General features: G+C 62.8%; 199 protein-coding genes, 5 pseudogenes and 2 riboswitches (1 of these 206 cut by a window edge). Of the genes and pseudogenes, 77 read left to right on the top strand and 127 right to left on the bottom strand.

Features of this window, described 5'->3' with window-relative positions; translation table 11 throughout:
* Together ACQ4W0_RS17785 and ACQ4W0_RS17780 are read right to left on the bottom strand one after the other, a co-directional pair.
* Positions 1-1,978, bottom strand: the 5' portion of a protein-coding gene (locus ACQ4W0_RS17785; RefSeq protein ID WP_436577936.1) for a TonB-dependent receptor plug domain-containing protein. Its footprint begins 968 nt before the window's first position; 1,978 of the gene's 2,946 nt are visible here — the first part of the coding sequence; the start codon lies at positions 1,976-1,978; its stop codon lies off the left edge, out of view.
* Between the two features lie 98 nt (positions 1,979-2,076).
* Positions 2,077-5,427, bottom strand: coding sequence for a TIM-barrel domain-containing protein (locus ACQ4W0_RS17780; RefSeq protein WP_436577935.1), 3,351 nt, complete (start codon positions 5,425-5,427; stop codon positions 2,077-2,079).
* Between the two features lie 346 nt (positions 5,428-5,773).
* Between ACQ4W0_RS17780 and ACQ4W0_RS17775 the strand changes: the two genes are divergently transcribed.
* From ACQ4W0_RS17775 to ACQ4W0_RS17740, 8 genes are all read left to right on the top strand, one after another.
* On the top strand, positions 5,774-6,910 hold the full coding sequence (locus ACQ4W0_RS17775; RefSeq protein ID WP_436577934.1) for an AgaS family sugar isomerase: 1,137 nt from the start codon (positions 5,774-5,776) through the stop codon (positions 6,908-6,910).
* Positions 6,897-7,862 carry an ROK family protein gene (locus ACQ4W0_RS17770; protein WP_436577933.1) on the top strand — a complete coding sequence of 322 codons (966 nt, stop codon included), beginning with the start codon at positions 6,897-6,899 and terminating at the stop codon, positions 7,860-7,862. The genes ACQ4W0_RS17775 and ACQ4W0_RS17770 overlap by 14 nt, the downstream gene beginning before the upstream one ends.
* Positions 7,862-9,205: a D-tagatose-bisphosphate aldolase, class II, non-catalytic subunit gene (locus tag ACQ4W0_RS17765; RefSeq protein WP_436578052.1), complete on the top strand. Its 1,344-nt coding sequence runs from the start codon at positions 7,862-7,864 to the stop codon at positions 9,203-9,205. Before ACQ4W0_RS17770 ends, ACQ4W0_RS17765 begins: the two co-directional genes overlap by 1 nt.
* A 35-nt stretch (positions 9,206-9,240) precedes the next feature.
* Positions 9,241-10,008, top strand: coding sequence for a DeoR family transcriptional regulator (locus tag ACQ4W0_RS17760; RefSeq protein WP_102120467.1), 768 nt, complete (start codon positions 9,241-9,243; stop codon positions 10,006-10,008).
* A 3-nt stretch (positions 10,009-10,011) separates the two neighbouring features.
* Positions 10,012-11,106, top strand: a complete 1,095-nt coding sequence (locus ACQ4W0_RS17755) for an N-acetylglucosamine-6-phosphate deacetylase (RefSeq protein WP_436577932.1) — start codon at positions 10,012-10,014, stop codon at positions 11,104-11,106.
* Positions 11,107-11,143: 37 nt separating this feature from the next.
* Complete coding sequence (locus tag ACQ4W0_RS17750) at positions 11,144-12,937, top strand: MFS transporter (protein WP_436577931.1); 1,794 nt, start codon at positions 11,144-11,146, stop codon at positions 12,935-12,937.
* Positions 12,938-13,138: 201 nt separating this feature from the next.
* Positions 13,139-14,536, top strand: coding sequence for a branched-chain amino acid transporter BcaP (gene bcaP / locus ACQ4W0_RS17745; RefSeq protein WP_436577930.1), 1,398 nt, complete (start codon positions 13,139-13,141; stop codon positions 14,534-14,536).
* A gap of 77 nt (positions 14,537-14,613) precedes the next feature.
* Entirely contained in the window at positions 14,614-15,900 is a 1,287-nt protein-coding gene (locus ACQ4W0_RS17740) for a DUF445 domain-containing protein (RefSeq protein ID WP_436577929.1), read from the top strand.
* Positions 15,901-15,907: 7 nt separating this feature from the next.
* On the opposite strand, the gene ACQ4W0_RS17735 is transcribed toward ACQ4W0_RS17740, so the two are convergent.
* From ACQ4W0_RS17735 to ACQ4W0_RS17725, 3 genes and pseudogenes are all read right to left on the bottom strand, one after another.
* Positions 15,908-16,930, bottom strand: a complete 1,023-nt coding sequence (locus ACQ4W0_RS17735) for an LLM class oxidoreductase (protein ID WP_436577928.1) — start codon at positions 16,928-16,930, stop codon at positions 15,908-15,910.
* 18 nt (positions 16,931-16,948) lie between these two features.
* Positions 16,949-17,572 (bottom strand): annotated as a pseudogene (locus ACQ4W0_RS17730) (glutathione S-transferase family protein).
* On the bottom strand, positions 17,569-18,972 hold the full coding sequence (locus ACQ4W0_RS17725; protein WP_436577927.1) for an MFS transporter: 1,404 nt from the start codon (positions 18,970-18,972) through the stop codon (positions 17,569-17,571). Before ACQ4W0_RS17725 ends, ACQ4W0_RS17730 begins: the two are co-directional and overlap by 4 nt.
* Before the next feature lie 122 nt (positions 18,973-19,094).
* Here ACQ4W0_RS17725 and ACQ4W0_RS17720 point away from each other — a divergent pair, with 122 nt between their 5' ends.
* The gene (locus ACQ4W0_RS17720) at positions 19,095-20,006 is read left to right on the top strand and encodes a LysR substrate-binding domain-containing protein (protein ID WP_436577926.1); all 912 of its coding nucleotides are present in this window, start codon (positions 19,095-19,097) and stop codon (positions 20,004-20,006) included.
* Here the strand turns inward: ACQ4W0_RS17720 and ACQ4W0_RS17715 are convergent.
* Positions 20,003-20,266 carry a hypothetical protein gene (locus ACQ4W0_RS17715; protein WP_436577925.1) on the bottom strand — a complete coding sequence of 88 codons (264 nt, stop codon included), beginning with the start codon at positions 20,264-20,266 and terminating at the stop codon, positions 20,003-20,005. The genes ACQ4W0_RS17720 and ACQ4W0_RS17715 overlap by 4 nt on opposite strands.
* Before the next feature lie 392 nt (positions 20,267-20,658).
* Here ACQ4W0_RS17715 and ACQ4W0_RS17710 point away from each other — a divergent pair, with 392 nt between their 5' ends.
* From ACQ4W0_RS17710 to ACQ4W0_RS17695, 4 genes are all read left to right on the top strand, one after another.
* A complete protein-coding gene (locus ACQ4W0_RS17710; RefSeq protein ID WP_436577924.1) occupies positions 20,659-21,561 on the top strand; it encodes a GGDEF domain-containing protein in 903 nt (300 codons plus the stop codon).
* Positions 21,562-21,619: 58 nt separating this feature from the next.
* On the top strand, positions 21,620-21,796 hold the full coding sequence (locus tag ACQ4W0_RS17705; RefSeq protein ID WP_436577923.1) for a hypothetical protein: 177 nt from the start codon (positions 21,620-21,622) through the stop codon (positions 21,794-21,796).
* Positions 21,797-21,858: 62 nt separating this feature from the next.
* On the top strand, positions 21,859-23,676 hold the full coding sequence (locus ACQ4W0_RS17700; RefSeq protein WP_436577922.1) for a PHA/PHB synthase family protein: 1,818 nt from the start codon (positions 21,859-21,861) through the stop codon (positions 23,674-23,676).
* 31 nt (positions 23,677-23,707) lie between these two features.
* Positions 23,708-24,553 (top strand): universal stress protein, encoded by an 846-nt coding sequence (locus ACQ4W0_RS17695; RefSeq protein ID WP_436577921.1) that lies wholly within the window; start codon positions 23,708-23,710, stop codon positions 24,551-24,553.
* A gap of 5 nt (positions 24,554-24,558) precedes the next feature.
* Here ACQ4W0_RS17695 and ACQ4W0_RS17690 read toward each other — a convergent pair whose 3' ends face one another.
* From ACQ4W0_RS17690 to ACQ4W0_RS17680, 3 genes are read right to left on the bottom strand one after another with little or no spacing between them, the layout of a single operon-like run.
* On the bottom strand, positions 24,559-25,257 hold the full coding sequence (locus ACQ4W0_RS17690) for a VIT1/CCC1 transporter family protein (RefSeq protein WP_436577920.1): 699 nt from the start codon (positions 25,255-25,257) through the stop codon (positions 24,559-24,561).
* A gap of 12 nt (positions 25,258-25,269) precedes the next feature.
* Positions 25,270-26,667, bottom strand: coding sequence for an ATP-binding protein (locus ACQ4W0_RS17685; protein WP_436577919.1), 1,398 nt, complete (start codon positions 26,665-26,667; stop codon positions 25,270-25,272).
* The gene (locus tag ACQ4W0_RS17680) at positions 26,664-27,350 is read right to left on the bottom strand and encodes a response regulator (protein ID WP_436577918.1); all 687 of its coding nucleotides are present in this window, start codon (positions 27,348-27,350) and stop codon (positions 26,664-26,666) included. Before ACQ4W0_RS17680 ends, ACQ4W0_RS17685 begins: the two co-directional genes overlap by 4 nt.
* 272 nt (positions 27,351-27,622) lie before the next feature.
* Between ACQ4W0_RS17680 and ACQ4W0_RS17675 the strand changes: the two genes are divergently transcribed.
* The 3 genes from ACQ4W0_RS17675 to ACQ4W0_RS17665 all read left to right on the top strand — a co-directional run bounded on the left by ACQ4W0_RS17675 (position 27,623) and on the right by ACQ4W0_RS17665 (position 30,123).
* Positions 27,623-28,165 (top strand): cytochrome b, encoded by a 543-nt coding sequence (locus tag ACQ4W0_RS17675; RefSeq protein WP_436577917.1) that lies wholly within the window; start codon positions 27,623-27,625, stop codon positions 28,163-28,165.
* Between the two features lie 107 nt (positions 28,166-28,272).
* Complete coding sequence (locus ACQ4W0_RS17670) at positions 28,273-29,337, top strand: alpha/beta fold hydrolase (RefSeq protein ID WP_436577916.1); 1,065 nt, start codon at positions 28,273-28,275, stop codon at positions 29,335-29,337.
* Positions 29,338-29,424: 87 nt separating this feature from the next.
* Positions 29,425-30,123, top strand: a complete 699-nt coding sequence (locus tag ACQ4W0_RS17665; protein WP_436577915.1) for an alpha/beta hydrolase — start codon at positions 29,425-29,427, stop codon at positions 30,121-30,123.
* A 9-nt stretch (positions 30,124-30,132) separates the two neighbouring features.
* On the opposite strand, the gene corA is transcribed toward ACQ4W0_RS17665, so the two are convergent.
* The 9 genes from corA to ACQ4W0_RS17620 all read right to left on the bottom strand — a co-directional run bounded on the left by corA (position 30,133) and on the right by ACQ4W0_RS17620 (position 51,141).
* Complete coding sequence (gene corA, locus ACQ4W0_RS17660) at positions 30,133-31,119, bottom strand: magnesium/cobalt transporter CorA (protein WP_436577914.1); 987 nt, start codon at positions 31,117-31,119, stop codon at positions 30,133-30,135.
* A gap of 312 nt (positions 31,120-31,431) precedes the next feature.
* Positions 31,432-33,642, bottom strand: coding sequence for an aldehyde oxidoreductase molybdenum-binding subunit PaoC (gene paoC, locus ACQ4W0_RS17655; RefSeq protein WP_436577913.1), 2,211 nt, complete (start codon positions 33,640-33,642; stop codon positions 31,432-31,434).
* 4 nt (positions 33,643-33,646) lie between these two features.
* On the bottom strand, positions 33,647-34,606 hold the full coding sequence (locus tag ACQ4W0_RS17650; protein WP_436577912.1) for an FAD binding domain-containing protein: 960 nt from the start codon (positions 34,604-34,606) through the stop codon (positions 33,647-33,649).
* Positions 34,603-35,262: an aldehyde dehydrogenase iron-sulfur subunit PaoA gene (gene paoA, locus ACQ4W0_RS17645; protein WP_436577911.1), complete on the bottom strand. Its 660-nt coding sequence runs from the start codon at positions 35,260-35,262 to the stop codon at positions 34,603-34,605. The genes ACQ4W0_RS17650 and paoA overlap by 4 nt, the downstream gene beginning before the upstream one ends.
* 76 nt (positions 35,263-35,338) lie before the next feature.
* The gene (locus tag ACQ4W0_RS17640) at positions 35,339-36,040 is read right to left on the bottom strand and encodes a sigma-70 family RNA polymerase sigma factor (RefSeq protein ID WP_436577910.1); all 702 of its coding nucleotides are present in this window, start codon (positions 36,038-36,040) and stop codon (positions 35,339-35,341) included.
* Entirely contained in the window at positions 36,037-48,696 is a 12,660-nt protein-coding gene (locus ACQ4W0_RS17635) for a filamentous hemagglutinin family protein (RefSeq protein WP_436577909.1), read from the bottom strand. The genes ACQ4W0_RS17640 and ACQ4W0_RS17635 overlap by 4 nt, the downstream gene beginning before the upstream one ends.
* Positions 48,697-48,839: 143 nt before the next feature.
* A complete protein-coding gene (locus tag ACQ4W0_RS17630; protein ID WP_436577908.1) occupies positions 48,840-49,820 on the bottom strand; it encodes a FecR family protein in 981 nt (326 codons plus the stop codon).
* A gap of 8 nt (positions 49,821-49,828) precedes the next feature.
* Positions 49,829-50,404, bottom strand: a complete 576-nt coding sequence (locus tag ACQ4W0_RS17625) for an RNA polymerase sigma factor (protein WP_436577907.1) — start codon at positions 50,402-50,404, stop codon at positions 49,829-49,831.
* Positions 50,401-51,141 (bottom strand): hypothetical protein, encoded by a 741-nt coding sequence (locus ACQ4W0_RS17620; RefSeq protein WP_436577906.1) that lies wholly within the window; start codon positions 51,139-51,141, stop codon positions 50,401-50,403. The genes ACQ4W0_RS17625 and ACQ4W0_RS17620 overlap by 4 nt, the downstream gene beginning before the upstream one ends.
* A gap of 209 nt (positions 51,142-51,350) precedes the next feature.
* On the opposite strand from ACQ4W0_RS17620, the gene ACQ4W0_RS17615 reads away from it, so the two are divergent.
* From ACQ4W0_RS17615 to ACQ4W0_RS17605, 3 genes are read left to right on the top strand one after another with little or no spacing between them, the layout of a single operon-like run.
* Positions 51,351-52,367 (top strand): M14 family zinc carboxypeptidase, encoded by a 1,017-nt coding sequence (locus ACQ4W0_RS17615; protein ID WP_436577905.1) that lies wholly within the window; start codon positions 51,351-51,353, stop codon positions 52,365-52,367.
* On the top strand, positions 52,364-53,167 hold the full coding sequence (locus tag ACQ4W0_RS17610; protein ID WP_436577904.1) for an alpha/beta fold hydrolase: 804 nt from the start codon (positions 52,364-52,366) through the stop codon (positions 53,165-53,167). Before ACQ4W0_RS17615 ends, ACQ4W0_RS17610 begins: the two co-directional genes overlap by 4 nt.
* On the top strand, positions 53,158-54,207 hold the full coding sequence (locus ACQ4W0_RS17605) for a serine hydrolase domain-containing protein (RefSeq protein ID WP_436577903.1): 1,050 nt from the start codon (positions 53,158-53,160) through the stop codon (positions 54,205-54,207). The genes ACQ4W0_RS17610 and ACQ4W0_RS17605 overlap by 10 nt, the downstream gene beginning before the upstream one ends.
* A 3-nt stretch (positions 54,208-54,210) precedes the next feature.
* Here ACQ4W0_RS17605 and ACQ4W0_RS17600 read toward each other — a convergent pair whose 3' ends face one another.
* Together ACQ4W0_RS17600 and ACQ4W0_RS17595 are read right to left on the bottom strand one after the other, a co-directional pair.
* Complete coding sequence (locus tag ACQ4W0_RS17600; protein ID WP_436577902.1) at positions 54,211-55,341, bottom strand: YbfB/YjiJ family MFS transporter; 1,131 nt, start codon at positions 55,339-55,341, stop codon at positions 54,211-54,213.
* Positions 55,338-56,213, bottom strand: coding sequence for a LysR family transcriptional regulator (locus tag ACQ4W0_RS17595; RefSeq protein WP_436577901.1), 876 nt, complete (start codon positions 56,211-56,213; stop codon positions 55,338-55,340). The genes ACQ4W0_RS17600 and ACQ4W0_RS17595 overlap by 4 nt, the downstream gene beginning before the upstream one ends.
* Before the next feature lie 87 nt (positions 56,214-56,300).
* Between ACQ4W0_RS17595 and ACQ4W0_RS17590 the strand changes: the two genes are divergently transcribed.
* Positions 56,301-57,362, top strand: coding sequence for an NAD(P)H-dependent flavin oxidoreductase (locus ACQ4W0_RS17590; protein WP_436577900.1), 1,062 nt, complete (start codon positions 56,301-56,303; stop codon positions 57,360-57,362).
* A gap of 22 nt (positions 57,363-57,384) precedes the next feature.
* On the opposite strand, the pseudogene ACQ4W0_RS17585 reads toward ACQ4W0_RS17590, so the two are convergent.
* Positions 57,385-58,467, bottom strand: a pseudogene (locus tag ACQ4W0_RS17585) (agmatine deiminase family protein).
* Positions 58,468-58,478: 11 nt separating this feature from the next.
* Complete coding sequence (locus ACQ4W0_RS17580) at positions 58,479-59,645, bottom strand: agmatine deiminase family protein (RefSeq protein ID WP_436577899.1); 1,167 nt, start codon at positions 59,643-59,645, stop codon at positions 58,479-58,481.
* A gap of 127 nt (positions 59,646-59,772) precedes the next feature.
* On the opposite strand from ACQ4W0_RS17580, the gene ACQ4W0_RS17575 reads away from it, so the two are divergent.
* Positions 59,773-60,699 carry a LysR family transcriptional regulator gene (locus ACQ4W0_RS17575; protein ID WP_436577898.1) on the top strand — a complete coding sequence of 309 codons (927 nt, stop codon included), beginning with the start codon at positions 59,773-59,775 and terminating at the stop codon, positions 60,697-60,699.
* Here ACQ4W0_RS17575 and ACQ4W0_RS17570 read toward each other — a convergent pair.
* The 3 genes from ACQ4W0_RS17570 to ACQ4W0_RS17560 all read right to left on the bottom strand — a co-directional run bounded on the left by ACQ4W0_RS17570 (position 60,657) and on the right by ACQ4W0_RS17560 (position 63,636).
* Complete coding sequence (locus tag ACQ4W0_RS17570) at positions 60,657-61,280, bottom strand: phospholipase D family nuclease (RefSeq protein WP_436577897.1); 624 nt, start codon at positions 61,278-61,280, stop codon at positions 60,657-60,659. The two genes, ACQ4W0_RS17575 and ACQ4W0_RS17570, sit on opposite strands and share 43 nt — an antisense overlap.
* Positions 61,237-62,049 carry a hypothetical protein gene (locus ACQ4W0_RS17565; RefSeq protein WP_436577896.1) on the bottom strand — a complete coding sequence of 271 codons (813 nt, stop codon included), beginning with the start codon at positions 62,047-62,049 and terminating at the stop codon, positions 61,237-61,239. Before ACQ4W0_RS17565 ends, ACQ4W0_RS17570 begins: the two co-directional genes overlap by 44 nt.
* Positions 62,050-62,121: 72 nt before the next feature.
* Positions 62,122-63,636, bottom strand: a complete 1,515-nt coding sequence (locus ACQ4W0_RS17560) for an MFS transporter (RefSeq protein WP_436577895.1) — start codon at positions 63,634-63,636, stop codon at positions 62,122-62,124.
* 154 nt (positions 63,637-63,790) lie between these two features.
* On the opposite strand from ACQ4W0_RS17560, the gene ACQ4W0_RS17555 reads away from it, so the two are divergent.
* Complete coding sequence (locus ACQ4W0_RS17555; RefSeq protein WP_436577894.1) at positions 63,791-64,651, top strand: LysR substrate-binding domain-containing protein; 861 nt, start codon at positions 63,791-63,793, stop codon at positions 64,649-64,651.
* Here ACQ4W0_RS17555 and ACQ4W0_RS17550 read toward each other — a convergent pair.
* The 4 genes from ACQ4W0_RS17550 to ACQ4W0_RS17535 form a co-directional block, all read right to left on the bottom strand.
* Positions 64,631-66,025, bottom strand: a complete 1,395-nt coding sequence (locus ACQ4W0_RS17550; RefSeq protein WP_436577893.1) for an MFS transporter — start codon at positions 66,023-66,025, stop codon at positions 64,631-64,633. The genes ACQ4W0_RS17555 and ACQ4W0_RS17550 overlap by 21 nt on opposite strands.
* A gap of 103 nt (positions 66,026-66,128) precedes the next feature.
* Positions 66,129-66,386 carry a hypothetical protein gene (locus tag ACQ4W0_RS17545; protein WP_436577892.1) on the bottom strand — a complete coding sequence of 86 codons (258 nt, stop codon included), beginning with the start codon at positions 66,384-66,386 and terminating at the stop codon, positions 66,129-66,131.
* The gene (locus tag ACQ4W0_RS17540; protein ID WP_436577891.1) at positions 66,383-66,955 is read right to left on the bottom strand and encodes a type VI secretion system amidase effector protein Tae4; all 573 of its coding nucleotides are present in this window, start codon (positions 66,953-66,955) and stop codon (positions 66,383-66,385) included. Before ACQ4W0_RS17540 ends, ACQ4W0_RS17545 begins: the two co-directional genes overlap by 4 nt.
* Positions 66,952-67,512, bottom strand: a complete 561-nt coding sequence (locus ACQ4W0_RS17535; RefSeq protein WP_436577890.1) for a PAAR domain-containing protein — start codon at positions 67,510-67,512, stop codon at positions 66,952-66,954. Before ACQ4W0_RS17535 ends, ACQ4W0_RS17540 begins: the two co-directional genes overlap by 4 nt.
* Positions 67,513-67,654: 142 nt before the next feature.
* Between ACQ4W0_RS17535 and ACQ4W0_RS17530 the strand changes: the two genes are divergently transcribed.
* Complete coding sequence (locus ACQ4W0_RS17530) at positions 67,655-68,551, top strand: LysR family transcriptional regulator (RefSeq protein WP_436577889.1); 897 nt, start codon at positions 67,655-67,657, stop codon at positions 68,549-68,551.
* Between the two features lie 108 nt (positions 68,552-68,659).
* Positions 68,660-69,274, top strand: coding sequence for a glutathione transferase GstA (gstA, locus tag ACQ4W0_RS17525; RefSeq protein ID WP_436577888.1), 615 nt, complete (start codon positions 68,660-68,662; stop codon positions 69,272-69,274).
* A 22-nt stretch (positions 69,275-69,296) separates the two neighbouring features.
* Here gstA and ACQ4W0_RS17520 read toward each other — a convergent pair whose 3' ends face one another.
* Entirely contained in the window at positions 69,297-69,560 is a 264-nt protein-coding gene (locus tag ACQ4W0_RS17520; protein ID WP_436577887.1) for a PaaI family thioesterase, read from the bottom strand.
* 102 nt (positions 69,561-69,662) lie between these two features.
* Here ACQ4W0_RS17520 and ACQ4W0_RS17515 point away from each other — a divergent pair, with 102 nt between their 5' ends.
* Positions 69,663-70,235, top strand: a complete 573-nt coding sequence (locus ACQ4W0_RS17515; protein ID WP_436577886.1) for a DUF4337 domain-containing protein — start codon at positions 69,663-69,665, stop codon at positions 70,233-70,235.
* Positions 70,236-70,248: 13 nt separating this feature from the next.
* On the opposite strand, the gene ACQ4W0_RS17510 is transcribed toward ACQ4W0_RS17515, so the two are convergent.
* Positions 70,249-70,869 carry a ParB-like protein gene (locus ACQ4W0_RS17510; RefSeq protein ID WP_436577885.1) on the bottom strand — a complete coding sequence of 207 codons (621 nt, stop codon included), beginning with the start codon at positions 70,867-70,869 and terminating at the stop codon, positions 70,249-70,251.
* Positions 70,870-70,918: 49 nt separating this feature from the next.
* Positions 70,919-72,580, bottom strand: a complete 1,662-nt coding sequence (locus tag ACQ4W0_RS17505; protein ID WP_436577884.1) for a SulP family inorganic anion transporter — start codon at positions 72,578-72,580, stop codon at positions 70,919-70,921.
* Between the two features lie 194 nt (positions 72,581-72,774).
* Between ACQ4W0_RS17505 and ACQ4W0_RS17500 the strand changes: the two genes are divergently transcribed.
* Both ACQ4W0_RS17500 and ACQ4W0_RS17495 read left to right on the top strand, forming a co-directional pair.
* Positions 72,775-73,071: a hypothetical protein gene (locus tag ACQ4W0_RS17500; RefSeq protein WP_436578051.1), complete on the top strand. Its 297-nt coding sequence runs from the start codon at positions 72,775-72,777 to the stop codon at positions 73,069-73,071.
* Between the two features lie 167 nt (positions 73,072-73,238).
* On the top strand, positions 73,239-74,348 hold the full coding sequence (locus ACQ4W0_RS17495) for an acyl-CoA dehydrogenase family protein (protein ID WP_436577883.1): 1,110 nt from the start codon (positions 73,239-73,241) through the stop codon (positions 74,346-74,348).
* On the opposite strand, the gene ACQ4W0_RS17490 is transcribed toward ACQ4W0_RS17495, so the two are convergent.
* From ACQ4W0_RS17490 to ACQ4W0_RS17480, 3 genes are read right to left on the bottom strand one after another with little or no spacing between them, the layout of a single operon-like run.
* Positions 74,334-75,701: an MFS transporter gene (locus ACQ4W0_RS17490; protein WP_436577882.1), complete on the bottom strand. Its 1,368-nt coding sequence runs from the start codon at positions 75,699-75,701 to the stop codon at positions 74,334-74,336. The genes ACQ4W0_RS17495 and ACQ4W0_RS17490 overlap by 15 nt on opposite strands.
* A 37-nt stretch (positions 75,702-75,738) precedes the next feature.
* Positions 75,739-76,386 (bottom strand): 4-carboxy-4-hydroxy-2-oxoadipate aldolase/oxaloacetate decarboxylase, encoded by a 648-nt coding sequence (locus tag ACQ4W0_RS17485; protein ID WP_436577881.1) that lies wholly within the window; start codon positions 76,384-76,386, stop codon positions 75,739-75,741.
* Positions 76,387-76,421: 35 nt separating this feature from the next.
* The gene (locus ACQ4W0_RS17480) at positions 76,422-77,087 is read right to left on the bottom strand and encodes an RraA family protein (protein WP_436577880.1); all 666 of its coding nucleotides are present in this window, start codon (positions 77,085-77,087) and stop codon (positions 76,422-76,424) included.
* A gap of 93 nt (positions 77,088-77,180) precedes the next feature.
* Between ACQ4W0_RS17480 and ACQ4W0_RS17475 the strand changes: the two genes are divergently transcribed.
* Positions 77,181-78,074, top strand: a complete 894-nt coding sequence (locus tag ACQ4W0_RS17475; protein ID WP_436577879.1) for a LysR family transcriptional regulator — start codon at positions 77,181-77,183, stop codon at positions 78,072-78,074.
* Between the two features lie 7 nt (positions 78,075-78,081).
* Here ACQ4W0_RS17475 and ACQ4W0_RS17470 read toward each other — a convergent pair whose 3' ends face one another.
* Positions 78,082-78,579: a (R)-mandelonitrile lyase gene (locus tag ACQ4W0_RS17470; RefSeq protein ID WP_436577878.1), complete on the bottom strand. Its 498-nt coding sequence runs from the start codon at positions 78,577-78,579 to the stop codon at positions 78,082-78,084.
* A 265-nt stretch (positions 78,580-78,844) separates the two neighbouring features.
* On the opposite strand from ACQ4W0_RS17470, the gene ACQ4W0_RS17465 reads away from it, so the two are divergent.
* The 3 genes from ACQ4W0_RS17465 to ACQ4W0_RS17455 all read left to right on the top strand — a co-directional run bounded on the left by ACQ4W0_RS17465 (position 78,845) and on the right by ACQ4W0_RS17455 (position 81,119).
* Entirely contained in the window at positions 78,845-79,678 is an 834-nt protein-coding gene (locus ACQ4W0_RS17465; RefSeq protein ID WP_436577877.1) for an HDOD domain-containing protein, read from the top strand.
* 92 nt (positions 79,679-79,770) lie between these two features.
* Positions 79,771-80,202, top strand: a complete 432-nt coding sequence (locus tag ACQ4W0_RS17460) for a hypothetical protein (protein ID WP_034788152.1) — start codon at positions 79,771-79,773, stop codon at positions 80,200-80,202.
* Positions 80,199-81,119: a DUF2145 domain-containing protein gene (locus tag ACQ4W0_RS17455; RefSeq protein WP_436577876.1), complete on the top strand. Its 921-nt coding sequence runs from the start codon at positions 80,199-80,201 to the stop codon at positions 81,117-81,119. Before ACQ4W0_RS17460 ends, ACQ4W0_RS17455 begins: the two co-directional genes overlap by 4 nt.
* Here ACQ4W0_RS17455 and ACQ4W0_RS17450 read toward each other — a convergent pair whose 3' ends face one another.
* The 8 genes and pseudogenes from ACQ4W0_RS17450 to ACQ4W0_RS17415 all read right to left on the bottom strand — a co-directional run bounded on the left by ACQ4W0_RS17450 (position 81,120) and on the right by ACQ4W0_RS17415 (position 89,301).
* Positions 81,120-81,725, bottom strand: a complete 606-nt coding sequence (locus ACQ4W0_RS17450; RefSeq protein ID WP_436578050.1) for a flavin reductase family protein — start codon at positions 81,723-81,725, stop codon at positions 81,120-81,122.
* A pseudogene (locus ACQ4W0_RS17445) lies at positions 81,726-82,151 on the bottom strand (GNAT family N-acetyltransferase); the annotation flags it as partial.
* Positions 82,152-82,198: 47 nt separating this feature from the next.
* Positions 82,199-82,828 (bottom strand): Rossmann-fold NAD(P)-binding domain-containing protein, encoded by a 630-nt coding sequence (locus ACQ4W0_RS17440; protein ID WP_436577875.1) that lies wholly within the window; start codon positions 82,826-82,828, stop codon positions 82,199-82,201.
* Between the two features lie 67 nt (positions 82,829-82,895).
* On the bottom strand, positions 82,896-83,279 hold the full coding sequence (locus tag ACQ4W0_RS17435; RefSeq protein WP_436577874.1) for a nuclear transport factor 2 family protein: 384 nt from the start codon (positions 83,277-83,279) through the stop codon (positions 82,896-82,898).
* A 30-nt stretch (positions 83,280-83,309) separates the two neighbouring features.
* Positions 83,310-84,410 (bottom strand): alkene reductase, encoded by a 1,101-nt coding sequence (locus tag ACQ4W0_RS17430; RefSeq protein WP_436577873.1) that lies wholly within the window; start codon positions 84,408-84,410, stop codon positions 83,310-83,312.
* Positions 84,411-84,482: 72 nt separating this feature from the next.
* On the bottom strand, positions 84,483-85,067 hold the full coding sequence (locus ACQ4W0_RS17425) for a TetR/AcrR family transcriptional regulator (protein ID WP_436577872.1): 585 nt from the start codon (positions 85,065-85,067) through the stop codon (positions 84,483-84,485).
* A gap of 60 nt (positions 85,068-85,127) precedes the next feature.
* Positions 85,128-86,408 carry an arsenic transporter gene (locus ACQ4W0_RS17420; protein WP_436577871.1) on the bottom strand — a complete coding sequence of 427 codons (1,281 nt, stop codon included), beginning with the start codon at positions 86,406-86,408 and terminating at the stop codon, positions 85,128-85,130.
* Positions 86,409-86,541: 133 nt separating this feature from the next.
* Positions 86,542-89,301 (bottom strand): heparinase II/III domain-containing protein, encoded by a 2,760-nt coding sequence (locus ACQ4W0_RS17415; RefSeq protein ID WP_436577870.1) that lies wholly within the window; start codon positions 89,299-89,301, stop codon positions 86,542-86,544.
* Between the two features lie 256 nt (positions 89,302-89,557).
* Here ACQ4W0_RS17415 and ACQ4W0_RS17410 point away from each other — a divergent pair, with 256 nt between their 5' ends.
* From ACQ4W0_RS17410 to ACQ4W0_RS17395, 4 genes are read left to right on the top strand one after another with little or no spacing between them, the layout of a single operon-like run.
* Positions 89,558-89,830: a 7(1) septoil knot domain-containing protein gene (locus ACQ4W0_RS17410; protein WP_436577869.1), complete on the top strand. Its 273-nt coding sequence runs from the start codon at positions 89,558-89,560 to the stop codon at positions 89,828-89,830.
* A 39-nt stretch (positions 89,831-89,869) separates the two neighbouring features.
* Positions 89,870-90,445: an Hcp family type VI secretion system effector gene (locus ACQ4W0_RS17405; RefSeq protein WP_436577868.1), complete on the top strand. Its 576-nt coding sequence runs from the start codon at positions 89,870-89,872 to the stop codon at positions 90,443-90,445.
* Between the two features lie 3 nt (positions 90,446-90,448).
* On the top strand, positions 90,449-90,979 hold the full coding sequence (locus ACQ4W0_RS17400; protein ID WP_436577867.1) for a contractile injection system tape measure protein: 531 nt from the start codon (positions 90,449-90,451) through the stop codon (positions 90,977-90,979).
* Positions 90,980-91,019: 40 nt separating this feature from the next.
* Positions 91,020-91,841, top strand: a complete 822-nt coding sequence (locus tag ACQ4W0_RS17395; RefSeq protein ID WP_436577866.1) for a hypothetical protein — start codon at positions 91,020-91,022, stop codon at positions 91,839-91,841.
* Between the two features lie 3 nt (positions 91,842-91,844).
* Here the strand turns inward: ACQ4W0_RS17395 and ACQ4W0_RS17390 are convergent, their stop codons facing one another.
* The 3 genes from ACQ4W0_RS17390 to ACQ4W0_RS17380 are packed head-to-tail and all read right to left on the bottom strand — an operon-like array spanning position 91,845 to position 97,555.
* Positions 91,845-93,218 (bottom strand): efflux transporter outer membrane subunit, encoded by a 1,374-nt coding sequence (locus tag ACQ4W0_RS17390; protein ID WP_436577865.1) that lies wholly within the window; start codon positions 93,216-93,218, stop codon positions 91,845-91,847.
* Positions 93,218-96,364 (bottom strand): multidrug efflux RND transporter permease subunit, encoded by a 3,147-nt coding sequence (locus ACQ4W0_RS17385; protein WP_436577864.1) that lies wholly within the window; start codon positions 96,362-96,364, stop codon positions 93,218-93,220. The genes ACQ4W0_RS17390 and ACQ4W0_RS17385 overlap by 1 nt, the downstream gene beginning before the upstream one ends.
* Before the next feature lie 33 nt (positions 96,365-96,397).
* The gene (locus ACQ4W0_RS17380; protein WP_436577863.1) at positions 96,398-97,555 is read right to left on the bottom strand and encodes an efflux RND transporter periplasmic adaptor subunit; all 1,158 of its coding nucleotides are present in this window, start codon (positions 97,553-97,555) and stop codon (positions 96,398-96,400) included.
* A 131-nt stretch (positions 97,556-97,686) separates the two neighbouring features.
* Here ACQ4W0_RS17380 and ACQ4W0_RS17375 point away from each other — a divergent pair, with 131 nt between their 5' ends.
* Together ACQ4W0_RS17375 and ACQ4W0_RS17370 are read left to right on the top strand one after the other, a co-directional pair.
* Positions 97,687-98,439 carry a response regulator gene (locus ACQ4W0_RS17375; protein ID WP_436577862.1) on the top strand — a complete coding sequence of 251 codons (753 nt, stop codon included), beginning with the start codon at positions 97,687-97,689 and terminating at the stop codon, positions 98,437-98,439.
* A complete protein-coding gene (locus ACQ4W0_RS17370) occupies positions 98,439-99,524 on the top strand; it encodes an ATP-binding protein (protein WP_436577861.1) in 1,086 nt (361 codons plus the stop codon). The genes ACQ4W0_RS17375 and ACQ4W0_RS17370 overlap by 1 nt, the downstream gene beginning before the upstream one ends.
* On the opposite strand, the gene ACQ4W0_RS17365 is transcribed toward ACQ4W0_RS17370, so the two are convergent.
* Positions 99,525-100,424: a LysR family transcriptional regulator gene (locus ACQ4W0_RS17365; RefSeq protein WP_436577860.1), complete on the bottom strand. Its 900-nt coding sequence runs from the start codon at positions 100,422-100,424 to the stop codon at positions 99,525-99,527. It lies immediately after the preceding gene.
* Between the two features lie 102 nt (positions 100,425-100,526).
* Here ACQ4W0_RS17365 and ACQ4W0_RS17360 point away from each other — a divergent pair, with 102 nt between their 5' ends.
* A complete protein-coding gene (locus tag ACQ4W0_RS17360) occupies positions 100,527-101,531 on the top strand; it encodes an aldo/keto reductase (RefSeq protein WP_436577859.1) in 1,005 nt (334 codons plus the stop codon).
* Between the two features lie 122 nt (positions 101,532-101,653).
* A complete protein-coding gene (locus ACQ4W0_RS17355; protein ID WP_070306009.1) occupies positions 101,654-102,292 on the top strand; it encodes an NAD(P)H-dependent oxidoreductase in 639 nt (212 codons plus the stop codon).
* 61 nt (positions 102,293-102,353) lie between these two features.
* Here ACQ4W0_RS17355 and ACQ4W0_RS17350 read toward each other — a convergent pair whose 3' ends face one another.
* The 5 genes from ACQ4W0_RS17350 to ACQ4W0_RS17330 form a co-directional block, all read right to left on the bottom strand.
* A complete protein-coding gene (locus ACQ4W0_RS17350; RefSeq protein ID WP_436578049.1) occupies positions 102,354-103,661 on the bottom strand; it encodes an ATP-binding protein in 1,308 nt (435 codons plus the stop codon).
* Complete coding sequence (locus tag ACQ4W0_RS17345; protein ID WP_436577858.1) at positions 103,661-104,323, bottom strand: response regulator; 663 nt, start codon at positions 104,321-104,323, stop codon at positions 103,661-103,663. Before ACQ4W0_RS17345 ends, ACQ4W0_RS17350 begins: the two co-directional genes overlap by 1 nt.
* A 254-nt stretch (positions 104,324-104,577) precedes the next feature.
* Complete coding sequence (locus ACQ4W0_RS17340) at positions 104,578-105,240, bottom strand: DUF799 domain-containing protein (RefSeq protein ID WP_436577857.1); 663 nt, start codon at positions 105,238-105,240, stop codon at positions 104,578-104,580.
* On the bottom strand, positions 105,237-105,605 hold the full coding sequence (locus tag ACQ4W0_RS17335) for a DUF4810 domain-containing protein (RefSeq protein ID WP_426074342.1): 369 nt from the start codon (positions 105,603-105,605) through the stop codon (positions 105,237-105,239). The genes ACQ4W0_RS17340 and ACQ4W0_RS17335 overlap by 4 nt, the downstream gene beginning before the upstream one ends.
* 8 nt (positions 105,606-105,613) lie before the next feature.
* Positions 105,614-106,288 (bottom strand): CsgG/HfaB family protein, encoded by a 675-nt coding sequence (locus tag ACQ4W0_RS17330; RefSeq protein ID WP_289948277.1) that lies wholly within the window; start codon positions 106,286-106,288, stop codon positions 105,614-105,616.
* Positions 106,289-106,602: 314 nt separating this feature from the next.
* On the opposite strand from ACQ4W0_RS17330, the gene ACQ4W0_RS17325 reads away from it, so the two are divergent.
* Positions 106,603-107,802 (top strand): YbfB/YjiJ family MFS transporter, encoded by a 1,200-nt coding sequence (locus ACQ4W0_RS17325; RefSeq protein WP_436577856.1) that lies wholly within the window; start codon positions 106,603-106,605, stop codon positions 107,800-107,802.
* A gap of 39 nt (positions 107,803-107,841) precedes the next feature.
* Positions 107,842-108,375: an ankyrin repeat domain-containing protein gene (locus ACQ4W0_RS17320; RefSeq protein ID WP_436577855.1), complete on the top strand. Its 534-nt coding sequence runs from the start codon at positions 107,842-107,844 to the stop codon at positions 108,373-108,375.
* A gap of 113 nt (positions 108,376-108,488) precedes the next feature.
* Here ACQ4W0_RS17320 and guaA read toward each other — a convergent pair whose 3' ends face one another.
* From guaA to ACQ4W0_RS17235, 17 genes and pseudogenes are all read right to left on the bottom strand, one after another.
* Positions 108,489-110,099: a glutamine-hydrolyzing GMP synthase gene (guaA, locus tag ACQ4W0_RS17315; protein WP_426075120.1), complete on the bottom strand. Its 1,611-nt coding sequence runs from the start codon at positions 110,097-110,099 to the stop codon at positions 108,489-108,491.
* 69 nt (positions 110,100-110,168) lie between these two features.
* Positions 110,169-111,629: an IMP dehydrogenase gene (gene guaB, locus ACQ4W0_RS17310; protein WP_099377100.1), complete on the bottom strand. Its 1,461-nt coding sequence runs from the start codon at positions 111,627-111,629 to the stop codon at positions 110,169-110,171.
* A 750-nt stretch (positions 111,630-112,379) separates the two neighbouring features.
* Complete coding sequence (locus tag ACQ4W0_RS17305) at positions 112,380-114,113, bottom strand: eCIS core domain-containing protein (RefSeq protein ID WP_436577854.1); 1,734 nt, start codon at positions 114,111-114,113, stop codon at positions 112,380-112,382.
* An 836-nt stretch (positions 114,114-114,949) separates the two neighbouring features.
* Positions 114,950-115,378, bottom strand: coding sequence for a hypothetical protein (locus ACQ4W0_RS17300; RefSeq protein WP_436577853.1), 429 nt, complete (start codon positions 115,376-115,378; stop codon positions 114,950-114,952).
* Between the two features lie 231 nt (positions 115,379-115,609).
* Positions 115,610-115,876, bottom strand: coding sequence for a hypothetical protein (locus tag ACQ4W0_RS17295; protein ID WP_436577852.1), 267 nt, complete (start codon positions 115,874-115,876; stop codon positions 115,610-115,612).
* Positions 115,873-116,268: a hypothetical protein gene (locus tag ACQ4W0_RS17290; RefSeq protein ID WP_436577851.1), complete on the bottom strand. Its 396-nt coding sequence runs from the start codon at positions 116,266-116,268 to the stop codon at positions 115,873-115,875. Before ACQ4W0_RS17290 ends, ACQ4W0_RS17295 begins: the two co-directional genes overlap by 4 nt.
* The gene (locus tag ACQ4W0_RS17285) at positions 116,265-116,786 is read right to left on the bottom strand and encodes a glycoside hydrolase family 19 protein (protein ID WP_436577850.1); all 522 of its coding nucleotides are present in this window, start codon (positions 116,784-116,786) and stop codon (positions 116,265-116,267) included. Before ACQ4W0_RS17285 ends, ACQ4W0_RS17290 begins: the two co-directional genes overlap by 4 nt.
* The gene (locus ACQ4W0_RS17280; RefSeq protein ID WP_436577849.1) at positions 116,777-117,037 is read right to left on the bottom strand and encodes a hypothetical protein; all 261 of its coding nucleotides are present in this window, start codon (positions 117,035-117,037) and stop codon (positions 116,777-116,779) included. The genes ACQ4W0_RS17285 and ACQ4W0_RS17280 overlap by 10 nt, the downstream gene beginning before the upstream one ends.
* Positions 117,034-118,125 (bottom strand): hypothetical protein, encoded by a 1,092-nt coding sequence (locus tag ACQ4W0_RS17275; protein WP_436577848.1) that lies wholly within the window; start codon positions 118,123-118,125, stop codon positions 117,034-117,036. Before ACQ4W0_RS17275 ends, ACQ4W0_RS17280 begins: the two co-directional genes overlap by 4 nt.
* Positions 118,126-118,700: 575 nt before the next feature.
* Positions 118,701-119,075 (bottom strand): hypothetical protein, encoded by a 375-nt coding sequence (locus ACQ4W0_RS17270; protein ID WP_436577847.1) that lies wholly within the window; start codon positions 119,073-119,075, stop codon positions 118,701-118,703.
* Positions 119,075-119,428 (bottom strand): hypothetical protein, encoded by a 354-nt coding sequence (locus tag ACQ4W0_RS17265; RefSeq protein WP_436577846.1) that lies wholly within the window; start codon positions 119,426-119,428, stop codon positions 119,075-119,077. The genes ACQ4W0_RS17270 and ACQ4W0_RS17265 overlap by 1 nt, the downstream gene beginning before the upstream one ends.
* A gap of 135 nt (positions 119,429-119,563) precedes the next feature.
* Positions 119,564-121,141, bottom strand: a complete 1,578-nt coding sequence (locus ACQ4W0_RS17260; protein WP_436577845.1) for a hypothetical protein — start codon at positions 121,139-121,141, stop codon at positions 119,564-119,566.
* Positions 121,138-122,607, bottom strand: coding sequence for a hypothetical protein (locus tag ACQ4W0_RS17255; protein WP_436577844.1), 1,470 nt, complete (start codon positions 122,605-122,607; stop codon positions 121,138-121,140). The genes ACQ4W0_RS17260 and ACQ4W0_RS17255 overlap by 4 nt, the downstream gene beginning before the upstream one ends.
* Positions 122,604-123,410, bottom strand: a complete 807-nt coding sequence (locus tag ACQ4W0_RS17250) for a hypothetical protein (RefSeq protein WP_436577843.1) — start codon at positions 123,408-123,410, stop codon at positions 122,604-122,606. Before ACQ4W0_RS17250 ends, ACQ4W0_RS17255 begins: the two co-directional genes overlap by 4 nt.
* Complete coding sequence (locus ACQ4W0_RS17245; RefSeq protein WP_436577842.1) at positions 123,379-123,855, bottom strand: DUF2280 domain-containing protein; 477 nt, start codon at positions 123,853-123,855, stop codon at positions 123,379-123,381. The genes ACQ4W0_RS17250 and ACQ4W0_RS17245 overlap by 32 nt, the downstream gene beginning before the upstream one ends.
* Positions 123,856-123,885: 30 nt before the next feature.
* Positions 123,886-124,294 (bottom strand): annotated as a pseudogene (locus ACQ4W0_RS17240) (putative metallopeptidase); the annotation flags it as partial.
* Positions 124,295-124,541: 247 nt separating this feature from the next.
* Complete coding sequence (locus tag ACQ4W0_RS17235; RefSeq protein WP_436577841.1) at positions 124,542-124,688, bottom strand: hypothetical protein; 147 nt, start codon at positions 124,686-124,688, stop codon at positions 124,542-124,544.
* Positions 124,689-125,075: 387 nt separating this feature from the next.
* On the opposite strand from ACQ4W0_RS17235, the gene ACQ4W0_RS17230 reads away from it, so the two are divergent.
* Positions 125,076-125,657, top strand: coding sequence for a PEP-CTERM sorting domain-containing protein (locus tag ACQ4W0_RS17230; RefSeq protein ID WP_436577840.1), 582 nt, complete (start codon positions 125,076-125,078; stop codon positions 125,655-125,657).
* A 181-nt stretch (positions 125,658-125,838) separates the two neighbouring features.
* Here the strand turns inward: ACQ4W0_RS17230 and ACQ4W0_RS17225 are convergent, their stop codons facing one another.
* The 6 genes and pseudogenes from ACQ4W0_RS17225 to ACQ4W0_RS17200 form a co-directional block, all read right to left on the bottom strand.
* Entirely contained in the window at positions 125,839-126,555 is a 717-nt protein-coding gene (locus ACQ4W0_RS17225; protein WP_436577839.1) for a hypothetical protein, read from the bottom strand.
* A 328-nt stretch (positions 126,556-126,883) separates the two neighbouring features.
* Positions 126,884-126,931, bottom strand: coding sequence for a hypothetical protein (locus tag ACQ4W0_RS17220; RefSeq protein ID WP_436578047.1), 48 nt, complete (start codon positions 126,929-126,931; stop codon positions 126,884-126,886).
* Positions 126,932-127,212: 281 nt separating this feature from the next.
* Positions 127,213-127,533 carry a DUF7716 domain-containing protein gene (locus tag ACQ4W0_RS17215; protein WP_436577838.1) on the bottom strand — a complete coding sequence of 107 codons (321 nt, stop codon included), beginning with the start codon at positions 127,531-127,533 and terminating at the stop codon, positions 127,213-127,215.
* A 26-nt stretch (positions 127,534-127,559) separates the two neighbouring features.
* A pseudogene (locus ACQ4W0_RS17210) lies at positions 127,560-128,141 on the bottom strand (RHS repeat-associated core domain-containing protein); the annotation flags it as partial.
* Positions 128,142-128,184: 43 nt separating this feature from the next.
* Entirely contained in the window at positions 128,185-128,712 is a 528-nt protein-coding gene (locus ACQ4W0_RS17205; RefSeq protein ID WP_436577837.1) for a hypothetical protein, read from the bottom strand.
* A gap of 77 nt (positions 128,713-128,789) precedes the next feature.
* Positions 128,790-129,215: a hypothetical protein gene (locus ACQ4W0_RS17200; RefSeq protein ID WP_436577836.1), complete on the bottom strand. Its 426-nt coding sequence runs from the start codon at positions 129,213-129,215 to the stop codon at positions 128,790-128,792.
* 112 nt (positions 129,216-129,327) lie between these two features.
* On the opposite strand from ACQ4W0_RS17200, the gene ACQ4W0_RS17195 reads away from it, so the two are divergent.
* Genes ACQ4W0_RS17195 through ACQ4W0_RS17185 form a run of 3 tightly spaced genes read left to right on the top strand, consistent with a single transcriptional unit; the run spans position 129,328 to position 131,014 of the window.
* The gene (locus tag ACQ4W0_RS17195) at positions 129,328-129,600 is read left to right on the top strand and encodes a hypothetical protein (protein ID WP_436577835.1); all 273 of its coding nucleotides are present in this window, start codon (positions 129,328-129,330) and stop codon (positions 129,598-129,600) included.
* The gene (gene xisR, locus ACQ4W0_RS17190) at positions 129,597-129,830 is read left to right on the top strand and encodes an excisionase family protein (RefSeq protein ID WP_436577834.1); all 234 of its coding nucleotides are present in this window, start codon (positions 129,597-129,599) and stop codon (positions 129,828-129,830) included. The genes ACQ4W0_RS17195 and xisR overlap by 4 nt, the downstream gene beginning before the upstream one ends.
* Complete coding sequence (locus ACQ4W0_RS17185; RefSeq protein WP_436577833.1) at positions 129,827-131,014, top strand: site-specific integrase; 1,188 nt, start codon at positions 129,827-129,829, stop codon at positions 131,012-131,014. Before xisR ends, ACQ4W0_RS17185 begins: the two co-directional genes overlap by 4 nt.
* A gap of 177 nt (positions 131,015-131,191) precedes the next feature.
* Here ACQ4W0_RS17185 and ACQ4W0_RS17180 read toward each other — a convergent pair whose 3' ends face one another.
* Together ACQ4W0_RS17180 and ACQ4W0_RS17175 are read right to left on the bottom strand one after the other, a co-directional pair.
* Positions 131,192-131,488 carry an RnfH family protein gene (locus tag ACQ4W0_RS17180; protein WP_436577832.1) on the bottom strand — a complete coding sequence of 99 codons (297 nt, stop codon included), beginning with the start codon at positions 131,486-131,488 and terminating at the stop codon, positions 131,192-131,194.
* On the bottom strand, positions 131,481-131,912 hold the full coding sequence (locus ACQ4W0_RS17175) for a type II toxin-antitoxin system RatA family toxin (RefSeq protein WP_436577831.1): 432 nt from the start codon (positions 131,910-131,912) through the stop codon (positions 131,481-131,483). Before ACQ4W0_RS17175 ends, ACQ4W0_RS17180 begins: the two co-directional genes overlap by 8 nt.
* Positions 131,913-132,004: 92 nt before the next feature.
* Here ACQ4W0_RS17175 and smpB point away from each other — a divergent pair, with 92 nt between their 5' ends.
* Entirely contained in the window at positions 132,005-132,454 is a 450-nt protein-coding gene (smpB, locus tag ACQ4W0_RS17170; protein ID WP_034752217.1) for an SsrA-binding protein SmpB, read from the top strand.
* Positions 132,455-132,757: 303 nt separating this feature from the next.
* Here smpB and ACQ4W0_RS17165 read toward each other — a convergent pair whose 3' ends face one another.
* The 5 genes from ACQ4W0_RS17165 to ppsA form a co-directional block, all read right to left on the bottom strand.
* Positions 132,758-133,066: an H-NS histone family protein gene (locus ACQ4W0_RS17165; RefSeq protein WP_010397665.1), complete on the bottom strand. Its 309-nt coding sequence runs from the start codon at positions 133,064-133,066 to the stop codon at positions 132,758-132,760.
* 600 nt (positions 133,067-133,666) lie between these two features.
* Positions 133,667-134,611 (bottom strand): SPFH domain-containing protein, encoded by a 945-nt coding sequence (locus tag ACQ4W0_RS17160; RefSeq protein WP_436577830.1) that lies wholly within the window; start codon positions 134,609-134,611, stop codon positions 133,667-133,669.
* Between the two features lie 15 nt (positions 134,612-134,626).
* Positions 134,627-135,043, bottom strand: a complete 417-nt coding sequence (locus ACQ4W0_RS17155) for an NfeD family protein (RefSeq protein WP_436577829.1) — start codon at positions 135,041-135,043, stop codon at positions 134,627-134,629.
* Positions 135,044-135,220: 177 nt separating this feature from the next.
* The gene (locus ACQ4W0_RS17150) at positions 135,221-135,718 is read right to left on the bottom strand and encodes a Dps family protein (RefSeq protein ID WP_426072865.1); all 498 of its coding nucleotides are present in this window, start codon (positions 135,716-135,718) and stop codon (positions 135,221-135,223) included.
* A gap of 145 nt (positions 135,719-135,863) precedes the next feature.
* The gene (gene ppsA, locus ACQ4W0_RS17145; RefSeq protein ID WP_436577828.1) at positions 135,864-138,296 is read right to left on the bottom strand and encodes a phosphoenolpyruvate synthase; all 2,433 of its coding nucleotides are present in this window, start codon (positions 138,294-138,296) and stop codon (positions 135,864-135,866) included.
* Positions 138,297-138,448: 152 nt separating this feature from the next.
* Between ppsA and ppsR the strand changes: the two genes are divergently transcribed.
* The 3 genes from ppsR (at position 138,449) to ACQ4W0_RS17130 (ending at position 140,879) form a co-directional block, all read left to right on the top strand.
* Positions 138,449-139,297 carry a posphoenolpyruvate synthetase regulatory kinase/phosphorylase PpsR gene (gene ppsR, locus ACQ4W0_RS17140; RefSeq protein ID WP_436577827.1) on the top strand — a complete coding sequence of 283 codons (849 nt, stop codon included), beginning with the start codon at positions 138,449-138,451 and terminating at the stop codon, positions 139,295-139,297.
* Positions 139,298-139,889: 592 nt separating this feature from the next.
* On the top strand, positions 139,890-140,264 hold the full coding sequence (locus ACQ4W0_RS17135) for a hypothetical protein (protein ID WP_436577826.1): 375 nt from the start codon (positions 139,890-139,892) through the stop codon (positions 140,262-140,264).
* 63 nt (positions 140,265-140,327) lie between these two features.
* Positions 140,328-140,879, top strand: a complete 552-nt coding sequence (locus tag ACQ4W0_RS17130) for a hypothetical protein (RefSeq protein ID WP_436577825.1) — start codon at positions 140,328-140,330, stop codon at positions 140,877-140,879.
* A 36-nt stretch (positions 140,880-140,915) separates the two neighbouring features.
* Here the strand turns inward: ACQ4W0_RS17130 and ACQ4W0_RS17125 are convergent, their stop codons facing one another.
* The 17 genes from ACQ4W0_RS17125 to rpsB form a co-directional block, all read right to left on the bottom strand.
* Complete coding sequence (locus ACQ4W0_RS17125; protein ID WP_436577824.1) at positions 140,916-142,124, bottom strand: aminotransferase class V-fold PLP-dependent enzyme; 1,209 nt, start codon at positions 142,122-142,124, stop codon at positions 140,916-140,918.
* A 21-nt stretch (positions 142,125-142,145) separates the two neighbouring features.
* Entirely contained in the window at positions 142,146-142,931 is a 786-nt protein-coding gene (locus tag ACQ4W0_RS17120; RefSeq protein ID WP_436577823.1) for a TrmH family RNA methyltransferase, read from the bottom strand.
* Positions 142,928-143,566, bottom strand: coding sequence for a ribonuclease HII (gene rnhB, locus ACQ4W0_RS17115; RefSeq protein ID WP_436577822.1), 639 nt, complete (start codon positions 143,564-143,566; stop codon positions 142,928-142,930). The genes ACQ4W0_RS17120 and rnhB overlap by 4 nt, the downstream gene beginning before the upstream one ends.
* A gap of 44 nt (positions 143,567-143,610) precedes the next feature.
* Complete coding sequence (lpxB, locus tag ACQ4W0_RS17110) at positions 143,611-144,786, bottom strand: lipid-A-disaccharide synthase (protein ID WP_436577821.1); 1,176 nt, start codon at positions 144,784-144,786, stop codon at positions 143,611-143,613.
* Positions 144,770-145,558 carry an acyl-ACP--UDP-N-acetylglucosamine O-acyltransferase gene (gene lpxA / locus ACQ4W0_RS17105; protein WP_436577820.1) on the bottom strand — a complete coding sequence of 263 codons (789 nt, stop codon included), beginning with the start codon at positions 145,556-145,558 and terminating at the stop codon, positions 144,770-144,772. Before lpxA ends, lpxB begins: the two co-directional genes overlap by 17 nt.
* Entirely contained in the window at positions 145,558-146,052 is a 495-nt protein-coding gene (gene fabZ, locus ACQ4W0_RS17100) for a 3-hydroxyacyl-ACP dehydratase FabZ (protein WP_071077748.1), read from the bottom strand. The genes lpxA and fabZ overlap by 1 nt, the downstream gene beginning before the upstream one ends.
* A complete protein-coding gene (gene lpxD, locus ACQ4W0_RS17095) occupies positions 146,049-147,104 on the bottom strand; it encodes a UDP-3-O-(3-hydroxymyristoyl)glucosamine N-acyltransferase (protein WP_436577819.1) in 1,056 nt (351 codons plus the stop codon). Before lpxD ends, fabZ begins: the two co-directional genes overlap by 4 nt.
* A 25-nt stretch (positions 147,105-147,129) precedes the next feature.
* A complete protein-coding gene (locus ACQ4W0_RS17090; protein WP_102122149.1) occupies positions 147,130-147,648 on the bottom strand; it encodes an OmpH/Skp family outer membrane protein in 519 nt (172 codons plus the stop codon).
* 51 nt (positions 147,649-147,699) lie between these two features.
* Entirely contained in the window at positions 147,700-150,036 is a 2,337-nt protein-coding gene (gene bamA, locus ACQ4W0_RS17085) for an outer membrane protein assembly factor BamA (protein WP_436577818.1), read from the bottom strand.
* Positions 150,037-150,119: 83 nt separating this feature from the next.
* The gene (gene rseP / locus ACQ4W0_RS17080) at positions 150,120-151,481 is read right to left on the bottom strand and encodes an RIP metalloprotease RseP (RefSeq protein ID WP_436577817.1); all 1,362 of its coding nucleotides are present in this window, start codon (positions 151,479-151,481) and stop codon (positions 150,120-150,122) included.
* A complete protein-coding gene (gene ispC / locus ACQ4W0_RS17075; RefSeq protein ID WP_436577816.1) occupies positions 151,478-152,662 on the bottom strand; it encodes a 1-deoxy-D-xylulose-5-phosphate reductoisomerase in 1,185 nt (394 codons plus the stop codon). The genes rseP and ispC overlap by 4 nt, the downstream gene beginning before the upstream one ends.
* A gap of 8 nt (positions 152,663-152,670) precedes the next feature.
* Positions 152,671-153,504, bottom strand: a complete 834-nt coding sequence (locus ACQ4W0_RS17070; RefSeq protein WP_436577815.1) for a phosphatidate cytidylyltransferase — start codon at positions 153,502-153,504, stop codon at positions 152,671-152,673.
* Positions 153,504-154,271 carry a polyprenyl diphosphate synthase gene (uppS, locus tag ACQ4W0_RS17065; protein ID WP_426072878.1) on the bottom strand — a complete coding sequence of 256 codons (768 nt, stop codon included), beginning with the start codon at positions 154,269-154,271 and terminating at the stop codon, positions 153,504-153,506. The genes ACQ4W0_RS17070 and uppS overlap by 1 nt, the downstream gene beginning before the upstream one ends.
* Before the next feature lie 99 nt (positions 154,272-154,370).
* The gene (gene frr, locus ACQ4W0_RS17060; protein WP_102122155.1) at positions 154,371-154,931 is read right to left on the bottom strand and encodes a ribosome recycling factor; all 561 of its coding nucleotides are present in this window, start codon (positions 154,929-154,931) and stop codon (positions 154,371-154,373) included.
* A gap of 176 nt (positions 154,932-155,107) precedes the next feature.
* On the bottom strand, positions 155,108-155,824 hold the full coding sequence (gene pyrH, locus ACQ4W0_RS17055) for a UMP kinase (RefSeq protein ID WP_071077758.1): 717 nt from the start codon (positions 155,822-155,824) through the stop codon (positions 155,108-155,110).
* 147 nt (positions 155,825-155,971) lie between these two features.
* Positions 155,972-156,883 (bottom strand): translation elongation factor Ts, encoded by a 912-nt coding sequence (tsf, locus tag ACQ4W0_RS17050; RefSeq protein WP_436577814.1) that lies wholly within the window; start codon positions 156,881-156,883, stop codon positions 155,972-155,974.
* 158 nt (positions 156,884-157,041) lie between these two features.
* Positions 157,042-157,794, bottom strand: a complete 753-nt coding sequence (gene rpsB / locus ACQ4W0_RS17045) for a 30S ribosomal protein S2 (protein WP_219135456.1) — start codon at positions 157,792-157,794, stop codon at positions 157,042-157,044.
* 421 nt (positions 157,795-158,215) lie between these two features.
* On the opposite strand from rpsB, the gene map reads away from it, so the two are divergent.
* The 4 genes from map to ACQ4W0_RS17025 all read left to right on the top strand — a co-directional run bounded on the left by map (position 158,216) and on the right by ACQ4W0_RS17025 (position 163,345).
* Positions 158,216-159,028 (top strand): type I methionyl aminopeptidase, encoded by an 813-nt coding sequence (gene map / locus ACQ4W0_RS17040; RefSeq protein ID WP_436577813.1) that lies wholly within the window; start codon positions 158,216-158,218, stop codon positions 159,026-159,028.
* A gap of 45 nt (positions 159,029-159,073) precedes the next feature.
* Positions 159,074-161,641: a [protein-PII] uridylyltransferase gene (locus tag ACQ4W0_RS17035; protein WP_436577812.1), complete on the top strand. Its 2,568-nt coding sequence runs from the start codon at positions 159,074-159,076 to the stop codon at positions 161,639-161,641.
* 42 nt (positions 161,642-161,683) lie between these two features.
* Positions 161,684-162,433, top strand: coding sequence for a pseudouridine synthase (locus ACQ4W0_RS17030; RefSeq protein WP_436525271.1), 750 nt, complete (start codon positions 161,684-161,686; stop codon positions 162,431-162,433).
* A gap of 147 nt (positions 162,434-162,580) precedes the next feature.
* Positions 162,581-163,345 carry a flagellar brake protein gene (locus ACQ4W0_RS17025; protein ID WP_436577811.1) on the top strand — a complete coding sequence of 255 codons (765 nt, stop codon included), beginning with the start codon at positions 162,581-162,583 and terminating at the stop codon, positions 163,343-163,345.
* Between the two features lie 177 nt (positions 163,346-163,522).
* Here ACQ4W0_RS17025 and def read toward each other — a convergent pair whose 3' ends face one another.
* The 7 genes from def to ACQ4W0_RS16990 form a co-directional block, all read right to left on the bottom strand.
* Entirely contained in the window at positions 163,523-164,059 is a 537-nt protein-coding gene (def, locus tag ACQ4W0_RS17020; RefSeq protein ID WP_436577810.1) for a peptide deformylase, read from the bottom strand.
* A complete protein-coding gene (galU, locus tag ACQ4W0_RS17015; protein WP_436577809.1) occupies positions 164,056-164,949 on the bottom strand; it encodes a UTP--glucose-1-phosphate uridylyltransferase GalU in 894 nt (297 codons plus the stop codon). The genes def and galU overlap by 4 nt, the downstream gene beginning before the upstream one ends.
* Positions 164,950-164,973: 24 nt before the next feature.
* Positions 164,974-167,325, bottom strand: coding sequence for an NAD-dependent DNA ligase LigA (gene ligA, locus ACQ4W0_RS17010; RefSeq protein WP_436577808.1), 2,352 nt, complete (start codon positions 167,323-167,325; stop codon positions 164,974-164,976).
* 14 nt (positions 167,326-167,339) lie between these two features.
* On the bottom strand, positions 167,340-168,512 hold the full coding sequence (locus tag ACQ4W0_RS17005; RefSeq protein WP_436577807.1) for a cell division protein ZipA C-terminal FtsZ-binding domain-containing protein: 1,173 nt from the start codon (positions 168,510-168,512) through the stop codon (positions 167,340-167,342).
* A complete protein-coding gene (smc, locus tag ACQ4W0_RS17000) occupies positions 168,509-172,036 on the bottom strand; it encodes a chromosome segregation protein SMC (protein ID WP_436577806.1) in 3,528 nt (1,175 codons plus the stop codon). The genes ACQ4W0_RS17005 and smc overlap by 4 nt, the downstream gene beginning before the upstream one ends.
* A gap of 181 nt (positions 172,037-172,217) precedes the next feature.
* Positions 172,218-172,853, bottom strand: coding sequence for a phosphatase PAP2 family protein (locus tag ACQ4W0_RS16995; protein WP_436577805.1), 636 nt, complete (start codon positions 172,851-172,853; stop codon positions 172,218-172,220).
* Positions 172,854-173,001: 148 nt separating this feature from the next.
* Positions 173,002-173,586: an ATP-dependent Clp protease proteolytic subunit gene (locus ACQ4W0_RS16990; RefSeq protein WP_436577804.1), complete on the bottom strand. Its 585-nt coding sequence runs from the start codon at positions 173,584-173,586 to the stop codon at positions 173,002-173,004.
* Between the two features lie 169 nt (positions 173,587-173,755).
* A riboswitch (glycine riboswitch) is annotated at positions 173,756-173,842 on the top strand.
* A 27-nt stretch (positions 173,843-173,869) separates the two neighbouring features.
* A riboswitch (glycine riboswitch) is annotated at positions 173,870-173,975 on the top strand.
* 80 nt (positions 173,976-174,055) lie between these two features.
* Here ACQ4W0_RS16990 and gcvT point away from each other — a divergent pair.
* The 3 genes from gcvT to gcvP all read left to right on the top strand — a co-directional run bounded on the left by gcvT (position 174,056) and on the right by gcvP (position 178,629).
* The gene (gene gcvT, locus ACQ4W0_RS16985) at positions 174,056-175,177 is read left to right on the top strand and encodes a glycine cleavage system aminomethyltransferase GcvT (RefSeq protein ID WP_436577803.1); all 1,122 of its coding nucleotides are present in this window, start codon (positions 174,056-174,058) and stop codon (positions 175,175-175,177) included.
* A 69-nt stretch (positions 175,178-175,246) separates the two neighbouring features.
* Positions 175,247-175,627, top strand: coding sequence for a glycine cleavage system protein GcvH (gene gcvH / locus ACQ4W0_RS16980; protein WP_035818129.1), 381 nt, complete (start codon positions 175,247-175,249; stop codon positions 175,625-175,627).
* A gap of 101 nt (positions 175,628-175,728) precedes the next feature.
* A complete protein-coding gene (gcvP, locus tag ACQ4W0_RS16975; RefSeq protein WP_436577802.1) occupies positions 175,729-178,629 on the top strand; it encodes an aminomethyl-transferring glycine dehydrogenase in 2,901 nt (966 codons plus the stop codon).
* Positions 178,630-178,841: 212 nt separating this feature from the next.
* Here gcvP and ACQ4W0_RS16970 read toward each other — a convergent pair whose 3' ends face one another.
* Positions 178,842-179,000 carry a hypothetical protein gene (locus tag ACQ4W0_RS16970; RefSeq protein WP_353657576.1) on the bottom strand — a complete coding sequence of 53 codons (159 nt, stop codon included), beginning with the start codon at positions 178,998-179,000 and terminating at the stop codon, positions 178,842-178,844.
* A 167-nt stretch (positions 179,001-179,167) separates the two neighbouring features.
* Between ACQ4W0_RS16970 and ACQ4W0_RS16965 the strand changes: the two genes are divergently transcribed.
* Together ACQ4W0_RS16965 and ACQ4W0_RS16960 are read left to right on the top strand one after the other, a co-directional pair.
* On the top strand, positions 179,168-180,385 hold the full coding sequence (locus ACQ4W0_RS16965) for a Bcr/CflA family efflux MFS transporter (RefSeq protein ID WP_436577801.1): 1,218 nt from the start codon (positions 179,168-179,170) through the stop codon (positions 180,383-180,385).
* A 25-nt stretch (positions 180,386-180,410) separates the two neighbouring features.
* Positions 180,411-181,016 carry a TetR/AcrR family transcriptional regulator gene (locus tag ACQ4W0_RS16960; RefSeq protein ID WP_436577800.1) on the top strand — a complete coding sequence of 202 codons (606 nt, stop codon included), beginning with the start codon at positions 180,411-180,413 and terminating at the stop codon, positions 181,014-181,016.
* Positions 181,017-181,201: 185 nt separating this feature from the next.
* Here the strand turns inward: ACQ4W0_RS16960 and ACQ4W0_RS16955 are convergent, their stop codons facing one another.
* Positions 181,202-181,930, bottom strand: a complete 729-nt coding sequence (locus tag ACQ4W0_RS16955) for an alpha/beta fold hydrolase (RefSeq protein ID WP_436577799.1) — start codon at positions 181,928-181,930, stop codon at positions 181,202-181,204.
* Positions 181,931-182,752: 822 nt separating this feature from the next.
* On the opposite strand from ACQ4W0_RS16955, the gene mgtA reads away from it, so the two are divergent.
* Genes mgtA through ACQ4W0_RS16940 form a run of 3 tightly spaced genes read left to right on the top strand, consistent with a single transcriptional unit; the run spans position 182,753 to position 186,324 of the window.
* Entirely contained in the window at positions 182,753-185,437 is a 2,685-nt protein-coding gene (gene mgtA / locus ACQ4W0_RS16950; protein WP_436577798.1) for a magnesium-translocating P-type ATPase, read from the top strand.
* Between the two features lie 36 nt (positions 185,438-185,473).
* Complete coding sequence (locus ACQ4W0_RS16945; RefSeq protein WP_436577797.1) at positions 185,474-185,815, top strand: hypothetical protein; 342 nt, start codon at positions 185,474-185,476, stop codon at positions 185,813-185,815.
* 41 nt (positions 185,816-185,856) lie between these two features.
* A complete protein-coding gene (locus tag ACQ4W0_RS16940) occupies positions 185,857-186,324 on the top strand; it encodes a ribonuclease HI family protein (RefSeq protein WP_436577796.1) in 468 nt (155 codons plus the stop codon).
* Here ACQ4W0_RS16940 and ACQ4W0_RS16935 read toward each other — a convergent pair.
* From ACQ4W0_RS16935 to ACQ4W0_RS16925, 3 genes are all read right to left on the bottom strand, one after another.
* Entirely contained in the window at positions 186,321-187,958 is a 1,638-nt protein-coding gene (locus ACQ4W0_RS16935) for a methyl-accepting chemotaxis protein (RefSeq protein WP_436577795.1), read from the bottom strand. The genes ACQ4W0_RS16940 and ACQ4W0_RS16935 overlap by 4 nt on opposite strands.
* A gap of 81 nt (positions 187,959-188,039) precedes the next feature.
* On the bottom strand, positions 188,040-189,671 hold the full coding sequence (locus ACQ4W0_RS16930) for a methyl-accepting chemotaxis protein (RefSeq protein ID WP_436577794.1): 1,632 nt from the start codon (positions 189,669-189,671) through the stop codon (positions 188,040-188,042).
* Positions 189,672-189,914: 243 nt separating this feature from the next.
* On the bottom strand, positions 189,915-190,406 hold the full coding sequence (locus tag ACQ4W0_RS16925) for a chemotaxis protein CheW (RefSeq protein WP_035818113.1): 492 nt from the start codon (positions 190,404-190,406) through the stop codon (positions 189,915-189,917).
* Positions 190,407-190,739: 333 nt separating this feature from the next.
* On the opposite strand from ACQ4W0_RS16925, the gene ACQ4W0_RS16920 reads away from it, so the two are divergent.
* The 4 genes from ACQ4W0_RS16920 (at position 190,740) to ACQ4W0_RS16905 (ending at position 194,596) form a co-directional block, all read left to right on the top strand.
* On the top strand, positions 190,740-191,390 hold the full coding sequence (locus tag ACQ4W0_RS16920; RefSeq protein WP_436577793.1) for an HD domain-containing protein: 651 nt from the start codon (positions 190,740-190,742) through the stop codon (positions 191,388-191,390).
* A 132-nt stretch (positions 191,391-191,522) separates the two neighbouring features.
* The gene (locus tag ACQ4W0_RS16915; protein WP_436577792.1) at positions 191,523-192,806 is read left to right on the top strand and encodes a TCR/Tet family MFS transporter; all 1,284 of its coding nucleotides are present in this window, start codon (positions 191,523-191,525) and stop codon (positions 192,804-192,806) included.
* 100 nt (positions 192,807-192,906) lie between these two features.
* Positions 192,907-193,728, top strand: a complete 822-nt coding sequence (locus tag ACQ4W0_RS16910) for a substrate-binding periplasmic protein (protein WP_436577791.1) — start codon at positions 192,907-192,909, stop codon at positions 193,726-193,728.
* 10 nt (positions 193,729-193,738) lie between these two features.
* Complete coding sequence (locus ACQ4W0_RS16905) at positions 193,739-194,596, top strand: EamA family transporter (RefSeq protein ID WP_436577790.1); 858 nt, start codon at positions 193,739-193,741, stop codon at positions 194,594-194,596.
* Here ACQ4W0_RS16905 and ACQ4W0_RS16900 read toward each other — a convergent pair.
* Positions 194,593-196,548, bottom strand: coding sequence for a CocE/NonD family hydrolase (locus tag ACQ4W0_RS16900; RefSeq protein ID WP_436577789.1), 1,956 nt, complete (start codon positions 196,546-196,548; stop codon positions 194,593-194,595). The genes ACQ4W0_RS16905 and ACQ4W0_RS16900 overlap by 4 nt on opposite strands.
* A gap of 318 nt (positions 196,549-196,866) precedes the next feature.
* Here ACQ4W0_RS16900 and trpS point away from each other — a divergent pair, with 318 nt between their 5' ends.
* The 4 genes from trpS (at position 196,867) to ACQ4W0_RS16880 (ending at position 201,673) form a co-directional block, all read left to right on the top strand.
* Positions 196,867-197,943, top strand: coding sequence for a tryptophan--tRNA ligase (gene trpS, locus ACQ4W0_RS16895; RefSeq protein WP_436577788.1), 1,077 nt, complete (start codon positions 196,867-196,869; stop codon positions 197,941-197,943).
* Between the two features lie 119 nt (positions 197,944-198,062).
* Positions 198,063-199,652: a pyridoxal-dependent decarboxylase gene (locus tag ACQ4W0_RS16890; protein WP_436577787.1), complete on the top strand. Its 1,590-nt coding sequence runs from the start codon at positions 198,063-198,065 to the stop codon at positions 199,650-199,652.
* A 39-nt stretch (positions 199,653-199,691) separates the two neighbouring features.
* Positions 199,692-200,945, top strand: a complete 1,254-nt coding sequence (locus ACQ4W0_RS16885; RefSeq protein ID WP_436577786.1) for a voltage-gated chloride channel family protein — start codon at positions 199,692-199,694, stop codon at positions 200,943-200,945.
* Positions 200,942-201,673: a class I SAM-dependent methyltransferase gene (locus ACQ4W0_RS16880; protein ID WP_436577785.1), complete on the top strand. Its 732-nt coding sequence runs from the start codon at positions 200,942-200,944 to the stop codon at positions 201,671-201,673. Before ACQ4W0_RS16885 ends, ACQ4W0_RS16880 begins: the two co-directional genes overlap by 4 nt.
* On the opposite strand, the gene ACQ4W0_RS16875 is transcribed toward ACQ4W0_RS16880, so the two are convergent.
* From ACQ4W0_RS16875 to ACQ4W0_RS16850, 6 genes are all read right to left on the bottom strand, one after another.
* A complete protein-coding gene (locus ACQ4W0_RS16875) occupies positions 201,670-202,581 on the bottom strand; it encodes an ADP-ribosylglycohydrolase family protein (RefSeq protein ID WP_436577784.1) in 912 nt (303 codons plus the stop codon). The genes ACQ4W0_RS16880 and ACQ4W0_RS16875 overlap by 4 nt on opposite strands.
* A gap of 106 nt (positions 202,582-202,687) precedes the next feature.
* On the bottom strand, positions 202,688-203,635 hold the full coding sequence (locus ACQ4W0_RS16870; RefSeq protein WP_436577783.1) for a cupin-like domain-containing protein: 948 nt from the start codon (positions 203,633-203,635) through the stop codon (positions 202,688-202,690).
* A gap of 149 nt (positions 203,636-203,784) precedes the next feature.
* On the bottom strand, positions 203,785-204,528 hold the full coding sequence (locus ACQ4W0_RS16865) for a DNA-binding protein (protein WP_436577782.1): 744 nt from the start codon (positions 204,526-204,528) through the stop codon (positions 203,785-203,787).
* A gap of 144 nt (positions 204,529-204,672) precedes the next feature.
* A complete protein-coding gene (locus tag ACQ4W0_RS16860; RefSeq protein WP_436577781.1) occupies positions 204,673-205,290 on the bottom strand; it encodes an LON peptidase substrate-binding domain-containing protein in 618 nt (205 codons plus the stop codon).
* Positions 205,291-205,343: 53 nt separating this feature from the next.
* Positions 205,344-206,582 (bottom strand): DEAD/DEAH box helicase, encoded by a 1,239-nt coding sequence (locus ACQ4W0_RS16855; RefSeq protein ID WP_436578046.1) that lies wholly within the window; start codon positions 206,580-206,582, stop codon positions 205,344-205,346.
* 107 nt (positions 206,583-206,689) lie between these two features.
* Positions 206,690-208,879: a TonB-dependent receptor plug domain-containing protein gene (locus tag ACQ4W0_RS16850; RefSeq protein ID WP_436577780.1), complete on the bottom strand. Its 2,190-nt coding sequence runs from the start codon at positions 208,877-208,879 to the stop codon at positions 206,690-206,692.
* Positions 208,880-209,164: 285 nt separating this feature from the next.
* Between ACQ4W0_RS16850 and asd the strand changes: the two genes are divergently transcribed.
* Complete coding sequence (gene asd, locus ACQ4W0_RS16845) at positions 209,165-210,013, top strand: archaetidylserine decarboxylase (RefSeq protein ID WP_436577779.1); 849 nt, start codon at positions 209,165-209,167, stop codon at positions 210,011-210,013.
* A 17-nt stretch (positions 210,014-210,030) separates the two neighbouring features.
* Here the strand turns inward: asd and ACQ4W0_RS16840 are convergent, their stop codons facing one another.
* Positions 210,031-210,936: a LysR family transcriptional regulator gene (locus tag ACQ4W0_RS16840; RefSeq protein ID WP_436577778.1), complete on the bottom strand. Its 906-nt coding sequence runs from the start codon at positions 210,934-210,936 to the stop codon at positions 210,031-210,033.
* Positions 210,937-211,060: 124 nt separating this feature from the next.
* On the opposite strand from ACQ4W0_RS16840, the gene ACQ4W0_RS16835 reads away from it, so the two are divergent.
* The 3 genes from ACQ4W0_RS16835 to ACQ4W0_RS16825 all read left to right on the top strand — a co-directional run bounded on the left by ACQ4W0_RS16835 (position 211,061) and on the right by ACQ4W0_RS16825 (position 213,684).
* Positions 211,061-211,660 (top strand): FMN-dependent NADH-azoreductase, encoded by a 600-nt coding sequence (locus tag ACQ4W0_RS16835; protein ID WP_436577777.1) that lies wholly within the window; start codon positions 211,061-211,063, stop codon positions 211,658-211,660.
* Positions 211,661-211,740: 80 nt separating this feature from the next.
* Complete coding sequence (locus ACQ4W0_RS16830; protein ID WP_436577776.1) at positions 211,741-212,616, top strand: pirin family protein; 876 nt, start codon at positions 211,741-211,743, stop codon at positions 212,614-212,616.
* 117 nt (positions 212,617-212,733) lie between these two features.
* The gene (locus tag ACQ4W0_RS16825) at positions 212,734-213,684 is read left to right on the top strand and encodes a cation diffusion facilitator family transporter (protein ID WP_436577775.1); all 951 of its coding nucleotides are present in this window, start codon (positions 212,734-212,736) and stop codon (positions 213,682-213,684) included.
* A 74-nt stretch (positions 213,685-213,758) separates the two neighbouring features.
* Here the strand turns inward: ACQ4W0_RS16825 and ACQ4W0_RS16820 are convergent, their stop codons facing one another.
* The 3 genes from ACQ4W0_RS16820 to ACQ4W0_RS16810 are packed head-to-tail and all read right to left on the bottom strand — an operon-like array spanning position 213,759 to position 217,337.
* Entirely contained in the window at positions 213,759-216,011 is a 2,253-nt protein-coding gene (locus ACQ4W0_RS16820) for a RelA/SpoT family protein (protein ID WP_436577774.1), read from the bottom strand.
* Positions 216,012-216,051: 40 nt separating this feature from the next.
* Positions 216,052-216,402 carry a RidA family protein gene (locus tag ACQ4W0_RS16815; protein ID WP_436577773.1) on the bottom strand — a complete coding sequence of 117 codons (351 nt, stop codon included), beginning with the start codon at positions 216,400-216,402 and terminating at the stop codon, positions 216,052-216,054.
* A 53-nt stretch (positions 216,403-216,455) separates the two neighbouring features.
* Positions 216,456-217,337: an alpha/beta fold hydrolase gene (locus ACQ4W0_RS16810; RefSeq protein ID WP_436577772.1), complete on the bottom strand. Its 882-nt coding sequence runs from the start codon at positions 217,335-217,337 to the stop codon at positions 216,456-216,458.
* Between the two features lie 215 nt (positions 217,338-217,552).
* On the opposite strand from ACQ4W0_RS16810, the gene ACQ4W0_RS16805 reads away from it, so the two are divergent.
* Positions 217,553-218,890, top strand: a complete 1,338-nt coding sequence (locus ACQ4W0_RS16805; protein WP_436577771.1) for a dicarboxylate/amino acid:cation symporter — start codon at positions 217,553-217,555, stop codon at positions 218,888-218,890.
* 53 nt (positions 218,891-218,943) lie between these two features.
* Here the strand turns inward: ACQ4W0_RS16805 and ACQ4W0_RS16800 are convergent, their stop codons facing one another.
* On the bottom strand, positions 218,944-219,912 hold the full coding sequence (locus ACQ4W0_RS16800; RefSeq protein WP_436577770.1) for an IS1595 family transposase: 969 nt from the start codon (positions 219,910-219,912) through the stop codon (positions 218,944-218,946).
* A 280-nt stretch (positions 219,913-220,192) separates the two neighbouring features.
* Here ACQ4W0_RS16800 and ACQ4W0_RS16795 point away from each other — a divergent pair, with 280 nt between their 5' ends.
* Positions 220,193-220,603 (top strand): DoxX family protein, encoded by a 411-nt coding sequence (locus ACQ4W0_RS16795; RefSeq protein ID WP_436577769.1) that lies wholly within the window; start codon positions 220,193-220,195, stop codon positions 220,601-220,603.
* A 73-nt stretch (positions 220,604-220,676) separates the two neighbouring features.
* Here the strand turns inward: ACQ4W0_RS16795 and ACQ4W0_RS16790 are convergent, their stop codons facing one another.
* Together ACQ4W0_RS16790 and ACQ4W0_RS16785 are read right to left on the bottom strand one after the other, a co-directional pair.
* On the bottom strand, positions 220,677-221,327 hold the full coding sequence (locus tag ACQ4W0_RS16790) for a CoA transferase subunit B (protein ID WP_436525416.1): 651 nt from the start codon (positions 221,325-221,327) through the stop codon (positions 220,677-220,679).
* A gap of 21 nt (positions 221,328-221,348) precedes the next feature.
* Positions 221,349-222,047, bottom strand: a complete 699-nt coding sequence (locus ACQ4W0_RS16785) for a CoA transferase subunit A (RefSeq protein ID WP_436577768.1) — start codon at positions 222,045-222,047, stop codon at positions 221,349-221,351.
* Between the two features lie 147 nt (positions 222,048-222,194).
* Here ACQ4W0_RS16785 and ACQ4W0_RS16780 point away from each other — a divergent pair, with 147 nt between their 5' ends.
* Complete coding sequence (locus ACQ4W0_RS16780) at positions 222,195-222,761, top strand: LuxR C-terminal-related transcriptional regulator (RefSeq protein WP_436577767.1); 567 nt, start codon at positions 222,195-222,197, stop codon at positions 222,759-222,761.
* A gap of 142 nt (positions 222,762-222,903) precedes the next feature.
* Here the strand turns inward: ACQ4W0_RS16780 and ACQ4W0_RS16775 are convergent, their stop codons facing one another.
* The gene (locus ACQ4W0_RS16775; RefSeq protein ID WP_034752351.1) at positions 222,904-223,680 is read right to left on the bottom strand and encodes an SDR family oxidoreductase; all 777 of its coding nucleotides are present in this window, start codon (positions 223,678-223,680) and stop codon (positions 222,904-222,906) included.
* 251 nt (positions 223,681-223,931) lie between these two features.
* On the opposite strand from ACQ4W0_RS16775, the gene ACQ4W0_RS16770 reads away from it, so the two are divergent.
* Positions 223,932-225,608, top strand: coding sequence for an electron transfer flavoprotein-ubiquinone oxidoreductase (locus tag ACQ4W0_RS16770; RefSeq protein ID WP_436577766.1), 1,677 nt, complete (start codon positions 223,932-223,934; stop codon positions 225,606-225,608).
* Positions 225,609-225,821: the final 213 nt, after the last annotated feature.

Below are 225,821 nucleotides of genomic sequence, written 5' to 3'. Positions count from 1 at the left end.
TCATCAAGGCGCGCGCCATGGCATTCGTTTCGTCGCAGCGCACCGTATCGCGGATGCCACCCACCTGCGCAAAGACGCCGCCCGACCCCGCTTCGGCCAGGTTGGGCGCGCGGAAGCCTTCGGAATACGTCCCGCGCAGCATCAGGTCGGGCCGCGCGCGCCAGATCACGCCCAGCTTCGGTGCCAGGTTGGCGGCAAAATGCGGGTATTTGTCCAGGCGCGCGGCCGCATTGACTTCCAGCGTGTCGCTGAGCGGCACGACCACTTCGCCAAACACGGCGGCAATGGTGCGCTTGCCGTCGAACCAGGAACCGCCCTGCTGCGTGATCAAGCCATTGGCCGCATCCGCGTTGCCGGGCGTGAGGAAGCTCTCGCGCATGATATTGGTGCCCACGGCGGCGCGCACTTCGCGCTCGCCGAGCTTGAACAGGGTACCTTCCAGCTTCGCGTCCCAGGTCATCAGCTTGGTCCACGATTCGATGGCGAAGGTCGGATAGGCGGCACGCAGGAGCGCAGCATTGGCCTCGCTGATTTCGCCGAACTTGTAGGCGGGATTATCCGAGATGTACGTGCGGCCGCTGACGGGGTCTTTCGTAAACGGGCCGAACGCCTGCTCGAAGCCCTTGATGTTGATATTCGCCGTCTGGAACAAGGTGGAATGGCTGCCCGCCACGCTGAGCGCCGTTTCAAAATCCCACCCGCCGCCGATGCTGCCACGCAGGCCCACCAGCGCGCGGTAGTTTTCATCGACATTCTTCTGGCCGAAGTGGCCCGTCGCATCCTGCAGCAGGTAGTTCAAGCCTGCCGCGCCGCCCATCCTGGCCACCATGTCGGCATCGAGCTTGCCCTTCAGGTAGACGTTGTTCGGGCTCAGAAAAGGCGTGGCGAAGGTGTTCAGGGTATTGCCCGTGTTGCGCGCAAACCAGTTGTTGGAGCTGCCGCTGTTGAAGCTGGACGGCCCGTTTTCGCCACGCATCTTGATATGGGTGAAGGCGCCTTCCGCAAACGCTTCCATGTCGCCGCCCAGTTTCAGCCGGCCGCTCAGGTATGCCGTGGCCCGCTCCGAGGTAGGGCCCGTGTCGAGCTGGTTGGGCAGCGCATTCCACACGCAGCGCGTGCCCGACGCTTCGGTGATGCTGTTGTTGCAGCCAGGCGCGGCGCGCTGGGTGCGCGCATTGTTGTTGGCCTTGTCGAAGACAAAGAAGGTCCCGGGATTCATCACACCCGGTTCGCTGCCGACGCCCACGCGCATATTCGGAATGAAATTGGGATTGTTCACATAAAAATACGAGGGACGCTTGCGATAGGTATCGGCCAGCGCGATGCGGTCGCGCTGGTAGACGTTCACGGAACCGTAGATGTTGTAGCCGTCGCTGACCATGTCGCCCACGCCATACAGCACGCTGGCCTGGCGCTCGCCATAAGCTTTCACGCTGGGCGAAAACTCGCCGTTGGCGCGCGCTTCCAGGCCTTGATACGACTTCTTGGTGATGACGTTGATGACGCCAGCCACGGCATCGGAGCCATACACGGCGGAGGCGCCATCCGTCAAAATTTCCATGCGCTCGATGGCGGCGGCGGGAATGGCGTCAATATTGACGAACATGGTCTGGAAGCCGGCCGGCGCGCCATAGAACGACAGGCGGCGGCCATTCAGCAGCACCAGCGTGCCCTGCGCCCCCAGACCGCGCAAGTTCGCTTGGGAACCGCCGTCCGACCCCGTAAACATCGAGCGGAAGTCCTGCTGCGCCGGACGGGCGGCGGGCAGGTTGTCGAGCACCTGCAGCAAGGTGAGCGCGCCCATGTTTTCAATCTGCTTGGCATTGATTACCTGTACGGGCGACGCCGTTTCCGCGTTGATGCGCTTCAGGCTGGAGCCCGTCACTTCGACGCGCGCCAGCTTCTCCTCCTCCGCTGCCAGCGCCGTTGAAGCCAATCCTACCGCCACCATGACGGCCATCAGTTTTTTCAAGTGCATTCCCATCTCCCTTTTTATAAGTGATTTGTTTTCGTCAGGCTGCAAGAGCCCCTCCCCGGTCCGAAGAGGGGCTCGTTTTTAGTGAAATGATGATGTGTCTAGCGCGGCTTGACGGTCGCGCCCTCCGTGCCAGTGAGTACGGCGTTGGCCCAGTTGCCGCAAACCTGGGCCGGTCGGACGCCGCGCGCGCCCAGGGTGCGCAAACTGAGCTGGCTCAGGCCGCGCACGTCGATTTCGGGTTTGACCACCCCGGGAGCCGTGACCAGGCCGCTGTCATACAGCAGCCGCTCACCGCTCCAGACCTGGAATTGCAAGCCGCCCGCGCTGCGGCAGCTATCGTCCACGCCCAGGTCGGCGCGCAGCAGATTCCAGTTGCCCGCCAGCTGCAAGTCGATGCGGCTGGCAGGTCCCACGCCGAGGCCCTTGCGGAACCACAGCCCGTTCATGCGCATTTCGGCCGCCTTGCCAGCCGGCCGGTCGCGTCCGATATTCTTCGGCAGCGCCAGATCCGACAGGTAGCGCTGTACTTCGGCGCCTTCGGCCACGCGGTGCTCGAGCACACGGAATTCGGACAAGGTGACGGGCGCCACGTCGGTGGCCAGCGCCGCATCAAACGCGCGCGCCACCGGCCCCGCCTGCGCCGCCGTGACCATCGGGTCGGTGGACGCCGCGCCATCGCCTTCCGGATTTTGCGTGCTCATGACGCGGAAGCGCAGCAAGCGTCCGGCCGTGGCGGGGAAATTGATCGTCTGCGTGCCTTCCTGCAGCTTGAGGGTGCCCCGCTGCAGCGGCGCACCCCATTCGCCGTTGTTGTCGCCGATGTAGATTTCATAGTCGCGCACCTGGCCATGCTTCCAGTGCTGATCGTTGCGCGGCGCCAGTTCGATGCCGTCCACCAGACGCCGCTCCGTGAAGCCGATCACCCATTCATGCGGTCCGCTTTTCACGGAAGGGCTGCGCACGGTGCGGAACCACGTCTCCGGCTTGCCATCGAAGGCGTTTTCCAGCGGATAACCGTTTTCTTCAAAGGGACGCGCCACCACCTGCATGGCGTCGGCCGGCAAGGCGCGGCCCGACACGGGAGCGGCCGGGAAGTCGGCGTCCAGTCTAGCCACGGCCAGCGCGCCATCGACTTGCAGCATCAAGGGCTGGAGGATATCCTGCGCCGCCACTTTCACGTGCAAGGTGCCTTGCCTATCCGCAGGATCGAAGAACCAGCCCTCTGCCACCTTGTCGTAGGCGGCGCGGTCGCCAGCAGCGGCAAGCAATCGCTCGCCAGCTTTGACCGCTACTGGCCGCTGCCCCGCCAGCATGCGCAGCGCATAACTACGGCGCGCTTCCTGGCCCTGGTACTTGCCATCAACGGCGCCGATGTCGACCTGCACATCGCCGCCCGTTTGGCGCATGCGGATGATTTGCTGGCTGAAGGCGCCGCCCTGGTACTGGCGCGTGTTGCCATCGTCTTCATACAGGGAGTATTCGGAATCGCCATGCGGGTAGATATCCAGCGTGAGCTGATCCTTCGGTTTCTGGCCGTCGTACAGCATTTCCGGATACATGGGCAGGATGGCGCCGGCGCGCACGAACACCGGCAGCTTGTCCAGCGTCACCTGCATATCCAGGTCGCGGCCCTTGGCGTCGGCAGTGGCCTGGCGGCCATCCCAGTAGTCGTACCATGTGCCCTGCGGCAGGTGGATGCCCTTGCGCCAGCCGCCGCTGACGGCCTGGCTACGGTAGACGGGCGCCACCAGCACGTCGCGCCCCAGCAGGAATTGATATTTATAGGCTTCCGTGTAGGCGGCCGGGTCTTGCGGGTAATCCCACATCAGGCCCCGCACCAGCGGCGCGCCCGATTGCTCGGCTTCGCGCACCAGCGTATACATATACGGCGTGAGGCGCATCTTAAGCTTCAGATAGCGGCGGTTGATGTCACGGTACGGTGCATCGAACCACCATGGGTGCTTGCGCTCGGCCGCGGCCCAGCCGGACATGCCCATCAGGACGGGCGTAAAACTCTTCCACTGCAAATCGCGCAGATAGGTTTCCGGGCTGCCGCCGAAGATGGCATCCACGTCGCCCGATGCATACGCCTGGCCGGACAGGCCCGAGCCGATCAGGGTCGGGATATGCCAGCGGATGTAATCCCAGCTGGCGCTCTGGTCGCCTGTCCACGCCACGGCGTAGCGCTGGATGCCGGCCCAGCCCATCACCGTCCACAAAAATGGCCGGCTGTCGGAATTGTTCAGGATGCCATCGTAGGCCGACTTGTTCGCATCCATGGCGAACTGGTAACCCTTGCCCGTCCACGCCACGTCCAGCTTTTGCACGCGGCTGCCCGCCTGGCCCACTTCCCAGGCGATCTTGTCGACGCCGTTTTCCGTCCACAGGCCTGTGCGGAAGCCATAGCCGGCCAGGCCCTTCACCGTTTCCGGCAAATTCGTGTAGCCGCAGCCATAGCCGTCGTTGGGCAGTATCCAGCCGCCCGGCATATCGTGTTCGCGGTACTGGCGCGCCACGGTTTCCACCACGTCGGGCGTCTTGCCCGTGGGGCCATCCGTCCAGCCCTTCGGCACGGAGCCGGGCTTTTTCACGTTGTCGCCATCGTTGTAGCAATCGGCGTCGCCATATTCCAGCGCCCAGCGGGGCAGCATGCGCGCGCGGCCCGTCAAGTCCGTGTAGCGGGCCACGACGTCGCGCAAGTCCTTGCCGACGAAGAAATACGCGTCGAAACGGCCTTCCGCATGCTGCAGCGAGATCTGCTCGTTATCGCGCAAGTCGTAGTGCCCGTCAGACCAGGTATTGCGCAGCACGCCCCAGCCCCGTGAACTCATCAAGAATGGCGCGGGATTCGGCCGGTCGCCCTCTTCCCAGCCGCCCGAATACGACACGGGCACCTGCTTGCCCTTGAATTCGAAGCGGCCATTCTGCTGGCCGCCGCCGAAATAACGCTCGCCCGGCAAACTCGACAGCACCTGCACGCCCTGCTTGTCGTCGAGCGACAGCGGCTGCACTTCGCGCCACAGGGGCACCGCGTCGCCCTTGCGGAACAGGGTAAAGCGCAGCGGTCTGCGGTCGATGCGCAGGCTCAGGGCTTCGGTGCTGATCAGGATATGGTCGGACTGCTCGCTGAGCTGGTACGCCACCTGCGCGGCAGGCTGGCCCACGACGATGGGCGCGGCCTTGTCGCCCGGCCCCGTCAAGCCCGCCTTGCCGCCTGCCTGGATGCGCAGCACGTCCGCCTGCGGCAGGCTGATGCGCAGCTGCATGCCCGTGTCGCTGCGCAAGTCCCAGCCCAGCCCCTCCCCCTTGGCCACGTCGGCCGCGTGCATGGCGGAAATCGTCTGCAAATTGCCGATAGCCGCGGCCTGCAGGCCCGGCACAGCCAGGGTGGCGAGGGCGGCAAGAACACAGGCGGCAAGGGCGCGGCGGGGAAGCGGGAGAGGTTTCATCTGAGGGCTTTCAAAAATTGATGCGATGGAAATACTTTAAGAAGAAAAATAAATATCGTCAATAAAAAGAAAGTTAAAGCGGCAATTTATTAATAAAATGCCCAAAACCGGCGCATTAATCTTACGTTTCATCAAAATGTCACAAAACATACTTTCGTTATCGTCGCATTTCAGCGACAAGCCGCAGCACCACAGGGTTTCATGCGGCACCGCAACACGATTTCACGGAGATAAAACGACATTATTTCGCAAGCTACCAAACATTTTACTTTCGCTTTACTTTCGTATTTGACTTTTCGAAATTTAGTATTTATGCTTTCCCCAACAAACACTTTACTGACACTCCATGACTACCCTTCTTCAGCGTGACATTCAAACCTGGCGCGACATCGGCGGCCTGCACACGGCCGAGGAAATCGCGCACCAGCCGGCCATCTGGCGCGCGCTGGCCAGCATTTTGCGCAAGGAACAAGCCAGCCTGGCCGCCTTCCTGGGCGACGCGCTGTCCAATCCGCAGCAACGCGTCATCCTGACGGGCGCCGGCAGTTCGGCCTATGTAGGCGAAATCGTCGTCGATACCCTGAATGCCGCCTGGCCCGCGCAGATCCGCGCCATCGCCACCACCACCCTGCTGACCCACCATGAGCTGTACCTGGAAGCGGACGCGCCTACCCTGCTCGTCTCGTTTGCCCGCAGCGGCGACAGCCCGGAAAGCCTGGCCGCCGTGGAACTGCTGCGCCAGATCGTGCCCGGCGCGCGTTTTTTGAACATCACCTGCAACGCCGATGGCAAGCTGGCACGCCAGGGCGCCAATGACAGCAATACGTATAACTTGCTGATGCCGGAAGGCAGTTGCGACCGCGGCTTCGCCATGACCAGCAGTTTCAGCAGCATGCTGCTGGCGGCCCTGTCGGTGCTGGGCAAGGACACGGATTGGACGCGCCTGGACACGCTGGCGCAGCTGGGCGAACAAGCCTTGAGCGACTGGTCCGCCCCCGTGGCGGACCTGGGCTCGCGGCCTGTGCAGCGCGTGGTCTACCTGGGCAGCGGCCCGCTGGAAGCGCTGGCCAAGGAGGCGGCATTGAAAATCCTGGAATTGACGGGCGGCCGCGTGATGGCGATGGCAAATACCGCGCTGGGTTTCCGCCACGGCCCGAAATCGGCCGTCACCACGGAGTCCCTGGTGATCCTGCTGCGCAGCAGCAAGCCGCTGGCGCGCCAGTACGAAGACGACCTATTGAAAGAACTGCAGCGCGACAGCGTGGCGCAAACGTGCCTGACGGTGGGCATCGGCGGCGACCTGTCGGCCGACGCACCGGCCTGGCCCGACGCCTGGCTGGCGCCATTGTGGCTGCTGATGGCGCAGCAATATGCGCTGCACCAGTCCGCGCTGCTGCAACTGCGCCCCGACAATCCATTCGCCGGCGGCATCGTCAACCGTGTCGTGCAGGGCGTCACCATCTATGGCCATGACCAATTCTAATCAGACAACGGGCTACCACGCGGGCTACCACGGCATCGACATCGGCGGCAGCAAGATGGAGCTGGTGGCCTTTGCCGACCACGACGGCGCGCTGACCGAGGTGTTCCGTGAGCGCGTGGCCACGCCGGGCGACGATTTTGCCGCCTTCGTGCAAGCCATCGTCGACCTGGTGGCGCGCGGCGACGCCGCCCTTGGCACGACGGCGCCCGTCGGCATCGGCTTGCCCGGCGTGATCGACAGCGCCAGCGGCCGACAATTGAGCTCCAACGTGCCCGCCCTGAACGGCCGGCTGGTAGCGCAAACCTTGCAGCAGGCCTTGCAACGCCCTGTCGCCATCGGCAACGATTGCCAGTGTTTCGCCCTGTCGGAAGCGCAAGGCGGCGCGGCCGAGAATGCCGCCAGCATGTTCGGCGCCATTCTCGGCACCGGCGCCGGCGGCGGCTATTGCGTGGGCGGCCAGCTGCTGCGCGGCTTTAACGGCGTGGCCGGCGAATGGGGCCACTGGAGCCTGCCCGCCACCCTGATGGCGCAGCATGGCCTGGCCGACTATCCCTGCCCATGCGGCAAGGCGGGCTGCCTGGAACGCTATGTCTCCGGCCCCGCCATGCGCAAAATCCACGCGCATTTTGGCGGCGACGGCGCCGAGCCGCTGGCCATCGTGGCCCGCGCCAACATGGGCGACGCCGTGGCCCAGCGCACGGTCGCCGTGCACCTCGATGTGCTGGGCCACGCGCTGGCCGGCCTGGTGCTGGCCTACGACCCGCACGTCATCGTGCTCGGTGGCGGCCTGTCCAAGCTGCCCCACCTGTACGACAGGCTGCCGGCCGCCGTCAAGCGCCATCTATTCCCCGGCGTGCACGTGCCGCCCATCTTGCCGCCCCGCTTTGGCGACGCCGGCGGCGCGCGCGGCGCGGCCCTTTTGATACGACAACATACAAAGGCGTCAACATGATGAAGCAAGTGGAAAACCCGACTTTTACCTTGTCCCCGATCCAGCAAGTGATCAAGGCGCACCGCCGCGGCGAACGCGTGGGACTGTACGCCGTCTGCTGCAGCCACCCGAGCGTGCTGCGCGCCGCCATGCGCGTGGCCAGCGACTACGACACCGTGCTGCTGGTCGAAGCGACCTCGAATCAGGTCGACCAGTTCGGCGGCTACACGGGCATGACGCCGGCCGTTTTCCGCGACACCATGCTGGCACTGGCGCGGGAACAGGGTTTCCCCGCCAGCCGCCTGGTGCTGGGCGGCGACCATCTTGGCCCGAACGCCTGGCAGCACCTCGATGCGGCCACCGCGATGGCCCACGCCGAGACCCTGATCGCCGCGTATGCATCGGCCGGTTTCCACAAGATCCACCTCGATTGCAGCATGCGCTGCTTTGATGACCCTTTGCAGCTCGACGATGAAACCGTGGCGGCCCGCTCGGCGCGCCTGTGCATCGTCGCCGAAGCGGCGGCCGCCGCGGCCGGCTTCGCGCCGCCCGTCTACGTGATCGGCACGGAAGTGCCGATTCCCGGCGGCGAAGCATCGCTGGCGCAGGCCGGCGCCGTCACCAGCCCGCAAGCGGCGCGGCGCACGCTGGACGTGCACCGCCGCGCGTTCCTGGAAAATGACTTGCACGGCGCCTGGCGCCGCGTGATCGCCATGGTGGTGCAGCCGGGCGTCGATTTCGACCAGAGCAGCATCCAGCATTACGATGCGGATGCCGCCACCGAGCTGTCGGCCTTTGTTGCCGAGCAGCCCGGCCTCGTGTTTGAAGCCCATTCCACCGACTACCAGCGCGAAACGGCCCTGCACGCCATGGTGCGCGACCATTTCGCCATCCTGAAAGTGGGCCCGGCCGCCACTTTCGCCCTGCGCGAAGCGCTGTACGCGCTGTGCCAGATCGAGCAGGAACTGCTGCCGGCGCACGCCACGTCGCAGCTGATGCAGGTGCTCGACGACGTGATGGTGGCCAAGCCGAAGAACTGGATCAAGCACTACCTGGGCACGCCGCAAGAACAGCGTTTGATGCGCCGCTATGGCTTGAGCGACCGTTGCCGCTATTACTGGGGCGAGCCGGAAGTGGCTGCCACCGTCGACAAGCTGCTGGCCAACCTGGACGCCGTGACGATTCCGCTGCCGCTGCTGAGCCAGCATTTGCCAGAACAGTACCTGGCCGTGGTGCAGGGCAGCTTGACAGCCGAGGCGCCGGCCTTGATCGAGCACAAGATCGGCAGCTTGCTGGCGCAATATGCGCGCGCCTGCAACCGCAATGCTGCCCTCCCCGTCGTTGCCGAAGCGGCAATCTGTTAAGCTCGATATTTTCATTTTTTACTGAGCCCGCCACCATGCGAAATACCAGCCAACGCCGTGAATCCATCCTCCAAATGCTTGCCCAGCAGGGTACGGTGCAAGTGACCGATCTGGTGGAAAAACTCGGCGTGTCCGCGGTCACCATCCGCAGCGACCTGAATGCGCTGGAAGCGCAAGGCATGGCCACACGCAGCCACGGCGGCGCGACGCTGACGCGTACGCCGCCGCCCGAGCACACGATACGCCAGAAGGATGCCATCAACCACGAGCAGAAGGAGCGCATCGGCGCCTTCGCCGCGCGGCTGGTGGAACCGGGCGACAACATCATCATCGACTCGGGCACCACCACCATCTCGCTGGCGCGCCATTTGCGCGATGCGACCGGCGTGACGGTGGCCACGAATGGCCTCAATATCGCATGGGAACTGGCGGACGCACCCGGCGTGGACCTGATCCTGACGGGTGGCCTGCTGCGCAAGCAGTCGCTGTCGATCCAGGGCAGCCAGGCGGAAACCTGTTTGCAAGCCTACAGCTTCGACAAGCTGTTTCTGGGCGTGGACGGCTTCGACCTGCAGTTCGGCGTCACCACCCACCACGAAGCGGAAGCGAGCCTGAACCACAAGATGGTGGAACGGGCCAAGAAGATCATCGTCCTCACGGATGCCTCCAAGTTCGGCCGCGTCAGCCTGCACCGCATCGTGCAGCTGGACCGGGTCGATACCGTCATCACCGATGCCAGCATCAGCCAGGAATACCGCGAAGGGCTGCAAAAGCTGGGCATCGAACTTTTTATAGCGGAATAACACATGCTGAGCGGCAGAATCCTTACCCCATCTGGCTGGATCACGGGCACCATCACTTTTGACCAGCGCATCGTCCAGATACAAGAAGACCCTGCCGCCGACAGCGCGCTGACCATTTTGCCCGGCTTCATCGACCTGCACGTGCACGGCGCGGCCGGAGTCGACATCATGGAAGGCGGCGACGCTGGCGCCACCGTGGCGCAGGTGCACGCGCGCCACGGCACCACGGCCCTGCTGGGCACCACCCTGACGGCCAAGGAACCCTCGATCCTGCGCGCCCTGCAAGGCCTGGCCGGCGTCATTGCCGAGCGCCCGGTCAACGGCGCGCGCATGCTGGGCGTGCACCTGGAAGGACCTTTTTTAAACCTGCACCGCCTGGGCGCGCAGCCGCCCGACGTGGTGCAGGCCAGCCTGGCACTGGTGCAGCGCTTTCACGCCATCGCCCCCATCAAGGTGCTGACCATGGCGCCGGAAATCCCCGGCCACCTGGAACTGATCCCGCAACTGGCGGCGATGGGCATCCGCGTGCAGATCGGCCACAGCGCCGGCACGTATGACGAAGGCGTGGCGGCGCTGAAAGCCGGGGCCTCCGGTTTTACCCACCTGTACAACGGCATGACGGGCATGACGCATTACGACCCGGGCATGGTGGGCGCGGCGCTGGGGCATGCCGAATACGCGGAAATCATCCCCGACCTGCAGCACGTGGCCAAGGGCGCCTTGCGCGCGGCCCTGCGCGCCATCCCGCGCCTGTATGGCGTGACGGACGCTACCTCGGCCACCGGCATGCCCGACGGCGAATATGGCCTGGGCACGCAGCACGTCTACAAATGCCTGGGCTGCGTGCGCCTGGCCACGGGCTCGCTGGCCGGCAGCGTGCTGACCATGGACCAGGCGCTGCGCAATTTCGTCGACCTGGGCCTGGACCTGGCCGACGCCTCGAACCGCCTGTCGCTATACCCCGCCGACTACCTGGGCGAATCCGAGCGGGGCCGATTGGCACCGGGCGCCTGGGCCGACATCGTCGTCCTCGATTCCACACTACAGCCAGTGTCCGTCTTCGTCGAAGGCGCGGCCATCGATCTTTCCACCCGCTAGACCACCCACCCTACCTCAACCCCGTCCCGGAGTTTTCATGCACGACACGTCACACAAGGCCCCCGTGTGGGCCATGCGCTACCTGCTATTTATTGCCGGCATGGGGGGATTGCTGTACGGCATAGATATCGGCATCATCGCCGGCGCCCTGCCCTACCTGGAATCAACGGCCTCCGTGGCCTGGAAACTGACGGCCCAGCAGCTGAGCTTTATCGTTGCCGCCGTGCTCCTGGGTTCAGTCCTTTCTTCCCTGTTCGCCGGCGCCCTGGCCGACCTGCTGGGCCGGCGCTGGGTGATGTTCCTGGCCGGCGCCCTATTCAGCGCCAGCATCCCCCTGATCGCCCTGGCCGACGGCTACATGGCGCTGCTGCTGGGCCGCCTGCTGCAAGGCATCAGCGGCGGCTTCATCGGCGTCGTCGTGCCCCTGTACCTGGCCGAATGCCTGCCCGCGCAGCAGCGGGGACGCGGTGCCGCCCTGTTCCAGCTGCTGCTGACCATCGGCCTGGTGGCGGCCGCCCTGATCGGCCTGCAACAGGCGCAGACGGTGGAAATGGCCACGCAGGCGGCGCAAGCCTTGCCGGAAGCAGGCCGCATCGCCGCCATCTTCACGGCCAAGGACCACGCCTGGCGCAGCATCTTCTGGGTCTGTCTGACGCCGGGCCTGGTGTTTACCATCGGCGCCCTGCTGCTGGCCGAGTCGCCGCGCTGGCTGGCACAACGGGGACGCATCGAACAGGCGCGCCAGTCGCTGCTGCGCACCCGCCTGCCCGCCGTTGCCGAGCTGGAGCTGCGCGAAATGCTCGACACGCCCGAGAACGCGGTCAAGGCCAACGGGAGTGCCAAGGCGAAGGACCCGCTGCTGAGTCGCCGTTACGTGCTGCCCTTCCTGCTCGCTTGCCTGATCCTGGCCTGCACGCAGGCGACGGGCATCAATTCCATCCTCGCCTATGTCGTCAACATCCTCAACCAGGCGGGCTTGTCCGGCGCCTCGGCCAACATGGCGGACGTGCTGCTGAAAGTACTGAATGCCGTGATGACGGTGGTGGCCGTGCTGCTGGTGGACCGCAAGGGTCGCAAATTCCTGCTGATGCTGGGCACGGGCGGCATCGTCGTCTCGCTGCTGGCGGCCGGTTTGCTGTTTCGCGGCGCCGAAGCGCACCTGGCCGACGTGCGCCCCGCCATCGCCACCCAGGTACAGGCGGACGGCCTGACCCTGCACCTGGACACCGCCACCCTGCAAGCCCTTGGCGCGGCGGCCGACGGCACGCCGCAGCAGCTGACCATCGCCTACGCCTACGGCCCGTTCACGAATGTGAAAAGCCTGCGCAGCGACGATCCCGTGCTGCGCCAGGTGACGATCGCCCGCGAAGACGCCGTGCAGGCCGACAGCGTGATCGGCGTATTCTTCCGCAAGCTGCACCTGAATCTGTTCGCCGACCCGGCCGCCGGGCGCGAAGCGCCGCTGCGCATCGAAAAGGCCAGCCTGGGCCCCGTGCCGTCGTCCACGCATGGCTGGCTGGTGGCGATTGCCATCTGCGTGTTCGTTTCCAGCTTTGCCGTGGGACCGGGCGTGTGCGTGTGGCTGGCCCTGTCCGAACTGATGCCGACCCGCATCCGTTCGAACGGCATGAGCATCGCGCTGCTGGTGAACCAGTTCGTCTCGACGGTCATCGCCGCCATCTTCCTGCCGACGGTGGGCTTGCATGGCTATTCCACGCTGTTCTTCTTCGGTGCCGGCTGCACCGTGCTGTATTTCCTGGCGGCCGCGTTTTTATTACCAGAGACGAAGGGCAAGACGCTGGAAGAGATCGAAGCACATTTTGCCAAGTAGGTAATTAAAGCAGTCTCCTTTACGGCCCCGGTCCATCATCCCGGGGCCGTTTTTTTGCCTGCGGGGCAAGCTTGCAGGCGGGCGCGCACGGCACGGTACAGTTTTCCTTCTGGAAAGAGCGCAGCCTGGGCTAGAATCTGGCTGCGTCGTGCTACTCACGAGGCGGCAATGGCGCCATGACAAAAACTACCAGGAGACACAGTGAGCTTATTTAGAACCAAGAATTTGGATGACATGATTGCCCACAGCAAGAAGCCGGGAGGACTGGCCAAGGTGCTGGGGCCCTTCGACCTTGTCCTCATGGGCATAGGCGCCATCGTTGGCACCGGCATTTTCGTGCTCACCGGCACGGGTGCGCTGACGGCCGGCCCCGCCCTATCGCTGTCGTTTGTCGTGGCCGCTGTCGCCTGCTGCTTCGCCGCCCTGTGCTACGCGGAATTCGCCTCCACCGTACCCGTGGCCGGCTCCATCTATACCTACAGCTATGCGACTTTGGGCGAGCTGGCCGCCTGGATGATAGGCTGGGACTTGCTGCTCGAGTACGGCCTGGCCGCGGCCGCCGTCTCCGTCGGCTGGTCCGGCTACTTCCAGTCCCTGCTGGCAGGCGCTGGCATCACCCTGCCTGCGGCCCTGACGGCCGCACCGGGCGCCCTGCCGGGCGTCACGACCTTCATCAACCTGCCGGCCCTGGTCATCATGCTGCTGCTGACGGCCATGCTGGGATGGGGCGTGCGCGAATCGGCGCGCCTGAACAACATCATGGTGGCCATCAAGGTGGGCGTGGTGCTGCTGTTCATCATCTTCGGCGCACGCCACGTGCAGCCGGCCAACTGGCAGCCCTACATGCCGTTCGGCTACCACGGCATGCTGAGCGCCGCCGCGCTCGTGTTCTTCGCCTTCATCGGCTTTGACGCCGTCACCTCGGCCGCCGAGGAAGTCAAGAAGCCGTCGCGCGACTTGCCGATCGGCATCATCGGCTCGCTGGCCGTGTGCGCCGTGCTGTATGTGATCGTCTCGGCCATCATGACGGGCATCGTGCCGTATCAAAAATTCCTCGGCGTCGACCATCCCGTCTCGCTGGCCCTGCAATATGCGGGCGAAAACTGGATCGCCGGCTTCGTCGACCTGGGCGCCATCCTGGGCATGACGACCGTCATCCTGGTGATGGCCTTCGGCCAGACGCGCATCATCTTCGCCATGTCGCGCGACGGCTTGCTGCCCAAGCGTCTGTCGACCGTGCATCCGCGCTTCCACACGCCATTCTTCGCCACCTGGCTGGTCGGCATCGTCTTCGGCCTGATCGCCGCCGTGATCCCGCTCAACATCCTCGCAGAGCTGATCAACATTGGCACCCTGGCCGCCTTCACCATGGTGTCGATTGCCGTGGTGGTGCTGCGCAAGCGCCGTCCCGACCTGCCACGCGCCTTCCGCTGCCCCGGCGTGCCCTACGTGCCGGCGCTGGCCGTGATCCTGTGCGTGGGCCTGATGACGTTCCTCAGCTGGGTCACCTGGATGGCCTTTACCATCTGGCTGGTGATCGGCCTGGTCATCTACTTCGGCTACGCGCGCCGGCGTTCGCTGCTGCACCCCCCGCAGTAAAAAGTCCCCTGCGGCGACATATTCTGTCGCTGCCGCAGTTAAGATGGCGGTCTCGCAACCAATGCAGGCCGCCATCCATGCAACGTTCCCCCGACCTCATCGCACAACTGGACCAGAGCACGGACCAGCTCAAGCGCGCGCGCCTGCGCAGCATGCAGTGGCTGGCCGTCGGCTTGCTGCTGCTGGCCGCGCTGGTCTTCGCCGTGGCCCGCTCGCAGCGGGGCGGCCATCCCGCCTGGGGCTATATCGAGGCATTCGCCGAAGCGGCTATGGTAGGGGCGATTGCCGACTGGTTCGCCGTGGTGGCCCTGTTCCGCCACCCGCTGGGCATCCCACTGTGGCATACGGCCATCATCCCGAACAGCAAGGCAGGCATCGGCCGCAGCCTGGGCGCCTTCGTGGAAAACCATTTCATTACCGAGCAAGGCATCGCCGAGCGCATCGTGCAAGCCGATCCTGCCGCGCGCCTGGGCGCCTGGCTCAGTGACGAGGTCCACGCGCAGCAGCTGGGCATGGCCAGCGCCGGCGTGGTGAAACAGCTGCTGGCGATGGCCGATCACGACAAACTGGGCCGGCTGCTGCGTGTACAGGCCAGCAGCTACCTGGGCCAACTGAATTTGTCGAACGTGGCAGCCGACTGCATCGACGCGCTGATCGCCGACGGCAAGCCGCAGGAGTTGCTGGACTTTATGCTTGACCGCAGCGCCGCCTACCTGGACGACGAGGCACACCACGCCGCCATCGGCGACTTCGTGCTGGGGGCCTTCCAGATCGAGAACGCGCTGGTGAAAAAAGCCGTGAAAGCGTACGAGCCGCGCATGATCGCCTCGCTGCAAAAGTTTGCCCTCGCCGTGCGCGTCGATCCGGCCCATCCCCTGCGCCAGCGCATCGCCGGCTGGATCGCCGACAGCGCCTTGCACCTGAAGGCCGACCCGCACTGGCAGGAAACCGTGCGCCGCTACCAGCTGCAGCTGGTAGCCAGCGACACGGTGCAAGCCATGCTGGGCGACGTCTGGAACAACATCCGCACGCGCCTGCTGGCCGACCTGCACGCCGACCAGCCCGTGCTGGCGCAAGCGCTCGCCAGCCTGGCGCGCAACACGGGCCAGGTGCTCGGCACGGATACGGCCGCGCGGGAATGGCTGAACGACGCCATCGTCGCCGGCAGCGGCTCGCTGGTGCGCCGCTACCGGGGCGAAGTGGGCGCCTTCATCGCCAGCCGGCTGGACCTGTGGAGCAAGGAAGAAATGAGCGAGCGCATCGAACTGGCCATCGGGCGCGACCTGCAATTCATCCGCATCAACGGCACCATCGTGGGCGGCCTGGCCGGTTTGCTGATCTACGCCGTCAGCCACGCGCTTTAAGCCTCCCTTACCAGCGCGGCACGGCACCGGGCAGCGCCGCATGCGATGGAAAATGCGGCAGCACTTCCTGCGCCAGTTCCTGCAGCACCTCTGCGGCCGGGCGCTGTCCATGCTGGATACCCAGCGCCGCATGGTTGACGCCCGCCGCGCGCCATTCACCAAGCAAGTCGATCAGCCCCTTGCGCCCCGTGCGCAGCACATAGCCGCTGCGCACGGGCGTGCGCGGATAATCGGGGTCGTCCACCAGGTCCAGCCACTCATTGCACATGTGCGGGCGAAAGCCGCCATCCGGTATGCAGGCGCGCCAGGCGCGGATCTTTTCCGCCAGCCTGCGCGGCCCGTCCGGCGTATCCGTCGCTTCCGGATACGTCAGCCAGCCATCGGCATGGCGCCCTATCCATGCCAAAGGCTGGCCCGAGGAACTGGTGACGACCAGGGGAATGGCGCCCGCCACGGGTTTGGGCAGCAGTTCGAGGCCATCGACCCTGCCCAGCGGGCCTTTGACGCTGGCGGCACCTGCCTGCAGCAACTGGCGGAACATGTGCACGGCCTGTGCATAGCGCTCGCCCCGTGTGGCGTATGGCACGCCATACGCGGGAAATTCGCTGGCCCGGTCGCCCGAAGCCGTACCCAGCACCAGGCGCCCGCCCGACAATTGGTCGATGCTGGCGGCCGCCTTGGCCAGGTCGATGGGATGGCGCAGGGTAAAAATGGCGCTGCCCGTGGCCAGGGCCAGCGACTGCGTGCGCGCCGCCAGATACGCCAGATAGGTCCACGGGTCGAACAGCTGGCCCGCATCGCCGAAACGCGGGTCGAACAGGGGAATGTCGCGCACCCAGGCAGCGGCAAAGCCTTGCTTGTCCATGGCGGCGACCAGGTCGGCCTGGCCGGCCAGCACCTGCATGTCGCCCTGGTAAAAACGCAGCGGCAGGTAGATGCCGAGGGTGAGCGCGCCGGACGCGAACATGCGGCGGTAGCCGGCATGGTTGGCAAACGCGTGCGAGGAAGCGCCGCTGGTATCCATAGTCATGTTATTCCTTGAAGTAGATCAGGCGCCCGTGGCAGGAGCGGGAAGCGTGATGCCCAGCTGCACGGCCGGGCGGGCCGCCACGCGGGCGTACCAGGCGCCCACGTGGGGCCAGGCGGAAAAATCAAAGCCGACCAAGTGCGCGATGTGCAGCCAGCCAAAGCTGGCGATGTCGGCGATGGAATATTAGTCGCCGGCCAGATAGGCGTTGTTCGCCAGGCGGCCATCCATGGTAGCCAGCGCGGCATCGCTCAATTGGCGAAAGTGCGCCGTGGCGCCCGCATTTGCGCCCCCTTCCGCAATCTCGAAATGCACGCGCTGGCCCAGCATCGGTCCCATGCTGGCCGCGTGAAATTGCAACCAGGTGATGGCGGCCCAGCGCGGCGCGGGCTCCTTGGGCAGCAGCCGCCCCGTTTTCTCGGCCAGATACAGCAGGATGGCGGCCGATTCGAACACCGTGATGCCCGCGTCGTGGTCGACCAGCACGGGAATGCGCCCGTGCGGATTGAGGGCCAGGAAAGCGCGCTCCCGGTGTTCGCCCTGTTCGAGGCGCACATGGCGCAGCCTGTATGGCAAGCCCAGTTCGGCGAGCGCCATCGTGGCTTTGAAACCGTTGGGCGAACTGTCGGTGTAGAGTTCCATCATGATGCCGCCTCCTGGCGCGCGGCCTTGCCGGGCAGGATGGCGATGGCGCACGCCAGGCCCGCTACCACCAGGCAGGCGGAAACGAGGATGGCGCTGCTGTAGCCCTGCGCTGCCGTGCCGCCGCCGGCCAGCACGGCGATGCTGACAGCCACGCCCACGGCCAGGCCGACGGCCGACCCGACTTCCTGCGTGGTGGTCAGCATGCCACCCGCCAGGCCATGGTCCGCTTCCGCGACGCCATCGATGCCGGCCACGGTCCAGGCGGGAAACGCCAGACCATAGCCGATGCCGGCCAGTACGCTGCCGGGCAGGATGGAGGCGCCCCACGAAGCGAGCGTGGCCAGCGACGCGCCCAGCATGGCCAGGCCGCCGATGAAGAGCAGCATGCCGCCGACGATGACGGGCTTGGTGCCGCAGCGGGCGATCAGCGCCGGCCCGGCCCACGCGCTGGCCAGGGTAAAGGCGACGGCCATCGGCAGCAAGCCCAGTCCCGTGCGCGTGGCGGAAAACGCCAGCACTTCCTGCATGGCCAGCGCCACCACGACAAAGGTGGGGCCCAGGGCCGTGTTGGCCAGCAGGGAGACGATATTCGCGCCGCCCGTCGAGCGGCGCCGGAAGACGGCCAGCGGCATCAGGGGCGCGGCAACGCGTCCCTCCACCCACACGAACAGCGCCAGCAAGGCCAGCGCCAGCGCGACCGGGGCAAAGGTGAGCGGATGCGCCAGTCCCACATGTTCGCTATTGGCAAAGGCAAACACCAGCGTCGCCGCGCCCGACGCCACCAGCAGCGCGCCCCACACGTCAAGCGTGCCAGTAGCCACAGCGGTATCGGCATCGGGCCGGCCCAGGGGCAAGGCCGGCGACAGGGCCAGCACCAGCATGCCGACGGGCACATTGATCCACAGCACCCAGCGCCAGCCCAGCAGGTCGGTGATGAAGCCGCCCAGGATCAGGCCCGCGACAAAGCCGCTGGCCGCCACGGCCGTCCAGGCGCCCAGCGCCCGGTTGCGCTGGGCCGGCTCGGGAAACACGGCCAGCAGCAGGGAGAACGCGGCCGGAGAAAACATGGCGGCGCCGAAATCCTGCAGGGCGCGCGTGGCCACCAGCATGGTCGGACTGTGTGAAAAGCCACCCAGCAGGGACGCCGCCGTGAACAGGACCACGCCCATGAGGAAGACGCGGCGGCGGCCAAACTGGTCGGCCGCGCGCCCGCCCAGCAGCAAAAAGCCGGCGATGGCCACGCCATACGCATTGATCACCCATTGCAGGCCGCCGGGCGTGAAGCCCAGGCTGTGCTGGATTTGCGGCAAGGGGATCATGGTGATGGAAAAATCGAGCAAGGCAACAAATTGCGTGGTGCATAGCAAAACCAGGCAAAGTTGCCGGTGTGAAAGTAACATGAGATCCTATCGATATAGTTTTACTCGACGTCAAAACAACGCCGCATGCCCCTATAATTCGTTTTTCAAGAGCGAAACTGAAGCGATGATTTTTCGCTCGCAACTATAGAAAAACTATATCGATGAAGCATCCTTTACCACTCCAGGCGCTGCGCGCCTTTGTCGAAGTGGGCCAGCGCGGCAGCATCAAGGCGGCCGCCGAGGCGCTGCACGTGACGTCGGGCGCCGTCAGCCAGCAAATCCGCCTGCTGGAAGAACGGGTCGGCATGCCGCTGTTTACCCGCGAACGCCAGGGCTTGCGCCTGACCGAGGCGGGCGCCATGGTCCACCCCGCCCTGCTGGGCGCCTTCGCGCAGATCGCCAGCGCCAGCCAAGCATTGGAAGACATGGGTGGGCGCCAAACGCTCACCGTCAGCACGGTGGCCACTTTTGCCGCCGCCTGGCTGGTGCCGCGACTGGGGCGCTTCAACCAGCGCCATCCACATATCGAGGTGCGCGTGGAAGCGACATCCGCGCTGGTCGACTTGCGCCGCGACCGCGTCGACGTGGCGCTGCGCCACGGCCTGGGCGACTATCCGGGGCTGCAGGTAACGCGATTGATGGCGCCCGTGCTGGTGCCCGTCGCCAGCCCCGCCCTGATGCCGGGCCAGCCGCCCATCGCCACGCCGGCCGATTGCCTGCGCTACCCGCTGCTGCACGATATGGACCGCGCCGACTGGCCCTTGTGGCTGGCAGCGCATGGCGCGCCGGACGACAGTGCCGATGCGGCGCGGGCGCTGCGCGGCTCCGCCTTCGAAGATGATTTTCTGTTGATCCGCGCAGCCGAGGCGGGCCAGGGCCTGGCCCTGGTGCCGCAGCTGTACGCGCAGGAGGAAATCGCCGCCGGACGCCTGGTGCAAGTGCTGGACTTGCCCTGGCCCGCGCGCTTTGCCTACTACATGGTGGCGCGGCCCGACGCGGCCACGCGCCCTGCAGTACAGGCATTCATGGCATGGATCTGCGAGGAAGCGCAGGCCGCCGGCGCAGGCGGCTAAAGCGCTCCATCTCCGGCCGCGCACGAGACCACGCCGCACACGGTGCTGAACAAGTTCGGCATGCCAGCGCGCCCCGTGGCGATGCAGGTCAGGGCCGGTATCACCGCCAATAACAGCGTCAGGTAGGCGATCGCCTTCAGGCGCTGCACGGGTGAGCGGAACACGCCCGCGCCCGGCCCTTGCGGATGGCGCGCGCTGCCGGACGGCGGCTGGTCCTTGTACACCGCTTCGCTGTCCCTTGCCGGTATTTTCGTCAGCATGTCCGTCTCCTCCATCCACAGTAACCAGCCTGGCATGTCAGGCCGGGCGCGCCACACGCGTGCCGATCTGCATGCATTCCATTTTGCCGCATAAATTTACCAAATACAATAAATAAAACCACAAAAAAATAGTTTCCCCTATCGATGAACAAGCAGCATGATGGAAAAAATCGCCCTGACAGAGAGTGAAAAAACCTATAACACGTAGAAATTCCCGTCAAGACCTGAATTTCTTTGTGTGTAAAAATCAAATAAATCATGAAAATCATAATATTTGTTGGAATCATTTTTATTTGATGTATGATGTTTTTTAAGAAAATATCAAGGCGATGCAGCAGCTTTCTTTGTTTCGGTCGCCCGACATCTCTGCCTTCTTTGTAGGGGACAAGCACATGAACAAAATCCTGGCCTTGCGCCTGCTCGACGCAGCAGATGACGCCGCCATCATCATCGATGCCGGCTCGCGCATCCGCTATGCGAACGACGCCATGTATGCGCTGAGCGGCTATGCCCCGGACAGCCTGACGGACCAGCAGCTCGACGCGCTGCTGCCGGACGCCGTGCGCGAACAGCATGGCGCGCAGATCGGCGCCTATCTGGCCGGCGAAAAGATGTCCACGGTACTCGGGCACAAGCGCCATTTCGCCATACGCCACCGCGATGGCACGATGCTGCCCATCGTGCTCAAGGCCATGGATCTGGGCAAGCTGGGCGATGAAAACTACATGGGTGCCTTTTTCATCGACCAGCGCCACGAACGCGCCATCGAACAGCAGAATGCGGCCCGCTGGCAGCAGCTGCAGCGCAGCGCCCTGAGCGACTCCCTGACCCGCCTGCCCAACCGCCGCGCCTTCGAGATCGACGCCGTGCGTTCGGCAGCGCGGGCCATGCGCGCGGGCAGTCCGATGACCATCGGCATCGCCGACATCGATTTCTTCAAGAAGGTCAATGACCAGCATGGCCACACCGCCGGCGACGCCGTGCTGCAAGCCATCGCGGCCGTGCTCAAGTCCCAGGCGCGGGCCTCCGATGTCGTCGCCCGCGTGGGCGGCGAGGAATTCGGCCTGCTGTTCCCGCATACGGCCATGGCCATGGCGCACCAGGTGGCCGAACGCATCCGCCTGGCCGTGGCCGCAAGGTGCGTCGACTTCGAGCAGACACCCATCACGGCGACGATCAGCATCGGCCTGGCGCCGCTGCCGGCAGACGGCGACTGGAAAGCCGGCTTCGAGCTGGCCGACGCCGCGCTGTACCAGGCCAAGAAAAATGGCCGCAACCGCGTCGAGGAAGCTTGAGCACCGCCTCCTTAGCCGCCATTTCTTTCATCCAGCATGACCTGACAGGAACAAGCATATGGAAACCACCAGGATACAGGCCGCAGCGAGCCAGCTGGCACAAGCGGGCGCCCGAGAATTCCCAAAGCCTGATCGCGCAGCATGTGTCGCAAATCAGCAGCCGCTGTTCATGCAGGAAACGGGCGCGTCCATCCAGGCGGCAAGCCGCACGCTGCACGCATCCGGGCAAACTTGATGTAGATCATAATTTTTTGAACAAGCTCTTGCTATCCTGTAAAAAAATGACAGGAGTCCTGGATGAGCAAGACGCAGGCTAGCAGTGCGGAGCAAAAAGTTGAACATGAGCGCCTGGGCAGCGCCTGGCAAGGCCTGCCGGCGCCCGACTATCCGGAGAGCGCGCCGGAAGGCGCCACTCTGGACCTGCTGCTGAACGCCTGGCTGGGCAAGTTTACGGGCGGCATTTCGCCGGCCGCGCTGGGCAACGCCTATGCCGACTGGCTCAGCCACCTGGCGCTGGCGCCATCGAAGCAGCAAACCTTGCTGCAGGAAGCGTGGAAGAAAATCTGCCGCTGGCAGCAGTATGCACTGCAATCTGCGCTGCAGTCGGCCCAGGGCGGCAGCGCCAGCGAGCCACCGTGCATCACGCCGCTGCCGCAGGACCGGCGCTTCGAGGACCCGGCGTGGCAGCGCTGGCCGTACAACCTGGTCTACCAGGGCTTCTTGCTGCAGCAGCAATGGTGGCACCGCGCCACCACGGGCGTGCGCGGCGTCTCGCCGCACCACGAGGATGTCGTCACATTCACCGTGCGCCAGTGGCTCGACATGCTGGCGCCGTCGAACTTCATGCTGACCAATCCTGTGGTGCAGCAAACAACCCTCACAAGCGGCGGCACCAACCTGGCGAACGGCGCACAACACCTGGCCGACGACTGGCGCCACGCCGCCATGGGGGCATATGCGCCCGACCAGCGCACCTACAAGGCAGGCGACAACGTGGCCGTCACGCCCGGCAAGGTGGTCTACCGCAATGACCTGATCGAGCTGCTGCAATACGCGCCGGCGACAGCGACAGTGCATGCCAAGCCCCTGCTGTTCGTGCCGGCGTGGATCATGAAGTACTACATACTCGACCTGTCGCCGCACAATTCGCTGGTACGCTACCTGGTGGAGCAGGGCCACACGGTGTTCATGATTTCATGGAAGAATCCGCTCGAAGAAGACCGCGAGCTGTCGCTGGAAGACTACCGCCAGCTGGGCGTGATGGATGCGCTCGACGCCGTTGCCCGCATCACGGGCGCGCCGCAGGTGCACGCGGCCGGCTACTGCCTGGGCGGCACCCTGCTGGCAATTGCCGCCGCAAGCATGGCGCGCGATGGCGATGCGCGCCTGGCCAGTCTCACCATGCTCGCTTCACAGGTGGACTTCAAGGAACCGGGCGAACTGTCGCTGTTCATCGACGAGAGCCAGGTGAGCTTCCTGGAAGCGGCCATGTGGAAGCAGGGCTACCTCGATACGCGGCAGATGGCAGGCGCCTTCCAGCTGCTGCGTTCGAACGACCTGATCTGGTCGCGCCGGCTGCGTCATTACCTGCTGGGCGAAGACGAGCAGGACAGCGACCTGATGGCCTGGAATGCGGACGCCACGCGCATGCCCTGCCGCATGCACTCGGAATACCTGCGCCGTTTGTTCCTGCACAACGACCTGGCCGAAGGCCGCTACCGCACGGCAGGCCGGCACATCGCCCTGCCCGACATCGACGCGCCCATCTTTGCCGTGGGCACGCTGACGGACCACGTGGCCCCATGGCGCTCCGTCTACAAGCTGCAACTGCTGACCGACACGAACGTCACCTTCCTGCTCACCTCGGGCGGCCACAACGCGGGCGTGGTCTCGCCGCCGGGCCAGGCGCGCCGCAGCTACCAGCTGGCCACGCACCGTCACGACGCGCCCTACATCGACGCGGACAGCTGGCAGCGCGACGTGCCGCGCCACGACGGTTCGTGGTGGCCAGCCTGGCAAGCCTGGCTGGCAGAGCGCTCGGGCGCACAGGTGGCGCTGCCGGCCATGGACGCCGGCTTGGCCGACGCGCCGGGCGACTACGTGCTGCAGACTTGACAACCGACTTCCGACAACCGAGGAAAACACCATGCCCTACACCACCCTGCTGGTCCACGTAGACAATTCCCGCCACTGCGCCCAGCGCATCCGCCTGGCCGCGCGCCTGGCCATTGCCGAAGGCGCCCACCTGATCGGTTCGGCCATGAGCGGCATCTCGCGCTACGCGTATGGCGGCGGCGTCAACGCGCTGCAATTCGCGCCGGCGCAGATGCAGGCGCTGCGCAGCCAGGCCAGCGAGGCCTTGCATGAATTCGAGCGCATCGCCCGCGAAGAAGGCCTGGGTACCTACGAAACGCGCTTCGTCGACGACGATGCGCAAGGCGCGCTGCTGCTGCAGGCGCGCTATTGCGACCTGCTGATCCTTGGCCAGACGGACGCGCAAGATACGCCGTCGCGCGTCATCGCCGGCACGCCCGAATACCTGATGCTCCATTGCGGCCGGCCCGTGCTGATGGTGCCGCACGCGCCAGCCGCCGCGCTATCGGATACCGCGCAGCATCCGCTGCTGGCCTGGAACGGCAGCGCCGAAGCGCTGCGCGCCATCACCGATGCGCTGCCGCTGCTGCAACGCGCGCAGCAGGTGACCCTGGCCGTCGTCAATTCGCACGCCCAGCCGGCCGCGCACGGCGAGCAGCCGGGTGCCGACCTGGCCCTGTACCTGGCGCGCCACGGCGTCAACGTCGAAGTGCTGCAGCACGACACGCCGCCGGGCCAGGACGTGGGCACGGCACTGCTGGCGATGGCGACGCAGCGGCACTGCGACCTGGTGGTGATGGGCTGCTACGGCCACATGCGCCTGCGCGAAGCGCTGCTGGGCGGCGTCACGCGCACGGTATTGCAGGAAATGACCTTGCCGGTGCTGGTATCGCACTGACAGCGTCAAGCTGCCGTGGCGCCGAACAGCGCACCGATGCCCGATGCCGCCGCCATCGACAGCGCGCTCCAGAACACCACGCGCAGCACGCCCCGGCCCACGCGCGCGCCGCCTGCCCTGGCCGCCAGACCGCCAAGCAGCGCCAGGAATAGCAACGCGGAAGCGACGATGGCTGGCGCCAGCATGGACATGGGCGCCAGCAGCACCACCAGCAGCGGCAACGCCGCACCGACGGCAAAACTGAGCGCCGAGGCCAGCGCCGCCTGCAGCGGGCGCGCGCGCATGCTCTCGGTGATGCCCAGTTCATCGCGCGCATGCGCGCCGATCGCATCGTGCGCCGTCAACGCCCTGGCCACCTGCGCGGCCAGCACCGGCTCCAGGCCGCGCGCCACGTAGATGTGCGTCAGCTCGTGCAGCTCTCCCGTGGGATCGCCGAGCAGTTCGCCGCCCTCGCGCTCCAGCGCCGCCTGTTCCGTATCGGCCTGCGACTGCACCGAGACATATTCGCCCGTGGCCATCGACATGGCGCCCGCCACCAGGCCGGCCACGCCCGCCACCAGGATGCTGTCGTGCGTGGCATGGGCCGCCACCACGCCCAGCACCAGGCTGGCCGTCGAGACGATGCCGTCATTGGCGCCCAGCACGGCGGCGCGCAGCCAGCCCACGTTGTCCATCCGGTGAAATTCGCGGTGTCGCAATGGCATGGTCAAACTCCTTTATGCATGAATGGACGGGCCGGCGGGTGGGGGAAAGCGCACCGTCACCACCAGGCCCGTGCCGTCCGGCCCGGCGGCCAGCTGCACGCTGGCGCCATGCGTTTCGGCGATGCGCCGCACGATCGACAAACCCAGGCCGCTGCCTGGCTGGTGCGTGCCGGCAGCGCGGAAAAAGCGTTCGAACACGCGCTCGCGCAGCTGCTCGGCAATGCCGGGCCCCGTATCGCTCACGCGCAGCAGCACGCCATCGGCCTCGGTACGGCAGGCCAGCGCCAGCGTGCCGCCGGCCGGGGTGTAGCGCATGGCATTGTCCATCAGGTTGCGCGCCAGGATCAGGACATGGTCCAGCTGCAAACGGCACGGCGCCGTGGCCAGGTCGGCCCGCAGCAGCAAATCCTGGCGCTGCGCCTGCGCCATCCAGGCAGGCAGCTGTTCGACCAGCACGGCGGCCAGGTCCAGCACGGGCAGGCCGGGCGGCGGCTGCGACTGCGGGTCGAGCCGGGACAAGGTCAGCAACTGCCCCACCAGGCGCGTGGCGCGGTCCACGCTCAGGCCCAGGCCCGTCACGGACTCGCTGCGTTCCGCATCGCTGCGCGCGCGCTGCAACACCTGCAGGTTGGTCTTGATGGCCGCCAGCGGCGTGCGCAATTCATGCGCGGCATCGGCCGTGAAGCGCTGCTCCTGCTCGCGCGTCTGGCGCACGCGCACGAACAGGCGGTTGATGGCCTGCAGCAGCGGCTGCACTTCCACGGGGGCGCCCGTCACGCTGACATTGGCGAGATCGTCGGGCGTGCGCTGCGCCACTTCATCGGCGGAGCGGCGCAAGGCGCGAAACACGCGGTTAATGCTCCACCAGATGGCCAGCGCCGCCAGGGCCGCCATCGGCAAGCCGATGGCCAGCAGCTTCAGGGCGAAGCGGCTGCTGATTTCCTGGCGATGGCTGGCCGGTTCCGCCACCTGGATCTGCAACTGCGCGTCGTGATTCCAGCTCGTATAGATGCGCCACAGGAGGCCATCGTTGTCGCGCCAGCTGTAGCCGACATCGGCCGGCGCGGCGAACGCCTGGTCCGGCGCGCCGGCGTTCTTGTACAGCAAGCGGTGCTGCGCATCCCATACCTGGAACAGCAGGTACTGGCGGTGGTTGCGGTTCTGCGCCGCCGGCATCACCAGCGACGTGCTCGCACCATGCTCCTGCACTTCGTGTTCCGCCAGGGAGAGCAGCAAATGCCCCGTCTCGGCCAGCGACTGGTCGAACAGTTCCTGGCTTTCGCGCCCCGCTTCCAGGTACACGATGGCGGCGCTGAAGCCCCATAGCGTGAACGTCAGTCCCAGCAGCACGGCCAGCAGCGTGCGCCGCAGCGACCATGCGCCGGCGGCGCGCGGGATGGACGCCGTCACGGGCACGCCTGCCTATCGGACGTAGCGGGCTTGTCGATGCTGTAGCCGATGGCATGCACGGTGCGGATCAGCGCCTTGCCCAGCTTGCGCCGCAGGTGATGGATATGCACCTGCAGCGCGTTGCTGTCGACTTCCTCACCCCAGCTGTAGACGCCCTCTTCCAGCTGCACGCGGCTCAGAATGCGCCCGCGCTGCTCGACGAGCATCAGCAGGATGCTGAACTCCTTGCCCGTCAAGGGCACTGCCACGCCGGCTTGCAGCACTTGGCGCGCCGCGACATCGATGGAGATATCGCCATGCACGAGTTCTTCGTGCGTGCGCCCGGCCGCGCGGCGGCAGGCGCTGCGCATGCGCGCCGCCAGCTCATCAAGGTCGAAGGGCTTGACGATGAAGTCGTCCGCGCCCCCGTCCAGGCCCGCCACCCGGTCGACGATCTGGTCGCGCGCCGTGACGATCAGGATCGCTCCGTCGTAGCCGCCGCGGCGCAAGGTCGCCAGGGCCTGCATGCCATCCTCGCCCGGCAGGGCCAGGTCGAGCAACAAACAGCCATAGCAGTGCAGGCGCACGGCCATATGCGCGCTTTCGGCCGACTGCACCCAGTCGACCGCATAGCCGGCCTGCTCCAGCCCCATCTGCGTGGCGCGCCCCAGCTGGGGGTCGTCTTCTGTCAGCAATATGCGCATCGTGGCCTGTCCTGTCTGAACTTCATGCAGGCAGCGTAGGCGCCGGACATTAAGAACTTCTTAACATCTGCTGGCGACCATCCGTCCATCGTCCACTTTCGGCCGCCTCCCATGCCCGCTTCCCCCCATCTTAACCGCTGCCAGCCTTGCTGGACAATACTGGCCCTGTTCGGCCCACTGGCGGCAGGCGCTCGACGCGCACGCCATCTGGTCCATCGACTGAGGCGGCGCCGACACGATTCATCCACGCGACTCACAGAGAAGGATCTACCATGAACACCGAAAAATTGACGACGCAAGGCTGGCGCTATGCGGCCCCGGCACGCCTGCTGCACTGGCTGATGGCCGTGCTGATCCCCGCCATGCTGGCCCTGGGCTGGACCATGATGGAGGTCGAGGACGATCCCGGCAGCGAGGTGTACTTCAATCTGCATAAATCGCTGGGCCTGCTGTTACTGCTGCTGCTCGCCGCGCGCGCCGCATGGCGCCTGGGCCACAGGCCGGCAAGCCTGCCCGCGTCCGTGGCGCCGTGGCAAGCGCGCCTGTCGCGCCTGGGCCACGGCCTGCTGTACGCGGGCATGCTGCTGGCGCCGGCGGCCGGCCTGGCGGGAGCGCTGCTGAGCAAGAGCGGCGTGGCCTTCTTCGGCCTGGCGCTGCCGCGCTGGTTTGCGCCCGACCATGCGCTGGCCGAACAATGGTTCGGACTGCATGAATTGGGTGCCTGGACCCTCGCCGGCCTGATCATGCTGCATGTGCTGGCGGGACTCAAGCATCTGCTGCTGGACAAGGACGGCGTCTTCCAGCGCATGCTGTAGCGCGCACTGCCCTTCAGCCCTTCAGCCCTTCTTCACGCAGCGCTCAGCCGCGCTTCATGCACGGCGCCGATACTGCTCATGTTCCCACCCCACACAAGGAGTAGCACATGAGCAGAAGCGGCGACGCCAACATGCATTTCCGTACCCGCCGGCGCCTGCTGTTCAGCGCCGGCGCGCTGGCTGCCCTCGCCGCCTGCGGCGGTTCATCCGTCGCACCCACCGCCCCGGTGACGGAGCGGCAGATCGCCGTCGCGCCCGGCGTCAGCCTGCAGGTGCGCGACTGGCCGGCAATGCCGGGCGGCGCAGGCGACGACGTCATTGTGTTGCTGGCAGGCCTGGGCGCCAATGCGCATGCCTTCGACAGCCTGGCGCCCGCGCTGGCGCAGCGCCACCGCGTGCTGGCCATCACGCGGCGCGGCTACGGCGCTTCGGGTAAGCCACCGCCCGCCGGCGACGCCACCTACGCGCCCGCCACCCTGGTGGCCGACCTGCTGGCCGTGCTCGACGCCTTGCACATCGGGCGCGTCATCCTGGCCGGCCACTCGATCGCCGGCAACGAACTGACCCTGTTCGCCGGCAGCCACCCGCAGCGCGTGCGGGGACTCGTGTATCTGGACACCACCTTCGATTACCTGGCCAGCGGCGGCTACGATGAAGAAGAAGCGGAAAGCTCGCCGCTCGACGAACCGCAACCCGGCCCCGTCGACCTGGCATCCATGGCCGCCTCGATCGCCTATGCCAAGCGGGTCAACAAGCAGTGGTGGCCCGCGCTGGAGGCGAACTGGCGCGATGCGCTGGAAGTGCGGCCCGACGGATCGGTGCGGCCGAATACCCCGGCCGCCATCGCCAGGGCCATGGACAAGGCTGCGCACAATTTCTCGCCCGACTACCGCCGCGTGCGCGCGCCGGCGCTGGTGGTCACCGTCGATCCCGGCAGCGTGCGCAATTTGCTGCCCTGGCTGTCGCCGCAGGCCGATCCGGCCGTCCTCGCGGCCGCCCAGGCGCTGCTGGACTTTTTCCGCCCGCTGCGCCTTGCCGATGGCGAGCGCCTGGCCGCCGCCCTGCCCGGCAGCAGCCACCTGGTGATACGCGACGGTTTCCACAGCGATTTCTTCATCGAATACGAATCAGCCGTGGTCGGCGCTATCGAGGCCATGCGTTGGGACAGATGAAGCACCGCTGGCCATGCCAGCGCGCGGAGAAGGTCTACAATGGATGAGCATTCCCCACCCCGTCCTTTCGCCACAAGGAGTATCCGCATGAGCAATCAAACAACGATCATCCTCGTCCACGGTTTCTGGGGCGGCGCCGCCCACTGGAGCCGCGTCATTGTCGAATTGCGGCGCCAGGGCCACACGGCCATCCGCGCCGTCGAACTGCCCTTGACCTCGCTGGCCGACGACGCCGAGCGCACGCGCAAGATGGTGGCGCAAGTCCATGGCCCGGTCTTGCTGGTAGGACACTCCTACGGCGGCGCCGTCATCAGCGTTGCCGGCAATGCGCAGAATGTGGCGGGCCTCGTGTACATCGCCGCCTTCGCGCCCGACACAGGCGAAAGCCCGGGCAGCATCACACAGGAACACCCGCCCCTGGGCGCGGCCAGCCTGGAAGGCGACAGCGATGGCTATCTGTGGGTCAAGCCCGAGCAATATCATGACAGTTTTTGCCAGGACCTCGATGCGGAAGAAGGCGCCGTGCTGGGCGTGATCCAGAAAGCGCCGCTGGCCAGCACCTTCGGCGATACCGTCAGCGACCCTGCCTGGAAGCATAAACCCAGCTGGTACCAGATTTCCAGCGCCGACCGCATGATTTCCCCCGTCAACCAGGAACGCATGGCAGCGCGCCTGCAAGCGAGGAAAGTCATCACGCTGAACGCCAGCCACGCCTCGCTGGCCTCGCGGCCCGTGGAAGTGGCGGCGCTGATACTGGAGGCGGCGGGCGCGGTGGCGGGCGCGTAAGGCGGCTGGCTACAGCCAGCCTTCGCGCTTCAGACGCCGGTGCAGCCAATAGCAGCCGGCGATAATGACAACGATCACGGCCGGATAGCTGCCGCGCCACTTCAGTTCCGGCATGAATTCGAAGTTCATGCCATACAGGCTGAAGACCATGGTGGGCACGGCCAGGATGGCGGCCCAGGCGGCCAGGCGCTTGACCACCTCGTTCTGGCGGATCGAAATTTGCCCCAGCGCCACCTGCATGGCCGAATTGACCAGTTCGCGCATCTGCCCCGCCGTGTGCGTGACCCGTTTGACGTGATCGAGAATGTCGCGGTAATAGATGCGGTTCTCCTTGGGCACGATGTCGCCATGGAAACGGATCAGCTGGGTGCAAATATCATGCAGGGGATTGACGGCCGCATCGAGTTTCAGCAGCTCCGTCTTGAGCTGGTAGAAATCCTGCAGCTTGTCTTCGGAGAGACTGGGCTGGAACAACTGCAGTTCATAGTGCTGGAACCTGGCCTGCAGATGGTCGATGCAGGGCTGGTACTGGTCGACGATGAAGTCGATGATGGAATACAGCACGTAGCCGGGGCCGCTGGCCAGTTTCTGGGGCACGCTTTCCTTGCGCTCACGCAACTTCGCATAGCCGGCCGAGGCGCCATGGCGCACCGTGATGATGAAGCGGTTGCCGAGAAACACGTGGGTTTCGCCGTAGACGATGGCGTCGCCGTCCAGGGTGGCCGTGTGCATCACCATGAACAGGGTGTCGCCGTACTCTTCCAGCTTGGGGCGCTCGTGCGCGCCCTGCGCATCTTCGACGGCCAGTTCATGCAGGCCGAAGGCCGATTGCAGCGCCTGCATGGCCGTGACGTCGGGGCTGGCCATGCCGATCCACACGAAACAATCGGGGTCGCCGAGGAAGTCGCCCACCTTGTCGATGTCGAAATGGGCTATCTTCTTGCCATCGCGATACGCTTCGCAATTGACGATGGCGGCGTGGGTACTCAGGTCCATGATGATTTTCAGCGAATGGCGGCAATGACGGGGCGCCAGTATAGCGGAAAGACCAAGATATCCATGCCCGCCGCGCCATCGGACACTCGCAGCGCATGAAGGCATGCCATGTCCCGGGCACCGAGGCTTATGCAGAAGATGCGGAACTGCTCATTGCCCGTTATGAAAGCATGGTATTTTCTGATACATACCGAGTCGTCAGCCATCTGCTGCTTGGATGCATCTGGCAGCAGAAGAAAGAAGCGTGGCGACTGGTCCTGGCTAGTCGTTGAAAAGTGATTCGTGGGCAGTGAGGCTACATGGCACCGCCTGTCAGCCTTGCGCCGCCACCTTGCCATCGAGCTTGCCGATGAGCTTATCCAGGGTCACCGGATACTCGCGCACCCTCACACCGGTCGCGTTATACACGGCATTGGCGATGGCCGCCGCCACGCCGCAGATGCCCAGCTCGCCCACGCCCTTGGCTTTCATGGGCGAGGACATGGGGTCCGTTTCATCGAGGAAGATGACGTCCTGGTGCGGGATGTCGGCGTGCACGGGCACTTCGTAGCCGGCCAGGTCGTGGTTGACGAAAAAGCCGCGGCGCCGGTCGACCACCAGTTCTTCCATCAGCGCCGCACCCACACCCATGGTCATGGCGCCGATCACCTGGCTGCGCGCCGCTTTCGGGTTCAGGATGCGGCCCGCCGCGCACACGGCCAGCATGCGGCGCACGCGCACTTCGCCCGTGTCGCCATCCACGCCGACCTCGACGAAATGCGCGCCAAACGTCGATTGCTGGAATTTCTTGTCGAGATCGCCGTATTCCATGCGGTCTTCCGCCACCACATCGCCATCCAAGGCGGCCGCCGCGAGCGGCACGCTGCGCTCGCCCTGGCTCACCTGTCCATCCGAAAAGCGTGCTTGATTTTCATCAAAGCCCAGCTTGCCGGCGATGACCTGGCGCAGGCGTACGCAGGCCGCATACACGCCGGCCGTGGAACTGTTGCCGCCCCACTGCCCGCCCGAACCGGCCGAGACAGGAAAATCCGAGTCGCCCAGGCGCACGACGACACGGTTCAAGGTCACGCCCAGCATTTCCGCCGCCGTCTGGGCGATGATCGTGTAGCTGCCCGTGCCGATGTCCGTCATGTCCGTTTCCACGGTCACGATGCCCTTGCCATCGAGGCGCACGCGGGCAGCGGACTGCATGACGAGGTTGTTGCGGAAGGCGGCCGCCACGCCCATGCCCACCAGCCAGCGGCCGTCGCGCCGCGCGCCGGGCCGCGCTTGCCGTTCCTTCCAGCCAAATTCGACGGCGCCCGTGCGCAGGCAATCGATCAGGCGACGCTGGGAAAATGGCCGGCCGGGTTTTTCCGGGTCCACTTTCGTATCGTTCAGGATGCGCAAGACGATGGGGTCCATGTTCAGCTTGTCCGCCATTTCGTCCATGGCGATTTCCAGCGCCATCAGCCCCGGCGCCTCGCCCGGGGCGCGCATGGCATTGCCTTCCGGCAAATCGAGCACGGCCAGACGCATGGCCGTCATGCGGTGCGGCCCCGCGTACAGCAGTCGCGTCTGCATCACGGCCGTTTCCGGCTTGCCGCCTGGCAAATCACCGGACCACGATTCGTGGCCGATGGCCGTGATCTTGCCGTCGCGCGTGGCGCCGATGCGCAGGCGCTGGATGGTGGCGGGCCGGTGCGTGGTGTTGTTGAACATCAAGGGCCGCGTCAGGGCCACCTTGACGGGGCGCTGCGCCGCGCGCGCGCCCAGCGCCGCCAGCAGCGCTTCGGCGCGCACGAACAGCTTGCCGCCGAAACCGCCGCCGATGTAGGGCGAAACGATGCGCACCTGCTCCTTCGGCAGCCCCAGAGTGCGGGCCAGGTCGCCCCGGCCCCAGTCCACCATCTGGTTCGCCGTCCAGAGCGTCAACTTGTCGCCCTCCCAGGCGGCAATCGACGCGTGCGGCTCCATCATGGCGTGCGACTGATCAGGCGTCGTGTAGCTGGCGTCGAGGCGCACGGGGGCATTCGCATAGGCGAGCGCGAAATTGCCCGTCTTGCTGTCAGGCTTGTCGTCCTTCGGCTTGGTGGCGCTGCCCTTGGCCTTGGCCAGGTCGAACGCGCCCTGCTGCTCGACATACTTGACGTCGAGCAACTGCGCGGCTGAGCGGGCTTGCTCGAAGGTTTCCGCCACCACCAGCGCGATGGCCTGGTGGTAATGCTGTATGTCGGGGCCACCCAGCAGCTTCGCCGTGTTCATCTTGCCTTTTCCCAGCTTGCCTGCCGAATCGGCCGTCACCACGGCCAGCACGCCCGGTGCGCGCCGCGCGGCACTGGTATCGAGCGAGGCGATGCGGCCCTTGGCAATCGCCGCGCCCACCACGTAGCCGTAGGCGGCGTGCGGCGCAGCGGCGTTCTGCTCATACGCATACGGCGCCGTGCCCGTGGTTTTCAGGGGACCGTCGATGCGGTCCGTGGGAAGGCCCACGACTTTCAGCTGGTCGATGGGGTTGGTGGTGGCGGGTGTCGTGAATTTCATGTCCTTAGCCTTTCTTCGCTTGCGCTTCAGCCAGCACCGAAGCAATCGTGCGCTGCGCCAGGATCACCTTGAAGGCGTTGTCGTCAGTCGGCTTGGCGCCCGCCAGCAACTGCCGGGCCACGGCGGCGCCGCCGCCAGGTATCGCCTGTTCGGCGGCGGCAATTCTCCACGGCTGCGGCGCCAAGCCGCCCAGGGCCAGCCTGCCCGTGCCATTGGGCAAGATGATGGCCGCCACGGACACCAGCGCGAACGCATATGAGGCGCGGTCGCGCACCTTGCGGTAGACGTGCGTGCCGCCAACAGGCGGGGGCAAGGTCACGCTGGTGATCAGTTCGCCCGGCTGCAGTACGGTTTCCAGCTGCGGCGTGTTGCCCGGCAAACGGTAAAAATCGGCGATGGGGATGGTGCGCGCGGCGCCGTCGGGCCGCACCGTGTCGATGGCGGCGTCGAGCACGCGCATGGCCACGGCCATGTCGCTGGGATGCGTGGCGATGCAGGCGGCGCTGCCTCCCAGGATGGCCAGCGGCCGGCTGAAACCCGCGATGGCCGAGCAGCCGCTGCCCGGCACGCGCTTGTTGCACGCCTGGTTCGTGTCATAAAAATACGCGCAGCGCGTGCGCTGCAGCAGGTTGCCCGCCGTCGTTGCCTTGTTGCGCAATTGCGCCGAAGCGCCGGCCAGCAAGGCGCGCGACAGCACCGCGTAATCGCGGCGCACCGTGGCATGCGCCGCCAGCGCCGTGTTGCGCACCAGGGCGCCGATGCGCAAGCCGCCGTCCGGCGTCGTTTCAATGCGATCCAGGGCGAGGCCATTGACGTCGATCAAATGCGCGGGGGTTTCGATCTCCAGTTTCATCAAATCGAGCAGATTCGTGCCGCCCGCGATGAACCTGGCGCCTGGCGTGCGCAAGGCTGCGGCCGCCGCTTCGGCCGGTGTGACCGCCTTCTGGTAGCTGAACACTCTCATGCCGGCCTCCCCGCCACCTCGGAAATCGCCTCGATGATGTTGGAGTACGCGCCGCAGCGGCAGATGTTGCCGCTCATGCGTTCGCGCAATTCTTCCGGTGTCGCCTGCGGGCGCGCGTTCAAATCCGCGCTGACGTGGCTGGGGATGCCCTGACGGATTTCGCCCAGGGCGGCGACGGCGGAACAGATTTGCCCCGGCGTGCAATAGCCGCATTGATAGCCGTCATGCGCGATGAAGGCGGCCTGCATGGGGTGCAGTTTGTCGGGCGTGCCCAGCCCCTCGATGGTGGTGATGCGGGCGCCCTCATGCATCACGGCCAGGGTCAGGCAGGCATTGATGCGCTGACCGTCCAGCATGACGGTGCAGGCGCCGCACTGGCCGTGGTCGCAGCCTTTTTTTGTGCCCGTCAGGTGCAGGTGTTCGCGCAAGGCGTCGAGCAAGGTGGTGCGCGTGTCGAGTTCCATGCTGTGGCGCCGGCCGTTGACTTCCAGGCTGACGTTCATCAGCACAGGCGGCGCAGAAAGACTGGCCTGGCTGGCCCCTGTCACCGCTTCCGCCGCGCCCGCCACGCCAGGAACGGCCACCGCCGTGGCCGACAGCGCGCCGGCGATCAGCAAGCCGCGCCTGCCGGCATTGATGTGATTACACTCTGTCATGTCGCGCTTCCTCCTGGCTGTGGACTGGCTGGGTGGGCGCATGCAGGCCCGAAGTGCCAGTCTGGCGGCAGGAGATTTACGCGTCTGTACGCGAACGAACGTTCAGCCTCAGGCTGCGCCGGGTCGTGCCGACGCCGCCCAGCGCCGCATGGCCCGTGTGGCGCGCGCAGTGGTCGAGCGCCTGGCGCAAGGCCGTATCGACATTACGCAGCGACATGTCGTGCCGCTCGGCCACTTCCTGGCGGCTCAGCTCATCCACGCGCAGCGCTTCGAGCACTTGCTGGTGGCGCCGCGGCAACAGTTCGACGGCCTGCGCCAGCCGGCGCACATCGGCATGCAGTTCGGCCAAGCGTTCCGGCCCGGCCGCCGTATCGGCCAGGAAATTGACCAGGCCAGCCTCGCCATCGCCCTCGTCCGCATACAGCCAGGCGCGGTTGCGGCGCAGGCTGTCCATGGCCGCATTGCAGGCCACGCGAAACACATAGGCGACGGGGCTGTGCGCCAGCGCCGCCCCATCGCCCGCCGCCAGCGTGCCCAGGCGCAGCCAGGCGTCGTGCAGGCTGTCGCTGGCCAGCTCGGCGCAACCCAGGTGGTGCGTCAGGCGCCGGTGCAAGCCCCGGTAATTGCTTTCCAGCACCGCTTGCAGCTGGGCGCCCTGCCCCGGCAACGACGCTGGCGCCATGTCGTTGGCCGCCCGCAGACGGGGCCGGATGGCGGGCCCGTACCAGGCCATGCCGGCCGCGCGCAATGGCAAGGGTTCGGCCAAGCGGGCCATCATGGCGACAACCTGCTGCGCTCTTGCGCCGTCAGCTGGCGCGTGGCCGATTCCGGCAGCGGGCCCAGGCCCAGCACGCGCACGGCGCTGCGCGGGTTGTAGTCGGCCGCCTCGATGCGCGCGCCGTCCTGCGGCATCGCTTGCGCGCTGTCAGGCGGTGCGTCGCTGCCAAAGCCCAGCACGCGCACCGTAAACACGGATGGCTGCGCCGAACGGGTGGCGGCGCGTTCGCGCTGCACCACGTCCTGCGCCGCCGTCGTCGCCTGCGTGGCAGCCGCGCTGGCGTTCGTCATGGCGGCCACGTTGACGGATGCCACCGTCGGCATGCCCTTGGCTTCGCCCTTGACCTGGATATTCGCCGCGTTCATCACCTTCAGCGCGGCCAGGTTGACGTTGCCCGAGACGCGGATGCCCGCCTCGCCCGCGTCGATGGTGCCCAGCGGCGCCAGCAAGTCCACGTCGCCGGCCGGCACTTCGGCAATCGGCGCCAGGGTGGCGATGCCGGCGCCCGTGCTCGGCACGTCGGACGACAGGGTCACGTTGCCCCAGTTGTCATACACGCGCTTGGGCGGCGTATAGACGATGGTCGACTTCGAACCGCGCCCCGCGTTGATGTCGCCTTGCGACGACCAGCCCAGGATATCGCCGCCAAACGTGGTCATGACGCGGCTCTGGCCCAGCAGGATGCTGCCATGCGAGAACAGGTCGATATTGCCGCCGCCCTTGGTGATGACGCCTGAAGTCGACGGCGGCGCCTCGCCTTCGATGCCGAACACCTGCTTGCCGCCCGGCGTCAGCAGCTGGATGTCGCCGCCGAAGTTGGTGTGCACGTAGCCGCTGCGGGGAACGATGCGGTCATAGTATCCCGAGCCCGTGTTGTAGAGAGCAAGCGTGCCGCGGTACATGATGATGTCGCCCGCATAGGAAATCGCCTTGCCGCCGGCGTCGGTGACCGGCGCCAGGCTCGCGATGGCGTTGCGGCTGCGCAAAAAGCTGCCATAACGCGAGCTGTCCCAGTCGTTGTACTCGCGCCCGCCCGCCTTCAGTTCCGCGAAATACACATCGCGGGCAAACACGCGCTGCTGCGGCTCGGGCAAGGCCAGATAAAAGGCCAGCGCTTCCGCGGCCGTGCCCTTGAAGCCGTAGCGTTCAGTCAACCAGCCAGCCAGCTCGCCCTCATACGATTTCACCACCTTGCCGGACTGGTCGGCCAGCGGCACGCCCGTCTTTGCCACGTTCGCGGGGTCCAGATAGGGCTTGACGAAGCGCACGTAGTCGAGGCCGGCCGCGCCCACGCCCGCCTGCATGGCAATGCTGGCGCCCGGACGCTTGTCACCCTGCACAATGGGGCCGAGACTGACGACGCTGCCCTTGTCCTGCATCAATATGTTGCGTCCGGCGCTGATATCGAGCGTGCCGGGACCGGCCACGTTGAAGGAACTGCTGAGGATATCGCGTCCGGCCGATACCAGCGACACGTCGTAGGCGTTGTTATGCACGAACAGATTGCTGCTGTTGTCGAACATCATGTCGCTCTCGCTGCCTCTGACGCCTTCCAGCAGCGCCGTGCCGCTGCTGACGATGTCGCGCCCCGCCTTCATCCAGACCGGTTGCGCACCCTCATACCAGGTGATACCCGCATGCTTGGCGTCGTAGAACTGAACGATGCGCCCGACGTTGACGCCGAGCAGGTCGCCCTTGACGGCATAGATGCGGGCCGCCTGCGTGCCGCTGTTGCCGGGACCGGCGGCCGAATCGGGACCGAAGGCGAACAGCGGGTATACATCTGCCCTCGCCGGCACCCCCGAACTGGACAGATTACTGGCCAGGGGACCGGTCGACCACGAGCTGGGGGTGCGCGCGATATAGGCTGGCTTGAACGGCGTCGCCATGCTGTCCGCCGCCGCGCCGGACTGTCCGATGGTAAAGCCGCCTGCATAGATGGAGTCGCCGGCCAGCCATTGCAGTTGGGCATACGGCGAAGGCGCCAGCAGCAGAGGTGCGGCATAGCTGTCGGCGCCATTGCGGTCCACGATCGTCTTGCCGTAGTACAGGCTGCCATGCGCGGCAGCAACGCGCACAATGGAGGGGTAAATGGTGGCGAAGTCGGTCTCCGTGCCGATCGGCCCCGTCAACGGCGTCAGATTGCCGCCGGCGGAGAACAGGTCGAGCGCCGTGTGCGGCGTCCACAGGCTGAACCAGCTGTAGCCGATGCCCAGTTCGCCAGATGGCGCAAGCGCCGAGGTCGGGTTGACCATCAGTACGCGGCCCGGATCGGCCACATCTTGCAGCACCTGGTCGCCCAGGGTCGCCACGCTGAACGTGGCGTCGCCCGGCACCAGAGTCATGCCACCCTGCGGCGTGGCACGCGTGGCCGTGAAGGCATCGTAGGCGCGTGTTTCTTTGGGCGCGTGATCGGTACTTTGTGTGCCATATTGCAGCTTCAGGCTGCCCAGCTGTGCGGCCGACGTTTCCGCGTGGCCGCGCAAGTCGACCAGGGCGCCATTCATGTGGCCAGCATTCGGCATGCCTGCCGGGTTGATGGCGCCGCCCACGCGCAGGTCCAGGTCGCCGCCGCCCGTCAGCAGCATGCTGCCATCGGCATTCACGCGGCCCGTACTGCCCACGGCCAGCAGCAAGCCCTGCGAACGGGTATTGATATTGCCGTCATAACTGCTGCCCTGCGCGAGCGCCAGCGCGCCGGCGTCACCTGCCACGTCGGCGCGCAGATTGCCGCCACCCAGGGTACCGAAACCCGTAAAACCCAGGACGTCGTCGGCCAGGGTGCTGCGGCCCACATAGGTGCCGAAATTGACCCACCAGGCCACCGGCTGTGCCAGGCCGCCGATGGCGAGACCACCGCTGCCCTGGCGCCACAGCCAGTTGCCCACGGCCGTGCTGTCGTAGCCCGCGTCCGCAGTGACGGGGCGCAAATTGATCGCGGCACTGCGGCCCAATAGCGAACCGCTCAGGTCACCGTCGACCTTCAGCAGCAGATTGCCGCCCTGGTCGGGGTACCAGGCGCGGTAGATGCTGCCGGCGCCGCCATCGACCAGGTGTTCATGCTCGCCGTCAGGATTGTTCAATACCTTGCCGTCGGCATTGCGCGCCCGTGCCTGGTTGAACGGGTCGCCTGGCAACGTCGCCGTGGACGACATGCCGGCCGTGTACACGCCATACAGGCTGTCCATGCGCAAGTCCCCGCCGCTCACCAGGTCCAAATCGCCCGTGCCCGTGCGCAGCACGCTGTAACGCAAGCTGGACGCCTTGTAGTCAAACGTGGGGCTGGAGGTGCCGCACCAGGCGGGATATTCCTCGCAAATGGTCAGCCACTTCATCGCCACCGGGTCGAGCACGTCACCCGCCTTCACGCTGGGGTCGGCGAACTCTTCCGCGCCGGCCTTGGTCCACACATACGCTACCTTCAACACGCACATGGTCGGGTCGGCGGCGCAGAAATCCACGATATTGGTGCTGAACTGGCTGAGGAATTCGTCGGTGATAATTTCACCGGCCACGATGCCTTCGATACCCAGGTCCGCAGCAGCCTGGCTCCAGTACTGCACGCCCTTCGGCGGCACCAGGATACCGTACATGCCGTAATGGCTGTCGGCCAGGCGCAAGGTGCCATGGTCGGGATGCGCCTGCACGCTGCGCGTGTCGACTGCATCGAGGTCGGCGCCCGCCACCAGGCGCATGCCCCACGCTTGCGAGCCTTCGGCCAGCATGGGCGCGATGGCCCACAGCTTGCCCTGGCTGCCCGCCACGTCCGGGCGCAGCTCGATAGCCTCCACATTGGCCATCAGCTTGACGTCGGTGCCGGACGGGATCAATGAGCCCACGGCCAGCGCCAGGTTGCCGTTGAGCATGAAGCTGGAACGTTCGCCTGCCACGCCAGGCAGCGGCACGCCCTTGGGCCAGGTCATGGCGCTCACTTTCACCGTTTGCTTGAGCACGCTGCCTGCGTCGAGGCGCATGCCGGCGTCCAAGGTTTGCGCCGTGGCCAGCAGGCTGCCGGCCGCATGAACGATATTGCCGGCGCTGTCGCGCACGGCTGCCGCCAGCACCGTGCCGGCCGGCAAGGTCACGGCCTGGTCCAGGGTCACGGCCGCGGGCAGGCGCGTATTCGCGTCCAGATTAAAGCCCTTGAGGGGTAAATCGTAATTGAGCGCGATGCCGCCCGGGAACAGCGTGCCGTCGGCCACGGTCACGCCCTGGCCCGGCACGATGACGTCGCTGCCATTGATGTCGCGGCCCGGCAGCAATACCCAGCCTTTGTCATCCTTGGTGGCGGGCGGCGGCGCGAAGCCGTCATTGATGCTGCCGTAAATGCTCAAGTCGCCGCCGGCGCGCAGCAGCAAGCTGCCCACCTCGCCCGAACCGCGCACGCCCGTCTGCTGGAAGCGCGGATTCAGGCTGGCGTAGCGCATGCCCGACAGGTCCAGGTCGCCCTGCACCACCAGGTCGCCGTCCGGCGTCTTGCTGACGATATCGACGCCGGGACGCAAATGCAGCGCATCGGCATACGCGGCCGTGGTCAAGCCCGCCAGTTTGCCGTTACGCAAGTTCGTGTTGGCCAGCGCCGCATCGATGAAGGCCGTGCTGTCCGCATGCTTGCTGTCAAGATAGGCCTGGTTGATCACCTGGTACGGGCGGCCGCTGGCCGACAGGTCTTGCACGGGCTGACCATTGGCGCCCGGTGCCAATTCGTAGGCCGCATCGTCGTAGCGCTGCATGGCGTTGACGGCGATGGATTTCGCGCCGCGGATGGTCAGGCCGCCGCCGGCATGGACGCCGATGTCGCCAAAGGTGGCCGCGTCGGCATCGGTGCGGGAACCGCCGCTGCCCAGGCGCGGTGCGCTCAGCTCCACCGTGCCGCGCGCCGCGCCGTCATATTCTCCCTTGCCCTTGCCGGCCACGGCTGCCGTGCCATGGCGCACGTCGATCTGCGCGCTGCCGGCCAGGTCCAATGTGCCCTCGCCCGAGTTCAGTTCCACCATGGCCCGGTTAGGGCTGTCGATGATCTTGCCATAGCTGTCGACGCGCAAGACGGTGCCATGCGCGTCGAGCACGGCGTTGCCGGCCAAGGTCAGCCCATGCTTGCCGGCCAAGCGGATGCTGCCCACGCGCTCACCGCTGGCGTCGATCACGCCAGCCACGGTCAGGCGGCCGTTGTCGACGGATACCTGCACTTCACCCGCCTTGAGCTCATTGCCAATGGTCAAGTCGCCCTGTTTCAGCTGGAAGCTGCGCCCGCCCGTCACGCCGCCATCACTCAGGCGCGTGTTCAGCGCGGCGAACTGGCTGTCCAGCGTGCCGCCGGCGCCCAGGGTTTGCGCGCGCACGTCCACGCTGCCCTTCTTGTATGGCACCACGGTGCCGCCCGCGTCGTAGCTGCCGCTGGCGCCACCCACAATCTTGCCTTGCAAATCCACCATGCCGGCCGCGCCATCGAGGGCCACGGCCTTCAGGCTGCCGGCGCGGTTGTTCTCGGCCGACAGGTCGATCACGCTGCCTGCAGCCTGGCGGATATCGCCGGCGCGGCTGTCCAGGGTCACGTCACCGCCCCAGCTGTATTTATCCACGTCGAAGAAGGTGCTCTTGCGGCCCGCCATGTCGATGCGCGCGCCGTCGGCCACGCTGATGTCGTGCTGCGCACTGATGGTGAGCTTGCCGCTCGGCAACACCACGGCCGTCGCCAGGCTGACACTGTCGCCATGCAAGGTCAGCTGGGCGCCCAGCCCATCATTGTTTTTGACGGGAGCCACTGGCGCCGCGCCGGCCGGCGCCGTTACCTTCAGCGCACCGCCCGCCGTATAGCTGTGCGCGGAACCTGCGTCGCCCGTCAGCAGCGGCGTGCTGATGTTCAGCTTGCCGCCGCTGACCTGGTAACCCTTGCCTGCCTCGTAGGCGCCCTGCGTCTGGTAGACGGACAGGCTGCCCTTGTGGTTGGCCGAGACCTGGCCCGACGCTTTCAGGTTGACGGTGCCAAAACCCAGCGCCAGGCGGTCGAACGAGCCGACACCGGCCGGCTGCGTGAAGGGGCCGAAGCCGAAATCGATGCGTTCCGCTTCCAGGTTCAGGGTGCCGCTGCCCGTGCCGGCGCCGTGCGCGATCACATTGCCGGCTGGCGACAGCGCGCCGCCCCAGATCAGGTTGGCCGTGCGGATGGTGGCCACGGTATCGGCGCCGCCCTGGCCATACATGGCCGGCGTGGTCAGCACCAGGCGGTCCAGGGTGGACTTGCCGCTGCTCTTGTCGTAGGTGTCGAGCATCACGTCGCCATAGAAATTGACGCTGTCCGCCGCGCTCAGCATCAGCGCCTGCAGCGCCGGCGCGCCCGTGCTGGTATCGCCGCGCAGCAGGCGCTCCAGTACGCCCTGGTTCATGGCCAGGCCGCTGGAACGCGTGCCGCTGGCCTGGGCCGCCGCCAGCGCCTCGCTGCTACCCATGTTGATGGCGCCCACGGACAGGCTCAAGTTGCGCGTGCCGTAGCGCGCCGTGTCGTCCAGTTCAAACCTGCCATTGGTCGACAGCAGCAAGGTGCCTTCCGAGTACAGGCTCGCTGTACTGGTGCCGGCGCAAGCGTCGTCGCACACGCCGATGCGGATGCCGCCACGCGCCGAACCGCCGACCGGCGCCGCATTGAGCAAGCCGTTCGACGCGGCCAGCACGTGCATGTCCGCGCGGGTCTTGTAGATGAAGCCGTCGTTGGCGTCATACGCGGCCTTGCCGCGTCCCAGGGTGCTGATACCCGCGCCAGGCGCGATATCGATCAAGCCATCGCCCTGCATATAATTGCCCGGGTCCTGGGCCACCAGGAATACCTCGGGCGCCGACAGGACGGCTCCCGCGCGCAGGTAGATGGCACGCGCGGAGTTGACGCCGAAGTTCACGTAATTGCCGCCCTGGCCGTATGCCACCGTCGGTATGTTGCCCACCACAATGCGGGCCGCTCCGATATTGTTCAAGCTGGAGGCACGCACGCTGACCAGCCCGGCGCCGCTGGTGGCCGGCGCGCCATCGGCGAGAATTTCAATCTCGCCAGTGGAGACATTGCTCGATCCCAGCATCACGGTGCCGCCATAGCCGCCTTCGGCTGCGGCGAACTTGCCGGTGCCCCGGAACTGGAATGTGTCCAGACCGCCATCTTGCGCCAGGGTCAGCTTGAGCGTCTTGGCATCGGACGGCAGCATGGCACGGGGAATGCCGCGCGTCTGCGCATCGACCAGGGCAAACGCGGCATAGCCCGTTTCGTTGTATTGGGAATACGTGCGCAAGACCTTGGCCGGCGTGAGTATCAGCTGGCTGGCCAGCGGCGCGCGGATATCGGTGCCGGCAATCGACAGGGTGCCGGGTGCGGCCCACGAACCGTTGCGCAGCTGCTGCGCCAGGGCGGCGCTTCCCCCCTGGCCCGCCTGGACGTTCAATTCGACGCGGAAGGCGCCCGGCAGCAAGGCATACGTCGAGGGCATCAGGGTGTAGGTGCCAGCGGGCAGGCCCGGCACGCCATTGCCTATGGTCACCTGCCGGCCCACGGCCGCATCGGCAGCACCTTTTTCGCCACCCGCAGGCGCCTGCGGCGTTTGCACGCCCGGCACGATGGCGTATACGGGGTTGGTCGCCAGGCCAGGCAAGACGAAACCGCCGTTCGCATTCACTTGTGCCAGAGGATGGTAGCGCGCGTCGGTGGAGCCGCCGCGGCCCGCGATAAAGCCGGCGCCCGTCAGTTCGCCGCCGCCGGACAGGTCGAGCAGCGCGCCAGGCTGTACGTCCACGGCCACGCCAGCCATTTCCACACCGACGCGTAGCAGGCCGCCCTGCCCACTGAAGCCGCCCACGCCCAGGAGGGCGGCCGGCTTGCCATCCACATTCCAGGCCTGTCCATCGACGGTGCCGCCATACGGCATGACCAGGCCGGCGCCGCTGACGGAGGTGATGCTACCAGGCAATAGATTCACGCTCAGGCTCTTGTCATTGTTATAGCGGGCCGCGCCGATCGCCAGGCGGCCCAGCGGTGCGCGCACCACGCCGCCCTGCTCGATATGCGCAGCCTCCAGTTCCAGCGAACCGAAGGCGGAATACGGCATGGCCGGCACGCTGTCTGTCGTCCGGGCGATGCGCAGGCTGCGCGCAGGGTCGTAGCCGAACTTTCCCTCGACCAAGCCGGAGCCAACGCGCACGGCGGCGCCGGCGCCCGTTTCCGGATACAGCTGGGCCGCACTGAGGGTCATGTCGCCCGGCGAGGACAACACCGTCGTCGCTTGATTGCCATCCCAGCCCAGCGGGGACAGCAGGAAGCGCAGGTCGCCGCGACTGCTCAGACGCACATCGTTGGCCGCAATGTCGACCAGGCCGCGCACATCGATCAGGTCGCCCTCGATACGGATCTGGCTGGCGACCGGCGATTCTCCCGCACTGCCCGGCCTGACATAAAAATCACGCCCGACGGGCTTGATCGTGGCCAGGCGCACATACGGCGCCGCGATGCTGACCTTCGCGCCAGGCTTGCTGCCAGGCGACAGCATGGGCGCACCGTACAGCTGGAAGCTCTGTTGCATCGTCAGCGACACGTCGCCATCGAAGCTTGCCGCGCCAAGCAGGGCCAGGTTGCCGAAACCGCCCGCGTCTACCTGCTCCACCGAAAAACGGCCGTGGCCATACTGCAGCACCTGCGCCGCGTCCTGCGCACTGACGCCATCGGGCAGGTCGCTGGCGACCTGGTGCTGCGTCAACTTCAACTGGCGCCCCTGCAGCACCCTGGCCTGCGCCAGCTCCTTGCGGTATTCGGGTGAACCCGTAGCCACGGACAGGGTGCCGCCCGCCGCGCCCGCGCCACCCGCCCTGGCCAGCAACTGGCCATCGAGGTACAAGCCATTGTTCGACGCCAGCGCAATGCTGCCGCCCGCGCTGGCCACATCGACCGCCGCGCCATTCACACCGTTCACACCGTTCACATCGAGCACGGCGTGCGCGCCGGAAGCGTCAAGCACGGCACCGTCGCGCACGACGACAAACAAGCTGGCCGCCGAGGTACTGCCCTGCGCATGGTTGATTTCGCCGCCGACGACGATGCTGCCGCCGTCGATCACCTTGCCGTAGCGCCGGCCCTGCACATCGGTGGCCGTCACGGCGCGCGACGCCACGTCCAGCACGGCATTCTCGCCTATCCACAGGGAACGGCCATGGCCGGCCGCTTCCACCGCTTCGGAAACGTTCACGTCGACGCCCACGCCGCCCAGGCTGATCTTGCCGCCCCAGGCGTTCAAGCGCCCGTCCACCGTCAACTGCCCCACGCTGGACAGCTTGATGGCCTGGCCCGCATCGACATTCACCACGGCACCCTTGCCAACCAGCAGTCCGGCGCTGGCCATGTCGGCCGCGCCGGATTGGATATCGCCCACCTGCAATGCCAGGCTGGCGCCCTTGCGCTGCGTTAAAGTACCCTTCAATGCGTTTTCCGTGTACTGCTCCGGCGTCCACAGGGCCAGGCTGTCATTGTCGAGCACGCGCAGCACGGGCATGCGCACGTCCACCTGCGTGCCGTCCGCTACAGTCAAGCCCTGCTTGCCGACCAGGCTATAGCTGGAAAAACCCTTATCAAAGAAGCCACCGTCCAGCTGCAAGATGCCTGCCTCGGGCTTGTCAAGCTGGCCAATCACGATCTTGTTCGCCTGCAATTCCAGCTTGCCGCCGCCTTGCACGCCATGGCCGCGCACTTGCGCGCCCTCGCCCAGCACCAGGTCGGCCTTAGGCCCATAGCTGGCCAAGGTCACGTTGCCGCCCTTGCCGCCCTGCTGTTTCGCCTGCGCCAGGATGGCCGCGCCCGAGCTGACGTCGATCAGGCTGCCGCTGCCGATGCGCACGTCGCCATACGCCCGCAACGATACCGTGCCGCCGTTCAGGTACGGCAGGCCGGCAGCGGCCAGCGGGTCGCGCAGCACATTGGCCAGCAAACCGCTGGTGTCCAGGCTCACGCCATCGGCCAGCACCAGCTTGCCCACGGGCGCGCCCGGATTGACGAAGGTATCGACCAGGCCCAGCGCACCGATCTGGTTCAGCACATTACCGGCCATGATGCTGCCGCCACGGCTGCGCAGGCTGGCGTTGATGGCCACGTCCTTGCCGAACACGGTGATATTGCCGCCGTCGGCCACCTGCAGTGCGCTGTCGACGGTGATCGCGCCTTTCGCAGCGATGCGGATGGCCCCCAGTTGCTGCTCATTGAGCAAGTTGGTATCGAGCAGCAGCTTGCCCTGGCGCTCCGGCTCCAGCGCGCTTGTCACGTCGAGGCCGGCGGCGATGCCGTCCTGCAAGCGCGTCAGGCGCACCTCGTCCATGACGGCCGACAGCGCATGCTGCAGCACGCCCGTGCGCTTGTCGAACATCGGCTGATACTGGCCAACGATCAATTGCCCCCGCTGCGCGGCCGCCAGCTGCGACTGCTGGTAGCCATCGAGCAGCGCCTGCGGCGCCTGCGCCTGGCGCTCGCCCTGGAAGACGTCACCCGCGATGCCCCCTTCCAGTACGGCCGACCCCGTGGCGATCACCAGCTTGCCCGCGTCGCGGCCCACCGTGTAGCCGTTTTCCAGGCGCTGTTGCGCGGCGATCAAGGGATTGGCGTAGAAGGCGCTGGCCTCCTTGCCCCAGCGCGCGTGTTCTTCCTCGTAACCCTTGTACACGCCCGCATACTGCAGGTCGGCGGGCGCGCTGCCCGCTTCATACAGCTTGCCGTCCGCGCCTTTCAGCCAGGTCTGGCGCAGCGCGCCCGTCTGCACGTCCAGCGTGCCGCCAGACAGGTTGATGCGGGAGCCGGCTTGCGTGACGACATCCTTGCCGCCGAAGCTCACCGTGCCGCCCTGCGCCATCCATTCGCTGACGGAATGGCCCTGCGTGCCCAGGTAGCCGGCCACCTCCAGCAAGCCGCCCGCCGTGTACCAGCGGTCGCTGTCGTAGCCGTTCGTGCCCTTCGGGACCAGCACCAGCTTGCGGCGATCGACCCAGATATTGTTATTGATCAAGGCCTTGCCGTCGCGGTTGACGGGTGCATCGCGCTGCTCGTTGCCCTGCACATTGATCTCGACATTGTTGGCCGCCATGGCAACCTTGACACCCACGGCGCCGGAGACGTCGAGCTGCGCCCCATCGCGCACGAGGCTGCGGCTGGCGGCGTTGACGGCGATCTGGCCGCCCGTGGCAAGAGTCAGCGAGTCGCCGAGGAATTCCACCGTGCCGGTGCTGCCGATCTCGATGCGCGACTGATCGCGGCGGTCGTTCACGGCGAGAATATTTTCCGTGGACGTCGCGGCCGGGCCGCGCATGGCGTCGCGCTGGCTGTCGAGCGCCGTGGTCTTGCCGTCGTCCTCGACCAGGATGGCCGTGGTGGCGCCGCGTCCCAGGGTAACGGCAGCGTCGCTGCCCAGGGCATTCAGGTGGATGGTGCCGCGCGTGGCCGTGGTGGTGGACGCGAGCAGCACGCCGTCCTGCTGCACCGTGCGCCCGGCCAGGGTGATGTCGCCTTCGCGCGCCTGTATCAGGCCCGTGTTGACGACCTTGCCCGACGTGCTGCCGGCCGCGAACTGCGGCGTGACTTCGCTGCCACGCGTGGTCGACAGCGGGTTGCCATCCGTGCCCACGCCCTTTTTAATGTTGAAACTGTCGCCCGCGGCCAGCAAGGCCTGCCCCTTGGGCGTGCCGATCTCGCCCCCATTGTGGACTTCCTTGCCTAGCAGCATCACATAACCGCCGCCTTCCGTGCTGCCCTTGGGCGCATTGCTGGCGATGCGCGCGCCCGCCTGCACCTGCACCTTGCCGGCCGCATCGGTCAACGTCGTAGCGCCTGCCGTGCCGGGGCTGTAGATGCCGTCCTTCTGGAATTGCGCGTCGCTGATGCGGGCCGCAGCAGCCACCAGGCTGCGCGTATCGACCTGGCTCGTGCCGGTAAACACAATGCCGTTGCGGTTGACGAGCAGCACCGTTCCATCGGCCTTGATCTGGCCCTGGATCTGGCTGGGACGCGATTGCGGGTCGTTGACGCGGTTCAATACGGCCCAATCCTTCTGCTGTTGGAAGGTCAGGGTCGTGTCCTTGCCCACGTTAAACGTTTCCCAGTTCAGGATGGCCTTGTCCGCCGTCTGCTGCACCACCACGGCCGTCTTTCCCGCCGCCACCGTCTGCACGGGCGCCTGGGCATTGAGCCAGCCGGCCGTCAGGCTGTTGGTGTCGACCTGCAAGCCACCCTGCGCAAGGCCATTTGGCACGCTGGGGTCGCCAGCGGCATTCTGGCGCGCCTGCGCCTGCGCCGCTTGCTGCGCGGCAATGGCGCGCGCGGTCAGGTTCAGGTTGTTGATCGAGCGCTGTAACTGTTGATTTGCCTGCTGTTGCTGGCCCTCGGGGCGGCTGCCCAACGGCAGCGGCTGGCCATTCGGCAGGCGGCCCGAACTGGCCGCCGTATTTTGCGCCGCGCCCTTGGCCGCGAACCAGCCGCCGCTGAACGCCTGCTGCGCGCGCGCCGGCGTGGTAAAGGCGCCCGCCATCAGCATGGTGGTCAGTGCGTAAGCGAGCGGCGTGAGCCGCAAGCGGCTGCCCAGCGTGGAGGACCGCTGCGCGCCCGTGTCTACGTGTGGGACTGGGCGCTGGGCAGTGTGAAGCTTGGTCATGGCAATGGTTTCCTGGCTAGAGAGTAGGGAACGGAGCCTGGCGGTGGCGCAGGCGTCCATGCCTCCATGACGTAGCTCGATGGCGGAAGGGATAATGTTTTTTGAAAAATATTTTTGACCGGCCCCCGCGCAGAAACCCGGAATCAGCTCAGCAAGACGATGCCACCTGGCAAGCTGGTCATTTGCGCCCCATACAGGTCGCGTATCATCGCCAGCGCGCCATCGGTTTGCCCGATGGAAAAGCGCATGCGCACCAGGCGGCGGCCCAGTTCGGGATTGCGCAGCAGCACCCGGCCCGGACGGTAGCGGTTGATTTCATCGACAACCTGGGCCAGCGGCTTGCCGACAAACGACAGCGCGCCCGTGCGCCAGGTGCTCGCCTCCTCCGGCGCGGCCGTGGCCGCCTGCACGCCCCGGTCGTCGTACACCAGTTGCTGCCCCGCATCGAGGGTCTGGCGATGCTGTTGCCAAACCACTTCCACGGCACCGGCCAGGCAGGTGACGCAGACGGCATCGTCCGTGTGGCGCACATTGAAGCGGGCCGACTGCGCCAGCAAGCGCCCCGCTCCCGCCACCACCGTGACGGGCTGGCGCGCCCCGCTGGCGAGGATTTCCGCCTCGCCGCCCAGCAGTTCGATAGCTTCCGGCGCCCGCACATTGATGCGCGTCTGCGTATTCATCTGCACCGACATCTGTTGCGACAGGGCCACTTGCCGCTGCTCGCCCGTGCCCGTGCGGTAGTCGGCGCTCAACTCTTGCAGCGAAGGCCAGGCCCCCAGCGGTGGGCGCAAGGCCAGCACGGCCACGCCTGCCGCCAGCGCACCGCCCAGGAAAGCGCGCCGCCCGGGCCTGAGGGGAAACGCCAGCACGTTCGCCCGCGGTGGTGCACCGGCGGCGGCATGGGTCAAGGCAGGGGCTAGCGCCTGCCACACTTGTTTGAGTTCGCGCCAGGCGCGCGCATGGTCGGGGCTGCGCGCGCACCAAGCGCGCAAGGCGTCGGCGTCGGCCTGCGTAAAATCGTCGGAACGCAGCCGCGCCCACCAGGCAGCGGCTTGCTGGCCGATGGCGGCGTCGCCGTCGGCATGATCTAGAGGGTCGCGTGGATCGCGGTCAGGAGCAGTCATGAGATTCATCAATATTTACGGCGGCCCGACACATCGCTGCGCTGGGCGGCCTCGGCGTCGGCCATGCACGTTTTACAGTGTTGCATGGCGGCCTGCAATTCTTTCTTCACCATCGCCACGGAAATGCCGAAACGCTCGGCAATCTCCGCGTTGAGCATGCCATCGATGCGCGCCGCCGTCAGGATGGCCCGGCGGCGCTGCGACAGGCCGGCCAGCGCCACGTCGAGCGCCTGCACATCGAGACGCGCCGAAACGATGCGCGCGGGGTCGCCGATGTCGTCGCCGGCCTCGTCGGCCATGTGCATCAGTTCTTCGCGTTCGCGCTCGGTGACGATGATGCGGTCGCGGCGGTAGGCATCGGTGGCGATATTGGCCGCCATGCGCAGCAGATAGGCGTCGGGGTTGTGGACGGGTGCGGCGGCGGGGCCAGGCGCCACCATCGCTTCGAGGCGCAGCCAGGTTTCCTGCAGCGCATCGGCCGCATTGTGCTTGCAGCCGACCACGCGTTCGAGGCGCCAGCGCAGCACGGCGTAGCGCGAACTGAGGTGGCGTTTGAGCTTGGTGCGCAGGTCCGGCATGCTCATGGCGCGGGCCTTGCCGTTGTCCTGGGGGCGCAATCGACTTCGCTGCCCGGCCCTTGCGGCAGCAGCAGGATGGAGACGGGCTGCGGCATCGAAGGCAGCGGCGGCGCGCCCACGCGCATGCCCAGCACCACGCGCGCGATGGCCGTGTCGCGCGCGCGCAAGCCCGTGCTGTCGAGCAGGTGCACGCGGTCCACCACGCCGGCGCGGTTCAGATACAGCTGTAGCGCCAGGCGGTAGCCGCCGGGACGCGTCTGCGCCGCGCGGCACAGCAGCCCCAGCAGCACATGCTGCAGCCGGCTCACATAGGCCGCATGGTCGCCGCCACCCTGCAGGGCGCCGGGGATGTCGGCAGCGGCCACGACGGCGGCCTGCGGCAAGTCCGCAGCAGTTGCTACGGCACCCGCCGGGGCGTACACGATGACGGCTTGCGCGTCGGACAGGCGCGATTGCAGGCCCGTGCCCTCCAGCAAGGCTTGCAGGGCCACGCCCGCTGCATACGCGCCGCGCACGGCGGCCGACTGGCGCTGCGCGTAGCGCTGGTCCATCAGCACGGCGATGCCCGTGCGGCGGCTGTAAAGGTCAAGCGCATCGCCGAGGTTTTGCGCGGCAATATCGAACTGCAGCACGGGGCCTTCTGCCGGTTGCGCCCGCACGGGCCCCACCGCGGTCAGGAAGCCCAGCAGCACCAGGTATCCCGCCAGCGCAAGCACATGGACGGATGCCGGGCTGCCTGTCATATCGCTATCGTGTCGCTATCGTGTGAGGGTGGAACCGCGTTGAAACGGGGTATTGCCAAGTAATAATTCTTGCGTCAACTACAATAGCCTACACAGAAAAAATGACAGCTTCGTGACATGCTTGCCATGCATATATTTCGCCATGCGGGACGTCCGGTGCGGCAGTTATTTCGGCTACACTGGCTGTCACTTTCCCTTTCACACGCCTGATGATCGAAAAGAATCTGCCCGAGCTGGTCATGCTGAAGCGCCTCATTGACGAGGGCGGCAACCACCTGGAAGTGGCCGCGCCCTGCAGCATCGCCATGGATGGGCGCGAATTTCCCGTGTACACGATTGCGCTGGGCAACCCCGGCCCCGACGTGCCCGTGTTGGGCTTTTTTGGCGGCATCCACGGCCTCGAACGCATCGGCACGCAAGTGCTGCTGTCCTTCCTAGAAAGCCTGATCGCGCGCCTGCGCTGGGACGCCACCCTGCATCAGCAGCTGGAAAACATGCGCCTCGTATTCATGCCGCTGGTCAATCCGGGCGGCATGTGGCAAGCCACGCGCTGCAATCCGCGTGGCGTGGACCTGATGCGCAATGCACCGCTGAGCGCGCGCGAAAAAGTGCCGTTCATGCTGGGCGGACAACGCTACAGTGCCCGCCTGCCCTGGTACCGGGGCGCGGCGGATGGCCCAATGGAGCTGGAAAGCCAGGCCGTGTGCGACCTCGTCGAGCGCGAACTGCTGTCGCGCCAGTTCAGCATCGCCCTCGATTGCCATTCCGGTTTCGGCTTGCGCGACCGCATCTGGTTTCCCCATGCGCATACCAAGGTGCCGATAGAGCACCTGGCCGAGATCGGCGCGCTGGAAGAACTGTTCAGCCAGAGCTACCCCAACCACAACTATGTGTTCGAGCCGCAAAGCCGGCAATACCGCACGCATGGCGACCTGTGGGACTATCTGTACCTGAACGGCACCAGTTACAGCGGGCGCGTGTTCCTGCCGCTGACCCTGGAAATGGGCTCGTGGCTGTGGGTCAAGAAAAACCCGCGCCAGCTGTTCAACCGGGTCAGCATCTTCAACCCCACGGCCGCGCACCGCTTGCAGCGCGTGCTGCGGCGGCACCTGGTGTGGTTCGATTTCCTCATGCGCGCCGCCAGCAGCCACGGCCGCTGGATGCCGGAAGGCTTGCTGCGCAAGGCGCAGCGCCGACGCGCCCTGGCGCAATGGTATGAGTCATGAAACCACACACCTGGATTTTATTGCGCGGCCTGATGCGCGAACAGCGCCACTGGGGCGAGTTTCCCGCCATCCTCGCGCGCGCCTTGCCCGGCGCCAGCATCGTCACGCCCGACTTGCCCGGCAATGGCAGGCGCCATGCGCAGGACAGCGCCACCCGCGTGGCAGACATGGTGGAAGCCTGCCGCCAGGAAATGCTGGCGCGCGGCATCGCTGCCCCGTACCATTTGCTGGCCCTGTCGCTGGGCGGCATGGTGGCCGTGGAATGGGCTAGCCGCTACCCGCAGGAAATTGCCCGCTGCGTGCTGCTTAATACCAGCATGCGGCCATTCAATCCGTTTTACCGGCGCCTGCGCTGGCAAAACTACGGCGCCCTGCTGCGCCAGCTGCTGCTGGGCGACAAAAGTAGCCAGGAAGCGCTGATATTGCGCCTGACCAGCCGCAGGAATGCACATGGCAACCCCACGCTGCTGGCCGACTGGTGTGCATATCAACAACAATATCCCGTCAGCCGCCGCAACGCGCTGCGCCAGCTGCTGTCGGCCGCCCGCTACCGCGCTCCCGCCAGCCGCCCCGCCATGCCCGTGCTGGTGATGGCCGGCGCGCAAGATCAATTAGTCGACCACCGCTGCTCGCAGCAACTGGCGCGCGCCTGGCAGGCGGACTGCCTGATCCACCGCGACGCGGGCCACGACTTGCCGCTGGACGAGGGGGAATGGGTGGCGCAATCGGTGGCGCGCTGGCTGGGGGCAGAAGTTACAGACCGTGACAGGACAGACACAGCACAATCATCATGCAAATAAGCAACCATACAAACCATCTGACAGCGCTGGTAGAGGCCGGCGTACAGGAACACATTTTTCCAGGCGCGACCTGGGCCGTGGGCAGCGTCCACCACAGCGTGGAGGGCGCTGCCGGGCGGCTCACGCCCGAGCCCGCCAGTGCCGCGATGCGAGTCGACACCTTGTTCGACATCGCTTCGCTGACCAAGATCATCAGCGTCTGGTCTCTGACGGGCTGGCTGGTGCACCGCCAGCGCCTGCGCCTGGACAGCCGCCTGGCCGACGTGCTGCCCGGCACCCAAGGTTATGCGCTGGCACCGGTCACCATTTTCCAGCTGCTCACCCATACGGCCGGCTTGCCGCTACGCGCCCGCCTGCGCGCCAGCTATGGCGAGGTGTACGACGATATCGTGCGCGGCGTGCTGCGCGAGCCGCTGGAAGGCACGCCAGGCCAGGCCGTGGAATACACGGACCGCGCGGCCCTGATCCTCGGCCTGGTCATTGAACGGTTGCTGGGCCTGCCCCTGGACCAGGCCCTGGCCGAGCATGTCCTGCGGCCGCTGGGCATGGCCGCCACGGGCTTTGGCCCGCTGGCAGCTGCGCATGGCAAGCAGGTCGCGCCCACCGAGTATTGCGAGCAGGCGGGCGCACACCTTTCCGGCGTGACGCATGATTTCTCGACCCGGCTGCTGGGCGGCGTGTGCGGCATTTCCGGGCTGTTTTCAAACGTGTCCGACCTGCAGCGCTTCCTGCGGGCGATGCTGGCGCCATCAACAGCGCAGCATGGTGAGGTGCTCAATGCCGACTGGGTACGGGAATCGCTGACGGTGCAGACGGGCGCCCTGACCCCATCGCGCGGCCTGTTCTGGCACCCGGCGGCAGGCACAGTGCCGGAAGACGACGTCTGGTGCCATCTGGGCTTCACCGGCACCGCCCTGTGGCTCAGCCCCCGGCGCGGCCGCTATGCGGTGCTGCTGACGAACAAGCTGTACTACACGCGCGATTTCGCCAGGATCAACGCGCTGCGGGGCGACTTCATGCGCTGCGCATTCGATCTCTGAGTTTTACAGCCGCAAGCTCACAACGATAGCCAGCAGCAGCGCGCCGGCTGCCGCCAATAGTGCGCTGTTGAAACTGTGCGACTGCGCATACAGGCTGCCCGCCAGCACGGGACCGATGATCTGGCCCACGCCATACACCACCGTCATGATGGCCATCATGTTGGCGCCCGCTTTGCCGGCGGCCCGTTGCGCGGCCGGCATGGCGATGGTCACCGTGCCGACAAACGTGCCGCCGACGAGGACGGCGCTGAGCAAATAGCCGGCGGCCGAAGGCGCCAGCACGGGCAGCGCCACGCCCAGCGCTTGCAGCAGCAAGTTCAGCCTCAGCGCCCGGCGCGTGCCCAGGCGCTCGTGCAGCCGGTGCCACAGGAAACACGACGGCGCCGCGCCCAAGCCGAATACAGCCCACACATGGGCGGAATTGAGCTCCGGCAAAGCCGCGCCCACCAGCACGGGCAGATACGTGGCCGTGACGATGTAACCGAGCCCAGCGAGCCCATAGATCAGCACCAGCGGCCAGGGCGCCACCGGTGCCAAGGTCGATGCGGTGGCTTGCGGCGGCGTATCCAGGGTCGCCTGGCCACTGGCGGCAATGGCGGGCGCAGCCGCCAGCCCCACCAGCACGGTGACGCCGGCCAGCAGCAGCCACATGCCGGCGCTGTGCCAGCCCAGCCGGGCCGCCAGCACCAGCAATTCAGCCGACACGGCAATGCCTGCGCCCACGCCCGCATACAGCAACGGCGCGCCGCGCGCATGCCGGCGCTGTTCCAGCAGCCACAGCGAGGCAGCCACCATGGCCAGGGCGCTGAAGACGCCCGCCACGCCGCGCACCGTCACGATGAGCCAGACGGGCATGGTCAAGGCCAGCACGCCCAGGCACAGCGCCGTACCGGCCACCGACCACAGGCACAGCCGGTGCGCGCTGTGGGCTCGCGCGCGCATGGCCAGGATGGCGCCCAGCAAGTAACCGGCATAGTTGGCCGAGGCGGCCAGGCTGCCGTCGCGCAAGGTCAGTATATTTTCCCCCAGCATATGCGGGTAGATGGCCGTGAAGGCGAAGCGGCCGAAGCCCATGCCGATGGCGAGGATGGCCGCCGCGGCGATGGCCGCGCGCAGCCTGCCGGCCGCGCTCATGGCGCCACCTCGCCCAGCTGCGCCTGAAAATGTTGAAAGGCGGGCACGTCGAATCCCGCGCGCCACACCAGCAAGGTGTCGGCTTGCCCTGCGGACAGCGTTGTCAAGGTGGCCGGCGCATCGGACAGCGCCAGCACGCTGGCCGGCAGCAAGGTCACGCAGGCGCCGGCCGCCACGCAGGCGATCATGGTGTGATATGAACTCAGCTCCTGCACCCGCCATTGCGTGCTGCCGGCCACGCCCAGCAAATCTTCGGCGATGCCGCGGTAGGTGCAGCCCTGCGGGAAGGCCGCGAGCGAGCGCGTGCGCACATCCACGGCGCGCCGCGCCTGCGCTTCGCTGGCAGGCAGCAGCAAACACAGTTCCTCGCGCCACACGGCTGTCGATGCCAGGCCCAGCTCCGCCAATGCGGTGGCGCCGCCGAACGATGGCGGCAAGGCAACAAAAGCACAGTCGAGCAAGCCCGTGCGCACTTGCTCGATCAGGGGCCGCGAGGGCCCCGTGCTCAGCGCCAGGCGCGTCGCCGGATAGCGGGCGTGATACGCGGCCAGCAGCGCCGGCAGGCGGCTGGCCGCCGTGCTTTCCATGCTGCCGACGCGCAAAGTGCCACCTTCGCGCCCGCCCGTGACGACATGTCTGGCCTCTTCCGCCAGCGCCAGCAGGCGCTGCGCATACTCGAGAAAGCGCTCGCCGGCCGCCGTCAGGGCCATGCGCTTGTTCGTGCGCACGAACAGTTCGGCGCCGATATCGGCTTCCAGCTGCTGGATGCGCGTGGTGACGCTGGACGGCGCGCGGCCCAGCCTGGCTGCGGCCTGAGTGACGCTCAGCTCACTGGCCACGGAGCAAAAAATCGTCAATGACTGCATATCCATAATGTTCTCTATTTTGAAATGATTATGCTATTATATTCTTAAAATAAGAATATAGCGTAGCATCCTCAACTTGATGAAGGAAACATCATGACCCCGTCCCAGCGCTTCCTCGACCGCCTCGGCTTGCGGTTCCCCATCATTCAGGCGCCGATGGCGGGCGTCTCCACGCCACGCCTGGCCGCCGCCGTCTCGAATGCGGGCGGCCTGGGCTCGCTGGGCATCGGCGCCGGCACGGTGGCGCAGGCGCGCCAGGTGATCGAAGACACGCGCGCGCTGACGGCCGGCCCCTTCAATATCAATGTGTTCTGCCATGCCCCTGCGGCAAGGGATGCGCGGCGCGAGGCCGCCTGGCTGGCCCATCTGGCGCCCCTGTTTGCGGAGCTGGGCACGGCCGTGCCAGTGGAACTCGACGAGATCTACCGGACGTTCATCGGCGATGAGGCGGCATTCTCCCTGTTGCTGGAACAGCGTCCCGCCGTCGTCAGCTTTCATTTCGGCTTGCCGTCGGCGCAGCAAATCGCCGCCCTGCGCCAGGCCGGCATCTACACGATGGCCACGGCCACCAATCTGCACGAGGCGGGCCTGATCGAACAGGCAGGGATCGACGCCATCGTGGCGCAAGGCGTGGAAGCGGGCGGGCATCGCGGCGTCTTCGATCCGCAAGCGCCGGACGAGCGCCACAGCACTAGCGTCCTGCTGCGCTTGCTGGCAGGCCGCACCGCCCTGCCCCTCATCGCCGCCGGCGGCATCATGGATGGCCCAGGCATCCGCGCCGCGCTGGACCTGGGCGCCGTGGCTGCGCAGTTGGGCACGGCGTTCGTGCTATGCCCGGAATCGTCGGCAAATGCGGGCTACCGCGCCAACCTGAAAAGCGAACGGGCGGCGGCCACGCGCCTGACCAGCGTGCTCTCGGGCCGCCTGGCGCGCGGCATGGTGAACCGCCTGATCGAACATGGCGAAGCGCCAGGCAGCCCGCCACCGGCCGACTATCCCGTCGCCTACGATGCCGCCAAACAATTGAACGCGGTGGCTAGCCAGCACGGCGACAGCGAATTCGCCGCGCAATGGGCCGGCCAGGGCGCACCGCTGGCGCGGGAAATGGGGGCGGCGCAGCTGGTGGCCACGCTGGCGAAGGAAATGGCGGCTTGAACCGTTCGCTGGACAGGCACGCTCACGCCGGCTGCTGCTGCGTGGTGCAGTGGATGCCGCCACCACCGGCCGCGATGGCGTCGATGTTCAGCTGCACGATGTCGCGCCCGGGGAAGTGTTCGCGCAAGATGGCTTTCGTATTGCGGTCGGCTGTCGCGTCGCCAAATTCGGGGCACAGCACGGCGCCGTTGCAGACATAAAAATTGATGTAGCCGGCGGCGAAATCCTTGTTTTCATATTGCGGGCGCACATGGCCTGGGCCGGGCAGGACCACCACCTGCAGCGGACGGCCGCGGGCGTCGGTGGCCTTGCGCAGGATGTCGAGGTGGCGCTGGGTGACGGCGCGCTCCGGCGAGGATGGGTCGCTTTCAAAGCCTGCCGCGACGACGCCGGGGGCGCAGAAGCGGGCATAAAAGTCCGTGTGGCCATCGGTGATGTCTTGCCCCGAGATACCGGGCAGCCAGATGACTTTGTCGATGCCCAGCAGCCGGTGCAGTTCCTGCTCGCACTGTGCCTTGCCGACGCCGGGATTGCGGTTGGCGTTCAGCACGCAACTTTCCGTGATGATGGCCGTGCCCTGGCCATCGACTTCGATGCCGCCCCCTTCCAGCACCAGGCTGCTTTCCAGCACGGCAACGCCGGCGCGCCCGGCAACAAAGCCAGCCACCAGCGCATCGTCGTCTTAGTCCTGCTTTTCGCCCCAACCATTGAAATTGAAATTCACGCCCGCCAGCGCGCCGCCCGCCTTCCTGACGAAGACGGGTCCCGTGTCGCGCATCCACAAGTCGTCGATGGGCTGCACCAGCAGCTTGACCTTGTTGCCGCACAGGCGCGCGGCCACATCGTAGTCTTCCTCGTTGACCAGCATGTGCACGGGTTCGACGCTGGCGATCGCTTGCGCGATGCGCGCCAGGTTCGCCTGCGCGCCCGCCTTGAGGCGCTTGCCCCACACCTCGTCATTCGCGCCAAAGGCCATCCACGTGGCGGCGTGGCGCTCGCCTTCGTCCGGCATGCGCCAGCCCGCGCCTGCCGCCAGGGCGGGCAAGCCCACGGCGGCGCCGGCCGCCAGGCCCAGGGCGCCCGAGAGGAAATGTCGTCGTTGCATGCTGCTCTCCCTTATGCAATTTCCTGTTGCGTGGTGCAATGGATGCCGCCGCCTCCGGCCGCGATGGGGTCGATATTGATCTGGATCACGGCGCGCCCCGGATACAGCTGCGCATACTGCGCCCTGGCGCTGGCGTCCGCTTGCGCATCGCCGAATTCGGGAATGAAAATGGCGCTGCTGGTGGCATAGTAATTGATGTAGCCGGCGGCGAAGGTGTTCGGGTTGTTTCCAGGCCGAATTTTCTCAGGCCCATCGATAACGACGATCTGCAGCGGCTGATTATCGGCATCGGTGGCGCCGCGCAAGATCTCCAGGTGGCGGCGGGTCAGCGCGTAGTCGTACGATTCCGGGTCCATCTCGCGGTGTGCCGCCACCACGCCGGGGCGCACGAAGCGGGCATAGAAATCCGTGTGGGCATCCGTGATGTCCTTGTCCTTGATGCCAGGCAGCCAGATCACCTTGCGGATGCCCAGCAGGCGGCGCAGTTCCGCTTCGCAGTCGGCCTTGCTCCAGCCCCGGTTACGATTGCTGTTCAGCACGCAGCTTTCCGTGATGATGGCCGTGCCCTTGCCATCGACTTCCAGCGCGCCCCCTTCCAGCACCAGGCGCGTGGCCAGCAGCGGCACCTGCGCCTGGGCGGCGACCACGTCGGCCACCAGGCCATCCCTGCCGGACTGCTGCCTGTTGCCCCATCCATTGAAATTGAATTTCACGCCGGCCCGTTCGCCGCTTGGCTTGCGCACGAAGACAGGGCCCGTGTCGCGCATCCACAAGTCGTCCAGTTCGGCGGAAATCAGGGTGACGCGTGCATCGAGCAATTGCCGCGCGCTGGCCAGTTCAAACGGGCGCACCAGCATGTTGACGGGTTCGTAAGCGGCGATGGCGTTGGCGATGCGCACCAGTGCCAGCTGCACCTGCGGCACTTGCGCCCGCGTCCAGACGGCGCTAGAGGCGCCGTACGCCATCCACGTCGCCTTGTGCGCTTCAGCCTCGTCGGGCATGCGCCAGCCTTCGGCAGGGTTGACGCCGCCATTCGCGCCGCCACTGTTGACGGGTGGCATTGGCGTAATAGCGCCAGTTTCCGGCGCACTGCCGCCACAGGCGGCCAGCATGCCGTCCATGGCCAGCGCGCTGCCGCCCACCATGCAATGGCGCAAGAAATATCGACGTGTGTTCATGATTCATCCTTTGAAGTGAGCCAGCACCGCGCACTGTGGCGGACCAATTGGCATGCACGGCATTGTGGATGGATCAAGATATGAAAACAAATGATATGATTTGCCTTAATTCATTAGGTTTTCTCATATGTTAGAACATCGCATTCCTTCGCTGAAATTGTTGATGGGTTTCGAAGCGGCGGCCCGTCACGGCAATTTCTCGCGCGCGGCCGACGAGCTGCACGTGACGCAGTCGGCCATCAGCCACCAGGTGCAATTGCTGGAAGAACAGGTCAAGCAGCCGCTGTTCCGCCGCGCCGGGCGGGGCGTGGAACTGACAGTGGCGGGCGAAGTGCTGCTGCGCAGCGTGCAGCGCTCGATGAACGTGCTGCGCAGCGGCCTGGGGCGCATCGCCACCTATCTCGATCCGGGTCTCGTGGTGCTGGTGTGCCCGGCGCCCGTGCTGCACGGCTGGCTGCAGCCCCGGCTGCGGGCACTCGAAGCGCAGCTGCCCGAACTGTGTTTGCTGCTGTCGGTGGATGAGAGCGCCCGCTTCGTCGATGAAATCGACGTCGACATCGCCATCGGCGACCGCCCCCTTTTGCAAGCGGACTTGCAGGAAATCCCGCTGCTGCACGATGAATGGGTACTGGTGGGCAACAGCGAACTGGCGGCGCGGCTGGCCGGCGTACCGCAAGATGAACATCATTTACACGCGGATCTGGTGTGCCTGGAAGAAAGCTTGACGGGCGACGCCACGGCGCCCCTGTTCCTGGGGCCGCTGGCGCGCTTTCGCAAACGGGCCATCTACGACGATGCGCGCCTGTTGCTCGACGCCACGCTCGACGGGCGCGGCATCGCCTGCCTGCCGCGCCTGCTGGTCGATGCCAGCCTGGCGCACGGCCTGCTGCACATCCTGCCCGCTTATCCCAGGGTGCCGGGCGCGACTTGGTGGTTGTCGGGCGTGGCGGAACACCCCCGTTCGGCCATCGTCGGGCAAGTGTTCGACTGGCTACGCGCGCAGGGCAATGATTACGGCAGCGGTGCAGGTACCGCCGCCGGCACGCGCGCATAGTCGATGCCGCTGGCCCAGCGGTTTTCCCAGTGCGCCAGATACGATTGCGCCAGGCGCGCACTGTGCCACACGACGAGCACATTTTCACTGTTGGCGGTGGCGGCATCGGCCGTGTAATTGAAACTGCCGTTCTGCACGGTCACGCCATCTGCAACGAGGTACTTGTCGTGATGCAGCGCGTAGCGGGAAATGATGCGCGTGGGGATACCTGCGTCGACGAGCCGGTTCAAGGCGGCCCGGCTGTTCTTGCGCTCGTTGCGCCGCGCATCGACCAGCACCCTGACGTCCACGCCCCGCTGGCGCGCCCGCAGCAAGGCCTCGACGACATGGGGCGAGCTGAACGAATAGGCGGCCAGCCGTATCGTCGACGCCGCGCTATCGATGACCTTGAGCACCAGCGCCTCCGCCCCGCCATCGGGGGAAAAGGCGTTCTCGATGGTGAGCGCAGGCGCGGCGTCGGCGGCAAGCGATGCGGCAGGGACGCCACCAGCCAGCAATAGCGCAGCAATGAGCAGGATGTTTTTCATGGCGCGTCGCCTACGGCAGCCGGTGCCGGAACGTCGGCTCGATGTTGCGCGCATGCAGCCAGCGCACGATGTCTTCCAGGGCGGCGTCCTGCAGCAGCAAGCCTGGCTGCGTCAGTGACTGGGACACTGGCGCTGACAATGGGGCGGCGGGAGCGGAAGCATGCACCGCATCAGCCAAGCCCGCATGTCCCTGCAACTTCGCCAGCGCCTGCGTGAACTGGGCAGGGTTGATGCTGCGCAAGCTTTCCAGGAAGCCCAGCTGGGCGGCTGGCGGCGGCGGCATGTCCAGGCCCGGTTCGTCGACGAAGGCGGCGCCCATGCTGGGGTGGATGAAGGCGGCCCACTTGCCCGATGGCTGCAAGCATGGCGGCAGCGCCACCTGCTCCACGTAAGCGGGCGGTGCTGCGGCGAGGATGTCGGTCGAGGCGGGTAAAAAGGTCGAGCGCAGCAGCTGCACGAACTGGCGCGCCTGGGCGACGGGCACGGGCGTGGCCAGCGACAGCCATAACTGGAACGCCGTGCCCGAGATGCTGACGGCGGGCGCCGGCAAGTCCAGCTCGTGCTGCACGGCATTGGCGATCGTGCATAGCGCGCTCCAGTGCGCTTCGCCGCCGCCCTTGCCGCCAAACTCCAGCACCAGCGCGCGCGTCAGGCCGCCATGGCTGGCGTCGCTGACCAGCGGCACCGCCACCGTCTGCTCGCCCGACAGATGGCGCGCCAGCACGGCCGGCGTCAGCGGCTGCGCGCCGCCCTCCGCATCGACGTATTGCTGCAGTTCCTCGAACAGGTACAGGCGGGTGAGTGCGGAAATCAGTTTATGCATGGACGGCCTCTTAATGACGTTGAGCAACACTTGTCAACGTGCCCAGATTATAGCCTCCCCGGCCCCCGGATTTCAGCGCACCGGCAGTTCGGCCGGCTGCCGCGTCCGCCCGGCGCCGAATACCAGCCAGCTGGCCACGGCGAACAGGCAGGCGGCCACGCCGCCGTACAGCATCACGGCGCCAAAACCTTGTGTCAGCGCAAGCTTCGCCACGCCGGACGGCAGCGTGCCGACGCCCTTGCCTGCGGACAAATCCTCCGCCAAGGCGCGCAAGGTGCCAGCATCCAGTCCACTTGGCAGATGGGGCCGCAAGGCGGACTGGATGGCTTCGACGAGGATAAAGCCCATCAGCGCAATATTGATGGACAGGCTGACCATGCGCGCGCTGATGTCGATGCTGGAAGCCATGCCAGCCCGTTCGCCGGGCACGGCGCCCGTCGTCGTGTTGGTGACGGGCGTGTTCGTCAGCCCCAGCCCCGTGCCGGCCAGCAGGCAGCCGGGCAAGATCGTCAGCCAGCTGGCAGTTTCGGCATGGCTACCCCACAGCATCAGCAGGAAACCCGTGCCGATGGCCAGCAAGCCGGCAGGAATCACCGCATCGGCCCGGTAGCGCAGCGCCAGCCGCTCTGCCAGGGGCGGCACGAGCAAGGTGGGCAAGGTGTAGGCCAGCAAGGTCAAGCCCGTGCCCAGGCTGCTGTAACCGAGACCATATTGCACGTACAGGGGCAGATAAATCATGAGCGGCCAGAAACTGCAGTTCATGCCCGCCGAACCGAGCAGCGCGCCGGAAAAACGGCGGATGCGAAACACGGCAAAGTCAATCATCGGCTCGGCCTGGCGCCGCTCGATCATGACAAACAGCATCAGGCTGAGCAGCGCCACGGTCAGGCTGGCCAGCGTGCGCGGGTCCGTGAAACCCAGCGCCGGCCCTTGCGTGAGGCACCAGGCCAGGCTGAACACGGCCAGCGACAGGGTGGCGATGCCCGCCACGTCCAGCTTGCGCCGCTGCGGGTCGCGCGACTCGCTCACGCCCAGCGCCACCAGCAGCAGGGCCGCCAGCGCCAGCGGCCCGTGCACGAGGAATACCCATTGCCAGTTCGACAGCGCGACGATGGCCGCGCCGATGATGGGGCCGAAGCCCAGGCCCAGGCCAAACACGATGCCCCAGGCGCCAAACGCCCGGCCCCGCGCGGCGCCAGTTGGAAACTGCTGCGACAGCACGGCCACCTGGCAAATCAGCATGGCGCCGCCGGCCATGCCCTGCAGTGCGCGCGCGGCGATCAGCACGCCCGTGCTGCCGGCCCAGCCGCATGCGAGGGAACTGAGGCCGAACAACGCCAGGCTGGCGAGCAGCAAGCGCTTGCGGCCATAACGGTCGGCCAGGGTACCCGTGGCCATCAGCACGGTGGTGCAGGCCAGGGTGTAGGCGTTCATGATCCATTGCAAGTCCTTGAAGTCGCCGTGCAGCACGGTTTCCAGGGTGGGCAGGATGACGGGCACGCTGGAAATTTCCAGGCCGAACATGAGCGAAGCCAGGCACACGGCGGCCAGGGTCAGTACATTTTGTTGCGAATTAGTCAGGTGCATCGAAGCCTTGATGTCGGTAGTCAGGGAGGGGCGAAGGGCGCATAGTGCTGGCGCACTGCGAGTGAGCATTCTAGAAAGCTTAGACTCATGAGGGAAATGATAAAATTTTGTACAATTCATTCATTTTCATCATGAATCATGGGAGCTCGACACGATGGACTTCGATACCGCCCTGCTGCGCGCCTTTGTCGCTGTACAGGACACGGGCGGCTTTACGCGCGCCGCCGAACGGTTGCACCTGAGCCAGTCCGCCATCAGCCACCAGATCCGCCGCCTGGAAGAGCAAGCGGGCGCCGCGCTGCTGGTGCGCACGACGCGCAGCCTGCACCTGACGGAAGATGGTGAAGACTTTCTGCGCCACGCGCGGCAGATTCTGGCCGCGCAGGATGCGCTGTCGCGGCGCTTCCAGCGCTCCTCGATTGCGGGCGCCGTGCGCTTTGGCGTGCCGGAAAATTTCATGGGCGCGCGCCTACCTGCCCTGCTGGCGCAGTTTGCGCACCTGTTTCCCGCCGTGCGCCTGGATGTCACGGTGGGCACCTATCTGGACTTGCAGAAACTGGTCGCCGCCGATGCGCTGGACCTGGCCGTCGTCATGGCCCTGGCCGATGGGCAAGATGACGCGGCCGTGCTGCGCCGCACGCGCTTCGTCTGGGCGGCGCAGCACGACTTCCGGCATGACGGCGCGCTGCCGCTGCCGCTGGCGTTTTCACCGGCGCCCTGCATGCATCGGCAAGTGGGCGTCACTGCCCTCGACGGCGCCGGCCTCGACTGGCGCGTGGCGTTCACCTCGCCCAGCCAGCAGGGCTTGCGCGCGGCCGTGCTGGCCGGGCTGGCGATCACCGCGCTGCCGCAAGGCGACCTGGAAGCGGGCATGGTGGTCATCGATGGCCAGCATGGCTTACCCGCCCTGCCCGCCGCCCAGTTCCAGCTGCTCTGGCGCGCCGCCAGCAGCACGGCTGCGGCCGACGCGTTCGGGCAATTGCTGCGCGAGTGGTCAGCCGCTGCGGCGGCATGACAGCACCAGCAGCAAGGCCAGCGCCAGCATGGCGGCAGCGCTGCCCAAAGCCATCGTCACGCGGTGCGCCAGCAGCGGCACGCCCGCCAGCTGGCCCGCGCCCACGCCGGCCACGGCCACCAGCGCCGCCAGGCCCAGCGAACTGCCCAGCTGGTGCGCCACGTTGACGACACCCGAGGCGGCGCCCGCATCCTGCGCCGGCACGCTGGCCACGCCGGCCGCCGTCAGCGGACTCAAGGCCATGCCCTGCCCCGCGCCGATCAGCACCATGGGCAAGGCCACGCCCAGCCAGTAGACCGTGCCCGCGTCGACGCGGCTCAGCCATGCCATGCCCAGCAGGGTCAATCCCAGCCCCATGGCAAGCAGGCGCGCATTGCCGAAGCGGCGCGTCAGGCGCGGCACGCACAAGGCCACGCCAAAGTTCACCAGGGTCATGGGCAGGAAAGCCAGGCCCGTCAAGGATGGCGGATAGCGCAGCACCACTTGCAGGAATTGCGTGGTGAAAAAGAAAAAGCCGATCATGGCACCCATGAACAGCACCCTGGCCCCGTACGCGGCATTGCGTTGCGCATCGGCAAACAGGCGCAGCGGCAGGATGGCTTGCGCGGCGCGACGTTCGATCAGGATAAAAGCAGCCAGCAACAGCACGCCCGCCGCCAGCGCGCCTTGCGTCAGCGCGTCGCCCCAGCCGGCGCCGGCCGAACGGATCAGGCCATACACGAAAGCCGTCATGCCTAGGGTGGAACTGGCGGCGCCGGCCACGTCGAAGCGGCCACGAGTGGTTTCACTCTCGACGAGGTAGCGGCGCGCCGCCACCAGCATGGCGGCGCCGATGGGCAGGTTGATGAAGAAACCCACGCGCCACGACAGCCATTCGGCCAGCACGCCGCCCAGCACCAGGCCCACGCTGGCGGCAATGCCGGCCACGGCGCTGTACAGGGCGATGGCCCGCGTGCGCTCGCGCCCCTCCGCAAACGTGGTTTGCAGCAAGGCCAGGGTGGACGGCGCCAGGATGGCCGCGCCCACGCCCTGGATGGCGCGCGCGGCGAGCAGCATGGCCGGCGATTGCGCCAGGCCGATGGCCAGCGAGGCCAAGGTAAACAGCACCAGGCCCAGCTGCAGCAGGCGGCGCCGGCCATACGCATCGCCGGCACGCGCAGCCAGCAGCAGCAAGCCGCCAAACGTCAGGGTGTAGGCGCTTTGCACCCACGCCAGGCTGGTATCCGTAAAACCCAGTTCCTGGTGAATTTTCGGCAAGCCCGTCAGGACGATGGACGTGTCGAGCACGATCATCACATAGCTGACAAGGATGATGGCGAGGATGGCCGCCTTGTGCGGCGCGGCGGGGCTAGCGGGATCGGGGACATTTTTCATGTCACCACTGTAAAGCGTCTGCATTACCATGAATAGCTACCAAAATCAGCATGAATTTATTAGCAGGACTAATAAGTACAAGCTAGCACTTGGTGCAGGCCACTCACCGCCGTTCGCGCCCTTGCGCGCCGGCCAGCCTTTGATCATGTCGTCGGCTCAGCAAGGCTGCCACGATCGCTGCCCCGAAGGCAAAGCATAGCCAGCATGCAAAAAAAATATCGGCTGCATACGGAGTGCGGTCCCAATAGCTGTCCCCTGGTTTTAGCTTGAGCAACATGGCGCTCCATATGAATAAACCGCCCCAGGCAATGATGCTTGCAATGACAAAAGCAAGGATAGAATAAAGAAAGGTTTTCATCATACGATTGGGAAAAAACGAATCTTCCCGGCTTTGCGGAGATCCGACCAAATGGTCGGAATGATAATGCCAAAGCGCGTGCGCAAGCCCGAAGTCAGATCAGTCATGCGGCTCCCGTTCCAAAGGTCAATGTGATCTCCGCCCGAGCCGCCGGACGGTGTGTAATAGTCCTCAAAGCAAATAATACCCGTCCGGTCAATAACCTTGCCCCGCCAGTCCTTGCCGGTAATGTCCTCAACTTTGCCACAGCCGAGAAAAGGCTGTTTTTCAAGCCAATTGGCAAGTTCCGCGGCCGCCAGGCAGTGATCTTCAGCCGGATGAATCCAGCACTTGCGCTTGGAAGGATAGGACTTGAATGTGACCCCGGCTTTTTTTAACGCGTGGCTTACCCGAATGGCGCACTGATTCGCAAACAAAATCTCTCCCTTGGCATTCTTGGCCTTGCAAGGGCTTCCTTTTTCGTAGGCGGACCAGAGGTCACTGAATTTAATGATTGATGCATTGAGCTTGCAAACTGAATCCTTGACTATGTTCGTCTTTACGCTGGCTTGCTGCTTGATGGCTGTTGTCACGCAGGTCCCCCTTCGATACGGGCAAGTGCCTCATCACCCCAAAAAACTTCGTATTCGGTAATTCCATCCGTGACTACCCGCTGCATTTTGCCATCGACATCGACCTGGCCTGAAAGACGCTGGCCGTCCGGCAATACGATCAGATAAGGCACGCCGTGGGCCAGGCGTTCGGCGAACACAGCTTGCTCATCATATAGCTCCTTCAGCCCACTCACAGCTTGATTGACGAGAATACCCGCTGCCATGGTTGAAACCGCATTTTCTGCTGCGTTCGATGCGCCAGATGCGCCGCTGCTCCAGTCGACCGTATCTGTAAACTGAGTCGCAATAAGCGTCGCACCGCACGCGGTCTTCATGCCTGCAACTGCCACTCCCCTGCCATAAAACGTCGTCGTCTGGACTCCCTCGATAATCGGATAAATGCCTTTACACCGGGGACACATGACTTTGTGCCCCATATATGCAATCGGTTTGCCATGGCAAATATCCGTTACCGAATCTTCAAGCACTTTGCCGCCGTGGCTAGTGGGATCGCCCAATCGAATTATCTCTGGCATGCCAAGCTCTCTTTTATGACAAATTTTATCAATTAGTCATTATGTCTCACTATTTCGCGTGTTGGAGCACGATAGGATGTCACGAACAGATGTTAAAGTTAGCCCGAACTTATTAGTAAAACTAATGAATGTAAGGTCATACATGGCACAAACCAACTTCAACGACATTCTCGCCTTCGTGGCCGTGGCCCGCGCAGGCAGTTTCACCCGGGCGGCGGCCAAGCTGGGCGTGTCGCAGTCGGCGCTGAGCCAGACCGTGCGCGCGCTGGAAGAACGGCTCGATTTGCGCCTGCTGGTGCGCACCACGCGCAGCGTCTCGCCCACGGAAGCGGGCGAACAGCTGCTGCGCACGGTGGCGCCCCGCTTCGACGAGATCGAGGCGGAACTGGCCCTGCTCAGCGAGCGGCGCGACAAGCCCGCCGGCAACATCCGCATCAGCGCGGGCGAGCATGCGGCGCTGACGGTGTTACAGCCGGCCATCGCCCGCTTGCTGCCGAACTTTCCGGACATTAACATCGAAGTCGTCGTCGACAACGGCATGACCGATATCGTGGCCGCGCGCTGCGACGCGGGCGTGCGCCTGGGCGAGCAAGTGGCCAAGGACATGATCGCCATGCCCATCGGCCCCGATTTCCGCATGGCCGTCGTCGCCGCGCCCGCGTATTTCAGCCGCCAGGCGCCACCCGCCACGCCGCAGGACTTGATGGCGCACAACTGCATCAACATGCGCCTGCCCACGCTGGGCGGCCTGTATGCCTGGGAGTTTGCCAAGGACGGGCAGGAACTGAAAGTACGGGTGGAAGGACAGATGATCTACAACAACATGGCCATGCGCTTGCATTCGGCGCTCGATGGCCTGGGCCTGGCCTGCATGGCCGAAGATGTGGTGCTGCCCTACCTGGCCGATGGCCGTTTGATCCGCGTGCTGGACGACTGGTGCCCCACGTATGCGGGCTACAAGCTGTACTACCCGAGCCGGCGCCACCCCTCGCCCGCGTTCACCTTGCTGCTCGACACCTTGCGCTATCCCGGGGTTTGAGCCAGCGCTATCCTGCACCGGGCGGAAATGATTACCACGCGAACACGCGTTTACCCGTGGCTCCCGCAGGACTATAGTGGCTGCTTTCCCACCTGTTCAAGGATCGCCATGAAACTCTTTTACTCGCCGGGTGCCTGCTCGCAGGCACCGCACATCATCCTGCGCGAAACGGGCACGCCGTTCACCCTGGTGAAGGTCGACCTGGGCCAGCACCAGACGCAGGAAGGCGGCAATTACTACGAACTCAATCCGATAGGCCAGGTGCCGCTGCTGGCGCTCGATGATGGAACGACCTTGAGCGAAGGCCCCGTCATCGCCCAATACATCGCCGAACTGGCCGGCAGGCAGGATCTGCTGCCGCCCGTGGGCAACGCTGCCCGCTACAAGGTGCTGGAATGGCAGAATTACATCACGTCCGAGCTGCACAAATCGTTCAGTCCCCTGTTCGATCCCCGCTACGACGCCGCCACCAAGGCATTATTCATTGAGCAACTGGGCAAAAAATTCAAGTGGGTGGACAGCCGCCTGGAAGGCCGGGCCTACCTGACGGGCGACACCTTCACCGTGGCCGATGCCTATCTGTTCGTCATCACGGGCTGGGCGCCGCGCGTGGGCGTGGACTTGTCCGCGCTGGCCAATGTGCAAGCGTTCCTGGGCAGAATTGCCCAGCGCGACAGCGTCAAGGCTGCTTGGGAAGCGGAAGGACTGGCCAAGGCGGCTTGAGCGCCGTGGCCCGGTGCACGGCTCAGGTTTTTTCCGACTTGCCGTGCATCACCATGATGGTTTGCTGCATCCGCGCGCACAGGGTTTCCCGGCCATCCTTGACGGCGAACACTTCGGCCTGCGTGACGATCAGGGTGCGGCCCGGGCGCACCACCTTGCCGCGCGCGATCAGTTTTTCGCCATCGGCGGGCGTCAGCAAATTCATCTTGTATTCCACCGTCAGCACGGACGCGCCGTCCGGCACCATGGTTATGGCCGCGTAACCGGCGGCCGAGTCCGCGATCATTCACCATGTCGCGGCGCCCGCCGGCTTGCATGGCAGGTGTAGTAGTGTCATCATGTCAATGCCAGTTCGCCCCCTCCCACCTGCCCCCGAGAAAGATCCGTCATGGAAGAAGAATACGAAGTCCCCAGCCCCCATGAACACGCCGTGGAAGAGGCAACGGAGAAGGAACGCGATGGCCTGACGCAAAAAATCGCCCTGATGACGGCCATTCTCGCCACCATCGGCGCCCTGATCAGCTACCAGAGCGGCAATGCGCAGAACGAGGCCATGTTCCTGAAGAACGAGAGCATCCTCAAGCAGGCGCAAGCAAGCGACCAGTGGGCCTTGTACCAGGCGAAGTCGACGAAAGGCCATATCGCCGAAGCGACGGCCGCGCTGGCCAGCGTGCCCGAGGTGCGCACCCGCTACCTGGCGGAACAAGCCCGCCAGGAAAAGGAAAAACTGGTCGTGCAAGCGGGCGCGCGCCAGCTGGAAGAGCAATCGAGAAAACTGGGCGAGGAATCGGAAGCCAAGCTGCGCCCGCACGAACGCCTGGCCATGGCCCTGACCTTCATCCAGATCGCCGTGGCACTGGCCGCCATCACCGTGCTGACGCGGCGCCGCTGGCTGCTGTGGGGTTCCGTGGGCGCGGCGGCGGCCGGCATACTGGCGGCCGGCAGCGCCTTCCTGCTGTAAGGGCAGACGCGCTTCAGGCGGGCGGCACGACGCCGCTCCAGCCGGGCAGATAACGCGCCTGCTGGCTGCGCGCCAGTTTCATCGCTTGCGCCAGTGCCTTGGGGAAATTCTTTTGCAGGCCGGCGGGTGCGATGCGGCTGCGCAGGAAATCGGCCCACAGGAATTCGCTGAACGGCGTCACATCCTTGGCATAGCCGCCTGCGCCACGCAATTCGCCGGCCAGGCTGCGGTAGGGATCGTCGTGCAAGCCGCTCAGGTGCCGGGGGATGGCGGAAAAATCGCGGCGCAAGCCTTCGCTGTCGTACGGGTGCACCCACTGGTGGTGGTCCATCACATGCCAGAAGTGCAGCGGCTCCAGCCAGGACAAATCCTTGAGTATCATCAGGCTGACGGTTTTCACGCCCTCCTGGTGCAGCGCCAGGCCGAAATGGTGATGGTCGACGATGTAGTGGCGTCCTTCCGGGCCGATGATGCTAGGAAACCAGTGACCGGCCAGCGCCGCCGCCCTTGCCTTCCTGCCCAGGCTGGCCCAATGCGCGCGCTTGAGCGCCACCTCGGCCATGCCGACCGTGATTTGCGTGGGCAGCAGCTTGTTCAGCCTTCCCTTGACCAGTTGCGGTTTCGCCCTTGTCATGCCATCTCCCGAAATGTATCGCCTGGCCGCCAGCGTAGCATAGTCGCCGCTACTTTTCAGGCATGGCGCCGCCCAGCAGGCGCACGGCCTCGGCCACGCTCAATTCACTGAGCAGCAGCGCCGGCCCGGCCTGGATGGCCAGCATGTCGCGCAGCGCCAGCTGCAGCACGCTGTATGCCGGCTCCTTCAGCCGCGCCAGCGCCAGGGCCAGCCCCTGCTGACGCACGAACGCGGCAAAGTCGCGCAAGGCTTCGACGCTGCTGCCATCGAGGTCGGGCGACTCTTCCAGACTGAGGATCACCTTGCGCAGCGGACCGGCCCGCTCTTCCAGCATGGCGCGCGCCAGGTGCAGGCTGCGCTCGGCATTGACAAAGAACAAGGGTTCATCGAGGCGCAGTATCAACAGCTCCGGCTGCGCCCGGGCATCGCGATGCAGCGCCAGCTTGACGTAGTCGTGGCTGTCGCCCAGCCGCCCCAGCACGGACATGCCCGGCCGCGACAAACGGCGCAGCATCAGCAGCAGGCTGATGGCGATGGCCACCAGCAAGCCGTCGAGCACGCCGAACAGCAGCACGCCGGCAATCGCCGCCAGCACCAGCAGGCGGTCGCGGCGCCAGGCAAAATACGGCTGCAGCGCCACAGGATTGAGGGTATGGCTGACAGCGTGGATGACCACGGCGGCCAGCACGGGCACGGGCGTGAGCGCCACCAGCGGCAGCAGGGTCAGCACGATGACGCCCACCACGGCGGCGGCCACCAGCCCCGCCAGGCGCGAGGTGGCGCCCGCCGCCTCGTTGGCCGACGTGGCCGAATAGCCGGCGCCCACCGGCATGGCTTGCAGCAAACCCGCCAGCACGTTCGCCGCACCCAGCGCCAGCAAGTCGCGCTCGGGCGCTACGGGGTCGCCATGCTTCAAGGCAAAACTGCGGATGGCGCCATACGATTCGGCATACAGGATCAGCGCCAGCGCAAACGCCAGCTCGGCCAGGCGCGTCCATTCTTCCTGCGTCAGGCGCGGCAAGACAGGCATGGCCAGGCTGACATCGATGGCGCCCACCAGGGCCACGCCGTGGCGCGACAAGTCCAGCCACTGTCCGGCGGCGATCCCCAGCGCGATGACGATCAGGCCGGCGGGCCAGCGCTGCCTGCGCCGCAGCAGGAACAGCAACAGCAGCGCCGCCGCGCACAGGCCCGCGCCGCGCCCGTTCCACTGCCCTGCCCGCTCCAGCAAGCCGGGCACGAGATGCAGCAGGTCGCCTTGCGGCGGCTGCACGCCTAGCACGCCGGGCAACTGTTTCACGATGATCACGATGGCCAGGCCGAAGGAAAAGCCCCGCAACACGGGCTTGGCGATGAATTGCGTGACGCTGCCCAGCCTGGCCACCCAGGCCAGCAGGAAAAATCCCCCCGTCAACATCACCAGTCCCGCCATCAGCATGAGCCGGTGCCCCGCCGTGCCGCCAGGCATGGACGCCATGGCCGCAGCCAGCACGGCGGCCGACGACGACGTGGCCGAAACGATGGCAAAGCGGCTCGTGCCCAGCACGCCATAGCACAGCAAGCCCGCGAACAGGGCCAGGATGCCTGCCTGGGGCGCCAGGTTGCCGATGCTGGCATACGCCACCGCTTCCGGCAGCAGCAGGCCGGCGATAGACAGGCCGGCGCTGACATCTTGCCAGCGCTTCGTTTGCGTCGCAGCCATTGCGCTCATGGTGACGGTCCCGGTGAATGGCACATGCCGTCCCCATGATGCGGCAAAACCGCCTGTCCGGCCACATTTGCTTACACTTGAGACAAATATCCTGTGCACCAGCGGCCCCGGCGGCGCGTTCAAGCAGTGTCACATCCCTGACCATCCACCTGGAGACTGCAATGAAAACAGCCACTTTGTCCGCCATCATCCTGATGACTTTTGCCTCGGTTACCGCCAGCAGCTTTGCCGCAGAAACGACCTGGCAGAAAGACCACCCGCGCCGCGAACAGGTGAACAACCGCCTGGCGCATCAAAACGCGCGCATTCACAAGGAAGTCAAGGAAGGCGAAATCACCAAAGGGCAGGCGGCCGCCCTGCACCGCGAAGACCGCAGCATCCGCCGCGAAGAGCGCAGTATGGCCAAGCTCGATAACGGCCATATCACCAAGGCAGACCAGCGCGCCCTGAACCAGCAGGAAAATGTGGTCAGCAAACAAATCGGAAAGTAAATGACGCAAAGGGCAGCGCCGCACAGTGCGCCAGCGACACGGTGCAATTGCCGCTGCCCTGTTGCCGCGCTGTCCCGGCGTCGGACACATCCATCTTTTTCGCCTGACAGGGGAGGCACGCTGCGCTGTGCGAAAATGCCCGCCTTCGCCATTGCCGGATACTGCCCATGCCGCACCTTGCCATTGCCCCCCTCATCGCTCCCCTTTCCGCACGCGACGCCCGTCGCATCGCCCGCCATGCGCCGGCGGCCGACGCCGCCCGCTCTTTGCATCCGGCCCAGCAAGCCTTGCTGCACCGGCGCGGCTGGCTGACGCTGCTGGCGCCCCGCAGCGCGGGCGGCGCCGAGCTGCCCTTGCCGCAAGTGGTGCGCCTGGAAGAAGCCGTGGCCGCCATCGACGGCAGCATGGGCTGGGTGCTGACCCTGTGCGCGGGCGCGGGCTGGTTCGCGGGCTTTCTGGCGCCCGGCATGGCGCGTGCCATCATCGGTACGCCCCGCGTCTGCCTGGGCGGCAGCGGCGCGGCCACCGGTTACGCGGAGGAAGAAGGCGACGGCTACCGCATCACGGGCAGCTGGGATTACGCCAGCGGCGCGCCCATGGCCACCCACTTTACCCTGAACGCCCGGCTGCAGCGCGATGGTCAGCCCCTGCTCGATGCAGAAGGCAAGCCACGCATCCGCGCCTTCCTCGTGCCCGCCGCGCAGGTGCATTTGGTGCCGTCATGGAACAGCATCGGCATGCGCGCCAGCGCCTCGCACAGCTACCACATCGAGGGCCAGTGGCTCAGCCAAGAACACGGTTTTACCCTCAGTCCCGCAGCCGCGACGGCCGATGGCCCCCTGTACCGCTACCCATTCTATTCACTGGCCTATGTGACCCTGGCCGCCAACGTGGCCGGCATGGCCAGCCATTTCATGCAGCTGGCCGAGGAATGCATGCGCCACCGCCGGCATGCGCGCGCCGGCGTGCCCCTGCTGGACGTGCCGGAAGTAGCCGCCATGCTGCAAGGCAAGAAAGAGGCGTACACTGCCGCCCGCACCCGTTTTTACGCCGTACTGGACGACAGCTGGGCGCAGGTGGCAGGCGGCGTGGCGCTGGACGACGACGCCATGCAAGCCGTGCAAGCCAGTTCGCTGGCCCTGGTAGCCGTGTGCCGCGCAGCCGTTGACGGCTTGTATCCCTACTGCGGCCTGTACGCGGCCCGTGAAGACAGCACCATCAACCGCGTCTGGCGCGATTTTCACACGGCCAGCCAGCATTCCTTACTGCTGCCTTGACGGCCGCAGCGTCAGTGGCTCGGCGATCGTCAGCACCACCAGGAAGGTCAGGCAGGAAATGACCGCCATGAAGCCGAACACATAATCCCAGCCGTAGTGGTCGAGCAGCATGCCGACGATCCACGGCGTGGCCGCGCCACCCAGCTGGCCGCCCATGTTGACGACGGCATTGGCGACAGGAAATTTTTCCTTGGACACGAACTGCATGGGATACACCATGTAGGCGGAGAAACCAATGCTCAGCAGCACGCCCGTCAGGAACAGCAGCGCGCCGTACTGCAGCGGGTCGGCCGGCGCATGGATCAGCAAATACATCATGACGGCCGTCGACAGGGCCGAAATCAGCATGCCCGGTTTGCGGCGCTTGTCGAGCACGCGGTCGGCCAGCACCCCGCCCAAGATATTGCCGAAAACGGCGCCCACCCACGGCGCGGCCGCCACCATGCCCATGTTCATGATGGAAAACTGTTTGACGGTCAGCAAGTACGTGGGGATCCAGGCCAGCAGCACGCTGGAAATGCCCAGCTGGCAGCAATAACCGAGCGCGCAGCCGAGGATATTCCACGAAGCAAACACGCCACGGCTGGTGCTGACGGTGGGCACCGTGCGCACGCGGATCAGCTTGTCGAGCCAGGGCATGGGCCGCGACGTGGCCGCCGTGCTCGTGCTGCTGCCGTCAGGTGCTTTTTCTTCGATGAGGGCCAGTTCTTCCGCATTGACGAAGCGGCTCTCCAACGGTTTGTTGGTCACCAGGAAATACCAGAAGATGGCCAGGATCACGCCCGGCACGGAAAACCAGATGAACACTTCGCGCCAGCCCCAGGCGGCGATGATGGCCGCGCCCAAGATCGGCGTGATGACGGGGCCGAACTTGACGGCGGACAAGAACAGGCCAGAGGCCGTGCCCTTCTCGCGCGAGGGAAACCAGTGATTGATGGTGGTCGTCACGCCTATCGGCAGCGGCCCTTCGGCCAGGCCCAGGCCGAGGCGGCACAGTTTCAGCGACAGCAAGGAGCCCGCCAGCCCCGTCAGACCGGTGGCAATCGAGGTGAGAATCATGGAAATGGTAAACACCCTGCGCACGCCGAACTTCGACAGCAGCCAGGCGGAAGGCAGTTGCGCCAGCGCATAGGCGACGAGGAACAGGCTGACGAGACCGCCCGCGTCGGTATTGCTCATTTCAAATTCCTTGCGCAAAAAGGGCAGGACCACGCCCAGGTTGGCGCGGTCGGCAGCGGCAATCGTGTAGACGATGAAAAACAGGGCCGCGACGACCCAGCGGTAACGCGTGGGACGGCGGGCGGCCGGAACCAAAGTGGCCACTTCGGGCGCGGCGATGGTGGTGGTATGCATGAGGGTGTCTCCTGGTTTTTATAGTGGTATGCGTGTATCAGCCCAGCTGCAGCCTGCGCAGCGTCTCTTCCAGGCCCAGCAATTCGACGGTCGTGGCGCCGTCTCTGATCTGCTGGCGGAAGCGCGCTTCCTTCTCTTCGCGCTGGCGGCTTTTCAGCAGCACCGCGTCCACCTCTTGGCGCCGCACCACCACCACGCCGTCCTGGTCGCCGACGATGATGTCGCCGGGATCGATGCCGACGTCGCCGATGGTGACGGTCACGTTGAGGCGCCCCGGCTGGTGCTTGCCCGTGCCCTTGATCGACAGGCCTCGGCTAAAGACGGGAAAGCCCGCCTCGGTCATGGCGGCCGCGTCGCGCACGGCGCCGTGGATCACCAGGCCGGCCAGGCCGATTCGCTGCGCCTGCTCGGTGAACACGTCGCCCCACACGCCCGCTTCCAGGAAACCCTTGGCGTCGACCACCAGCACGTCGCCGGGTTGGGCCTTGAGCATGGCGTAGTGCAGCATCAGGTTGTCGGCCGGCCGGGTGTCGACGGTCAGGGCGGGGCCGGCCAGGCGCATACCGGGCGCAATCGGCTTGATGCCGCTGTCGAGCGCGCCTTTCGCGCCCTGCGCTTCATAGATGGTGGCCGCGCCCAGCTGGCGCAGGGCGTGCAGGGTTGCAATGGAAACAATCTGGTCCATGGTGTACTTTCAGTTAGCGAGGAAAAAGGAAGACGTCAGGCGGCGTGCGCGGGCTTGCGCTGCAGGGTGTGATAGCCGAACTGGCGCCGCGCGGCGGCCAGGGACATGCCGTCCAGCGCGGCAGCGACGATGCGCCGTTCCACCGCCTGCATGGCCAGCGCGCGCCCGAACACCTCGTGCGCCCGGCCCGCCGGCACAATGACGACGCCATCCTGGTCGGCCACGACGAGGTCGCCGGGCGCCACGCGCACGCCGGACAGGCTGACGGGCGCGCCGACGGCGTCCACCTGCACCCGGTCCTTGCCGGTGCGCATGAAGCGCCCCCGCGCAAACAGGGAGTAGCCGGCAGCGCCCGCTTCGGCCGTGTCGCGGCACACGCCGTCGATGACCGTGCCGGCCACGCCCCGGTGCGCCGCCAGCTGGCTCATGATGCCGCCCCAGACGGTGCAGTCGCTGCGGCCGGCGTTGTCGAGCACGGCAATGGCGCCAGGCGGGATATCGTCCAGGTAATCGCCCACCGTGCCGGGAGACTGGCTGTCGACGGGGGCGAAGCGCACGGTGAAGGCGGGGCCGAACAGGCGTCGCGGTCCGGCCACCGGAACGAGGCCGGGGACGCTGCCGGGCAAGCCGAAATAATCGAGCGCATCCGAGACTTCCGCGCTGCTCAAGCCGCGCGCCTGCGTGAATAAACTGTCTTCCATGAAACGTCTCCAGATCTTGTTGTCGTGGAATCCAGTTTCATATAAAGTGTTTTCAATATCAAACATCGATTATTGACTCTTGGATCAATAAAAATGAACTTAAGACAGTTGCGGTATTTTTGCGAAGTGGTGGAAGCGGGCAGCGCCGCGCACGCGGCCGAGCGCCTGCACGTGGCGCCCACAGCCATCAGCATGCAGCTGGGGCAGCTGGAAGCCCACCTGGGCGGCGAGCTGTTCGACCGTTCACGCCGGCCCATGGAGCCGACGCCGCTGGGCCGGTTTTTCTATCCGCGCGCCAAGGAACTGCTGCTGCAGGCGGCGCGCCTGGACGACGAGGCCAAGGGCCTGGCGACGGGCAGCCATGGCTGGCTCGGCATCGCGTTTACGCGCTCGGCCACGTTCTCCGTGCTGCCGCGCGCCATCCGGCAATTTCGCGCCGCCTATCCGCAGGTGCAGCTGGACCTGGTCGAGGCGCTGTCCGAATACCAGCCGGCGCAGTTGCGCCAGGGCCGCATCGATATCGGCCTGTCGCGCTTCATCGGACCCTGCGAGGCGCCACCCGACCTGTGCCACGCGGTCACGCTCGACGACCCGCTGGTGGCCGCCCTGCCCCTGCACCATCCGCTGGCGGCCCGCGCATCGTTGCGCGCAGCCGAGCTGGCCGACATCCCCTTCATCCTGTATCCGAAAGACCCGATCAGCCCGTTTGGCCAGCAAATCGTCGCCGCGCTGAAGGCGGCGGGCGCCGAACCGGCCGTGGCGTATTCAGCCGTGGAAATCTACACGGCCCTGTCGCTGGTGGCAGCCGGCCTGGGCGCCACCTTGGTGGCCCGCTCGATCGCGGAAAACAACCGCACCGACGTGGTCTTCCTGCCGGTGGACGATATCGCCACCAGCACCACCGTGGTGGCCGTCACGCGGGCCGATGAAAAAAGCCGCCTGGTGGCGGCTTTCCTGGAGATCCTGAAGCATGGCGAAGCGCGCTGACGGCACCTCAACGGGGATAAACATCCTGCGTCACATGTTCCAGCCAGCTGACGGCCGTGCCATCTTGCGCCTCTGCAATGGCGACATGCTGCATGGCGGACGTGGCCGTGGCGCCATGCCAGTGCTTGACGCCGGGCGGTATCCAAACCACGTCGCCCACCGCCAGCGCCTGCAGCGGCCCCTGCCAGTGCTGCACCCAGCCATGGCCTTGCGTGACGATCAGGGTCTGGCCTAGCGGATGCGTATGCCAGGCAGTGCGGGCGCCGGGCGAAAAGCTGACGATGCCGCCGCCCACGCGGGCCGGAGACGGCCGCTGGAACATGGCGTCGACTTCGACGGTGCCCGTGAACCAGGCGGCGTCGCCGGTGATGGTGGGCATGGAGGCGGCGCGCGTGACGATGACGGCTGCTGGTGCCGCAATGGCGCCTGCCTCGGCGGAAGATGAGGCAGAGGCGGCCCCGGCGGGCAGGCAAAGCGGCAAGAGTGCCGCGGCGTATCGATGCATGTCTGGTTTCCTTTCTTGCCGGTAAGTTCGGTCCCCACAATGGGCTTGTCGCAGGGCAGCCGGCTTCGCCTGTCCCGCAATACAAGCTTAACAGTGCTGGCCTGCGCTGATTAGCGGCGCAAACCCACTAGGGTCTATAAGCTGGGCTGATGAATAGGCCGATGCATGGCCGATGCACGAGCTGTATCAAAGGAAAAGCTGACGGGCGCCATGCGGGCCGGATTGCCTGATAATATGGGGCATTGCTACTTCACGCTCCCTATCCATGCACGTCAACACGCTCAGCACCCTGGCGCAACTCCTGGCCAGCGCCGAAACGGAAACCCTGGCTTTTCCCACCAGTATCAATACGGCCCTGCTCCTGCAAAAGGAACTGGCCAACCCCGATTGCCACTCGGCCGACATCAGCCGCTTGCTGCTGTGCGAACCCACCTTGTCGGCGCGCGCAGTGGCGCTTGCCAATTCGGCAATGTTCGCGTCCGGCCAGGCCCCAGCCATCACCAGCGTGCGCGCTGCCGTCGAACGGCTGGGCCACCGCAACCTGTATGCACTGGCGACGGCGGCCGTCATCCGCCAGTTGAACGCGGGCCTCCGCGACGAGGCCTTGCGCGACCGCGCCACCCAACTGTGGGCGCACACCGTGCATGTGGCGGCGCTGTCGCATGCGCTGGCCGGCGCCGTCACGCACACGGATGCCGATACGGCGCTGTTCGCCGGCATCGTGCATGAAGTGGCCGGCTTTTATATGCTGGCCCAGGCCGACAAGACTCCGGGCCTGTACGCCCAGCTGGAAACGCAGATGGCGTCCACCCTGGAAGTAATCGGCCGCGCACTGATGCGCCAGCTGGGCGTGCCGGCGCCGGTGGCCGATGCCGTCAATGCCTTGCCCGGCTCGACCATCATGCTGCCGCCCGAAGGCTTGCGCGACACCCTGCTGCTGGCCAAGGCGCTGGCGCCCGTGGCCTCGCCGCTGCCGCAGGCTAGCGTCACCGTCAGCGCGACGCTGCAAGCCTATCTGGAGCACGATCCCGTGCTGCAGGCGCTGCGCACGCAGCCGTCGGCCGAAGCAAAAGCCCTGATCGAGGTACTGCTCAGCTGATGGCCGATCTGCTATGATGGCGCTGGCCGGGATGGACCCGGCCCGCTTTCATTGATGTGCACTGGAAAACTGCCTTGACTATCTCCCTACGCATGCTCGGCCTGGCCGCAGCTCTGACCATGGCGTGCAACGCCAACGCCGACAGCTTCGTTTCATCGGCCTCCAGCGCCGGCTCCCAGTCGAGCGGCAGCATTTCCGATTCGCTCAACGGTTCGAGCAACAGCTCCTCGCGCGACAACAAGGTGGCCAATGGCCCTTACCGCATCATCGACGTGGCCGCCGTGCCGGGCCGCGACGGCATGACGCGCCTGACCATGCAGGCCGACGCCACGGCAACGCCGCTGGTGCTGGACTTGCCGCAGGCGGCGCTCGACAAGCAGCAACTGGCGCAGGGCGACGTAGTGCATGCGCAAAACCGCGCCTACGGCATCGAATTTTCGCGTAACGACACGCGCGCCGCCTTCTTCCTCGTGCTGGCCGACGACTGGTACGGCGAAATGGCCACGCGTCCCGTCAGCCTTTGATCCTGCGGCACCTGGCGCGGCTGCTGGCTGGCTGCGCCGCACTCTCCCTGGCTGGCGCTGCCCATGCGGGCACCTCGCTGGCCTCTTCACGCTTTTGCGACCGCGCGCAGGAACTCACGGCTACCGAGCAGGATCGCCTGTTGCGCTTTGCCGCCGTGGTGCGCGAGGAACTGGCCACCAGCGAAGGCAGCGTGGCCCTGATCAGCCGTTCCGGCCTGGACCTGGCCCGCTTCGGCATCCGCTATTCGCACGCCGCACTGGCCTGGCGCCACGACAATGACAACGGCTGGTCCGCGCGCCAGCTGTACTACGCCTGCGACGAAGGACGCCCGCGCATCTTCGACCAGGGCACGGCCGGTTTCGCCATGGGCACGGAAAACCCCGCTCTAGGCTACATCTCGCTGGTGAAACTGCCGGCCGAAACCGTGCCGCCCCTGCGCCGCGCCCTGCTCGACCCCGTGCGGGTGCAGCAATTGCTGGCGGGCCGCTACAGCGCCAACGCCTATGCGTTCAGCCTGAAATACCAGAATTGCAATCAGTGGGTAGTGGAATTGCTGGCCGCCGCCTGGGGCGAGCTGGCCGCGGGCAGCGACTTGCGCGCGCGTGCCCAGGACTGGCTGCGCGCCGCGCCCTATGCGCCCTCCCCCGTCGACGTGGGTGCGCGCTGGCTGATGCTCGGCTCGATCTTCGTGCCCCTCGTGCACATGGACGACCATCCGCCCGAGGCCATCGGCACGATGCAGCTGGCAGTGAGCCTGCCCGCCACCCTGGAAGCATTCGCGCGCCAGCGCCTGCCCGCCAGCGAACGCGTGGAAATCTGCCACGACGGCAAGCAGGTGGTGGTGCACCGGGGCTGGGAAGCCATCGCCGACGGCTGCGTGCCCGGCCCGCACGACCGGGTCATTGCCCTCGATTAGTTAGGTATCCGCGTCAAGCGCCTCGCCGATCGCATAAAAGCGCCCGCCAGCGATGTAGTGCAGGCTGCGCCAGCATGGATCGGCCTCCTCGAAATGCCAGTGGCCGTCGCGGAACACGCGCGTGTCGGCCCAGGCCCCCACCACTTCACCGATGAACAGGTCGTAGGCCGCCTGATTGTGCGGCTCGGGGATCAAACGGCAAGCCAGCCAGGCGGAGCATCCCGCCACGAACGGCACATCAAAGCCTTCCATGTGAAACAGCTGCACGCCGGCGCGCGCCAGTTTATCGGGCTGCGCGTCGAGGCTGTGCGTGCCCACGGCGTGCGTCAGCTGCAATTGCGCCGCCGTCGGCACCTGGATGACAAACGTGCCGCTGCCCTCGACCAGCGCGCGCGTGCGCGTTGCCTTGTCCAGCACCACGGTCAATTTCGGCGGCGCAAAATCGAGGGCGCAGGCCCAGGCGGCCGCCATCACGTTGTCGACGCCGGCATGGCGGGCCGAGACGAGGATGGAGGGGCCGTGATTGAGCAGGCGGTAGGCTTTTTCCAGCGGCACGGCGGCGATATGGCCACGTTCAGCTTCCTTGCTTTTCAGGGACAAGACCATATCCCACTGGTCGATGCCGGGCCCGAAGCCGTCCGGCGTCACCTTCACTGGCACGAAGCCGAAGCGCGCATAAAAGCCCTGCGTATGCTGGCTGGTATGCATGCTCACGCTGGCGACTCCCGGCACGGCGCGGATGGCATCCAGGCGCGCCTGCGTCAGCGCGCGCCCTAGCCCCTGGCCGTGCACATCCTGCGCCACCATGCCCCAGCACAGGCTGGCGACGGTGCCGCCCGCGTCCAGCGCATGGCCGCCGCAGGCGACGACGTCCCCGTCGCGTTCGATGACCAGGTACGGGTGCGTCGATGTAGCTAGCCAAGCGGCAAAGCCGGTACGCTCCGAGGGGTCGAAAAAGCGCGGCGTATTGCCGTCGAAAAGTGCCAGGCAGGCCTCGCGGTCGTCGGCCCGGTATGGACGTACTGTCTGCATTGCTATCCTTTCAAAAAACAGGAAGGGAAATTATACGGCGCCACCCTTCACAGCAGGTTTTCCGACGTCACCACATGCACGCCCGGCGCAGCGGCGATGGCCGCCTCCAGCAAGGCTAGGGCGATGCGCGGCGCCGGATTGATGCGCCAGCGCGCCGGCAGCATGGGGCCCAGCACGCTCAAGAGGCGCAATGCGGCGCCCTCGCCCGCCCGGGCCACGTCGCGCTCGCCGCCGATTAGGCCGGGGCGCACGTGCGTGAGCGAGGCAAAATCCAGCGCTTCCAGGTCGCGTTCCAGTTCGCCCTTGACGCGGTTGTAGAAGAAGCGCGACGCGGCGTTGGCGCCGGCGGCGGAATTGAGCACATACGTGCGCGTGCCCGCCGCCAGCGCCAGGCGCGCCACAGCCAGCGGATAATCGTGGTCGACCCGCCGGAACGCCTGCCGCGTGCCGGCCACCTTCATGGTCGTGCCCAGGGTGCAGATGACGGCGTCCGCCTGCCACCAGGGTGCGTCGGGCGGCAAGTGATCGAAGTCGACGAGAGGCGCCTCCAGTTTGGCATGCGCGGGCAAGGCCTTGCGCGCCGGCGCCACCACCTTGCTGACGCGCGCATCCATCAGCGCCAGGCGCAGCACTTCACGCCCCACCAGGCCCGTGGCGCCTATCAGTATCAATTTCATGCATTCTCCCCGCAGGCATTGGACGCCACACGATACAGCATCTGGCGCCCCAGTATCCGCATGTGCGTCAGGCGCCCGCGTGCGTGTGATAGATCTTGCTGACGATGGTCCACTCGCCTTGCACCTTGAGCAAATTGAAAAAGTCGGTAAAGCGGAAACCCGAGATATCGTCCGTGTCGACGCGCGCACTGGCGGCCGTGCCCACGATATCGACGCGCACGATGGCCGCCTGCGCCTGCGGCGATGGCCGGAAGGCGCTGTCGATGATCTCGAACAGGCCTTCGATGGGCCCGCCCGTCAATTTATCTTCGCCATCGACACCGAAAATGGTGGCCTGGCTGCTGAAAGCCGGGCGCATGATGCTGCTGTCGGCCTGCGCCCCGCCCGCATTGTATTGATTCAGCACGGCGATGATCGCCTGGTAATCCTGCACATAAGTGGTGTTGTTCATGTTGCGCTCCTTGGGTGGGTGAAAAAGAAATCAGTACGGGCTTGCGGGCCAGTCGGTGTAGCCGCTGGCGCCACCGCCGTAATACGCCTCGCGCGGCGCCTCGGCCAGCGCCACGCCATGGCGCAGGCGCGCCACCAGGTCCGGGTTGGCGATGAAGGGACGGCCGAAGGCCACCGCATCGACCTTGCCTTGCGCGCGGCGCGCCTGCGCCAGTGGCAAGTCGTAATGGTTGTTGCCGATGTACGGGCCGTTGAACAGCGCGCGCAGCGCATCGAGGTCGACGCCTGCCGGCACATCGCGCGAGGTGGCCGTGGCGCCCTCGACGAAGTGCAAATAGGCCAGTCCATGGCGGTTCAACTGTTCGATCAGGTAGCCATAGGTGGCCATCACGTCGCTGTCGACGGGCGTGTTGCCCGCGTCGGGCGTGACGGGAGACAAGCGGATGCCGACCCGCGGCGCGCCCCAGACGTTCACCACGGCTTGCGTCACTTCCAGGGTCAGCCGCGCGCGGTTTTCGATGCTGCCGCCATAAGCGTCCGTGCGCCGGTTGGTCGAATCGCGCAGGAACTGGTCGAGCAGGTAGCTATTGGCCGAATGCACCTCGATGCCATCGAAGCCGGCGCGCAGCGCGCATTCGGCCGCATGCACGTACTGCGCGACGATGCCGGCGATTTCCTGCGTTTCCAGCGCGCGCGGCATGGACACGGGCTGCATGCCGCTGGCGGTGTAGGTGCTGCCCTCGGCCCGGATGGCGGAAGGCGCGACCGGCGCGGCGCCATCGGGCTGCAGGCTGGCATGCGAAAACCGCCCCACATGCCACAGCTGGCAAACGATCTTGCCGCCGGCCGCATGCACGGCATCGGTGACCAGCTTCCAGCCAGCCACCTGTTCGTCCGACCAGATGCCGGGCGTCATGGCGTAGCCGCGCCCCTGGGGCGAAATATTCGTCGCTTCGCTGATGATCAGGCCGGCGCTGGCGCGCTGGGAATAATACTCGGCGTGCAAGGCATGCGGCACGCCATCGTCGCCCATGCGGCTGCGCGTGAGCGGCGCCATGACGATGCGGTTGGCCAGGGCCAGCCCGCCCAGATTAACGGGAGAGAACAAATCGCTTTCATGCTGCTCGGTCATCGTATTGCTTTCATATTCTGCGAGAGACCGATATAACTGACCGGTCGTCTAGTTTATGGTTAAAAAAAACGGCTACGACAGCAACCGTTGCGTGGTCGACATGGCAGAGTCGAACGGCCCGCCGCTCCGGCTTACCTTAACCATCAGGGAAGCCCCCAGCCACAATTGGTAAAGGGACTCGGCCAGCACGCGCGCCGGCGTCGTCGCCGCCACGGAACCGTCGAGATGCCCCGCTTCCAGGCACTGCGTCAGGCGTTCCAGGATGGCGCCCGTGCCGTGCTGCAGCACGGTGCCCATGTCCACGGACAAGTCGCACACTTCGGCGCCCAACTTGACCACCAGGCATTTTCCTTCCGGGGCGCTGCTGGCCTGCGTCGTTCTCCAGTAGTCAAAATAGGCCAGCAGGCGCTCACGGGCATTGCCAGGCCCCGCCAGCAAGGCGTCAACCGTCTGCAGGTAGCTGCTGAAATAGTCATCGAGCAAGGCGTGGCCGAACTCTTCCTTCGACTTGAAATAATAGTAAAAGGAACCTTTCGGCACGCCGGCCGCCGCCACCAGTTCCGCCAGGCCCACGGCCGTATAGCCCTTCCCGGCCATCAGGGCCTTGGCGATGTCGATCAGGTGCTGGCGCATGTCAGCGGAGGATTTTTTGCTCATGCGACCAGTATAGCAAAAAATCTGACCGGTCGTCTAGCAGTCATCGGCCCGACTATGAGATCACCCCAGGCGCAGCGCCAGTGCCGCCAGGGTCAGCAGCAGCACAGGCACGGTCAGCACGATGCCGACGCGGAAATAGTAGCCCCAGGAAATATGGATATCCTTGCTGTCGAGCACGTGCAGCCACAGCAAGGTGGCCAGGCTGCCGATGGGCGTGATCTTCGGCCCCAAGTCACTGCCGATGACGTTGGCGTAGATCATCGCTTCGCGCACGGCCCCCTGCGCCGTCGTCGGATCGATGGCCAGCGCGCCCACCAGCACCGTCGGCAGGTTGTTCATCACGGACGACAGCAAGGCCGTCAGCACGCCCGTGCCCATGGCTGCGCCCCACACGCCATACTGGGCAAAGTGATTCAGCATACCCGTCAGGTAAGCCGTCAAGCCAGCATTGCGCAAGCCATACACGACCAGGTACATGCCCAGCGAAAAGACGACGATATGCCACGGCGCATGGCGGATCACATGGCGCGTGGAAATCACATGCCCCTTGCCTGCCACGCCCAGCAGCAGCGCGGCGCCCACGGCGGCGATCAGACTGATGGGCACGCCCAGGTGTTCTTGCGAGAAAAAGCCCACCAGCAGCAGCGCCAGCACCAGCCAGCCGGCGCGGAAGGTGGCCAGGTCGCGGATGGCGGCGCCCGGGAGCTTCAGCTGCGAAGCATCGTAGTCGCGCGGGATATCCTGGCGGAAGAAGAGCAGCAAGACACCCAGGGTGGCGGCCACGGCGACGACGTTGACGGGCACCATCACGGAAGCGTACCCAGCAAAGCCGATCTTGAAGAAATCGGCCGATACGATATTCACCAGGTTCGACACCACCAGCGGCAGGCTGGCCGTGTCGGCAATAAAACCGGCCGCCATCACGTAGGCCAGCGTGGCCCTGGCGGAAAATTTCAGCGCCCGCAACATGGCGATGACGATGGGCGTCAAGATCAGCGCGGCGCCGTCATTGGCGAACACGGCGGAAACCAGAGCGCCCAGCAAGACCAGCAGCACGAACAGTTTTCTACCGCTGCCGCCGCCCCAGCGCGCCACGTGCAGCGCAGCCCATTCAAAAAAGCCGGCCGCGTCGAGCAGCAGGCTGATGATGATCACGGCGATGAAGGTGCCGGTGGCATTCCACACGATATGCCAGACGACGGGAATGTCGCCCCAGTGGATCACGCCGGCCAGCAAGGCCACGCAGGCGCCGATGACGGCGCTCCAGCCGATGCCCAGGCCGCGCGGCTGCCAGATGACGAGGGTTAATGTGGCGAGAAAGGTCAGGAAAGCGGTCAGCATGCGGCGAGGGTCCGGATAAGGCGGCAAGGCGCACAATAGCGCCGAAGCCGGTGAATGGATGCAATGATTCCATAATACTGGAAATATCAAATAGAATCAAAGCAATGATTCGCCTACCAGGCAGTCCCGCCAGTTACTCGGATAGCTGCACCGCCTTTTTATCGAAGATGAACCAGCTGGTATCGACCTTGACGAGCAGCTTGGTCGGCGACAAATATTCAGCCGTCACGGAAACAACATTGCAGTCTTCCTTCAAGACGATCAGGCTGGCCAGGGAATTGCTGCGTATATTGGTCTTGTACGCGGTGTGATATTGCTCTGGTTCGCCGGCCGGCCATGCCAGTTGCGCATTCTTGGCCACCTTGGACATCTTTTCCGGCGCCGCATACTTTCCGTCAAATCCGTGATAGTTGACGCAGACGCTGACGCCATCGCCCGCATTGACCTTGAATTCACGCGACCCGATATCCACCGGCGCCACCAGCGTCTGGTAATTCATCTGCCAGCGGCGCTTGGTCGCACTCTGCGCCCAATCGTAAATCAGGGCCACGCCTGCCTTGGCGTTATAGGCGACAGTACGCACCGCCCCTTGCAGCAAGGGGGTCCAAGCCCACGTACTTTCGTCGAGGCTGCGGTAAGCGGCCGTGGCGTCCCCGGTGGCAACCGACCAGTCGCTCGTCTCGGCCGCATAAAAATTGATCAGCCTGCCATGTGGCTGCATATAAAACCGCGGCGCGCCCGGCGCAACGGGGTTTGCCGTCGACTCGGCCTGGCCTATGCCGGCGTCGTTATACCCTGCCCCCGCATCGAACGTCAGCGCATTCTTGTAGCGCGTGGAACGCCTTATCCGCTGCTCCGGCAAATCGCCAAAATTTTCATAGATGCCGCCGGAAATGAAAATACTCTTGCCTTTTGACACAAAGGTAAAGGCATTGTTGTCCGCATGGCTGTGGTTGATCGCGCCAAGACGGCTGGAACGGAAAAACAGGCTCGAGCGCTGCGGATTAGCCGTATCGGAGTGCATGGCAACCACACCCGCATCCTCGAACAGATACGCTCGTTTCAATGCGGGGAGTACGGCGGGTTCAACGGGCGGCCTGAGTGCTGTCAGGAAATAATGCTGGAAGGGCAAGGCCAGCGACTGGGTCTGCTCAATATTGTCACGGTAATACCATTCGTCGACGGGATTTTGCGATACCTGGGCAAACAGGCGGTAGGAATCCCAGGCATAGGATTCATAATATCCCGTGTGGTTGCTGCCGTCGCCGAATGCGCTGCGCACCTTGCTCGAGCGGTCCCGCACCGTGTGCGCATGGAAATTGTCGCCAAACTGCCGCAGCGCGGGGATACGGCTGATATCCACGTTGGCCATCAACAGATACGAGGCCATGGCCGGCGCATAGGAGGTGAGCGCGTACCACGCATAACCGACGCTGTTGCCAAACGCGCTGTCCGTGCCGCCGCCCCAGGTGCCGGAACTCGTGATCAGCGTTTCCCAGGCTGCGGAGAAACGGTCAAACGGCACCAGCGGCTTGTCGTTGGCATAGCAGGACTTGTCATATTGCGCGCCCTGTTCAAACGTCACGTCGCCGGCCGGTCCCTGACCGACGGCGCCGGCCGACAGCATCAGGGTTTGCACCGCATAGTAGGCGGAGGCCAGCACATGCGAGTCATACGGATTGGCGCGCAAACCTGCTTCCATCTTGTACATCAAGGGATTGAGCCGTGCGTTGATCGCATTGATGAGCACATAGCGGTCCGCCCCGGTCATATTGTAGTAAAGCATGTCCAAGCCTTGCGCCAGGGCGACCATGATCTGCATGTTGGCCTGATCCTGCTGGCATTCGCCGCTCACGCCCTCCGGCGCCCAGCTGGCCAGTTGCAGCAGGCGGGCAATGGCCTGCGCGTGATAGCGCTGGTCGCCCTTGACCAGCGCCGCCACGGCCAGCCGCTCTATTCCCTGCGCCGCCCCGAACGATGCGTGCTCGATAGCGTTTGGCCCCTCGTTGGTTGGCTCTGCAGGCATGACGTATAGTTCATTGGCCAATACCTGCTCCGCCTCGGCCAGATATGTTTCGTAGGAGGCTGCCAGGGGACTTGCCTGCACGGCGGCGTGGATGGCCGACATTTGCATAACTTGGCCATTCGCCGACAGCGGAATCAGACGCGGATGCAAACGCTGTCCGATCTTGGCCATGACTTCGGCAGCGGTGGGCAGGTCGGGCAGGTTGTCGACAGCATTGCCGTCGAAATGAAAACGCCGGACCTCGCCGGACCTGCTCTGGCCGTCCGGCAGGCGATACTCCACCTGCCACGTGTACAGCCCGGTTTCGTTCAACAACTCGGGAAGAATCAGCGACGTGCGCGTCGTGGTAATGCGCAAGGGACTCTTGCCACTGGGAAAATTGACCGTCAAGACCATTTCTGCGACGTTATAAACATCGGGCCAGACAAATACGGGATTGCGCACTTTTACAGAGGTACAGTCGCGCGGCATGATGCGGGCATATTCATGCTCCAGGACAAAATCGCTCTCCTGCACGGGTTTGCAGCCGGCCGCGTAAGATTCGGGAATATAGTCCTTGTCCAGCACGACCCCGGCAGACAGTTCGATGGTGCGCGTGGCCGTTTCCGGCTCGCCGGGCGTGCTGGCCGTCAAGGTATGGCGCAGCGTTGAAGCATCGCCAGCGGCATACCGGACGATCTGGCTGTTGCCGCTGACCGGCACGCCATTCAGCATGACCGTGGCGGCCCCGCTCACCTCCCAGTGCAGGCGCACAGGCTGGCCTTCAACCACCTTCAGGTGATCGGCATCGAATGCCAGGATCGTGGGCGCAGCGTGCGCTCCGCCCATACAAACCGATAACAACAGCGCGACGTGGGATTGACGCATGCATGCTCCTCTTGAAATGTGAACCAGAAAATACACTAGGCCAGCATCGTGAAATGAGGAATAGTAATGTTATTTTAATAATAACACCAAAATGGCGCCATACTTATTATTTTGAAATTATTTCGCTACCCAGCCACGCGGCTGCCATGGCATGCAAGCGAAAAAAATACTCAGGCCTTCCGGTGTTGTTGTTATCTTTAGGCAACTAATTCGGTGTATAGTCCCACGGCAACACGACTTGTGAAAGGAGGCGCTGGTGACAACCATATATCAGACAGCAACGATGGGCGAGGCGCGCGTGCGCGTGGCCCTGGTGGACCGCGGCAGCGCCGACCTGCTCGTACACCGCGTGGGCAGCCGGGGCCTGGCGCACGGTGACGCCTTGTGGTTCTTTACGCGCGAACCCCAGAGCGCCAATGCCCACGCCTACTTCACGTCGCAGGGCATGGCACAGCTGAAAGTGTGTTTTGTCGACACCTTTGGTGAAGCTGGCTGGACAAAGCCACATCCGCTGCGTGGCCGGCTATAGGAATGCAATACTGTTTTCTCGATGACAGGAGTGGCAAACATGGATTTGATTTTGCTGGAACCCGGCAACCGGGAACTCGTGTTCGGCAAGACGCCGGACGATGACAACGGTGGCAGCCTTATTGACGCCAGCTGGCGCAATGGGGGCGCCCTGCAGGACATTGGCCCGTGCATCGAGCTGGTCTCGCTGCACCACGGCATGAAACAGCAAATGACGACGGATGTCAGCAATTCGGCACGCACGTCGGGGCGGCCCGTGATCACGGAATTTACCTGCGTTAAATATGTCGACAGCACTTCCGTCAAGCTGTATGAACTGTGCCTGCAGGCGCAAGCACTGGGAACGGGGCCTGCGCAAGCAACCAGGCTGTGCATCGCTCGCAACTCGGGCGACAAGACGGCCAACATCATCAGCATCTTGCTGCGCGACGCCATGATCAGCGAAATCCAGCTGCAAACCCATCCCGACGACATGCCAACCGAGCAGTTCAAGCTGAGTTTTACGGAAATCCTCTGGACCTACAGCGTGCAGCTGGCGGACGGCAAGCCCGCGACCCAGCACACGACGGGCTGGAGCCTCGCGCGCAACCGTCCTATCGGGACGTTTACAGGATAAACGATGAACGACGCTGCACACGCCCCTTCCACCAGCTACATCGCCAACGCCGGCCTGGTGCTGGTCCACCCCTTCCTGCCGAGGCTGTTCAAAAAACTGGACTTGCTCACCACCGGCGACAATGGCAGGCCGCAGCTGCTTGGCGAGCACGGCGCGCGTGCTGTCCAGCTGCTGCAATACCTGGCTGATGGCAGGACCAATGCGCCGGAGCCGGAACTGGTGCTCAACAGGCTGCTGTGCGGCTTGAGTCCCGACTTCCCGGCTCCTCCCATCGACCTCAGCGATGAGGAGACGGCAGCAGGCAATCAACTGCTGGGCGCCGTCATTGGCAACTGGCCCAACATGCAAAAAACCTCGCCAGAGGCCTTGCGCGAAACCTTCCTGCAGCGCGACGGCCGCCTGCAATGGATCGACGGGCAATGCAGCCTGACTATCGCACGTAAAACGGTCGATGTGCTGGTGGATCAGGTGGCATGGGGCTTTGCCGTCATCCAGCACCCGTGGATGCGGCAAACCCTGAACGTGACATGGTAAACACACGCCCGGCTGATAGTCATTCCACAAGGAAATCCACATGAGTAACTACATCCACATCGCCGGCAGCCCCAGAACCGGCATAGTACTGCTGGGCGACGACGGCGCGGTGCGCAGCCTGAGCCAGGTCGAGAAAGCGTTAGCATGGCAAGATTCACCGAAGTTCGCCGGCGTCGTGCCCGGCGAAGCGCTATTTGCCTGCCTGCTCGGCGGCGGCGCGCACTTCACCACGGTGGCCCACGGCACGGCCATCCGCTATATCTCTGCGCTGGGCCAGCCGTCCGCGCGCTGGAAGGACGTCGCGCCACTGCCCGCCGGCACGGGCATGACGGGCCTGGCCGGCGATCACCAGGACGGCTACCTGCTGCTCGCCGCCGATGGCCACGGCCTGTACCGGCTGGGCCGCAGCACCGGCAACACCAGTGGGTGGAGTGAATGGGAGCCATGTGCCGCCCCGCCGTTGCGCGGCAAGGCCACGCTGATCGCCGGCGACTGGCAGCACGGCATGCTGGCGGTGGGCGATGGCGTGGTTGCTAAACTGGCGCGCAACGGCGCCGGCGATACCTGGACGACGCTGCTGGCGCCACCGCTCGCCATCGAGATGGTGACGGGGAATTTCCACGATGGTTACATCGTGTACGGCGAGGGACAGCTGTGCATGCTGGACACCGGCGCCCAAGCAAGGTGGCGCATGCTGCCCACGCCGGACTTCGACTTCCGCGCCTTGTCCGGCAATCCGGCCGACGGCCTGGCGGCCCTGCTGGCCGACTCCAGTGGCGACGGTACCCTGGTCGCCTACGCCCTGCGCCCGGAGCGGGGACCGTGGTCGCTGGCACTGGCGCCGCAGGCCAAGCGCCGGTAATCGTTACTCTTCCAGTCCGCCCCCCAGCGCCTTGTACAGGGCCACGGCCGACTTGAACTGGTCGCGCCGCAAGTCTAGCAATGATTGCTGTGCCGCATACGACTGGCGCTGCGCGTCGAGCAATTCCAGCCGGCTGTCCTGGCCCGCGCCATAGCGCAAGGCCGAAAGCTTGCGCCGCTGTTCGGCGGCCGCCGCCACGCGCTGCTGCGCGGCGATCTGCTGCGCATATGTGGCGCTGCCGGCCAGGCCATCGCGCACTTCGCGAAACGCCACCTGGATGGCTTGCTCATATTGCAGCACGGCCACGTCCTTGCGCAGGCGCGACAACTGTAATTCCGCGCGCAGCTGGCCGCCCTGGAACAGCGGCTGCGTCACTTGCGGCGCGAACGACCAGCTGCGCGCGCTGCCGCGGAACAGGTTGCCGAGCTCCGGGCTGGCCAGGCCCAGCGACGCCGTCAGCGACAGACGCGGGAAGAAGGCGGCGCGGGCGGCGCCGATTTCCGCATTCGCCGCCACCAGCGCATATTCGGCCTGCAAAATATCGGGACGGCGCGCCAGCAAGTCCGACGGCAAACCGGGCGGCAGCTGCGTCAGCACAGGCTGGCCATCGAGCGGCCGGCCAGCGGGCAAGTCGGCTGGCAGCGGCGCGCCCAGCAGCAATTCCAGGTTGTTGCGCGCCAAGGCGCTGGCCCGCTCCCGTGCCTGTACATCCGCCTCCGCCGTGGCCGCCTGCCCTTCCGCTTGCGCCACGTCAAGGCCACTGCCCTGCTGCGCGCCGTGCAAGCGCTGTGTCAGGAGCAGCGCCTGGCGCCAGTCGGCCAGGGTTTGGCGGGCCAGCGCCAGCTGTTCCTCGGCCAGCCGCTGTTCCAGATAAGCATCGGCGACGGCCCCGATCAGGGCCATGTGGGCGGCGCGCTGGCCCTGCTGCGTGGCCAGGTAGCGGGCAAACGCGGCATCCGACAGCGAGCGCAGGCGGCCGAACAGGTCGAGCTCGAATGCGCTCATGGCGATGCCGGCCGTGAACGTATTTTGAATCGTGGCATCCGCAGCGCGCTGGCGCACGCCGCCCGCATTCGCGCCGATGGCCGGATAGCGGCCCGCATCCTGGATCTGGTACTGGGCCCGCACGGCTTCCACGTTGAGCGACGCCACGCGCAAGTCGCGGTTGTTTTCCAGCGCCAGGCTGACCAAGCGCTGCAGGCGCGCATCCAGCAGCATCTGGCGCCAGCCCAGGTCGGCTGCAGTGTCGCCCATGCCCGCTGCGGCGACCTCGGCATACGCGGCAGGGATAGGCGGCGCCGGCTTGACCAACGGCGGCGTCAATGAACAGGCCGACAAGGCCAGCGCGGCCAGCGGCGTGATAAATATCAAACGCATTACAACTCTCCTTCCACCGCCTTGACGGCGGTGCGATTACTGCGTTTGTTGAAATAGCTGCCCACCCTGTCGACGGCGCCCAGCACCACGACAAAGAACACGGGCACGAAAAACACGGCCAGCACGGTGGCGGTAATCATGCCGCCGAACACGCCCGTGCCGATCGCATGTTGCGTCTCGGCGCTGGCGCCCGTCGCCAGCATCAGCGGCACGACGCCCAGCGCGAACGCCAATGAGGTCATCAGGATCGGGCGCAAGCGCAAGCGTGCCGCCTCCACCGTTGCCTCGACCAGCCCCTTGCCCTGCGCCTGCAACTGGCGCGCATATTCGACGATCAGGATCGCGTTCTTGGCCGACAAGCCGATGATCGTGATCATGCCCACCTTGAAGAACACATCGTTCGGCATGCCGCGCAGCATCACAGCCAGTACGGCGCCCAGCAAACCCAGCGGCACCACCAGCATCACGGAGACAGGAATGCTCCAGCTTTCATACAGGGCCGCCAGCACGAGGAACACCACCAGCATCGACAGCGCCATCAGCATGGGCGCTTGCGAGGCCGATTCCTTCTCTTGCAGCGACTGCCCCGTCCACGCCAGCGCGAAGCCGGGTGGCAACTGCTTCACCAGGCGCTCCATTTCCAGCATGGCGTCGCCGCTGGACACACCGGGCGCCGCGCTGCCGGAGATGCGCGCCGCAGGATAGCCCTGGTAGCGCACCAGTTGCAGCGGCGATTCGCTCCACACAGGGCGCACCAGTTCGCCCAAGGCCACCATGCCGCCCGCGTTATTGCGGATGCGCAAGGCCAGCACGTCGTTCAACTGCATGCGCGACGGCGCATCGGCCTGGATGATCACTTGCTGCATGCGGCCAGCATTCGGGAAATCGTTGACATAGGTGGACCCCATGGCCGCCGTCAGCATGTCGGCGATGGCTGTAAATGACACGCCCAATGCCTCGGCCTTGGTGCGGTCGATATCGAGGCGCACGCTGGCGCCGGGCGGCAAGCCGTCCGGATACACGCCCGCCACCTTGCTGCTTTGCGCGGCCAGGCCCAGCAACTGGTTCTGCGCCGCCTGCAGGGCGGCGATGCCCTGGTTGGCGCGGTCTTGCAGGCGCATGGAAAAGCCGGACGAATTGCCCAGTTCATCAATGGCGGGCGGCATCAGGCTCATGATCACGCCCTCCTTCGCCTGCGACATGGCGGCCTGCGCCAGCGCCACTTCTTCCTGCGCCGTGGCGCCGTTGCGCTGTTTCCAGTCCTTCAGCATGGTAAACGCCAGGCCCGCATTCGGCCCCGCGCCGGAAAAACTGAAGCCGAGGATCGATTGATTTACCTCAATGCCGGGCCGCGTGGCCACGTGCTGCTCGTACAATTTGACGACATCGAGCGTGCGCTCCATGGTCGCGTCGGACGGCAGCTGGATCGAGGTGATGAAGTAGCCCTGATCTTCCTCGGGCAAAAAGGCCGACGGCAGCTGCATGAAGGCCACGCCCAGCGCCGCGACGATGGCACCATACAGCACCATCGAACGGCCTGCGCGCTTCAGCATCGCCACCACGCCCTTTTCATAGCGGGCCGTCATGCGCTCGAACTGACGGTCGAACCACAGGAAAAAGCCTTTTTTATCGTAGTCGTGCGGGCCGATGGGTTTCAGCATGGTGGCGCACAGGGCCGGCGTCAGGGTCAGCGCCAAAAACGCCGAAAACAAAATCGACACGGCCATGGCCAGCGTGAACTGGCGGTAGATCGCGCCCACCGAGCCGCTGGCCAGCGCCATCGGGATGAACACGGCCGTCAGCACCAGGGTGATGCCGACCACGGCGCCCGTGATTTCGCGCATCGCTTTCGATGTCGCTTCCTTCGGCGACAAGCCTTCGGTGGCCATCAGGCGCTCCACCGCTTCCACCACGACGATGGCGTCATCGACGATGATGCCAATCGCCAGCACCATGCCGAACATGGTCAGCACGTTGATGGAATAGCCGGCCAGCAGCATGACCGTGAAAGTGCCCATCAGGGCAATCGGCGCGACGATGGCGGGAATCAGGGTGTAGCGTATCTTTTGCAGGAACAGATACATGACGAGGAAGACCAGCACCATCGCCTCCAACAGGGTGACGATGACCTTTTCAATCGAGATTTTCACGAATGGCGCCGTATCGAACGGCACCGAGTACTTGATCCCGGCCGGCATGGTGTGCGCCAGTTCGGCCATGCGCGCGCGCACGGCGCTGGCCGTCTGCACGGCGTTGGCGCCGGGCGACAGCATGATGGCGGCGCCGGAAGCGGCCTGGCCGTTTTCGCGGATGCTGAAATTGAAGCTTTGCGCCCCCAGCGCCACTTTCGCCACGTCGCCGATGGTCACTTTCGAGCCGTCCGCGTTCGCGCGCAGCACGATGGCGGCAAATTCGGCCGGCGTTTGCAGCTGGCCCTGCACCGTCAGCGGGATGGTGACGCGCTGGCCGTGCACGGCGGGCGAATCGCCCAGGCGGCCCGGCGCGATCTGCGCATTTTGCTGCGCCACCGCCGCCGTGATGTCACCCATGGCGATGTTGTACGACACCAGCTTGGCCGGATCGACCCAGATGCGCATGGCCCGCTCGGAGCCGAACAGCTGCACCTTGCCCACGCCGGGGATGCGGCGCAGTTCTTCCGTCACGTTGCGCGCCAGGTAGTCGCCCAGCGCCACTTCATCGTGCTGGCCATTGTCGGAAATCAGGCTGACGATCATCAGGAAGCCGGACGACGCCGATTCCACCGTCAAGCCATTTTGCCGCACGGCTTGCGGCAGGCGCGGTTCGATGGCTTTCAGGCGGTTCTGCACGTCCACCTGCGCCATTTCCGGATTCGTGCCCGGCTGGAAGGTGACGGTGATCGAGGCCGAGCCCGAGGTATCGGTGGACGACTCGAAATACAGCAGGTGCTTGACGCCCGACAGTTCGCGCTCGATTAGCCCCACCACGGAATCGTTCATGGTTTGCGGCGTGGCGCCAGGGTAGTTGGCGCTGATGCTGACGCTGGGCGGCGCCACGGAAGGGAAGCGCGCAATCGGCAATTGCGGTATGGCGATCAGTCCGAACAGGACGATGAAGACCGCCACCACCCACGCAAAGACGGGGCGGTTGATGAAAAATTGAGGCATGTCATTACGCTTTCATTGTATTCAAATGGTGCATCACCGCGCCTTGGCGGCAGCGGCGGCTGCCACGACGGCTGGTTTCCATGGTTGCGGTGCGGCGGTGGCGCCCGGCTGCAAACGTTCCTGGCCTTCGATGACGACGGTGTCCCCAGCTTTCAAGCCGCCGTTGACCACGTACTGGTGGTCGATCACGTCGCCTACGGCAATCGGTTTCAGACTGGCTTTGTGCGTGCCATCGAGCACCCAGGCTTGCGCCTGGCCGCCGCTGCTGTGCAAGACGGCTTGCTGCGGCAGCAGCACGCCATCCGGCTGCACGGCGCGGGCGATGCGGGCGCGCACGAACATGCCTGGCAACAACTGGCGCTGTGGATTGTCGACCAGCACGCGGATGACGGCGTCGCCCGTGCCCGCATCGACGCTGATGCCGGAGAATAAAATGCGCCCCGTGACGGGATGCGGCTGGCCATCGGCACTCAGGATAGTCACGGGCAGCTTGTCGGCGCCTCCATTGCCTGAGGCTTGCAGCGCGGCCAGCGCGGCGGCCGGCTGGCGCACGTCGACATACACCTTGTCGATCTGCTGGATGCGCGCCATCGGCGCCGCGTCGGCCAAGCCCACCAGCGCGCCTTCCGTCACCAGCTCGGAGCCGATGCGCCCGGCAATGGGCGCTTCGATGCTGGCAAAAGCCAGGTCCAGGCGGCGGCGCGCCAGGCTGGCACGCGCCTGCGCCACGGTGGCCACGGCTTGCTCGCGCTGGGCCACGGCATCGTCATACGCCTGGCGGCTGATGGCGTCCGCCTCCACCAGCGGTTTCAATCGGTCGGCCTGGCTGCTGGCGCGATTCGCCGTGGCCACCGCGTGCTGCAGGGCGGCAGCGGCGGAATCGACGTCCGCCTGGAATGGCGCGGGGTTGAGCTGGAACAGCTTCTGCCCCGCCTGCACCTCGGCGCCCTGTTCGAACTGGCGGCGCAGCACGATGCCGCCCACTTGCGGACGGATGTCGGCCGTGCGGAAGGCCGCCACCCTGCCCGGCAATTCATCGCTGAGGACCACGGGGGCCGCTCGCAGCTTGAGCACAGTGACGGCGGCGGGCGGCGCCCCCGCTTCTTCCGGTGCGGGTTTGGAACAGGCGGCAAGGCTGAACAGTGCCGCGGCGATCAACATGTTTTTCTTGGAGAGGTGGCTCGGATGCATGGTCTTTTCTATGGCAGATCCCAACCGGCGGTCCGGTCGACAGATAAGCGCAGCATAAAAGGCCAAGGTGGATATTTCGTCAAAGAAATGTGGAGATTCGATGGAGAGAAAGAAGAATGCTAGACTCCTGCATGAACTATCATCACAGCGCCAGCCAGCCCTCTTTTCTTGCCACCACGCCGCCTTCCGCCCTCATCCTGATTGCCGAAGATGAACCGCAAATTGCCCGCATCCTCGCAGGCTACCTGGAACGCGACGGCTACCGCACTGCCTTCGCCCTCGATGGCCAGGAAGCGCTGCAGCAGCACCTGGCGCTGGCGCCGGACCTGCTGCTGCTGGACGTGCAAATGCCCCATGTCGATGGCTGGGGCGTGTTGACAGAAGTGCGGCGACGCGGCGAAACGCCCGTCATCATGCTGACGGCGCGCGACCAGGATGCCGACAAGCTGGCCGCCCTGCGCGTGGGCGCCGACGATTACATCATCAAGCCCTTCAATCCGGCCGAAGTGGTGGCGCGCGTGGCGGCCGTGTTGCGCCGCTCGCGCGTGCGCCACCACCCGGTGGGCGGCCAGCGCCTGCGCTGCGGGCCCATCGAGATCGACCAGGAAACGTATGTGGCCAGCGTGCTGCGCGAAGGCGCGCCCCAGCCCCTTATGCTCAGCCTGACGCTGACCGAATTCCGCCTGCTGGCGCACCTGGCGCGCACGCCGCGGCGCGTCTGCAGCCGTTTGGAACTGCTGGAGTCGTGCATGCCTGAGAGCAATTCGCTGGAACGCACAGTGGACAGCCACGTCAGCAAGCTGCGCAAGAAGCTGGAGGAAGCGGGCGTCATGAACATGCCGGCCAGCCTGCGCGGCGTGGGCTACCGGCTGGAAAGCGACTGATGCGCTTCACGGGCCTGAACCGGCAGATCGTGCTGTCGATGTCCGTGCTGATGGTCAGCGGTATCCTGCTCATCTGGATCGGTTCCTGGACCTTCTTCGCCATCGCCTTCAAGATCGACCCCGGCATGCTGTCCGAGCCCGACGACTGGTCGCCGACGACGGCGGAATGGCTGTGGATCTTCGCCATCACCATTTTCGGCTTGCTGCTGGCCGCGTTTTTCGCCATCAAGCTCGCTTCGCGCATATTGAAACCGATCAATTCCGTGATGGACAGCGTGCGCCGCGTGGCGCATGGCGACCTTTCCGCGCGCGCCTTCGCGGGCGACCGCAGCCTGGGCGAGACGGCCATGCTGGTCGATGACTTCAACAGCATGGCCGAGCGCCTGCAGCGGACGGCCAAGGAAAGCGAGACGTGGAATGCGGCCATCGCGCACGAACTGCGCACGCCCGTGACGATCCTGCGCGGCACCTTGCAAGGCGTCGTCGACGGCGTCTTCAAGCCCGAGGAAGTGCCGTTTTCCAGCCTGCTGTCGCAAGTCGAGGACCTGGGCCGCCTGATCGAGGACTTGCGCACCCTGAGCCTGGCCGACAGCGGCTACATGCAGCTGCGCATGGCCTGGACGGACCTGACCCTGGAAATCGAGGAAGTGGGCCGCCTGCTGGCGCCGGACATGGAAGCGGCCGGCTTTGCCCTGCAGTTGCACCTGTCCGATCATCCCGTCTGCTGCGATGCGGCGCGCATCCGGCAAATCGTGCTGGCCCTGCTCGACAACGCGCGCCGCTATGCGCATCCGGGCCTGCTGCGCGTGCGCACCCGCGTGCAGGCCGGCCAGTACTTCCTGAGCGTCGAGGATGCCGGCCCCGGCATTTCCGACGAACTGGCGCCGCATGTATTCGAAGCGTTCCGCCGCGGCGACAGCGCCAGGGTCGACCTGAACGCGGGCAGCGGCCTGGGCCTGGCCGTGGTCGAAGCCATCGCCCGCGCGCACGGCGGCAGCGCCGTCTGCACGCGTGGCAAGGCGGGCGGCAGCGTGTTCACCGTCAAGTGGCCGGTCGAGCATGCCGCGCCGCCGTCCGCTGGCTAGCTACGCAGGCGGCGCGGCCCCGTCGGCACGGACCATGTCGACAAAGGCGCGCAGCACGGGCGGCATCTGCCGCCGGCTCGGGTAGTACAGGAAGTAACGGGGCGGCGGCGGCAAACAATTCTCCAGCACGCACACCAGGCGCCCCACGGCGATATCGGCGCGCGCATCGGCCTCGTACACATACGCCAGGCCCGCGCCGTCGCGGGCCGTGCGCAGCATCAGTTCATCGTCGTCGAACACCAGCGGACCGCCGACGGCGATGCTGACGGCTTCCCCCTTCTGCTCGAACTCCCACGCATACTGGCGCCCGCTGGGGAAGCGCCGGACTATGCAGGCATGGCGCAGCAGGTCGCGCGGCGTGGCCGGCGCGCCGTGCGCCGCCAGGTAGGCGGGCGACGCCACCACCACGAACGGTTGCGGCGCGCCCACGGGCACGGCGATCATGTCGGCCGCCACGTGCTCGCCAAAGCGGATGCCCGCGTCAAAACCGTCGCGCACGATATCGATCATGCCGTCATCGGTGACCAGTTCCACCTGCACGCGCGGATAACGCGCGACAAAACAAGCCAGCATGGGCGCCAGCAGCAAGCGGGCGGCCGGACGGGGTACGTTCAGGCGCAGCTTGCCGGCGGGCACATCCTGCAAAGTGCTCAGGTCCAGCAAGGCATCATCGATTTCGCGCATGGCCGGCGTAAGGCGCTCCAGCAACTGCTGCCCCGCCTCGGTCGGCGTGACGCTGCGCGTGGTGCGGTTCAGCAGGCGCACGCCCAGGCGCTCTTCCAGCGCGCGCAGCGCATGGCTGAGGGCACTGGCGGATACGCCCCGCTCCAGCGCCGCCTTGCGAAAGCTGCGCAGGCGGGCGACTGCGGCAAAGGCCGTCAATTCGTTCAGGTCAGCCATAATTCATGAACCATATTCAGTAATGCATGCAGGATAAGCTATCTTATCGCATGCTGTTCCTTCCACCATACTCATTGCATCTTTTTTTGACGAGGAATGACAATGGAACACAGAACACTGGGCAACTCCGGCTTGCGCGTCGCCGCCATCGGCCTGGGCTGCATGGGCATGAGCTTTGCCTATGGAGGCGCGGACGAAGCAACCTCGCTGCGCGTGCTGCACCGCGCCGTGGAACTGGGCGTGACCCTGATCGATACGGCGGAAGTCTACGGCCCCTACGCCAACGAGGAACTGGTGGGCCGCGCCATCAAGCAGCTGCGCGGCAAGGTCAAGGTCAGTATTGCCACCAAGTTCGGCTTCAATATCTTGCCCCATGGCCAGGGTGTGGAACGCATGGCGGGCGTCGACAGCCGGCCGGAACACATCGTCCAGGCCGTGGAAGCATCGCTGTCCAGGCTAGGCATAGACTGCATCGACCTGCTGTACCAGCACCGCGTGGACCCCGCTGTGCCCATCGAAGACGTGGTGGGTGCCATGGCGCAGCTGGTCCAGGCGGGCAAGGTGCGCCACCTGGGTCTGTCGGAAGTGTCGGCCGCCACCCTGCGCCGCGCCCATGCCGTGCATCCGATTGCGGCGGTGCAATCCGAATACTCGCTGTGGAGCCGCGACGTGGAAGCCGAGGTGCTGCCCGCCTGCCGCGCGCTGGGCATCGGCTTCGTGCCCTACAGCCCGCTGGGCCGGGGATTTTTGACGGGCCAGCTCAGGTCCAGCACCGCACTGGCACCCGATGATTACCGCCACAGCCTGCCCCGCTTCCAGCCGCAGGCGATGGCAGCCAACGCGAACATGGTGGCCGAACTACAGCGCCTGGCGACGGCGCGCGGCGCCACGGCGGCGCAACTGGCCCTGGCCTGGCTGCTGGCGCAAGGCAGCGACATCGTGCCGATTCCCGGCGCCCGCAGCCTGGCGCACCTGGAAGAGAATCTCGCCGCAGCGCACATCAGGCTGAGCGACGCCGAGCTGGCCGCCATCGGCGCCGCCATCGCTCCCGCCAGCGTGCAGGGCGCGCGCTACCCGCAACATGAGCTTGCCATGCTTGGCCTGTAGACAACAGTGCTTGAGTGCGCTAACTTGAGTACGCAAAACAGCTTCTTTTTGCCCACCGCACTTGAAATGCCTGAATCCGCTATCATTTCCAATCTGAACTATTCATTATGAAAGGGATTTACATGTCCGATTTGCTCGAAACACTGCAATGGCGCTACGCCACCAAGAAGATGGACCCGACGAAAACGGTGCCGCAAGACAAGGTCGAGCGCATCCTGGAAGCCGTGCGCCTGACGGCCAGCTCCAGCGGACTGCACCCGTATGAAGTGTTCGTCGTGACGAATCCTGCCCTGCGCGAGCAGATCAAGCCGCATGCGTGGAACCAGTCGCAAGTGACGGACGCTTCGCATCTGCTGGTGTTTGCCGCCTGGGACAATTACACGGTCGAACGCATCAACAAGATGTTTGACCTGGTCAATACCGTGCGCGGCTTCAAGAATGAAGGCTGGGAAGCGTACCGCCAGCAAATCCTGGCCACGTATCCGCAGCGCGATGCAGAAACCAACTACCAGCACGCGGCGCGCCAGGCATATATTGGCGTGGGCACGGCCCTGATCGCCGCAGCTCAGGAAAAAGTCGATTCGACGCCGATGGAAGGCTTTGATCCGGCCAAGGTCGATGAAATCCTGGGCTTGCGCGAAAAAGGCCTGCGCTCAGTCGTCATGCTGCCTCTGGGCTATCGCGCCGATGAAGGCGACTGGCTGGTGGACTTGAAAAAAGTGCGCCCTGCGCGCGAGCAATTCATCACCGAGCTGGCGTAAGCGCCTCGCCCGTGACTGAAAAGCGGATGCCCTCACAGGCATCCGCTTTTTTTTTGACCGTTCAAGCCGCTTGCGGAAAGCGCACCGTCACCTGCAGGCCCCGCCCCGCCTCCCCATCGGCCAGCGCGATGTCGGCCTGGTGATGCTCGGCGATGTGGCGCACGATGGAGAGACCCAGGCCGCAGCCCCAGGCGTCGTTGCCGTCGGGACGGAAGAAGCGGTCGAACAGGCGCGCATGGTGCCGGCGCGGGACGCCGGGGCCGTTGTCGGACACGCGCAGCAGGGGCCGGCCATCTTCCAGCGCCGCCTGCAAATCGACCCTGCCGCCCTGCTGCGTGTAGCGCAAGGCGTTGTCGATCAGATTATTCAGCAAGACTTGCAAACCGTCGGGGTCGGCCTGCACCAGCACCCTGGCCGGCGCCGTTTCCACCACGCCCAAGTCGATTTCACGGCTGTCGGCCAGCGCGCTGTGATCGGCCACGGCCGCTTCCAGCAACTGTCCCAGATCGACAGTTTGCAACTGGCTGGCCGCCAGCGCCGTTTCATGGCGCGCCAAGCTGAGCAGTTGCCGCACCAGGTGCGTGCTGCGGTCCAGCCGTTCATGCAGCCGCGCCAGCGCCACGCGGCGCTCTTCCTCGCTGGCGGCCCGTTCGGCTACCTGCAGCTGCAGTTTCAATGCCGTCAGCGGCGAGCGCAGTTCATGCGCGGCGTCGGCAACGAAGGTGCGTTGCGCCGTCAGCGCCGCCTCGAACTGGCCCATCAAGCTGTTGAGCGCCAGCGCCACGGGCCGCAGTTCGGGCGGCATCTGCTGCGCCTCCAGCGGCGTCAGGGCGTCCGGCGAACGGCCCGCCACCGATTCTGCCAGCCGGTGCAGGGGCGCCAGAGCGCGCCCCACCACGACGACGATCAGCAACGCCAGGATCAGCGCGAACACCAGCAGGGGTGCGCCGGCCCGCATGGTCATCTGCCAGGCCAGCTGGTCACGCACGGCCTGCGCCTGCGCCACCTGCACATAACGGCCGCGCCGCGTCTCGCCGTACAGGCGCCAGTCCTCGCCGCGCACCGTGACATCGGCAAAGCCCGCCAGCGCATAACGCGGCAGTGCAGGCTGGTCCGGCAAGACGGACAATGGCTGGCCCACCTCGTCCCACGCTTGCAACACGAACGCTTCTTCCGGGTCTTGCGCGGCGGCCAGCCCCGTTTGCGGCGCAAATTCATCGGGCAAGGCCACGGCCAGCTGGCGCAGCTGCAAATCGGCCAGTTCATTGGCTTCTTCCAGCAGCGAGCGAAACAGCGAAATACCGGCGCCGAGCACGCACAGCAAGGTGGCGGCCAGCAAACCCATCAGCAACTGGCGGCGAATGGTCATCAAGATGCTACCCGCATCTTGTAGCCCACGCCGCGCACGGTCTGGATGCTGTCCGCGCCGAACTTCTTGCGCAGCTGGTACACGTAGACATCGACGGTATTGCTTTCCACTTCGCTATCCCAACCGTACAGCTTTTCGCTCAGTTGCCGCTTCGACACCACCTTGCCCGGATGGTCGAGCAAGGCGCGCAGCACGGAAAACTCGCGCGGCGGCAGCTTGATCTGCGCGCCTTCATAGGTGACGTCGTGGCTGGCCAGGTCCAGGGTCAGCGCGCCATGCTCGATGACGGAGCGCGAACGGCTGACCCGGCGCCGCAGCAGCGCGCGTATGCGCGCCAACAGCTCATCGAGGTCGAATGGCTTGACCAGGTAATCGTCGGCGCCGCTGTCGAGCCCCTCGACGCGGGCCCGCGTGCCGTCGCGCGCCGTGATGATCAGCACGGGCAAGTCGCCCCCCCGCGCGCGCGTGGCGCGCAGCACGTCCATGCCCTCCTTGCCGGGCAAGCCCAGGTCCAGCAGCATCAGGTCGTAGGCGAAACCGGCCAGCGCCAGCTCCGCATCGTGGCCGTCGCGCACCCAATCCACGGCATAGCACTCGCCGCGCAAGCCCTCGACCAAGCTTTCCCCGATCATCGGATCGTCTTCCACCAGCAACACGCGCACGCAGGCCCCTCACAGTCCAGAAAATACCGCTATCTTAACGTGGCTGGGGGAAGCCGGCTTGCGCCAGCCACGTCAGCAAGCACCTGCTCCGGCACCAGGACTGGCACTCCCACGCAATCTTCATGTCGTCGGCGCCATCGCTGCGCACGTCGATCCGGATTTGATGGTCGTAGACGAACGATTCGGTGGTACCAGGCACACAATGCAACAGGCCCTGGCGAATGCAGGGCCTGTGCGGGGGTGTTACCTGACGATTATTGCGCCAGGTAGCGTTCCGAACGGGGGCCGTACAGCAAGCCATTCGGCACGCCGGCCGACAGCATGCGCGCGTTCGCCGTGCCAGCCAGCGGATGGCTCGCATCGGTGCTGGTGTTGATTATCTGCTTGACCGCCGCCGTCACCAGCATGCCGACCAGCCCGCCGCCACCGCTGTTATTGCCTTCGTTGCTAGACGCGCTGGCCGCGCCCTGCCACAGCAAGGCGCCCGTCTTCAGGTCCACCAGCTTGGCATCGACCGATACCACCGTCACGCTGTCGATCACGGCGTAAGTCGTGCCGTACTTGGAGATCGTCACGTACAGGCCCGCATCGGCGCCAAAGATCTCGTTGAGCTTTTTCGCATCGACACCGTGGATATCGGCGGCATTCGTCAAGCCGTTCTGCTTGAACGTTTCACCGACCACGGCCACCGGCAGCACGTAGTAGCCCGCTTCGGCCAGCGGATAGGTCACTTGCGCGTAGACGCTGTTGCCGGCATTGACTTCCGGCGAGTTGTTCAACGGCGGCAAGACCACGATCGAACGAGGCTTGGCCGCCTTGAAGGCCGTATAGTCATAAGCGGCCTGCTTGGTGGCGCAACCGACCATGAAGATGGCGGGACCCAGGCACAGGGCCATTTTCAATATGCGCGACATCATAATTTCTCGCCTTTTTTCAATTTACCCAACAGGAAGTCCATGTACGGCGTCGATTCCGGAAACAGTTTTTTCTCGTCTTCGAACTGCGCGGCAACCTGCTCCGGCTTGCCCGCGATCGAGTACAGCATGCCCAGGTGGGCATGGAAACCCGGCGGCGCATGATTGCCCTTCGCAGCGATCACTTGCAGGTCTTTTTCCATGGCGGCGATCTGCTGCTCCGGACTTTCACCCTTCAGGTATTCGTACACTTGCGGCTGATAGCCTTCCCATTGATACAGGGTCTTCGATTGCGTGGCACAACCGGTCAGTGCGGCACAGGCGAGCAGGGCCAGCAGGGCAGCGCCCTTGTTCATCATTGTTTTCATGGGATACCTTATTGTTTGCGCAGTGCGCCCGCTTCGACGCCAGCGACCAGGCGCTCTACCGCTTCGCGCATGGCCAGGTCCAGGACCTTGCCGTTGAGGGTGGCGTCATAGCTGGCGGTGCCTCCAAAGCCCAGCACTTCGCGGTTCGACAGGCTGTATTCGCCTGCGCCCGAGCTCGAATACACGACTTCCGAGGTGGCGATGTTGACGACGTTCAGCGTGACTTTGGCATACGCCACTTGCGTCTTGCCGCGGCCCATGATGCCGAACAATTGCTTGTCGCCCACTTCCTTGCGACCGAATTCGGTCACGTCGCCGGTCACGACGAAATCGGCGCCCTTGATATTCTGGCCCTGCTTCTTGAATTCGGCTTCTTGCTTGAGTTCGGCCATGTTGTCGCGGTCGAGCACATTGAAACGGTTGGACGTCTGCAGGTGCGCAATCAGGATTGTTTTCGACTGGCTGCCCAGGCGGTCGACGCCATCGGAAAAGATGCCGCGCATGAAGTTCGAGCGGTTGTCGAACTTGCCGACAGCGATCAGGGTGCGTGGACCAACGTAGGGACGGGCTGCGCTGGCAACCGTGGGGACAGCCAGGGCTTGCGACGATTCGGAAGCGCAGCCAGCCAAAGCCGCGCCAATCAGCGCTGCAATCAACAACGCGCCGGGTTTATTCTTGTTCATAGTGCCCTTATGAGATGGATGATCAGGAGCAACCTGCGAAATTGATTTTAGGCAAGTTAATTTCCTAATTGCAATTATATGGCATTGCATGTCTCACAATTCTCTCCAAAAGTAACGATGGCAAGGATTGCACTATTGCCCATCATGTACAGGCACGACCCTGCTTGACTTCTCAGGGCCGATTCATTAACTTAGCAGTAAAAAAGCGTGTAGTCAGCGCCCTATCCACTGTCCCTCACAGACCTCGCCCGCCGGCCTGCCCCACCCCGGCGCCAACTCCATTGCACTTTTTGACATAGACGGGTCTCCAGGCCATGCCGACACACGATCATTCCCCGGCCCATCCGCTGGCGACGGCGCTGGCGCTCTCGCTGGGCGCCGCCGTCGCCCTCGGCCTGTCGCGCTTTTCCTACGGCTTGCTGCTGCCGCCCATGCGCGCCGACCTGGGCTGGTCCTACCTGCTGGCCGGGGCCATGAACACCTTCAATGCGCTAGGCTATTTTCTCAGCGCCCTGGTCACGCCGGCGCTGATGCGCCGCCTGGGCGTGTGGCGCTTGCTGATCATCGGTTCCGTGCTGGCCAGCATCTTCATGCTGATGTCGGGCCTGGTCAGCGATACGACCGCCCTGTTCCTGCAGCGCGTGTGTGCAGGCGTGGCCAGCGCCTTCATCTTCATCGCCGGCGGCGTGCTGGCGGCGCGCCTCGGTTCCATGCACAGCCAGCACGCCGGCTTCTACATTGGCCTGTATTATGGCGGCACGGGCTTCGGCATCGCGCTGTCGGCCCTGCTGGTGCCGGCGGCGCTGGCCGCCGCACAGGAGCATGGCGCCGCGCACGCCTGGCAATGGCCCTGGCTGGCACTGGGCATCGCCTGCCTGGCCGCCACCGCCATCATGGCCGTGCCGGCGAAGGCCATCGGCGAAGCGCCGCGCGCGCTCGACACGCCGCGGCGCTTCGCCTGGCGCGATTTCGCCCCCAGCCTGGCCGGCTATTTCATGTTTGGCGTTGGCTACATCGGCTACATGACCTTCGTTATCGCCCTGCTCAAGCAGCAAGGCATGCCAGCCACGCTGATCACCGTGTTCTACACCTTGCTGGGTTTGGCGGTGGTGGCCTCGTCGCGCATCTGGGCACGCATGCTCGACCGCTACAAGGGCGGCGAATCGCTGGCAATATTGAATGGCGTGCTGGGCGTGGTGACCGTCCTGCCCGCGCTGACCAGCTTTGTGCCCGTCGTGTTCATCTCCGGCCTGGTGTTCGGCGCCGTATTCCTGTCGGTGGTGGCCTCGACCACGGCACTGGTGCGGCATAACCTGCCGCAGCAATCCTGGACTGCCGGCATCAGCGCCTACACGACGGTATTCGCACTGGGCCAGATTGTCGGCCCTGTCGTGGTCGGCTGGATCGCCGATGGCCCGGCCGGACTGGAGCGGGGCTTGATCGCCTCGGCCATCGCCCTCTTCATCGGCGCGGCGCTGGCCGCTCGGCAAAAGGCGCTGGCGGCGGGCGCATAGTAGACTGCAGGCACTGACCACCTTCGCAGAAAGAATACGATGAACACCGATGCACGGAAACTCCCGGCAACAATGGATGCCGAAACGCTGGAATTCATCCAGGGCCTGTTTGCCCTGGTGCGCGAGGGCGATACGCAGCAACTGGGCGTCATGCTAGCCCAGGGCGTGCCCGTCAACTTTCGCAACGAAAAAGGCGACAGCCTGATCATGCTGGCCAGCTACCTCGGCCACCTGGAAACGTCGCGCCTGCTGCTCGCAGCGGGCGCCGACCCCAACGTCCCCAACGACCAGGGCCAGACGCCGCTGGCCGGCGTGGCCTACAAGGGTTACCTTGACATCGCCGAACTGCTGCTGCGGCACGGCGCCAACGTGGAAGGCGCCAGCCCGGACGGCAAGACACCGTTGATGATGGCCGCCATGTTCAACCGCCTGGCCATCCTGGAACTGCTGCTGCAGCACGGCGCCCGCACCGATGCCTTGGACAGCCGCGGCATGACTGCCGTTTCGCTGGCCAAGTCCATGAATGCGCAGGATACCCTGGCACGCCTGGTAGGTATGGGGCAGACGACATAGTCGATGCTGATATCGCCTGCAGTTTTGCGACTGCCATCAGGTAAAAAAAACGAAGAATCAGGGGCTTAGCTGTTGCATTGATCCGATATTACCTTACGCTGCCGGACGGGAGATTATTCCCACTCGATGGTCGCTGGCGGCTTGCCCGAGATATCGTAGACGACGCGGTTGATGCCGCGCACTTCATTGATGATGCGGTTCGACACCTTGCCCAGCAGGCTGTGCGGCAGATGTGCCCAGTGGGCCGTCATGAAGTCCTGCGTTTGCACGGCGCGCAGGGCCACCACGTATTCGTAGGTGCGGCCATCGCCCATCACGCCCACCGATTTGACGGGCAGGAAGACGGCGAAGGCCTGGCTGGTGGCTTCGTACCAGTTCGCTGGCAGCGCGTCCGGGTCGACGGCCTGGCCGGCAACGAATTCGTATGGCGTGTTGCGCAGTTCTTCGATGAAGATGGCGTCGGCGCGGCGAAGCAGGTCGGCGTAGTCTTTCTTGACTTCGCCGAGGATGCGCACGCCCAGGCCCGGGCCCGGGAACGGGTGGCGATAGACCATGTCATGCGGCAAGCCCAGGGCCACGCCCAGTTTGCGCACTTCATCTTTGAACAGTTCGCGCAAGGGTTCCAGCAGCTTGAGCTTCATGGTGTCCGGCAAGCCGCCCACGTTGTGATGGCTCTTGATGGTCTGGCCTTTCTTGCCCTTGCCGGCCGATTCGATGACATCCGGGTAAATGGTGCCTTGCGCCAGCCATTTGGCGTTGACCAGTTTGCCAGATTCCACCTGGAACACTTCGACGAATTCGCGGCCGATGATCTTGCGCTTCTGCTCGGGATCGGTGACGCCGGCCAGGTGGCCCATGAACTGTTCTTCCGCATCGACGCGGATGACTTTCACGCCCAGGTTCTTGGCGAACATGTCCATCACCATCTTGCCTTCGTCCAGGCGCAGCAGACCGTGGTCGACGAAGACGCACGTCAGCTGGTCGCCGATGGCGCGGTGGATCAGGGCAGCGGCCACGGAGGAATCGACGCCGCCGGACAGGCCCAGGATGACGTCGTCGGTGCCCACTTGCGCACGGATTTTCTCCACCGCTTCGCTGATGTAGTCGGGCATGTTCCAGTCCGATTTGCAGCCGCAGATTTCATGCACGAAACGGCCGATCATGGCCTTGCCCTGCACCGTGTGCGTCACTTCCGGGTGGAATTGCACGCCGTAGAACTGGCGTTCTTCGTCAGCCATGGCGGCGATCGGGCAGCTAGGCGTGTTGCCCATCAGCTTGAAGCCTGGCGGCATTTCCAGCACTTTGTCCCCGTGGCTCATCCACACTTTCAGCATGCCGTGGCCTTCGTCGGTGACGAAGTCGGCAATACCGTTGAGCAACTTGGTGTGGCTGCGGGCGCGCACTTCGGCGTAGCCGAATTCGCGCACCAGGCCGTTTTCCACCTTGCCGCCCAGCTGGGCCGCCATGGTTTGCATGCCGTAGCAGATGCCCAGCACCGGTACGCCCAGCTCGAACACGGCTTGCGGCGCGCGCGGAGAGTCGCCGTCCAGGGTGGAATTATGGCTGCCCGACAGGATCACGCCGGCGGCGCCATAGTTGCGCACGAATTCGTCGCTGACGTCATACGGGAAGACTTCGGAAAACACGCCGGAATCGCGCACGCGGCGGGCGATCAACTGGGTAACTTGGGAACCGAAATCGAGAATGAGGATTTTAGAATGCATGATGGGGGCTTTATCTGAGGTCATTACAAAACCGGCGCACTAGGCGCCGGTCTGGACTATCGCTACGGCTTATTCAGAGCGGTAGTTGGGAGCTTCCTTGGTAATCTGCACATCATGGACATGCGACTCGCGCATGCCGGCCGAGGTGATTTCCACGAATTCCGCTTTTTCGCGCAGTTCGTCGATGGTGGCGCAACCGCAGTAACCCATCGATTGACGCACGCCGCCCACCAACTGGAAGATGATCGCCAGCACGCTGCCTTTGTAGGCCACGCGGCCTTCGATACCTTCAGGCACGAACTTGTCGGCCTTCATGGTGGCGTCCTGGAAATAACGGTCAGCAGAACCATCGGACATCGCACCCAGCGAACCCATGCCGCGGTACGATTTGTAGCTGCGGCCCTGGTACAGGATCACTTCGCCTGGCGCTTCTTCCGTGCCAGCAAACATGGAACCCATCATCACGGTCGAGGCGCCGGCTGCCAGCGCTTTGGAGATATCGCCCGAGAAGCGGATACCGCCGTCGGCGATACATGGCACGCCCGTGCCTTCCAGTGCTTCGGCGACGTTCGAGATGGCCGTGATTTGCGGCACGCCCACACCGGCGACGATACGCGTGGTGCAGATCGAGCCAGGACCAATGCCGACCTTGACCGCATCGGCGCCGTATTCGACCAGTGCCTTGGCGGCGGCGGCGGTAGCGATATTGCCGCCAATCACTTCCACTTGCGGATACTTGGTCTTGATCCAGCGTACGCGGTCCAGGATGCCCTGCGAGTGGCCGTGGGCCGTGTCGACCACCAGCACGTCGACGCCAGCAGCGACCAGCAGGTCGATGCGCTCTTCATCCTTGGCACCGACGCCGACGGCAGCGCCGACCAGCAGCTTGCCCTGGCTGTCTTTCGACGCGAACGGGTGGGAAGTCGACTTCTGGATATCCTTGACGGTAATCAGGCCGCGCAATTCAAAGGCGTCATTGACCACCAGCACGCGCTCGAGGCGGTGCTTGTTCATCAGGCGCTTGGCTTCGGCCGTATCGGCATCTTCATTGACGACCACGAGTTTTTCGCGCGGGGTCATCTTGGCGGAGGCTTCAGCGTCGAGTTCCTTTTCAAAGCGCAAATCGCGGTTGGTGATGATGCCGACGACTTCCTTGCCCTTGACGACAGGGAAACCGCTGATGCCATACTGTTCCGTCAGCGCGATCACGTCACGGATTTTCATTTCTGGTGGAATCGTGATCGGATCACGCAGCACGCCAGCTTCGAAACGTTTTACGCGGGCCACTTCACGTGCCTGGTCCTTCGGATTCAAATTCTTGTGGATAATGCCGATGCCACCTTCCTGGGCCATCGCGATCGCCAAGCGGGCTTCCGTCACCGTATCCATGGCTGCGGACAGCAAGGGAATATTCAGGGTGATATTGCGGGTCAGGCGAGTTTTGAGGGACGTATCGGCGGGCAGAACGTTGGAGTAGGCTGGGACGAGCAGCACGTCATCGAATGTGAGTGCTTTTTGAAGTAGACGCATAGCATTTCCTATTGGCGCAAAAGCAGATTATACAGAAATTCTTGCCTCTTGTCTTAAACATTCGCAAGCCGCTGTAGACATAGTAGAAATGCCGTTTTCGCCCGCATCAAAATGTCTGGAAAAGTCTGAAAATGTCCATGTTTTCGCCCAAAATTTCGCCCCTGTCCTGGCGGCTTATCCGACCTTTTCTGAGGGTGCACAATATCCGGTCGGTAGGCACCCAACATAATAGTAGGCACTGCCTTCAGTAAGCATAACCCAAAAGGAAAGATTGCAATGAAGCACGCGCTGGGCGCCCTCCTCTTGCCTGCACTGTGTAGCTGCACGTACAAGCGTAAACGGTTCCTGAGCAGCGTTATATCTTTCGATTTCTCAAGAGCATAATCCCGCCGAGTTACCCAACGAACAAAACGAGATATCATCGATAGCAACGATGACCTGGCGCCTGTGCTCTGATGAGTCGAATGTGACGGTCGAGGTCGTCGCCATCGCCCATAAAATGCCACGGGACTGGCCCTGCGGAATTCGAAGGGATCGGCGAAAAGCTCAGTTATTGCCTGGCCCAGCGTCCCGGCAACTACGTCATGAAGTACGTCCGCACGGTCATCAAGCGACGTGCTGATGACGCCTTGTTATGCCCGCCTGCACCGATCGGCGTGTCGGACGGTTGCCGCGCCGACGTTAGTTTCGTCACCGACATAATCAGCTACAAGTTCGCGACAGGTTTGGCCAACTGACCGTTCGCGCGTGCTATTTAACGGTGGCTACTAGCTTTAGGACGTCATTAACTATTCGCACGTCGCTATTTTTGGCCAATACTTCGGTATAGGTAATAAGGAAAGTATTGACTAGAAAGTTAATTTCCCCATCATGCATTTTTCTTTTTTGCAATGCCCGCCTTACAGAGCCGACAAGCCAAACAAGATCGTGTATGGCCAACTGAGGGTCGCGGCTGAGCTTTGCATCTTCGGTATCGACTAACGCAAATCGATGTGTTTCCGCGTCAAACATAATGTTCGAGGTATTGAGGTCATTGTGTATCAATAGCTCCTCACTGGCGATGCTTGACATGTGAAAACGCGCGACTTGCTGGCCCAACTCGATTGCAGCGTCAGAAAACTCGGCGTCAGGGGATCCAGCATCGACAAGCAAGTTTTCGATTGTCGCGCCCGGTGCCTTCGCGTACACAGCGAACATCAAGCTCATGCCATCTCGTTTTTCTTCCCAATGAGCTAGCAGGACATTGAATGCCAGGCTTGAACCCTCCTCAGCAATTGGTTTAAGCGTCGCGCCGGAGGTGACGATCTTGGTCATCCTGGCGTCGTTGTAGTTTGATGCCAAGACTTTCACTACTATTTCCGATTTTTCGCTCTCTGGAGGAAAGGTCACCAAATAGATGCCACGATTATTTTTACCAACTTGCGTCAAAGTGGTAATTGTTGCTCCATTATAATGAACCTTTATCTGTTGCGCACCAAACGCTACCTCTTCCTCTTTTGTCGGTCCAGGTGCTTCAGCCTCCTTCTGTTGCGTTGCTTTCCACGCAACGAATGCTTGTGACAAAGCTGCAAAATTAACGTTAGAATCGCGTGTATTTATTGTCTTTTTTTCAGCGTCGAAATCATAATTTGAGTGACTACAGAAATTTATAAAAGTCGACGTATCCTTACCGCCGTTAGTCACTAAATTGTATTGAAAGCCATTCAATTCAATTAGTTTTAATTGGATGATCGGAGCCCCCTCATCATGCCGGGAGGGAGACGAAAACGACTGGCGCGCGCCACGGAGGAAACCGGCGACACGCTGTGTTACTGCGCCCGCTACGCGCTCCTCTGCCACTAGGTCCCGTGCGACATGGTCGCTCTTGAGCTGCGCGGCTTTCTCGCCCATCATGTCGGCCTCTTTTTCCAGTGAAGGATCATCGTTAACCGCGCCCGCCTTCATCTGTAAAGTAGGCCGAACCCGGCCCTGAGCTTGCTGCACGACATGCCAAGCCTCATGCGGCAAATGCCTTTCTTGGCCCGCACCAACGTGAATCTCACTGCCTTGCGCATAAGCATGGGCCTGCAGTTGCGCTGGCTTATCCGAGTTATAGTGCACCGTTACATGATCCATGCTCATGCCAGAGAGCGACTCTATTCCTGATTTCAATCGATTGGGCAGGCCGGTATTGTTTGTTTTTTCTTCGCGCTGCGCCGGCGACGCCTCAGCTGGCATTGCGACGTCTCCTTGCGGTTTAATCGCCCCGCCAAAGAGCGCATTCATTTCATGACGCTGCGCCACCATCCGCGGACTATTGTGGATGGTGGCGCTTAGCGCTCGCTGCTGCAACACACGCGGGCTGTTATTCATCATCTCGGCCAGTTTACGTTGCGCCACCGCCTCGGGCCGATTGTCCGTAAGAACCCGCTTCTGTGCGACCGTCCTGGCAATGTCCGTTTGGGCGGCATCAGAGTCATTTCTTGCTTGAAGTGGGGCTTGCATGGGTGGCCTTCGTACATGAGTGGCGTTATCGATATGACTGCATGATCATACCCCTGTTTTCCTTTTTTCGACCAAACCTAATGTTAGAGTCGAATTACCTCCCCGAGGTAGCACGAGCCTACTTGGTTCACTGGCCTGGCCAGCGTGCCAAGGCTGATTGTCGATGTTGATGCAGCGACAATCAACGCTCTGCTCTACTCGTCCGCATTCCCTCTCACAAACTCATGGCATGAACGTCGCGCAGCCGCCGCCCCTTGGGCAAGCATCTCATTCACGCAATGCGGCACCATGCCGAACATGGCATGGTACAACTTCTAGCGCACCAGGCGCCTCCAGCGAACCTCGCAGGATCGTCGCTGTATAAGGGCCATGCCTCTGGCGGCAAGTGGAGTTGGGGTGGTCGAGCATCGAACCGGCCTTCGATCTGGTCTTTACGGCTAGGGGTGTAGCTCAGCACATCTAAATCACCTATTGAACTTTGCGAAGAAATATCGAGAATATAGTATTCTAACTTCACTCATTTATCAGCAGAATTAATTATTAGTGACTCTTTTACATTCAAGACTCTAAGAATTCTATCTTTCGGATGTTGAGCAAGAGCGAGCAGAACATAGGTACTGTCCAACGTTGTAGGAAAAATCCACTTGGCCGGCAACCCCCTAGCAAACGAACGGAATAAGAAAATTGATGAAAAAGCCGAAGAAAATGCACTGGTGAGGTGGTGACTGATAATCGTTCAATAAGAAAAAAGCGTCACACACGTTACTCGTGCGTGACGCTTTACGTTGAGGATACTAGCATATCTTATTCCAGATTATTTATGGAGCTTGCGACGGTTAAGCGTCGTGGGCTTCTAAGATGAGTGAGTAAATTCCCGCAGAATTGTTATACGGTGCCGCGCTAGAAAAATAAGCGGTAATATGGCAGTATCCCGCATTAACTGTCCCTGGCTTGTACCAGTCACTGTATTGAAAATTCGACGCCCCCGCACCGCTTGCAACCTGAGGCAGGGTAAATTTAATAACTTCGCCAGAAGTCATTGTGAAAATAATTTGAACGTTGCATTGGCCACCGGCATTTTCATCAAAATAGACCGCTTTCAGACGATACCACCGCGATGTGCCAGGCGCAGGAGCTGGGAATGCTGCGAATGGTGCAATAATGTCGCCCGATGGGCAAGGAAGTGGGCCTGGCGCCTGTTTTGTGAGGTTTACAACCGTTTCATTCCCTTTTGGGAAAATAATTTGGCTTCCAACGATAGTCATCAATTTCTCCTTTTCGAAAATTTCAAAAGTTAGCGTGTTCACCTAAGTTACCTATATAAGGTGTCACAAGTATGGCAGGTAAGGATGAAAATAATCTATCGAATTATCACATTAACAATTAATATTATAAAAATAATTTCACTCCAGAAATTCAATAAATTCCGTGTATAAGACCTTCCACTCAACTACTCACCAGGCACCGGCTGATTGCCGCTGTTGATGCCGCGGCAATCAGCACTCTGATTTTTCATCTGGCAGAATGCAGCCCGCAATTACCGCCTCCAGTTCCACTTCATACTTCCGGCCGCGCGGCCAGTCCCGTGCCAGCGCTAGGACGGTCTCGCCGTCCGTCACCGTCGCCAGCAGCTGGTCGAACTCATAGGCCGGCCGCTTTGGCACCACCTTTACACATGGTGTAAAGACGGGAACTTCGACCCGCTGCGGCGCCAGCGGCGCGCTGCCGCAGCCGGCCAGCACCAATACAAGCATCCATTTCATCGCACGCCCTCCAGTAGCAGCCTGACGGCCGGCATAGCCTCGTCGCAGGTCGTGGCGCGTACGCCAGCGACCTGCGCCAGGGCCGCGTCGTACTTCTTGCCCTTGGCAGCGGCGGCCGTCTGCGCCGCAGCGCCGCGCTCCTGCGCCGCCAGGGTTGCCTTGGCCATGCCATCGATGGCACGGTTTTGCTCGGTGATCGAGCTGCGCAACTGCGCTCCAATGCCTTGCTCCAGCACCAACGCAGCGCGCGCGGCATCACGATCACCAGCGGCCAGCCACCAGCCGGTGCCAGTGGCGCTGGCTACCACCAACAGCACAGCTGCCAGCACGATGGCCGCCGTCTTCCAGATGCCGCTGACTGCCGCGCCGGCCAGCGCGCTGGCGCCGCTCACGTCAGCACCTTCTGCGCCGTCTTGAAGTAGGCCAATCGCTCCGCCAAGCCGTTCGTGCCACCGTTGATGCGTCGCGTCACAGCGACCTGGTCGCCGGCGTCGGCCATCGCGTTCAGGCCGCGCGACTGCCAGAACCAGCCGGCGCTGCGACAGGCGGTGACGGTTTGCTCGAGCAGCGCCGGCTGCGCCAGCAGGTCCAGGCCCAGAGCTTTGCCGCAGGCGGCATAGTTGCTGCGGCCGGTCACCTGGATCAGGCCGCGCCCACGGAAGCGCACGCCGTCGCCGGGCTGGACGTTGCCCAGATCCTTGCGACCCTCGTGGGCCGCGCCGCTGGCCAGCTCACGCACATAGACCGGCTGGCCGGATTCGTGCGCCAACTGAGCCAGGAACGAGGCTTGGCGCGCCGGCGTGTTGATACCGAACTCGGCCATGGCCGAATTAAGTGGATCGAGGAATGCAGCCGCGCGGGCTCTGGCGAGCGGCATGATCTTCAAAAGCTGGGCGAGGGTCAGTTGCATGGTGGCCCTTTCCAGAATGATGCGCGACGCTCCACGCAAACGAGAGCTGCAATGCCACAATGGAGCAGCACCTCGGGCCAGGCCGGCGCGACGCCGAACAGGAGCACTGAGGCGGCGCCACATACCAACACGATCCATGTGATGCGAATCCGAGCACTGGTGCCCGGGCACATGTCATTGATGGCGCCGAACAGGCCGCGCAGCAGCACGACGGCGGCCGCCGCCATATCGATGGAATACAAAATATTCATGGCAACTCCCCTTTCTTGCGCAGCCACGCGAAGGCGGCAGGGATGATGACCTGGGCGCACAGGCCCAGCCCTGCAGCAGCGGCGATGCGAATGCCCGATTCGCCAGCGGCGGTGATGAATGGAAAATAATTGCCAGCCGTGACGCTGGCCACCGGCGCGAACCAGCCGGCGATCAATGCCGAGCCAGCCACGCTGCTGGCAATTCGTGACCAGCGCATAGGTGGCAGGTAGGACAGCGACACAAGGCCGCCGGCCAAGCCGGCCAGCAGCGCGTCATACTGCACGCCCAGGATGGACCCGGTGAGGGTGATGGTGCCTGCGGCGATGGCGATGCCGACGGTGCTGCTTGCAGGTTCAGCCATATTGGCCTTTCGGGTTGGGTATGTGGGTGGATTCTCGCGCAGGATGCGCATGAAGCGTGCGCGGTCCGTTGGCGTCAGGTGCGCCAGGTTGATACTCAGCTTGTCGCTGGTCGGGCGGATCTGCGTTTTGAGGTCGCCGGCGGCCGTGCGGTAATCTTCGCTGCCGTCCTGCAGCATCAGCTGCGCGCCATATTCGGCGTTATATTCCGGCGACCGGTAGTTACCCGCCACCAGGCGGGATATTTCCAAGTAGCGTTCCGGGCTTTGCGGCGCGGACACTTCGATCACCAACTGGCGCACGCGCACTGGCGCGAACCAGGCCACGCCGTCGGCGCCGCCGCTGCGCGCCCAGGTAATCACGCCACCCCATTTGTAGGCATTCCAGCCCAGCGGCAGCACGCCCCAGGGATAGGAGCCATGTACGGCAGCCGGGCACGGGAAGATGCTGCCTGTGTCGAGCACCGGTACGGCATCACCCGGCCGGGAATAGCTGCGCACGCGCATGCGCGCGCAGCTGGTCATGTTGGTAAAGATCAGCGCCACGCAGGCAATGGATTCCTGTGTTGGCCAAGTAGCAGTGATGGTTTGCGCAGTGCCGACGGCGCGCAGCACCGCTGACTTGGCGTCGCGCTGCAGGTTGGCCGGGCCAAGCTCTCCGGTTTGACTCGATGCCGTCAGCATGGCGCGGTCGACCGCGTTATCGTGGATGATGCGAAGATTCACCATTCTGCTTAATAATCCTTGACGCTAATAGTGATATACGGTGACATTGAAATTGACACTGGCCGCGCCACCAACTGACACTCAATTTCACTGGAAATTATGAAAAAATTAATTCTATTTAGTGCTTGTTGCAATTGATATCCGGATGCGCCGATCAACCATGGACTACCGAAGATGAGGCACGATTCAAGCTAGATAGGCACAACTATTGTAATTATATTTTACGTTCCAGTTACGTTGAAAATCAAATAACCGTAGGGACTATAATTACTTGGTGGTGCTCCAGCACCGCATAAGGAATTAACCCATAAATTTGTCTTAAAAGACAAAGTTTCTGCATTGGGAGTCCATGCACAAGGAACAGCCGTGGTAGCGTAGTAATCATATCCACCATTTGGGTTTTCTGAGATTGAGTACACAAAATTTACCCAACACGTAGAACCTGTTTGTGCCACTGCTACTTGCTTCCCTGAGTATTTGAATGTCCTTCCTGTATCCATTTGCTCATTTGTAGTCCAGATTGCAGCATCAGGCATAGTACCCGTAAAGCTATTTAAATACGTAGCGTACTGAAAAGACTAATCAAAAATTAACACACCACTGGCATCAAAAACTTGGAGTCCTGCTGTATTGCCCGATGTAGTACTGGCAGTATCGCATATCCAGTATTCTAAAGTGGCACCTGCTGCATTGTTTACAATATATTCGTAGGTCACCGATCCATTATTTACAGCGCTTACATTAATGTAAACAGGGTAAGGACAACGAATTGCTACAATTGCCGTTAAGCTAGATACAGTTAACGTGTTGTACATCCAATTCGTACTTAAATTGGTAGGGTTCTTAGCGTTAAGCTGGATGGTTCCTTTTCGTATAAATTGAAGGTTAATAAAAGATTCGTCGATTTGTAGTACCACACCATCATCACGATAAACCTGAAGTCCTGCTGTCATTAATATACTCCCCAACGAATATAAATATTATTGACTTGCGGAGTTGAAGTCATTGTTCCATAGTCATAACGGAAGGTGTTTCCTATCACTGTCAGGGTTGAGGCACCCCAATCCATCAATTCCCCGATATTTCTAGCAGTGGAGACGAAATTCCATTGCCGTCCAATATTGGTGGGAATAGTAGGTACAGTAAATTGAATAAAGTAATCTCGATATGCCCCGCCACTACCAGAGGCTGTACTCTGTAAATCTGCCTGTGTGAGCAGACGACTACCCACAATACGACAAAGCTGTGTATTTGTGTCCAGTTGAATAGACCCATCTGCCCTAAATACTTGAAGACCAACCGGCATTACCACCTCCCAAAACGTACGCGCAACCCGGTGCCGTTCAATTCGCCAGATGCTTCGTGCACCCGTATGCCATTGCCATCCATTTCAGTGCGCGGGCCATCTGCCACATTCCATAGCTGCAATCCACAAGGCATGTCACCACACTCCCAATCTGACAATTAAATTGCCTGCAGCGTTGTAAATGCGGATACCGTTGCTGTCGTATTCCGTGCGTTGCCCGCTAGTCGCACTGCGGATCAGGCCAAATGTTCCTGTAGCAGCCTTCAACTCACCTGCAAACGACACCTTGACTCCTAACAGGGCCCCGGAAAAAGTCGCTCCCCCATCCACAACGGTAAATCCTGGTGCGTACACGTTGCCGGATGCTTCAACGCCAAAATATTTCCCATTCTGCGGATTGCCGATGTACAGCCCGGCGGAACTCAAATGAAAACCAGCACCTAAATTGCCTGTAGAAGGCCAGCCAGGAGCGTTGGTTTGGTACCCTGTGCCACCATGCAGTGTCGTGCCGTACAAATCACCGGCTGTCACATTACCCAGGTTCGCGTTAATTGCCGATAGCTTGTCCACCGATAACGCCTTGCTCGCCACCGACCCATCCACCAGCAAATTGCCATTCAGCACCGTACCCAGTACCAGCCATGCGCCGTTATCGAAATACTTCGTCACCGCATGTGTCGAGTCATACAAGGTCACCACGTCGCGGTTGGCCGGCGCACCATAACCGGCGCGGCCCAGCTCATAAACGGCCGAAGCATCCGACCAGGTGGAATATCCGGGCGCCGTCACCGTGACGGTGCCGCGCTGCCCCGTGGCGCCATCGGCGGCCAGGCGCGAAGCAGCGGCCCATTCAGCTGGCTGGATGTCGTCGGTGGCGGTGCGTGCAGCCGCTGTAGCACCCGAGGTGAACAGGTAGGCGCCGCCCGATGCCGGCACCTGTGCCGACCAGCCGTTGTTCAGGCCTGCTAGTGCACCCGTGGCAAAGGTGTACGTGCAAGCCGCGCTCGGCAGCGCCGGCGCGATGTTGGTGGCGCCGCGCTGGTAAATGCGAACCGGGGCCACGTTCAAGCCGTCGGCACCATCCTTGGCCAACTGCACTGCCACCGACCATTCGTTGGCAGCGATGTCGTCCGTGACATTGCGCGAGCTGGCCGCCGCGACGCGTACGTACAGCGGCGCTGCGCCAGCCGGGATGTTCTTCGACCAGCCATTGGCCAAGTCGTTGCAGGCCGGCGTCGTGATACTGGCCGTGGCAAAGGTGAAGATCACGTCACCCGGCGAATCACCTGGGGCGGCATCGGCGCGCTTGTAAGCGAAGGCCTGGCCTGTGTTCAAGCCAGCCAGGCCCGTCACGCCGTCGACACCGTCGAAGACCTTGCTGATCATGTAGTTGCCGACGTAATCGACGCCGAATTCGCGGATGCGCGCCTGCACCAGGGCCGTATCGGTGGTCATGGTGGAAAAATCGACCGTGGCCACATTGCCGTTGACGCTCATCTGCGTGCCGGCGGATACGGAAAACACGATATCGCCCACCACATTGACCGGCTTGGCGGTAATGGCAATCGAGCCGGGCGCACCGGCACCGGCGCTGTTCACGCAAAACACCGGCGTGCTGCCAGACAGCAGGATCGCCTTGCCGTCGGCCGTCGTGCTGAAGCGCTCCGCCGTCGCCTGCAGCAGCGTATCGCGCGCGCCGCCGATGGCCGTCATACCAGCACTCCCACAGTGACGCGCCCAGCCAGCCATTGGTGCGACAGCAGCACCACCACGCCAGGCACGCCGGCCTGCAGGCCGAAGCGCTCATCGCGCAGCAGCACGGGCTGCCCCAGTTCCAGCATCATCATCTCAGGCTCTCCGTCAAATTCGTAAATCGTGCGCTGCACCTTGTTCAGGGCCAGGCGCCGCGCCGCTTCCGCCTGCGCGTCCGCGTTTGTCTTGAGGCAGGTTTCAATTTGCGGCGGGTCGTCCGTCAGCCGGTAGCGCGCCTTTACCGCAGCATCGACTGCCGTTTCCGTCAGCCACTCCTTCGCGTAAAGGTCGGCGTGCGTCAGCGGAATGCTGGTGGTCAGGCTGGCTTGCACCGTCCAGTTACGGTCGAAAGCGATCTTGACGGCCACCACCACCGGCGGGCGCTGTACCGGGCGCAGGGAATCGAGCCGCATGTGCTCTGGCCCGATCTCCATCGGCACACCGGCGGCCGGCAGCGCAATCTGCACTAGGCGCAACTGGCCCGTGCGGGACATAACCGCCTGGGCGCCCACGCTGGCAGCCAGCTGCTGGATGGCCTGCGCCTGGTTCGTCCGATCCGAAACGTACAGGCCCACCAGCTGCGGGTGCGCGGCGTCGAAGGTGGCCAAGTTGACCAAGTCGAGGTCGGCCAAGGCAAAGCGGTCGGCCGCCTTGCCATATGCAGTGGCGATGCGCTGCACCAGCGGGGCGATGCGCGGCGCATAGCCGCCGCCCTTGTCGCCCTGCACACTGACCGTGATCGTGGTCGAAAACGGGTCGGTGGTCAGGTTGAAGCGTCCCGCCTGGTCATTCAAGGCCACCGCAATTGGCTTGCCGTTGGTGCGCACCTCGAAGCTCGACTCGACGGCGCCGAGAAAGCCATATTCCAGGGTGACCGGGTTGGTCAGCATCGGCGTGACGTTATGGCATTCACCGAACGGCACCGGCAAGGTCGCCTCCTTGTTCGGCGTCGTGCCGCCCAGCTTGGCTTCGGTGACGGGGGTATCCAGGCGCTGCAGCTTGTCGCGTAGCGACAGGTTGATCGATTCGCGCGCGGAGCTGCCGATATCGGCGACGATGCCGTCAAAGACCAGGCGAAAGTCGCTGCGCAGCCAGACCGGGTCGCCGGACCAGGCCTTGATGGGCCGGTTACGCCAGACGTCAGCGAGCCAGCCGTCGAGTGCACCACCAGCGTTGTCGAGTTCAATATCGCCGCCCGACAGGCCAGCCTCCCCGGTCAGACTGACCTGTTCGGTAAAAGCCAGCCCTCCAGTGGCCAGCGGCAAGTACTCGACGTTGGGCGGGAGGTCGGCCGGGCCGGTGACATACGGCCAAGAGGAGATAAAATGCGTCACTTCGACGCCGGCCACGTTCACCTGCACCTCGATCAGCACCATGCGGGTGGCCGACGAGCTTTGCAGCCACGCCAAAAATTGCGCATCAGTCATTCGGAATACTCCACTTTTTTGGCCCAGGCGGATGCCTTGGCGGATTTATCGACACCAGCCACGACCGTCTGAGCCGCTTTGTCGTTCGATTCGACGGTGGCCTGGATGGTGGCGCCGGTTTGCGCCTTTTGATCTACCCGCAGCCCTTTCACCTCTTCCCGCAGGCTCTTGATTTCGGCCACCAGGGCGTCGTTGTTGCCGCCGCCCTGGCTCGGTGCACCGCAGAAGTAGCGCCGCATGTCATAGCAATGGTTGAAGCCTTTCGGCGTGCCGATACGCAGCGCGTGGCCGCCGACCCGCTCCTCGCCGTTGATGACGAAGCGGCAGGTCGACAGCATCTGCCGCAGCACCTCTTCCCACGCGGCGTACACGCAGTCGGCCCATTCGTCGACCAGTGCGAAGAAAAGGCCCGAGCCGCGAAGGTTGTCGTACGCGTCCAAGCCGACGATGCGGATGACGTGGCCGGCCTTTGTGGTGATCGAGCACTCGGTTTCGTTCGGCTTGCCCGCGCGCCAGCTGGGCGGGATCGCCTGCTTGAGGCGCTTCCAGAATACCCGCTTCGCCTGCTTAAACGTCGGCGCGCAGTACCAAATCTCATCCTCGGTGCTGACGCCCCACTCGGCAGCCAGGCGCGCAGCACGGCGAATCTCGGCCTTGCCCAGGAACGTCTTGCCGAAGCGACGACCGCAAACAGCGTCACGGAAGCGCGCCTTCTTTTGCCATCCCCAGCAATAAATGTTCGCCTGCTTCGGCGTCAGCGCGACAGGCCCTTCAGAGAATCGGGCTGTCGGGGATGTCTTCATCGGGCTTCAATATGTATTCAGGCGCGGCCGGCATGCCTTCGCCGGTATCACCTGGTGCTTTTGGCGCGTCGAGGCGACGGTTCACGTAGACGTCGCCAACTTCCTTGGCGGCCTGCTCGATCACGGCAACAGCCAGCGCGATATTGCGCATGCCCTCGGCCTGCTGTGCCATCCTGGCAAGCGCGCGCAAACGAAAGGCGCGGCTGGCAATCGGGATGGCCGCCGTGTCCTCGCGGAACTTGGTGCGCGTGTCGTTGAAAATCGTTCGCCACTTCAGGCTGAGGTTGCGTCCGACGTAGCAATTCGGGTCGTAGCACGCCACCTGCTGGCGGAGAACATCGAGACCGAATTCCTCTTTTACCGCTTTCGCCACCTGCGTCGGCGTGTCATAACAGGCCAGCGCTTGGACGATGAACGGCTTCACTTCGTCTCGTAGTGCTGCCATAGTTGCCTTCCGGTAAAGCCAGCGTAAAGCCTACGCGGCCTTCAGTAGGCAGGTTCCGCACGCCGTCGCTATGTTGATTTTCGCCACTTCTGGCGGCGTCTTTGCTGCGTCGATCATGCGCTGCACGTCCTCGCTGGCCCCGTAGCGCCGAACTACGCCAACGAGCTCCTCGACGTCATGAGCGCGCATGCACAGCTTCGGCAGTCCGTACTTGTTGAAGGCCGGCGCACCGAAGTCATCCACCTCCTGGGCGATGTGATAAAGCTCGTGATCGAGCAGCGCGCAAAACTCTGCGTCGCTGCAAGTCAGGCAGTAGGAGGCGGAAGTCAGGCACCGCACCAAACCAGTAGACCATCTGCTGTTGCTGGCGGCCTTTCTGCCACGGACCGCAGCGGAAAGTAACTTCCTCACACTGGCCCAGCACGGTGCGGCCCGCCTTCACCAACGTGCGTGCGCGTGATCGGCAGCGCGTTACATGGCAACTCGCCCTTGTCCCAGCTTGCAGGCGCGCCGAGCACGCCGTTATTCGATGGGTGTTGAATTTTCTGCATACCGGCTTTCGATGTGTCACCGCCCGTGCCAAGCAGGGCCGCGATGAATTGCGGTGGAGCCTCTTGGCCATGATGCGTCAGTGACTGCGCCCGTTTTTCAAGCCTGCCACTGAAGCGCGCTGGCAGTCGCAAGTGTCAGGTGGTCCAGGCGTGCAGCGCCGGCTTGGCCAGTGCCCACAACCAAGGCCAAGTCAGCAGCATGAGCGCGACGACGGCGCCGCCGATCACGGCTCCCGCCAGGGCGATGGTGATGATCATCCGGCGGAAGTCAATATCGAACATGCAGCACCTCAAATAGAAAAGCCGCCAGCGCAGTGATGCGGCCGGCGGCGAAACCAAGCGTGCCGGGCAAGGAGAAGCTGGGGCGGGTGACGGGCTTCGAACCCGCGTCGGCGTCTCGAATGGCACTCGCCCCACCACTTGAGCTACGCCCGCGCAGTGCTGCGTCTTGCCACCTTTCGATCCCACCCTCTGCCGATGCCTCGGGACTAACGCAGGTGCAGGCAAATGACGTATTCAGCAACGACTTCACTATCCTAGTGTCGTGCATGCGGAAACGCCAAAGGTAAAAATGATATTTTTATAATCCTCGACAATATTAATTTTCATTATTATAATTACAACTGGCAATTGCCTTTATAGCAACTAAAATGAAAGCTGTGGAACTTTATGAAAAAAATCATTGCTTTACTCTTCTTACTCACGTCACAAATCACCACTGCCCAGGCCACTGCGGTTATAGAGGACGTGAGCTATACGGCCCATTCCATTACCTTCACAGCAACTGGCGACCTCAGCGGATACACAGTGCCAACGGGGCCTTATGCCACGGATTATATTTCTATCATGTACACCGGAGATATTTCAAGTACGGACAACCCCAGCAACTTATTAATCGGAAATCTCATTGCTGGAGGAGGCCCAGCAGATGTCGGTTACACTGGCGGGTACGGCGACAGACTTCCCAACTATACGTGGATCTTCTTTGGGCCAGATGTCTTGCCCGCCGCTACGTTCTCCGGCACTCCTTTTAGAGTAGAGTGGCGTAATGCTCAGCTGAACCCCTCCGGCACGGGCCAAATTCATTTTCTTTGGGGAAACCCATCCAACAACGCCACTACGCTTATTCAAGCATTCAACGTTAACGACGGCACGGTTACACCGGTCCCTGAACCAGAAACATACGCCATGCTACTGGCAGGCCTTGGCCTCTTGGGCTTTATAGTACGGAGAAGTAAGAAACTAGTCTAAAAATGGAAAAGCCACCCAAAAGGTGGCTTCATTTTTTGCTCCCACGGCCATAGTGCGTGGTGAGCGGCAAATTCAATGCGTGAAGGTACGGCGGTGGGTCCGGGTACTGTCGCGAGTTCCAGCTATCGGCACGAGTTTGTGCGGAGGACCAGAAAAATTTTACCTAAATTTGAAGTCCTCATCATACCAGTAAAATACTGTTTGTAAACACAGTTTGAAAAATTCTATTTACTGACTTAAAAGCCATTGGGTTTAGTTGGGTTGCTTGCGGGAACCGGAGTTGCCTGTGGCTTTTGAGCGGGTGGAGCTTTTGGTATTGAAGCAGCGGGCATTCCCTTGTAAGCTGCTCGCCGGTCACTTTTTGCATTAAGGCAGGCGACATGCCGTCTTGCGCATATGTTCGTTTTGTCATATCACTCTCCCTACTTAAATTAATGCCAACGAATACCGAGGTTGCTACAAGAGCAGATATAAATGCAGCACCGGCACAACGATTTAGCCAAACGATGGCACATGAATGCCACGTCTCCTTTCCTAAAAACTCCTCCCTGCCCTCCATGTAATACTTACCCGCATGATCGAGCGCTATTTCTTGAGATTTATAACTTACCAGAAAGGAAAGCACCGTCAGACCAGTCGATATCACAAAACAACCCCAAGAGACATATAGCATGATCGGATAGAGCGCCGTTTTAATCCGTACAATATCTTTTAAAAATGCCAACGAAACCGCAAGGCCACTACTCGAATAGGTTAAAATTGCTTTATCGAAACTATCGGAGCTTAGTCTCAGCCTCGTTTGCGCTTCGGCCCAATAAGTTGCGTAAAGCTTCTTCCGCTCCTCAGATGGTTCAAACTCGCTGCTTATGACTAAGCGACGCTTCCACGGCCGCATCATTTCGTGTTGGTCGAGACCACCGGCTTCTTCGGCGGAGCCGGCACGATTACGGCGGCAGGAATGCCGATCTGGACATCAGTTATGGGCTTGATGTCAGGTGCCCTATCAAGCGGATCAATCGGGAGTGTAATAGGCAGTCTCGGAAGTTCGAACATGGCAATCCATTTAGTTGAAATTTATCAATAAACAATACTACCTCAACCATAGCTGTCCAGTCCCGGTTGTAGTAAAGGCCGGCTTCAATGTCCTCATACTACCTCTGGAACCGGATCGCATTGTATGTCGCAGCGTATCCCACATCGACCAGCTTCATTGCCTTAACGCCGCCCTACGCCTTGTAGCGTCCCAGCCACACCACATTGCCAGATTCATCCACCAGTTCCTGCGGCGTGTCTAGATGGTCGCTCTGGTAAAAACCGTGCTGCGCCGCGTAGTTGCCGGGCCTTCTATAAACCGGCCATCGGTTCCGTTTGCAAGGTGCGCGGCCGTCACCAGAGTTTCATCCAGTCGCGCCAGCGGCACGAGTGTCCCCGGTTCGCGCAGATAGAGATGTGCTGCCTGCAATTGATCTTCCAATGCATGCTGACGTTGTGCAACCGGCGTCGAATACTCGTCGTCCGGATCGTCCCGAACGACATTTACATGGCTGTAACTCCCTCACTGCAGATCCAGGAAATCATCGTATTGGGCATAATGGTTGAGGCATCTAATGATCTCTTCCTTTGACGCATTTGGCTTTTGTTTATATGCTAAATCGACAACATCTTGAAAATGTTCTCGCATGTAACCAAACTCAAGATTCTTTTTCGTGACCGAATCAGGGACCACCTCATTATCGTCCTCATCGAAATCGGGTACAGGACCTACGTACACCTCCATTCCAGGAATTAAATCCCCCACGTTTTTAGGAACATAAATCATATAGATGGCATCTCGTTCGTTCTTATCTCTTACAAGATCAATCAAGTCCTCGATCATATAAAATTCGTTTATTAAGAAATTTCTCATAATGGGCATCCTGTAACAGGGTTTAATTTTCCTTCTCGACCAGGGCGACCACCTCCCCATTTGTCCCTGCCACCACTACCATCCGGATGATAGATTCCATGGTTATCGGCATGATCGCTTCGATCGACCAAATTTAATCTACCAGCATCGTCACTATGGTGCCAAGTCATTCCCAGGGGACTGCCACTTAGATCCGGGGGATTTTTCGACCATTCAAGCAACGCTGGATTTCGCCCCAGCATGCCTCGACGAAAATCCGGATCGGTATTCATTCTCTTAATCAAAGCTTTATTCGCAAGCCGGAACTGCACTTTGTCGCTGGCAAAAAGCTTATCATCTGACACATAAAAATTATTAAATGAATAAAATTTTCAAGGGCATCCAATGCGCTTTCTAAGCCCTAACGGGTCAATCCACGCTACCGGATTGAATGCATACAGGTAGGCATTGATTCCACCAGTCAGTCCTATTGGATCTTTCGAAATGAAGCGCCCTGATTGTGGATCGTAATACCGATGCCGGTTGTAGTGCAAGCCGGTCTCTTCATCATGATACTGCCCCTGAAACCGGATAGCATTACTGGTTACATAGCCACTTCATTCTATTTAAACATCAAAAAATTTAGCGTAAGAGCGAATTTGCCCGTCCTTGATGGCTGGTAGATATGGATAGCAATTCACTCACCATGTCCTTGATGCGCTCACGCTCGAATCCTCCTGAGCACGATACCTCTGCGTTACCAGAACCATCACAAGTGACGCATGCACGTAGACTCTTCAGCGAAACGCCGGTGCCATTGAAGCACTTGCAGCGCCCGTCGAGCCAATGAGCCAAGGAAGCATGTGCTACACGTTTGTAAAGCGCATGCGCCGTGAACACGTCGCGCTCGGAATTGATCTTGACCCATCGGCGTGCTTTGCCCTTCTCCGTCACGGCAGTCGTCCAGATGCGCAACAGTTGGGCAAGATTTCCCGAGTTTCCCTCGAAGAGCTTATTGATCGTGCCGTCCGCATACTTGACACGGCACAGCAACGAGCCGAGATCACCGGCCAGCGCCGCAGCCGCGATCACATCCAAATCGTGATGAAACGCATCGTCCCGGAGATTTGACGATTGCAACGATGCTACAAATTTTTCTGCGAAGCCCATGAATTCCCTTTCATTCAGTACGTCAACGTTAACACCCTTTTTTGACCTCTGCTAGTCCTGCCAATCACCGGCACTGCTCACACGCGCAACACGCCGGTGCGGTTGAATTCGCGCACGGCGGCCAGACCGGCACATGCAATTTCGACGTTTGACGCGCCACGCAGGAAGACCATGGTCTTGCCGACGCCATCGCGCAGCACGCGCATCTCGTCACCGTTGACGCCGAAGGTGCCCGTACGATGGGCACGGGCCTGAATCTCGGCAATCGCCTCTACCATGGCCTGGGCCACAGGCAGAATGGCATGGCCAGCGGGCGCAATGCGGCGTGTCATGTCGGCGTTGCTCAGCAGGTCGTAGACGTGTTGTTCCTGGAAGTGGCCCTTGCCCATCGCCTCGCTGGCCTGGAAGCCCGGCATTTCGAAGGCAATGTCTTTGCACAGGCCCGCCGGCAACACCGCCGGCTTCTGCACGTACCGCTTGCGCGGCTTCTTGTTCGCGCCCATCACAATTCCTCAACTTTCCATCCGCCGCCCGCCTTCTTCGGCAGCGCCTGGACTGCGACGAGGCGCAGCGGGTACATGTCGGCCGCGATCTTGATCTTCGCGCGCGCAGGCTATGCGGATCGACATCACGGCCGTCAATAAAATTTGGACTGGCAATGCTGTGTTCCGCGCCATGCTCGCTGCAGCGCCGGCCGCCCCAGCGATTCAGGGCGAAGCAAACCCGCATGCCGTCTTTTACGCCGCGTTAGATCTGAATGGCCGCGTCGTCTACAGCCACGAGAACCTGGAAAACGTGGAAATGAACAGCGGGTACATCAAGGCGCCAACGCGAGTTGTTGGCTTGGCCGCTATCGCTGTCAGTAAGGCGGATGGGAGCGCGCCATGAACATGAGCGAGCACGACGTGGTGGCCAGGATGGTTGCCGCAATCGAGCGTGCGCACCAGCCCCTTACCTGGGTGAAGCTGGAGCGCTACGTCGAAATATCAGGTGATTCCGTCGATTCCGTGCAGGCCCGCCGCAAGGCTGGCAAGTGGCTCGACGGCAATCAATGCAAAATTGTGGATGGCCGTCTGTGGATCAACCTGCCGGCAGTAGAAGAATGGGTAGCAAAATGAGAACAAACAAGTCCGGCCCGCCAGGCGTCGAACTCCGGTCGGGCGTCCAAAGCGAATCGATCCGAATAAAATTTATGTACCGGGGAACTGAATGCCGGGAAACGCTTAAACTCGCGCACAGCAAGGCAAACATCAAATACGCCGAGCGCCTGCGCGGCGAGATCTTGAACGCCATTGCGCTGGGAAATTTCAGCTATGCCAAGTACTTGCCTGATTCGACGCAGTTGAAGAAGTTCGGCTTGCAACCTCGGGGCAAGGATATAACCGTTGGCGACCTGCTTAAACAGCAGTTCGAAATCTATGAGCGCATCCTCGCGCCTAGCACGCTGAAAAGCTACAAGCGCGTGCTCAACAAAATTCTGTTGGCGCAATGGGGTGACACGCTGCTCACCGAGCTTACGCCAGCCGCGCTGCGCACCTGGATAGTCGATCTTTCGCTGAAGGCTACCTCGGTCCGTCAAATTCTCATCCCTCTGCGCGGCGCGCTGGAGCTTGCGATAAACGACGACCTGATCGACAGCAATCCACTGGACCGGGTGAAATTGCAAAAAACCTTGGATCGCGATGCTTACAAGGCGGAATACGAGGTGGATCCGTTTTCAGCCCAGGAGATTGCGGCCATCCTCGGGGCGGCCCAGGATCAGGCCAGGAACGTCTTTCAGTTTGCCTTCTACACGGGCATGCGCCCGAGTGAATACATCGCGCTGCGCTGGGAATCGATCGACTGGGCCGGATTCAAAGCGAAGGTTGAGCGTTCGCGCGTGATGGGCGAGTCGCGGGAGGAATTGAAGACACGCGCCGGCCGCCGCTTGGTCGACCTGCGGCGTGGTGCCATCGCGGCGCTCGTTGCGCAGCAACAACATAGCTTCCTTGCTGGCTGCCTGGTATTCCTTGATCCGGCCACCGGCCAGGGCTGGGACAACACGCAGCGCCTGAGCCTCTTCTGGGCAGCAATGATCAAGAAGGCCCAGGTCCGCTACCGAAATCCGTATCAAACACGGCACACGTTCGCGTCGACACTGCTGTCGACGGGAACCAACGCGATGTACGTGGCAAAGCAAATGGGGCATACCGATACGACCATGACCACCAGGACTTACGGTCGCTGGGTTGAGCAGGAAGGTGGTGTGCTGCCGGATCAATACTGCAAAATGACAGATGGGCTAAAGGCAGGGGCAGCTTAGTATTTTCGCCCACGTTTCGCCCATGCAAACGGCAAAACGATTGGAACCCGCATGGATGCTTGCTTGTGGTGGCTAAAAGCACCTTATAAAGAAAAAAGCGCCCTCCGTCCTTGCAGCATAGAAAAAATATTTGAGAACAGCAAAAAATCGCGCTCGCCAGGCAGCGGCCATGCCTGCTCAGCCCTTCGCTGACTTGCCACTGGCGCGGCGCCGGCGCGCCTCCTTCGGGTCCGCCTGCAAGGGCCGGTACACTTCCACCCGGTCATGCTCGTGCAAGACGGTATCGAGCGGCTTCTTCTTGCCATAGATGCCCACCATATTGATGCTCAGGTCGATACCGGGGATAGCCTGCAGCAAACCGCTCTGCGCCACTGCCTGCCCGATGGTGCTACCTGCAGGCACGTTCAAGGAGCACTGGAACGTGCTGTCCGGCAGCGCGTGGCAAACCTGCACCGTGATGTCCGCTTCAGCCATACACCGTCTCCGCGCGCTTGCAGAAGGAATCGACCATGCTGTTGGCGATCATGCCGAAGACGGGGCCGATGATCTGTTCGAGCACGCGGCTGGAAAACTCGTAGTGCAGGTCCAGTTCGATCTTGCAGGCATCGTCACGCAGGGCCTTGAAGGTCCACACGCCATCGAGGGTCTTGAAAGGACCGTCCACCAGCTTCATCTTGATGGAACTCGGCGGCACGTTCTCGTTGGACGTGGTGAAGCTTTGGCGCACGCCGTGGTAATGTATGCCCAAGCTGGCGACAACCGTGTTCTCGCCACGCTCGCGAACCTCGACCGCACCGCACCAGGGCAGGAATTTGGGATAATCCTCCACCGCCGCCACCAGCGCGAACATTTGTTCGGCGCTATAGCCGAGAAAAACTGATTTATGTACTACTGCCATTGAAGAACCATTTGCTATGATGTTGGATATAGTGATTTTATCGCGCTTGCGCGAGACAGTAGTTTAACCGACCCGCGCACATTTACCATCTCATGACCATAGCAGACAACAGAAAAGCCTTCCACGACTACTTTATCGAGGACCGCTACGAAGCGGGCATCGTGCTGGAAGGCTGGGAAGTCAAAGCCATCCGCGACGCCCGCGTACAAATCAAGGAAGCCTACGTTGTCGTCCGCGGCGACGAACTCTTCCTGTTCGGCGCGCATATCAGCGCCCTGCCGACCGCCTCCACCCATATCCACCCGGAAGCCGTGCGCACGCGCAAGCTGCTGCTGCACCGCACGGAAATGGATAAACTGATCGGCAAGGTGGAGCGCTCCGGCTATACGCTGGTGCCGCTCAACCTGCACTACAAGGGCGGCCGCGTGAAATGCGAAATCGGCCTGGCCAAGGGCAAGAAGCAGCACGACAAGCGGGCAGCGGAACGCGACCGCGACGGCGCGCGCGAAGTGCAGGCGGCAATGAAGTCACACCGCCGCTGATCTGCCATTCCGCGCAGCGTGCTGCGACCGCACCGACAAACCCGGCCATATGCCGGGTTTTATTTTGCCACTATCTACGGCAAGCGAAAAAAAGCCCGGAGCGACAGGACTAAAACAGGAAAGGAATGAGATAAGGCGGGAAAAAGACTGGCATCATCAAAAATACCATGGGGAGAAGCCGAGGCAAATCAGCTTGGCCGGCTTGGCCAACGAGAACGAATCAACAAAGTTCCGGATGCTTGCATGCTGCCTTGTACTACACCTGTACCACTCCACAGGACAAGCATCCGAATGAACGGTGTATTACACCTTCAGCAGATCACGCGACTTGCCCGAATCGGTCCACTCTTTGACCCATTTCGGTTGACGGCCACGGCCAGTCCATTGCTGCGTCGCATCATCGGGATTGCGATAGCGCACTGCGACCGTGCCCGTTTTAGCGCGAATCCCTGTACCAACCAGGTCTTTTACGGAAACGCCGACGCTCTGAGCAATAGCCAGGATTTGCTCGCGCGCTTTGGACAGATCATCCTGTTCGCGTTTCTTCATTTGCTTCTTGATATCGTCCTGCAAGGTGCGCAGTTCGGACAGGGATAAGCTCGACAGATCCATGATATTTCCTTGTGTGAGTTGAAAAATATAACTGAGCAGTTAAATTCTATCCAATTGTAACGCGACTGAGGTGGTTTTTCTGAAGATTTGATTGTTTTTTACAATTCTTTTACCAAAAACCCTACTTTCCCGGCTTTCAAGCGATGCTAGTCTTCAATCAAGGGGACGGGTATCGCACATCGACCGCCTGTACGATACCTCTGCTTTGTGCGGCTGCGATTCAATACAGCGCCAGCGGCTGTATTTATTTTGCAGTACTTTCTGTTTCATTGCAATTTATAGTAACTATAAATTGCAATTAAAAATATGCATGGGCCCAATACTATCGCCACTCGCGCATCGTCAGCAAACGCCACCCTGCATCCTGCGCGGCAGATGTTACGCCAATCAAAGAATAAACATCGCATGACCGCATATAATCCCCAATGTGCGCATAGCATAGCATGAAGAAAATATTTTCAACGCAATTCATTCAATCGCCGACACACCAGCGCTGCCGCCACCAGATAATTGGGACGGTGCAAATGCAAACTGCCCGCTATACAGCGGGCAGTATTGACGAGACCTTGCTACGGGCTTGCTATTCACCCAGTCAGGTAATCAGGGCATGGCCACGCTGCCTTTCGGCTTCTGCGTTTTCACCACCTGCATCGCGGTGGCGATCAAACTACTCATATCGCCCAGATTGGCCGGCACGATAATCGAGTTATTCGTTTTCGCCAATTGCGCGAACGCGCCCACATACTGCTCGGCTACTTTCAGATTGACGGCATCCTCACCGCCCGGCTCGCGGATGGCGGCGCCCACCTGGCGCAGCGCTTCGGCACTGGCTTGCGCCAGCGCGACGATGGCCGTAGCCTGGCCTTCGGCGCGGTTGATCGATGCCTGCTTCTCGCCTTCCGAGCGGGCAATATTCGCTTCGCGCTCACCGCTGGCAATATTGATCTGCTCCTGCTTGCGCCCTTCCGATGCAGCAATCAAGGCGCGTTTCTCGCGCTCAGCTGTAATCTGCGCCTGCATCGCATGCAAAATTTCCTTCGGCGGCGTCAAATCCTTGATTTCATAACGCAATACCTTGACACCCCAATTCGCCGCCGATTCATCGATGGCATTCACGATGGCCGTATTGATATGGTCGCGTTCTTCAAATGTCTTGTCGAGTTCCATTTTACCGATCACCGAACGCAAGGTCGTTTGCGCCAATTGCGTAATGGCGGCAATATAATTCGACGAACCATACGAAGCACGCATGGCATCGGTAATCTGGAAATACAGAATACCATCGACCTGTAATTGCGTGTTGTCACGCGTAATGCACACCTGCGGCGGCACGTCGAGTGGAATTTCCTTGAGCACGTGCTTGTAAGCGATGCGGTCAACGAAAGGCACAACGATATTCAGGCCAGGCCCCAATACCGCATGGAACTTGCCCAGGCGCTCCACTACCCAGGCATGCTGCTGCGGCACCACATTGACCGTCTTGAAGACAAATACCAGTGCCAGCAATAACAAGATCAGCGACATGCTTCCGATGCTTACTTCCATAATTTATTCTCCAGGTTAACCAACAATCAAACGGCTGCCACGCACGGCACGTATGGTGTAATGACCTGCCTGCGCATCGCTGCCGGGAATCAGCTCCACATCCCACAAGGCGCCGCGATACATCACGCGCGCCGCGCCATCGACCCAATGCGCGACCGCCACGCTTTGGCCGATATCCAGGTTCACATTCGGATCCTGCGCCACATCGCGCCGCGCGGCCCTGCCAAAACGGCTGCGCCGCAATAACAGCGTGGCCACCACGCCGACAATGGCGGCCGCCACGGCCTGCCAGCTGCCATTGCCGCCCGCTAGCGCCACCAGTCCTCCGGCACTGATACCGATGGCGATCATCAGCAGATAAAACGTACCCGTAAACAGTTCCAGGATCAATACCGCGCCAGCTGCCACGAACCAGCCTACCCATTCAGCCATGATGCCTCCATCCTTGTGAACCCGAAAATAAAAAACCCCGCAGCCTATATAAGCGACGGGGTTTAATGCGCAGTACTGCCAGATATTCTTCTTGCCAAACACCTATATACAAGCAGTCTAACGCAATTCCTGATGGCGTCAATAGCCGGGGGCGAATTAGCGCCGCCAGCCCGGCATTTATTCTTCCAGCAGGCTGCGCAGCATCCACGCCGTCTTTTCATGCAAATCGAGGCGCTGCGTGATCAGGTCGGCCGTCGGTTGGTCATTGGCTTTTTCCAGCAGCGGGAACAAACGACGCGCCGTGCGCGCAGTCGCTTCCTGTGCCGACACCAGGTGACTGACCATGTCAAGCGCAGGCGGCACGCCGTCGATTTCCTTGATCGAGGCGAGCTTGACGAATTCCTTGTAAGTGCCCGGCGCCGGATAGCCGAGGGCCCGGATGCGCTCGGCGATCAGGTCCAGCGCGCCCCACTGCTCCGTATATTGCGTCATGAACATCAGATGCAGGGTGTTGAACATCGGCCCCTTGACGTTCCAATGAAAATTATGGGTCATCAGGTACAAGGTGTAGCTGTCGGCCAGCAGGCCGGACAGGCCTTCCGCGATCTTCGCGCGATCCGCCTCGGAAATGCCGATGTCGATCTTTGCCACTTTGCTCGGTTTCTTGCTTGCCATGAGAACTCCCGTTTTAATGTATTGGTGGAATCATTTTAGCTGATCTGGCGCAAGCCCATCGAATACTGCCGTGCGCCGCATGGCAGGCATAAAAAAACCCGCTGCCAGGTGAGCGGCAGCGGGTTTTCAGAGAGTGGAAAGATGCTTACGCTTTCAGCGCAGCGAGCTTCTGCCAGGTGTCGATCACCGAGTCCGGATTCAGGGACATCGATTCAATGCCCTGCTCCATCAGCCAGACGGCGAAGTCCGGATGGTCGGAAGGACCCTGGCCGCAAATGCCGATGTACTTGCCGCGTGCCAGGCAAGCCTTGATGGCCAGCGACAGCAGCGCCTTCACGGCAGGGTCGCGCTCGTCGAAGTCGGCGGCCAGCAATTCCATGCCGGAATCGCGGTCCAGGCCCAGGGTCAACTGGGTCAGGTCGTTCGAGCCGATCGAGAAGCCATCGAAATGGTCGAGGAACTGGTCGGCCAGGATGGCGTTCGACGGCACTTCGCACATCATGATCACGCGCAAGTCGTTTTCACCGCGCTTCAGGCCATTTTTCGCCAGCAGGTCGATGACTTTCTCGGCCTGGCCCAGGGTGCGCACGAATGGCACCATGATTTCCACGTTCGTCAGGCCCATGTCGTTGCGCACGCGCTTCATCGCTTCGCATTCCATGTTGAACGCTTCGGAGAAGTCGGCCGACAGGTAGCGCGCCGCGCCGCGGAAGCCCAGCATCGGGTTTTCCTCGTCCGGCTCGTAGCGCGAACCGCCGATCAGCTTCTTGTACTCGTTCGACTTGAAGTCGGACAGGCGCACGATGACTTTTTTCGGCCAGAATGCGGCAGCGATGGTGGCGATGCCCTCGGCCAGCTTGTCGATATAAAACGCTTTTGGCGAAGCGTGACCGCGTGCCACCGATTCCACGGCCTTTTTCAGGTCGGCATCGATGTTCGGGTATTCCAGGATCGCGCGCGGGTGCACACCAATATTGTTATTGATGATGAATTCCAGGCGCGCCAGGCCCACGCCCGCATTCGGCACGGACTGGAAGTCGAACGCCAGTTGCGGATTGCCCACGTTGAGCATGATCTTGGTGTCAAGCTTCGGCAATTCACCGCGCGATACTTCCGACACTTCCGTTTCCAGCAGGCCATCGTAGATCTTGCCTTCGTCGCCTTCGGAGCACACCACGGTGACAAAGGTGCCGTCTTTCAGCACGTCGGTGGCGTTGCCGCAGCCGACGACAGCAGGCACGCCCAGTTCACGCGCAATAATTGCCGCGTGGCAGGTACGGCCGCCACGATTGGTGACGATGGCCGCAGCGCGCTTCATGACCGGTTCCCAGTTCGGGTCCGTCATGTCGGCAACGAGGACGTCGCCTGGCTGCACGCGTTCCATGTCGGCCGGGTCGTGAATCACGCGCACGGGGCCGGCGCCGATCTTCTGACCGATGGCGCGGCCGGACGTCAGCACGGTGCCCGTGCTTTTCAGCTTGAAGCGTTCCTGCACGTCGGTCGCCTTTTGCTGCGACTTGACGGTTTCAGGACGCGCTTGCAGGATGTACAGCTTGCCGTCGCGGCCATCCTTGCCCCACTCGATGTCCATAGCACGGCCGTAGTGATTCTCGATGATGACGGCGTACTTTGCCAGTTCCACCACTTCGCTGTCGTTCAGCGAGTAGCGGTTGCGCATTTCGACGGGCACGTCGACGGTTTTCACGGAACGGCCGGCTTTCGCTTCGTTCGTAAATTCCATTTTCAGCAGTTTCGAACCGATATTGCGGCGGATCACAGGCGACTTGCCTTTTTCCAGCATCGGCTTGTGCACATAGAATTCGTCGGGATTGACGGCGCCCTGCACCACGGTCTCGCCCAGGCCATAGCTGGAGGTGACGAAGACCACGTCCTTGAAGCCCGACTCGGTATCGATGGTAAACATCACGCCGGCCGCGCCCAAGTCGGAACGCACCATGCGCTGCACGCCAGCCGACAAGGCCACTTCAGCGTGCGTAAAGCCCTTGTGCACGCGGTACGAGATGGCGCGGTCGTTGTACAGCGACGCGAACACCTGTTTCATGGCGTCGAGCACGTTGTCGATGCCGACCACGTTCAGGAAGGTTTCTTGCTGACCAGCAAAAGACGCGTCCGGCAAGTCTTCCGCCGTGGCCGAAGAGCGCACGGCAAACGACATTTCGGTATCGGAATCGGCCACCAGCTTGGCGTAGAACTGGTCGATTTCGGCGGCCAGACGTGGCTGGAATGGCGTTTCCACGATCCACTGACGAATCTCGGCACCGGCTTGCGCCAGCGAGCGCACGTCATCGATGTTCAGCCCTTCGAGGCGCTGGGCGATGCGTTCGGCCAGCGGCAAGCCGCCATTGGCGCTATACGACAGGAAATCGCGGAAGGCCTGCGCCGTGGTGGCAAAGCCACCGGGCACGCGCACGCCGGCTTCCGCCAGCTGGCTGATCATTTCGCCCAGGGAGGCGTTCTTGCCGCCGACGGATTCGACATCCGTCATGCGCAAATGCTCGAACGAGGCAACATACACCGCATCCTTGTCTTCCTGCTGTTGCGATACTGCGTTGGTCATAATGACACCCTTACTGATGATAGAAATCTTTACGCGCGGCGCACAGACAGTCTTCTTGTTATTCTTGGCGTCGTGCAGCACAATCATACCGTTGCAGCCATTTTACCTTGTGCGGCGCAAATTGACGACGCACAATCTTGATCCGAAAACCCATGACACAAGATCCACGCCCCCCTCTGCCCTCCGCGGCCCGCACCGTATTCTTCGTTTCCGACGGCACCGGCATCACCGCCGAGACCTTCGGCCACTCGGTGCTGACGCAGTTCGATCTGCGTTTCCGCCAGATCCGCCTGCCCTTCATCGATACCATGGACAAGGCCTACGAGGCGGCGCGCAAGATCAACGAAGCCTTCACCGCCGATGGCCAGCGCCCGATCATTTTCTCCACCCTGGTGAAAAACGACCTGTCGGCCGTGATCCGCAAGTCCAGCGGCATGCACATGGACCTGATCCAGACCTTTGTCGCTCCGCTGGAGCAGGAACTGGGCGTGATGTCGACCCATACCATCGGGCGCTCGCACAACATCGTCGACAGCGAGGAGTACAAGAACCGCATCGAGGCGATCAACTATTCGCTGGCGCACGACGATGGACAGTCGCATAAGAACCTGTCCTCGGCCGATGTCATTCTGGTGGGTGTTTCTCGCTCTGGCAAGACCCCGACCAGCCTGTATCTGGCCATGCAATACGGTATCAAGGCGGCCAATTATCCGCTGATTCCCGACGATTTCGAGCGCGACAAGCTGCCGTCCGCCCTGCTGGAATTTAAGAATAAAATTTTCGGATTAAGCATTACGCCCGAACGTTTGTCGGAAATACGCAACGAAAGACGCGCCGGAAGCAAGTATGCGGCCATCGAAAATTGCCGTTACGAGGTCAACGAGGCGGAAAAAATGATGAAACGCGAAGGCATCCGCTGGCTCTCCTCGACCACCAAGTCGATCGAGGAAATCTCGACGACGATACTGCAGGAAATCAAGCCGAACCGCCGCGAGTATTGACACAGAAAGGTCCGCCGCAGGGCGCAGGCATCACATCGAAAGCAAGGTGTCTGCAATGAAACATGAGGTGTCCAAAGATATCGCATGCTGAAGCAGCACTGCCGCTGGCCGAAGTCTTGCCGGTGGCTTCGGCTGGCGATCTGGCGGCCGCCGTCATCGCCGTAGCGGCATTCGATTCAGAGGAAAAAACCGCATGGCCAGCGATGCTTTTGCCATGCCGTTCCAGGCTTGCTCGGAAAATATCCTTTGCACTTTCGACGACCGTACTCTCTGCCGCAGTCAGCCCCCGACTGACCGGCAATCAAAAACTCCCCTCGATGTCCCTGAGCAAACTACGGTGATCCGGCGTGGCCGAGAGCAGACCAGGTCGCAGCGGACCGAAAACTCAATCTTTACACTTTCACATTTATCAGAAATGCATTATTATTTTGTTTCTTAAAAGCAGTAAACAAGACTTGTCCACCGCGCGGACATTATTCCTGCTCGATCGCGTAACCACCCAGGCCATCATAGTATGTTTAAAAGTAACACCCTTTCCTTTTTTGCTTCAACCTGCACTATGCTGGCGGCCCTGTCACTGACTGGCTGCGCTGTGAATAAAGCCACCAGTTCGCTCAGTCCGGGATCCGATCTGACCAGTTTCAAGAGCGCCTACGTGGTGAAGTTGCCGCAAGACGGGCGCCATATCGACAAGATCATCAAGGCCAATCTGGAAAAGCGCGGCTATGTGGTGACCAACGGACCTGCATTGGCGGGACCGTACAACGCCGATGTCGCCGTCACATACGCCGACAGGTGGGTGTGGGATATCACCATGTACATGGTGGAACTGAGCGTCAACTTGCGCGACCCGAAAACCGGCTTCCCGCTCGCCACTGGCAATTCCTACCATACCTCGATGGCGCGCAAGTCGCCCGCAGAAATGGTCGATGAAGTGCTGGGCAATATTTTTACTGCAACGCCGTAGTAAATCCTGCGGTTTACCGCCTGCGGCAAACCGCGCCGTGTTCAATCATCCTCTACCCATACCATGAAAATATTTCTGCCATTTCCTGCAGCGCGCCTGCTCGCCATCCCTGTCGTTGCCACCCTGCTGGCACTGGGCGGTTGCGCGTCACCCGTAACCTATCAAGCAATGGTGCCGGTGACGCTGAAAGTAAGCCAGCAACACCCACAATCGGTGTCGGTGGCGGCGCTCGGCGGCAGCGCCACCGACACCATGGGTAAATCGCAGATCGACAATGCGGAACTGGCGAAAGCGGTCACCGAGGCGATCAACCAGACCAAGACCTTTTCGCGCGTGGTACCCGGCAAGGGCGGCGACTACCTGCTTACCGTCAACATCGTCAACGTCGTCCAGCCCAATTTCGGCTTTTCCTTTACTGTAGGCCTGGAGATGGGCTGGACACTGATACGCGCCAGCGACAGCAGCAAGGTATGGCAGGAAGCCATCAAGTCGGAATACACGGCCAGCGCTACCGACGCCTTCGCAGGAATCACACGGCTGCGCCTGGCGACGGAAGGCGCGGCACGTAACAATGTCGAACAAGGCCTGCGCAAAATCGCTGAGCTGAAACTGTAAGTCACCGCACAGCCGGCTTTCCTGGCCGGCCTGCCGCTATGCTTCGCTGCCCAGGATGTCCAGTGCCGCCACCAGCCGGTCCAGTTCAACCGTGGTGGTGGTGACGGCCACCGTGGCACGTACCACATCGATATCGCCGATATTGCGCTGCACAGTAAAGACCCCGAAGCGCTGCAGCAAAGCCTGTTGCAGCGCGCGTGCGTCCATGCCATCGACGGCAAACGCCACCAGCGCCGTGCCGCGCACCGCGTCCTGCGGCGACAGCAGGCGTACGCCAGGCAATTGCGCGACGCGGCTGACCCAGTAGTCCCTCAGCCAGGCCAGGCGTGCCGTCTTGGCTGGCGTGCCGCCCAGGCGTTCATGAAAGTCGAGCGCGGCGGGCGCAGCCATGATGGCGCTGATCGGCGGCATGCCCATGTGCAGACGACAGCGGATATCGTCCAGTGGATAATCGCCGTCTCCGAAATGCGGCTCGATCTTGTGCAGCTGCGCGGCGCGGATATACACAAAGCCCAGTCCCGGCGGAGCACCCAGCCATTTATGTAAATTAAAACCGGCAAAATCAACATCCATCGCCCGCACATCGAGCGCCACCTGCCCCAGCGCATGGGCACTATCGAGCACGACGTCGATGCCGTGTTCGCGTGCCAGCGCAATCAACGCGCGCACCGGCAACTGCTGGCCATTGGCCGGCGTTACCTGCGATAACAGCAGCAGTTTCGGCCTGACGGCCTGGCGCATGGCCGCAGCATAGCGGGCGATGATCTCGTCGTCGCTGATCGGCAAACTCAGCTTCACCTCGGTGCTGGTGACGCCACGGCGCTGCGCCAGCCAGCGCATGGCCGTGCGCGTGGCCGGATAATCGAGATTACTCCACAACACGGTATCGCCGGCCTGCAGACCGTGATACTGCGTGATCAGCACCTGCATAGCCTCGGTGCCGCTGCGCGTCAGCAGGATCTCGTGCGGCTCCGCCTGGATCAGCGCGGCCAGGCGCTGGCGCAAAAGATCGACGCGCGTGTGCGTGAATTCGCCGCGCACAAAAGGACTCAATTGCTCATTGACATAGCGCACCGCTTCCTCGAAGGCAGCCTGCACGGGCGCCGCCATGGCACCGAAATAGCCGTGCTCCAGATTGACGATGGCGTCCGGCGGCCTGGGATAAAGCCCGGCGACCTGCCGCCACCAGGCCTCATCACGTGCGGCACCGTCGGTAAGCAAAGGCAGAACTGGATGATCAGGCATGGCGGGTTTTGTTTGAAAGTGTCAGGACTGGCCCTGGCGCAGCTGCTCGAAGAAGCACACGGCGGCGCAGGCGGCCACGTTCAGCGATTCGATCTGGCCCAGGTGGGGAATGACCACCTGGTGCGTCGCCATCGACAGCAGGTCGTCGGCCACGCCCTGCCCTTCATGGCCAAACAGCCAGGCAACAGGCTGGCGTAAGTCGACGTCATACAGGCGCTGCGTGGCGTAGCCGCTGGTGGCCAGGGTGGCCACCTTGGCGCCGGCAACGAGCGCCGCCAGGTCGACGTTCTCAAAGATGTCGAGCACGAAGTGCGCGCCCATGGCCGCGCGCAGCACTTTCGGCGACCAGCAGAAGGCCGTGCCGGCGCTGCAGTACACCTGCGTGATGCCGGCAGCGGCGGCGCTGCGCAGGATCGAGCCCACGTTGCCCGGGTCCTGCAGGTTATCAAGCAGCACGGCCGACACGCTCAGCGGTGCCGTGACGGCCCGTTCCGGCGTCTCGACGAGGAACATCACGCCCACGCCATGCTCGACCTGGCTCACTGCGTGGTACAGCGCGTCGGGCAAGCCCAGAACATGCGCGCGCTGGCTTTCCAGCTGGCCGACGATGTCCGCCACTTCCCCGTTCTGCAAGGCGCTTTCGCTGACGATGCACTGCTCCGGCATGCCGCGCAGTTGCAGGTATGACTGACACAGATGCACGCCGTCGAGCAAGGTGCGGCCCGACTTGCGGCGCGCCTGCGAACTGCCCGCCAGCTTCAGCAAATCCTTGTATTGCGCATTGTCGCGCGAGGTAATCGTCTTCATGCCACCACCTCCTGCGCGCCGAACAGCGCAATCACATTGCGCACGGGTGCGAACGAGCGGCGGTGCACGGGCGAGGCGCCGTGCAGATGCAATCGCTCCAGGTGCAGCTTGGTGCCGTAGCCCTTGTGCTGGTCGAAGCAGTACTCGGGATAGGCCGCATGCAAGTGCACCAGGGCCGCGTCGCGCGCCGTCTTGGCCAGGATCGAGGCGGCGGAAATCGAATCGACCTTGTCGTCGCCGCCGATGATGGCCATGCCGCGTATCGGCATCACAGGGCAGCGGTTGCCGTCGATCAGGGCCAGGGTCGGCACGGTAGCCAACGCCTCGACGGCGCGGCGCATGGCCAGCATCGACGCCTGCAAAATATTCAGTCGGTCGATTTCCTCTTCCGACGCTTCGGCGATGGCCCAGGCCAAGGCCTTCGCCTTGATCTGCGGCACCAGCAGGTCGCGCTTGGCCTCGGTGAGTTTTTTCGAGTCGCGCAAGCCGTCGATCGGCTGCTGCGGGTCGAGGATCACGGCGGCGGCGAACACGGGGCCGGCCAGCGGACCGCGCCCTGCCTCGTCGACGCCACAAATGATTTCATCGAGCGAGAATGGCAAGTCGTCAAACAGGCCGGGATAGATATTTTTCACGTTGAATCTTTGGTTGGTAATGCAGTTGAAGCGGTGATCGGGATTTACTTGCGGTTGGCGGCGATGACTTGCATGACCGCGTTGGCGCTCTCGCGCGCGCTGTCGCGCAGCAGGCTGTGGTGCATGTCCGTGAAGCGCTGCACCAGGCGCAGGCGCCCGGGCACGTCGCTCAACTGCCGCCACATAGCCTCGGCCAGGGCCTCGGGGCTGGCCGCGTTTTGCAGCAGCTCGGGCACCAGGTAGTCGCGCGCCAGGATGTTTGGCAAACCTATCCACGGCTGGTAGCCCATGTGGCGCATGATTTCCCACGACGCGCGCATCATCTTGTAGGCGATGACCATGGGCTTCTTGTACAGCGCCACTTCCAGCGACGCCGTGCCGGACGCCACCAGCACCGCATCGGCAGCGCAGATGGCCGTGTGCGAGCCGCCATCGGTGAGCAATATCTCGACGTCCTGCAAACCCGCTTCCGCAATCAGCTGCAGGAAATACTGGCGCTGCTTCTCGCCGGCCATGGGCGCGACGAAACGCAGCGAGCGGTCGCGCGCCAGCAGGAGCTTGCAGGCAGCCACAAAGGCCACCGCATTGTATTTGAGTTCACCCATGCGGCTGCCCGGCATCAGGGTCACGACGTTGGCGTCCTCGGGCAAGCCCAGGGCGCGGCGCGCGGCCGCTTCGTCCGGCTGCAGGGGAATCATTTCGGCCAGCGGATGGCCGACATAGGTGACGGGCACGCCCGCCTTGCGGTAGATCTCTTCCTCGAACGGGAAGATCACCAGCATGTGCGAGACAGCCTTGATGATTTTCTTGATGCGGCCACCGCGCCAGGCCCAGATCTGCGGCCCGATGTAGTGCACGGTGGGGATGCCGCCTTCCTTGAGCTGCTGCTCCAGTCCCAGGTTGAAGCCGGGATAGTCGGCACCGATGAAGACGGCGGGCCGCTCCGCCAGCAGCTGATCGCGCAGCGCGGTCTGGATGCCCTTGATTTCGCGGTAGCGGGGAATGATCTCGAACAGGCCGCGTACCGTCAGCTTGTCCAGCGGCCAGTCGGAGACGAAACCCTGTTTGGCCATGTGCTCGCCGCCGATGCCGTGGAAGCGCGCGCCGGGCAGCTGCGGCACCAGGCCGGACAGCAGCCGGCTGGCCAGCAGGTCGCCCGACACCTCTCCGGCGACGATGGCGACCGACAGGCCGCTGGCCTGGTCAGCGGACGATGCCACGCGACGCCACGCCCAAAAATTCGCGCATGGCGCGAATGTGCTCCGCCGCTGCCGGCGTCGCCACTTCTTCTTCGAACAGGGCCGCCTTGGCTTCTTCCAGGGTCAGGCCGGAACGGTAGATGAGTTTATACGCGGTGCGGATGCCGTTGATCTGCTCGCGCGTAAAGCCGCGGCGTTTCAGGCCCTCGATATTCACGCCATGCGCCTGCGCCGGATTGCCGTTCAACAGGACAAAAGGCGGCACGTCCTGCGTCAGGCTGGTGCTCATCCCGACAAAGGCGTGCGCGCCGATCTTACAGAACTGGTGCACATTGGCGAAACCGCTCATGATGACCCAGTCGCCGATTTCCACATGGCCCGCCAGCTGGGCATTGTTCGAAAAAATCGTGTTATTACCCACCAGGCAGTCGTGCGCCAGGTGCACATACGCCGAGATCCAGTTATCGCTCCCCAGGCGCGTCACGCCGCCACCCTGCACGGTGCCCGTGTTGAAGGTGCAGAATTCGCGGATGGTATTGCGGTCGCCGATTTCCAGGCGCGTCGCCTCGCCCGCCCATTTTTTATCCTGCGGCTGCGCGCCGATGGAGGAAAACTGGAACAGGTGATTGTCGCTGCCGATCGTCGTGTGGCCGTCGATGACCACATGCGGGCCGACCCTGGTGCCAGCACCAATGCGCACATGCGGACCGATGATGGTGTACGGCCCCACCTCGACCGAGCTGTCGAGCTCAGCCTTCGGGTCGATCACTGCCGTAGAGTGGATGGCCGCCATCACTGCCCCGCTGGCTGGCTCGCAGACTGGCTAGCATCCTGCGCGCTGCGGATGGTGCACATCAATTCCGCTTCCAGCGCCACTTTGCCGTCGACCGAGCCGACGGCCTTGTACTTCCAGATGCCGCGCGAGACGCGCAGGATTTCCACATCCATCTTCAGCTGGTCGCCCGGTTCGACAGGACGCTTGAAGCGCGCATTGTCGATGCCGACAAAGTACACCACCGAATTTTCATCGGGTTTGACGCCCATTGACAGGAACGACAGCAAGGCCGCCGTTTGCGCCAGCGCCTCGATCATCAGCACGCCGGGCATGACCGGCTTGTGCGGGAAATGCCCCTGGAAGAATTCTTCGTTGACCGTCACGTTCTTGATGGCGGTGATGGTTTTGTTCGCTTCCCAGTCCAGCACGCGGTCAACCAGCAGCAGCGGATAGCGGTGCGGCAGCAGCGATTTGATAGCCAGGATGTCGAGGGTCTTTTTTTCAGTAGTCATTTTTCGTCTTGCGTGGTCAGTGTTTTAATTGTTTTTTCAAGCGCGCGGATCTTCTCGCGCATGTTTGACAGGTTGCGCACGATGGCGGCGCTCTTTTCCCAGTCGGCATTCTTGGCCAGCGGATAAAAACCCGTGTACTGGCCCGGTTCCGCGATCGAGCGCGAGACCATGCTGCCCGAGCCGACGTGGACGCGGTCGGCGATCGTCAAGTGCCCCAGCACCATGGCGGCGCCGCCAAAGGTGCAGTACTTGCCGATGATGGCGCTGCCGGCGACACCCACGCAGCCGGCCATGGCCGTATGCGCGCCGATATGGCAGTTGTGGCCGATCTGGATCTGGTTATCAAGCTTGACACCATCTTCGATGATGGTGTCGGCCAGTGCGCCACGGTCGATGGTGGTATTGGCGCCGATATCGACATCGTCACCGATCACCACCCTGCCCGTCTGCGGAATCTTGATGTACACGCCACCTTCGTTGGCGAAGCCGAAGCCGTCGGTGCCGATCACGGCGCCCGAATGGATGATGCCGCGCTGGCCGATCACGCAGCGCGCGTGGAAGGTCACGTTGGCGAGCAACTGGGTGCCCGCGCCGATGACGGCATCGCGCCCCACCACGCAGCCAGGCCCGATGACGCAGCCGGCGCCAATGACGGCGCCCGCTTCGATCACCGCATGCACGCCGACCGAGGCGCTGGCATCGACTTGCGCGCTGGCGTCGACAAAGGCGCTCGGATGGATGCCCACCGGTGCCTTGATCTCGTGCAGGGCGGCGAAATACTGCGCCGCGCGCGCAAAATAGACATAGGGATTCGGAGTGACGATGCGCGCACCGGCGTACTCGGCACCGATCAAGGCATCGTCAGCCGGCGTAAGGATCAGCGCGGCAGCGCCGCTCTGCGCCGCCTGTGCGCGAAATTTGCTATTACTGAGAAAACTGATGTGCGAAGCGCCGGCATCGGCTAGCGGTGCGATCCCTGTGACTTCCAGGTTGGGCTCGCCCGCCAACTGTCCACCGAAGCGTTCGACCAAATCTCCTAGTCGAGTGCCCATCTTGATTACCCTTATTTTGTTACTGTTACTTGTCCAGCGCCTTCAAGACCTTGTCGGTAATGTCGATGCGCGGGCTGGCCCACAGGGCTTCCTGCAGCACGATGTCATATCCTTCGATATGCGCCATCTGCTGGATGATGGTGTTGGCTTTTTCCGCGATGGCGCTGCGCTCTTCGTTCGTGCGCTGGCTCAAGTCTTCGCGAAATTCGCGCTGACGGCGTTGCAGCTCCTTGTCCAGCTCGAAAAACTCGCGCTGGCGCTTGGCGCGCTCGGCCTCGCTCAGGGTAGGCATGTCCTTTTCCAGTGCTTCATTGGCCACCTTGAAGCGGCTGGCCAATTCCTGCACGGCTTTTTCGCGCGAGCGGAACTCTTCGGCCAGCTTGGCGCTGGCCGCCTTGGCCAGCCTCGATTCGTTATAAATACGTTCGCTGCTGATCCAGGCGATCTTCGAATCCTGAGCCTGCGCCTGCACCGGCAACAGCGAACTCCAGCACAATGCAATCACGGCAAGGGACTTGGGCAGGGTAGCGGATGCGGTGTTCATGATACTCCATGGTCAAAAGGTGAAAGCTGTCGCCCCGGTTCAGATGGCCGGTTAGAAACCGGTGCCCATCTGGAACTGGAAGCGCTCCAGGCGGTCCGTCGGCTTGGCGTTCAGCGGCTTGGCATAGCTCAGCTTGAGCGGGCCCACCGGCGAAATCCAGCTGATGCCCAAGCCAGCAGAATAGCGCAATTGCGAGATCCGCATTTTTTCGCCTTCCTGGTAGACCTGGCCGCCGTCAAGGAAACCGAACCAGCGCAAGCTGCGGTCATTGCCCGAACCGGGGAATGGCATCTGCAGTTCGGCGTTACCGATCAGGCGCGAAGCGCCGCCCAATGCATCGTTGGTGCTCGGCTCGACCGCGCCCAGCGAGGAACTCAGGTAGCCGCGCACCGAACCGATGCCGCCGCCGTAGAAGTTCTTGAAGACCGGATACACGTGATTGCCGATGCCGTGGCCGTAATCAAGCTCGCCCTTGAGCGCCAGGGTGACCTTGCTGAACAGCGGACGGAAATACTGGTGCTCATAGATGGCACGGAAGTATTTCTGGTCGCCGATCAGGTCAGCCTCCAGGTTGACGCGCTGGTAGCGGCCGATCGATGGCGTCAGGGCGCTGTCGCGGCTGTCGCGTTGCCATGCCGCCGTCAGCGGGATGGAGTTCGTCGTGGCCGAACCGATACCGTCCGACGGGCCGCCATTGTCGATCACGTACTGCTTGAAGCGGACCGGGCTGGTGATGTCAGTTTCGATGCGCGAGCGCTCGGCGCCGATACCGAAGAAGACGGTGTCGACTTCCGAGAACGGCACGCCGAAACTGACACGACCACCGGTTTGCTTGATCTTGTAGCTGCCGATGTTCAGCGCCGGCGGTTCCGTCGTACGCAGGTAAACTTCAAAGCTGCGCGAAATGCCATCGTCCGTAAAGTACGGATTGGTTTGCGAAAACGCAATCGTGCGGCTGTAATGACTGGTATTGAGTTCGATGCCGACCGTGTTGCCGCTACCGGCGAAGTTGGCCTGCGAAATCGATGCCGACAGGGTGAACTTCTCCGATTGCGAGAAGGCGCCACCGATCAGGAAGTTACCCGTTGGTTTTTCCACCACCGTCACGTTGACGTCGACCTGGTCGGTTGAGCCCTGCGCTTCCGGCGTGTCGATGGTCACATCCTTGAAGTAGCCCAGGCGGTCGACGCGGTCGCGCGACAGTTTGATCTTGTTGCTGTCATACCAGGACGATTCGAACTGGCGGAATTCGCGGCGGATGACTTCATCGCGCGTGGTGGTGTTGCCGGCGATATTCATGTGGCGCACGTACACGCGCTTGCCCGGATCGATGAAGAAAGTAAAACCTACTTCATGCTTTTCACGGTTGATTTCCGGATTGGCATTGACGTTGGCAAAGGCATAGCCGAACGTGGCCAGGCGGTCCTGGATGCGTTTATTCGTGGCCGTCAGGCGCGCGCCCGAGTAAATCTCGCCTTCACGCATCAGGTTCAGGGCTTTCAGCTCTTCTTCGCGGCCGAACATCTCGCCTTCGAACTTGGTGCCGGCGATCTTGTACTTTTCACCTTCGGTGATATTGATCGTCAGGTAGATGTCTTTTTTATCGGGCGTGATCGACACTTGCGTGGAGTCGACCTGCATCTCGATATAGCCGCGGTCCAGGTAGTAGGACTTGAGCGACTCGATGTCGCCCGTCAGCTTGGTCTTCGAATACTGATCGGCTTTGGTGTACCAGCTGAACCAGCCGCCCGTGTTCAGGGCCAGTTGTTCGCGCAGTTCCTTGTCGCTGAAGGCCTTGTTGCCGACGATGTTGATCTGCTTGATGCGGGCCACGTCGCCCTCGTCGACGGCGAACACCACGTTGACGCGGTTACGCTCGATCGGCGTGACGGTGGTGGTGATCTTCACGCCGTACAGGCCATGCGACAGGTACTGGCGCTTGAGCTCCTGTTCCGCGCGGTCGACCGAAGCCTTATCGAAAATCTTGGCTTCGCCCACGCCGATTTCCTTCAATGCCTTGACCAGCACATCTTTCTCAAATTCCTTGGTGCCGGTGAATTCCACGGCAGCGATAGCCGGGCGCTCCTCGACCAGCACCACCAGCACGTCGCCATCGACTTCCAGGCGCACGTCCTTGAAAAAACCCGTCGCGTACAGGGCTTTGATGGCGGCGATACTCTTCTCGTCGGAGAACGTTTCGCCGACGCGCACTGGCAGGTAGCTGAAAACAGTACCCGCTTCGGTACGCTGGATCCCTTCGACCCGGATATCCTTGACAGTAAATGGCTGGACGGCCAGCGCATGGCCGGCACACAAGGCCATGACGGCGGCGCCGATCAGGCTGCGACGAAAGGAAGGCAAGGCAAAACGAGCAGAATGTAATTTCATTGGGGTTATTCAATGGGTAAATCAATGGACAACATACACAAAAGATTGCTTGTGCGACTCACGCAATGGCATCAACCACCGCCCTAATTAAGCAATCGCAACACGTCATTAAAGACGGCAAGCACCATCAAGGTCAGTAACAAACCGATCCCCAGGCGCTGGGCAATCTCGCCTACGCGCTCCGGCAAGGGGCGTCCGGTCAAAACTTCCAGCGAATAATACAGCAAATGCCCGCCATCCAGAACAGGAATGGGTAGCAAATTCATCACGCCCAGACTGATACTGATGAAGGCGATGAAGCTCAGGTAGCTTACCAGGCCGATGCGCGCCGTCTGGCCCGCGTAATCGGCGATGGTAATGGGCCCCGTCACATTCTTCAGCGAAACCTGGCCGGTGATCATTTTACCCAGCATTTTCAGGCTCATGACACTGGTATCCCAGACCTTGGCCGACGCCTTGCCCACGGCAGAGAACGGTCCGGAGGCCACGGTGATCATATCCGGCACCTGCCCCAGCTTTGCCTGGATCTTACCAACTGTTACAGCTCCCTCTGTCCCGGCGCCCGGCACGGCGTCCGGCGTAATGTGCAAGGTCAGGTCCTGGCCTTGGCGCAAGAGTTGCAATTGCAAGGTCCGGCCAGGCGCCTGGCTCAGGGTGGCGATGACGGCCGCCACATCGTGCACGGGCTGCTCGTCGATGGCCAGAATCTGGTCGTTTTTCTGCAGGCCGGCGCGCGCGGCGGCGCCACCAGGCATGATTTCCATCAGGGTGGGCGCGGAACGGGCCAGGGTCAGGCCCAGCTTGCCCAGCACGTCGCCTTCCAGGTCGGTTTCCGTCAGGCTGGCCGTCGGCAAGGTCGCTTCCTGCTGGCCACGGTCGGGACGGCGCACTTCGATGCGCGCCGGCTGCTTGTCGAGGGTGGCCTGGATCAGTTCCCAGCGCAGCTCGGACCAGCTGGCCACGGTCTTGCCATTCACCGTTTCAACCGTATCGCCGCTGCGCAAGCCGGCCGCAAAGGCTGCCGTCTGCTCGGCCACAGGACCGAGCTTGCTCGACGGCTCTTCGATGCCATGCATGAACAGACCCGCGTACAGCACGATGGCGACGAGGAAATTGGCCAGCGGGCCGGCGGCCACGATGGCAATGCGGCGCCACACGCTCTGGCGCGTGAATTCACGGCGCAATTCGCTTTCCGGCAAATCGCTGAGGTCTTGCGCACGGCTGTCGAGCATGCTGACATAGCCACCCAGCGGCAGCGCGGAAATCGCCCATTCCGTCTGGTCCTTGCCAAACTTGCGCGAATACACCACTTTTCCCATGCCAATCGAGAAGCGCAGCACTTTCACGCCACACCAGCGCGCCACCAGATAGTGCCCCAGCTCGTGCAGGGTAATCAGGGAACCGAGCGCGACGATAAAGGCCAGCAAGGTGGTAATCAGCGTCATGCGGCCAGCCTTTGGGCGATATACGCGTGCGCGGCCACGCGGGCCAGGCGATCCTGCTCCATCACGACCTCGATGCTGGAGGCGGCGCCATGCGGCACCGTCTCGATCACATGCGCGATGACGCGGTCGATCTGGCGGAAGCCGATCTGCTCGTCGAGGAAGGCTTGCACGGCCACTTCATTGGCCGCGTTCAGCAAGGCCGGCGCCGTGCCGCCCGCGCGCAAGGCGTCAAACGCCAGCGCCAGACAGGGGAAACGACGGAAATCGGGACGTTCGAACTGCAGGGTGGCCACTTGCGCCAGATCAAGCTGCGCCACGCCGGAAGCGATACGCTGCGGATAGGCCAGCGCATGCGCGATCGGCGTGCGCATGTCCGGGTTACCCAGCTGGGCCAGCACGGAACCGTCGATATACGACACCATCGAATGAATCACGCTTTGCGGATGAATCAGCACTTCGATCTGCTCGGCCGGCGCGCCGAACAGCCAGTGCGCCTCGATCACTTCGAGGCCCTTGTTCATCATGGTGGCCGAATCGACGGAAATCTTGCGTCCCATGGCCCAGGTCGGATGCTTGCACGCCTGCTCCGGCGTGACCGTATCGAGCGTCTCGACGTCACGCGTGAGGAAAGGGCCGCCGGAAGCCGTCAGCACGATTTTCGCCACGCCTGCCGCGCCTGGCGTGCGGCCATGGGCATGCGGCATGCATTGGAAGATCGCATTATGCTCGCTGTCGATGGGCAGCAGCACGGCGCCGTTATCGTGCACGGCATCGATGAACAGCTGGCCGGACATGACCAGCGCTTCTTTATTGGCCAGCAATACTTTCTTGCCGGCACGCGCCGCCGCCAGGGTGGGCGCCAGGCCGGCCGCGCCGACGATGGCCGCCATCACGCCCGTCACTTGCGGCGTGCTGGCGATGGCGCACAGGGCCTCCACGCCGTACTCGACTTGCGTATCGACGCCCTGCCCGCGCAGCAAACGCGTCAGTTCAAGGGCGGCATCTGCCGTGCCGACGACGGCGCGCTGTGGACGGAACTGCAAGCACTGCGCGGCCAGTTCGGCCACGCGGCTATGCGCGCTCAACGCATACACGCTGTATTGCTCGGGATGACGCGCGAGCACGTCCAGGGTGGACACGCCGATCGAGCCGGTCGCGCCAAGGATGGTGATGTATTGCATGAGTTTCCTTAAAGCCAGCTGGCCACGAGGGCGGCAAATGGCAGGACCGGAATCAGCGCGTCGATACGGTCGAGTACACCGCCATGGCCGGGCAGCAGCTTGCTGCTGTCCTTGATGCCGGCGCGGCGCTTCAGCTGGGATTCGAACAGGTCGCCGACGATGCTGGCAGCGACGATCAGCAGCAGCACCGGCAAGGCCACCAGCCAGCCGCGGCGCAATTGCAGCTGCACGGCGAAGGTGTCTTGCAGGACCGGCAGCGATGGCGCGGCAACGATGGTGATGGCGGCGATGAGCAGCACGGCAATCCCGCCGCCGATGGCACCTTCCCAGGATTTCCCAGGGGAAATACTTGGCGCCAGCTTGCGCTTGCCGAAAGCCTTGCCTGAGAAATATGCGCCGATATCGGCGATCCATACCAGCGCCATGACGGACAGCAGGAACAAAGGGCTATGCAGGAACAAGGCGATGATGGCGACGAAGCAACCGACGATGGTCACCGGGTACACCAGGCTGAGCAAGGTATTGCCCAGGCCTTCGGTGGGAGGCAAGCCCGTCGCCAGCGAGGGTACGAAACGGATCAGCCAGATGGCCACGCACAGGGCAAACCAGAAATTGAGCTGCGCCATGCCGTTACCGACAAAAAACGTATACGCGAAGGCGGCAGTCCAGACGGCAGCAATCAGCAGCGCCTGGCGATTTTTAAAAATGCGGAAGCTTTCCCAGACGGCGGCGCCGAAGAACGCCGTGGCGATCACGGCGAAGGCGGGGAAATAATTCAGATACAGAACCGGCAGCAAGACCGCCAAGAGGACCAGGGCGGTGATTATCCGTGTTTTCAGCATCAGTTTGTCTTTTCAGTTAATTGCGCGCTGGTACGGCCAAAGCGCCGTTCGCGCTGCTGGTAAGACGCGATTGCCGCGTCGAGGCACTCGTCATTGAAGTCGGGCCAGAAAGTCTCGGTAAAAAACAGCTCAGTGTACGCCAGTTGCCACAGCAGGAAATTGGAAATGCGCTGCTCGCCGCCCGTGCGGATGAACAGGTCAGGCTCGGGCGCATAGGCCATGGCCAGGTGCGGCGCCAGTTGTTCTTCCGTGTAAGCCTGTCCGGCAGGCTGGCCATTGGCGGCAGCCTCGACCGTCATTTTGTTGACTGCCTGCATGATGTCCCAGCGGCCGCCGTAATTCGCGCAGATCGTCACCGTCAGACGCGTGTTACGCGCCGTCTTGCGTTCCGCATTGGCGATCAGGGTTTGCAGCTGGTCGTTGAAGCGCGACAGGTCCCCCACCACTTTCAGGCGGATGTCGTTGGCATGCATCTTGACCACTTCGCGTTCCAGCATGGTGACGAACAGGCGCATCAGCATCGACACCTCTTCTTCCGGGCGGCGCCAGTTTTCCGAGCTGAAAGCAAACAGGGTCAGATATTCGACGCCCCGTTCGAGGCAGGTCTCGACGACACCGCGCACGGCGTCAGCGCCCTTGACGTGGCCAGCCACGCGGGGCAGGAAGCGCTTGGTTGCCCAGCGGCCATTGCCATCCATAATGATTGCCACATGGCGCGGCACTGTGCCCACCTCAGGTACTGCCGTTGTCGAACTCGAATAGATCATGAAAACACGAACACCAAAAATAAAAGATAACTATTATGCGCCAAATAGCACTGCCCGGAAAAGCCATGCTTTCCCGGGCAGCGTCAAAAGGACTGAAAACTAGACCGTCAGCACTTCTTTTTCTTTGTCGACCACCATCTTGTCGATGTCGGCAATAAACTTGTCCGTCAGCTTCTGCACTTCTTCCGACGAGCGGCGCTCATCGTCCTCGGAGCAGGCTTTTTCCTTGACCAGTTTCTTCAGCGACTCGTTCGCATCGCGGCGAATGTTACGCACGGCAATCTTCGCGTCTTCCGCTTCGGTCTTGACCAGCTTGACCATTTCCTTGCGACGCTCTTCCGTCAGCGGCGGCGTCGGGACGCGGATCAGGTCGCCCTGCGCCGAGGGATTCAAGCCCAGGTCGGCGTCGCGGATGGCTTTTTCGATGGTGTTGGCCATCTTTTTTTCGTACGGCTGCACACCGATGGTGCGCGCGTCGATCAGGGTCACGTTGGCGACCTGGGTCAGCGCCGTCGGCGAACCGTAGTAATCGACCATCACATGGTCCAGGATACCCGTATGGGCGCGGCCGGTACGCACTTTGGCCAAGTCGGCCCGCAGTGTTTCCAGCGACTTCGTCATGCGTTCCTGGGTGTTCTTTTTAACGTCAGCTAAGGACATGCTGCTCTCCTGTGGTAGCGCCTGTCAAAACCTGCTGCGCGTCGGCATAGGCGGCTTGCGATGCTCACCGTACCTCGGTACGGTTGCGCTTCTCGGCCACCTCTTCCTTCCGCTCGCGACGGTTTTGTCAGGCGTTGTTAATGATAATGAATCTTGAAATTACTACTAATACTAATTTAGACGTGAACCAAAGTGCCTTCGTCTTCACCCATGATGACGCGCATCAGCGCGCCTGGCTTCGTGATCGAAAACACCTTGATCGGCAGTTTCTGGTCACGGCACAGGGCGAATGCGGTGGCATCCATCACTTGCAGGTGCTTGGCGATGGCGTCGTCGAAGGTAATCGTGTGGAACAGGGTCGCGTTCGGATCCTTCTTCGGATCGGCCGTGTAGACGCCGTCGACCTTGGTGGCCTTCAGGACGATCTCGGCACTGATCTCGGAACCGCGCAGGGCGGCTGCCGTATCGGTGGTGAAGAACGGATTGCCGGTGCCGGCGGCGAAGACGACCACTTTGCCTTCTTCCAGGTATTGCAGGGCTTTCGGACGAACGTACGGCTCGACAACTTGCTCGATGCCGATGGCCGACATGACGCGCGCGACGATGCCGACGTGGCGCATGGCATCGGCCAGGGCCAGTGCATTCATCACGGTGGCAAGCATGCCCATGTAGTCGGCGGTGGCACGGTCCATGCCTTGCGCGCCAGGCGCAACGCCGCGGAAGATATTGCCGCCGCCAATCACGATTGCCAGTTCCACACCCAACTTCGCCACCTCGGCCACATCGGCCACCATGCGCTCGATCGTGGCGCGGTTGATGCCGTAGGGATCATCGCCCATCAGGGCTTCGCCGGACAACTTGAGGAGGACGCGCTTGTAGGCTGGTTTTGACATGAGCTGGGGCTCCATAAATGAGGTTATTCGAGTATGACATGGCGCAGCGCCTTGCAGCGCCGGATAGGCGCGCGGGGCTGCCCATGCCGCCGCCCGGCACGACAGGTGCGGGCGGGCCAAAAAAACGGGCCTCTCGGCCCGCTTTACTTACGCTCCCTGGGAGGCAGCCATCTGTGCTGCGACTTCTGCCGCGAAGTCGTCTTGCTTCTTCTCGATGCCCTCGCCTACCACGTACATGGCAAAACCTTTGACGCTGGTGTTAGCCGCCTTCAGCATTTGCTCAACTGACAGCTTGTCGTTTTTCACGAAAGCCTGGTTCAGCAGCGAAACTTCTTTCAGGAACTTCTGTACGGAACCTTCCAGGCGCTTGGCCAGGATTTCCGGCGATTGCGCTGGCTTGCCTTCGGCGGCCGCTTTGACTGCGTCTTCTTCGGCTTTCAGTTGTGCAACCGAACGCTCTTTTTCGATCAGTTCCGCAGGAACTTCGTTCGAAGACAGCGACACTGGCTTCATGGCAGCGATGTGCATGGCCACGTCTTTGCCTACTTGCTCATCGGCGCCGTCGAATTCGACGATCACGCCAATGCGCGCGCCGTGCAGGTACGACGCCAGCTTGTTGCTGGTTTCGAAACGCTGGAAGCGGCGGATGGTCATGTTTTCGCCGATTTTGCCGATCAGGGCAGCGCGCACGTCGTCCAGGGTCTTGCCATCGAGTGGCAGGGCCAGCAGGGCAGCTACGTCAGCCGGGTTGTGTTCTGCTACCAGACGGGCAGCGTTGTTGGCCAGTGCCAGGAAATCATCGTTTTTCGCAACGAAGTCGGTTTCCGAGTTCACTTCGACCAGGGCGCCTACGCCATTGGCGATGTAGGTTGCCACGACGCCTTCAGCGGTAATGCGTGCCGATGCTTTCGATGCCTTGCCGCCCAGCTTGACGCGCAGGATCTCTTCCGCACGCGCCATGTCGCCTTCGGCTTCGGTCAGTGCTTTTTTGCATTCCATCATTGGTGCGTCGGTTTTGCCGCGCAATTCGCCTACCATCGCTGCTGTAATCGCTGCCATGTGTTTCTCCTGATTCGGTGAGTCGATAGTCGCGGCCGGGCATGCATGCCTCGCCAGCGGTCCCTATCGTTTTTTTGTTAAAAAAAAGGGGGAGCTGCTGCCACCCCTTTTCCCTTACTGCTGTGCTTACAAACGGCTATCTCGCGATAGCCTGGCCATTAAGCCTGTTCGTTCACTTCGACGAATTCGTCGCCAGCGGCTGCTTTAACCATTTCAACAACTTCGTTACCGGCAGCTGCACGACCTTCGATGATTGCATCAGCAACACCGCGAGCGTACAACATGATGGCTTTCGAGGAGTCATCGTTACCTGGGATCACGAAGTTCACGCCTTCTGGGGAGTGGTTGGTATCGACAATGCCGATGACCGGGATACCCAGTTTAGCTGCTTCGGTGATCGCACCTTTGTGGTAACCGACGTCCACAACGAAGATTGCGTCAGGAATGCCGCCCATGTCCTTGATGCCGCCGATCGATTTTTGCAGTTTGATCATTTCGCGCGAGAACATCAGCGCTTCTTTTTTCGACAGCTTCTCGATCGAACCGTCTTCAACCATGACTTCCATGTCTTTCAGACGCTTGATCGAGGTTTTGATCGTTTTGAAGTTGGTCAGCATGCCGCCCAACCAACGTTGATCAACGAAAGGCACGCCAGCGCGTTGTGCTTCAGCGGCGATGATTTCGCGCGCTTGACGCTTGGTGCCAACCATCAGGATGGTGCCACGGTTTGCAGCCAGTTGACGCACGTGCTTCATTGCGTCCTGATACATCGCCATGGTTTTTTCCAGGTTGATGATGTGGATCTTGTTGCGATGGCCGAAGATGAACGGTGCCATTTTTGGATTCCAAAAACGGGTTTGGTGACCAAAGTGGACACCGGCTTCCAGCATTTCGCGCATTGTTACGGACATTATTAACTCCAGGGTTGGGTCTGGAATCCGATCAGTCACCATACAGGCACCCTTGTCGACCGGATTCGCGTGTTTATATAAATTAAAGACACTTTTACTGCTGTTTACTGCATTGCCCAAAAGAGAATTCAAGCAACGCAGGATTCTACACCGAAATGACCGCCACATCAAGTCCGCACTGCAAATCGCCCGCACTGCGGAGGCGCTCGATGCACCACGCTGGTGCAGGGCGTGGTCGCGTCGCCGCTTCACCCCGATTTCCCCACAAATCCCTGCCCGGCCATAGGAAGGAGGCGGCGGATTCAGGGCACCTCGTTTATAATTTCGACATATTTGCAGACTTTTCCCCGTACCGCAGGACTCGTCTGTGCTTTTCACCCGTGCTTTTCAGCCGACTATCTTGCAGATTGCGAATTACATCATGCCCACCATCCGTATCAATAGCGCCGCCGACATCGAAGGCATGCGCGTTGCCGGCAAGCTCGGCGCCGAAGTACTCGATTACATCACGCCCTTCGTCAAGGTCGGCGTCACGACCGGCGAACTGGACCGCCTGTGTCACGAATACATGGTCAATGTACAGGGCACCATTCCTGCTCCGCTGAACTATTGCCCACCCGGCTACACGCCCTACCCGAAAGCCATCTGCACCTCCGTCAACGACGTCATCTGCCATGGCATTCCGGGCGACAAGGTGCTCAAGAGCGGCGATACCGTCAACCTCGACATCACCGTCATCAAGGATGGCTACCATGGCGACAACAGCCGCATGTTCCTGGTCGGCACGCCCACCATCCTGACCAAGCGCCTGTCGGAAATCACCTATGAATGCATGTGGCTGGGAATCGACCAGATCAAGCCGGGCGCTCACTTGGGCGATATCGGCCATGCCATCCAGCAGCACGCGGAAAAAGCCGGCTACAGCGTGGTGCGCGAATTCTGCGGCCACGGCATCGGCAAGGTGTTCCATGAAGAGCCGCAGGTGTTGCACTACGGCAAACCTGGCACCCTGGAACGCCTGGATGCGGGCATGATCTTCACGGTCGAGCCGATGATCAACGCCGGCCGCCGCGAGATCCGCGAAATGAACGATGGCTGGACCATCAAGACCAAGGATCGCAGCCACTCGGCGCAATGGGAACACACGGTGCTGGTGACGGAAACCGGTTATGAAGTACTGACCGTCTCGCCCGGCATGCCGCCACCGCCGGACTTCATCACGAACAAAGCCTGATCCCGCCATCCAGCCAGCCAAACGCACCGCCACCCCAGGGCCCAGATGAAAAAGCAAGTTCGGGAACAGCTGAAACAGCAACTGAAAGCCGACCGCCAGGTCGTCATTGCGGCCTTCCAGGCCGACGGCAAGCCTGAAAAACTGCTGCGCAGCCTACGCCACAGCGTCGATGGGGTGCTGGCGCGCGCCTGGCAGGAAGCGGGACTGCCGCCCGGCACGGCCCTGGTGGGCGTGGGCGGCTACGGCCGCGGCGAACTGTTTCCGTATTCCGACGTCGACCTGCTGATCCTGCTGCAGCAGGCGCCCGACGCGGCGACGCAGGAAAAACTCGAGGAGCTGGTGCAACTGCTGTGGGACCTGGGTCTGGAAATTGGCCACAGCATTCGCACGGTCGAGGAATGCCTGGTCGAATCGAAAGCCGACATCACCGTGCAAACCAGCCTGCTCGAAGCGCGCCTCGTGTGCGGCAACGCGGACTTGTTCGCGCAATTGCAGCAGCGCTACGAGGCGGCAATGGACCCGCAGGCGTTTTTCCAGGCGAAAACGGCGGAAATGCGCCAGCGCCATGCGAAATACGAAGACACGGCCTTCAGCCTGGAACCGAATTGCAAGGAAAGCCCGGGCGGCTTGCGCGACCTGCAGGTCATCCTGTGGGTGGCCAAGGCGGCCGGCCTGGCCAATTCCTGGCGCACCCTCGCCACAGGCGGCCTGATCACCCTGACGGAAGCGCGCCAGTTGATGGAAAAGGAGCGCGCCTTCAAGGATATCCGCGTGCGCCTGCACCTGCATGCGGGCCGGCGCGAAGACCGCCTTGTGTTCGACGTGCAGACGGCGATCGCCGAATCGCTGGGCCTGCAGGCCACGGGCAGCGGGCCAAACATGCGCCGCGCCAGCGAGTTCCTCATGCAGCGCTACTACTGGGCCGCCAAGACGGTGACCCAGCTCAACACGATTCTGCTGCAAAATATCGAGGCACGGCTGTTTCCACAAGACGATGTGGCCGTGCCCATCAACGAACGCTTCAATGAAGTCAACAGCCTGATCGATATCAGCGCCGACGATACGTTCGAGCAATACCCGTCCGCCATGCTGGAAATTTTCGTGCTGATGACGGAGCGCCCGGCCCTGAAGGGCATGACGTCGCGCGCCACGCGGGCCCTGTGGCACGCGCGCTTCAAGATCGACGCGCCCTTCCGCCAGGACCCCGTCAACCGCGCCCTCTTCCTGCGCATCATGCGGGCGCCCGTGGGCATCATCCACGCGCTGCGGCGCATGAACGAGATGAGCATCCTGGGGCGCTACCTGCCGAACTTCCGCCGCATCGTGGGCCAGATGCAGCATGACCTGTTCCACGTGTACACGGTAGACCAGCACATTTTGATGGTGGTGCGCAACATGCGCCGCTTCACCATGAGCGAACACGCGCACGAATACCCGTTCTGCAGCCAGCTGATGGCCGATTTCTCGCAATCGTGGCTGTTGTACGTGGCGGCCCTGTTCCACGACATCGCCAAGGGCCGCGGCGGCGACCACTCGAAGCTGGGCGTGGCCGACGCCACCCAGTTCTGCCAGGAGCACGGCCTGTCGGCCGAGGATACGGAACTCATCGCTTTCCTGGTGGAAAATCACCTGACCATGTCGCAAGTGGCGCAAAAGCAGGACCTGTCCGATCCGGACGTCATCGCCGCCTTTGCGAAAGTGGTCAAGGACGAGCGCCACCTGACGGGCCTGTACCTGCTGACGGTGGCCGACATCCGCGGCACCAGCCCGAAAGTGTGGAATGCCTGGAAGGGCAAGCTGCTGGAGGACCTGTACAAAATCACCTTGCGCGTGCTGGGCGGCGAGCCGCACACGGCCGACCGCGAGCTGAAGAACCGCCAGCAGGAAGCGCTGGCCACCCTGCGCCTGTACGGTTTGCCGCCAGACGCGCACCTGAAACTGTGGCAGCAGCTGGACGTGGCGTATTTCCTGCGCCACGACGCCTCCGACATCGCCTGGCAGACGCGCTCGCTGTATGACAAGCTCGACAGCAAGTTGCCGGTGGTAAAATGCCGGCTGGCGCCCATCGGCGAAGGCTTGCAGGTGGCCGTGTACATTCCCGACCAGCCCGATCTGTTCGCGCGCATCTGCAGCTATTTCGACCGCAAGAATTTCAGCATCCTCGACGCGAAGATCCACACGACCAGGAATGGTTATGCGCTCGATACTTTTCTCGTCACCGAGCAGAACTTTGCCAAGAGCTACCGCGACATCATCAGCCTGATCGAGCATGAGCTGGGCGAACTGCTGCAGTCGCAAACGCCGCTGCCGCCGCCGGGCAAGGGGCGGCTGTCGCGCCTGTCGCGCACCTTCCCCTTCCAGCCGACGGTGGATTTGCGGCCCGATGAACGGGGCCAGTACTACCTGCTGTCGGTGGCCGCCAACGACCGCACGGGCCTGCTGTATGCAATCGCCAATGTGCTGACCAAGTACCGCATCAACTTGCACACGGCCAAGATCATGACCCTGGGCGAGCGGGTCGAAGACGTCTTCCTCGTCGACGGCCCCGCGCTCAACAATGCCCGCAACCAGATATTGCTGGAAACCGATTTACTCGATGCGCTGAAAGTGTAATGACCTCCGCGCAACGCCTACCCTTACTGAAACTGAAACAACATGACCGAAGAATTATTACGCTTGTCCAAACGCATGTCCGAACTGGGCCTGTGCTCGCGCCGTGAAGCCGATGAATGGATCGCGCGCGGCTGGGTCCGCGTAGATGGCAAGGTGGTGTCCGAGCTGGGCAGCAAAGTCACCCCCAGCCAGCGCGTCACCGTCGAACGGCAGGCGGCGGCCGAGCAGTCGAAACGCGTTACCGTCCTGATCAACAAGCCGATGGGCTATGTCAGCGGCCAGGCCGAAGATGGCTACACGCCGGCCGTGGCCCTGATCAAGGCGGAAAACCGCTGGGCGGAAGACCGCAGCCCGGAACAGTTCCACCCGACACAGCTGCGCAGCCTGGTGGCTGCCGGGCGCCTGGACATCGATTCCGTCGGCTTGCTGGTCTTGACGCAGGACGGGCGCGTGGCCAAGCAGCTGATCGGCCACGATACCGATATCGACAAGGAATACCTGGTGCGCGTGAGCTACACCAAGGGCGACACCCTGCCCGACAGCGAGCTGAAAAAGCTCAACCACGGCCTGTGGCTCGACGGCAAGCCGCTGCTGCCGGCCAAGGTGCGCTGGCAAAATGAAGACCAGCTGAGCTTTACCTTGCGCGAAGGCAAGAAACGCCAGATCCGCCGCATGTGCGAAGCCGTCGGCCTGAAAGTGCTGGGCCTGAAACGTGTGCGCATCGGCAAGGTCAAGCTGGGTGACTTGCCGACGGGCCAATGGCGCTACCTGAGCGCGGACGAACAGTTTTAAGCGACGGCATCAAGATGGCATGCGTCCCGGCATGCCATGCTATCTAAGCGAATATAGTGATATAAAATTAATCATTGTGATTTACTTAGTAAATATTGCCTTAAACCTATACACTATTCCCCATTAGAACAAAAGAGATACGCTGTCGTGAACGATCCCATCCCCAATCCCCTGCGCAAAGGCGCGCCCAGCCTGGCCGACGTGGCCGAGCCGATGGAGCCAGGCACCAAGCCGCACCATATGAGCGATCCGTGGGATATCGGCGAAACCCTGTGCAGCCTGGCTGATAACGGCGACGCCATTTCCATCTATCCGACGGGCGGCGAAGACGTCATCATGGCGCGCATATTGTCGGTCGACGACGACTTGCCGCAATTCGTACTGGAACTCAATGAAGGTGCCGCCCTGCCCGAAGGCGGCGCCACGTTTGTGTCGTGGGTGCAAAGCGCCAAGCTGCAATTTACCATCAATGGCGAATGGGAAGCCTATCCCGAGCGGCCAAACGTCTACCTGACGAACTTCCCCAGCCATTGCCTGGTACTGGAACGGCGCGAATCGACGCGCCTGGAAACACCGCTGGGTGTGTACTACCTGGCCGCCTTCGTGCTGGAGGGGCGCCCGTATGAACTGCAGCTGTATGATTTCTCTGCCGGCGGCATCGGCATGCGCGCCCACCCGCGCGATACGGTCGGCCTGTACGTGGGGCGCAAGCTGTCGCGCGTGCGCCTGGAGCTGGGACCGGACAAGGTCATGATCGCCGACCTGGAAATCCGCCTGTCGCGCACCTTCCGCTCTTTCCTGCTGGGCGAGCAAGTGCAGATCGGTTGCCGCTTCCTGAACCTGACGGATGCCATGCAGGATGAATTGAAAGCCTTGCTCGACAACCTGGGCAGCAGCCGCAAGGTGCGCTAGCTTCGCTTCACGCATGAAAAATGGCCGCCCAGCATATGCTGCGCGGCCATTTTTTGTTTGACAGTCAAAGTCGCGAGGCACCTGAAAAACGTTCAGGGCAAGGCGCCTTGCCGAAGACAGTACGAATAGTACGGCGAGGCAAGGCAACGCCGCCATGGGCGTTTTCTCAGGCGCCGATCAGTCGTCGTCGTTCGGGTCCAACTCGGGAAACATGACTTCCGTATAGCCGAATTGCGTGAAATCAACGATACGCATCGGATACAAAATGCCGTGCAGGTGGTCCACTTCATGCTGCACCACGCGGGCATGGAAGCCGTCGCAGTCGCGGCTGATGGGCTGGCCGAACTGGTCCACGCCTTCATAGTGCAACTCGCTCCAGCGCGGCACGCTGCCGCGCAGGCCTGGCACGGACAGGCAGCCTTCAAAGCCCTCTTCCTTGCGTTCCGACAGCGGCGTCAGCACCGGGTTGATCAACACGGTTTCCGGCACTTGCGGCGCGTCGGGATAGCGCAGATTCTGCTTGAAGCCGTAGATCACCAGTTGCAGGTTGACGCCGATCTGCGGCGCCGCCAGGCCTGCGCCATTGGCGGCATGCATGGTGTCGAACATGTCGGTGATCAAGGCATGCAATTCGGGCGTATCGAACTCACGCACGGGCTCGGCCATGCGCAGCAGACGCGGATCGCCCATCTTCAGAATTTCACGTACCGTCATTTTGCTTCCAGTGTCAATTGCAGTTCTTGCAGGTATGCGCGGAAGGCGGCGCCCGTTTCCGGATGTTTCATGCCCATCGCCGTCGTTGCCTTCAGATAACCAAGCTTGGAGCCGCAATCATAACGCTGCCCCTGGTAACGGTAAGCCAGCACGCGCTCTTCGCGCATCAGGGCAGCAATGCCGTCCGTCAACTGGATTTCACCGCCGGCGCCCGTGCCGATATTTTCCAGGTGGCTAAAGATACGGCTGGTCAACACATAACGGCCCACCACGGCCAGGGTCGATGGCGCCTCTTCTGGCGCAGGCTTTTCCACGATGGCCGAGACCAGCTCCAGGTCGGGCTGATAATTCTTTGCCGACACAATACCGTACTGCTTGGTTTCCGCGCGCGGCACATCCTGCACGGCCAGCAACGAGCAATTTTCATACTGAAAGACGTCGGTCATCTGCGCCAGCACGGGGCGCACGCCCTCTTCCACATCCATGAAATCGTCGGCCAGCAAGACCGCAAACGGCTCGTCGCCAATCACGGGACGGGCGCACAGTACGGCATGCCCCAAACCCAGCGGCGCCGACTGGCGGATGTAAATGCAATTGATGTGCTTGGGAATGACGTTTTGCACCATGTCGAGCAACTGGCGCTTGCCAGCCGCTTCCAGTTCCGATTCCAGCTCATAGGCAGTATCGAAATGGTCTTCGATGGCGCGCTTGTTGCGACCCGTGATGAAAATCATTTCCGTGATGCCCGCCGCCACCGCTTCTTCCACCGCGTACTGAATCAGCGGCTTGTCGACGATGGGCAGCATTTCCTTCGGTTGCGCCTTGGTCGCAGGCAAGAAACGGCTGCCCAGGCCGGCGACGGGAAAGACTGCTTTTCTGATTTTTTTCATGGGTCTTCTATAATATTTTAATGATTAGTCTTGCGCGAGCAAGGCCAGCAGGCCAGCTTCGTCGAGTATGGCCACGCCCAGTTCCTGCGCCTTGGCCAGCTTGCTGCCAGCGTCCGAACCGGCCACGACATAAGCTGTCTTCTTTGACACGGAACCGCTGACCTTGCCACCGGCCGCCTCGATCAGCTCTGCAGCCTCGTCGCGGCTCATATTGGGCAAGGTGCCCGTCAAGACGAAAGTCTTGCCGTCCAGCTTGCCGCCAGCGGCTGACATTTCAGGCAATTGTGACAGTAATTCATTTCGCAAGGCGTCCAGTTGAGCGAGCAGCTTGACATTGCCGTCATCGGCCAGCCATTGCGCCAGCGCTTCGGCCACGGCGGCAGGCAAGCCCGCGTGGAAGCTCGCGCCCTGCGCTGCCAGGCTGGCCAGGGTCACGCCCCGCTCCACCAGCTGCTTGCTGCGCGGTTCCGTCAGCTTGGGGATGCCGATGGCCGCCAGCAGCGTGGTTTGCTCCAGTTGCACGCGCAGCTTGGCGCTGGGCGCATGCTCGCCCTGCGGAATGACGCCAGCATCCAGCAATGCCTGCAGCGCCTGCTGGTTCTTTTCTTCAGCAAAGAAATCGGCAATCGACACGGCCACGGTGCCGCCGATGTCGGGCAACACGCGCAGCAAGGCCGCCGGCGCGCGACGCACATAGTCCAGGCTGCCCAGCCATTCGGCCAGGGTCTTGGCCGTCGATTCACCCACGTGGCGGATGCCCAGCGCAAACAGGAAACGCTCAAGCGGCGGGCGCTTGCTCGCTTCTATGCCCGCCAGCAAGTTTTCCGCCCATTTGGTGGGAATCTTGCCTTGTTGCACTGTTTCTGGCGTGGAGCCATCGCGCTCATCGGCGCGCAGCTTCATTTCCAGCAATTTCTCCAGGGTCAGGCTGTACAGATCCGCCAGGCCATGCACGTATTCCAGTTCGACCAGGGTATCGATATAACGTTCGCCCAGGCCTTCGATATCCATCATGCGGCGGCCCGCGAAATGGCGGAATGCTTCCTTGCGCTGGGCCGAACAGAACAGGCCGCCCGAGCAGCGGGCAATCGCCTCGCCCTCTTCACGCACCACGTGAGAATCGCAGACAGGACAGCGCTCCAGCATCTTGAACGGCAGCGGCGCCGGTTCGGGGCGCTTGTCCAGCACCACGGACAGCACTTCCGGGATCACGTCGCCGGCGCGGCGCACGACGACGGTATCGCCCACGCGCACATCCTTGCGCAGCACTTCGTCTTCATTGTGCAAGGTGGCGTTGGTCACCGTCACGCCGCCGACGGACACGGGCGCCAGGCGCGCCACGGGCGTCATGGCGCCCGTGCGGCCCACCTGGATGTCGATACCCAGCACCACCGTCAGCGCCTCTTCGGCGGGAAACTTGTGCGCCAGTGCAAAACGGGGCGCGCGCGACACAAAGCCCAGCTCCTGCTGGTCTTGCGTCGCGTTCACCTTGTAGACCACGCCGTCGATTTCATAGGGCAAGCCGGGGCGGCGCGCGCCGATATCGGCGTAGTAATCGAGCAAGCCCTGCGCACCCAGCACCACCTTGCGCTCCTTCGACACGGGTATGCCCAGGGTGTCGTACCAGTCCAGCAAGGCCGAATGCGAGGCCGGCATGGCGGCGCCATCAAGGGCGCCGATGCCGTACGCATAGAAGCGCAGCTTGCGCTGCGCCGTGATGCGCGAATCGAGCTGGCGCAGGCTGCCGGCCGCCGCATTGCGGGGATTGGCGAATTCCTTGTGCCCTGCTTCGCGCTGGCGTTCGTTCAGGCGGGCAAAATCGGCCTTGAACATCATCACTTCGCCGCGCACGTCGAGCACGGCCGGAATCTTCTCGCCCTGCAGGCGCAGCGGGATGCCGGCGATGGTGCGGATGTTCGCCGTCACGTCTTCGCCCGTGGCGCCATCGCCGCGCGTGGCCGCCTGCACGAACAAGCCGTGTTCATAACGCAGGTTGATGGCTAGGCCATCGAATTTCACTTCCGCCGCATACGCGACTTCCTGCGCATCGAGGTCCAGGCCTTCGCGCACGCGGCGGTCAAAGTTGACGATATCGTCATCGGAGAAACCATTATTCAGTGACAACATCGGCACTGCGTGCGTGACTTGCTCGAATTGCGGCAAGGGCGCCGCGCCCACGCGCAAGGTGGGCGAATCGGGTGCGCGCAGTTCGGGATGGGCCGCTTCCAGCGCCTGCAGTTCGAGAAACAGCTTGTCGTACTCGGCGTCGGGGATGGTGGGATTGTCGAGCACGTGGTAGGCGTGCAAATGCCGATTGAGTTCGGCATTGAGTGCCAGGACGCGCCGGGCGGCGTCCTGGTTAGTCAGATCAGTCATTATTGCGGGATTCTTCAGCTAAATAAACGCAGGGCGCGGGTGGAGCCGGCCGAAATATCGGCCGCGTCCATTTCCTGGTAAAACTCTTGCACCTGGCCGGCGATCTCGGCCAGCGCCGCGTCCGACAGGGCCTGGTTGTAATCATCGACGATGGTGGCGTCGAGGCGGCCCACCAGCGCTTTGGCACAGGCGACCATGGCGCCAAATCCGTCGCGCGCGGGCGCCACGCAGGGCACGTCCAGCAGCAGGGTCAAACGGGGCGTGGTTTCCTCGGCCAGCGTAACATTCGTCGACAGCGAGAACAGATAACTGCCGTCGCCGTCCGGCATGACGAAACGGCCATCCGGACGCACATCAAAGCCCTGCTTTTCCAAGGCGAACAGCAAGGTGGAAATGGCCCACGGCGCACCGTTCGTGTGCAGGTTGACGCCCAGCTGGGCATCGTGGCCAGCGACAAAGCGGTGCAAATTGCGTGCTTCGGCCATCACTTCCATCATGTCAGGCACTTCCGGCTCGGCGCCGATCTCGTCCGCCACGCCGCGCAGGCGCGTGACCAGCTCCGAGTATTCCAGTTCATTCAAGGCCGTGCTGCGGCTGGCCAGCTGCACGCCGCCCTGCATCTTGGTATAGACACCGCCATGCGTGATCGGTTCCCAGTCGCCATTCACGTGCAAGCCGATGAAGTGCACGGGTTTGTTACCCACCAGGCGCAGGGTTTGCAGCACGGGCAAGATCTTGTCGCCGCGCACGGGCGCTTCCAGCGACAGGGGCAGCAGGCAATCGATCAGGGGGTCGACCAGGCTGGTCGCCTGTTCGCTGGCGGCGCTGACTTCCTGCTGCACGGGCGCGGCAGGGGTGGCGGCGGGCGTCTGTTCCGCGCCGGCATCACCGAATGATGGTTCCGCATGCACGGGGGCGTCGGGCACTGCGGCGGCCGGCGGCGCGCCGAACGATGGCTCGGCCTTGGCGGCGGGCGCGGCGTCAAAGCGCGGCTCCTGGCGCAGGACGGGTTCCTGGGTTTCCGCTGCGGGGGCATCGCCATCGCGCATCAGTACGTCGTCGTGGTCGGTGGAAAAGGCCCGCTCCACGCTTTTCTTGGCCTTGTATTCCTGCCATTTGTTGTACGAGAAAACGCCGACGATAAAGACGCCGCCGGCGCCGAACAAAGTAATTTGAAGGTCTGTCATGCTGCTTGTGCCTCGGTAGCAAAATTTGCGGCGGACTCCATGTCCACCGCCACGATGCGCGATACGCCCTGCTCCTGCATCGTCACACCGATCAATTGATGGGCCATTTCCATCGCAATCTTGTTATGCGAAATGAAAAGGAATTGGGTCTGGTCGGACATGCGCTTGACCATGCGGCAGAAGCGTTCCGTGTTCGAATCGTCCAGCGGTGCATCGACTTCGTCGAGCAGGCAGAACGGCGCCGGATTCAGGCGGAACATGGAAAACACCAATGCGGTCGCGGTCAGCGCCTTCTCTCCACCGGACAACAAGTGGATGGTGGCATTTTTCTTGCCGGGAGGCTGCGCCATGACTTGTACACCGGAATCGAGAATCTCGTCGCCCGTCATGGTCAGCTTGGCCTGGCCGCCGCCAAACAGAATGGGGAACAGCTCGGAAAAGTGGTGGTTGACCTTGTCGAACGTGTCTTGCAACAGGTCGCGCGTTTCCTTGTCGATCTTGTGGATCGCGTCTTGCAGGGTATTGATGGCTTCCGTCAGGTCGGCATTCTGAGCGTCGAGGAAATTCTTGCGCTCGGACGCCTGCGCCAGTTCGTCCAGCGCGGCCAGATTGACGGCGCCCAGGGACGTGATGGCGTTCGTCAGCCGCGTGACTTCGCCCTGCAGATACGATGGACGCATGTCCGGATGCAACTTTTCCGTCAGGGCCGCTTCATCGGCGCCCGATTCGAGCAGTTGCTGGGCGAATTGCTCCTGGTTCAGGCGCGCGGCCTGCTCCTTGAGCTGCATTTCCATGATCTTGTCGCGCTGCGGCTGCAGGCTGCGTTCCGATTGCGTGCGCGCATCTTCGGACAGGCGCAGCTGCTGCGTAATCTGGTCCAGTTCGTGGCGCGCGTCCGCCAGCGCCCGCTCCTGCGTGGTGCGGCGCTCGAGCAAGTCCTGCAAGCCGTCGGCAGCCGCGCCGCTTTCCAGGTTGGCCAGTTCCAGTTCGCCTGCCTGCAGGCTGGCCGTCACCTGCTGCGCCTGCGTGCTGGCCGTGGCGATGTTGCGGCGCAATTCCTCGATCTTCGCGCGGTGGGCTTTTTCCGCGTATTCCGTATCCTTGGCGGCTCGCTCCAGGTCGCGCAAGGCTTCGCGCGCTTCGGCCAGACGCACTTCCTTCTGCAAGAAGTCCGTATGACCGTCTTCGTGCGCTTCCTGCAAGTTGCCCAGTTCCATGTCCAGCTGTTCGAATTTCTCTTCCGATTCCAGCTTGGTCTGCATCTGTTCCGCTTCCTGTGCGGCGATCTCGGCCAAGTCCGCACCGATCTGCGTGCTGCGCTGGTTGAAACGCGCTTCCACTTCCGACAGCTTCACCACGTCCAGTTGCAAAGTATGCACGGAAGACGTCAGCTGCTGTATGCGCAGGCGCAAGTCCGACAGCTTGCGCGTCAAGGTTGCCACAGCGGCATCGGCGCGCACGGAACGGGCGCGCGCCTCTTCGGCCAGCAATTGCTGGGCGCGCAACTGTTTGCCGATATTCTCGATTTCCTGCTGGCGCCCCAGCATGCCTTCCTGCTCCGAATCGGCCGCATAAAAGCGCACGCTGGAAGCCGTGATCACGTGCCCGAGCCGCGTGACGAAATAGCCGCCCGGCGGCAATTTCGCCCGCTCGGCCAGGGCTTCGGCCGCGTCTTCCACGGCATAGGCGTTGTACAGCCAATCCTGCAGCAAGCCGCGCAAGCCCGGATCGTTGAGTTTCAGCAAATTCAAAAACGGCTTCAGGCCAGGCACCTCCGGCAGCGGCAGCGGCGCCACGGTGGACGGCGCGTACAGGGCCAGCTTGGCTGGCGGCGCGTCCGCAAAGAAAGCCTTGGCCCAGTCGATATTCGACAGTTGCAGGGCCGACGTGCGCTCGCGCAAGATCGATTCCATGGCCGCTTCCCAGCCCGCTTCGATCTGCAGCTTTTGCCACAGACGCGGCAAGGTGTCGAGTTCGTGCTTTTTCAGCCACGGCTGGACTTTGCCCTGCGTCTGTACCCGTTCCTGCAATTGTTTCAAAGCGGAAAGACGCGCTTCCAGCTGGGCATTCGCGGCCGTCTCGGCATTGACTTGCGCCTGCGCTTCAGCCCGTTCCTGCTCCAGCTTGGGCTGCTGCTCCAACGCCTCTTCCAGGTAGAAACCCTGTTCTTCCAGCGTTTGCTGCTTTTCTTCCAGCTGCAGTTTCAGGTTTTCCAGGTGGCTGCTGTCGGGCAGGCTCAGGCTGTTCTTTTCCTGCTGCAGGCGTTCGCGGCGCGTCAGGAGGCTGGCGAGGATGTTCGAAGCGTTGCGCTGGTGCGCCGATTCCAGTTCCAGCTGCTGCTGGGCCTGCATAATGCGCGCACGCGATTCCGTGCTCTTGTTCTGCGCGGCGCGCCAGGCGGCGTCCAGTTCAGGCAATTGCTCGCCCTTCTGTTCCGCCATCATTTGCGATTGCTCAACCTTCGCAGCCAGCTCTTCAAGGTGGAATTCCGCCTCTTCGATCTGCTCCTGGTATTCGCCACCTTGGCTGCTCCACTGGTCGCGCTGGGCCGTCAAGGTGGCCAGCTGCGCCTGCAGACGGGCGCGCGATTCGATAACGAACTTGATCTGCGCTTCCAGGCTGCCAATTTCCGCATTCGTCTGGTACAGATGGCCTTGCGCCGTATGCAAACGGTCGCCCACGGCAAAGTGCGCCTGGCGCATCTGCTCGAGCGTCAGTTCCACGTTGCGCAACTTAGCCGTCTGCTCTTCCAGGTCCGTCTGCGCCTGTTCCACTTCGCGGAAATAGCGCGTCTGCTCGTTTTGCGCCTCGTTCTTGCGCAGCAGCCACAACAGTTTCTGTTTTTCTTCCTGGTCCGCCTGCAAGGCGTGGAAACGCGTGGCCACGGCCGCCTGCGCTTCCAGCTTTTCCAGGTTGGCATTGAGTTCGCGCAAGATGTCTTCCACGCGCAGCAAATTCTCGCGCGTGTCCTGCAAGCGATTTTCCGTCTCGCGGCGGCGTTCCTTGTATTTGGAAACACCGGCCGCTTCTTCCAGGAAGACGCGCAATTCTTCGGGGCGCGATTCGATGATGCGCGAAATCATGCCCTGGCCGATGATGGCGTAGGCGCGCGGGCCGAGGCCCGTGCCGAGGAAGATATCCTGGATGTCGCGCCGGCGCACGGGTTGGCCGTTGATGTAATAGGTGGAAGTGCCATCGCGCGTCAGGGTGCGTTTGACGGCGATCTCGGCGTACTGGCCCCACTGGCCGGACGCCTTGCCGTCGTTATTGTCGAACACCAGTTCCACGGAAGCGCGCCCGGCCGGCTTGCGGTGGGTGGAACCGTTGAAGATGACGTCCTGCATCGACTCGCCGCGCAGTTCGGACGCTTTCGATTCGCCCAGCACCCAGCGCACGGCGTCGATGATATTCGACTTGCCGCAGCCATTCGGCCCGACCACGCCCACGAGCTGGCCTGGCACCTGGAAATTGGTGGGATCGACGAAAGACTTAAATCCCGACAACTTGATGGAAGAGAGACGCACGTGTTTTAGAGTTCCTGGCCTATGCTGGCGGTTGAGATCGGTGAACCCGGTTCATATTCAGTTCAGATGCACCATTGCGATGGCAGCCTGGCCGCTCACCGCAAAAAAGTGGTTCATCATACCATTTCCCGATGCTTTTCTGGCCAAAAAACAGCAGCATCAAGTGCTGGCCAGCGCCATCTTAACGGGCCGGGTGGCCATCCTGCGCCAGTTTCCAGTCGTCACGGGAAAAAACGCGCTCATGGCCGGACAACACCATGGCCAGTTTTTGCAGCCACTGCTCGGTCGGCATGGGCTCGGCCTTGAAGCTCAGCACCACCATCAGCACCAGGCTGGCCAGCGCCAGCGCATGGCTGACGGCGAAATTCACGGCGCCACGGGCATTCCACATGAAGCCCAGCGCCAGCGCCAGGCCCAGCACGCAGCCGCTGACCGCTTCCGACACACTGTGCGCCTGCACGACGACACGCGAAATGGCCACCAGCACGGCAAACGCCACGCCCACGAGCACGCCGGCATGGCGCCAGCGCGGTTCGGCCCGCTGCAGCAACACATACATCAGCACGGGAAACACGGCGCCGGCGCGCATGGCGTGGCCGCTGAAACCGGTAAAATCGAGCGCGCTGCTGCCCACGCCCCAGCTCATGAAAGCCAGCTTCGACAGCACCACGAGGGCCAGGCCGCCGCCGTACCACAGGCTCCAGCTGAGCACCAAACGCCACTGGCGCGACACGAGCAGCCACAGGGCAATCGCCACGCCAGCCGGCCCCATCACGGACATGTCGGCCGCAAAAGAAATCCCATTCCACCAAGTCATCGCGCCTGTACTTATTTCATGATCAGCTTGCACTATGCCACGACTCTGCCCTGTTCTGCGCGGCTTTTGCTGTGCTGCAGCGAAGAATTACATTCCATTACAAAATGTACGCGCCGAAACTATCTGCCTGACCAGCGCCAGGCGCGCGTCAGATATTCGTCAGGCGCTTGCCCTTGGGTGGCGCAAAGTCGCGGATCGATTCGATCATGCCCACTTCCAGCGCCTGATCGGCCGTCAGGTGCAGGTCGGAATACGCATGCACCTGCCATTGCTCTTCCGTCAGGTTGACCTGGCCGCGCAGGATGCGCTCGGTACGCATGTCGTCGGCGCGCAAGCCCTCGACGATGATGCTGAGCGCATCGGGCCGCGAACCGGGCGAAGCTGTCGCATGCGATTTGTGCACCATGAAGCGGGCCGTGTCGCTGGCGTGGCGGTGCCGCCCCGCCAGAAACAGGGTAACGGCAATGGACGCCACGGCGCCTGCATTGTAGGTAATGATGTCGAGCGGCAACTTGCTGAGAAAGTTGTACAAACAAATGCCATCGCTGACATAGCCGCCGTTGGACTGGATCAACATGTGCGCGGTGGTGAGCTTTTCTTCCGTGATGTCGGCCACGACGTTGAAGACGCGCCGCACCATGTCGCTGTTGACGTCGCCCGAAAGGGTGAAATAACCGTGCTGCTCGGTGTTGTTTTGTGTCTCGTGTTGCGTCCCGCTCTGTGTCGTGTTCATGGCAGCCACCCGCAAGAAAGCCAGAATTTCATCATAGCGCATTCGCGCGCGGCGCGGCGCCCTCTTGCGCTGGAGCGCAGCACCTTCCAGCCCCGCAAACTGCGGCTTTTGCTGCAATTTGGCAACGTCTTTTCAGATTGACAGAAACACCCTGCTGGCATATATTCCTCCCACTTGATCGGGAGAGGGCAACCCAGCGTTGCCGCCGAAGGGGCACTACCCAAAAACTCTCAGGCAAAAGGACCGATCAGGCGGACTGAAGATGTTGCTTACGCAACATTTTTAGCTCAACTCTGGAGAGCGGCCGCGGCTATTGCCGGCGGCCCACCGAAGGGGCGCACGGGGCAAGCCCCCGTAATCTCTCAGGTACAAAGGACAGGGGGGTCAGTGATCACGATGGAGTGCCGTTTTGGCTTTCCGTATTCTGTGTTCTGTTAACTTCCCCCTTTACCTTCGTCCCGAGGAATCCATGACGCTCAAAGCGACCCCACTCAACAACGCCCACCGTGCCCTCGGCGCCCGCATGGTCGATTTCGGCGGTTGGGACATGCCCGTCAACTACGGCTCGCAAATCGAAGAGCACAACGCCGTGCGCAGCGACGCCGGCATGTTCGACGTGTCCCATATGTGCGTGGTCGATATCGAAGGCCCCAACGTGCGCGCCTTTTTGCGCGGTCTGCTGGCCAATAACGTCGACAAGCTGCAAGTATCGGGCAAGGCACTGTATTCGTGCATGTTGAATGCCGAAGGTACCGTCATCGATGACCTGATCGTCTACTTCTTCAACGAAAACTGGTTCCGCCTGGTCGTCAACGCGGGCACGGCGGAAAAAGACGTGGCCTGGATGCAGCAGCAAAATACCAACACCAACAGCGCCCTGACGATTACCCAGCGCCGCGACGGCAATGACGCCATGGCCCTGGTGGCCGTGCAAGGCCCGAACGCGCGCGCCAAGGTATGGCAAGTGCTGCCGCAGACGCAAGCCGCCTCCGAAGCCATCAAGCCGTTCAATGTCGTCATCGTCAAGGACACGCAATTCGGCGAAGTCATGCTGGCGCGCACCGGCTACACGGGCGAAGACGGTTTTGAAATCGGCGTGGCCGCGACCCAGGTGGAAGCCCTGTGGAACGCCCTGATCGCTGCCGGCGTCAAGCCGGCCGGCCTGGGCGCGCGCGACACCCTGCGCCTGGAAGCGGGCATGAATTTGTACGGCCAGGACATGGATGAAACCGTCAATCCGCTCGACGCGGGCCTGGCGTGGACCATCGATCTGGTCAGCGAACGCGATTTCATCGGCAAGACCGCCCTGCTGGCCAAAGGCCAGAATGCGCAATTCGTCGGCCTGATCCTGCGCGAAAAAGGCGGCGTGCTGCGCGCCCATCAAAAAGTCATCATCGCCGGCAACGCGCAAACGGGCGAAATCACCAGCGGCACCTTCAGCCCGACGATGCAGGAAGCGATTGCCCTGGCACGCGTGCCGAACGGCGTGAACGTGGGCGACACCGTGCACGTGGAAATCCGCGGCAAGCAACTGGCCGCCTCCGTCGTCAAGCTGCCTTTCGTGCGTAACGGTAAAATCCTGCTTGCGTAAGCGATTAGAGCCGCCCGCAAGACCGAATAAACATAATCAATAACGAACACTTACCATCTGGAGCCACACATGAACATTCCTGCAGACCTGAAGTACACCGCTTCCCACGAATGGGTACGCCTTGAAGGCGACGGCACGATCACCGTCGGCATCACCGAGTACGCGCAGGACGCCCTGGGCGACATCGTCTTCGTCGAACTGCCAACCGTCGGCAATACCTACGGCGCCGGCGACGACGCCGCCGTGGTGGAATCGGTCAAGGCAGCGAGCGATATCTACGCGCCGATCGCCGGCGAAGTCGTGGCCGTCAACGACGATGTGGTCAACTCGCCAGAGTCGATCAACGCCGACGCCTACGCCAACTGGCTGTTCAAGATCAAGCCAGCCGACGTGTCGGCCCTGGACGGCTTGCTCGACGCTGCCGCCTATGGCGCCACCACCAGCGCCTGATCGCGTTTGACTCACGGGCCGCGTTTGCGGCCCGTTTGCTTTTTTCCAGCAGCGCCCGCGCGCCGCCTCCCGGTTTTTCAGTCTTTTTTGGCCTCTATATCATGACCCGCACCAGCCTGACCCAACTCGAAGCACGCGATGCCTTCATCGCCCGCCACATCGGCCCTTCTTCCACCGAACAGCAAGCCATGCTGGCGACCCTCGGCTATCCATCGCGCGCCGCGCTGATCGATGCCCTGGTGCCGGCCAACATCCGCAACAAGGGCGCCCTGCCCCTGGGCGCGTACTCGCAGCCGATGCCGGAACAGGAAGCTTTGTTACGCCTGAAAGCCATCGCCGGCAAGAACCAGGTATTGAAATCCCTGATTGGCCAAGGTTATTACAATACCTTCACGCCTGGCGTCGTTTTGCGCAACATCTTTGAAAACCCGGCCTGGTACACGGCGTACACGCCATACCAGCCTGAGATTTCGCAAGGCCGCCTGGAAGCGATCCTGAACTTCCAGCAAGTGATCACGGATCTCACCGGCATGGGCATCTCGAACGCCTCGATGCTGGACGAAGGCACGGCCGCCGCCGAAGCGATGACCTTGATCCAGCGCGTGGGCAAGTCGAAGTCGAACGTGCTGTATGTGGCCAATGACGTGCTGCCGCAAACGCTGGAAGTGGTGCAGACGCGCGCCCAGCCGATCGGCATCGAGGTGCGCACCTTCGACCCGGCTGAAATCGAAGCGCTGGACGCGTGCTTCGGCGTACTGCTGCAATACCCTGGCGTGAACGGTGTCGTGCGCGACTACCGCGCCGGTGTGGAAAAACTGCACGCGAATGGCGCCATGGTCATCGTCGCAGCCGATCTGCTGGCCCTGACCATGCTGACGCCACCGGGCGAATGGGGCGCCGATGTCGTCGTCGGCAACAGCCAGCGCTTCGGCGTGCCGCTCGGTTTCGGCGGCCCGCACGCGGGCTATCTGTCCACACGCGATGAATTCAAGCGCAATATGTCGGGCCGCCTGGTGGGCGTGACCGTCGATGCGCAAGGCAACAAGGCGTATCGCCTGGCCCTGCAAACGCGCGAACAGCATATCCGCCGCGAAAAAGCCACGTCCAACATCTGCACGGCGCAAGTGCTGTTGGCCGTGATGGCGTCGATGTACGCCGTCTACCACGGCCCTGCCGGCCTGCTGCAGATCGCCCGGCGCGTACACCGCTACACGGGCGTGCTGGCCGCCAACCTGAAGACCCTCGGTTATGGCGTCGTCAACACGACCTACTTCGACACCCTGACCATCAACGTCGCCGATGCGGCGCAACTGCATGCGACGGCCATACACCACGGCGTCAACCTGCGCAAGATCGACGCCACCCACGTCGGCGTGTCGCTCGATGAAACCACCACGCGCGACGATATCGCGCTGCTGTGGAAGGTGTTCGCGCACGGCCTGGCCAACGCGCCTGCCGCCCCGGACCTGGACGCCGTCGAAGCGGGCGTCACCAGCGCGCTGCCGGCGAACCTGGCACGCGAGAGCGCCTACCTGACCCACCCCGTCTTCAACAGCTATCACTCGGAACACGAAATGCTGCGCTACCTGCGCAGCCTGGCAGACAAGGACCTGGCGCTGGACCGCACCATGATCCCGCTCGGCTCATGCACCATGAAGCTGAACGCGACGTCGGAAATGATCCCCGTCACCTGGCCCGAGTTCTCGAACATCCACCCGTTCGCGCCCGATGCGCAAACGGTCGGTTACCGCGAAATGATCGCGCAGCTGGAAGAAATGCTGTGCGCGCTGACGGGCTACGCCGCCGTCTCGCTGCAGCCGAATGCCGGTTCGCAGGGTGAATACGCGGGTCTGCTGGTGATCAAGGCCTACCATGAGTCGCGCGGCGAAGGCCACCGCAACATCTGTTTGATTCCATCGTCGGCGCACGGCACCAACCCCGCCTCGGCCAATATGGTCGGCATGCAGGTGGTCGTCACCAGCTGCGACGCCAACGGCAACGTGGACCTGGCCGACCTGAAGGCGAAAGCGGAAAAGCACAGCGCCAACCTGGCTTGCGTAATGGTCACCTACCCATCCACCCACGGCGTGTTTGAAGAAGGCATCCAGGAACTGTGCGAAATCATCCACTCGCACGGCGGCCAGGTCTACATCGACGGCGCCAACATGAACGCGCTGGTCGGCGTGGCCGCTCCCGGCTCGTTTGGCGGCGACGTGTCCCACCTGAACCTGCACAAGACCTTCTGCATCCCGCACGGCGGTGGCGGACCAGGCGTCGGCCCGATCGGCGTGGGCGCCCATCTGGCGAAATTCCTGCCGAACCAGCGTTCGTCCGGCTACCAGCGCGACGTCGCTGGCATTGGCGCCGTCAGCGCCGCGCCGTTCGGCTCGGCCAGCATCCTGCCGATTTCATGGATGTACATCGCCATGATGGGCGCAGAGGGATTAACCGCAGCGACCGAGACGGCGATTTTGGCAGCGAACTACATCGCGCGCCGCCTGGCGCCGCACTACCCCGTGCTGTACTCGGGCCACGACGGCCTGGTCGCGCACGAGTGCATCCTGGACCTGCGCCCGATCACGGACGCCACCGGCATCAGCAACGAAGACGTGGCCAAGCGTTTGATGGACTTCGGCTTCCATGCGCCGACCATGAGCTTCCCCGTGCCGGGCACCCTGATGATCGAGCCGACGGAAAGCGAATCGAAAGTGGAAATCGACCGTTTCATCGATGCCATGATCGCCATCCGCGCGGAAATCGCCAAGGTCGCCAGCGGTGAATTCGACCACGACGACAACCCTCTGAAGCATGCGCCGCACACGGCTCAAGTATTGATGTCGGACAACTGGGAACGCAAATACAGCCGTGAAATCGCGGCCTACCCCGTCGCTTCCCTGCGCCAGCGCAAATACTGGCCACCGGTCGGCCGCGCCGACAATGTGTACGGCGACCGCAACCTGTTCTGCGGCTGCGCGCCTATCAGTTCATATGAAGAGGAATAACGCCAGACCAAACCTACTGCGCGTCGCGCTTTGCAGCCGGCGATGCTCACCGTACTAAAGTACGGTTGCGCTTCTCGGCCACAAATCACTGACGCTCGCTACGGTTTTGTCGGGCGTCGAAACTCAGTAATCAGGAACTAAAATCCCTGCGAAAGCCGGGAGCATTAAAACAGAACGGCAGGCCGCAGGGTCTGCCGTTTTTTTGCGCCGCTTTACAAAGCCAGCAAGACCGCGCCCGGCAAGCCCAGCACGGTGCCCAGTGTTGTCAGCAACACGACATCGCGCCGCTCGCAGCGGGCGCGGTGCGAACTCCACGCGGCAAACAGCAGCGCGACAGCCACGCCGCTGAGCGAGATTCCCACTTCCGTCATGCCCACTCTCCCCGCGCGACTGGCGCCACCGTCATCCATTCGTCTTGCATCGTCATCATCTTTCCTTGGTCAGTTGAGTAAGGCTACCTACCGGTAGGAAGTAAGTGTACAATAAAAAACACGGCGGCGTCCATGCCCCGTTTTTTTGATGAAATGAAGGAAGCGCAATGCAGCAGCAAACCACTCTCCCCGCCGCCAGTCTTGGGCTGGCGGAATCCCTGGCCCTGGTGGCCGTGCTCGGCCCGGCAGGCATCGACATGTACCTGGCCTCGATGCCTGCCATGGCGCGCGAACTGCACACCTCGTATGCGAATGTACAGCTGAGCCTGACCGTCTTCCTGCTGGCGCTGGGTGGCGGGCAATTGCTGTGCGGGCCTCTGACGGACATGCTGGGACGGCGCTATCCGCTGCTGGCCGGCATCGCCGTGTACATTCTTGCTGCCGTGTGGGCGGCGCAGGCGGATCAACTGAGCACTCTGCTGCTGGCGCGCACGGTGCAAGGCCTGGGCGCGGCGCTGACCCTGGTCGTGGTGATGAGCATGGTGCGCGACGTGGCCGATGGCGTCAAAGCGGCGCAGCTGTTTGCCCTGTTGATGACCATTGTGGGCCTGGCGCCCGTGCTGGCGCCCGCCGTGGGCGGCTTGCTCGATGCCCGTTACGGCTGGCGCGCCGTGATGCTGGCGCTGGCCGCGCTGGGCGCCTTGACCCTGCTCAATAGCGCACTATTCCTGCCGGAAACTTTACCCATCGCCAAGCGGGTCTCGCCGCGCGGCCTGCACCGCACGTACGCGCGCATCGCGCTGGACCGCGCCTTCCTGCTGCCCGCGCTGGCCCTGTCCGCCACTTTCTTTTTCCTGTTTGCCTATATCGGGGGAGCGGCGCTCGTGTATCAGCGCGATTTCGGCCTGTCCGCCGGCAGCTTCGGCCTGGTGTTCGGCGCCACGGGCGTGGCCGTGCTGCTGGGCGCGATGGCCAGCGGCCGCTTGGTGGAAAAGCATGGCGTGCCGCGCCTCTGCGTGGCGGGCAGCGCCGCCATGCTGGGCGGCGCCGTGCTTGCCCTGCTGGGTGCCTGGCTGGGCTTCGGCATCGTCGCCGTCGTGCCCGGCATGTTCGTGGCCCTGTTTGGCCTGGGCATCGCGGAAGCGGCGCTGATGGCCATGGCCATGGGTTCACAGCAGCGCGCGCTCGGTTCCACGGCCGCGCTGCTGGGCGCCATCCAGATGACCTTGTCATCGCTGGCCACGCCGCTGGCGGCCAGCCTGTCCGAATGGGGGCCGCTGCCCTGGCTGCTGTTCTTGACCGTGGCCGGCCTGCTGGTATCATGGCTGACCCTGGCCACTGCGCGCGTCCATCCGGCACACGCCACCAGCCTGGGGGCGCACTGACGCCTGACCCAACCACTACCCTCATATGAAGAAACGCTCGGCCTCGGCCGATAACATCTGTGCCGTCGCCGTCGTGCACTTTTCCGAACACGGCTACGATGCCTCGTCCCTCAGCGACATCGCCGAACAGGCGGGCATGCGCAAGGCGTCGCTATACTCGCACTTCGCCGGCAAGGACGCGCTCTTCCTCGACGTGTTTGCCGACGCGCTGGCCGAAGAACACGCGTTTATGGATGCCTGCTTCGCCGACGAAGCGGCCCTGGCGGCGCCTGGTGGTCAGCTGGCCGGCGCCCTGTACTGCGACCGGATGGCACAGCGCTATGCGGATTCAGCCCATTTGCGCTTCCTGCTGCGCACGGCGTATTTGCCGCCCGCCACCCTGCGCATCGAAGTCGGCACGGGCTACGAAGCGCTCTTGGCGCAACTGCAGCAACACTACGTGGCCAGCCTGGGCCGCATGGCGCCCGCCCTGGCGCCGCAGCGCGTCGACCTGTACGCGCAAGCCTACCTGGGCATCGTCGACAGCCTGCACGTGGAACTGATCTACGCGGGCGGCGCCGCCCTGCAGCAACGCCATGCGGCGCTGTGGCACATCCTGTCCGATTCGCTGGCGATGGCGCAAACGGTCTAACGCGGTATAGCGTACAGCCACATCGTGAATCGGCAAACATGTCTGACACAGGCCGCTATCGGCTCTTCGACAGCCCCGCTTTGCCACATTCAAATGTGGTACGACTTGCTGCCCGCTTTTTCGCATGCCAAATTCCGTTTTCGCCCCATCGCGGACTTTGCAATATCAAAATGATCGCCTGAACATTATTCGAGCTTTGAGTCTCGGTCGCAAGCGTATTTAGGGTGCTGCGCTGGGGCGAGGAAAGTATCGATGACGGATACAATTTTGGCCTTCAATTGTTCACTACCAGCATCTTGCATATCCTTGTGGCGCGAGCCTTTAATGTGGACCACGCATGTACCGTAGTGCCCGCGCTCTTCCTTATTCGGCAGTACACCGCGGTCGGCAGTGGTGTCACTGGCACGAATTGTCAGGACGTGGATACCAGCTGAGCGGGGCAACGCGACCCGACGGCTGTCGAGGCTGATAAAGCTGGATACGCGGCTCGGGTTGTCAGCGGCAAACTGAGCCGAACTGTCGCCACCAAGGGAGTGCCCGACGACAAGCAAGTGTCGCCAATCGAACTGAGGAAAGCGTACTGCGGTCCCGTCGATCACGGAGGAGATGGACCGTGAAGCTACGCGGGCCATCGCCTGTAGTTGCTTCGCAATCGGCGCGTCTCGATCTAACTCTATGCCGCCAGAGCTATCTTGCAACGCGACAACCAAGTAACCCTTTCGATTGAGATTTTGTGTGACGAATGAGTAGTCTGAGCCGGAAAGCCCATATCCTGGGCTAAGGATTGCAACTGGACATGGTTGCGCACGAGTGCACGCTTGCACATTAGGTGGAACGTGAATATTCACTGGTACGGCAGCAAAGGCTACAGGTGTGCAAAACATCAGGGGAATTAAGGTGACGAGACGGCGCATTGAATCCTTTCTTGCTACGTTTGGAGGATGCTAAATCTGGGGTTACTGATGATTATTTCTGAAGTCGAACAAGCAACCATGAGAATGCGATGTAAGGACTACATGACGAGTTAAGGCCTAGCCTCGCAATAGGTCTGCTTTTGGCCGCAATTATGGCTCAGGAGTGTCTACGATTGTCGTGGCGATTCAACATGACAACAAGTCCCGCTATTACTGCCCCAACGATGAATTCCATAGACATGTGTTTTTCTGCATTTGCATAGTGTTCACCATGGCAATTTCTAGCCCATCAGCGTACCCGAGCATAACGGATTGCCAAACGGAAAAAAATCACACATTGTCACAGCAACGCGAATGGCCGCGTCTGGCCCCCATGAGCATGTCCGCCCGCACTATTGGCATCAACCTTTATTATTTGGCATCTTGCTTTCGTCTTCGCCCACACCCACATTACACTTTGGAAACCTAAGATTTCTTCAGTTGACACTCTTGCAGCACGTGCATATGATGCCCCCATTATTCATTTACGGAGTCCCACGTGGGTACTTGTTCTAGTGACAGTAGCCGATCTTGTATCGGTGATTGCCTCGGCAGCTAAACAGCAAGCAACGCGGAACTTCCTTTCCTCCGTGCCTTGCTGAGCAAGGTACGGTGTCCCGCGCAGCCATTCCGGCTGTGCGTCTCTTCCCCCTCTTTCCGATCGCGACCGGCTACTGACCCGGATTGCCCTCAAGCACCATGGCTACTCATGGTACGCTTGCGGCACGCAAGTCTTGCCTGCGGCTGCGCCGCCCGTCAACACCTCGCCGTGAAAGGAAGAGCATGAATCTCTTCACCCGTTTGTTCGAATCGTTCCTGCGCAAGCGCCATACGGCCGGCCATTTCCGCCGCCGCGCCATGCCGCTGGAAAACAGCACCGCCCGCCCCGTGCCCGACCATCTGGCGCACCAGCTGCTGACCGCCGCCCATGAAGACCTGGACAGCGCCCTGAACCGACTGCATACGCGCCTGGAAGGCTTGCGCGATGCCGAGGCGCAAGTCATCGGCGCGCAAACGGGGCCGAACGAGGTCGAGCATGAAAAACCGCTGGCCTGGTACCAGCACCTGTGGCTGTGCTACAAGAATCCGTTCAACCTGCTGCTCACCGTGCTGGCAATTGTTTCCTACCTGACGGAAGACCCGAAGGCCACCATCGTCATCGGCACCATGGTGATTTTGTCGACCCTGCTGCGCTTCGTGCAGGAAGGCCGCTCGAACCGCGCCGCCGAGCGCCTGAAAGCCATGGTCAGCAATACAGCCACCGTGCTGCGCAATGGCCAGCAGATCGAGCTGCCCATCCGCCAGCTGGTGCAGGGCGACATCATCGTGCTGTCGGCCGGCGACATGATCCCCGCCGATTGCCGTTTGCTTTCCGCGAAAGACCTGTTCGTCAGCCAGGCCGCCATGACGGGCGAATCCTTGCCTGTGGAAAAGATGGCGGAATTGGCCGATGCCCATGGCAAGGACCCGATGGAGCTGGCCAATTTGCTGTTCATGGGCACGAACGTGATCTCGGGCGCGGCCACGGCGCTGGTCTTGGCGACCGGCAACCGCACGTATTTCGGCACCATCGCCACGCGCGTGACGGCCACCGAGCGCACGCCGACCGCGTTTGAAGCGGGCGTGAACAGCGTCAGCTGGCTCTTGATCCGCTTTGCCCTCGTGATGGCGCCGCTGGTCTTCCTGATCAATGGCTGGACCAAGGGCGACTGGATGGAAGCGTTCCTGTTCGCCCTGTCGGTGGCCGTGGGCCTGACGCCGGAAATGCTGCCCATGATCGTCACCAGCACCCTGGCCAAGGGCGCCGTCAAACTATCGAAAAAGAAAGTCGTCGTGAAACGCCTGGATGCCATCCAGAACTTCGGCGCCATGGATGTGCTGTGCACGGACAAGACAGGCACCTTGACGCAGGACAAGATCGTGCTCGAGCGCCATACGGACGTGTTTGGCCAGCCCTCCGATGAAGTGCTGCAATTCGCTTTCCTGAACAGCCATTACCAGACTGGCCTCAAAAACCTGCTGGACCGCGCCGTGCTCGACCATGTGGAATTGCAGACGGAAATGCAGCTGGCGCGCGATTACGTCAAAGTCGATGAAATCCCGTTTGATTTCGTGCGCCGCCGCATGTCCGTCGTCGTTTCCGAAAAGAATGACCACCATGAGCTGATCTGCAAGGGCGCCGTCGAGGAAATCCTCGACGCCTGCAGCCACCTGCGCATGGGCGGCGTCAGCATTCCCCTCGACGCCGCCCTGCTGGCGAAAGTGCTGGAAACCACGCATGGCTTGAACGCGGAAGGCTTGCGCGTGGTGGCCGTGGCCGTCAAGGAAGTGCCACCGCATAAAACCGTGTATGGCGTGGCCGATGAAACGGCGCTGACCCTGATCGGCTACGTCGCCTTCCTCGATCCGCCCAAGGAATCGACGGCGCCCGCCCTGCGCGCGCTGGCGGAACATGGCGTGACCGTGAAAGTCTTGACGGGCGACAACCACCTAGTGACGGCGAAGATTTGCCGCGAAGTGGGTCTGGCCGTGCACGGCGTGCTGCAAGGCCCGCAACTGGACGACATGGACGACGCCACCCTGGCCAAGGCGGCCGAAGAGAATACCGTGTTTGCCAAGCTCAGCCCGCTGCACAAGGAGCGCCTAGTGCGCGCCCTGCGCGGCAATGGCCACATCGTCGGCTTCATGGGCGACGGCATCAACGACGCGCCCGCCCTGCGCGCGGCCGACATCGGCATTTCCGTCGATTCGGCCGTCGATATCGCCAAGGAAGCGGCCGACATCATCTTGCTGGAAAAGAGCCTGATGGTGCTGGAAGAAGGCGTGCTGGAAGGCCGGCGCACCTTCAGCAACATGCTCAAATACATCCGCATGACGGCCAGCTCGAACTTCGGCAATGTATTTTCCGTGCTGGTGGCCAGTGCCTTCCTGCCGTTCTTGCCCATGCTGCCGCTGCACTTGCTGGTGCAAAACCTGCTGTATGACGTGTCGCAGATCGCCATCCCGTTCGACAATGTCGACCCTGAACTGATCCAGAAGCCGCTGAGCTGGAACCCGCGCGACATCGGCCGCTTCATGGTGTTTTTCGGCCCCATCAGCTCGATCTTCGACATCAGCACCTTTATTTTGATGTGGCATGTATTTGGCGCGAATACACCGGAACAGCAGACCCTGTTCCAGTCCGGCTGGTTCGTCGTGGGCTTGCTGACGCAAACCCTGATCGTGCACCTGATCCGCACGCCCAAGCTGCCCTTCATCGACAGCATTGCGTCCGTGCCCCTGCTGGTGGCCACCACTGCCATCATGGCCGTGGGCGTGTTCCTGCCGATGGGACCGCTGGCGACCTACTTCAAGCTGCAAGCCTTGCCCTTGGGCTATTTCCCCTGGCTGCTGGGCATTCTGGTCTGCTACACCCTGCTGACGACGGTCATGAAGCGCTACTATCTGCGCAAATTCGGCTGGCAATAGTATGATGAGCCGCTCTTTCCCCTACAAAAGGCGCGCATGAGCGGCTCCCCCCTTTCCAAACGTAACCAGGCCCTGCTGCTGTCGGCCCTCGTGTTTCCCGGCAGCGGGCATTTCTTGCTCGGACGCAAGGCCCGTGGCTGCCTGTTCCTCGTGCCGGCCCTGATCGCCCTGGTGCTCGTATTGCGCCAGATCATGGCACGCTTGGACCAAGTTATGGCACAGATCGACAGTGGCGCCCTGCCCCTCGACGTGCAGCTGATCATGGAAAAAGTGGAGCGACTCTCCGCCAATGACGGCCCCGCCATGACGATAGCCGTGGGCGTGCTGGTGGCGTGCTGGATAGGCAGCTTGATCGACACCTTGCTCATCAAGCCATGACGGCGGAAGCACAAGCTCGCAAACAGCGCAAGGAAGCAAAGATGCAGGCACGCCGCACGCAGCTGGCGCTCAAGCGCCAGGACCACGGCGGCCCACAGGCCTGGCGCGGCTGGTTCGACGGCTCCGCCCACCCGAACCCGGGCAAGCTGGGTATAGGCGCCCTGCTGCTGGGGCCGGACGGCGAGCGCATCGAAGTGAGTCAGGCGGCCGGTTATGGCAGCAGCAGCGATGCGGAATATGCGGCCCTGACGGCCGTGTTGCAGGCGGCGCTCAGCGTGCGCCCGCCGCCCGTGCAACTGCTGCTGTACGGCGACAGCCAGGTGGTGATCAACGATGTGCTGGGAACGACGCCGCAGGGCGCCAAGGGACTGGAAACGCACAGGGCCACCGTAGTGGCCCTGCTGGAACAATTCACTGATGTGAGCTTGCGCTGGCTGCCGCGCCACAGGAATGGCGAGGCGGACCGGCTATCGCAGCTGGCGATCGCCGGCTGGAAAAACGAAGATTAAGCGGCGCGGCCGATCTGTAAACTAGCCTTGGCTTCCTTGCTTGCCTGACGTTTTACACCCTTCAAGCCGCTGACCGTGGCTTGCTGGCCATTCAGTTTGAACACGCTGACGACCTGCGCCAGGTTGTGCGCCTGGTGCTGCATCGATTCGGCGGCCGCCGCTGACTCTTCCACCAGGGCCGCATTTTGTTGCGTCACGGCATCCATCTGGCCGATGGCACGGTTGATCTCGTCGATGCCCACGCTTTGCTCGCTGCTGGCGGCCGTGATTTCCGTGATGATGTCGCTCACGCGCTGCACGCTGTCAACGATATCATTCATGGTCGAACCGGCCTTCGCCACCAGCATGCTGCCCGCGTTGACTTGCTCCACCGACGCGCCGATCAGGGTCTTGATCTCTTTTGCCGCCGAAGCCGAACGCTGCGCCAGGTTGCGCACTTCGGACGCCACCACGGCAAAGCCGCGGCCTTGCTCGCCGGCCCTGGCCGCTTCCACGGCCGCATTCAGCGCCAAAATGTTCGTCTGGAAAGCAATGCCATCGATGACGGAAATGATGTCGACGATCTTGTTCGACGAGGCATTGATCGATTGCATGGTGCCCACCACTTGCGCCACCACTTCGCCCCCCTTGACTGCCACTTGCGCCGCCGACGCCGCCAACTGGTTGGCCTGGCGCGCATTGTCCGCATTCTGTTTCACGGTCGACGTCAGCTCTTCCATCGACGAGGCTGTTTCTTCCAGCGAACCGGCCTGCTCTTCCGTGCGGGAAGACAGGTCCTGGTTGCCGGCGGCAATTTGCGTCGACGAGGTGGCGATGCTGTCCGTGCCGCTGCGTACTTCGCCCACGATGTTGAGCAGACTGGTATTCATGTCCTTCAACGCCTGCAGCAATTGACCCGTTTCATCCTTGGCGCTGGCATCGATCTGCGCCGTCAAGTCGCCATCGGCCACCTTGCGGGCGATGTCCACGGCCGTGCGCAGCGGGCGCACGATGCCCGTCGTCAAGACCCAGGCGCAGACGATACCAAAGCCCAGCGCCAGCAAGGCCAGGGTCAGCAGCAAGTTGCGGCTGGTCTTGGCGACGGCGTCGATCTCGCGCGCGGTGGTGTCGATGCTGGCGCGCTGGTGCTGCAGCATGTCGTTGACCACTTTCAGGTATTTCGTCGAACCGGGCACGAAGACGCCCTGGAAAGCCTGCTCCGCTTCGGCTTCCTGTCCATCCGCCTTCAGCTTCGACACTTGCGCGCGCGAGTCGAGGTAAACCTTGCGCTGTTCGCTCACCAGGCGGAACAGTTCCTTTTCTTCCGGGCTGGAAATCAAGGCTTCGATTTTCTTTTGCAGTTCGCCCGATACGACGGACGATCGCTTGGCTTCTTCCGCAAAATATGCGCCCAGTGTCGTGTCGCTGCTGCGCGCGATGGCCGTGGTGCGGCGCACGCCGCTATCGATCTTGGAATACCAGTCGGAAATATAGCGTTCCTTCGCCAGCGGCAGTTCCATCATGGTGCGCGTGGCGGTGGCCACGTCATGCAAACGCCAGACGCTGATGCCGGTAATGACCATGGAAAACAGCAAAATGACGGCAAAACCCATGCCGAGACGCACACCAATACTGACGTTTCTTAACAAATTCATGTGAATATCCTAAAAAAGCGGAACCAGACTATATAAAAGGGGAACATAAGGCTGTGGCTGCACGGGGCAGCCACAACAGCATCAGCGTATGCCGATGCGCAGGGCGGTTTGCGGTGCTGCCGGGCGCTTCATCGCGTTCGCGCCGCTGACCTTGGCCTGCTGCTGGCCGTTGAGCTTGAACACGCTGACGACCTGCGCCAGATTGTGCGCCTGGTGCTGCATCGATTCGGCGGCCGCCGCCGACTCTTCCACCAGGGCCGCATTTTGTTGCGTCACGGCATCCATCTGGCCGATGGCACGGTTGATCTCGTCGATGCCCACGCTTTGCTCGCTGCTGGCGGCCGTGATTTCCGTGATGATGTCGCTCACGCGCTGCACGCTGTCGACGATGTCGTTCATGGTCGAACCGGCCTGCGCCACCAGCATGCTGCCCGCGTTGACTTGCTCCACCGACGCGCCGATCAGGGTCTTGATCTCTTTTGCCGCCGAAGCCGAACGCTGCGCCAGGTTGCGCACTTCGGACGCCACCACGGCAAAGCCGCGTCCCTGCTCTCCAGCGCGCGCCGCTTCCACGGCCGCGTTCAGCGCCAAAATGTTCGTCTGGAAGGCAATGCCATCGATGACGGAAATGATGTCGACGATCTTGTTCGACGAGGCATTGATCGATTGCATGGTGCCCACCACCTGCGCCACCACTTCGCCGCCCTTGACGGCCACTTGCGCCGCCGACGCCGCCAACTGGTTGGCCTGGCGCGCATTGTCCGCATTCTGTTTCACGGTCGACGTCAGCTCTTCCATCGACGAGGCTGTTTCTTCCAGCGAACCGGCCTGCTCTTCCGTGCGGCTCGACAGATCCTGGTTGCCGGCGGCAATTTGCGTCGACGAGGTGGCGATGCTGTCCGTGCCGCTGCGCACTTCGCCCACGATGTTGAGCAGACTGGTATTCATGTCCTTCAAGGCCATCAGCAGTTGGCCCGTTTCATCCTTGGCGCTGGCATCGATCTGCGCCGTCAAGTCGCCATCGGCCACCTTGCGGGCGATGTCCACGGCCGTGCGCAGCGGGCGCACGATGCCCGTCGTCAAGACCCAGGCGCAGACGACGCCAAAAGCCAGCGCCAGCGCGGCCAGCGCCAGCAGCAGCTTGCGGCTGGTATCGGCCACGGCGTCGATCTCGCGCGCCGTCGTGTCGATGCTGGCGCGCTGGTGTTCCAGCAAGTCCAGCACCATCTTCTGGTACTTGACGGCGGCCGGCACGAAGGTCTTTTCAAACACCTCATTGGCGGCCTCGACCTGCGATTCGCCCTTCAGCTTGTAGACCTGGTCGCGCGAACTGATGTACACCTTGCGCTGTTCCAGCAAGCCCGCGAACATGGCTTTTTCGGCGGGCAAGTCGATCAGTGCCTCGATTTTCTTTTGCAGCTCGGCCGAACTGGCCGACGAGACTTTCGATTCTTCGGCGAAATAGCCGCTCAGCGAGGTGTCGCTGCTGCGGGCAATGGCGATCGTGCGCCGCACGGCGCTGTCGATACGGCCATACCAGTCGGAAATATAGCGCTCCTTCGCCAGCGGCTGCTCCATCATGACGCGCGTGGCGCTGGCCACGTCGTGCAGGCGCCAGACGCTGATGCCCGTGATGAGCATGGAAAACAGCAAAATCACGGCAAAACCGAGTCCGAGACGGACACCAATGCTGACGTTGCGTAATAAATTCATGTGACTATCCTAAAAAACCCTGCTGCCGGCGTGGCGACAGGCTGGCGATTGCACCTTGGCGCGGACGCGGGCTAGCTGCCGTGGCGAAACGGGCGTAAAAAGTGAAACTGAAGTGAAACTGGCGCACAGTTCGGCTGAACCGTGCGCCAGGAAATGCGCTAGCGTGCGCCTTGCAGAAAAAGCAAACAATGCTTGGGGTCAATTGTTTCCGATAAACTTGGCCTACTGGCCTGCAGCAAGAACTTAAGCTGCCAGTTTTTCGATGAGTCCCATGTCGGCGCTGGACATCAGCTGGTCGATATCGACCAGGATCAGCATGCGCTCGTCGATGGTGCCCAGGCCAATCACGTATTCCGTGTTGATTGAACGGCCCATGTCCGGCGCCGGCTTGATCTGTTCCGGCATCAGGGTGGTGACGTCGGACACGCGGTCCACGACCATGCCGACCACGCGGTTGCCGATATTGAGGATGATGACGACGGTGAACTGGTCATAGCTGGGCGTGCCCAGGTTGAACTTGATGCGCATGTCGACGATGGGCACGATGATGCCGCGCAAGTTGACCACGCCCTTGACGAACTCGGGCGCGTTGGCGATGCGGGTCGGCGTTTCATAACTGCGGATTTCGCTGACTTTCTGGATGTCGATGCCATACTCTTCCTGGCCCAGGGTAAAGGCCAGGTATTCGGCAGCCTTGGCAACGGTTGCGCCAGTGTCGCTGGAAATGGTGTTCATGATAATCCTTTCGTTAACTCGCCTGGGGCGCAGGCCAGAACACGCTGCACGCGGGCCCTGGACGTGACGAGCCATCCGCGATGCAATGCAATGGCTGTCACTTGTATGTTTTTGCAAATACTTTCTAGCAATTAGCTTATGTCTCTAATTTCCGTGCGGCAATGTTACCCCATGTAAATTTTACATGCACTAAAAAAGAGCGATCAACGGGTTGATGCTTTCCAAAAACACACTTATGTGGCAAATGCGGCACGCCGGGTACCAAGCTCCCTGGCCACATGCTGCGGCGTTTTATGCCACACTGGCGGCCCTTGCTTTTTACGACTTTGAACCATGCATTCTTTGCTTTCTCAATGGCAACCACGCCTGTTGGCACTGGCCACGGCGGGCCTGGGCGACGACAGCGCCCACGACATCAACCACTTGCAGCGCGTCTGGCGCAATGCCAGCGTCCTGCTGCAGGAACATGCGCAGGCCGACGCCCTCACCGTAATGGCTGCCTGCTATCTGCACGACCTGGTCAACTTGCCGAAAAACCACCCCGAGCGCCACCTGGCCTCGCGCCAGGCGGCTGCGCTGGCTTGCCGCCAGCTGGCGGAGCTGGGTTTTCCGGCAGAAAAATTGGCGGGCGTGGCCCACGCCATCGAGACCCACAGTTTTTCCGCCAATCTGCCGCCGCACACGCTTGAAGCGAAAATCGTGCAAGATGCCGACCGCATCGACGCGCTGGGCGCCGTGGGACTGGCGCGCCTGTTTTACACGGCGGCGCGCATGGATAGCGCGCTGGCGCATGGCACGGATCCGCTGGCGCAGCGGCGCGAACTCGACGACAAGGCATACGCGCTCGACCATATCGTCACCAAGCTCGACAAGCTGCCCGGCAAGATGCAGACGGCGGCGGGCCGCGCGCTGGCCGAACAGCGCCTGGCCGTGCTGACGGATTTCCGCGCCGCCTTTGCCACGGAATGGGGAGTTACGCTCTAGCATGGGTGGCGATAGCCAGCAGCGCGCATGCTGTCTATAATACAAGCCTCAGCTATCGCGCCGCGCGTCGGCAAAAACCTGCAACGCGCCGGCGCAACGCCAACAACTGAACTCCGCGCGCCGAAAGCTTGCATGTCCGATAAAAACAACCCTGACAGCCATTCCCCGTCCTCCCCCGCCGCGCCCGCGCGCGCCGGCAACCTCAATTTCATCCTCGTCTGCGTCTTCATCGACATGCTGGGCATCGGCCTGGTGGTGCCCGTACTGCCCATCCTGATCGGCGACTTTGTCAACGGCAAGGAAGCACAAGCGTTCTGGTACGGCATCATGGCGGCCGTCTTCGGCTTGCTGCAGTTCATCTTCATGCCCATGCTGGGCGCCATCAGCGATCGCGTGGGACGCCGTCCCGTGCTGCTGTACTCGATGGCCGGCATGGGCATCAATTTTCTTGCCACGGGCTGGGCGCCGAATCTGGCCTGTTTGTTCATCGGCCGCATCATCGGCGGCGTCTCCTCGGCCAGCATGTCGGTCGCGTCCGCCTACGCCTCCGACATTTCCACGCCCGACAACCGGGCCAAGAGTTTCGGCAAGATCGGCGCCGCCTTCGGCCTGGGCTTCATTTGCGGCCCCATGCTGGGTGGCCTGCTGGGCGAGATCAATCTGCACCTGCCGTTTTACGTGGCGGCGGGCTTGTCGGCAGCCAATTTCATCTACGGCTATTTCTTCGTGCCCGAATCGTTGCAGCCGGGTCCGCGCGCGCCCTTTACTTTGGCGCGCATCAATCCGTTTGCCGCCCTGCTGAAACTGGTGCGCCGCGTGGAAATCCGCGGCCTGGTGCTGGCCTTCGGCCTGATGACGTTTGCGCAAATGATGCTCAATACCACCTGGGTGCTGTACACGCATTTCCGCTTCGACTGGACGCCGCGCCAGAACGGCATCGCCCTGTTCTGCGTGGGCCTGTGCGCGGCCGTGGTGCAGGCGGGCTTGCTGGGTATTTTGATCAAGCGTTTTGGCGAAGTGCGTTTGTCGCTGCTGGGCATGGCCTCGGGCGCCCTCACTTACCTGCTGTACGGCCTGGCGACGCAAGGCTGGATGATGTATGCCTTGATTTTGTGCAACCTGCTGGCCTTTGCCGCCGGCCCCGCCCTGCAAGGCATCATCTCGAAGGCGTCCGCCGCCAGCGAACAGGGAGAACTGATGGGCTCCCTGCAATCGATCAGCAGCCTCGGCATCATCATCATGCCATTGCTCGGCAGCATGATCCTGGGCGAAGTGAGCCACTTGCCGCCACAGGACTGGCGCATCGGCAGCACCTTCTATCTGTGCGCCATCATGCAAACCCTGGGCATCCTGGTGGCCTGGCGCTACTTCAAGGCGCAACGCGAGGCAAGACTTGTGGTTTCCACCACAAAGTAGTCGGCGGGATAACATTGTATTTGGGAAATAAATAGGCGAGAATGGGATAATCAACCGCGCGTTACCGACGCCCGGCATTCGATGGTGAGCAAGGATGGGTATGACTGACTTTTATTCCAGCGCCTGGCGCCGAACCGTAGCCATGCTGACGCTGGCGCTGCCGTCGCTGGCCGGCGCGCAATGTTCGCGCGACATCCAGGTGCCCATCTCGGCCATCGGCGCCAGCGTGGTGGTGAATGGCGCCAGCATCGGCGGCATCTATCCCGACTTGCTGCGCAGCATGGGTGCCAAGCTCGGCTGCAATTTCATCTTTACGGCCGTGCCCCGCGCGCGCCTGGAAGCGATGTTCGAGGCGGGCAAGGCCGACCTGCTGATCCCCGCCAGCAGCACGCTGCGGCGCGACCAGCATGGCCTGTTCATCCCCATGCTGGGCAGCCGCCCCCTGCTGATCTCGCTGCAAGGCGCGCGCGCGCCCATCAACACCATGCAGGAATTGCTCGAGCGGCGCGAATTGCGCGTGGCGCTGGTGCGCGGCTACGACTATGGCGCACCATACCAGGCGCTGGCGAAGGAGCTGAGCAGCCAGGGACGCCTGTTCTACGAAGTCGATGCGCTCTCCGTGGCACGCCTGATGCAAAGCGGCTTCATCGACGCTACCATCATGGCGCCCACCATCCTGGCCGGCGTGGCGCAAAACGATGCGCGCGTGTACGGCCTGGCCGACCGCTTGCGCCTGGAAGCGCTGCCGGAATTGCCGTGGGGCATGAGCGGCGTCTACCTGTCGCGCAAGTCGCTGACGGCGGAAGACCAGGCCACCCTGCGTGAACTGCTGGACAAGGCGGGCCGCTCGGGCACCGTGATGGATGCCTTCCAGCGCCATCACCGCCAGGAACTGTTGTCGCTCAGCATACGTCCACGCTAAGCACGTTAGCATGCCGGGTCTGGTCGTCGCCGTCGTTCTGTTTGCCGCCCTGTTGCACGCCAGCTGGAATGCCATCGTCAAGTCGGGCAAGGATACATTTCTCAGCACGGTGCTGGTGTCCGTGGGCGCGGCCCTGATCTCGCTGGCCGTCTTGCCTTTCGTCGATGCTCCCGCGCCCGCCAGCTGGCCCTACCTGGCCGCCTCGGCCGTGGCCCAGCTGGCCTACTACTCTCTGCTGGCGGCCGCCTACCAGGCGGGCGACATGAGCCATGCCTACCCCCTGATGCGCGGCAGCGCCCCGCTGCTCGTGGCGTTGGCCAGCTGGCCGCTGATCGGCGAACGCCTTTCTTCCATGCAAATGGGCGCCGTCGCCTGTATCTGCGCGGGCATCTTCGGCCTGTATTTCGCCGCGCGCCTGCCCGCCATCGGCAGCGTGCCGAAAAACACGGGACGCGCCACCGCCTTTGCCCTGGGCAACGCCTGCGTCATCGCCAGCTATACCCTGATCGATGGCATCGGCGTGCGCCTGTCCGGCGCGCCAGCCAGCTACACCATGTGGATTTTTGTCTTGAACGGAAGCGGGCTGCTGCTGTGGACGGCGCTGCGCCGCCCCGCCGACTTGCTTGCGTATGCACAAACGCAATGGCACCTGGCCGCCTTTGGCGGCTTCGGCACGCTCGCCTCGTATGGCTTGGCCCTGTGGGCCATGACGCAGGCGCCCGTGGCCGCCATCGCGGCCCTGCGCGAGACGTCAATCCTGTTCGCCATCGCGATTTCCGCCCTGTTCCTGCGCGAAAAAATCAGCCCCCGCGGCTACCTGGCCATCGGCCTGATCGCGGCGGGCGCCATCCTCATGCGCGCTGGCTAGCGGGCATCGAGCGGCGCTATCGGCAACTCGATCGCGCTGGCCGCCCCTGCCGCGTGGTAAACGCGCTGCGTGGCCTTCTTGTAATCGCCTGGCTGGGCCAGGAAGATGTTCGGCACGAAGGTTTGCGGATTGCGGTCGTACAGGGGGAACCAGCTCGACTGCACTTGCACGGCGATGCGGTGGCCGGGCAGAAAGACGTGGTTAGCGTTCGGCAAGGCGAAGCGGTAGCGTTCCACTTTGCCCGCAGGAATGGCCGTCGGATGTTCGAGGCTGTCGCGGTAACGGCCGCGGAAGATATCCATCGCCACGCCCAATTGATAGCCGCCCATGGCCGGCTGCGACGGCACTTCGTCAGGATACACGTCGATCAGTTTCACCACCCAGTCGGCATCCGTGCCGCTGGTAGCGGCAAACAGGTTCACCATCGGCGCGCCGGCGATGCGCACGGCCGTCTTCAACGGTTCGGAAACATAGCTGAGCACGTCCGTGCGGTCCGCATAGCCGCGCTGGTCGCTGACCAGCCATGGCTTCCACACGTCGCCATCGTTCAGGCGCACGGGACGCGCCACGAAGGGCACGGGTTTCGCGGGATCGGCCACGTATTCATCGAACGCGCCGCCGGCCGCGTCCACCGCGGTTTGCGCTGGCGCAAAGCCCAGCTTGTAGCCATCCTGCAGGTAGATCGGCGTCAGTTTGGTCTCGCAGGTCTCGCAAGCCAGCGGCCACTGCTGCAGGCGCTGCCACTGGTTCGTGCCGCTCTGGTACGACACCACGGGCGCCGTGTTCGCATCCGGCGCGCCATCCTTCAGGTATTGATTCAGGAACGGCTGCATGACTTTTTCGCGGAACTGGCGCGCCGTATCACCGTCAAACTTCAGGGCGCCCAGGCTGGAACCGTCATAGTTGACGCCACTGTGGCGCCACGGGCCAATGGCCAGGTAATTGAGGTTGTTGCGCTTGTCGCGCCCTTCCATCGCCCAGTAGGTGGCATAGGGACCATAAATGTCTTCCTGGTCCCATTGCCCCACTACGTGCATGGTGGGCACGATCAGCGGACGCTTCGCCAAGATCTTGTCAAGTGCCTGTTCCTGCCAGTAACTGTCGTAGGCCGGATGCTCGAACAGCTTTTTCGTGTAGGTCAGCTTGTCGATGCCGAATTTCTTCGCGTAATCACCGGCCGAGCCGATGCGCAGATACGCATCGTAATCGTCGTAGACACCCAGCGCCGGTGATTCGCCACCGCCGCGCACGCTCGTCTGTCCCGCGATATATGACAGGCTGGGCATGCGGAAGGCGCCGTTATGGAACCAGTCATCGCCGCGCCAGCCATCGACCATGGCGCTCATGGGAATGGCCACCTTCAGTGCCGGATGCGGGTCAACCAGGGCCATCAGCACTGTATGTCCCTCGTACGAGGAGCCCAGCATGCCCACCTTGCCGTTACTTTCCGGCACATTCTTCACGAGCCAATCGATGGTGTCCCACGCATCCGTGACGTTATCGACCTTGGTATGGTTGAGCGGCCCCCGCACTGGGCGCGTCATCACGTAATCGCCTTCCGAGCCATGCTTGCCGCGCACGTCCTGGAACACGCGGATATAGCCGTTTTCCACCAGGGTATCGTCGCCCTGCGGCAAGGTGGCCAGCATGCTGGGACTGGCAGCGCGCTGGGCGCGGCGGGCCGCGTTGTACGGCGTGCGCGTGAGCATGATGGGCGCCCGTTTGGCGTCTTTCGGCACGACGATCACCGTGTACAGCTTCACGCCGTCGCGCATGGGGATCATCACCACGCGCTTGACGTAATCGTTCAGGTCCGGCATCACCAGCTTGGCGCCGATATCGGGCGTCATGGGCGGCGTTTGCGCCAGCGCAGGCGCAACAAACAGGGAACTGCACAGGGAACTGATAACCAGGGCCAGGCCGGTGAGCCGGACGGGGGACGACACGCGCATACTGTTCTCCAATGGATTCATGCCACGCAAAAGTGGCCGAGCGGCAATAGTACCCGGAAAGCAAGTTCTGTAGTAGGCCAGCCTCTGACGCAGCGCAGCAGATATATCGGCACGCAACTTGACAGAACGCGCACGAACTGCAACCATAACGCCATGAAATTTATCCCGTCACAACACGCCTGCTTGAATTGGTGGTCCCGCTCACTTTCGCGCGGCCACTGCATAGTGATGTGAATTTGATCCACGCCGCCTCGATCGGTGGCGTAACAGGCTCCAGCCTGGATCATCCCCGATGCAGGCGGCTCAAAAGGAAACTTGATGAGCTTGCCTAACACTCCCGACACTCCCGATACCGACAACGCCCCGGCAGCACCGCTGTCCGCCGCCGCCATCGCTTCGCAATCCGTGATCCTGACGGGCGACCGCCCTACCGGTCCCTTGCACCTGGGTCACTACGTGGGCAGCCTGCGCGACCGCGTCCGCTACCAGAACAGCTACAAGCAATTCATCATGCTGGCCGACGCACAGGCGCTGACGGACAATATGGATGACATTGACAAGGTGCACCGCAACGTCGTCGAAGTGGCGCTCGACTATCTGGCCGTCGGCATCGATCCGACCAAGACGACCGTGTTCATCCAGTCGCAAATCCCGGAACTGGCCGAGCTGACCTTTTACTACCTGAACATCGTCACCGTGGCGCGCCTCGAGCGCAACCCCACCGTCAAGGAAGAAATCCGCCTGCGCGGCTTCGAGCGCGACATTCCGGCCGGCTTTTTGACCTACCCAGCCAGCCAGGCGGCCGACATCACTGCCTTCAAGGCGGGCGTGGTGCCCGTGGGCGAAGACCAGATCCCGATGATCGAGCAAACGAATGAAATCGTGCGCCGCTTCAACCGCATGTACAACCGCGAAGTATTGATGGAATGCAAGGCGCTGGTGCCGGACATCGGCCGCCTGCCGGGCATCGACGGCAAGGCGAAGATGAGCAAATCGCTGGGCAACACCATCAACCTGGGCGCGACATCAGCCGAAATCACGGCTGCCGTGAAAAAAGTCTACACCGACCCGCTGCACCTGCGCGTGGAAGACCCTGGCCACCTGGAAGGCAACATCGCGTTTACGTACCTGGACGCCTTCGACCCGGAAAAAGCGGCGCTGGCCGAGATGAAAGCCCATTACGTGCGTGGCGGCCTGGGCGACAGCATCGTCAAGAAGCGCCTGGACATGGTCTTGCAGGAAATGCTGGCGCCGATCCGCGCCCGCCGCGAAGAGTTCGCCAAGGACAAGGGCCAGGTCATCCAGATGCTCAAGGAAGGCACCTTCAAGGCACGCGAAGTGGCGGCCCGTACGGCCGATGAAGTCAAGTCGGCGCTGGGCCTCAACTACTTCTGATCACCGGCAGTAATAGCAAACTGATGCGCCCAAGCGGAGTCGGGTAAAATCCCGCTTTCGCCTGGGCGCAATTCGTTTGTCACCGTGGCATCAGCAATCCGTAGAGAAGACCAAGCGCCATGACCGATACCCCTGTCGAACAGCTGCTGCAGCAGCATTTTTCCATCGATGCGCTGCAACGCTCGCCCGCACCCCTGCAGCAGGCGCTGCGCATGCTGGGCGGCTGGCTGGCCGCCGAGCGCGACACGCCGTATCCGCACGTGCCGTATGCGCAACTGCTGACGCAACTGTCCGACACGTGCATTCCCGCGCACGGCATGCCCGTGGCGGATTTTCTGCAGGAACTCGACACCACCGTGCTGGCTAATACGGCCCAGCTGAACCACCCCCAATACATCGGTCACATGACGCAGGCCTTGCCCTGGATCAGCGTGCTGGCCGAAGCGTTTACCGCCACCCTGAACCAGAACCAGGTGAAGATCGAGACGGCGTATGTCTCGACCCTGATCGAAAAGCAAATCCTCGGCTGGCTGCACCGCCAGGTGTACCAGCAGCCTGAACATGTCTACACGCAGGCCATGGCCGCCACCAGCGGCGCGCTGGGCAATGTCGTCAATGGCGGCACCATGGGCAACTTGACGGCCCTGGCCGTGGCGCTGGAACAGCAACTGCCCGGCACGCGCAAGCGCGGTTTGTTTGCCGCCATGCAGGATGCCGGCCATGCGGGACTGGCCGTCATCGGCTCGGCCCGCAGCCATTACTCCGTAAAAAAGGCGCTGGCGACCTTGGGACTCGGTGAAAACGCCCTGCACCTGGTGGCCGTCGACCGCGATAACCGCATCGATGTCGCCGCGCTGGAAGCTACGATTGCCGACCTGAAATTGCGCAATATCAAGGTCGTCGCCATGATCGGTATCGCCGGCACGACGGAAACGGGCGCCATCGACCCGCTGGCCGCCATGGCGGCGATTGCCGCACGGGAAAGCATCTGGTTCCATGTGGATGCGGCCTGGGGCGGCGCCCTGCTGATCGCCGAACAATACCGCGCCCTGTACGACGGCATCGCCCTGGCCGACTCCGTCGTCATCGACGGACATAAACTGCTGTGGGTGCCGATGGCGCAAAGCATGGTGCTGTTCAAGGATAGCGCCAGCTTGAACTTGCTGAAACATAACGCCAACTACATCTTGCGCGACAACTCGGGCGACCTGGGCCAGACATCGCTGGAAGGCTCGCGCCGTTTCGACGCCTTGAAGCTGTGGACTTCGTTCAAGGTGCTGGGCGTGTCCGGCTACACCACCTTGCTGCAGCAGGCGGCCACCTTGTCTGGCCAGTTGCAGCAGCTATTGGCCGACCAGCAGGATTTCGAACTGCTCACCCGTTCCGACACCTTCATCCTTACCTACCGCTACGTGCCCGCGCACTTGCGCCAGCGCATGGACAGCTTGCTGGCCAGCGGCCAGGTGGACGCGGCGACCGAGCTGAACAAGCAGCTGAACACGCTCAACGCCAAGTTGCAAAACCGGCAAAAGGCGCACGGCCACAGCTTTGTGTCGCGCACCGTGCTCGAATCGACGCGCTACCCTGGCCCCACCAACGTGCTGCGCGTGGTCATGACGAATGTCAAGACGCGCCCCCACCACCTGCGCGCCATCCTGGCCGAGCAGCGGGCCATCGGGCAGGCGCTGGTGGCCGAGTTGGGCCTGTAAGGAATCCCCACCCACCCATCAGCCCTGACTGGATGCCCGATGCAACGCCTGAGCGCCTTCACCGATCTGTTACGGCATCTGTTGAAATGGCTGCTGATCGCCTTTGTTGTGGCCGTGCTGGCAGGGTCGGCCTCGGCCGGCTTCCTGTTCGCTCTGGACTGGGCGACGCGCACGCGCCTGGCGCACGCCTGGCTGATCTGGCTGTTGCCCGTGGCGGGCTTTGCCGTCGGCTGGCTGTATCTGCGTTATGGCAGCTCGGTGGAAGGCGGCGCGAATCTGCTCATCGATGAAATCCACGACCCGAAAAAAATCATCCCGCTGCGCATGGTGCCGCTGGTGCTGGGTGGCACTGTGCTCTCGCATTTGTTCGGCGCCTCTGTCGGGCGCGAAGGCACGGCCGTGCAAATGGGTGGCGCGCTAGCCGACCAGCTGACGCGCATGTTTCGGTTAAACAATGAAGACCGGCGCATCATCCTGATGGCCGGCATCAGCGCCGGCTTTGCCTCCGTCTTCGGCACGCCGCTGGCGGGCGCCATCTTCGGCCTGGAAGTGCTGGCCATCGGCCGCCTGCGCTACGAAGCCATGCTGCCCTGCCTGCTAGCTGCCGTCATCGCCGACCAGGTGGTCCTGCTATGGGGGCCGGTTTTGCACATTAGCCACACGCATTACGCCGTGCCTTTGACCCCCACTCTCTCCGCCTGGACCTTGTGCGCCATGGTGATCGCGGGCATGCTGTTCGGCGTGACGGGTAAAGTATTTGCGCAAGCCACGCACGGTTTGAGCGGGCTGATGAAGCGCTGGATCAGCTATGCCCCGCTGCGCCCGCTGGCCGGCAGCGTGATCATCGCCACCGCCGTGTGGCTGCTGGGCACGGACCGCTACATCGGCCTGGGCATCCCCACCATCGTCGACGCCCTCAAGGAGCCGCTGCCCGCCTGGGATTTTCTCGGCAAGATGGCGTTTACCATCGTCTCGCTGGGCACGGGTTTCAAGGGCGGCGAAGTGACGCCCTTGTTCTACATCGGGGCGACCCTGGGCAATGCGCTGGGGCCGCTGCTGCACCAGCCCGTCACCTTGCTGGCCGCCATCGGTTTTGTCGCCGTGTTTGCGGGCGCCGCCAACACGCCCATCGCCTCGACCCTGATGGCCATGGAACTGTTCGGCGCCGAAATCGGCGTGTACGCGGCCATCGCCTGCGTGGTGGCGTATCTGTTTTCCGGCCACGCGGGCATTTACCGGGCGCAGCGCAGCGGCCATGCCAAGCGCACCGTCCACAAGGATGCAGACACATGACACAGAATATCTACGACAACGACGCTTTCTTCACGGCCTACAGCCAGCTGCCCCGCTCCGTTGGTGGCCTCGACAGCGCGCCCGAATGGCCGGCCCTGCGCGCCATGCTGCCAGACGTGCAAGGCAAACAGGTACTCGACCTGGGCTGCGGCTACGGCTGGTTCTGCCGCTGGGCGGCTGACGCCGGCGCGGCGCGGGTGCTGGGCGTGGATGTGTCGGAAAAGATGCTGGCGCAGGCAAGTGGCATGGGCACTCATGACACCGTAAGCTATGCCCGGCTTGACCTGGAACAACTGGCCTTGCCGCCCGCCAGCTACGATCTGATTTACAGTTCGCTGACGTTTCACTACATCGAAGCTTTCGACACCCTGCTTGCCGCCATCCGCCATGGTTTAAAGCCTGGCGGCAAGCTGGTGTTTTCCATCGAGCACCCGATCTTCATGGCGCCGCGCCAGCCCGGCTGGCTGACCGATGCGCAGGGCCGCAAGCGCTGGCCCGTCGACAACTACCAGCAACAAGGCCCGCGCGTGTCGGACTGGCTGGCGCCCGGCGTGATCAAGCAGCACCGCACCCTGGGCACGACCATCAATGCCTTGCTACGCACCGGTTTCCAGCTGGAACATGTGGAAGAATGGGGACCGACAGACGAACAGATCGCGCAGCAGCCGGCCCTGGCGGAAGAGCGCGAGCGGCCGATGCTGTTGCTGGTGGGCTGCAGCCTGCGCTAGGCCCGGGGCCGCTTGAACAATTTACCCGCCAGCTCTTCGATATCGCCGCGCATGGCCAGGGCGTTCAGCCACGCCGGCGGAATCGCCTGGGCGCCATAATACGCGCCGGCAAGCTGGCCGACGATGGCGCCAGTGGTATCGGCATCCTCGCCCAGGTTGACGGCGCGCAGCACGGCGTCTTCCAGGCTGTCCGTATTGAAGAAGCACCAGAGCGCCGCTTCCAGCGACTCCACGCAATAACCGGTGCCGCGTATCTGCCCTTCCGTCTTGGCGATGAAACGGCCACTCGCCATCTCCCTCAGTCTGGGTTCGGCAGGCCGGTAAGCGATACTGTCCATGAGCGCCTCTTTCGGCGTGCCCGCCAGCGCGCTGCACAGCAAGGCGGCAAACAACTGGCAGCTTTCGACCGCTTCCGGCGCCGCATGGGTCGTGCGCGAGCTATCGGCGGCGTAGGCCACGGCCGCCGCCACATCCGGATAGGCAAACAGCACGACGGGAGCCAGGCGCATGAGCGAACCATTGCCGGCGGAATCGGGCGCGGTGGAACCACTCCAGGGATTGCCCGTTTCCTGGAAGCTGGCCAGTGCGGCTCTTACCGTGGCGCCAATATCGAAGCAGGTGCCGGTGGAGCTCAGATAGCCCCATTGCCACCAGTTCAGATACCGCGCCATCTGGTCTTCCGGCGCAAACGCCCCCTTGAGTACCAGGCTCTCGGCCAGGCACAGCGCCATCGAGGTATCGTCCGTCCATTGTCCCGGCTGCAGGCCGAAAGGGCCGCCGCCAGTCATGCCCGTCACCGGCGCAAAGCTGCCGCGCGGAGAAAACTCCACGCTCGTGCCGATGGCATCGCCACAGGCCAGCGCCAGCATGGCGCCCATATAACGATTCTGCAAGCTGGACGTGATCATTGCTCTCCATGCCGATGGCGTTGCGGACGAGGAGACATGATAGCAAGTTGGACGATCATGGCCCACACTGCCTGCGCGCCGATGGCAAGGCCATCGCGCCATCATATTACGCCGCGGTACGCCGCAGCGCAGTGCCGCCATGCAAGGCCAGCGGCACGGCCCTGGCCCAGCGGTTCGAGGATAGCGAAAACGTCAGCGCGCGCACCTGGTGATACCAGCCGGCGGGCACGTACAGCATGTCGCCCGGCTCGACGATGCATTCGATCATGCTGGCCTGGCGCGCCAGGGGGAAACGTTCGAAATCGGGCGCTTCCGGGTCGAAGGGGGAACCGAACAGGATGGCATTCGCTTCGCTGGGATACAGGAAGGCGTCGTGGTGCGGCGGCGACAGGAAGATGCGCTTGCGGCCCCACACTTGGGCGAAGATATTGTCGTCGTAATCGCAATGCAAAGGCGTGACCGTGCCAGCCGGCCCCACCCAGAAGCGTGGCGGGCCCATCTTGTCGAAATACGTGGGCCAGTGGCACAGGCGGTTCAATTCGCGCAATTCCAGGTTGCCCAGGTACGGTGGCAGCGCGTACTTGCCCTCTGCCACCAGGTCCAGATATTGCCCCATCGACATATCCTGCATGGCGCGGTCGGCCGCGAACGCCGTGTTGATGTAGTCGCCCACCCTGGCGCGCACGGACACATGGCTGAACTGCTCGCGCAAGATGCCGGGCTCCAGCTGGGACAAGGGCCAGCGCTGCACCAGCCCGCGCATCAGGAAAGGCAGGCCCAGCGCGGCGCGCGCGCGGAAGGCGGCGGCATCGAGCATGCCCAGATGCGGCACGGCGCTGATGGCCGGCAAGTCACGCGCCGCCTGCTTGATGGCCTCGCGCATGGCATCGATGGACGTGACGCCGCGCACCTGCGCATCCTTGTCTTCGCGCGCTTGCTTGCGCGCAAGCGCCGCTTCGGGCGAACTGAATTCGGCTGGCGGCCTGGGCGGCAACGCGCGCGGCGATACGGGGGTGGCCACAAGCGGGAGCGGCACTTCTTTCTCTACAGACATAAACCTTCTTTGCGATCAGGCGCCGCACGGCATGGCGCGACATTGCGCCATTTTAAGCCAGCAAGGCCCGTTTCGGCACGCATGACACATTCCCTACGACGCATCGAGACCTGACAAAACCGTCGCGCAGCAGGTTTGGTCAGGCGTCCTCAGACAGGCGTCTTGAAGATGGGATCGACGATGAACTGCTGCGCCTTGATGCGCAAGGTGCGCTCTTCGTCCAGCTCGGCGCGCGTTTCGCCCAGCTCTTCGCGTTCCGCTTCCAGTTCCAGGCGCGCGGCCGCCAGTTCCGTTTCCACGCGCGTCAGGCTTTCCAGCTTCAGCTGGGCCTGGATCAATTCGGCGCGCGCCGCTTCGGCAGCCTCTTCCAGGCGAGGAATGCCTTCGAGCTTGAACTGCGCCTTGGCCAGGTCCATGCGCGCCTGCTCGGCTGCCTCTTCCAGGCGCGGCAAGCCTTCCAGTCGCAGCTGCGCCTTGGCCAGGTCGGTGCGGGCCTGGTTGGCCACTTGCCGCTCGCGTTCGAGCTCCTCGCGCAAAGTTTCCAGTTCGCCCGCCTGCAAGTCGAGCATTTCTTGCTGGCGCTCGTTCTCGCTGGCAAGGTCCATCAATTCCTGTTGATTGTCGTTCATCTCGGCTTCATGCGCGCTGTGGCTGGCGCTTAATTCCTGTCCTACATAATCGAGGATGGCTTGCTGCAGCACAGGCGACAATTCGGCGGCGGCAGCGATCTGGCGCTGCGCGCCTGCCTTGCGGCGCTGCAAGAGCTTGCTGATGGTGCCCAGGCAGGCGCCGTTGCCCAGCCGTTCGCGCAAGGCGCGCACCGTGATGGCCTGGCCTTCGCCCGCCATCGCTTCCATTGCCGCATTGATCTGTTCCGCGCTTACTTTTGCCATTATCGTGTACTCTTGAATGTTACTCAGGGCAATCTTGCCCAGGGGCATTATCTTATGCCAGTCACGGCAAAGCGTAAAGTATTTCTCAATAGAAATTGCAATTGCACCAACGGAAGTATGTGCAAACATGCGGCTTCAGGTGATTTACTCTTCCAGCAAACCATTTTCGGTCAACATATCCTGCACCAGTTCCAGGCGCAGCACGGGATTGTCCTGGCTGAGCAGCAATTGCTTTTGCATGGCGTTCAAGGACAGCAGCTCGCACCAGCGGTTCGCCACCCAGCCGCACTCGTCGAGCCGGTACGGCGGCTGCAAGGGCATTTGTTCAGGGGGAATTTTTTGCTCCTGCAAGGTGCGTATCAGCGCGCCCAGCGCGTCGGCCACGTTTTGCTGCTCTTGCGGGATGGGAATGGTTTTATCGGGCGGCAAGGTTTCAATCTGCGCCATCCACAAGCCGTGCTTCAGCTGCTCGCTGGAAAGGATATGAAAACGCTGCATGCCCATGCATTTGATTTGCAGCAATCCAGACAGGGGCGCGGCCCAGTCGATGACGCGCGCCAGGGTGCCCACGGGCGCCAGGGTTTCGTGCTGGCCCGGCTTGCGTACTTCCGCGCCGTCCAGCAGCTGCACCACGCCAAACGGCTGTTCACCCATGATGCACTGACGTATCATGTCCAGATAGCGTACCTCGAAGATCTGCAAAGGCAGATAGCCATCGGGATACAGCACCGTATTGAGCGGGAACAAAGGTATCGAGGTCATGTCCGCATGATGGCACGAATGCCAACTCCATGCAGCGCGCCTGGCGCTTCCGATTACTTATAAAAGCGGCGCTTCTTGGCCCGTTCGGCCGCCTTCGGCGTCAGCACCTTGACGGTTTTTTTCTCGATGGCGCCACCGGCGGACGTGCCCGGCACGCGGTGTTCCGCCTCGAAACCCGGCTCCTCATTGCGTTTGAGGGTTTGCCGCGTCAGCGCCTCGACGGCCGACAGCAATTCCACTTCGTCGGCGCAAACCAGCGATATCGCTACACCTGAAGCGCCCGCGCGGCCCGTGCGGCCGATGCGGTGGATATAGTCTTCCGCCACGGTGGGCAAGTCGAAATTGACGACGACGGGCAATTGGTCGATATCGAGGCCACGGGCGGCCACGTCGGTGGCCACCAGCACCTGCACCTCGGCAGATTTGAAACGGGCCAGCGCGCGCAAGCGGTTCGGCTGCGTCTTGTCACCGTGGATGGAATCGGCGCGCACGCCCTGCTCCAGCAAGGTGTTCACCAGTAATTCGACACCCTTGCGCGTCTTGACGAAGACCAAAACCTGTCCCCAGCGCTTTTTCTTCAGCAGGTGCAAAAATAGTTCCGGCTTGCGTTTCTTGTCGCACACGATCACCGACTGTTTCACTGCCTTGACCGTGCTGTTGCGCGCGCTCACCTCCACCGAGACGGGGTCCTTCAGCATGGTCTTGGCCATGGCGCGGATGGCGTCCGAGAACGTGGCCGAGAACAGCAAGGTCTGGCGCTGCTTGGGCATGCTCATCAGAAGCAAGTCGAGCTCGCGCTCGAAGCCCAGGTCCAGCATGCGGTCCGCCTCGTCCAGCACCAGGGTTTGCACTTGCTCGAACTTGACGGCGCCCTGCGTCTGCAAGTCCAGCAAGCGGCCCGGCGTGGCCACCAGCACGTCGAGGCCCTTGCGCAATTTACTGATCTGCGGCTCGATGGGCACGCCGCCGTAGGCGACAAAGCTGCGCAGCGGCAAGTTGCCGCCATAGCTGCGGAAGCTGGCATAGACTTGCTCGGCCAGCTCGCGCGTGGGCACCAGCACCAGCACGCGCACGCACTGGGGCGCCACCACGCCTTCCAGGGTCAAGCGCTGCAACAGGGGCACGGCAAAGCCGGCCGTCTTGCCCGTGCCCGTCTGGGCGGCGGCCATCAAGTCGCGCCCGGCCAGCACGGCAGGAATCGCTTGCGCCTGCACGGGCGTGGGCTTGGCATAGCCGAGCTCGTCGAGTTTGCGGACCAGGGGATCGATCAGGCCGAGGGAAGAAAACGTCATGGGGAAAGCAATCTTGGCAAAGTAAAAGGTGGCGCGCACGGACTGGCCGTGCGCGCGATTGCCGAGATTATAGGCCAGCGGGAGTTTTCAGCATGAAAACACCGTCATCAGAACTTCATTTCCATCGTCGCGCGCGCCTGCGGCGAACTGGTGGAAATGCCGTTGCGGGCGACGGTGCCGCTGGCGTCCGTGTAGATGGTGTTGCTTTCGAAATCTTGCGCCAGCAGATTCGACACGGCCACGCGCAGCTGGTTCTTCGCATCGAACTTCCACACGGCATACAGGTCGAGGTCGCGTCGCGGCGACGTGTACGCGCTCTGGCGCTCCGTGATGCGCACGGGACCGCCCGTGCGGAAATTGAAGCTGCCCCCCGTGCTCAAGACGCCATCAGGCGTCTTGTAGTCGAGGCCAAAGTTGCCGCTGAGGGGCGTTTGTTGGTCGAGCCGGTTGTCCGGTCCCGGCACCTGCTCCACCTGCGACCAGTTGCGGCTGATGCTGGCGCGCACGTCGAGCGCGGGCACGGGCGCGGCCAGCACGGCACGCAACGGGAACTTCGCCTCCAGTTCCAGTGTCTGCGTATTCGCGCGCCCATCATTGATGGGCGTGGACACCCAGCGATCATCGATGAACAGCAGTCCTTGGCGCGTATAGCCATCGATGCGGCGGGCCGAGGCGCGCGCACTGAGCAAGGCGCTATCGGCCCAGTAATGTTCGTACGAGGCATCGATGCCCAGCGCCAGCTCCGGCTTCAAGTTCGGATTGCCTTCACGGTCAGGCTCGGTCTGGCTATTATTTGTCGAGACACTACGGCGCGGAATCAAGTTCGACGTCGATGGCGACTTGTAGGTACGCGTCAGGGCCAGGCGGACCTGGTCGCCCTTGGTGTCGGGCAGTTTCCACAGGGTTTGCAGCAGCGGGCTCCACACACTGCTGCGCTGCTGCACGGCCTCAAAGGTATCGCCGGCGCTGCGTGTATCGATGCCTTCCCAGCGCAAGCCCGCATACATGGACCAGCGCGGCGTGATATCCCATTCATCCTGTGCATACAAGGCCAGGAGCTTGATGTCGGCGTCGAAATGCTCGTCGCTATCGACGGGCGGGCGGCCGCCCGGCAAGGCCAGCTCGCTCTGGCGCCGCCGCTCCTCGCGCTGGCTGAGCGTGCCATCCCAGCCCATGGACAGCGCATGGCCCGGCCTCCATGGCACGGAATACTTTCCGGTGGACGACAAGCTGCTGTAGGTCGCCTCGACACGCACCTTACGGTCCAGCACCAGCCCCAGGCCATCAATGTAGCCGAGCGGATGGCTATCGGCCGTATTGCTGGTGGCGCTGGCTCGCAGGCCCAGTTCCAGCCTGGCGCCACCATCGAGCTTGCGCACCCACGTCAGGTCCGTGCGGCCGAAAACATAGTGGTTGCCGGAAGTACCGTCATTCGTGTCGTAGTCGGGCCGCGTGCCCAGCAGCGTATCGGTCCGGCTATGGCTGCTGTTATCGCTGCGTCCGCCATTGAGAAAGAATTGCGCCGTCAGGTTATCGCCGTCCGCGAACGCCCAGTTCAGCCGGGGCGACAGATTGATGCCTTCGGAACGGCCATCGCCCGTACCGGTGATATGCCGCAGCAGGTTTTGCTGGCCATCGGGCAAGTACCCCAGATCCAGCGCCGGCTTGTCCGCCGGATTGTCATAGTGGTAGTCGTAGCGGTAGAACGAGGCCGCCAGCGAATATGAAAATATGCCGTCCTTGTCCGACAATTGCAAATTGGCATTGCTGGAAAACGCATCGCGGCCGCCGCCCACGCCCAGCTTGACGTCGCGCTGCGCCGTTTTCACGGCCTTTTTCAGCACCACGTTGATGGTGCCGGCGATCGACTGCGTGCTGTACTCGGCGCTGGCCGCATGCAAAATCTCGATGCGTTCGATCACGTCGGGCGACAGGGTGTCGAGCGAGAAACCGGCCGGGGCCCGTTCGCCATTGAGCAATATCTGCGTGTAGCCGCTGCCCAGCCCGCGCATGCGGATTTCGCCGCCCGAGCGCCCTGCCGCGCCGGAAACGGTAATGCCGGGCAAGCGCTTGAGCACGTCGGTGACGTTGCTGTCGCCATACTTGAGGATTTCTTCGCTGCTGACGACCATCTTGCTGGCCGTATCGTCACGGCGCGGATCATAGCCGCTGCCCTTGACTTCGACCATTGGCATGGCGGGCGCAGCGGGCTTTTCTGCCTTCAGCGGCGCGGCGGCGGCAGCCTCGGCGGCGGCCGGCGTTTCGGATTGCTGGGCCTGGGCATTCCAGGCAAACAAAACAGCGGAACAAACAACGGTAAGGCGAAGGCAACGGCGTGGCATCATGACCTGGCTGAAAAAGTTGGCTGAATAAAAATGGCTAAAAGCTAAAAAACAGGCCGCTGTATTGTGCTGCAATTTTTTCCGAGTGGCACAGTTTCCTGAAAATATTTCCTATGGCAAATTAAATTCGGTGACATACAGCGATACGCACCCTTGCATACGGTACATATCATTGCGCGCCACATCGCCGCTATAATGCGTTTTCGCCGATTCCCACCACCCCGTCAAAGGCTTCCCATCGTGTCTGACCGTCTTGCCGTTTTGCCTCAATATCTGCTGCCCAAGGGAGCGTTGACCAATTTTGCCGGCCGGATCGCCGGCGCCAAGGGCGGCGCCATGACCACGCGCCTGATCCGCTGGTTCGTTGGCCGCTACAACGTCAACATGGATGAGGCGCTGGACCCGGACATCGCGCACTACGCCAGCTTCAACGACTTTTTCACGCGCGCGCTGCGCCCGGATGCGCGCCCGCTGGCCAAGGCCGACTACGTCTGCCCCGTCGATGGCCGCATCAGCCAGTTCGGCAGCATCGACAAGGACCAGATCTTCCAGGCCAAGGGCCACAACTTCAGCACCACGGCCCTGGTGGGCGGCGATGCGGCCCTGGCGGCCCAGTTCGAACACGGCAGCTTCGCCAACCTGTACCTGAGCCCGCGCGACTACCACCGCATCCACATGCCGTGCGATGGCCGTTTGACGCGCATGATTTATGTTCCCGGTGAATTGTTCTCCGTCAACCCGACCACGGCGCGCGGCATTCCCGGCCTGTTCGCCCGCAACGAGCGCGTCGTCTGCGTGTTCGACACGGCCAACGGCCCCTTCGTCATGACCCTGGTGGGCGCCACCATCGTCGGCAGCATGGCCACCGTCTGGCACGGCGTCGTCAACCCGCCCCGCACAGGACAGGTGCGCGACTGGAGCTATGCCAACGACAATGTGGTGCTGAAACAGGGCGAAGAGCTGGGCCGCTTCCTGCTCGGCTCCACCGTCGTCATGCTGTTTCCGAAAGGCACCGTGGACTTCAACGCCAACTGGCAACCGGCCGGTCCCGTGCAACTGGGCGAAGTCATGGGCAACGTGCCCAAGTAAATTATCTGCGCGCGCGCCTACACGGGCGCGTCCGTTTGATACATTTCCTCCATCAAGTCCAGGAATGCGCGCGTCTTGGCCGGCATCAAACGCCTGCCGGGAAACACGGCCCAGCCCGTGACCAACGGAAAACTCCACTCCGGCAGCACGCGCACCAATTCCCCCGTCTCCACATACGCCTTGGCAAAGCGGTCCGTGCTGGCCGCGATGCCCACGCCCGTGCAGGCCATGCGCACCAGCAATTCCGGCGAATTGGCCAGCAGGCGCACTGGCAAATCGCGCTCCCACGTCGTCTTACCGCGGATCAAAGTCCAGTGCACGAGGCCATGCACGGCGCGGGGCAAGCTGAGCAAATCATGGCCATACAGATCGTCAGGATGCTCGGGCAAGCCGTGCACGCTCGTGTATTGCGGCGAGGCATACAGGGCCAGGGTGCTGAAAGCCACGCGACGAGCCGCCAGGCTGGCATCGTCGGGCAAGTTGCCCATGCGGATGGCCAAGTCAAAATTTTCTTCCAGCAAATCCACGCGGCGCGCCGACAAGTCCAGTTCCAGCGAAATGGCCGGATAGCGTCGCACGAACTCGGCCAGCACCTGGCGCATCAGCGCGTCGCCGAAGTCGGCCGGCATGGAAATGCGCAGCAAGCCGCTGGGACCCGCCTGGCGATGCTGGGCCAGGGCGCCGGCCGCCTCCGTTTCTTCCACCACCTTGCGCGCGTGCTCGAGCAGGCTGGCGCCAAACTCCGTCAGCGCCAGCTTGCGCGTGGTGCGCAGCAAGAGCCGTTCGCCCAATTTCGCTTCCAGCAGCGAAATGCGCCGCGACAAGGTCGACTTGGGCAAGTCCACGCGCACGGCGGCGCGCGAGAAACTGCCGCATTCCACCACTCTGGCAAACAGCAGCAAATCTCCGGGATCGATATCCATATATTTACCTTTACACTCGATTGTTCCACTAGTGGATTAATGTTATCCATTTTAACGGCTTCCGCATCAATTTTGGAATTGCTATAGTTCATCCATCGCAAGACACCTCACACGGAGAAACAAGATGAACATCCTGCAAATCAATTCCAGCGCCCGCAGCACCGGTTCCGCCTCGACCCGTTTGGCTGACGCCATCGTTGCCCGCGTGCAAGCCAGCAACCCACAAGCAAGCCTGACGCGCCGCGACCTGGCCGCCGCACCGCATCCTGTGCTCGACGAACCGACCCTGCAAGCGCTGTTCACGCCGGCCGACAAGCGTACACCGGAGCAAGCGGCCCGTATCGCCCTCGATGACGCGCTGATTGCGCAAGTGCAAGCGGCTGACGTCATCGTCATCGGCGCGCCCATGTACAACTTCGGCATCACCGTGCAACTGAAAAGCTGGTTCGACGCGATTGCCCGCGCCAACGTCACTTTCAAGTACACGGAAAACGGCCCCGTGGGCCTGCTGACGGGCAAGAAAGTCTACGCGGGCCTGTCCCGCGGTGGCTTGCACCGCGATAGCGCACACGATAGCCAGGTGCCTTACCTGAACACCATGTTCGGCTTCCTGGGCCTGACCGACGTGCAATACGTATATTCGGAAGGCATGGGCATGGGCCCGGAAGCCGTGGCCAAGGCGCAGGCGCAAGCCGATGCCGAGATCAACGCGATCCTGGTATAAGCACGAAGATAAGCACAAAGATTGATGGGCATCAAACCGGGACGGCGCACCAGCGCCGGTCTTCCCTACTGGAGAGAGCAATGAGCGATACCACCACCGTCACGAAAGCACGCGCCGTCGAGCGCGTGATCGCCGGCCAGGCCGTCATGGATGGCGCCGGCGTGAAGATCAACCGCGTGCTGACGCAGCAGCTGCAGCGCCGTCTCGACCCGTTTTTGATGCTCGACAATTTTGCCAGCGACAAGCCGAACGACTATATCGCCGGCTTTCCCGAGCATCCGCACCGGGGTTTCGAAACGGTGTCGTACATGATCACGGGGCGCATGCGCCACAAGGACAGCGCGGGCCACGAAGGCTTGCTGACCTCGGGCGGCGTGCAATGGATGACGGCCGGCAGCGGCGTGATCCACTCGGAAATGCCGGAACAGGAAGAAGGCGTGATGGAAGGTTTTCAGCTGTGGCTGAACCTGCCTGCACGCGACAAGATGCGCACGCCGTGGTACCGCGATTTCACCAGCAGCGAAATCCCCCGCTACACGACGGAAGCGGGCGTGGCAGTGCAAGTGATCGCCGGCGAGAGCCATGGTGTGGCAGGCGCCGTGCAGCGCGAACTGACGGAACCGCTGTACCTGGACATCGACTTGCCGGCCGGCGCCAGCTTCGAGCAGCCCTTGCCGCCAGGCCATAATGCCTTCCTGTACACGTTTCGCGGCGAAGTGCAGGTCGATGGCAAGGCCGTGCCCGCCCTGCGCATGGCAATCTTCGCCAACACGCCGGGCAGCGACGGCGTGCGCATCGAGGCGCCGCAAGGCGGCCGCGTGATCCTCGTCGCCGGCCAGCCCTTGAACGAGCCCATTGCCCAGTACGGCCCGTTTGTCATGAATACCCAGGCGGAAGTGTTCCAGGCCGTGCAGGATTTCCGCGAAGGCAAGTTCGGCGAGACGGCGGCGCAGTAACATTGTTTGCTTCAGGAGAAACCTGCAGTGCCGCCGGGCCTGCAGGTTTTTTTGCATGCCGACTATGTTGTTGCTTTTCAATTACACTGACGCCAACCTCATTCCACAAAGCATTCCATGCAACCGACGCACACCGAACACGACGCCACCCATTTGCACGCCCACCTGAAGGGTGACGCCCAGCACACCCACTCGTTCGAGGGGCGCAGCCAGAGCATCCTCGCGTGGGCGCTGGGCCTGACACTGTCATTTGCCGGCATCGAGGTGGCGGCCGGCTTCCTGTCCAATTCGCTGGCCCTGATTTCCGACGCGGGCCACATGGTCACGGATGCGGCCGCGCTGGGCCTGGCCCTGCTGGCGCAGATCATCGCGCGGCGCCCTCCTTCGCCGCGCCACTCGTTCGGCTTTGGCCGCGCCGAGGCGCTGGCCGCCTTCGTCAACGGCCTGGCCATGCTGTGCGTGGTGGGCTGGATCTGCTATGAAGCCGTGCTGCGCTTTTCCGCCCCGCAACCCGTCAAGGGCGGCATGGTCTTCATCGTCGCCTTCATCGGCCTGGCGATCAACGTGGTGGTGGCGTGGGTATTGTCGAAAGACAAGCAAAGCGTCAACACGCGTGCCGCCCTCGTGCATGTGATGGGCGATTTGCTCGGTTCGGTCGCCGCCATCATCGCCGGCGCCGTGATTTACTTTACGGGCTGGATGCAGATCGACCCGCTGCTGTCGGTGCTGGTGTCCCTGCTGATTTTGAAATCCACGTTCGGCGTGCTGCGCGAGTCATATCACTTCCTGATGGAAGGCGTTCCCATGCACATCGACTATATCGCCGTGGGCACGGACGTGGAACAAGTGGAGGGCGTGATTGCCGTGCACGATTTGCATGTCTGGGACATGTCGCCGGGCCAGCCGGCCCTGATCGGCCACGTGGAAATCGAGCACCTCGACCATTGGCCAAAGGTCTTGCGCGCGATCAAGAAGATGCTGTTGGGCAAGCATGGCATCGACCATATTACTTTGCAGCCGGAAACGGCCACGATGGCGGGGCTGCATGCGGGTGACAAAACACACTGATTGAACCCCACAGCAAATATCGGGGTCGTACCCTGGGGGTACGACCCCGGCAGTTCACTTGGGGTTAAATATTGCTAACTACGTCTTGCCTCTAACACGCCACTCACATCCTTGATCACATTCAAGGCCTTCAACAACTGCGCCGTCGAGCTGATCTCGGCCGTAAACGTCATGCGGGCCTGTCCCTTGGTGCTTTGGGTATTGACGCCGATCACGTTGATCTTTTCGCGAGAGAAGATTTCAGAAATGTCACGCAGCAAGCCCTGGCGGTCGCCGGCCAGAATGAAAATGTCGACTGGATACACGGTGTCGTGCCCGCCCGTGCTCCCCCACTCCGTGAAGATCACCCGTTCAGGCGACTTGGCGCGCATTTCCTCGAAATTCTTGCAGGTGGCGCGGTGGATCGAGACACCCTTGCCGCGCGTGACGAAGCCGACGATGCTGTCGGGCGGCGCCGGTTTGCAGCACTTGGCCAGCACCGTCATGAGGCCTTCCGTGCCCACCACCAGCACGCCGGACTTGGCGCCCTGCTCCACGCTGGAAGCGCGGCTCTTGCCGACCAGCACGGCGTCTTCCGGCACCACCACTTCGCCATTGTCGTGCAGCGCCTGCTCCACGTGGCGCAGGCTGAATTCATCCTTGCCCACCGACAGGAACAGCTCGTCGACTTTGGCAAAGCCCAGCTTTTGCGCCAGCGCTTCCAGATTGACGGCCGTCTTGCCTTCGCGCTGCAAGGATTTCTCCACCAGCGCGCGGCCGTGGGCCAGGGTTTCCTGCATGTCGATGGCATGGAACCAGGCGCGAATTTTGGAACGCGTGCGCGTGCTGACGGCGTAGCCGGCGCCCAGCCAGTCGCGCGACGGCCCGGCCGTACCCGGCGCGCCCTTGGCCGTGATGATTTCGCAGGTCTGGCCGTTCTTTAATGGCGTATTCAGGGGCACCATGATGCCGTCGACCTTGGCGCCGCGGCAGCGGTGGCCCACGTCCGTGTGCAGGTGATAGGCAAAATCGACGGGCGTGGCGCCGACGGGCAATTCCAGCACGCGCGCCTGCGGCGTCATGACGAAGATGCGGTCGTCCAGGGTGGCCGATTTGAGCTTTTCCACCCATTCGCGCTGGATTTCTTCCTGGCCCACGACGGCGTCGGCCACTTCCGTCTTCCACGCCAGCAGCTGGCGCAGCCAGGCGATCTTTTCGTCGTATTTCTGGCCGGCAAAGTTCGAGCCGCCCTCTTCCTTGTAGCGCCAATGCGCGGCCACGCCGTATTCGGCAAAGCTGTGCATTTCATTCGTGCGGATTTGCACTTCCAGCGGGCGGCCATCCTCGGCCGTCACCACCGTGTGCAGCGACTGATAACCGTTGGGTTTCGGCCGCGAAATATAATCGTCGAATTCTTTCGGGATGGGGGTCCAGATATTGTGCACCACGCCCAGCACCGTGTAGCAGGTTTTCACGTCGGCAACGATGACGCGGAAGGCGCGCACGTCGTACAGGGCCGTAAAGTCCAGTTCCTTGCCGCGCATCTTGTTCCAGATGCTGTAAATATGTTTCGGGCGGCCAAATACTTCCGCCTGGATGCCCGCCGAAGCCAGCTCCGTTTGCAGGCGCAAAATCGCCGAGGAGACAAAGCCCTCGCGCATCATGCGCTTTTCTTCCAGCATCTTGGCGATGCGTTTATACGCTTCCGGTTCGATGAAGCGGAACGACAAATCTTCCAGTTCCCATTTCAGCTGCCAAATGCCCAGGCGGTTGGCCAGCGGCGCGTACAGGTCCAGCGTTTCCTTGCCATATTCGCGCGTCATTTCATTGAACAGCTTTAATTCGGCGAAATAGCGCAAGGTCGTCACGCAGGCGGCCAGGCGCACCAGCACGACGCGCATGTCGGACGCCATCGCCAGCAGCATCTTGCGCAAGGTTTCCACCTGGGCCACGGCTTGCTGTGCCGCATTCTTGCCGCGACCGGCAGCGCTGCCGTGCTGCGCCTGGGTCAGCGCGCGCAGGCGGATCAGCTGGCGCACACCTGTCGCCAGGTCGCACACCTGCTTGCCAAAGCGCGGCTCTATATCGGCCGCCGTATCCGGCTCCAGCATGGTCAGCTCGAACATCAGGCCGGCAATGCGCGTTTCCGCATCGCTGCGCAGGAAAGCCAGGGTGGTGGCCACGCCGATGGCGAAGTCCAGCGCAGCGCGGCCGGCAAAGGTCTGCTTGTCGCCATACGCTTCGGTGGCATACGCGAACGCATCCAGCACGCGCGCGCTGTCCGGCGCACTCAAGCCCTCTACCAGTTGTTCCGATGTGACGCTATTCGGGGCCGAGATGGAAACCATGTGATGCCTTATCAACTTAAAAACTAAATAACTAAATAACCTAGCGCTCTGCAGCGATGATGACGATTTCAACCAGGCATGCCGGATTGGCCAGCTTCGCCTCCACGGTGGCGCGCGGCGGCGTGTGGCCGGACGCGACCCAGTCATCCCACACTTCATTCATGCCGGGGAAGTCTTTCATGTCGGCAATGTAGATCTGGCACGACAGGATGCAGGTCTTGTCGCTGCCCGCTTCCGTCAGCAAACGGTCGACGTGACCGAGCACTTCGCGCGTCTGGCCGACGATGTCTTGCGTCGTGTCTTCGGCAATCTGGCCAGCCAGGTAGATGGTGTTGTTGTGTATGGCTACTTCGGAGAGGCGTTTGCCTACGTGCAGTCGTGTAATTTCCATGCTTCTTCTTTCGGTTGTTTCAAAATCTGTACAGCGTTATTGCTTACCACTACTTACTTGCCCAGTAGAAACCTACGCGCGATGGCGATCTGGTCGTCGTGCACGAAGGTGGGCGCATGGCCCACGCCTTCGATCTCCACCAGCTGCGCCTTCGGGCCGCGGCCCAGCATACTTTGCGCCGTCGCGTGCGACAGCAGGTCAGACTCCGAACCGCGCACCAGCAAGGTGGGGCAGCGCACGGCATCATACGCGGCCCACAGCATGGCTTCGTCGCTGGCCGCCGATTCCGGCGTGGCCGAGCGGAACGGCATGGCCAGTCCCATATCATAGTGGCGGCGCCAATGGCCATCCTTATCCTGGCGCAACACATCGACTGCCAGTTTATGCCATTCCGCGTCCGTATGCGGGCCGAAGCTGGCGGACACATCGCGCACAAATTTGGCGCCCTGCTCGAACGTCTCGAAACGCAAGTCCTGGCCGATGTAGTCGCCGATGCGCTGCAAGGCTTCCGGCGCCAGGGTCGGGCCGATATCGTTCAGGACCAGCTTGCTGATCGGGCTGTTCGGCAACGATGCCAGGCCCAGGCCGATCAAGCCGCCCATCGACGTGCCGAACCAGTCCACCGTCTGACGCTCGCCATTGGCCAGCACGCGCGCCAGCAAAGTCACCATGTCGCTCACATATTGCGGTACGCGGTAAAACTGGGGATTGGCCAGCCAGCCCGAGCGCCCGCGCCCCACCACGTCGGGGCAGATGACGCGGTAATCGCTGGCCATGGCGCGCGCCAGGTTGTCGAAGTCATCCGCCACGCGCGTCACGCCATGGGCGCAGACGAGCACGTTCGGATTGTCCGGTGCGCCCCATTCCTTGTAGGACATGGTGTGCAAGCCTGCGGGGGAAATGCACTGGACGGATTTGATGCTCGCTTCGATCATGCCAATTCCTTATTTGATATAAAAAAAGCACCGCCTCCCGCCTGTCATGGGGTGTCCCGCGCGCGACGCTACGGCAGTGTAGCGCAGCGCGGGCAATGCTCCAAGCGCGCGCCTGAAATGCTGCGCCGCAACACGCCAGCCATGGCGCAATACCCGATATAGCGAAAATGCATATCTGCGGTTATCCACAATTGAGCCGGCCTGGCAATGGGCGGATGATCGCAGCATCAACCCGCAAGAGGAGACCACTCGTGAAAAAACCATTCTATAAAATCCTGTATGTACAGGTGCTGTTCGCCATCGTGGCTGGCGTGCTGCTGGGGGTGTTCTACCCATCGAACGCCGTCGACATGAAACCGCTGGGTGACGGATTTATCAAACTGATCAAGATGATCATCGCCCCCGTGATCTTCTGTACCGTGGTCTCCGGCATTGCCGGCATGCAGGACGTCAAGAAAATCGGCCGGGTGGGCGGCAAGGCGCTGCTGTACTTTGAAGTGGTCTCCACCTTCGCGCTGGCCATCGGCTTGCTGGTTGCCAATATCCTGAAACCGGGCGCCGGCTTCAACGCCGATCCGGCCCACCTCGACGCCAAGTCCATCGCCCAATACACGCACGCCGAAGGCTTGACGACGGTGGACTTCCTGATGAATATCATCCCGAAGACCTTCGTTGACGCCTTCGCCAAGGGCGACATCCTGCAAGTGCTGCTGATCGCCATCCTGTTCGGCTTTTCTCTGTCCCTGCTGGGCGAACGCGGCCGCCCGGTCACCAAGCTGATCGACGAGCTGTCGCATGCCATCTTTGGCATGGTCAACATCATCATGAAAGTCGCTCCCATCGGTGCGTTCGGCGCAATGGCCTTTACCATCGGCAAATACGGCCTGGCTTCGCTGATTCCATTGGCTAAACTGATGGGTTCGTTCTACCTGACCTGCTTCCTGTTCATCTTCGTCGTGCTGGGCGCCATCGCCCGCTACACGGGCTTCTCCATCGGCCGCTTCTTGCTGTACATCAAGGAAGAACTGCTGATCGTGCTCGGCACCAGCTCGTCGGAATCGGCCCTGCCGGCGCTGATGAAAAAACTCGAGCGCCTGGGCTGCTCGAAACCGGTGGTCGGCCTGGTCGTGCCTACCGGCTACTCGTTCAACCTGGACGGCACCAACATCTACATGACCATGGCCGCCCTGTTCGTGGCGCAAGCCACCAACACGGACCTGACCATCTGGCAGGAACTGACCATCCTGGGCGTGGCGATGCTGACCTCGAAAGGCGCGTCCGGCATCACGGGCGCCGGCTTCATCACGCTGGCAGCCACCCTGGCCGTGGTGCCGACGATTCCCGTGGCCGGCATGGCGCTGATCCTGGGTATCGACCGCTTCATGAGCGAATGCCGCGCGCTGACCAACTTCATCGGCAACGGCGTAGCCACCATCGTCGTGTCGAAATGGGAAAAAGAACTGGACATGGACAAGCTGCACAGCGAGCTGGCCCATCCCACCCACCCGACCGACGACGCCTACGTTGCACCGGCCGTGAATATCGTCAAGTAAGCTGACCTCCATTGAAAAGCCCCGCAGAGCGATCTGCGGGGCTTTTTTCATGGCTATGTCACCGTGAGGTGTGGGAACTCTCCCAAGGTTGCCTTCAACAATGTTTCTGCGGAGCGGATGCGCCCGGCGTCGAGTATCCAGCGCCACCCCAGATAATTCGGCAGGTAACGGCTGGCTACCCCGTGGAAGATGCGCAGCCAGCCGCGCAAGCGGCTGTGATAGGCATTGACGTTCTGCACGTGGGCGGCGCCCTGTACGCGGATGCCGGCGCGAACGTTGACGGCCTGGTGGCTGATCCCCGCTTCACGCGCGAAGGCGCGATAGGCTGCATGGCCGTCTGTCACCAGCAAGACGTCTTTGTCGATGACGGGAGGCAGGCAAGCATGCAACTGCGCCTTGGTCAGCGCTCCCTTGCCCGTGACGAAATCGAGGGTTTGTCCCGTGCGGTCGCGCGCCACCAGGATACAGACCTGTTCATTGGAAATGCCGCGCTTACGGGCATGGCCGCCACGGCGGCGCGCCGGACGCGTCAACTGCCGCGCACCCTTTTGCGATTCCAGCACATATAGCTCGTCGGCCTCGGCGATGCCATGCAGGCAATGTGGGCGGTCCGTTTTTGCCAACGATAAAAACCGGTGGCGCCAGCGAAAGGTGGTATTGCGGTGCACACCCAGCTGGCTCGCTGCCTTGCGCACGGAAGCCGATGCCAGCAGGCAGTCGGCATAGTTGAGCCACAAGGTCTTGTGGCGCAAGCGCGCCAGCGGCGTGCCGGTGAGCGCATTGAAGGTGCGTCCGCAGGCCACACAGCGATAGCGCTGCAGTCCGTGCGCGTGGCCATGCCGGTGAGCATGCCTGCTGTTGCAGGCAGGACAGTGCAAGCGCTGCCGGGCCACGCTTTCGACCAATGCCACGGCGGTATCCTGCGACGCTGCCCCGCGCAGCAGGGTGATGCTCGCCAGGCGTTGGCGCTGGCTCAGTGCGGTGAACTGGGCGATGAAGGTTTTCCACCGGGCTGGCTGCATGGAAGACTCCCGTTTGACTAATATGTAGAGTCAGACAGCAGGGCCCCAGGAAAATTCTTGGAATTCCCCTACTTATCGGGGACAGAGCCTTTTTCATTGCGCGCGAGTTTTATCGCATCATCAACACACAGTAAATCATGCATCAATATTTACCATGATGATCAATGAATCAAGAAGCATTACAGTGCTGTCACCTGTTCGCCGCCAGGCTCGCGCATAATGACATTGCGTTAATGCAAGCCTGATACCGAACCATCCACCTTTTTGAATGGAGTACGTCATGTCCCTCACGCCCGCCTTCTACGCCACCTGGAACCCACGCCTGCTGGGCCTGCTGCGCATCATCCTCGGCTTTCTCTTCCTGCAGCACGGCACCGCAAAACTGTTCGGCGCACCGCATGTGGCCATGTTCGACGGCCTGCAACTGTTGTCCGTGATGGGCGCGGCCGGCGTCATCGAGCTGGCGGGCGGCACCTTGCTGCTGGTCGGCCTGTTCACGCGCCCCGTCGCCTTCATCCTGTCGGGCCAGATGGCAGTGGGCTATTTCATGATGCACGCACCTAACGGTTTCCTGCCCATCCTGAACGGCGGCGAAATGGCCGTGATGTACTGCTTCACCTTCCTGTACTTCGCGGCGGTGGGTGCCGGCGCCTATAGCCTGGATGCATTGCGCGGCAAGGCGGGCGCATAAAAAAAGGGCGGACATCGATGTCCGCCCTGCTTCAATACAACAAGCAGCTTATATTACGCCGCTTATATTTCGTTTATACGGCCGAAACGTCCAGCTCAGCGCCCGTGGCCGCCTGCACTTGCTCCTTGGTCACGCCCGGCGCCAGTTCCACCAGCTTCAAGCCGTTTTCCGTCACGTCGATGACGCCCAGGTCGCTGATGATGACGTCGACCACGCCCACGCCCGTCAGCGGCAGGTCGCACTGTTTCAGCAGCTTGTGCGAGGTCGTGCCATCCTTGGCCGTGGCCACGTGTTCCATCAGCACGACGACGCGCTTGACGCCGGCCACCAGATCCATGGCGCCACCCATGCCCTTGACCATCTTGCCTGGAATCATCCAGTTTGCCAGGTCGCCCTTTTCCGACACTTGCATGGCGCCCAGGATGGCCAGGTTGATCTTGCCGCCACGAATCATGCCGAACGAGTCAGCCGAGCTGAAGTAGGCGGCACCGGGCAAAGCCGTCACCGTCTGCTTGCCCGCGTTGATCAGGTCGGCGTCGACTTCCGCATCGACAGGAAACGGGCCGATGCCCAATAGCCCGTTTTCCGACTGCAGGAACACTTCGATATTGTCCGGTACATAGTTGGCCACCAGGGTCGGCAAGCCGATGCCCAGATTCACATAAAAGCCATCCTGCAATTCCTTTGCCGCGCGCGCGGCCATTTCATCACGTGTCCAAGCCATAATCATCTCCCAATCTTATATTTAGTCGGCGCGCACGGTGCGCTGCTCGATGCGTTTTTCCGGGTTCGCGTTGACCACGATGCGGTGCACGAAGATGCTCGGCGTGTGGACCTGGTCCGGGTCGATCTCGCCCACTTCGACCAGTTTTTCCACTTCGACGATGGTGATCTTGCCGGCCATGGCCACGTTCGGGTTGAAATTGCGCGCCGTCTTGCGGTAGACCAAGTTGCCGGCGCGGTCCGCCATGTAGGCCTTCACCAGCGACACATCGGCCACCAGGCTGCGTTCCATCACGTACTGTTCGCCGTCGAATTCGCGCAACTCCTTGCCGTCGGCAACGATGGTGCCCACGCCCGTCTTGGTGAAGAAGGCGGGAATGCCGGCGCCGCCGGCGCGCAGCTTCTCGGCCAGGGTGCCTTGCGGCGTAAATTCCAGTTCCAGTTCGCCGGCCAGGTATTGGCGCGCAAACTCCTTGTTTTCGCCCACATAGGAGGCGATCATTTTCTTGATCTGGCGCGTGGTCAGCAACTGGCCCAGGCCGAAGCCGTCCACGCCGGCATTGTTGGAAATGGCCGTCAGACCCGTCACGCCCGAATCGCGCAAGGCACCGATCAGGGCTTCGGGAATGCCGCACAGGCCGAAGCCGCCGACGGCGATGATCTGGCCATCTTGGACGATACCGGCCAGCGCCGAGGCGGCGTCAGGATAAACTTTATTCATGAGTGTCCCTCTATCTTTTGTTAAGCTTTGGTCTTGAGTCCATGACTCATGCAGCGACTCAGCATAAAATACGCGAGTGGAAAGTACAATACCGTAGAACTACCGGCGCCGTGCCAGCAATCCCCCTGTGAGAGTGATACGTATCAGATGAACGCCGCGTCAGCCATCGATTATGAAAGCATCTTCCTGCACGCGCCCGTGGGCATGTGCATGTCGGAAAACCGCATCATGCGCAGCTGCAACGAGGCGCTGGCGGCCATGTTCGGCTATGCGCGCGCCCAACTGGACGACCAGTCCTTCGAAGTACTCTACCCCACGCACGACGAATTCCTGCGCACGGGTGACCGCATCATCCCCATCATGAACGCCAAAGGCCGCTATTCGGACGAGCGCATCATGCGCCGCAGTAATGGTGAATTGTTCTGGTGCCACGTCACGGGCCACGCCATGCTGCCCGCACAGCCGCTGGGGCCGGGCATCTGGACGTTCGAGGATGTCAGCGAAAAACGCCCCGTGACGGCGGAGCTGACCCCGCGCGAGCGCGAAATCGCCGCCCTGCTGGTGGAAGGCAAGACCAGCAAGGTCATCGCCCGCCAGATTGACCTCAGCCCCCGCACGGTGGAAATGCATCGCGCCAAGCTGATGCGTAAATTCGCCGCCGCCACGTCATCCGAGCTGGTGCACAAGCTGGTGGGACTGCAGCTGCAGCGCTAGGGCTGCAGCCAAGGTGACCATCGTTTAATGCCAAGTAAAACCGTCGCGAGCGGCAACGATTTGTGGCCGAGAAGCGCAACCGTGCTCTAGCACGGTGAGCATCGCAGGCCGCAAAGCGCAACGCGCAGCAGGTTTTATGGCGTTAAAACGTGCTCATGCCGCCATCGGCAGAAATGATCGCGCCGTTGATGAAGTGCGAATCCTCGCCCGCCAGCAACAGCAGCAGGCCATCGAGGTCTTCCGGCTTGCCCGGACGCTTGTTCGGCAGCATTTCGATCAGCTTCTTGCCCTGCTCGGTAGCGAAGTAATCTTCGTTGATCTCGGTGGAAATGTAGCCGGGGCAGATGGCGTTGGTGTTGATGCCATACTTGCCCCATTCGACCGCCATGGCGCGCGTCATGTGCACCATGCCCGCCTTGCTCATGCAATACACGCCAATCTGCGGCAGCACCTGCAAGCCCGCCATCGAGGCGATATTGATGATGCGGTGCTGTTTCTTCGGGTCGCCCTTGGCGCGCGCGATCATGCGCTTGGCCGTCTGCTGGGCCACGAAGAAGGAGCCACGCAGGTTGGTGTCCATCACGAACGAGTAATCTTCGGGCGTGACGTCGACCAGGCGTTGCGTGGTGGAGACACCGGAATTGTTGACGAGGATATCGATGGGGCCCGCTTCCGTTTCCGCGTGCGCGATGGCCGACTTGATGCTGGCGAAGTCGGTCACGTCGAGCGACACCACGTGCGCGGCGCCGCCATCGGCTTCGATTTCGGCGCGCAACTCCTTCAGGCGTTCGGTGCGGCGCGAGGCCAGCACGACCTGCGCGCCCGCCTGGGCCAGCACTTTCGCAAAACGCGCGCCGAGGCCGCTCGATGCGCCGGTAATCAGGGCAATCTTGCCCTCGAAATTGACTTCTATACCCACGAGCTACTCCTGTTTTATTTTAGACAACACTTCACGCCGTGCCACTGGCACAGGGGCAAAATACCCTGCGTCGCACTTGAGCAAAGGTAAACGCCATCATTACACAAAATGGCTGGATTTAGATTGCGGCGAGGGGCAATGTCACGCAAAATGGCGCCAAAGTTGCAATCCTCGCCAAAAACAAGCACACTCGTGCTTAAATTTATCCGAAGATTCCTCACCCACCCATTTAGTGACTAACAATCGAGACCATGACACAGCCTAATAACTTAGTTGAACAGTACGGACCGCGCGACACCATGGAGTATGACGTGGTGATCGTCGGCGGTGGCCCCGCAGGCTTGGCGGCGGCCATCCGCCTGAAGCAGCTGGCCGCTGAAAAAAGCCAGGAAGTGTCCGTCTGTGTGCTGGAAAAAGGCGGCGAACTGGGCGCGCATATCCTGTCGGGCGCCATCATGGACCCGAAAGCGCTGACCGAACTGATCCCGAACTGGAAGGAATTGGGCGCGCCCCTGAACACGGCAGTGACGGAAGACCGCATCTTGTTCCTGACGGAAACCAAAGCGTATAAAACGCCGAACTTCGCCGTGCCGGCCTGCTTTGAAAACCACGGCAACTACATCGTCTCGCTGGGCAATGTGGTGCGCTGGATGGGCCAGCAGGCGGAAAACCTGGGCGTGGAAATCTTCCCGGGCTTCCCTGCCGCGGAAATCCTCTACAACGACGACGGCTCCGTCAAAGGCGTGGCAACCGGCAATATGGGTGTCAAGCGCGACGGCGAACCGGGTCCCGACTTCCAGCTGGGCATGGAATTGCATGCCAAGTACACCCTGTTCGCCGAAGGCGCGCGCGGCCACCTGGGCAAGCAATTGATGGCCAAGTATGACTTGAACGCCGGCAAGGACCCACAATCGTACGGCATCGGCATCAAGGAATTGTGGGAAATCGACCCGGCCCTGCACCAGCCGGGCCTGGTGATCCACTCGACCGGCTGGCCGCTGGACGCGAAGACCTACGGCGGCTCCTTCCTGTACCACCTGGAAAACAACCAGGTGATGGTCGGTTATGTGGTGGGCCTGGCCTACGAAAACCCGTATTTGTCGCCGTACGAGGAATTCCAGCGTTATAAAACGCATCCGGAAATCCGCAAGTTCTTCGAAGGCGGCAAGCGCATCTCGTACGGCGCGCGCGCGATCACGGCCGGCGGCCTGCAATCGCTGCCAAAGCTCGTGTTCGCCGGCGGCGCGCTGATCGGCTGCGATGCGGGCTTTTTGAACATGAGCCGCATCAAGGGTAGCCACGCGGCCATCAAGAGCGGCATGCTGGCGGCGGACGCGGCCTTCGGCGCGCTGGGCGAACAGCGCCAGCACGACGAACTGTCCAGCTACCCTGTTGCCTTTGAGCAATCCTGGCTGCATGAAGAGCTGCACGTGGCGCGCAACGTCAAGCCATGGCTGTCGAAGGGTCTGTACCTGGGCAGCCTGATGACGGGCATCGACCAGATCATCTTCCGCGGCAAGGCGCCCTGGACCCTGCACCACACGCATGGCGACCATGAATGCCTGAAACCGGCGGCCCAGTCGAAAAAGATCGTCTACCCGAAACCCGATGGCAAGCTGACCTTCGACAAGATGTCGTCCGTCTTCATCTCGAACACGAACCACGCGGAAGACCAGCCGATCCACCTGACCTTGAAAAACGCCAGCGTGCCCGTCGACGTCAACCTGGCCACGTATGCGGGTCCGGAAGCGCGTTACTGTCCCGCCGGCGTGTACGAATTCGTGAAGAACGACGACGGCGCCGAACGCCTGCAGATCAATGCGCAAAACTGCGTGCACTGCAAGACCTGCGACATCAAGGACCCGACGCAAAACATCGTGTGGGTGACGCCGGAAGGCGGCGGCGGACCGAATTATCCGAATATGTAAGCCTCGGCCCCCATGCATGGCGACAGCGTCGCCAGCAGGCAGGAAGACAGCGCGCTCCCCCAAGGTGGCGCGCTGTTTTTTATTAAAAACACCATATTCCCCTACGCTTTGACCTGCCAGCAACACCAAGTCTGCTTTGCGATAGCATTCCTGGATAAATTCCACCTGGAAAGTTTCTCAGAAGCACTTCCAGCAGTTACAATTCCCTCTGCT

Origin of the sequence: Janthinobacterium breve, assembly GCF_051380895.1 — a bacterium.
Lineage (GTDB): Bacteria > Pseudomonadota > Gammaproteobacteria > Burkholderiales > Burkholderiaceae_D > Janthinobacterium.
The sequence above is the reverse complement of the archived record's forward strand: the minus strand, read 5'-3'. Positions and strand labels throughout refer to the sequence as shown.

What these genes read in the sequence shown, in the direction of transcription:
- ACQ4W0_RS17780 (WP_436577935.1), bottom strand. Translation starts at nt 5,427, where the DNA reads ATGAAACCTCTCCCGCTTCCCCGCCGCGCCCTTGCCGCCTGTGTTCTT.
- ACQ4W0_RS17775 (WP_436577934.1), top strand. Translation starts at nt 5,774, where the DNA reads ATGACTACCCTTCTTCAGCGTGACATTCAAACCTGGCGCGACATCGGC.
- ACQ4W0_RS17770 (WP_436577933.1), top strand. Translation starts at nt 6,897, where the DNA reads ATGACCAATTCTAATCAGACAACGGGCTACCACGCGGGCTACCACGGC.
- ACQ4W0_RS17765 (WP_436578052.1), top strand. Translation starts at nt 7,862, where the DNA reads ATGAAGCAAGTGGAAAACCCGACTTTTACCTTGTCCCCGATCCAGCAA.
- ACQ4W0_RS17760 (WP_102120467.1), top strand. Translation starts at nt 9,241, where the DNA reads ATGCGAAATACCAGCCAACGCCGTGAATCCATCCTCCAAATGCTTGCC.
- ACQ4W0_RS17755 (WP_436577932.1), top strand. Translation starts at nt 10,012, where the DNA reads ATGCTGAGCGGCAGAATCCTTACCCCATCTGGCTGGATCACGGGCACC.
- ACQ4W0_RS17750 (WP_436577931.1), top strand. Translation starts at nt 11,144, where the DNA reads ATGCACGACACGTCACACAAGGCCCCCGTGTGGGCCATGCGCTACCTG.
- ACQ4W0_RS17740 (WP_436577929.1), top strand. Translation starts at nt 14,614, where the DNA reads ATGCAACGTTCCCCCGACCTCATCGCACAACTGGACCAGAGCACGGAC.
- ACQ4W0_RS17735 (WP_436577928.1), bottom strand. Translation starts at nt 16,930, where the DNA reads ATGACTATGGATACCAGCGGCGCTTCCTCGCACGCGTTTGCCAACCAT.
- ACQ4W0_RS17725 (WP_436577927.1), bottom strand. Translation starts at nt 18,972, where the DNA reads ATGTTACTTTCACACCGGCAACTTTGCCTGGTTTTGCTATGCACCACG.
- ACQ4W0_RS17720 (WP_436577926.1), top strand. Translation starts at nt 19,095, where the DNA reads ATGAAGCATCCTTTACCACTCCAGGCGCTGCGCGCCTTTGTCGAAGTG.
- ACQ4W0_RS17715 (WP_436577925.1), bottom strand. Translation starts at nt 20,266, where the DNA reads ATGCTGACGAAAATACCGGCAAGGGACAGCGAAGCGGTGTACAAGGAC.
- ACQ4W0_RS17710 (WP_436577924.1), top strand. Translation starts at nt 20,659, where the DNA reads ATGAACAAAATCCTGGCCTTGCGCCTGCTCGACGCAGCAGATGACGCC.
- ACQ4W0_RS17705 (WP_436577923.1), top strand. Translation starts at nt 21,620, where the DNA reads ATGGAAACCACCAGGATACAGGCCGCAGCGAGCCAGCTGGCACAAGCG.
- ACQ4W0_RS17700 (WP_436577922.1), top strand. Translation starts at nt 21,859, where the DNA reads ATGAGCAAGACGCAGGCTAGCAGTGCGGAGCAAAAAGTTGAACATGAG.
- ACQ4W0_RS17695 (WP_436577921.1), top strand. Translation starts at nt 23,708, where the DNA reads ATGCCCTACACCACCCTGCTGGTCCACGTAGACAATTCCCGCCACTGC.
- ACQ4W0_RS17690 (WP_436577920.1), bottom strand. Translation starts at nt 25,257, where the DNA reads ATGCCATTGCGACACCGCGAATTTCACCGGATGGACAACGTGGGCTGG.
- ACQ4W0_RS17680 (WP_436577918.1), bottom strand. Translation starts at nt 27,350, where the DNA reads ATGCGCATATTGCTGACAGAAGACGACCCCCAGCTGGGGCGCGCCACG.
- ACQ4W0_RS17675 (WP_436577917.1), top strand. Translation starts at nt 27,623, where the DNA reads ATGAACACCGAAAAATTGACGACGCAAGGCTGGCGCTATGCGGCCCCG.
- ACQ4W0_RS17670 (WP_436577916.1), top strand. Translation starts at nt 28,273, where the DNA reads ATGAGCAGAAGCGGCGACGCCAACATGCATTTCCGTACCCGCCGGCGC.
- ACQ4W0_RS17665 (WP_436577915.1), top strand. Translation starts at nt 29,425, where the DNA reads ATGAGCAATCAAACAACGATCATCCTCGTCCACGGTTTCTGGGGCGGC.
- corA (WP_436577914.1), bottom strand. Translation starts at nt 31,119, where the DNA reads ATGGACCTGAGTACCCACGCCGCCATCGTCAATTGCGAAGCGTATCGC.
- paoC (WP_436577913.1), bottom strand. Translation starts at nt 33,642, where the DNA reads ATGAAATTCACGACACCCGCCACCACCAACCCCATCGACCAGCTGAAA.
- ACQ4W0_RS17650 (WP_436577912.1), bottom strand. Translation starts at nt 34,606, where the DNA reads ATGAGAGTGTTCAGCTACCAGAAGGCGGTCACACCGGCCGAAGCGGCG.
- paoA (WP_436577911.1), bottom strand. Translation starts at nt 35,262, where the DNA reads ATGACAGAGTGTAATCACATCAATGCCGGCAGGCGCGGCTTGCTGATC.
- ACQ4W0_RS17640 (WP_436577910.1), bottom strand. Translation starts at nt 36,040, where the DNA reads ATGATGGCCCGCTTGGCCGAACCCTTGCCATTGCGCGCGGCCGGCATG.
- ACQ4W0_RS17635 (WP_436577909.1), bottom strand. Translation starts at nt 48,696, where the DNA reads ATGACCAAGCTTCACACTGCCCAGCGCCCAGTCCCACACGTAGACACG.
- ACQ4W0_RS17630 (WP_436577908.1), bottom strand. Translation starts at nt 49,820, where the DNA reads ATGACTGCTCCTGACCGCGATCCACGCGACCCTCTAGATCATGCCGAC.
- ACQ4W0_RS17625 (WP_436577907.1), bottom strand. Translation starts at nt 50,404, where the DNA reads ATGAGCATGCCGGACCTGCGCACCAAGCTCAAACGCCACCTCAGTTCG.
- ACQ4W0_RS17620 (WP_436577906.1), bottom strand. Translation starts at nt 51,141, where the DNA reads ATGACAGGCAGCCCGGCATCCGTCCATGTGCTTGCGCTGGCGGGATAC.
- ACQ4W0_RS17615 (WP_436577905.1), top strand. Translation starts at nt 51,351, where the DNA reads ATGATCGAAAAGAATCTGCCCGAGCTGGTCATGCTGAAGCGCCTCATT.
- ACQ4W0_RS17610 (WP_436577904.1), top strand. Translation starts at nt 52,364, where the DNA reads ATGAAACCACACACCTGGATTTTATTGCGCGGCCTGATGCGCGAACAG.
- ACQ4W0_RS17605 (WP_436577903.1), top strand. Translation starts at nt 53,158, where the DNA reads ATGCAAATAAGCAACCATACAAACCATCTGACAGCGCTGGTAGAGGCC.
- ACQ4W0_RS17600 (WP_436577902.1), bottom strand. Translation starts at nt 55,341, where the DNA reads ATGAGCGCGGCCGGCAGGCTGCGCGCGGCCATCGCCGCGGCGGCCATC.
- ACQ4W0_RS17595 (WP_436577901.1), bottom strand. Translation starts at nt 56,213, where the DNA reads ATGGATATGCAGTCATTGACGATTTTTTGCTCCGTGGCCAGTGAGCTG.
- ACQ4W0_RS17590 (WP_436577900.1), top strand. Translation starts at nt 56,301, where the DNA reads ATGACCCCGTCCCAGCGCTTCCTCGACCGCCTCGGCTTGCGGTTCCCC.
- ACQ4W0_RS17580 (WP_436577899.1), bottom strand. Translation starts at nt 59,645, where the DNA reads ATGAACACACGTCGATATTTCTTGCGCCATTGCATGGTGGGCGGCAGC.
- ACQ4W0_RS17575 (WP_436577898.1), top strand. Translation starts at nt 59,773, where the DNA reads ATGTTAGAACATCGCATTCCTTCGCTGAAATTGTTGATGGGTTTCGAA.
- ACQ4W0_RS17570 (WP_436577897.1), bottom strand. Translation starts at nt 61,280, where the DNA reads ATGCGCGCAACATCGAGCCGACGTTCCGGCACCGGCTGCCGTAGGCGA.
- ACQ4W0_RS17565 (WP_436577896.1), bottom strand. Translation starts at nt 62,049, where the DNA reads ATGCATAAACTGATTTCCGCACTCACCCGCCTGTACCTGTTCGAGGAA.
- ACQ4W0_RS17560 (WP_436577895.1), bottom strand. Translation starts at nt 63,636, where the DNA reads ATGCACCTGACTAATTCGCAACAAAATGTACTGACCCTGGCCGCCGTG.
- ACQ4W0_RS17555 (WP_436577894.1), top strand. Translation starts at nt 63,791, where the DNA reads ATGGACTTCGATACCGCCCTGCTGCGCGCCTTTGTCGCTGTACAGGAC.
- ACQ4W0_RS17550 (WP_436577893.1), bottom strand. Translation starts at nt 66,025, where the DNA reads ATGAAAAATGTCCCCGATCCCGCTAGCCCCGCCGCGCCGCACAAGGCG.
- ACQ4W0_RS17545 (WP_436577892.1), bottom strand. Translation starts at nt 66,386, where the DNA reads ATGATGAAAACCTTTCTTTATTCTATCCTTGCTTTTGTCATTGCAAGC.
- ACQ4W0_RS17535 (WP_436577890.1), bottom strand. Translation starts at nt 67,512, where the DNA reads ATGCCAGAGATAATTCGATTGGGCGATCCCACTAGCCACGGCGGCAAA.
- ACQ4W0_RS17530 (WP_436577889.1), top strand. Translation starts at nt 67,655, where the DNA reads ATGGCACAAACCAACTTCAACGACATTCTCGCCTTCGTGGCCGTGGCC.
- gstA (WP_436577888.1), top strand. Translation starts at nt 68,660, where the DNA reads ATGAAACTCTTTTACTCGCCGGGTGCCTGCTCGCAGGCACCGCACATC.
- ACQ4W0_RS17520 (WP_436577887.1), bottom strand. Translation starts at nt 69,560, where the DNA reads ATGATCGCGGACTCGGCCGCCGGTTACGCGGCCATAACCATGGTGCCG.
- ACQ4W0_RS17515 (WP_436577886.1), top strand. Translation starts at nt 69,663, where the DNA reads ATGGAAGAAGAATACGAAGTCCCCAGCCCCCATGAACACGCCGTGGAA.
- ACQ4W0_RS17510 (WP_436577885.1), bottom strand. Translation starts at nt 70,869, where the DNA reads ATGACAAGGGCGAAACCGCAACTGGTCAAGGGAAGGCTGAACAAGCTG.
- ACQ4W0_RS17505 (WP_436577884.1), bottom strand. Translation starts at nt 72,580, where the DNA reads ATGAGCGCAATGGCTGCGACGCAAACGAAGCGCTGGCAAGATGTCAGC.
- ACQ4W0_RS17500 (WP_436578051.1), top strand. Translation starts at nt 72,775, where the DNA reads ATGACTTTTGCCTCGGTTACCGCCAGCAGCTTTGCCGCAGAAACGACC.
- ACQ4W0_RS17495 (WP_436577883.1), top strand. Translation starts at nt 73,239, where the DNA reads ATGCCGCACCTTGCCATTGCCCCCCTCATCGCTCCCCTTTCCGCACGC.
- ACQ4W0_RS17490 (WP_436577882.1), bottom strand. Translation starts at nt 75,701, where the DNA reads ATGCATACCACCACCATCGCCGCGCCCGAAGTGGCCACTTTGGTTCCG.
- ACQ4W0_RS17485 (WP_436577881.1), bottom strand. Translation starts at nt 76,386, where the DNA reads ATGGACCAGATTGTTTCCATTGCAACCCTGCACGCCCTGCGCCAGCTG.
- ACQ4W0_RS17480 (WP_436577880.1), bottom strand. Translation starts at nt 77,087, where the DNA reads ATGGAAGACAGTTTATTCACGCAGGCGCGCGGCTTGAGCAGCGCGGAA.
- ACQ4W0_RS17475 (WP_436577879.1), top strand. Translation starts at nt 77,181, where the DNA reads ATGAACTTAAGACAGTTGCGGTATTTTTGCGAAGTGGTGGAAGCGGGC.
- ACQ4W0_RS17470 (WP_436577878.1), bottom strand. Translation starts at nt 78,579, where the DNA reads ATGCATCGATACGCCGCGGCACTCTTGCCGCTTTGCCTGCCCGCCGGG.
- ACQ4W0_RS17465 (WP_436577877.1), top strand. Translation starts at nt 78,845, where the DNA reads ATGCACGTCAACACGCTCAGCACCCTGGCGCAACTCCTGGCCAGCGCC.
- ACQ4W0_RS17460 (WP_034788152.1), top strand. Translation starts at nt 79,771, where the DNA reads ATGCTCGGCCTGGCCGCAGCTCTGACCATGGCGTGCAACGCCAACGCC.
- ACQ4W0_RS17450 (WP_436578050.1), bottom strand. Translation starts at nt 81,725, where the DNA reads ATGGTCTTGTCCCTGAAAAGCAAGGAAGCTGAACGTGGCCATATCGCC.
- ACQ4W0_RS17440 (WP_436577875.1), bottom strand. Translation starts at nt 82,828, where the DNA reads ATGAAATTGATACTGATAGGCGCCACGGGCCTGGTGGGGCGTGAAGTG.
- ACQ4W0_RS17435 (WP_436577874.1), bottom strand. Translation starts at nt 83,279, where the DNA reads ATGAACAACACCACTTATGTGCAGGATTACCAGGCGATCATCGCCGTG.
- ACQ4W0_RS17430 (WP_436577873.1), bottom strand. Translation starts at nt 84,410, where the DNA reads ATGACCGAGCAGCATGAAAGCGATTTGTTCTCTCCCGTTAATCTGGGC.
- ACQ4W0_RS17425 (WP_436577872.1), bottom strand. Translation starts at nt 85,067, where the DNA reads ATGAGCAAAAAATCCTCCGCTGACATGCGCCAGCACCTGATCGACATC.
- ACQ4W0_RS17420 (WP_436577871.1), bottom strand. Translation starts at nt 86,408, where the DNA reads ATGCTGACCGCTTTCCTGACCTTTCTCGCCACATTAACCCTCGTCATC.
- ACQ4W0_RS17415 (WP_436577870.1), bottom strand. Translation starts at nt 89,301, where the DNA reads ATGCGTCAATCCCACGTCGCGCTGTTGTTATCGGTTTGTATGGGCGGA.
- ACQ4W0_RS17405 (WP_436577868.1), top strand. Translation starts at nt 89,870, where the DNA reads ATGGATTTGATTTTGCTGGAACCCGGCAACCGGGAACTCGTGTTCGGC.
- ACQ4W0_RS17400 (WP_436577867.1), top strand. Translation starts at nt 90,449, where the DNA reads ATGAACGACGCTGCACACGCCCCTTCCACCAGCTACATCGCCAACGCC.
- ACQ4W0_RS17395 (WP_436577866.1), top strand. Translation starts at nt 91,020, where the DNA reads ATGAGTAACTACATCCACATCGCCGGCAGCCCCAGAACCGGCATAGTA.
- ACQ4W0_RS17390 (WP_436577865.1), bottom strand. Translation starts at nt 93,218, where the DNA reads ATGCGTTTGATATTTATCACGCCGCTGGCCGCGCTGGCCTTGTCGGCC.
- ACQ4W0_RS17385 (WP_436577864.1), bottom strand. Translation starts at nt 96,364, where the DNA reads ATGCCTCAATTTTTCATCAACCGCCCCGTCTTTGCGTGGGTGGTGGCG.
- ACQ4W0_RS17380 (WP_436577863.1), bottom strand. Translation starts at nt 97,555, where the DNA reads ATGCATCCGAGCCACCTCTCCAAGAAAAACATGTTGATCGCCGCGGCA.
- ACQ4W0_RS17375 (WP_436577862.1), top strand. Translation starts at nt 97,687, where the DNA reads ATGAACTATCATCACAGCGCCAGCCAGCCCTCTTTTCTTGCCACCACG.
- ACQ4W0_RS17370 (WP_436577861.1), top strand. Translation starts at nt 98,439, where the DNA reads ATGCGCTTCACGGGCCTGAACCGGCAGATCGTGCTGTCGATGTCCGTG.
- ACQ4W0_RS17365 (WP_436577860.1), bottom strand. Translation starts at nt 100,424, where the DNA reads ATGGCTGACCTGAACGAATTGACGGCCTTTGCCGCAGTCGCCCGCCTG.
- ACQ4W0_RS17360 (WP_436577859.1), top strand. Translation starts at nt 100,527, where the DNA reads ATGGAACACAGAACACTGGGCAACTCCGGCTTGCGCGTCGCCGCCATC.
- ACQ4W0_RS17355 (WP_070306009.1), top strand. Translation starts at nt 101,654, where the DNA reads ATGTCCGATTTGCTCGAAACACTGCAATGGCGCTACGCCACCAAGAAG.
- ACQ4W0_RS17350 (WP_436578049.1), bottom strand. Translation starts at nt 103,661, where the DNA reads ATGACCATTCGCCGCCAGTTGCTGATGGGTTTGCTGGCCGCCACCTTG.
- ACQ4W0_RS17340 (WP_436577857.1), bottom strand. Translation starts at nt 105,240, where the DNA reads ATGATGTCGCGCATATTGAAAATGGCCCTGTGCCTGGGTCCCGCCATC.
- ACQ4W0_RS17335 (WP_426074342.1), bottom strand. Translation starts at nt 105,605, where the DNA reads ATGAAAACAATGATGAACAAGGGCGCTGCCCTGCTGGCCCTGCTCGCC.
- ACQ4W0_RS17330 (WP_289948277.1), bottom strand. Translation starts at nt 106,288, where the DNA reads ATGAACAAGAATAAACCCGGCGCGTTGTTGATTGCAGCGCTGATTGGC.
- ACQ4W0_RS17325 (WP_436577856.1), top strand. Translation starts at nt 106,603, where the DNA reads ATGCCGACACACGATCATTCCCCGGCCCATCCGCTGGCGACGGCGCTG.
- ACQ4W0_RS17320 (WP_436577855.1), top strand. Translation starts at nt 107,842, where the DNA reads ATGAACACCGATGCACGGAAACTCCCGGCAACAATGGATGCCGAAACG.
- guaA (WP_426075120.1), bottom strand. Translation starts at nt 110,099, where the DNA reads ATGCATTCTAAAATCCTCATTCTCGATTTCGGTTCCCAAGTTACCCAG.
- guaB (WP_099377100.1), bottom strand. Translation starts at nt 111,629, where the DNA reads ATGCGTCTACTTCAAAAAGCACTCACATTCGATGACGTGCTGCTCGTC.
- ACQ4W0_RS17305 (WP_436577854.1), bottom strand. Translation starts at nt 114,113, where the DNA reads ATGCAAGCCCCACTTCAAGCAAGAAATGACTCTGATGCCGCCCAAACG.
- ACQ4W0_RS17300 (WP_436577853.1), bottom strand. Translation starts at nt 115,378, where the DNA reads ATGACTATCGTTGGAAGCCAAATTATTTTCCCAAAAGGGAATGAAACG.
- ACQ4W0_RS17295 (WP_436577852.1), bottom strand. Translation starts at nt 115,876, where the DNA reads ATGAAATGGATGCTTGTATTGGTGCTGGCCGGCTGCGGCAGCGCGCCG.
- ACQ4W0_RS17285 (WP_436577850.1), bottom strand. Translation starts at nt 116,786, where the DNA reads ATGCAACTGACCCTCGCCCAGCTTTTGAAGATCATGCCGCTCGCCAGA.
- ACQ4W0_RS17280 (WP_436577849.1), bottom strand. Translation starts at nt 117,037, where the DNA reads ATGAATATTTTGTATTCCATCGATATGGCGGCGGCCGCCGTCGTGCTG.
- ACQ4W0_RS17275 (WP_436577848.1), bottom strand. Translation starts at nt 118,125, where the DNA reads ATGGTGAATCTTCGCATCATCCACGATAACGCGGTCGACCGCGCCATG.
- ACQ4W0_RS17270 (WP_436577847.1), bottom strand. Translation starts at nt 119,075, where the DNA reads ATGACAGCAGGACTTCAGGTTTATCGTGATGATGGTGTGGTACTACAA.
- ACQ4W0_RS17265 (WP_436577846.1), bottom strand. Translation starts at nt 119,428, where the DNA reads ATGCCGGTTGGTCTTCAAGTATTTAGGGCAGATGGGTCTATTCAACTG.
- ACQ4W0_RS17260 (WP_436577845.1), bottom strand. Translation starts at nt 121,141, where the DNA reads ATGACGGCCATCGGCGGCGCGCGCGATACGCTGCTGCAGGCGACGGCG.
- ACQ4W0_RS17255 (WP_436577844.1), bottom strand. Translation starts at nt 122,607, where the DNA reads ATGACTGATGCGCAATTTTTGGCGTGGCTGCAAAGCTCGTCGGCCACC.
- ACQ4W0_RS17250 (WP_436577843.1), bottom strand. Translation starts at nt 123,410, where the DNA reads ATGAAGACATCCCCGACAGCCCGATTCTCTGAAGGGCCTGTCGCGCTG.
- ACQ4W0_RS17245 (WP_436577842.1), bottom strand. Translation starts at nt 123,855, where the DNA reads ATGGCAGCACTACGAGACGAAGTGAAGCCGTTCATCGTCCAAGCGCTG.
- ACQ4W0_RS17235 (WP_436577841.1), bottom strand. Translation starts at nt 124,688, where the DNA reads ATGTTCGATATTGACTTCCGCCGGATGATCATCACCATCGCCCTGGCG.
- ACQ4W0_RS17230 (WP_436577840.1), top strand. Translation starts at nt 125,076, where the DNA reads ATGAAAAAAATCATTGCTTTACTCTTCTTACTCACGTCACAAATCACC.
- ACQ4W0_RS17225 (WP_436577839.1), bottom strand. Translation starts at nt 126,555, where the DNA reads ATGATGCGGCCGTGGAAGCGTCGCTTAGTCATAAGCAGCGAGTTTGAA.
- ACQ4W0_RS17215 (WP_436577838.1), bottom strand. Translation starts at nt 127,533, where the DNA reads ATGATCGAGGACTTGATTGATCTTGTAAGAGATAAGAACGAACGAGAT.
- ACQ4W0_RS17205 (WP_436577837.1), bottom strand. Translation starts at nt 128,712, where the DNA reads ATGGGCTTCGCAGAAAAATTTGTAGCATCGTTGCAATCGTCAAATCTC.
- ACQ4W0_RS17200 (WP_436577836.1), bottom strand. Translation starts at nt 129,215, where the DNA reads ATGGGCGCGAACAAGAAGCCGCGCAAGCGGTACGTGCAGAAGCCGGCG.
- ACQ4W0_RS17195 (WP_436577835.1), top strand. Translation starts at nt 129,328, where the DNA reads ATGCGGATCGACATCACGGCCGTCAATAAAATTTGGACTGGCAATGCT.
- xisR (WP_436577834.1), top strand. Translation starts at nt 129,597, where the DNA reads ATGAACATGAGCGAGCACGACGTGGTGGCCAGGATGGTTGCCGCAATC.
- ACQ4W0_RS17185 (WP_436577833.1), top strand. Translation starts at nt 129,827, where the DNA reads ATGAGAACAAACAAGTCCGGCCCGCCAGGCGTCGAACTCCGGTCGGGC.
- ACQ4W0_RS17180 (WP_436577832.1), bottom strand. Translation starts at nt 131,488, where the DNA reads ATGGCTGAAGCGGACATCACGGTGCAGGTTTGCCACGCGCTGCCGGAC.
- ACQ4W0_RS17175 (WP_436577831.1), bottom strand. Translation starts at nt 131,912, where the DNA reads ATGGCAGTAGTACATAAATCAGTTTTTCTCGGCTATAGCGCCGAACAA.
- smpB (WP_034752217.1), top strand. Translation starts at nt 132,005, where the DNA reads ATGACCATAGCAGACAACAGAAAAGCCTTCCACGACTACTTTATCGAG.
- ACQ4W0_RS17165 (WP_010397665.1), bottom strand. Translation starts at nt 133,066, where the DNA reads ATGGATCTGTCGAGCTTATCCCTGTCCGAACTGCGCACCTTGCAGGAC.
- ACQ4W0_RS17160 (WP_436577830.1), bottom strand. Translation starts at nt 134,611, where the DNA reads ATGGAAGTAAGCATCGGAAGCATGTCGCTGATCTTGTTATTGCTGGCA.
- ACQ4W0_RS17155 (WP_436577829.1), bottom strand. Translation starts at nt 135,043, where the DNA reads ATGGCTGAATGGGTAGGCTGGTTCGTGGCAGCTGGCGCGGTATTGATC.
- ACQ4W0_RS17150 (WP_426072865.1), bottom strand. Translation starts at nt 135,718, where the DNA reads ATGGCAAGCAAGAAACCGAGCAAAGTGGCAAAGATCGACATCGGCATT.
- ppsA (WP_436577828.1), bottom strand. Translation starts at nt 138,296, where the DNA reads ATGACCAACGCAGTATCGCAACAGCAGGAAGACAAGGATGCGGTGTAT.
- ppsR (WP_436577827.1), top strand. Translation starts at nt 138,449, where the DNA reads ATGACACAAGATCCACGCCCCCCTCTGCCCTCCGCGGCCCGCACCGTA.
- ACQ4W0_RS17130 (WP_436577825.1), top strand. Translation starts at nt 140,328, where the DNA reads ATGAAAATATTTCTGCCATTTCCTGCAGCGCGCCTGCTCGCCATCCCT.
- ACQ4W0_RS17125 (WP_436577824.1), bottom strand. Translation starts at nt 142,124, where the DNA reads ATGCCTGATCATCCAGTTCTGCCTTTGCTTACCGACGGTGCCGCACGT.
- ACQ4W0_RS17120 (WP_436577823.1), bottom strand. Translation starts at nt 142,931, where the DNA reads ATGAAGACGATTACCTCGCGCGACAATGCGCAATACAAGGATTTGCTG.
- lpxA (WP_436577820.1), bottom strand. Translation starts at nt 145,558, where the DNA reads ATGGCGGCCATCCACTCTACGGCAGTGATCGACCCGAAGGCTGAGCTC.
- fabZ (WP_071077748.1), bottom strand. Translation starts at nt 146,052, where the DNA reads ATGACTACTGAAAAAAAGACCCTCGACATCCTGGCTATCAAATCGCTG.
- lpxD (WP_436577819.1), bottom strand. Translation starts at nt 147,104, where the DNA reads ATGGGCACTCGACTAGGAGATTTGGTCGAACGCTTCGGTGGACAGTTG.
- ACQ4W0_RS17090 (WP_102122149.1), bottom strand. Translation starts at nt 147,648, where the DNA reads ATGAACACCGCATCCGCTACCCTGCCCAAGTCCCTTGCCGTGATTGCA.
- bamA (WP_436577818.1), bottom strand. Translation starts at nt 150,036, where the DNA reads ATGAAATTACATTCTGCTCGTTTTGCCTTGCCTTCCTTTCGTCGCAGC.
- rseP (WP_436577817.1), bottom strand. Translation starts at nt 151,481, where the DNA reads ATGACGCTGATTACCACCTTGCTGGCCTTTATCGTCGCGCTCGGTTCC.
- ispC (WP_436577816.1), bottom strand. Translation starts at nt 152,662, where the DNA reads ATGCAATACATCACCATCCTTGGCGCGACCGGCTCGATCGGCGTGTCC.
- ACQ4W0_RS17070 (WP_436577815.1), bottom strand. Translation starts at nt 153,504, where the DNA reads ATGCTGAAAACACGGATAATCACCGCCCTGGTCCTCTTGGCGGTCTTG.
- uppS (WP_426072878.1), bottom strand. Translation starts at nt 154,271, where the DNA reads ATGATCTATTCGAGTTCGACAACGGCAGTACCTGAGGTGGGCACAGTG.
- frr (WP_102122155.1), bottom strand. Translation starts at nt 154,931, where the DNA reads ATGTCCTTAGCTGACGTTAAAAAGAACACCCAGGAACGCATGACGAAG.
- pyrH (WP_071077758.1), bottom strand. Translation starts at nt 155,824, where the DNA reads ATGTCAAAACCAGCCTACAAGCGCGTCCTCCTCAAGTTGTCCGGCGAA.
- tsf (WP_436577814.1), bottom strand. Translation starts at nt 156,883, where the DNA reads ATGGCAGCGATTACAGCAGCGATGGTAGGCGAATTGCGCGGCAAAACC.
- rpsB (WP_219135456.1), bottom strand. Translation starts at nt 157,794, where the DNA reads ATGTCCGTAACAATGCGCGAAATGCTGGAAGCCGGTGTCCACTTTGGT.
- map (WP_436577813.1), top strand. Translation starts at nt 158,216, where the DNA reads ATGCCCACCATCCGTATCAATAGCGCCGCCGACATCGAAGGCATGCGC.
- ACQ4W0_RS17035 (WP_436577812.1), top strand. Translation starts at nt 159,074, where the DNA reads ATGAAAAAGCAAGTTCGGGAACAGCTGAAACAGCAACTGAAAGCCGAC.
- ACQ4W0_RS17030 (WP_436525271.1), top strand. Translation starts at nt 161,684, where the DNA reads ATGACCGAAGAATTATTACGCTTGTCCAAACGCATGTCCGAACTGGGC.
- def (WP_436577810.1), bottom strand. Translation starts at nt 164,059, where the DNA reads ATGACGGTACGTGAAATTCTGAAGATGGGCGATCCGCGTCTGCTGCGC.
- galU (WP_436577809.1), bottom strand. Translation starts at nt 164,949, where the DNA reads ATGAAAAAAATCAGAAAAGCAGTCTTTCCCGTCGCCGGCCTGGGCAGC.
- ligA (WP_436577808.1), bottom strand. Translation starts at nt 167,325, where the DNA reads ATGACTGATCTGACTAACCAGGACGCCGCCCGGCGCGTCCTGGCACTC.
- ACQ4W0_RS17005 (WP_436577807.1), bottom strand. Translation starts at nt 168,512, where the DNA reads ATGACAGACCTTCAAATTACTTTGTTCGGCGCCGGCGGCGTCTTTATC.
- ACQ4W0_RS16995 (WP_436577805.1), bottom strand. Translation starts at nt 172,853, where the DNA reads ATGACTTGGTGGAATGGGATTTCTTTTGCGGCCGACATGTCCGTGATG.
- ACQ4W0_RS16990 (WP_436577804.1), bottom strand. Translation starts at nt 173,586, where the DNA reads ATGAACACGACACAGAGCGGGACGCAACACGAGACACAAAACAACACC.
- gcvT (WP_436577803.1), top strand. Translation starts at nt 174,056, where the DNA reads ATGACGCTCAAAGCGACCCCACTCAACAACGCCCACCGTGCCCTCGGC.
- gcvH (WP_035818129.1), top strand. Translation starts at nt 175,247, where the DNA reads ATGAACATTCCTGCAGACCTGAAGTACACCGCTTCCCACGAATGGGTA.
- gcvP (WP_436577802.1), top strand. Translation starts at nt 175,729, where the DNA reads ATGACCCGCACCAGCCTGACCCAACTCGAAGCACGCGATGCCTTCATC.
- ACQ4W0_RS16970 (WP_353657576.1), bottom strand. Translation starts at nt 179,000, where the DNA reads ATGACGGAAGTGGGAATCTCGCTCAGCGGCGTGGCTGTCGCGCTGCTG.
- ACQ4W0_RS16965 (WP_436577801.1), top strand. Translation starts at nt 179,168, where the DNA reads ATGCAGCAGCAAACCACTCTCCCCGCCGCCAGTCTTGGGCTGGCGGAA.
- ACQ4W0_RS16960 (WP_436577800.1), top strand. Translation starts at nt 180,411, where the DNA reads ATGAAGAAACGCTCGGCCTCGGCCGATAACATCTGTGCCGTCGCCGTC.
- ACQ4W0_RS16955 (WP_436577799.1), bottom strand. Translation starts at nt 181,930, where the DNA reads ATGCGCCGTCTCGTCACCTTAATTCCCCTGATGTTTTGCACACCTGTA.
- mgtA (WP_436577798.1), top strand. Translation starts at nt 182,753, where the DNA reads ATGAATCTCTTCACCCGTTTGTTCGAATCGTTCCTGCGCAAGCGCCAT.
- ACQ4W0_RS16945 (WP_436577797.1), top strand. Translation starts at nt 185,474, where the DNA reads ATGAGCGGCTCCCCCCTTTCCAAACGTAACCAGGCCCTGCTGCTGTCG.
- ACQ4W0_RS16940 (WP_436577796.1), top strand. Translation starts at nt 185,857, where the DNA reads ATGCAGGCACGCCGCACGCAGCTGGCGCTCAAGCGCCAGGACCACGGC.
- ACQ4W0_RS16935 (WP_436577795.1), bottom strand. Translation starts at nt 187,958, where the DNA reads ATGAATTTGTTAAGAAACGTCAGTATTGGTGTGCGTCTCGGCATGGGT.
- ACQ4W0_RS16930 (WP_436577794.1), bottom strand. Translation starts at nt 189,671, where the DNA reads ATGAATTTATTACGCAACGTCAGCATTGGTGTCCGTCTCGGACTCGGT.
- ACQ4W0_RS16925 (WP_035818113.1), bottom strand. Translation starts at nt 190,406, where the DNA reads ATGAACACCATTTCCAGCGACACTGGCGCAACCGTTGCCAAGGCTGCC.
- ACQ4W0_RS16920 (WP_436577793.1), top strand. Translation starts at nt 190,740, where the DNA reads ATGCATTCTTTGCTTTCTCAATGGCAACCACGCCTGTTGGCACTGGCC.
- ACQ4W0_RS16915 (WP_436577792.1), top strand. Translation starts at nt 191,523, where the DNA reads ATGTCCGATAAAAACAACCCTGACAGCCATTCCCCGTCCTCCCCCGCC.
- ACQ4W0_RS16910 (WP_436577791.1), top strand. Translation starts at nt 192,907, where the DNA reads ATGACTGACTTTTATTCCAGCGCCTGGCGCCGAACCGTAGCCATGCTG.
- ACQ4W0_RS16905 (WP_436577790.1), top strand. Translation starts at nt 193,739, where the DNA reads ATGCCGGGTCTGGTCGTCGCCGTCGTTCTGTTTGCCGCCCTGTTGCAC.
- ACQ4W0_RS16900 (WP_436577789.1), bottom strand. Translation starts at nt 196,548, where the DNA reads ATGCGCGTGTCGTCCCCCGTCCGGCTCACCGGCCTGGCCCTGGTTATC.
- trpS (WP_436577788.1), top strand. Translation starts at nt 196,867, where the DNA reads ATGAGCTTGCCTAACACTCCCGACACTCCCGATACCGACAACGCCCCG.
- ACQ4W0_RS16890 (WP_436577787.1), top strand. Translation starts at nt 198,063, where the DNA reads ATGACCGATACCCCTGTCGAACAGCTGCTGCAGCAGCATTTTTCCATC.
- ACQ4W0_RS16885 (WP_436577786.1), top strand. Translation starts at nt 199,692, where the DNA reads ATGCAACGCCTGAGCGCCTTCACCGATCTGTTACGGCATCTGTTGAAA.
- ACQ4W0_RS16880 (WP_436577785.1), top strand. Translation starts at nt 200,942, where the DNA reads ATGACACAGAATATCTACGACAACGACGCTTTCTTCACGGCCTACAGC.
- ACQ4W0_RS16875 (WP_436577784.1), bottom strand. Translation starts at nt 202,581, where the DNA reads ATGATCACGTCCAGCTTGCAGAATCGTTATATGGGCGCCATGCTGGCG.
- ACQ4W0_RS16870 (WP_436577783.1), bottom strand. Translation starts at nt 203,635, where the DNA reads ATGTCTGTAGAGAAAGAAGTGCCGCTCCCGCTTGTGGCCACCCCCGTA.
- ACQ4W0_RS16865 (WP_436577782.1), bottom strand. Translation starts at nt 204,528, where the DNA reads ATGGCAAAAGTAAGCGCGGAACAGATCAATGCGGCAATGGAAGCGATG.
- ACQ4W0_RS16860 (WP_436577781.1), bottom strand. Translation starts at nt 205,290, where the DNA reads ATGACCTCGATACCTTTGTTCCCGCTCAATACGGTGCTGTATCCCGAT.
- ACQ4W0_RS16855 (WP_436578046.1), bottom strand. Translation starts at nt 206,582, where the DNA reads ATGACGTTTTCTTCCCTCGGCCTGATCGATCCCCTGGTCCGCAAACTC.
- ACQ4W0_RS16840 (WP_436577778.1), bottom strand. Translation starts at nt 210,936, where the DNA reads ATGGATATCGATCCCGGAGATTTGCTGCTGTTTGCCAGAGTGGTGGAA.
- ACQ4W0_RS16835 (WP_436577777.1), top strand. Translation starts at nt 211,061, where the DNA reads ATGAACATCCTGCAAATCAATTCCAGCGCCCGCAGCACCGGTTCCGCC.
- ACQ4W0_RS16830 (WP_436577776.1), top strand. Translation starts at nt 211,741, where the DNA reads ATGAGCGATACCACCACCGTCACGAAAGCACGCGCCGTCGAGCGCGTG.
- ACQ4W0_RS16825 (WP_436577775.1), top strand. Translation starts at nt 212,734, where the DNA reads ATGCAACCGACGCACACCGAACACGACGCCACCCATTTGCACGCCCAC.
- ACQ4W0_RS16820 (WP_436577774.1), bottom strand. Translation starts at nt 216,011, where the DNA reads ATGGTTTCCATCTCGGCCCCGAATAGCGTCACATCGGAACAACTGGTA.
- ACQ4W0_RS16815 (WP_436577773.1), bottom strand. Translation starts at nt 216,402, where the DNA reads ATGGAAATTACACGACTGCACGTAGGCAAACGCCTCTCCGAAGTAGCC.
- ACQ4W0_RS16810 (WP_436577772.1), bottom strand. Translation starts at nt 217,337, where the DNA reads ATGATCGAAGCGAGCATCAAATCCGTCCAGTGCATTTCCCCCGCAGGC.
- ACQ4W0_RS16805 (WP_436577771.1), top strand. Translation starts at nt 217,553, where the DNA reads ATGATCGCAGCATCAACCCGCAAGAGGAGACCACTCGTGAAAAAACCA.
- ACQ4W0_RS16800 (WP_436577770.1), bottom strand. Translation starts at nt 219,912, where the DNA reads ATGCAGCCAGCCCGGTGGAAAACCTTCATCGCCCAGTTCACCGCACTG.
- ACQ4W0_RS16795 (WP_436577769.1), top strand. Translation starts at nt 220,193, where the DNA reads ATGTCCCTCACGCCCGCCTTCTACGCCACCTGGAACCCACGCCTGCTG.
- ACQ4W0_RS16790 (WP_436525416.1), bottom strand. Translation starts at nt 221,327, where the DNA reads ATGGCTTGGACACGTGATGAAATGGCCGCGCGCGCGGCAAAGGAATTG.
- ACQ4W0_RS16785 (WP_436577768.1), bottom strand. Translation starts at nt 222,047, where the DNA reads ATGAATAAAGTTTATCCTGACGCCGCCTCGGCGCTGGCCGGTATCGTC.
- ACQ4W0_RS16780 (WP_436577767.1), top strand. Translation starts at nt 222,195, where the DNA reads ATGAACGCCGCGTCAGCCATCGATTATGAAAGCATCTTCCTGCACGCG.
- ACQ4W0_RS16770 (WP_436577766.1), top strand. Translation starts at nt 223,932, where the DNA reads ATGACACAGCCTAATAACTTAGTTGAACAGTACGGACCGCGCGACACC.